The sequence below is a fragment of the Flavobacterium sp. ZT3R18 genome (assembly GCF_007097385.1).
Lineage (GTDB): Bacteria > Bacteroidota > Bacteroidia > Flavobacteriales > Flavobacteriaceae > Flavobacterium.
Genome location: NZ_VJZS01000004.1, coordinates 1 through 230,686, shown reverse-complemented (window position 1 = coordinate 230,686; position 230,686 = coordinate 1). Strand labels below are relative to the sequence as shown.

209 protein-coding genes, 4 tRNA genes, 2 rRNA genes and 1 CRISPR repeat array (1 of these 216 cut by a window edge) are annotated in these 230,686 nt (G+C 34.5%); of the genes, 112 read left to right on the top strand and 103 right to left on the bottom strand.

All coding sequences use genetic code 11. The features are described 5' to 3' along the window. The 3 genes in view from FNW52_RS06895 to FNW52_RS06885 are tightly spaced (at most 12 nt apart) and all read left to right on the top strand, a layout consistent with a single transcriptional unit that may run on beyond the window. On the top strand, positions 1-9 hold the 3' portion of the coding sequence (locus tag FNW52_RS06895; RefSeq protein ID WP_143376726.1) for a TolC family protein. 1,320 nt of this gene lie to the left of the window's left edge; 9 of the gene's 1,329 nt are visible here — the last part of the coding sequence; its start codon lies beyond the left edge, outside the window; the stop codon is at positions 7-9. Between the two features lie 12 nt (positions 10-21). Further along, positions 22-1,101, top strand: coding sequence for an HlyD family secretion protein (locus FNW52_RS06890; RefSeq protein WP_143376725.1), 1,080 nt, complete (start codon positions 22-24; stop codon positions 1,099-1,101). A 5-nt stretch (positions 1,102-1,106) separates the two neighbouring features. Beyond that, a complete protein-coding gene (locus FNW52_RS06885; RefSeq protein ID WP_143376724.1) occupies positions 1,107-2,690 on the top strand; it encodes a DHA2 family efflux MFS transporter permease subunit in 1,584 nt (527 codons plus the stop codon). 247 nt (positions 2,691-2,937) lie between these two features. Here the strand turns inward: FNW52_RS06885 and yaaA are convergent, their stop codons facing one another. Continuing rightward, the gene (gene yaaA, locus FNW52_RS06880) at positions 2,938-3,696 is read right to left on the bottom strand and encodes a peroxide stress protein YaaA (protein ID WP_143376723.1); all 759 of its coding nucleotides are present in this window, start codon (positions 3,694-3,696) and stop codon (positions 2,938-2,940) included. 167 nt (positions 3,697-3,863) lie between these two features. Here yaaA and FNW52_RS06875 point away from each other — a divergent pair, with 167 nt between their 5' ends. Continuing rightward, positions 3,864-4,385, top strand: coding sequence for a GNAT family N-acetyltransferase (locus FNW52_RS06875; protein WP_143376722.1), 522 nt, complete (start codon positions 3,864-3,866; stop codon positions 4,383-4,385). Positions 4,386-4,890: 505 nt separating this feature from the next. On the opposite strand, the gene nagB is transcribed toward FNW52_RS06875, so the two are convergent. Further along, positions 4,891-6,828: a glucosamine-6-phosphate deaminase gene (nagB, locus tag FNW52_RS06870; RefSeq protein WP_143376721.1), complete on the bottom strand. Its 1,938-nt coding sequence runs from the start codon at positions 6,826-6,828 to the stop codon at positions 4,891-4,893. Positions 6,829-7,724: 896 nt separating this feature from the next. On the opposite strand from nagB, the gene FNW52_RS06865 reads away from it, so the two are divergent. From FNW52_RS06865 to FNW52_RS06855, 3 genes are all read left to right on the top strand, one after another. Further along, complete coding sequence (locus FNW52_RS06865) at positions 7,725-9,002, top strand: MFS transporter (protein WP_143376720.1); 1,278 nt, start codon at positions 7,725-7,727, stop codon at positions 9,000-9,002. A gap of 46 nt (positions 9,003-9,048) precedes the next feature. After that, complete coding sequence (locus tag FNW52_RS06860; RefSeq protein ID WP_143376719.1) at positions 9,049-9,753, top strand: hypothetical protein; 705 nt, start codon at positions 9,049-9,051, stop codon at positions 9,751-9,753. Between the two features lie 228 nt (positions 9,754-9,981). Beyond that, positions 9,982-11,397 carry an adenosine deaminase gene (locus tag FNW52_RS06855; protein ID WP_143376718.1) on the top strand — a complete coding sequence of 472 codons (1,416 nt, stop codon included), beginning with the start codon at positions 9,982-9,984 and terminating at the stop codon, positions 11,395-11,397. Positions 11,398-11,573: 176 nt separating this feature from the next. On the opposite strand, the gene FNW52_RS06850 is transcribed toward FNW52_RS06855, so the two are convergent. From FNW52_RS06850 to FNW52_RS06840, 3 genes are all read right to left on the bottom strand, one after another. Beyond that, a complete protein-coding gene (locus FNW52_RS06850) occupies positions 11,574-11,864 on the bottom strand; it encodes a hypothetical protein (protein ID WP_143376717.1) in 291 nt (96 codons plus the stop codon). A 133-nt stretch (positions 11,865-11,997) separates the two neighbouring features. Continuing rightward, a complete protein-coding gene (locus FNW52_RS06845) occupies positions 11,998-13,041 on the bottom strand; it encodes an RluA family pseudouridine synthase (RefSeq protein ID WP_143376716.1) in 1,044 nt (347 codons plus the stop codon). Next, a complete protein-coding gene (locus tag FNW52_RS06840; RefSeq protein WP_143376715.1) occupies positions 13,031-13,651 on the bottom strand; it encodes a PASTA domain-containing protein in 621 nt (206 codons plus the stop codon). Before FNW52_RS06840 ends, FNW52_RS06845 begins: the two co-directional genes overlap by 11 nt. A gap of 117 nt (positions 13,652-13,768) precedes the next feature. On the opposite strand from FNW52_RS06840, the gene FNW52_RS06835 reads away from it, so the two are divergent. The 6 genes from FNW52_RS06835 to FNW52_RS06810 all read left to right on the top strand — a co-directional run bounded on the left by FNW52_RS06835 (position 13,769) and on the right by FNW52_RS06810 (position 17,160). Next, positions 13,769-14,767 carry a D-alanine--D-alanine ligase gene (locus FNW52_RS06835; RefSeq protein WP_143376714.1) on the top strand — a complete coding sequence of 333 codons (999 nt, stop codon included), beginning with the start codon at positions 13,769-13,771 and terminating at the stop codon, positions 14,765-14,767. A gap of 14 nt (positions 14,768-14,781) precedes the next feature. After that, a complete protein-coding gene (locus FNW52_RS06830; protein ID WP_143376713.1) occupies positions 14,782-15,006 on the top strand; it encodes a DUF433 domain-containing protein in 225 nt (74 codons plus the stop codon). After that, positions 15,003-15,344 carry a DUF5615 family PIN-like protein gene (locus tag FNW52_RS06825; protein ID WP_143376712.1) on the top strand — a complete coding sequence of 114 codons (342 nt, stop codon included), beginning with the start codon at positions 15,003-15,005 and terminating at the stop codon, positions 15,342-15,344. The genes FNW52_RS06830 and FNW52_RS06825 overlap by 4 nt, the downstream gene beginning before the upstream one ends. Before the next feature lie 49 nt (positions 15,345-15,393). After that, positions 15,394-15,972 carry a TMEM175 family protein gene (locus FNW52_RS06820; protein ID WP_143376711.1) on the top strand — a complete coding sequence of 193 codons (579 nt, stop codon included), beginning with the start codon at positions 15,394-15,396 and terminating at the stop codon, positions 15,970-15,972. Between the two features lies 1 nt (position 15,973). Next, positions 15,974-16,441, top strand: coding sequence for a pantetheine-phosphate adenylyltransferase (coaD, locus tag FNW52_RS06815; protein ID WP_143376710.1), 468 nt, complete (start codon positions 15,974-15,976; stop codon positions 16,439-16,441). A gap of 140 nt (positions 16,442-16,581) precedes the next feature. Continuing rightward, positions 16,582-17,160, top strand: coding sequence for an alkylphosphonate utilization protein (locus FNW52_RS06810; RefSeq protein ID WP_143376709.1), 579 nt, complete (start codon positions 16,582-16,584; stop codon positions 17,158-17,160). A gap of 67 nt (positions 17,161-17,227) precedes the next feature. Here FNW52_RS06810 and FNW52_RS21090 read toward each other — a convergent pair whose 3' ends face one another. From FNW52_RS21090 to FNW52_RS06785, 5 genes are all read right to left on the bottom strand, one after another. Then, entirely contained in the window at positions 17,228-17,353 is a 126-nt protein-coding gene (locus FNW52_RS21090) for a type II toxin-antitoxin system VapC family toxin (RefSeq protein WP_143376708.1), read from the bottom strand. 33 nt (positions 17,354-17,386) lie between these two features. Further along, positions 17,387-17,617, bottom strand: a complete 231-nt coding sequence (locus tag FNW52_RS06800) for a type II toxin-antitoxin system VapC family toxin (RefSeq protein WP_143376707.1) — start codon at positions 17,615-17,617, stop codon at positions 17,387-17,389. Next, positions 17,599-17,835: a hypothetical protein gene (locus tag FNW52_RS06795; protein ID WP_143376706.1), complete on the bottom strand. Its 237-nt coding sequence runs from the start codon at positions 17,833-17,835 to the stop codon at positions 17,599-17,601. Before FNW52_RS06795 ends, FNW52_RS06800 begins: the two co-directional genes overlap by 19 nt. Before the next feature lie 198 nt (positions 17,836-18,033). Then, positions 18,034-18,474, bottom strand: a complete 441-nt coding sequence (locus tag FNW52_RS06790; RefSeq protein ID WP_143376705.1) for a hypothetical protein — start codon at positions 18,472-18,474, stop codon at positions 18,034-18,036. A gap of 288 nt (positions 18,475-18,762) precedes the next feature. Continuing rightward, entirely contained in the window at positions 18,763-20,112 is a 1,350-nt protein-coding gene (locus FNW52_RS06785; RefSeq protein ID WP_143376704.1) for a DEAD/DEAH box helicase, read from the bottom strand. Positions 20,113-20,250: 138 nt separating this feature from the next. Between FNW52_RS06785 and FNW52_RS06780 the strand changes: the two genes are divergently transcribed. After that, on the top strand, positions 20,251-21,981 hold the full coding sequence (locus FNW52_RS06780; RefSeq protein WP_143376783.1) for a M14 family metallopeptidase: 1,731 nt from the start codon (positions 20,251-20,253) through the stop codon (positions 21,979-21,981). Positions 21,982-22,571: 590 nt separating this feature from the next. On the opposite strand, the gene FNW52_RS06775 is transcribed toward FNW52_RS06780, so the two are convergent. Then, complete coding sequence (locus FNW52_RS06775) at positions 22,572-23,183, bottom strand: NUDIX hydrolase (protein WP_143376703.1); 612 nt, start codon at positions 23,181-23,183, stop codon at positions 22,572-22,574. A 7-nt stretch (positions 23,184-23,190) separates the two neighbouring features. Here FNW52_RS06775 and pyrE point away from each other — a divergent pair, with 7 nt between their 5' ends. Beyond that, positions 23,191-23,832 (top strand): orotate phosphoribosyltransferase, encoded by a 642-nt coding sequence (gene pyrE, locus FNW52_RS06770; protein WP_143376702.1) that lies wholly within the window; start codon positions 23,191-23,193, stop codon positions 23,830-23,832. Positions 23,833-23,925: 93 nt separating this feature from the next. Continuing rightward, positions 23,926-24,318 (top strand): SRPBCC family protein, encoded by a 393-nt coding sequence (locus FNW52_RS06765; RefSeq protein ID WP_143376701.1) that lies wholly within the window; start codon positions 23,926-23,928, stop codon positions 24,316-24,318. Between the two features lie 151 nt (positions 24,319-24,469). Here the strand turns inward: FNW52_RS06765 and FNW52_RS06760 are convergent, their stop codons facing one another. Next, a complete protein-coding gene (locus tag FNW52_RS06760) occupies positions 24,470-25,198 on the bottom strand; it encodes a biotin--[acetyl-CoA-carboxylase] ligase (RefSeq protein WP_143376700.1) in 729 nt (242 codons plus the stop codon). Between the two features lie 95 nt (positions 25,199-25,293). Here FNW52_RS06760 and rsfS point away from each other — a divergent pair, with 95 nt between their 5' ends. The 7 genes from rsfS (at position 25,294) to FNW52_RS06725 (ending at position 30,958) form a co-directional block, all read left to right on the top strand. Next, the gene (rsfS, locus tag FNW52_RS06755; RefSeq protein WP_143376699.1) at positions 25,294-25,665 is read left to right on the top strand and encodes a ribosome silencing factor; all 372 of its coding nucleotides are present in this window, start codon (positions 25,294-25,296) and stop codon (positions 25,663-25,665) included. Between the two features lie 15 nt (positions 25,666-25,680). Further along, positions 25,681-27,603, top strand: a complete 1,923-nt coding sequence (gene ftsH / locus FNW52_RS06750; RefSeq protein ID WP_143376698.1) for an ATP-dependent zinc metalloprotease FtsH — start codon at positions 25,681-25,683, stop codon at positions 27,601-27,603. A 110-nt stretch (positions 27,604-27,713) separates the two neighbouring features. Further along, positions 27,714-28,316 (top strand): lactate utilization protein B/C, encoded by a 603-nt coding sequence (locus FNW52_RS06745; protein WP_143376697.1) that lies wholly within the window; start codon positions 27,714-27,716, stop codon positions 28,314-28,316. A gap of 1 nt (position 28,317) precedes the next feature. Further along, entirely contained in the window at positions 28,318-29,169 is an 852-nt protein-coding gene (locus FNW52_RS06740) for a phosphatidate cytidylyltransferase (RefSeq protein ID WP_143376696.1), read from the top strand. After that, the gene (locus FNW52_RS06735; RefSeq protein WP_143376695.1) at positions 29,159-29,815 is read left to right on the top strand and encodes a phosphatidylserine decarboxylase family protein; all 657 of its coding nucleotides are present in this window, start codon (positions 29,159-29,161) and stop codon (positions 29,813-29,815) included. The genes FNW52_RS06740 and FNW52_RS06735 overlap by 11 nt, the downstream gene beginning before the upstream one ends. Further along, the gene (locus FNW52_RS06730) at positions 29,815-30,081 is read left to right on the top strand and encodes an acyl-CoA-binding protein (protein WP_143376694.1); all 267 of its coding nucleotides are present in this window, start codon (positions 29,815-29,817) and stop codon (positions 30,079-30,081) included. Before FNW52_RS06735 ends, FNW52_RS06730 begins: the two co-directional genes overlap by 1 nt. 97 nt (positions 30,082-30,178) lie before the next feature. Then, positions 30,179-30,958: a superoxide dismutase gene (locus FNW52_RS06725; protein ID WP_143376693.1), complete on the top strand. Its 780-nt coding sequence runs from the start codon at positions 30,179-30,181 to the stop codon at positions 30,956-30,958. A 59-nt stretch (positions 30,959-31,017) separates the two neighbouring features. Here the strand turns inward: FNW52_RS06725 and FNW52_RS06720 are convergent, their stop codons facing one another. Next, positions 31,018-32,898, bottom strand: a complete 1,881-nt coding sequence (locus FNW52_RS06720) for an alpha-amylase family glycosyl hydrolase (RefSeq protein ID WP_143376692.1) — start codon at positions 32,896-32,898, stop codon at positions 31,018-31,020. A 506-nt stretch (positions 32,899-33,404) separates the two neighbouring features. Between FNW52_RS06720 and FNW52_RS06715 the strand changes: the two genes are divergently transcribed. The 4 genes from FNW52_RS06715 (at position 33,405) to FNW52_RS06700 (ending at position 38,894) form a co-directional block, all read left to right on the top strand. Beyond that, complete coding sequence (locus FNW52_RS06715; protein WP_143376691.1) at positions 33,405-35,036, top strand: OstA-like protein; 1,632 nt, start codon at positions 33,405-33,407, stop codon at positions 35,034-35,036. A 178-nt stretch (positions 35,037-35,214) separates the two neighbouring features. After that, complete coding sequence (locus FNW52_RS06710) at positions 35,215-36,396, top strand: aspartate aminotransferase family protein (RefSeq protein WP_143376690.1); 1,182 nt, start codon at positions 35,215-35,217, stop codon at positions 36,394-36,396. A gap of 248 nt (positions 36,397-36,644) precedes the next feature. Next, complete coding sequence (locus FNW52_RS06705) at positions 36,645-38,042, top strand: tetratricopeptide repeat protein (RefSeq protein ID WP_143376689.1); 1,398 nt, start codon at positions 36,645-36,647, stop codon at positions 38,040-38,042. A 111-nt stretch (positions 38,043-38,153) separates the two neighbouring features. After that, positions 38,154-38,894 carry a shikimate dehydrogenase gene (locus tag FNW52_RS06700; protein WP_143376688.1) on the top strand — a complete coding sequence of 247 codons (741 nt, stop codon included), beginning with the start codon at positions 38,154-38,156 and terminating at the stop codon, positions 38,892-38,894. Between the two features lie 56 nt (positions 38,895-38,950). Here the strand turns inward: FNW52_RS06700 and FNW52_RS06695 are convergent, their stop codons facing one another. Then, a complete protein-coding gene (locus FNW52_RS06695) occupies positions 38,951-39,226 on the bottom strand; it encodes a type II toxin-antitoxin system YafQ family toxin (RefSeq protein ID WP_143376687.1) in 276 nt (91 codons plus the stop codon). Between the two features lie 2 nt (positions 39,227-39,228). After that, on the bottom strand, positions 39,229-39,483 hold the full coding sequence (locus FNW52_RS06690; protein ID WP_143376686.1) for a hypothetical protein: 255 nt from the start codon (positions 39,481-39,483) through the stop codon (positions 39,229-39,231). A gap of 326 nt (positions 39,484-39,809) precedes the next feature. Here FNW52_RS06690 and cas9 point away from each other — a divergent pair, with 326 nt between their 5' ends. From cas9 to FNW52_RS06665, 5 genes are all read left to right on the top strand, one after another. Next, complete coding sequence (cas9, locus tag FNW52_RS06685; RefSeq protein ID WP_143376685.1) at positions 39,810-43,904, top strand: type II CRISPR RNA-guided endonuclease Cas9; 4,095 nt, start codon at positions 39,810-39,812, stop codon at positions 43,902-43,904. Between the two features lie 181 nt (positions 43,905-44,085). Continuing rightward, positions 44,086-44,517 (top strand): IS200/IS605 family transposase, encoded by a 432-nt coding sequence (tnpA, locus tag FNW52_RS06680; protein WP_143376684.1) that lies wholly within the window; start codon positions 44,086-44,088, stop codon positions 44,515-44,517. A 244-nt stretch (positions 44,518-44,761) separates the two neighbouring features. Continuing rightward, complete coding sequence (cas1, locus tag FNW52_RS06675) at positions 44,762-45,658, top strand: type II CRISPR-associated endonuclease Cas1 (RefSeq protein WP_143376683.1); 897 nt, start codon at positions 44,762-44,764, stop codon at positions 45,656-45,658. Then, positions 45,651-45,998: a CRISPR-associated endonuclease Cas2 gene (gene cas2 / locus FNW52_RS06670; protein ID WP_143376682.1), complete on the top strand. Its 348-nt coding sequence runs from the start codon at positions 45,651-45,653 to the stop codon at positions 45,996-45,998. The genes cas1 and cas2 overlap by 8 nt, the downstream gene beginning before the upstream one ends. Positions 45,999-46,114: 116 nt before the next feature. Continuing rightward, positions 46,115-47,906: direct repeats of the CRISPR family, unit length 46 nt; unit sequence GTTGGGAATTATAAGCTAAAATACAATTTTGAAAGCAATTCACAAC. A 58-nt stretch (positions 47,907-47,964) separates the two neighbouring features. Next, positions 47,965-48,312 carry a hypothetical protein gene (locus FNW52_RS06665; RefSeq protein ID WP_143376681.1) on the top strand — a complete coding sequence of 116 codons (348 nt, stop codon included), beginning with the start codon at positions 47,965-47,967 and terminating at the stop codon, positions 48,310-48,312. Positions 48,313-48,540: 228 nt separating this feature from the next. Here FNW52_RS06665 and FNW52_RS06660 read toward each other — a convergent pair whose 3' ends face one another. Both FNW52_RS06660 and FNW52_RS06655 read right to left on the bottom strand, forming a co-directional pair. Next, positions 48,541-48,816, bottom strand: a complete 276-nt coding sequence (locus FNW52_RS06660; RefSeq protein WP_143376680.1) for a type II toxin-antitoxin system RelE/ParE family toxin — start codon at positions 48,814-48,816, stop codon at positions 48,541-48,543. Further along, positions 48,809-49,054 carry a CopG family transcriptional regulator gene (locus FNW52_RS06655; protein WP_143376679.1) on the bottom strand — a complete coding sequence of 82 codons (246 nt, stop codon included), beginning with the start codon at positions 49,052-49,054 and terminating at the stop codon, positions 48,809-48,811. Before FNW52_RS06655 ends, FNW52_RS06660 begins: the two co-directional genes overlap by 8 nt. 391 nt (positions 49,055-49,445) lie before the next feature. On the opposite strand from FNW52_RS06655, the gene FNW52_RS06650 reads away from it, so the two are divergent. From FNW52_RS06650 to hemN, 3 genes are all read left to right on the top strand, one after another. Then, positions 49,446-50,210 (top strand): hypothetical protein, encoded by a 765-nt coding sequence (locus FNW52_RS06650; RefSeq protein WP_143376678.1) that lies wholly within the window; start codon positions 49,446-49,448, stop codon positions 50,208-50,210. Between the two features lie 214 nt (positions 50,211-50,424). Next, positions 50,425-52,437, top strand: coding sequence for a DUF349 domain-containing protein (locus FNW52_RS06645; RefSeq protein ID WP_143376677.1), 2,013 nt, complete (start codon positions 50,425-50,427; stop codon positions 52,435-52,437). 457 nt (positions 52,438-52,894) lie between these two features. Further along, a complete protein-coding gene (hemN, locus tag FNW52_RS06640; protein WP_143376676.1) occupies positions 52,895-54,259 on the top strand; it encodes an oxygen-independent coproporphyrinogen III oxidase in 1,365 nt (454 codons plus the stop codon). A 54-nt stretch (positions 54,260-54,313) separates the two neighbouring features. Here hemN and FNW52_RS06635 read toward each other — a convergent pair whose 3' ends face one another. The 8 genes from FNW52_RS06635 to FNW52_RS06600 form a co-directional block, all read right to left on the bottom strand. Next, positions 54,314-55,015, bottom strand: a complete 702-nt coding sequence (locus tag FNW52_RS06635; protein WP_143376675.1) for a sulfite exporter TauE/SafE family protein — start codon at positions 55,013-55,015, stop codon at positions 54,314-54,316. A gap of 117 nt (positions 55,016-55,132) precedes the next feature. After that, a complete protein-coding gene (locus FNW52_RS06630; protein WP_143376674.1) occupies positions 55,133-55,582 on the bottom strand; it encodes a FixH family protein in 450 nt (149 codons plus the stop codon). Positions 55,583-55,815: 233 nt separating this feature from the next. Then, positions 55,816-57,222: a cytochrome c oxidase accessory protein CcoG gene (gene ccoG / locus FNW52_RS06625; RefSeq protein ID WP_143376673.1), complete on the bottom strand. Its 1,407-nt coding sequence runs from the start codon at positions 57,220-57,222 to the stop codon at positions 55,816-55,818. Positions 57,223-57,368: 146 nt separating this feature from the next. Then, positions 57,369-58,250: a cbb3-type cytochrome c oxidase N-terminal domain-containing protein gene (locus FNW52_RS06620; protein WP_143376672.1), complete on the bottom strand. Its 882-nt coding sequence runs from the start codon at positions 58,248-58,250 to the stop codon at positions 57,369-57,371. A 27-nt stretch (positions 58,251-58,277) separates the two neighbouring features. Then, positions 58,278-58,445 (bottom strand): CcoQ/FixQ family Cbb3-type cytochrome c oxidase assembly chaperone, encoded by a 168-nt coding sequence (locus FNW52_RS06615; RefSeq protein WP_116760627.1) that lies wholly within the window; start codon positions 58,443-58,445, stop codon positions 58,278-58,280. A gap of 15 nt (positions 58,446-58,460) precedes the next feature. Further along, positions 58,461-60,638: a cytochrome-c oxidase, cbb3-type subunit I gene (ccoN, locus tag FNW52_RS06610; RefSeq protein WP_143376671.1), complete on the bottom strand. Its 2,178-nt coding sequence runs from the start codon at positions 60,636-60,638 to the stop codon at positions 58,461-58,463. A 72-nt stretch (positions 60,639-60,710) separates the two neighbouring features. Beyond that, entirely contained in the window at positions 60,711-60,902 is a 192-nt protein-coding gene (gene ccoS / locus FNW52_RS06605) for a cbb3-type cytochrome oxidase assembly protein CcoS (protein WP_143376670.1), read from the bottom strand. 116 nt (positions 60,903-61,018) lie between these two features. Continuing rightward, on the bottom strand, positions 61,019-63,442 hold the full coding sequence (locus tag FNW52_RS06600) for a heavy metal translocating P-type ATPase metal-binding domain-containing protein (RefSeq protein ID WP_143376669.1): 2,424 nt from the start codon (positions 63,440-63,442) through the stop codon (positions 61,019-61,021). 107 nt (positions 63,443-63,549) lie between these two features. On the opposite strand from FNW52_RS06600, the gene FNW52_RS06595 reads away from it, so the two are divergent. Continuing rightward, positions 63,550-64,230 (top strand): Crp/Fnr family transcriptional regulator, encoded by a 681-nt coding sequence (locus FNW52_RS06595; RefSeq protein WP_143376668.1) that lies wholly within the window; start codon positions 63,550-63,552, stop codon positions 64,228-64,230. A gap of 53 nt (positions 64,231-64,283) precedes the next feature. Here the strand turns inward: FNW52_RS06595 and mazG are convergent, their stop codons facing one another. From mazG to def, 3 genes are all read right to left on the bottom strand, one after another. Then, positions 64,284-65,057: a nucleoside triphosphate pyrophosphohydrolase gene (gene mazG / locus FNW52_RS06590; protein WP_143376667.1), complete on the bottom strand. Its 774-nt coding sequence runs from the start codon at positions 65,055-65,057 to the stop codon at positions 64,284-64,286. 275 nt (positions 65,058-65,332) lie between these two features. Further along, a complete protein-coding gene (locus tag FNW52_RS06585) occupies positions 65,333-65,818 on the bottom strand; it encodes a DUF5606 domain-containing protein (protein WP_143376666.1) in 486 nt (161 codons plus the stop codon). A gap of 98 nt (positions 65,819-65,916) precedes the next feature. Continuing rightward, positions 65,917-66,504, bottom strand: coding sequence for a peptide deformylase (gene def / locus FNW52_RS06580; RefSeq protein WP_143376665.1), 588 nt, complete (start codon positions 66,502-66,504; stop codon positions 65,917-65,919). 402 nt (positions 66,505-66,906) lie between these two features. On the opposite strand from def, the gene FNW52_RS06575 reads away from it, so the two are divergent. Beyond that, entirely contained in the window at positions 66,907-69,117 is a 2,211-nt protein-coding gene (locus tag FNW52_RS06575; RefSeq protein WP_143376664.1) for an FUSC family membrane protein, read from the top strand. 79 nt (positions 69,118-69,196) lie between these two features. Here the strand turns inward: FNW52_RS06575 and FNW52_RS06570 are convergent, their stop codons facing one another. The 4 genes from FNW52_RS06570 to FNW52_RS06555 form a co-directional block, all read right to left on the bottom strand. After that, positions 69,197-70,696, bottom strand: coding sequence for a malate:quinone oxidoreductase (locus tag FNW52_RS06570; RefSeq protein ID WP_143376663.1), 1,500 nt, complete (start codon positions 70,694-70,696; stop codon positions 69,197-69,199). A 278-nt stretch (positions 70,697-70,974) separates the two neighbouring features. Beyond that, the gene (gene ruvX / locus FNW52_RS06565; protein ID WP_116760607.1) at positions 70,975-71,385 is read right to left on the bottom strand and encodes a Holliday junction resolvase RuvX; all 411 of its coding nucleotides are present in this window, start codon (positions 71,383-71,385) and stop codon (positions 70,975-70,977) included. 12 nt (positions 71,386-71,397) lie between these two features. Beyond that, positions 71,398-71,679, bottom strand: coding sequence for a type II toxin-antitoxin system RelE/ParE family toxin (locus FNW52_RS06560; protein WP_143376662.1), 282 nt, complete (start codon positions 71,677-71,679; stop codon positions 71,398-71,400). Continuing rightward, positions 71,669-71,902, bottom strand: a complete 234-nt coding sequence (locus FNW52_RS06555; RefSeq protein ID WP_143376661.1) for a hypothetical protein — start codon at positions 71,900-71,902, stop codon at positions 71,669-71,671. The genes FNW52_RS06560 and FNW52_RS06555 overlap by 11 nt, the downstream gene beginning before the upstream one ends. Positions 71,903-72,057: 155 nt before the next feature. Here FNW52_RS06555 and FNW52_RS06550 point away from each other — a divergent pair, with 155 nt between their 5' ends. After that, entirely contained in the window at positions 72,058-72,873 is an 816-nt protein-coding gene (locus FNW52_RS06550) for a 2,3,4,5-tetrahydropyridine-2,6-dicarboxylate N-succinyltransferase (protein WP_143376660.1), read from the top strand. Positions 72,874-73,085: 212 nt separating this feature from the next. On the opposite strand, the gene FNW52_RS06545 is transcribed toward FNW52_RS06550, so the two are convergent. Continuing rightward, positions 73,086-73,844 (bottom strand): lipopolysaccharide kinase InaA family protein, encoded by a 759-nt coding sequence (locus FNW52_RS06545; protein ID WP_143376659.1) that lies wholly within the window; start codon positions 73,842-73,844, stop codon positions 73,086-73,088. A 156-nt stretch (positions 73,845-74,000) separates the two neighbouring features. On the opposite strand from FNW52_RS06545, the gene FNW52_RS06540 reads away from it, so the two are divergent. Beyond that, the gene (locus tag FNW52_RS06540; protein ID WP_143376658.1) at positions 74,001-75,059 is read left to right on the top strand and encodes a glycosyltransferase family 9 protein; all 1,059 of its coding nucleotides are present in this window, start codon (positions 74,001-74,003) and stop codon (positions 75,057-75,059) included. Positions 75,060-75,493: 434 nt separating this feature from the next. Here the strand turns inward: FNW52_RS06540 and FNW52_RS06530 are convergent, their stop codons facing one another. Next, positions 75,494-76,309, bottom strand: coding sequence for a glycosyltransferase family 2 protein (locus tag FNW52_RS06530; RefSeq protein WP_143376657.1), 816 nt, complete (start codon positions 76,307-76,309; stop codon positions 75,494-75,496). 54 nt (positions 76,310-76,363) lie between these two features. Here FNW52_RS06530 and FNW52_RS06525 point away from each other — a divergent pair, with 54 nt between their 5' ends. Beyond that, a complete protein-coding gene (locus tag FNW52_RS06525) occupies positions 76,364-77,101 on the top strand; it encodes a glycosyltransferase family 2 protein (protein WP_143376656.1) in 738 nt (245 codons plus the stop codon). Here the strand turns inward: FNW52_RS06525 and FNW52_RS06520 are convergent. After that, positions 77,093-77,803: a polysaccharide deacetylase family protein gene (locus FNW52_RS06520; RefSeq protein WP_143376655.1), complete on the bottom strand. Its 711-nt coding sequence runs from the start codon at positions 77,801-77,803 to the stop codon at positions 77,093-77,095. The two genes, FNW52_RS06525 and FNW52_RS06520, sit on opposite strands and share 9 nt — an antisense overlap. A gap of 81 nt (positions 77,804-77,884) precedes the next feature. On the opposite strand from FNW52_RS06520, the gene FNW52_RS06515 reads away from it, so the two are divergent. The 3 genes from FNW52_RS06515 (at position 77,885) to FNW52_RS06505 (ending at position 80,473) form a co-directional block, all read left to right on the top strand. Then, entirely contained in the window at positions 77,885-78,640 is a 756-nt protein-coding gene (locus tag FNW52_RS06515; RefSeq protein ID WP_143376654.1) for a glycosyltransferase family 2 protein, read from the top strand. A gap of 85 nt (positions 78,641-78,725) precedes the next feature. Beyond that, positions 78,726-79,703 carry a glycosyltransferase family 2 protein gene (locus FNW52_RS06510; protein WP_143376653.1) on the top strand — a complete coding sequence of 326 codons (978 nt, stop codon included), beginning with the start codon at positions 78,726-78,728 and terminating at the stop codon, positions 79,701-79,703. Next, positions 79,700-80,473, top strand: a complete 774-nt coding sequence (locus FNW52_RS06505; protein ID WP_143376652.1) for a glycosyltransferase family 2 protein — start codon at positions 79,700-79,702, stop codon at positions 80,471-80,473. Before FNW52_RS06510 ends, FNW52_RS06505 begins: the two co-directional genes overlap by 4 nt. Positions 80,474-80,665: 192 nt before the next feature. On the opposite strand, the gene FNW52_RS06500 is transcribed toward FNW52_RS06505, so the two are convergent. Then, entirely contained in the window at positions 80,666-81,448 is a 783-nt protein-coding gene (locus FNW52_RS06500) for a DUF5672 family protein (protein WP_143376651.1), read from the bottom strand. 263 nt (positions 81,449-81,711) lie between these two features. On the opposite strand from FNW52_RS06500, the gene FNW52_RS06495 reads away from it, so the two are divergent. From FNW52_RS06495 to FNW52_RS06460, 8 genes are all read left to right on the top strand, one after another. Then, a complete protein-coding gene (locus tag FNW52_RS06495) occupies positions 81,712-82,668 on the top strand; it encodes a glycosyltransferase (protein WP_143376650.1) in 957 nt (318 codons plus the stop codon). A gap of 211 nt (positions 82,669-82,879) precedes the next feature. Beyond that, on the top strand, positions 82,880-84,478 hold the full coding sequence (locus tag FNW52_RS06490; RefSeq protein WP_143376649.1) for a capsule assembly Wzi family protein: 1,599 nt from the start codon (positions 82,880-82,882) through the stop codon (positions 84,476-84,478). A gap of 336 nt (positions 84,479-84,814) precedes the next feature. Then, the gene (locus FNW52_RS06485; RefSeq protein WP_143376648.1) at positions 84,815-85,678 is read left to right on the top strand and encodes a glycosyltransferase; all 864 of its coding nucleotides are present in this window, start codon (positions 84,815-84,817) and stop codon (positions 85,676-85,678) included. Positions 85,679-85,738: 60 nt separating this feature from the next. Continuing rightward, positions 85,739-86,305, top strand: coding sequence for an L-threonylcarbamoyladenylate synthase (locus FNW52_RS06480; RefSeq protein ID WP_143376647.1), 567 nt, complete (start codon positions 85,739-85,741; stop codon positions 86,303-86,305). Between the two features lie 101 nt (positions 86,306-86,406). Then, positions 86,407-87,822 carry a CCA tRNA nucleotidyltransferase gene (locus FNW52_RS06475; RefSeq protein WP_143376646.1) on the top strand — a complete coding sequence of 472 codons (1,416 nt, stop codon included), beginning with the start codon at positions 86,407-86,409 and terminating at the stop codon, positions 87,820-87,822. Between the two features lie 55 nt (positions 87,823-87,877). Further along, positions 87,878-88,168 carry a hypothetical protein gene (locus FNW52_RS06470; RefSeq protein ID WP_143376645.1) on the top strand — a complete coding sequence of 97 codons (291 nt, stop codon included), beginning with the start codon at positions 87,878-87,880 and terminating at the stop codon, positions 88,166-88,168. 283 nt (positions 88,169-88,451) lie between these two features. After that, a complete protein-coding gene (locus FNW52_RS06465; protein WP_143376644.1) occupies positions 88,452-89,471 on the top strand; it encodes a COX15/CtaA family protein in 1,020 nt (339 codons plus the stop codon). Positions 89,472-90,092: 621 nt separating this feature from the next. After that, on the top strand, positions 90,093-90,866 hold the full coding sequence (locus FNW52_RS06460) for a CDP-alcohol phosphatidyltransferase family protein (RefSeq protein WP_143376643.1): 774 nt from the start codon (positions 90,093-90,095) through the stop codon (positions 90,864-90,866). Positions 90,867-90,958: 92 nt separating this feature from the next. Here the strand turns inward: FNW52_RS06460 and FNW52_RS06455 are convergent, their stop codons facing one another. The 8 genes from FNW52_RS06455 to FNW52_RS06420 all read right to left on the bottom strand — a co-directional run bounded on the left by FNW52_RS06455 (position 90,959) and on the right by FNW52_RS06420 (position 97,724). Then, positions 90,959-91,729, bottom strand: a complete 771-nt coding sequence (locus FNW52_RS06455; RefSeq protein WP_143376642.1) for a LytTR family DNA-binding domain-containing protein — start codon at positions 91,727-91,729, stop codon at positions 90,959-90,961. 159 nt (positions 91,730-91,888) lie between these two features. Continuing rightward, complete coding sequence (locus FNW52_RS06450) at positions 91,889-92,242, bottom strand: 2TM domain-containing protein (RefSeq protein ID WP_143376641.1); 354 nt, start codon at positions 92,240-92,242, stop codon at positions 91,889-91,891. Positions 92,243-92,257: 15 nt separating this feature from the next. After that, positions 92,258-92,563 (bottom strand): 2TM domain-containing protein, encoded by a 306-nt coding sequence (locus FNW52_RS06445; protein WP_143376640.1) that lies wholly within the window; start codon positions 92,561-92,563, stop codon positions 92,258-92,260. A 2-nt stretch (positions 92,564-92,565) separates the two neighbouring features. Next, positions 92,566-92,892, bottom strand: a complete 327-nt coding sequence (locus FNW52_RS06440) for a 2TM domain-containing protein (protein WP_143376639.1) — start codon at positions 92,890-92,892, stop codon at positions 92,566-92,568. A gap of 2 nt (positions 92,893-92,894) precedes the next feature. Then, positions 92,895-94,262 (bottom strand): histidine kinase, encoded by a 1,368-nt coding sequence (locus FNW52_RS06435; protein WP_370511567.1) that lies wholly within the window; start codon positions 94,260-94,262, stop codon positions 92,895-92,897. A gap of 5 nt (positions 94,263-94,267) precedes the next feature. Further along, positions 94,268-94,888, bottom strand: coding sequence for a hypothetical protein (locus tag FNW52_RS06430; protein ID WP_143376638.1), 621 nt, complete (start codon positions 94,886-94,888; stop codon positions 94,268-94,270). 31 nt (positions 94,889-94,919) lie between these two features. Continuing rightward, positions 94,920-95,327, bottom strand: coding sequence for a DUF2141 domain-containing protein (locus tag FNW52_RS06425; RefSeq protein WP_143376637.1), 408 nt, complete (start codon positions 95,325-95,327; stop codon positions 94,920-94,922). Between the two features lie 237 nt (positions 95,328-95,564). Beyond that, positions 95,565-97,724 (bottom strand): TonB-dependent receptor domain-containing protein, encoded by a 2,160-nt coding sequence (locus tag FNW52_RS06420; protein WP_143376636.1) that lies wholly within the window; start codon positions 97,722-97,724, stop codon positions 95,565-95,567. Positions 97,725-98,122: 398 nt separating this feature from the next. Here FNW52_RS06420 and FNW52_RS06415 point away from each other — a divergent pair, with 398 nt between their 5' ends. The 5 genes from FNW52_RS06415 (at position 98,123) to FNW52_RS06395 (ending at position 102,038) form a co-directional block, all read left to right on the top strand. Continuing rightward, positions 98,123-98,383, top strand: coding sequence for a hypothetical protein (locus FNW52_RS06415; RefSeq protein ID WP_143376635.1), 261 nt, complete (start codon positions 98,123-98,125; stop codon positions 98,381-98,383). Then, positions 98,380-99,414, top strand: a complete 1,035-nt coding sequence (locus tag FNW52_RS06410; protein WP_143376634.1) for a lipid A deacylase LpxR family protein — start codon at positions 98,380-98,382, stop codon at positions 99,412-99,414. The genes FNW52_RS06415 and FNW52_RS06410 overlap by 4 nt, the downstream gene beginning before the upstream one ends. Positions 99,415-99,611: 197 nt before the next feature. Continuing rightward, positions 99,612-100,151 (top strand): plasmid pRiA4b ORF-3 family protein, encoded by a 540-nt coding sequence (locus tag FNW52_RS06405; RefSeq protein WP_143376633.1) that lies wholly within the window; start codon positions 99,612-99,614, stop codon positions 100,149-100,151. A 157-nt stretch (positions 100,152-100,308) separates the two neighbouring features. Beyond that, positions 100,309-101,367, top strand: coding sequence for a nucleoid-associated protein (locus FNW52_RS06400; protein WP_143376632.1), 1,059 nt, complete (start codon positions 100,309-100,311; stop codon positions 101,365-101,367). A gap of 431 nt (positions 101,368-101,798) precedes the next feature. Further along, on the top strand, positions 101,799-102,038 hold the full coding sequence (locus FNW52_RS06395; RefSeq protein ID WP_143376631.1) for a hypothetical protein: 240 nt from the start codon (positions 101,799-101,801) through the stop codon (positions 102,036-102,038). Positions 102,039-102,113: 75 nt separating this feature from the next. Here the strand turns inward: FNW52_RS06395 and FNW52_RS06390 are convergent, their stop codons facing one another. Next, complete coding sequence (locus FNW52_RS06390) at positions 102,114-103,172, bottom strand: hypothetical protein (RefSeq protein WP_143376630.1); 1,059 nt, start codon at positions 103,170-103,172, stop codon at positions 102,114-102,116. Between the two features lie 179 nt (positions 103,173-103,351). On the opposite strand from FNW52_RS06390, the gene FNW52_RS06385 reads away from it, so the two are divergent. The 4 genes from FNW52_RS06385 (at position 103,352) to FNW52_RS06370 (ending at position 112,025) form a co-directional block, all read left to right on the top strand. Then, complete coding sequence (locus FNW52_RS06385) at positions 103,352-104,248, top strand: ABC transporter ATP-binding protein (RefSeq protein WP_143376629.1); 897 nt, start codon at positions 103,352-103,354, stop codon at positions 104,246-104,248. Between the two features lie 90 nt (positions 104,249-104,338). Next, entirely contained in the window at positions 104,339-105,175 is an 837-nt protein-coding gene (locus tag FNW52_RS06380; protein ID WP_143376628.1) for an ABC transporter permease, read from the top strand. Between the two features lie 14 nt (positions 105,176-105,189). Continuing rightward, complete coding sequence (locus FNW52_RS06375; RefSeq protein ID WP_143376627.1) at positions 105,190-107,517, top strand: T9SS type B sorting domain-containing protein; 2,328 nt, start codon at positions 105,190-105,192, stop codon at positions 107,515-107,517. 23 nt (positions 107,518-107,540) lie between these two features. Then, positions 107,541-112,025, top strand: coding sequence for a T9SS type B sorting domain-containing protein (locus FNW52_RS06370; protein WP_143376626.1), 4,485 nt, complete (start codon positions 107,541-107,543; stop codon positions 112,023-112,025). 245 nt (positions 112,026-112,270) lie between these two features. On the opposite strand, the gene typA is transcribed toward FNW52_RS06370, so the two are convergent. Further along, on the bottom strand, positions 112,271-114,067 hold the full coding sequence (typA, locus tag FNW52_RS06365) for a translational GTPase TypA (protein WP_143376625.1): 1,797 nt from the start codon (positions 114,065-114,067) through the stop codon (positions 112,271-112,273). A 174-nt stretch (positions 114,068-114,241) separates the two neighbouring features. Here typA and FNW52_RS06360 point away from each other — a divergent pair, with 174 nt between their 5' ends. Then, complete coding sequence (locus tag FNW52_RS06360) at positions 114,242-115,951, top strand: PAS domain-containing protein (RefSeq protein ID WP_143376624.1); 1,710 nt, start codon at positions 114,242-114,244, stop codon at positions 115,949-115,951. 5 nt (positions 115,952-115,956) lie between these two features. Further along, positions 115,957-116,364: a response regulator gene (locus FNW52_RS06355; RefSeq protein WP_143376623.1), complete on the top strand. Its 408-nt coding sequence runs from the start codon at positions 115,957-115,959 to the stop codon at positions 116,362-116,364. Between the two features lie 71 nt (positions 116,365-116,435). On the opposite strand, the gene rpsT is transcribed toward FNW52_RS06355, so the two are convergent. From rpsT to proS, 6 genes are all read right to left on the bottom strand, one after another. Further along, positions 116,436-116,687, bottom strand: coding sequence for a 30S ribosomal protein S20 (gene rpsT / locus FNW52_RS06350; RefSeq protein ID WP_073207384.1), 252 nt, complete (start codon positions 116,685-116,687; stop codon positions 116,436-116,438). Positions 116,688-116,721: 34 nt separating this feature from the next. Beyond that, positions 116,722-116,793, bottom strand: a tRNA-Glu gene (locus tag FNW52_RS06345). Positions 116,794-116,834: 41 nt separating this feature from the next. After that, positions 116,835-116,906, bottom strand: a tRNA-Glu gene (locus FNW52_RS06340). Between the two features lie 43 nt (positions 116,907-116,949). Next, positions 116,950-117,024: transfer RNA gene (locus FNW52_RS06335), tRNA-Glu, on the bottom strand. Between the two features lie 45 nt (positions 117,025-117,069). Next, positions 117,070-117,141, bottom strand: a tRNA-Glu gene (locus FNW52_RS06330). 77 nt (positions 117,142-117,218) lie between these two features. Next, complete coding sequence (gene proS, locus FNW52_RS06325; protein ID WP_143376622.1) at positions 117,219-118,697, bottom strand: proline--tRNA ligase; 1,479 nt, start codon at positions 118,695-118,697, stop codon at positions 117,219-117,221. A 102-nt stretch (positions 118,698-118,799) separates the two neighbouring features. On the opposite strand from proS, the gene FNW52_RS06320 reads away from it, so the two are divergent. The 6 genes from FNW52_RS06320 to FNW52_RS06295 all read left to right on the top strand — a co-directional run bounded on the left by FNW52_RS06320 (position 118,800) and on the right by FNW52_RS06295 (position 126,377). Then, positions 118,800-119,792 carry a hypothetical protein gene (locus FNW52_RS06320; RefSeq protein WP_143376621.1) on the top strand — a complete coding sequence of 331 codons (993 nt, stop codon included), beginning with the start codon at positions 118,800-118,802 and terminating at the stop codon, positions 119,790-119,792. 43 nt (positions 119,793-119,835) lie between these two features. Then, positions 119,836-121,341 carry an OmpP1/FadL family transporter gene (locus FNW52_RS06315; protein ID WP_143376620.1) on the top strand — a complete coding sequence of 502 codons (1,506 nt, stop codon included), beginning with the start codon at positions 119,836-119,838 and terminating at the stop codon, positions 121,339-121,341. Between the two features lie 1,091 nt (positions 121,342-122,432). Then, positions 122,433-123,746 carry a 30S ribosomal protein S12 methylthiotransferase RimO gene (rimO, locus tag FNW52_RS06310; RefSeq protein WP_143376619.1) on the top strand — a complete coding sequence of 438 codons (1,314 nt, stop codon included), beginning with the start codon at positions 122,433-122,435 and terminating at the stop codon, positions 123,744-123,746. Positions 123,747-123,772: 26 nt separating this feature from the next. Next, on the top strand, positions 123,773-124,261 hold the full coding sequence (locus FNW52_RS06305) for a hypothetical protein (RefSeq protein WP_143376618.1): 489 nt from the start codon (positions 123,773-123,775) through the stop codon (positions 124,259-124,261). 43 nt (positions 124,262-124,304) lie between these two features. Then, on the top strand, positions 124,305-125,207 hold the full coding sequence (locus FNW52_RS06300; RefSeq protein WP_143376617.1) for an N-acetylmuramoyl-L-alanine amidase: 903 nt from the start codon (positions 124,305-124,307) through the stop codon (positions 125,205-125,207). 27 nt (positions 125,208-125,234) lie between these two features. After that, complete coding sequence (locus FNW52_RS06295; protein WP_143376616.1) at positions 125,235-126,377, top strand: DegT/DnrJ/EryC1/StrS aminotransferase family protein; 1,143 nt, start codon at positions 125,235-125,237, stop codon at positions 126,375-126,377. 211 nt (positions 126,378-126,588) lie between these two features. Here FNW52_RS06295 and FNW52_RS06290 read toward each other — a convergent pair whose 3' ends face one another. Further along, positions 126,589-127,329, bottom strand: coding sequence for a tyrosine-protein phosphatase (locus tag FNW52_RS06290; protein WP_143376615.1), 741 nt, complete (start codon positions 127,327-127,329; stop codon positions 126,589-126,591). A gap of 170 nt (positions 127,330-127,499) precedes the next feature. Between FNW52_RS06290 and FNW52_RS06285 the strand changes: the two genes are divergently transcribed. After that, positions 127,500-128,546: a hypothetical protein gene (locus FNW52_RS06285; protein ID WP_143376614.1), complete on the top strand. Its 1,047-nt coding sequence runs from the start codon at positions 127,500-127,502 to the stop codon at positions 128,544-128,546. A gap of 772 nt (positions 128,547-129,318) precedes the next feature. Here FNW52_RS06285 and FNW52_RS06280 read toward each other — a convergent pair. Next, the gene (locus FNW52_RS06280) at positions 129,319-131,967 is read right to left on the bottom strand and encodes a TonB-dependent receptor (RefSeq protein WP_143376613.1); all 2,649 of its coding nucleotides are present in this window, start codon (positions 131,965-131,967) and stop codon (positions 129,319-129,321) included. A gap of 329 nt (positions 131,968-132,296) precedes the next feature. Between FNW52_RS06280 and FNW52_RS06275 the strand changes: the two genes are divergently transcribed. The 3 genes from FNW52_RS06275 (at position 132,297) to FNW52_RS06265 (ending at position 137,834) form a co-directional block, all read left to right on the top strand. Then, positions 132,297-134,447, top strand: a complete 2,151-nt coding sequence (locus tag FNW52_RS06275) for a CehA/McbA family metallohydrolase (protein WP_143376612.1) — start codon at positions 132,297-132,299, stop codon at positions 134,445-134,447. A gap of 41 nt (positions 134,448-134,488) precedes the next feature. Next, positions 134,489-135,364 carry a carbon-nitrogen hydrolase gene (locus tag FNW52_RS06270; protein WP_143376611.1) on the top strand — a complete coding sequence of 292 codons (876 nt, stop codon included), beginning with the start codon at positions 134,489-134,491 and terminating at the stop codon, positions 135,362-135,364. Between the two features lie 463 nt (positions 135,365-135,827). Further along, entirely contained in the window at positions 135,828-137,834 is a 2,007-nt protein-coding gene (locus tag FNW52_RS06265; RefSeq protein WP_143376610.1) for an amidohydrolase family protein, read from the top strand. A gap of 318 nt (positions 137,835-138,152) precedes the next feature. Here FNW52_RS06265 and FNW52_RS06260 read toward each other — a convergent pair whose 3' ends face one another. From FNW52_RS06260 to FNW52_RS06205, 12 genes are all read right to left on the bottom strand, one after another. Beyond that, positions 138,153-139,238: an outer membrane beta-barrel protein gene (locus FNW52_RS06260; RefSeq protein WP_143376609.1), complete on the bottom strand. Its 1,086-nt coding sequence runs from the start codon at positions 139,236-139,238 to the stop codon at positions 138,153-138,155. A gap of 594 nt (positions 139,239-139,832) precedes the next feature. After that, positions 139,833-140,669: a TorF family putative porin gene (locus tag FNW52_RS06255; RefSeq protein ID WP_143376608.1), complete on the bottom strand. Its 837-nt coding sequence runs from the start codon at positions 140,667-140,669 to the stop codon at positions 139,833-139,835. A 161-nt stretch (positions 140,670-140,830) separates the two neighbouring features. After that, a complete protein-coding gene (locus FNW52_RS06250) occupies positions 140,831-142,183 on the bottom strand; it encodes an NAD-dependent succinate-semialdehyde dehydrogenase (RefSeq protein WP_143376607.1) in 1,353 nt (450 codons plus the stop codon). Positions 142,184-142,250: 67 nt separating this feature from the next. Next, positions 142,251-142,901, bottom strand: a complete 651-nt coding sequence (locus FNW52_RS06245) for a GNAT family N-acetyltransferase (protein ID WP_143376606.1) — start codon at positions 142,899-142,901, stop codon at positions 142,251-142,253. Positions 142,902-142,981: 80 nt separating this feature from the next. Beyond that, a complete protein-coding gene (locus FNW52_RS06240) occupies positions 142,982-144,403 on the bottom strand; it encodes an NAD-dependent succinate-semialdehyde dehydrogenase (RefSeq protein WP_143376605.1) in 1,422 nt (473 codons plus the stop codon). Between the two features lie 232 nt (positions 144,404-144,635). Further along, positions 144,636-145,937, bottom strand: coding sequence for an aspartate aminotransferase family protein (locus FNW52_RS06235; RefSeq protein WP_143376604.1), 1,302 nt, complete (start codon positions 145,935-145,937; stop codon positions 144,636-144,638). Continuing rightward, positions 145,930-146,415 carry an Lrp/AsnC family transcriptional regulator gene (locus FNW52_RS06230; RefSeq protein ID WP_143376603.1) on the bottom strand — a complete coding sequence of 162 codons (486 nt, stop codon included), beginning with the start codon at positions 146,413-146,415 and terminating at the stop codon, positions 145,930-145,932. Before FNW52_RS06230 ends, FNW52_RS06235 begins: the two co-directional genes overlap by 8 nt. A 396-nt stretch (positions 146,416-146,811) precedes the next feature. Beyond that, a complete protein-coding gene (locus FNW52_RS06225; RefSeq protein WP_143376602.1) occupies positions 146,812-148,392 on the bottom strand; it encodes an amidohydrolase in 1,581 nt (526 codons plus the stop codon). Between the two features lie 83 nt (positions 148,393-148,475). Further along, positions 148,476-149,822 (bottom strand): aspartate aminotransferase family protein, encoded by a 1,347-nt coding sequence (locus tag FNW52_RS06220; RefSeq protein ID WP_143376601.1) that lies wholly within the window; start codon positions 149,820-149,822, stop codon positions 148,476-148,478. A gap of 119 nt (positions 149,823-149,941) precedes the next feature. Then, a complete protein-coding gene (locus FNW52_RS06215) occupies positions 149,942-150,613 on the bottom strand; it encodes a GNAT family N-acetyltransferase (protein WP_143376600.1) in 672 nt (223 codons plus the stop codon). A gap of 54 nt (positions 150,614-150,667) precedes the next feature. Further along, entirely contained in the window at positions 150,668-151,321 is a 654-nt protein-coding gene (locus FNW52_RS06210) for a GNAT family N-acetyltransferase (RefSeq protein ID WP_143376599.1), read from the bottom strand. Positions 151,322-151,332: 11 nt separating this feature from the next. Then, the gene (locus FNW52_RS06205) at positions 151,333-152,859 is read right to left on the bottom strand and encodes a Na+/H+ antiporter NhaC family protein (protein ID WP_143376598.1); all 1,527 of its coding nucleotides are present in this window, start codon (positions 152,857-152,859) and stop codon (positions 151,333-151,335) included. Between the two features lie 231 nt (positions 152,860-153,090). Between FNW52_RS06205 and FNW52_RS06200 the strand changes: the two genes are divergently transcribed. The 3 genes from FNW52_RS06200 to FNW52_RS06190 are packed head-to-tail and all read left to right on the top strand — an operon-like array spanning position 153,091 to position 156,420. Then, positions 153,091-154,548 carry a CoA-acylating methylmalonate-semialdehyde dehydrogenase gene (locus FNW52_RS06200; RefSeq protein WP_143376597.1) on the top strand — a complete coding sequence of 486 codons (1,458 nt, stop codon included), beginning with the start codon at positions 153,091-153,093 and terminating at the stop codon, positions 154,546-154,548. Between the two features lie 58 nt (positions 154,549-154,606). Beyond that, on the top strand, positions 154,607-155,056 hold the full coding sequence (locus tag FNW52_RS06195) for a GNAT family N-acetyltransferase (protein ID WP_143376596.1): 450 nt from the start codon (positions 154,607-154,609) through the stop codon (positions 155,054-155,056). 29 nt (positions 155,057-155,085) lie between these two features. Beyond that, a complete protein-coding gene (locus FNW52_RS06190) occupies positions 155,086-156,420 on the top strand; it encodes an aminotransferase class III-fold pyridoxal phosphate-dependent enzyme (protein WP_143376595.1) in 1,335 nt (444 codons plus the stop codon). 257 nt (positions 156,421-156,677) lie between these two features. On the opposite strand, the gene FNW52_RS06185 is transcribed toward FNW52_RS06190, so the two are convergent. Next, complete coding sequence (locus FNW52_RS06185) at positions 156,678-158,786, bottom strand: response regulator (RefSeq protein WP_143376594.1); 2,109 nt, start codon at positions 158,784-158,786, stop codon at positions 156,678-156,680. Positions 158,787-158,981: 195 nt separating this feature from the next. Next, a complete protein-coding gene (locus tag FNW52_RS06180) occupies positions 158,982-159,413 on the bottom strand; it encodes a DUF1573 domain-containing protein (RefSeq protein WP_143376593.1) in 432 nt (143 codons plus the stop codon). Positions 159,414-159,586: 173 nt separating this feature from the next. Here FNW52_RS06180 and FNW52_RS06175 point away from each other — a divergent pair, with 173 nt between their 5' ends. Together FNW52_RS06175 and FNW52_RS06170 are read left to right on the top strand one after the other, a co-directional pair. Next, positions 159,587-160,846 carry a sensor histidine kinase KdpD gene (locus tag FNW52_RS06175; RefSeq protein ID WP_143376592.1) on the top strand — a complete coding sequence of 420 codons (1,260 nt, stop codon included), beginning with the start codon at positions 159,587-159,589 and terminating at the stop codon, positions 160,844-160,846. Beyond that, a complete protein-coding gene (locus FNW52_RS06170) occupies positions 160,847-161,533 on the top strand; it encodes a response regulator transcription factor (RefSeq protein WP_143376591.1) in 687 nt (228 codons plus the stop codon). A gap of 39 nt (positions 161,534-161,572) precedes the next feature. Here FNW52_RS06170 and FNW52_RS06165 read toward each other — a convergent pair whose 3' ends face one another. From FNW52_RS06165 to FNW52_RS06150, 4 genes are all read right to left on the bottom strand, one after another. After that, a complete protein-coding gene (locus FNW52_RS06165) occupies positions 161,573-163,063 on the bottom strand; it encodes a Fic family protein (protein WP_143376590.1) in 1,491 nt (496 codons plus the stop codon). Between the two features lie 373 nt (positions 163,064-163,436). Continuing rightward, positions 163,437-164,978, bottom strand: a complete 1,542-nt coding sequence (locus FNW52_RS06160; RefSeq protein ID WP_143376589.1) for an acyl-CoA carboxylase subunit beta — start codon at positions 164,976-164,978, stop codon at positions 163,437-163,439. A 3-nt stretch (positions 164,979-164,981) separates the two neighbouring features. Continuing rightward, positions 164,982-166,424: an acetyl-CoA carboxylase biotin carboxylase subunit gene (gene accC / locus FNW52_RS06155; RefSeq protein WP_143376588.1), complete on the bottom strand. Its 1,443-nt coding sequence runs from the start codon at positions 166,422-166,424 to the stop codon at positions 164,982-164,984. A 4-nt stretch (positions 166,425-166,428) separates the two neighbouring features. Then, entirely contained in the window at positions 166,429-166,914 is a 486-nt protein-coding gene (locus FNW52_RS06150; protein WP_143376587.1) for an acetyl-CoA carboxylase biotin carboxyl carrier protein subunit, read from the bottom strand. Between the two features lie 289 nt (positions 166,915-167,203). Between FNW52_RS06150 and eat the strand changes: the two genes are divergently transcribed. From eat to FNW52_RS06125, 5 genes are all read left to right on the top strand, one after another. Further along, on the top strand, positions 167,204-168,499 hold the full coding sequence (gene eat, locus FNW52_RS06145) for an ethanolamine permease (protein ID WP_143376586.1): 1,296 nt from the start codon (positions 167,204-167,206) through the stop codon (positions 168,497-168,499). A 165-nt stretch (positions 168,500-168,664) separates the two neighbouring features. After that, complete coding sequence (locus FNW52_RS06140) at positions 168,665-170,023, top strand: glutamine synthetase family protein (protein WP_143376585.1); 1,359 nt, start codon at positions 168,665-168,667, stop codon at positions 170,021-170,023. A gap of 144 nt (positions 170,024-170,167) precedes the next feature. After that, positions 170,168-171,304, top strand: coding sequence for an iron-containing alcohol dehydrogenase (locus FNW52_RS06135; protein WP_143376584.1), 1,137 nt, complete (start codon positions 170,168-170,170; stop codon positions 171,302-171,304). 3 nt (positions 171,305-171,307) lie between these two features. After that, on the top strand, positions 171,308-171,976 hold the full coding sequence (locus FNW52_RS06130; protein WP_143376583.1) for a gamma-glutamyl-gamma-aminobutyrate hydrolase family protein: 669 nt from the start codon (positions 171,308-171,310) through the stop codon (positions 171,974-171,976). Continuing rightward, complete coding sequence (locus FNW52_RS06125; RefSeq protein WP_143376582.1) at positions 171,967-173,349, top strand: aldehyde dehydrogenase family protein; 1,383 nt, start codon at positions 171,967-171,969, stop codon at positions 173,347-173,349. The genes FNW52_RS06130 and FNW52_RS06125 overlap by 10 nt, the downstream gene beginning before the upstream one ends. 86 nt (positions 173,350-173,435) lie before the next feature. On the opposite strand, the gene FNW52_RS06120 is transcribed toward FNW52_RS06125, so the two are convergent. Further along, on the bottom strand, positions 173,436-175,628 hold the full coding sequence (locus tag FNW52_RS06120; protein WP_143376581.1) for a radical SAM protein: 2,193 nt from the start codon (positions 175,626-175,628) through the stop codon (positions 173,436-173,438). 160 nt (positions 175,629-175,788) lie between these two features. On the opposite strand from FNW52_RS06120, the gene FNW52_RS06115 reads away from it, so the two are divergent. After that, complete coding sequence (locus tag FNW52_RS06115; RefSeq protein WP_143376580.1) at positions 175,789-179,439, top strand: T9SS type B sorting domain-containing protein; 3,651 nt, start codon at positions 175,789-175,791, stop codon at positions 179,437-179,439. Between the two features lie 87 nt (positions 179,440-179,526). Here the strand turns inward: FNW52_RS06115 and FNW52_RS06110 are convergent, their stop codons facing one another. Together FNW52_RS06110 and FNW52_RS06105 are read right to left on the bottom strand one after the other, a co-directional pair. Further along, positions 179,527-180,180, bottom strand: coding sequence for an SdpI family protein (locus tag FNW52_RS06110; RefSeq protein ID WP_143376579.1), 654 nt, complete (start codon positions 180,178-180,180; stop codon positions 179,527-179,529). A 4-nt stretch (positions 180,181-180,184) separates the two neighbouring features. Next, complete coding sequence (locus tag FNW52_RS06105) at positions 180,185-180,439, bottom strand: autorepressor SdpR family transcription factor (RefSeq protein WP_143376578.1); 255 nt, start codon at positions 180,437-180,439, stop codon at positions 180,185-180,187. A gap of 108 nt (positions 180,440-180,547) precedes the next feature. Here FNW52_RS06105 and bshC point away from each other — a divergent pair, with 108 nt between their 5' ends. The 3 genes from bshC (at position 180,548) to FNW52_RS06090 (ending at position 184,088) form a co-directional block, all read left to right on the top strand. After that, positions 180,548-182,170 (top strand): bacillithiol biosynthesis cysteine-adding enzyme BshC, encoded by a 1,623-nt coding sequence (gene bshC, locus FNW52_RS06100; protein WP_143376577.1) that lies wholly within the window; start codon positions 180,548-180,550, stop codon positions 182,168-182,170. Positions 182,171-182,287: 117 nt separating this feature from the next. Next, complete coding sequence (locus FNW52_RS06095) at positions 182,288-183,559, top strand: acyltransferase family protein (protein ID WP_143376576.1); 1,272 nt, start codon at positions 182,288-182,290, stop codon at positions 183,557-183,559. A 109-nt stretch (positions 183,560-183,668) separates the two neighbouring features. After that, positions 183,669-184,088, top strand: a complete 420-nt coding sequence (locus tag FNW52_RS06090) for a nucleoside-diphosphate kinase (protein WP_143376575.1) — start codon at positions 183,669-183,671, stop codon at positions 184,086-184,088. Positions 184,089-184,231: 143 nt separating this feature from the next. On the opposite strand, the gene FNW52_RS06085 is transcribed toward FNW52_RS06090, so the two are convergent. Both FNW52_RS06085 and FNW52_RS06080 read right to left on the bottom strand, forming a co-directional pair. After that, the gene (locus FNW52_RS06085; RefSeq protein ID WP_116760437.1) at positions 184,232-184,528 is read right to left on the bottom strand and encodes a DUF721 domain-containing protein; all 297 of its coding nucleotides are present in this window, start codon (positions 184,526-184,528) and stop codon (positions 184,232-184,234) included. Beyond that, positions 184,509-184,952: a hypothetical protein gene (locus FNW52_RS06080; RefSeq protein ID WP_143376574.1), complete on the bottom strand. Its 444-nt coding sequence runs from the start codon at positions 184,950-184,952 to the stop codon at positions 184,509-184,511. Before FNW52_RS06080 ends, FNW52_RS06085 begins: the two co-directional genes overlap by 20 nt. Positions 184,953-185,632: 680 nt before the next feature. Here FNW52_RS06080 and FNW52_RS06075 point away from each other — a divergent pair. From FNW52_RS06075 to FNW52_RS06055, 5 genes are all read left to right on the top strand, one after another. After that, positions 185,633-186,097, top strand: a complete 465-nt coding sequence (locus FNW52_RS06075) for a mobile mystery protein A (protein ID WP_143376573.1) — start codon at positions 185,633-185,635, stop codon at positions 186,095-186,097. After that, positions 186,088-186,684 carry a mobile mystery protein B gene (locus FNW52_RS06070; protein ID WP_143376572.1) on the top strand — a complete coding sequence of 199 codons (597 nt, stop codon included), beginning with the start codon at positions 186,088-186,090 and terminating at the stop codon, positions 186,682-186,684. Before FNW52_RS06075 ends, FNW52_RS06070 begins: the two co-directional genes overlap by 10 nt. 67 nt (positions 186,685-186,751) lie before the next feature. After that, positions 186,752-187,819: a serine hydrolase gene (locus FNW52_RS06065; protein ID WP_143376571.1), complete on the top strand. Its 1,068-nt coding sequence runs from the start codon at positions 186,752-186,754 to the stop codon at positions 187,817-187,819. Between the two features lie 306 nt (positions 187,820-188,125). Beyond that, positions 188,126-188,374, top strand: coding sequence for a hypothetical protein (locus FNW52_RS06060; protein ID WP_143376570.1), 249 nt, complete (start codon positions 188,126-188,128; stop codon positions 188,372-188,374). Continuing rightward, positions 188,364-188,693: an addiction module toxin RelE gene (locus FNW52_RS06055; RefSeq protein ID WP_143376569.1), complete on the top strand. Its 330-nt coding sequence runs from the start codon at positions 188,364-188,366 to the stop codon at positions 188,691-188,693. Before FNW52_RS06060 ends, FNW52_RS06055 begins: the two co-directional genes overlap by 11 nt. A 367-nt stretch (positions 188,694-189,060) precedes the next feature. On the opposite strand, the gene ftsY is transcribed toward FNW52_RS06055, so the two are convergent. The 12 genes from ftsY to FNW52_RS05995 all read right to left on the bottom strand — a co-directional run bounded on the left by ftsY (position 189,061) and on the right by FNW52_RS05995 (position 197,523). Beyond that, positions 189,061-190,029 carry a signal recognition particle-docking protein FtsY gene (ftsY, locus tag FNW52_RS06050; RefSeq protein ID WP_143376568.1) on the bottom strand — a complete coding sequence of 323 codons (969 nt, stop codon included), beginning with the start codon at positions 190,027-190,029 and terminating at the stop codon, positions 189,061-189,063. 176 nt (positions 190,030-190,205) lie between these two features. Next, positions 190,206-190,358: a DUF4295 domain-containing protein gene (locus tag FNW52_RS06045; protein ID WP_116760430.1), complete on the bottom strand. Its 153-nt coding sequence runs from the start codon at positions 190,356-190,358 to the stop codon at positions 190,206-190,208. A 76-nt stretch (positions 190,359-190,434) separates the two neighbouring features. Beyond that, entirely contained in the window at positions 190,435-190,617 is a 183-nt protein-coding gene (gene rpmG, locus FNW52_RS06040; RefSeq protein ID WP_017495179.1) for a 50S ribosomal protein L33, read from the bottom strand. Between the two features lie 27 nt (positions 190,618-190,644). Continuing rightward, positions 190,645-190,881 carry a 50S ribosomal protein L28 gene (rpmB, locus tag FNW52_RS06035; RefSeq protein WP_024980263.1) on the bottom strand — a complete coding sequence of 79 codons (237 nt, stop codon included), beginning with the start codon at positions 190,879-190,881 and terminating at the stop codon, positions 190,645-190,647. 72 nt (positions 190,882-190,953) lie between these two features. Beyond that, on the bottom strand, positions 190,954-192,207 hold the full coding sequence (locus tag FNW52_RS06030; RefSeq protein WP_143376567.1) for a CinA family nicotinamide mononucleotide deamidase-related protein: 1,254 nt from the start codon (positions 192,205-192,207) through the stop codon (positions 190,954-190,956). A 122-nt stretch (positions 192,208-192,329) separates the two neighbouring features. Next, positions 192,330-192,674 carry an Hpt domain-containing protein gene (locus FNW52_RS06025; RefSeq protein WP_143376566.1) on the bottom strand — a complete coding sequence of 115 codons (345 nt, stop codon included), beginning with the start codon at positions 192,672-192,674 and terminating at the stop codon, positions 192,330-192,332. Then, complete coding sequence (locus FNW52_RS06020) at positions 192,674-193,285, bottom strand: fumarylacetoacetate hydrolase family protein (RefSeq protein ID WP_143376565.1); 612 nt, start codon at positions 193,283-193,285, stop codon at positions 192,674-192,676. The genes FNW52_RS06025 and FNW52_RS06020 overlap by 1 nt, the downstream gene beginning before the upstream one ends. A 158-nt stretch (positions 193,286-193,443) precedes the next feature. Beyond that, positions 193,444-194,214 carry a 3'-5' exonuclease gene (locus FNW52_RS06015; protein WP_143376564.1) on the bottom strand — a complete coding sequence of 257 codons (771 nt, stop codon included), beginning with the start codon at positions 194,212-194,214 and terminating at the stop codon, positions 193,444-193,446. A 123-nt stretch (positions 194,215-194,337) separates the two neighbouring features. Continuing rightward, positions 194,338-195,660, bottom strand: a complete 1,323-nt coding sequence (locus FNW52_RS06010; RefSeq protein ID WP_143376563.1) for a dihydrolipoamide acetyltransferase family protein — start codon at positions 195,658-195,660, stop codon at positions 194,338-194,340. Between the two features lie 83 nt (positions 195,661-195,743). After that, positions 195,744-196,919 (bottom strand): glycosyltransferase family 2 protein, encoded by a 1,176-nt coding sequence (locus FNW52_RS06005; RefSeq protein WP_143376562.1) that lies wholly within the window; start codon positions 196,917-196,919, stop codon positions 195,744-195,746. A gap of 44 nt (positions 196,920-196,963) precedes the next feature. Continuing rightward, on the bottom strand, positions 196,964-197,269 hold the full coding sequence (locus FNW52_RS06000; RefSeq protein ID WP_143376561.1) for a type II toxin-antitoxin system RelE/ParE family toxin: 306 nt from the start codon (positions 197,267-197,269) through the stop codon (positions 196,964-196,966). Next, positions 197,269-197,523, bottom strand: coding sequence for a hypothetical protein (locus FNW52_RS05995; protein WP_143376560.1), 255 nt, complete (start codon positions 197,521-197,523; stop codon positions 197,269-197,271). Before FNW52_RS05995 ends, FNW52_RS06000 begins: the two co-directional genes overlap by 1 nt. 335 nt (positions 197,524-197,858) lie before the next feature. Here FNW52_RS05995 and FNW52_RS05990 point away from each other — a divergent pair, with 335 nt between their 5' ends. The 5 genes from FNW52_RS05990 to FNW52_RS05970 all read left to right on the top strand — a co-directional run bounded on the left by FNW52_RS05990 (position 197,859) and on the right by FNW52_RS05970 (position 201,845). Then, complete coding sequence (locus FNW52_RS05990; protein WP_143376559.1) at positions 197,859-199,721, top strand: ABC-F family ATP-binding cassette domain-containing protein; 1,863 nt, start codon at positions 197,859-197,861, stop codon at positions 199,719-199,721. A gap of 220 nt (positions 199,722-199,941) precedes the next feature. Then, the gene (locus FNW52_RS05985; RefSeq protein WP_143376558.1) at positions 199,942-200,400 is read left to right on the top strand and encodes an FKBP-type peptidyl-prolyl cis-trans isomerase; all 459 of its coding nucleotides are present in this window, start codon (positions 199,942-199,944) and stop codon (positions 200,398-200,400) included. Positions 200,401-200,595: 195 nt separating this feature from the next. Beyond that, positions 200,596-200,901: a nucleotidyltransferase family protein gene (locus FNW52_RS05980; RefSeq protein ID WP_370511566.1), complete on the top strand. Its 306-nt coding sequence runs from the start codon at positions 200,596-200,598 to the stop codon at positions 200,899-200,901. After that, the gene (locus tag FNW52_RS05975) at positions 200,891-201,229 is read left to right on the top strand and encodes a DUF86 domain-containing protein (protein ID WP_143376557.1); all 339 of its coding nucleotides are present in this window, start codon (positions 200,891-200,893) and stop codon (positions 201,227-201,229) included. Before FNW52_RS05980 ends, FNW52_RS05975 begins: the two co-directional genes overlap by 11 nt. A gap of 106 nt (positions 201,230-201,335) precedes the next feature. Then, the gene (locus FNW52_RS05970) at positions 201,336-201,845 is read left to right on the top strand and encodes a GNAT family N-acetyltransferase (protein ID WP_143376556.1); all 510 of its coding nucleotides are present in this window, start codon (positions 201,336-201,338) and stop codon (positions 201,843-201,845) included. A 215-nt stretch (positions 201,846-202,060) separates the two neighbouring features. Here the strand turns inward: FNW52_RS05970 and FNW52_RS05965 are convergent, their stop codons facing one another. After that, entirely contained in the window at positions 202,061-203,611 is a 1,551-nt protein-coding gene (locus FNW52_RS05965) for an SDR family NAD(P)-dependent oxidoreductase (RefSeq protein WP_143376555.1), read from the bottom strand. A gap of 234 nt (positions 203,612-203,845) precedes the next feature. Here FNW52_RS05965 and FNW52_RS05960 point away from each other — a divergent pair, with 234 nt between their 5' ends. Next, positions 203,846-204,655, top strand: a complete 810-nt coding sequence (locus FNW52_RS05960; RefSeq protein ID WP_143376554.1) for an O-methyltransferase — start codon at positions 203,846-203,848, stop codon at positions 204,653-204,655. 408 nt (positions 204,656-205,063) lie between these two features. Here the strand turns inward: FNW52_RS05960 and FNW52_RS05955 are convergent, their stop codons facing one another. Further along, positions 205,064-205,732 carry a hypothetical protein gene (locus FNW52_RS05955; protein WP_143376553.1) on the bottom strand — a complete coding sequence of 223 codons (669 nt, stop codon included), beginning with the start codon at positions 205,730-205,732 and terminating at the stop codon, positions 205,064-205,066. A 457-nt stretch (positions 205,733-206,189) separates the two neighbouring features. Between FNW52_RS05955 and FNW52_RS05950 the strand changes: the two genes are divergently transcribed. From FNW52_RS05950 to secA, 4 genes are all read left to right on the top strand, one after another. Then, the gene (locus tag FNW52_RS05950) at positions 206,190-206,924 is read left to right on the top strand and encodes an ABC transporter ATP-binding protein (protein ID WP_143376552.1); all 735 of its coding nucleotides are present in this window, start codon (positions 206,190-206,192) and stop codon (positions 206,922-206,924) included. 176 nt (positions 206,925-207,100) lie between these two features. Beyond that, positions 207,101-207,670 (top strand): cob(I)yrinic acid a,c-diamide adenosyltransferase, encoded by a 570-nt coding sequence (locus tag FNW52_RS05945; RefSeq protein ID WP_143376551.1) that lies wholly within the window; start codon positions 207,101-207,103, stop codon positions 207,668-207,670. Between the two features lie 191 nt (positions 207,671-207,861). Next, positions 207,862-208,083: a DUF2795 domain-containing protein gene (locus tag FNW52_RS05940; RefSeq protein WP_007138072.1), complete on the top strand. Its 222-nt coding sequence runs from the start codon at positions 207,862-207,864 to the stop codon at positions 208,081-208,083. A gap of 84 nt (positions 208,084-208,167) precedes the next feature. Next, positions 208,168-211,518 (top strand): preprotein translocase subunit SecA, encoded by a 3,351-nt coding sequence (secA, locus tag FNW52_RS05935; protein ID WP_143376550.1) that lies wholly within the window; start codon positions 208,168-208,170, stop codon positions 211,516-211,518. Between the two features lie 529 nt (positions 211,519-212,047). Here the strand turns inward: secA and FNW52_RS05925 are convergent. Beyond that, the gene (locus FNW52_RS05925) at positions 212,048-212,278 is read right to left on the bottom strand and encodes an addiction module component CHP02574 family protein (protein ID WP_143376549.1); all 231 of its coding nucleotides are present in this window, start codon (positions 212,276-212,278) and stop codon (positions 212,048-212,050) included. Between the two features lie 808 nt (positions 212,279-213,086). Between FNW52_RS05925 and FNW52_RS05920 the strand changes: the two genes are divergently transcribed. The 5 genes from FNW52_RS05920 (at position 213,087) to FNW52_RS05900 (ending at position 218,646) form a co-directional block, all read left to right on the top strand. Next, the gene (locus FNW52_RS05920; RefSeq protein ID WP_143376548.1) at positions 213,087-213,329 is read left to right on the top strand and encodes a hypothetical protein; all 243 of its coding nucleotides are present in this window, start codon (positions 213,087-213,089) and stop codon (positions 213,327-213,329) included. A 107-nt stretch (positions 213,330-213,436) separates the two neighbouring features. Beyond that, positions 213,437-215,596, top strand: a complete 2,160-nt coding sequence (locus FNW52_RS05915) for a TonB-dependent receptor (protein WP_143376547.1) — start codon at positions 213,437-213,439, stop codon at positions 215,594-215,596. A gap of 4 nt (positions 215,597-215,600) precedes the next feature. After that, complete coding sequence (locus FNW52_RS05910; RefSeq protein ID WP_143376546.1) at positions 215,601-216,821, top strand: sialidase family protein; 1,221 nt, start codon at positions 215,601-215,603, stop codon at positions 216,819-216,821. Positions 216,822-216,998: 177 nt separating this feature from the next. Continuing rightward, on the top strand, positions 216,999-217,346 hold the full coding sequence (locus tag FNW52_RS05905) for a DHCW motif cupin fold protein (RefSeq protein ID WP_143376545.1): 348 nt from the start codon (positions 216,999-217,001) through the stop codon (positions 217,344-217,346). Positions 217,347-217,353: 7 nt separating this feature from the next. Next, positions 217,354-218,646, top strand: coding sequence for a DUF389 domain-containing protein (locus FNW52_RS05900; RefSeq protein ID WP_143376544.1), 1,293 nt, complete (start codon positions 217,354-217,356; stop codon positions 218,644-218,646). 274 nt (positions 218,647-218,920) lie between these two features. Here the strand turns inward: FNW52_RS05900 and FNW52_RS05890 are convergent, their stop codons facing one another. The 3 genes from FNW52_RS05890 to FNW52_RS05880 are packed head-to-tail and all read right to left on the bottom strand — an operon-like array spanning position 218,921 to position 220,993. Beyond that, positions 218,921-220,384 (bottom strand): aminoacyl-histidine dipeptidase, encoded by a 1,464-nt coding sequence (locus tag FNW52_RS05890; RefSeq protein WP_143376543.1) that lies wholly within the window; start codon positions 220,382-220,384, stop codon positions 218,921-218,923. A gap of 32 nt (positions 220,385-220,416) precedes the next feature. Then, a complete protein-coding gene (locus FNW52_RS05885; RefSeq protein ID WP_143376542.1) occupies positions 220,417-220,758 on the bottom strand; it encodes a DUF5615 family PIN-like protein in 342 nt (113 codons plus the stop codon). Position 220,759: 1 nt separating this feature from the next. Next, positions 220,760-220,993, bottom strand: coding sequence for a DUF433 domain-containing protein (locus tag FNW52_RS05880; protein ID WP_143376541.1), 234 nt, complete (start codon positions 220,991-220,993; stop codon positions 220,760-220,762). A gap of 202 nt (positions 220,994-221,195) precedes the next feature. Between FNW52_RS05880 and FNW52_RS05875 the strand changes: the two genes are divergently transcribed. The 3 genes from FNW52_RS05875 (at position 221,196) to FNW52_RS05865 (ending at position 223,752) form a co-directional block, all read left to right on the top strand. Then, positions 221,196-222,287, top strand: a complete 1,092-nt coding sequence (locus tag FNW52_RS05875) for a DUF3810 domain-containing protein (protein WP_143376540.1) — start codon at positions 221,196-221,198, stop codon at positions 222,285-222,287. A 311-nt stretch (positions 222,288-222,598) separates the two neighbouring features. Beyond that, entirely contained in the window at positions 222,599-223,102 is a 504-nt protein-coding gene (locus FNW52_RS05870) for an RNA polymerase sigma factor (RefSeq protein WP_116760377.1), read from the top strand. Continuing rightward, positions 223,099-223,752 (top strand): hypothetical protein, encoded by a 654-nt coding sequence (locus FNW52_RS05865; RefSeq protein WP_143376539.1) that lies wholly within the window; start codon positions 223,099-223,101, stop codon positions 223,750-223,752. Before FNW52_RS05870 ends, FNW52_RS05865 begins: the two co-directional genes overlap by 4 nt. Before the next feature lie 90 nt (positions 223,753-223,842). On the opposite strand, the gene FNW52_RS05860 is transcribed toward FNW52_RS05865, so the two are convergent. Together FNW52_RS05860 and FNW52_RS05855 are read right to left on the bottom strand one after the other, a co-directional pair. Continuing rightward, the gene (locus FNW52_RS05860) at positions 223,843-224,652 is read right to left on the bottom strand and encodes a 1-acyl-sn-glycerol-3-phosphate acyltransferase (RefSeq protein WP_143376538.1); all 810 of its coding nucleotides are present in this window, start codon (positions 224,650-224,652) and stop codon (positions 223,843-223,845) included. 128 nt (positions 224,653-224,780) lie between these two features. Then, the gene (locus tag FNW52_RS05855; protein ID WP_143376537.1) at positions 224,781-225,428 is read right to left on the bottom strand and encodes a CoA pyrophosphatase; all 648 of its coding nucleotides are present in this window, start codon (positions 225,426-225,428) and stop codon (positions 224,781-224,783) included. A 90-nt stretch (positions 225,429-225,518) separates the two neighbouring features. On the opposite strand from FNW52_RS05855, the gene FNW52_RS05850 reads away from it, so the two are divergent. Together FNW52_RS05850 and nth are read left to right on the top strand one after the other, a co-directional pair. Then, positions 225,519-225,956, top strand: coding sequence for a DUF4268 domain-containing protein (locus FNW52_RS05850; RefSeq protein WP_143376536.1), 438 nt, complete (start codon positions 225,519-225,521; stop codon positions 225,954-225,956). Between the two features lie 120 nt (positions 225,957-226,076). Beyond that, positions 226,077-226,718: an endonuclease III gene (gene nth / locus FNW52_RS05845; RefSeq protein ID WP_143376535.1), complete on the top strand. Its 642-nt coding sequence runs from the start codon at positions 226,077-226,079 to the stop codon at positions 226,716-226,718. Between the two features lie 303 nt (positions 226,719-227,021). Here nth and FNW52_RS05840 read toward each other — a convergent pair whose 3' ends face one another. The 3 genes from FNW52_RS05840 to rrf (FNW52_RS05830) form a co-directional block, all read right to left on the bottom strand. Further along, on the bottom strand, positions 227,022-227,558 hold the full coding sequence (locus tag FNW52_RS05840; protein WP_185965929.1) for an IS630 family transposase: 537 nt from the start codon (positions 227,556-227,558) through the stop codon (positions 227,022-227,024). A gap of 11 nt (positions 227,559-227,569) precedes the next feature. After that, positions 227,570-228,085 (bottom strand): helix-turn-helix domain-containing protein, encoded by a 516-nt coding sequence (locus FNW52_RS05835; protein ID WP_143376533.1) that lies wholly within the window; start codon positions 228,083-228,085, stop codon positions 227,570-227,572. Between the two features lie 148 nt (positions 228,086-228,233). After that, positions 228,234-228,343 (bottom strand): 5S ribosomal RNA (rrf, locus tag FNW52_RS05830). 304 nt (positions 228,344-228,647) lie between these two features. On the opposite strand from rrf (FNW52_RS05830), the gene FNW52_RS20690 reads away from it, so the two are divergent. Beyond that, a complete protein-coding gene (locus tag FNW52_RS20690) occupies positions 228,648-228,815 on the top strand; it encodes a hypothetical protein (RefSeq protein ID WP_185965928.1) in 168 nt (55 codons plus the stop codon). Positions 228,816-229,033: 218 nt separating this feature from the next. On the opposite strand, the gene FNW52_RS05820 is transcribed toward FNW52_RS20690, so the two are convergent. From FNW52_RS05820 to rrf (FNW52_RS05810), 3 genes are all read right to left on the bottom strand, one after another. Beyond that, on the bottom strand, positions 229,034-229,813 hold the full coding sequence (locus tag FNW52_RS05820) for a class I SAM-dependent methyltransferase (RefSeq protein WP_143376532.1): 780 nt from the start codon (positions 229,811-229,813) through the stop codon (positions 229,034-229,036). Positions 229,814-229,850: 37 nt separating this feature from the next. Next, a complete protein-coding gene (locus FNW52_RS05815; protein WP_143376531.1) occupies positions 229,851-230,030 on the bottom strand; it encodes a hypothetical protein in 180 nt (59 codons plus the stop codon). 375 nt (positions 230,031-230,405) lie between these two features. Continuing rightward, positions 230,406-230,515 (bottom strand): 5S ribosomal RNA (gene rrf / locus FNW52_RS05810). Between the last annotated feature and the right edge of the window lie 171 nt (positions 230,516-230,686).

Here is a 230,686-nt window from a genome sequence, read left to right as displayed (position 1 = left end):
AAAATATAACCACTACCAAACATGGAAAATAAAAAAACAAACGCAAAATTCATTATAATCCTATTGGTTTTAATCCTTGCAGGAGGAACTTACGGAATTTCAAAATACCTTCATTCTCAAGCCCACGAAGAAACGGATGATGCTCAAATAGAAAAAAACATGAACCCAATAATCCCAAGAGTTTCGGGATATATTAGTAAAGTGTATGTAAAGGATAATGACTTTGTAAAAAAAGGAGATACCTTATTTACTATTGACAAAAGAGATTATCAATTGAAAATAGAAGAAGCAAATGCTGCTTTTATAGGTGCCGAAAGTGGATATGATGTAGCCAAAGAAGATATAGGAAGTGCCCTTGCCAGCATTGCTGTTTCGGATGCCAACGTACAAACGGCAGGCGGAAATATTGAAACCGCAAAAATTAGATTAGGAAGAGCGAATAGTGATTATGTTCGTTACGAAAATTTATACAAAAATCATTCGATTACCAAACAACAATACGAACAAGCACTAGCTACCAAACAAGAAGCTGAAAATCAAGTGCGTATTTTGCAACAACAACAAAAAGCAAGTGCTTTTCAGAAATCAGTAATTGAAGCAAAATCAAGAGTTTCTAACAAACAAACAGAAGTAGCTGCTGCCAATATTAAAAAAGCAAAAGCATTACTTGAGGCCGCTCAATTAAATTTGACTTATACTGTTGTAACTGCTGCTATTGATGGTCAGGTTTCTAAAATAGACATTCAACCAGGGCAATTGGTTCAACAAGGACAATCTTTATTTTATATCATCAACAACAGTGAAGCTTGGGTGGTGGCTAATTTTAAAGAAACACAATTGAACAAAATGGTTATTGGACAAAAAGTAACGGTAAAAGTAGATGCTTATCCTGACTATGCTTTTGAAGGAGCCATTACTTCATTCTCTCCAGCAACTGGATCTCGTTTTTCATTACTTCCGCCAGACAATGCAACTGGAAATTTTGTAAAAACCATTCAGAGATTACCTGTAAAAATAAGTTTGAATGCCTCAAACGATCCTGAAAAAATAAAATTGCTTCGCCCAGGTATGAACGCTGATGTAGATGTTCATTTAAAATAAAAAAAATGGTACAAAACGAAGAAGACGATTTAATAGAATACGGCTTTAGAAGGGTCATTATCACAATAACGTGCGTGCTTTGTGCCATGCTCGAAATTGTAGATACTACCATTGTAAACGTAGCCTTAAATAATATGAGAGGTAGTCTTGGCGCTACCTTGACCGATGTGGCTTGGGTAATTACTGCCTATGCGATTGCAAACGTAATTGTAATCCCAATGACGAGTTGGTTGTCACAACAATTTGGTCGTCGTAATTACTTTGCAACATCCATTGTCATTTTTACGGTAGCTTCCTTTTTGTGCGGAAACGCCACAAATATCTGGGAACTGGTTGCCTTTAGATTCATTCAAGGTTTGGGCGGAGGGGCGCTACTAGTAACTGCGCAAACCATTATTACCGAGAGTTATCCTGTAGCCAAAAGAGGAATGGCACAAGCTATTTATGGAATGGGAGTCATTGTTGGTCCAACACTTGGTCCGCCATTGGGAGGTTATATTGTAGATCATTTTTCTTGGCCTTTTATTTTTTACATCAACATTCCATTAGGTATTATAGCCACTTTCCTAACCATCGGGTTTGTAAAAAGTCCTAAATACGGTGCCAAACTAAAAGCCAATCAAGTCGATTGGTGGGGAATTGTACTCTTGGCCTCTTTCATTGGGTCATTGCAATTTGTATTGGAACACGGTCAACAGGACGATTGGTTCAACGATGGATTAATTGTACTCTTAAGCATCGTTTCTGTTTTTGGATTGCTATTATTTATTTGGAGGGAACTCACTTATGAGCATCCAATTGTAAACCTCAAAGTTTTTAAAGACAACAATCTAAAAATTGGAACCATAATGTGTTTCATCCTCGGATTTGGATTGTATGGATCCACCTTTATTATTCCGATATACAGCCAATCCATTTTGGGATGGAGTGCTACTGATGCTGGTTTATTACTGATTCCAAGTTCGATAACAACGGGTATTATGATGCCATTTATTGGTAAAATGATTCAACGCGGAGTTCGACAATCATATATGGTTGCTGCAGGATTTTTTGTGTTTTTCCTTTTTACCTTTTTAATGCGTGGCGTACTAACACCAGACACTGGCGTTGAACACATGTTTTGGCCATTAATCCTTAGAGGTGTTGGTTTAGGATTATTATTTGTCCCTATTACCACTTTATCATTATCGACTCTTAAAGGAAAACATATTGGTGAAGGTGCTGCTTTTACCGGAATGATGAGACAATTGGGTGGTTCGTTTGGTATTGCCATTATCACCACTTACATCTCTAGATTCAATCAAGAACACCGTGTGAATTTGATTGCACATCTTGACCAAACGTCTTTTGAAGTACAACAAACCATACATAGATTGCAAATGGGTTTTATAGCTAAAGGATATAGCGCCAACGAAGCGCTGGCCAAAGCCTATAAAGTTATTGAATATAAAGTAATGACACAAAGTTCCGTATTATCATTTATGGATATCTTTATGTATCTCGGAATCTTGTTCTTGCTGTGTATTCCTTTTATTCTTTTGATAAAAAAAGGAAAAAACAAAGTAAATCCAGCTGATGCGATGCATTAAGATTTTTGATTTTTGATTAACGATTTTTGATTTCTGATGTAGTCATTCATTCAGAATTTAATTTATACGCACGAATAGTTTAATAAAAACGGCTCCGAATCTCACTAATTGATTAGTGAAATTCAAAGCTGTTTTTATTTATATAAAAGGAACTAACTCCTTTTAAAATTGCCATTTGTTATTAATTCCAATTCTAAAAATCTAAACTCGTTAATCAAAAATCAGAAATCTAAAATCAACTCTCTTCCTATCTAGTAAAAACCAAGTGATTTCCTTCGGATAAATTACCATCAAATTGATAACCTTCATAATTGAACCCTTTCAAATCGTCAATAGTTTGGGCATTGGAATCCAAAATATAACGCACCATCAATCCCCTAGCCTTCTTGGCAAAAAAGCTAATGATTTTCAGTTTTCCGTCTTTGTAATCTTTAAATTCTGGGGTAATCACTGGGACTTTCAAAGCTTTGACATCCACAGCCGAAAAATATTCATTGCTGGCTAAATTGATAAACAGCTCGTCTTTTTTGAGTTCTTTGTTTAATGAATTGGCAATGGTCTTTTTCCAAAACTCATATAAATTTTTGCTTTCGCCAATGGGTAATTTCGTCCCCATTTCGAGACGATACGGTTGCATCAAATCGAATGGTTTTAGATAACCGTACAAGCCCGATAAAATTCGCAAACTATCTTGAAGGGGATCTAATTTTTCTATCGGAATCGAATAAGCATCTAATCCCGTATAGACATCGCCATCAAAAGCGTAAATTGCTGGGCGCGCATTCTCGGGTGTGAAAGGTGTTTTCCAATCCTGATTGCGTTTCCAGTTCAAATCGGCCAATTTATCTGAAATAGACATCAATTCAGACAAGTTTTTGGGAGATTGCTGTTTTAAAACTTTATGAACTTGTCTGGATTCTTTTAGAAAAGAAGGTTCTGTATATAATGATGTTGGTAATTCTTTTTCGAAATTTAATGATTTGGCTGGCGATAGTACAATTTTCATAGTTTAACCCTAAAGGCTCTTTTTTTATTAATTTATTCAAAAGTACAAATTGAATTTCACAAATATGAAAGTAGGAATTGAATTGTGCAATACCGCAATAGAAATTTAAAATCAAGTGTGTTTATTTTACGTATTTTTGATTTTAGAAAGAAATACAACCAACCATAATTACCATGATTGAAATTAAAAAAGCAACGCTATCCGATCTTGTAACCATACAAAACATCAGTAAACAATCCTTTACCGAAACTTTTGCAGCGATAAATACTCCCGAAAATATGAAAAAATACTTGCAGGAAAGTTTCAATACGGCACAATTAACCGCCGAAATCAACAATCCAGATTCTCCCTTTTATATTGCCTTTTGGAATACAGAACCCGTTGGTTATCTAAAATTAAATTTAGGCGATGCACAAACTGAAATGGTTGAAGATACTACTCTAGAAATTCAACGTATTTATGTTTTACAAGCCTTCCATGGAAAAAAAATAGGGCAATTATTACTGGATGAAGCCATAAAAATAGCCCAACAAATACCAGTCAATTATATTTGGCTAGGCGTTTGGGAAGAAAACAACAGAGCCTTACAATTTTATACCAAAAATGGTTTTATCACATTCGATAAGCATTTGTTTCTTTTAGGCGATGACCAACAAACCGATTTATTGATGAAACTTAAAATCAGCTGAAAAATTAGTTCACGTTTCATTTACCCCATATTCCGCATTAGAAAACATTGACATTTTTGATTGTTACAGATCAAATACAATCTTTGATGCCTTCTGAAAACCCTGAAAGGGTGCAATGATTATAGAAATAAGTAATTTCATCATCCCAAAACCCCGAAGGGGTGGTATTTTCACATCTGAATATGTTGATTATTAAGATGTCTTTTTTTAAATAAAAAAGATTAAATAATTTCATCCCTTCGGGATTTGCTCTCCGATCTCATATATTTTCTATAATCATTGCACCCCTTTCGGGGTGTGGATGAGTTATACCAATTGTCTTCGCTAATCCAATAATCTCAAAAATTTCGGGACTGATAGGATGTCGATTGTAATTTGTCTTCGGCATGAAGTCTAATTCGGATTCTGTGTTTAATACAATTCAAAAAAAAAACCAATCGCATAGTATTACACGATTGGTTTTTATACTCAAGAAACATAAATTATATTCCTAATTTAATCTATTTTAATAATCAAAACGTTTAAATGCTTCGATAGCCTCATATTCTGCAAGACCTAAATCATCATATAATTTTGCGGTGTTTTTGTTACGATCTTCGGCACGTACCCAAAATTCTCTCGCATCATTTCCTTGGAACATTACTCTGTCTTTTTGGGATTGATGACATAAAATAGCTTGCCTTTTTATCATAACTTCATCTGGACTTAACGGAACAGCCATGTCTATATCATGAATATCCCATTCGTGCCAAGCTCCTCTGTACAACCACAACCAACAATCGTCCATGTTTGACTCCGCTTTTAATTCTCCCATTGCAGCAAAAATAGCATTCAGACACACTTCATGAGTTCCGTGCGGGTCAGCTAGATCTCCGGCAGCAAATACTTGATGTGGTTTTATTCTGTCAATAATATCCTTTACAATAGCAATATCCGCAGGTCCTAATGGATTTTTTTGAACCAATCCAGTTTCGTAAAACGGTAAATCTAAGAAATGTACATTTTCATCTTTCAATCCAATGTATCTAACTCCGGCAAAAGATTCTCTTCTTCGAATTAAACCTTTCAATTTACGTACTTCCAAAGAGTCCATTTGACCTTGAGTCTTTGCATTTATAGTGTCAATAACCGATTGAAAATTAATCCCCGATTGATTTTCGCCCACAAAATCATTACATACTTCGGCAAATTTTAAGGCTTCATCATCTGTAACGGCAATATTTCCCGAAGTTTGATACACCACATGCACATCATGACCTTGTTTGATTAATTTAGCAAAAGTTCCTCCCATAGAAATTACGTCATCATCTGGGTGTGGACTAAAAAGAATAACTCTTTTTTTAGCAGGGTTTGAACGTTCCGGTCTATTGGTATCGTCCGTGTTTGGTTTCCCTCCTGGCCATCCTGTGATGGTATGCTGCAAGACATTGAACATATTGATGTTCAAATCATACGAAGAACTTCCGGCAGCCAAAAGATCAGACATTCCGTTATTGTTATAATCTCTATCGGTTAATTTAAGAATCGATTTATTGGTATGTTGACATAACCAAACAATCGCTTTGTTTTTTAATTGTTCCGTCCAGATGCACTCTCCTACCAACCAAGGTGTTTCTAGTCTTGTTAATTCTGAGGCTGCACCTTCATCTAAAACAAAAGTGGTATTAGTATGATTTTGCAAAAAAGTCGCAGGAACCTCAGAGCTAATATCCCCTTGAATGGTTCTTTTTATGATAGAAGCTTTGTTTTGTCCCCAAGCCATCAATACAATTCTTTTTGATCTAAGGATTGTAGAAACTCCCATGGTAACCGCTCTTTTGGGAACGTTTGCAATACCGTTAAAATCACCGGAAGCATCTACTTTTGTAATATGGTCTAAAGTAATAATACGGGTTCCCGAGTTGATATGCGAACCTGGCTCATTAAATCCTACATGACCTGTACGTCCAATTCCTAACAATTGAAAATCAAGTCCACCTGCAGTTTTAATTTTCAATTCATAATCAACACAAAACTGGTTCAAATCTTCAATAGCAACTGTACCATCCGGAATATTGACATTTTCAGCATTAATATCCACATGATTAAAAAGGTGTTGGTGCATGAAGTAATGATAACTCTGGTTACTTTCCTTTGGCATAGGATAGTACTCATCTAAGTTGAAACTAACAACATTAGCAAAACTTAGTCCTTCTTCTTTGTGCATCCGAACCAATTCTTGGTACACCTTTATAGGAGAAGAACCTGTAGCCAATCCTAGTACACATGGTTTGTTTTTTTCTTGTTTAGAACGAATTAAATCTGCAATTTCCCGTGCCACAACTAGTGAGGCTTCTAATGAATTTTTAAAAATTTCGTTGTGAATTTTCTCAAAACGGGTTTCTTCAAATTGACCAGCTGTTTTATAGCTGATGTCCCTTTTTAATTCTAATGTACTTTCCATTATTTTACTATTTGCTTTATAAATTATACTATTATTTACCCGTTGGGTTTAATTTAATTCTTATGCTACTTTTCGACTGTTCGAATAATTGTCGATAAAAAAATACATCGAGAATTAGAACATTATTATTAAAAACCTTTTGCGTTCTATTTTCATTTCTTCCGAAAAAGCATTTAAAATTTGGTTGTCAGGTACTGCTTTTTATTTCTAAAGGAAGAAAATTCACTCATAGTAGTTTCATTTTACTAGAAAAAAAACACTCGAACTGAAGCTTCTAAAATCACACCTAAGTGTAATAATATCACGAAACTATGAATTAAATTATTACTAAACAAGAAAAAATAGTAAAAATGTGCTCGAACACACTTTAATATCTATAAACTGTTTTTTTAAACTAAATTTTAATAATATGATAATATGAAGTGTTTTAAAGAGTAACTAGTAGGTTGCAATTATCAAAATAATTCCTGACTTGTATCTAAAACTTTATTTTTATTTTAATACCAGACTCTCCCTCTTCCATTCAAAAAAAACCAAGCTACGAATTTACAAATTGTTTTTTTTATGAACTAAATATAATCCACATATAACAAAAGAAGATCCAAAAGTTACGATTTAAATCTAGCAACAAAAAAAAGGAGCATAACCTTAAATCCAAAATGTTGCGAAACTCCATTTTCTCCTTCTCCTTATAATTGATTTCCCATGAAATATCCTTTTTTGGCCTTTACAAATAATTTTACTTAACTAAAATAGCACTAAACCAAGACCTAAATTTGCACAACAAATCCCTGTCGATTATATTTGGCTTGCAATTGTAAATAAAACCATAGTCCCTTAAAACTTTACGATCAACTAACCGAATTAACCAAACCAAAAATAAAGACCAAATCCTAATGAATAGCATTCCTGACACAATAACAAAAAACTCGAAAAACATTCTTAATGCTGCCGTAATTGTAGCTGCCCTTGGCTATTTTGTAGACATTTATGATTTACTGCTTTTTGGGATTGTCCGTACCGATAGTCTCAAAGACCTAGGAATTACGGGTGATGCCATTCGGGATCAAGGAGAATATTTGATCAGCATGCAAATGTTTGGAATGCTTTTTGGCGGAATTCTTTGGGGTATTTTGGGAGATAAAAAAGGTAGAATATCCGTTTTATTTGGTTCTATAGTATTGTATTCTGTGGCCAATATTGCTAACGGAATGGTGACCACTGTTGATGGATATGCCTTTTGGCGATTGATTGCAGGAATAGGTCTTGCTGGAGAATTGGGCGCCGGAATCACTTTGGTAACCGAAAGTTTGCCCAAAGAAAAACGAGGCTACGGAACCATGATTGTAGCTTCGGTAGGGGTTTCTGGAGCGGTTGCTGCTTATTTGGTTTATCAAGCGTTTCAAGATTGGCGTTTGTGTTACTATGCTGGCGGAATTCTGGGCATCTTGTTGTTGTTTTTAAGGATCAGCATTACCGAATCGGGTATGTTCAAGCAAGTGCAACAAAGTGATGAAAAGAAAGGAGACTTCTTGTCTTTGTTTACCGATAAAAAAAGATTTTCAAAATACGTACAATGCATTCTTATTGGGATTCCACTTTGGTTTTTGGTGGGAGTACTGATTACTTTCGCTCCCGAATTTGCCAAAGCCCTTGGTGTGCAGCAAGTCGAAACCATAGCCGCAGGAAAAGCAATTGCCTTTTGCTACACTGGTTTGGTTTTTGGAGATATTGCCAGCGGATTATTCAGTCAATGGCTAAAAAGCCGAAAAAAAATCATGCGCTTGTTTTTGGTTTTTAACCTAATCATGGTTTTTGTCTATTTGAATGCGTTCGGGATTTCTGCTTCAACCTTCTATTTGCTTTGTTTTGCAATGGGGTTTTCGGTGGGGTATTGGGTTTTATTTGTAACCATAGCAGCCGAGCAATTTGGCACCAATATCAGAGCAACCGTAACTACTACTGTTCCCAATTTTGTTAGAGGTTCGCTTCCGCTAATTATTTTAATCTATAGTTTTTTTCGGGATCGCCTTTTTGAAGGGGATATTCTTAAATCGGGAATGATTGTTGGTGCAATATTGTCTGTAGTTTCATTAGTAGCACTTTGGAAATTGAAAGAAACTTTTCATGTTGACTTGGATTATACCGAAAAAAGCGATGAAACTTTAGTTTAAAAACAGTGCTTTTAATTGAGCTTTTATTATTTAAAATCCAAGTTGTATGAGAGCAATGACTTTGAAAAACAAACTATTTCCTTTAATTTTAATACTGACATTTTTAAACTCTTGCTCACAAAAAGAAGCCAAAAAGCCAGTACCTGTAGCTGTAAAAAAAACAACTAAAATAGTTCCTGTCTCTTTAAATTCTAAAAAAGAAGAGGCAATAAAACGCATTGCTTTCAATGACAATATAAATGACTTAGCAAAGGAATTGAATAAGTTTATCCACGAAGGTTTTACAGCAATATCTTCAACCTCTGGAGATCTAAATAAAGATCATTATCTAGACTATATTTTGGTTCTTAAAAAAAACGATGAAGCAACAGTAATTCATGATGATGACTCTCCGAGCAAACGCCCCTTATTGATTTTATTAGGACTGGCAGACAAAACTTTTACTTTAGCCGCCAAAAGCGAAAATGCGGTGTACTGTATCGATTGTGGTGGCATGATGGGAGATCCTTTCGTAGAAGTCGTCATTAAAAACGGTTATTTTACAATAGAACATTACGGAGGAAGTGCTTGGAGATGGACTAGAAACATTACTTTTAAATATGATGCCAAAGAAAACTATTGGTTTTTGCACAAAATTATAAGCGAGAGTTTTCACGCCCCCGACTCAGAAAACGTTGCGACAACTATGGAAACAAAAAAAGATTTCGGAAAAGTTCCTTTTGAAAAATTTGATATATACAAAGAAGATTAAGTAAAAAATAAAGAATCCACATTACCTAAATCATTAAAAATTAAAGAAAATCATCTATTAATCATTAAAATAATTTCTTTAAAAAAAAGACACAAGATATTTAAAGTATTGACAAACAAAACAATACACTTTCATTTCACTGTTAATTTTCAGAATTATTTGGTAAATTAAGAATATACGATTTCTTTTTAATTTATATTTGAATTATATTTGAATGAAATTTATACTATGAAGATATTTTTCACCTTCCTTTTTACTATCCTATTCCAAGTAGGCTTTTCCCAATCGGCCGATCAGTATTTTGAAAAAATTAGAAATAACGAAGCCGAGCTGACCGCTTTCTTTGCCCAAATGCCCAAAGGAGGCGATTTACACCACCACTATTCCGGTTCTATTTATGCCGAACCTCTATTAGCCCACGCCATTGCCGAAGATTTTTATCTGAATACACAAACCATGACCGTCTCTAAAGAAAAACAGACTGGTAGCGACTGGGTATTATTTTCGACTTTGCAAAAGAACGGCGAATTGGATGCCTACAAACAAAAAATAATGCAAAAATGGTCTGTCAAAGACTATAACAATGTCGATTATCCTTCGGATAAATTATTTTTTGAATCCTTTATGAAGTTTGAACCCGCCATAAAAGGCAATTTTGAAGCTGGTTTATTGGAATTAAAAAACAGAGCCATCAAAGAAAATGTAAGCTATATAGAAACCCAACTATCGACTATTCCCTGTGTGATAAAAACGGATGATTTAACCAAATACAACAACCAATTGAGAAAAATGGCGGCAAGCAAAAACGAAAAAGCTGTTATGCAGTCTTTGGATTCTTTGTATGCTATTTTCATTCAAAAAGAAGCCAAAAAATATGCCGCGGATTTTAATACCAACTTTGTCGCCAAAATGCACAAAGAGCTCAAAATGGATGACAACCAATTCACGATGCGCTACCAAAATTTTGTTTTGCGTTTTATGGAACCGGTAGATTTATTCAAAAACCTTGTGGTTGCTTTTATATCGGCTGATGGCAGTCCGCTTATGGCGGGAGTAAATATCGTTTCTCCCGAAGATGGCGAAACGTCTATGAAAGATTATTGGTTGCACATGGTTATGTTCAAGTATTGCCACAGCCGTTTCCCGAAGGTAAAATACACCATGCATGCCGGCGAGCTTACTCTAGGACTGGTTCGTCCCGAAGAATTGACTTGGCATATCAATGCCGCTGTTTATACCGCTGGTGCCAATAGAATCGGACATGGAGTAGACATGGCTTACGAAGAAAACAGTTATGAATTAATGCGCTACATGGCCAAGAATAACATTCCTATCGAAATCAATCTTGCCAGTAATGAGTTCATTTTAAAAGTAAAAGAAAACCGCCATCCTATTACATTGTACAAAGAATTTGGAGTTCCAATAGTCATTAGTACAGACGATGCCGGAATATTACGAACCAATATGACAGAGCAGTACGTACTATTAGCCAAAAGATACAAAACCGTTTCATATACCGATATCAAACAATTTGTTTACAACAGTATCAATTATAGTTTCATACAAGATCCTGCGATAAAAAAACAACTAATTCAAGATTTGGATAATCGATTTAAGACTTTTGAAACTGATTTTTCAAAGTAGTACAATTGAAATAAAGATTTAGAACAGATAATAAAACAATCCAAAAATCTGCGTAAATCCGTTTAATCCGTGTCATCTGTGTGCCATTTTCGGTTGCTAGTTAACTTTTCCTCAGAACAAAAAATGCCATAAAAAAAACACTCAATGAGTGTTTTTTTTATGTTTGTCAAATGCTTTTATTTCAATAAAATAGTGGCATACAATCCTAAAATCATTAAAACTAAAGTAATAAAAAAAGCAAAAAACCATTTTATCATATCGGTTTTAGAATCTTTTATCTCTCCTTTTAATTGCATTTCTAATTTTAGCAAGTCCTCTTTTATTTGACTTTTATAATCCGTACTTTGTAGCCTTACCTCGTTTTGTATGGTTTCTTGAACTACTTCAGCAAATATTCTAGCCCTGTCATCATCCAGTTTCAAATCTTTCCTGAAAATATCGTAAAGCTTTATTTCTGTAGTACTCATTTTTTTATTCTTTAAATCAAAGATAAAAAATTATTTACACTTTAAGTTTAAAATTCTCATAATTAGTCTACCATCTAGAAATCTCAAAATAAAATCCCAAATAAAAAGCCTCACAAATTGAGGCTTTACTATTTTACTTCTCCTCTTCTTCAGTAAGATGAGATTTCGAATATCCTCTCCATTTCTCGATACAATCCTGAAAATCCTGAGGCAATTCCGTATCAAAACGCATCATTTCTCCAGTAGTAGGATGCACAAAACCAAGAGTTTTAGCATGTAACGCTTGACGTGGCAAGGCTTTGAAACAATTTTCTATAAACTGTTTGTATTTGGTAAACGTAGTTCCTTTCAAAATCAAGTGACCACCATAACGCTCATCGTTAAAAAGCGGATGACCAATATGTTTCAAGTGCGCACGAATCTGGTGCGTTCTTCCCGTTTCCAATCGGCATGAAATCAAAGTCACATAACCAAAACGCTCCAAAACTTTATAATGCGTTATGGCAGGCTTTCCTATTTCGGGATCTGCAAAAACAGCCATTTGCATGCGGTCTTTCAAGTGTCTGGCTAAGTTTCCTTCTATTGTCCCTTCTTCTGCTGCAACATTCCCCCAAACTAGGGCAACATATTCTCTTTCGGATGTTTTGGCTTCAAATTGTTTCGCCAAATGCGTCATCGCAGCTTCGGTTTTGGCAATAACCAATAAACCCGAAGTATCTTTATCGATTCTGTGTACCAAGCCCGGACGCTCGCTACTGTTCATCGGCAAATTCTCAAAATGAAACGCCAGTGCATTGACCAAAGTTCCAGTGTAATTCCCATGCCCTGGATGAACTACCATTCCTGGTTCTTTGTTAATCAACAACAAAGTATCGTCTTCGTAGACAATATTCAGCGGAATATCCTCTGGATCTACCCTGTTTTCAAAAGGCGGATGCGACAACATCACCTGAACCACATCTAAAGCTTTTACTTTATAATTGGATTTTACAGGCAAATCATTCACAAAAATATTCCCTTCTGTAGCTGCGTTCTGAATTTTATTACGTGTGGCGTTTTGAATCAAACTCATTAAATATTTATCTATTCGCAAAGTCGCTTGTCCTTTGGGAACTTCAAATCTAAAATGTTCAAATAATTCTTCGTCTAATTCTAATATCACTTTATTACTGTTCATTTGTTGGGGTTTCTGGTGTTGGAACAGCTGTACTGTCCACTACTTCTTCTTCTTGATAACTCTCTTTTCCATCGCCTAAAACCAAATCAATTTTTGATGCTTTCAGGACTCTGTCTCCTACTTTTAAATTTCTACCTTTATAACGCATTTCCAAGACCATGTCTTTTCCTAAATTGGGAACATACGTAATCGTACCTTCCTCAAGTCCCAAAGCCTTAAGCGTTGGTACTGCCTCACGATAGGTTTTTTCGATTAAATCCGGAATTCTCACAGACGAAAATCCAGAAGAATTGATCTTAATATATACTTTTCTACCTACTTTCACTTTGGTACCCGGCATCGGATCTTGCTCTACCACACTGTATTTTGGATAATCCCCTCTAAAATCAACACTATCCAACAGCTCATAATCCAAATCCAAATCGTCCAGCTTATCTTCCACTTGCTCCTCTGTCATTTTACTCAAATCCGGAACCGCAATTTCATGCCCATGATCGGTCGTAAAAGTCAACCAATGCATGAATAAATAACCTAAAATTGCAATAATCGCAAGTGCAATCGCCACTTGTCCAAAAAATACACGACTCGTAAGATATTTTTTTAAGCTCATAAATATTTTTATTTCCCGCAAAGATAAAGCTATTTCGTTTCAAAAAAAATGATAATTTTGTTTAGAATACGTTTAATCGGCTAATCGGTTAAACGTTTAACCGATTAAACGTATAAAATGAAAAATATTGCCATCATCATGGGCGGCTATTCTAGCGAATACAAGATCTCGCTCATTAGCGGAAACGTAGTTTACCAATTTCTGGACAAAAAAAAATACAATGCCTTTCGCATCCATATTTTTAAAGAAAAATGGGTGTATGTAGATGCAAACGACGCTGAATTTCCAATCGACAAAAATGATTTTTCGGTACAGGTAGACGGAAAAAAAATCAGTTTCGATTGCGTTTTCAATGCCATTCACGGAACACCGGGCGAAGACGGACTCATGCAAGCCTATTTCGAATTGTTAAACATCCCGCAAACCGCCTGCGACTATTACCAAGCCGCATTAACGTTCAACAAACGTGATTTATTATCGGTATTAAAACCATACGGAATCAAAACCGCCACTTCTTATTACCTAAATAAAGGAGATGTAATCAACACCGACGAAATTGTGCATAAAGTAGGTTTGCCTTGTTTCGTAAAACCGAACAAAGCGGGTTCCAGTTTCGGAATTTCCAAAGTAAAAACCGCTGCGGAATTGCCAATCGCCATCGAAGTAGCTTACCAAGAAGACAACGAAATCATCATAGAAAGTTTCCTAGACGGTACCGAAGTTTCGGTTGGGGTCATCAACTACAAAGGAACCATTACCGTTTTACCCATAACCGAAATTATTTCCGAAAATGATTTCTTCGATTACGAAGCCAAATACCAAGGCAAGTCTCAAGAAATTACACCTGCAAGAATTTCGGATGAAATGACACAAAAAGTGGGAGAAATTGCCAAACGCGCCTACGAAGTACTCAAAATGAAAGGATTCTCCAGAAGCGAATTCATCATTGTAGACGGAGAACCGCACATGCTCGAAATGAACACCATTCCAGGTCTAACCACTGAAAGCTTGATTCCACAACAAGCCAAAGCAGCTGGAATTTCACTGGAAGATTTATTTACAAATGCTATTGAGTTGGCTATTCCTGAGAAACCAAATTATTCGTTAACTTTGTAAATCAACAAATTATTATGATTGATTATAAACAACATATCACCATAAATTCAGAAGTCCGTTTTGGGAAACCTACAATAATTGGAACCCGTATTACGGTATTTGATGTTTTAAATTGGTTAGCAAACGGAATGACGATAAATGACATCATTCGAGACTATCCTGAACTTGAAGAAGACCAAATAAAGGCCTGTCTTGCTTATGCCGCAGATAGAGAACATAAAATTCAAATTGCATCGTGAGTTTGTTGTTTGACCAAAATATTTCTTTTAGGATTATATCTAAAATAGCTTCTAATTTTCCAACCGCAAAACAAGTTAGACAACTAGGAATAGAAAATTTTTCAGATATTGAAATATGGCAATATGCAAAGCAAAATAAGTTTACAATCGTAACATTTGATGCCGATTTTTTTGATTTGTCCAATTTCAAAGGACATCCTCCAAAAATAGTTTGGTTGCGTTTTGGCAATACCAAAACTGATTTTCTAGCAGATATAATAAACTCGAAGAGCTCAATAATTAAAGCCTTCATCGATTCAGCTGCTTATTCTGAAATTTCTTGTTTAGAAATTAAATAATTATTAAAAAAATAGAAGCAATTCAAAAATAGAAAATTCAATAAAAACAATGAACAAAAGCAGAATCGAAGCCTTTAGCGATGGCGTCATGGCCATCATTATCACGATTATGATTCTTGAAATCAAAGCTCCTGAACATTCAACCATAGGGAGCTTAATTCCTTTAATCCCCGTTTTTTTAAGTTATGTAATGAGTTTTATCTACGTGGGGATTTATTGGAACAACCACCATCATATGTTTCAAGTCGTCAAAAAAATAGACGGTTCGGTGCTGTGGTTTAATATTATTTTACTTTTTTGGCTATCCTTAATTCCATTTGCAACAAATTGGATTGGGAGCCAGTCTTTTTCAACAGTTCCTATGGCATGTTATGGTTTTATTTTACTAATGTGTGCTATTTCATACTCATTTCTTCAAAACAAAATTATAAAGTTAGAAGGAAAAGAATCTGTATTATACAAAGCCGTTGAAAAAGACAAAAAAGGAAAAATATCATTAGTTTGCTACGCTTCAGCCATTCTACTTGCCTTTATTTCTCCTATTATTTCAGGAATTCTTTATATTTTCGTAGCCTTGATGTGGATAGTTCCAGACAAAAGAATTGAAAATCAAATCAATAAAATTTAAAATGAAAAAAGCCATATTCCCGGGATCATTCGATCCTATCACTTTAGGACACGAAGACATCATCAATAGAGGCATTTCTCTTTTTGATGAAATTGTGATTGCCATTGGTGTCAACGCCGAAAAAAAATACATGTTCACACTCGATGAAAGAAAAAAATTCATCGAGGAAACGTTCAAAGACGAACCCAAAGTTACCGTTATCACTTACGAAGGCTTAACCATCGACTTATGCCATAAAATCAAAGCCGATTTTATCCTTAGAGGTCTGCGCAACCCCGCCGATTTCGAATTCGAAAAAGCCATCGCACACACCAACAGACGCTTATCCAAAATAGAAACTGTCTTTTTATTGACAGCCGCAAAAACATCCTACATCAGTTCAAGTATCGTAAGAGACGTAATCCGAAATCATGGAGAATATCAGATGTTGGTTCCGGAGGCAGTTCAGGTTAAACTTCATAAAAAGTAGTCAGTGTTCAGTCGCGGTTTACAGTTTACAGCCTTAGAATGGGAACTGTAGCTGAAAACTGTGACTGAGACTGAAAACTTATATTTGCAATACGAAGGAATAAGCCGTAATTTCGCAACCTAAAAAATACACACCTTATAATGAGCTTAGATAGAGAATTAAATAAACGCAGCGGTTCCCAATGTGAGCTATGTGCTGCCACCGAAAACCTAAAAGAATACCAAGTACTACCTACCAAAAAAGGAGGATTAGACGAAAGCATTTTTGCTTGTGCTACTTGTATTGACCAAATAGAAAATGCAGGTCATGAAGATTTAAACCACTGGAGATGTTTGAACGACAGCATGTGGAGCGAACATACTCCTGTACAAGTTGTTTCTTGGAGAATGTTAAGCCGTTTGCGTAAAAATGGATGGCCACAAGAATTGCTGGAGCAAATGTATTTTGACGAAGACACTCTGGCATGGGCTCAAGCCACAGGAGAAGGAGAAGATGATGAAAACAAAATCATACACCGTGATGTCAATGGTGTAATTTTAGCACACGGGGACTCAGTTGTATTGATCAAAGATCTAAAAGTAAAAGGATCTAGTATGGTAGCCAAACAAGGAACTTCGGTACGTAACATCCGATTAGACCACGAAAATGCAGAATACATTGAAGGAAAAGTAGATGGACAACAAATTGTAATTATCACACAATACGTGAAGAAGATATAGTTTGCAGTCTCTATTTTCTATTTTCATAAAAAATCCCACTCGTAGCAGAATGGGATTTTTTTTACAGTTACAAATTATGAGGGTCAATCACTTTTAGATTCTTAATATTTACAAAATCTTTAGTATTATTAGTAATAAGCTTTAGATTACGCACTATTGCAGTAGCAGCAATAATAGCATCTCCAAGTTTCATCCTTCAATATTTTCTACGCAGTTCAATCGTTTTTTATGTTATCTCTGCATCAAGAGGTATTATCGAAGCAAGGGCAATAAATTCTTCAATCATAGGCATTTTATCTGGAAACTCATGATAAGTCAATACCTCAATCTCTACAACAACAGAAATAACAAAGTTCTTATTGATAACTATTGAAACAAATTCCTTCCCTTTTTCGGGAAGTCTATTCTCAAATAAATGAGAAATTACATTGGTATCAATTAAATAATCCTGCTCCATTCGTTGCGTATTTGTTGTGTATGCTTTTCAAATTCGTCTGCTTCTTCTTTATTGAAAATACCAAAAAAATCAGATGGTTTTTTTGGAGAAATAACAGCAGAAATATCGATTATCTCATCTTCAACATAGAAAATAGCGTGTATTTTTTTTCCAATATAATCCTCTGGCAAAGAAAAATGCACATCCTTTTTTTTAGGTATTATAGTTGCCTGTATCATAATTACTTATATTAAACCCTGAATTCTTTGAATAAATAAATATACGCACTTTATTGTTTATTTAATCGCAATACCAAACATTATATTAAACATGAAAACAGTTTGAAGTTTTATAAAAACAAAAACGTTAACAGTACACTATTTTACTGTTAACGTTTTATTGTACTTATCAATATTCTTTTACTGAATACTAATTTTCTAGCTTTTCTGAAATAATTTATCAACCTGCTCTTTTGATAATGACTCTGAAACAGATGTCGAATTCGCTGATTTGTTTGTAACCATGAATTGTACTGTCGTTTTATCTGAGCTTACAATATAATGCAACCAAACAAAATTATTAGGCAATTCTAATTTAATATCATTCAACGGACTAGCAGAAAATCCATTCGAAATAATACCATAAAGACTTTGATATGCATTATCAACGTTTTTGAATGTAAAATTCTTTAAAGCGACATCTTCATCTTCACTTTGAGTAGTTTTATAAAAAAAGGTGTACTCATCACCAATTTTTTGCACATAAAAATCATTACTTATTCTACCTAACCTTTCTACAGGTACAGTTTCAACAACTTTAATTTGGCTAAAGCCAATAGAACTCATAAACATAACAGCAATTGCAATAACTTTTTTCATAATTAATTTGGGGTTTAATAATATACTTTGTAGGTAAGTATTTGACGGCAAACATACTAATAATAAAAATCAACTTCTTTTTTACATCAATTATTTATCAACATTAAACCGTCAATTTTGTTTGTAAACTAAAACAATATCACATAATAAAAGGTAGTTTTCAGTTTTCAGTCTCAGTTTTCAGAATCTGAAGTTGAAAAAGCTACTTTACTGCTGATTAGAAAATAAAAAGCGTTAGCAGTAATGCACTGCTAACGCTTATTTTAAACTGAATACTGAGACTAAAAACTACTCCTCCTCCTTTTTAATCACTTTCCTCGCCACTTCAATTTTAAACTTCTTGCCTTTCATCTTTTCATCTTTTATGGCATGAAGCAAATCTTGGACTTTATTGAATTTTACGGCAGCAAAGGAGATGAAATCTTTTACTTCTATTAATCCCAAATCGCCTTTTTCCAGTTTCCCTTTTTGGGAAAAGAAACCAACAATATCTATTTTATTCAATTTATTTTTCTTTCCACCACTGATGTAAATGGTTTGAAACTCGGGTGGTTTTGGCAGTGAAGTTGTATTTTCAACATTCAACACTTCCATACCGTAATCCAGATAATCCATTTTTTTCTCACTTTCATGAGCAATGACATAAGCCGTTCCAGATGCTAGCATACGTGCTGTACGCCCATTTCTATGGGTGAATTCATCTGCTTTTAAAGGCAAATGATAATGAATTACGTGCTTCATTTCGGGAATATCAAGTCCACGTGCAGCAAGATCCGTAGTGATTAAATAACTCATACTTCCGTTACGGAACTGAATTAGTGAGCGTTCACGCTCGTCTTGATCCATACCACCGTGATAATAAGTAGCATAAATTCCTTTTTCGTTTAGAGTATCACTAATGCGTTCTGCAGCATCCCGATGATTACAAAAAACAATAGCCGATTGCGATTTCAAAGAACAAATCAGGTTAAATAAACTTCCTAATTTATCTTTATCTTTCGAAACTACCATTTTGGTAGCCAAGTTACTTTCTTGCTCCTCTTCGGTTGGAATAAAATCCAAAATCGTAGGGTTAACAACTCTAGTATATCTTGGAATCTCAATATCGGATGTAGCCGAAACCAAAACTCGTTTGTTAAGTTTGGTCAATTTACCAATGATAAAGGACATTTGCTCATGAAAACCAAGTTGCAAAGATTTATCAAACTCATCCAAAATTAAGGTTTGAATCTTGTCTACACGAAAAGTTCCTCTGTCAATATGATCGGCAATTCTACCCGGAGTTCCTATTAAAACGGCTGGAGGATTACTCAAATTCTTGATTTCGGTATCAATTGAATGTCCGCCGTAGCATACATTAACTTTATAATCGGTACCCATTTTTTTCCAAACCTGTTCAATTTGCAATCCAAGTTCACGAGATGGAACTAAAATTAAACATTGAACCGATAGAATTTCGGGCTGTAACATTTCTAAAACAGGCAACAAAAAAGCTAATGTTTTCCCAGAACCTGTTGGGGAAAGCAGTAAAATATTATTATCATTTAAAATAGCATCTTGAGCTACTTCTTGCATTTCGTTTAGGCTTTCGATACCTAAATTCAGTAATATATTGTTGGAATGGTGTTTCTTATTCATTTTGCAAAGGTAGTTTAAAAAAAGTGTTCAGTATTCAGTTTTTTAGTGGTCAGTACAAAGTAAAGCGCAAAAATTAAATTTAAAATAATTTAACCTAAAATTAATTACATTTGAAACCCATACTTTAAAATTAACATGATGAAATTAATGCATTTTTGTTTTCTATTGATTACTGTTTCTCTTTTTGCCCAAAACAACAATAAATACAACACTTTTTTTGAGAAAGGCAATGGAAACCAATCGGCTAACTACCAAGAAACTATAGCCTACTACACGCTTTTGGCACATGATTTTTCGACCATCAAAATGGAGAAAATGGGAGCTACAGATAGCGGCGAACCTTTATACATGATCACTTTTAACCCTGAAAAAAAGTTCAATTTCGATGCTATTCAGAAAAACAAAGCGGTATTGCTTATCAATAATGGAATTCACGCTGGAGAACCAGACGGTATAGATGCCACCATGCAATTGATTCGGGATTTAGCTTTAGGCAAAATCAAAACACCCAAAAACACCGTTATAGTAACTATCCCAATCTACAATATTGGAGGAGCACTGAATAGAAATTCAACCTCAAGAGCCAACCAAGAAGGCCCCGAAGAATATGGTTTTCGAGGGAATGCCCGGAACTATGATTTGAATCGGGATATGATCAAATCTGACACCAAAAACACCAAAAGTTTTGTTTCGATTTTTCATAAAATAAATCCCGATGTTTTTATCGATAATCATGTCAGTAATGGTTCCGATTATCAGTACAAACTCACCTATATTATGACACAACACAATAAATTAGGAACTATTTTAGGAGATTTTATGAATACCGAAATGATGCCATTTATTGTAAAAGATTTGGAGCAAAAAAACCTTCCAACAACACCTTATGTCAATGCATTCGAAGAAACACCAGATAATGGTTTCGTGCAATTTTCAGACACTCCAAGATACACAACCGGTTACACTTCCCTTTTCAATACTATTGGGTTTGTTGTCGAAACACACATGCTCAAAAAATATGCAGATCGTGTAAAAGCGACTTATGAGTACATGATAACTACAATCGATTTTACAGATTTGAATTACAAAAAAATAAAAGAATTAAGAGTTAAAAATGAAGAACAATACCAACCCAAAAAACAGTATCCAATTGAATGGAAGATAGACAGTTCTAAAACAACTCCCTTTTTGTTTTCAGGATTTGAAGCTTCTTATAAAAAAAGTGAGGTTACAACAGGTCAACGGTTGTTTTATGACCGAACAAAACCTTACCAAAAAAACGTACCGTATATTAAAGAATACAAATCTATTAAAGAAGTTACTATTCCCAAAGCCTATATTATTCCAAAAGGCTATTGGAATGTCATCGATTTATTAAAAAATAATAATTGCAAATACACTCAATTAAAAAACGACACCGTTATAGTCGTAGAAAGTTATAAAATTGCAGATTACAAAACTTCAAGTCAAGCTTATGAAGGACATTATCCACATAAAAACACATTGATAACTCCAAAAAAAGAAAATGTGGCTTTCGCCAAAGGAGATTATATATTTTCAACGGAACAAAAAGCGGTAAAATATCTACTGGAAACCTTAGAGCCCGAAGCCGTTGATTCGTTCTTCAATTGGAACTTTTTTGACACTATTTTACAACAAAAAGAAGGGTATTCTGAATATGTTTTTGAGGATTTAGCAGCTGAACTTTTAAAAGAAAACCCAAGCTTAAAAATAGAATTAGCAACCAAAGTCAATAACGATCCCGCATTTGCAAAAAATAGTGAAGCACAATTAGATTGGGTTTATAAACATTCCAAGTATTACGAAAAAGCCCATTTACAATATCCCGTTTATCGATTGGTTAACTAATACAGAATTAATAAAATTTGCCACAGATTAAAAAGATTCACACAGATTTCAAGAAAGTGGTTTGGGACTTTGACAAAGAGTTGCTAACATGAGTAAGCTATTATTTTAAAAGACTCGCATTTATTTTAGACACAAATTGCACGAATTATCACGAATTCCTTTGTCTTGAAAATTTTACGAATTCCGTCTAAAGTCGGCATAAATGTTAATAAAACCGGTTTTATTTCTTTTTTTGAAAACACTGATTTACACTAGTCAAAAAAGTTAGTTAGATTTTTGATGTATTATTATTTTGCAATTTTGTCAAGGGTAGAAAAAATTAGTGCAACTCGTGTTACCTTTTTTGGCTATATTCTAAAATAAACAACATTTAGATTACCGTAATTTTGTTTCATGGTAGTTGGTCTGCGTGAGGGATTGAAGTGGAGCTCTTTTTTTATTCGTTGCCTGAGACTTCGGCGTGAGCTCAGTCGAATGCTTGTCGAAGGCACCGAATAAAAAAAAGCGGGAACGGAAAGCCCGACCCGTAGTTTTTACGGAGGGTCACGCCCTAATTACAATGCTGTTATTTGTAGAATTAAGCGCCTTTTTTAATGCTTTTGCCCCACCCATTTTTCTTCTTCAAACAAAAGTTTAATATTTTCGTATGAATTTTGCAATGCAACTGGAATTTCGCTTGGTTTAAGCCAGGCTACTTTTTCTATGCCTTCTTCCAGTTGTCCTTGCGGAACCCCTTCAAAAGAAGATTGCATCTCAAACCAATGGGTAATTTTTAACTTATAATTTCCGTTGCGTTTAAAAACATGATACGTTTTTTGAAGCTTTTTACCAATGGTTAATCCACCAACACCTGTTTCTTCCTCCACTTCGCGCATTGCCGTAGCCTCAATTAATTCGCCTTTTTCGATACCACCTTTAGGCAAATCCCATTTTCCGTTTCTGAAAATAAATAAAACTTCTCCGTTTTTATTATAGACCAAACCGCCTCCTGCCTTATTAACAGGAATTTTCGCTTTCAAAGTTTTCATAATCACGCTTTCATCTGGATGATAGAGATATGCTTTTTGAATTTTATTTTGAAACATTTTTATTATAATTTGCTTAATATCAATACTTTCAAGCAAAAACAATTGAAAATCGGTCTCCTTAGAGATTTGATTTGTCAAAAAAAGTGGTTTGTCGTTAACAAAAACTTTATACATTTGTATTATGATTTTTAATAAAGATACTGCCGAAAAAACAGCCGAATTGCTTTTGCAAATAAATGCAATTAAATTGAATCCAGGAAATCCTTTTACATGGGCTTCCGGATGGAAATCGCCTATATATTGCGATAATCGTTTAATCCTCTCATTTCCAGCCATAAGAAATTATGTTCGAGATGAATTTTCTAAAAACATTGAGAAACAATTTGGTAAGCCAGATGTAATTGCTGGTGTAGCCACTGGAGCAATTGGAATTGGAATGCTAGTTGCCGAGAGTTTAGGATTACCTTTTGTTTATGTACGACCAGAACCCAAAAAACATGGTCGTCAAAATCAAGTAGAAGGTTTTTTACAGAAAGGACAAAACGTTGTAATTATAGAAGATTTAATCAGTACTGGAAACAGTAGTTTGCTAGCCGTAGAAGGCTTGAAAGCAGCTGGAGCAAACATAAAAGGGATGGCCGCCATATTTACTTATGGATTTGATGTTGCCGACCAAAATTTCAAAAAAGCGAATATAGATTTATATACATTAAGCAATTACCAAAACTTATTGAATCTAGCCGTTGCTAAAAAATACATTACCGAAGAAGAAGAACAAACTTTGAGAGAATGGAACGTGAGTCCATCTACTTGGGGAGTTTGATTTTAGAATTTAGAATTTTGCAATTGAAGTTGCCATTGACATTGCCATTGATATTAAATAAATAGCCACATTGAGGTTTAAATAAAACAAAACATGAACTTAGAAAGTACAAAAGTTACAGTTGAAAAATCAAGTCAAGAATTATTTGATTTATTAAGTGATGTAAAAAATTTCGAAAAATTAATGCCCGATAACATTGCAAAATTTGAAGTAATTGGCGACGATGCTTTTATATTTGGATTAAAAGGGATGCCCGAAATAAAATTAAAAATGAAAGAGAAAGTAGCACCAAACAAAATTGTTTTGGGAGCTGCAAGCGACAAGCTTCCTTTTACTTTAGTGGCCAATATTGATTCGGTTTCAGACAGTTCTAGTGCTGTAAAATTGGATTTCGAAGGCGAATTCAATGCCATGATGGCAATGATGATCAAAGGACCAATTAGCAAATTCATTGAAACTTTGGCTAACAATATGGCTAAACTATAAAATATAAGGTTTTACCATGCATTATGTGGGTAAAAGTTTTTCGCCACGAATTACACGAATTAGCAAGAATTTTTCTTTTTTTAATTTAAAGAAATTAGTGCTAATTCGTGTAATTCGTGGCTAACTTTTTCTAAACCTTTTGTAAAAAATATTAATACAACATTTGGACTTCCTTGAGATTATATTCGCAAGTACTGTCATCTTCCAATTGAATTTTCAGTTTTCCAATGGATGAAACCCCAGAAATAATCCCCATAAAATTTTGATTATTCTCATCCGAAAAAGCAGTTGGAACACCTATTTTGAATAACTTTTCAGAATAGTCCTCCCAAATAGAAACTGCTTTTTCATTATAAAGCGGAACCATTTCTTCCAATTTGGTTACAATTTTAAAAAGAATCTCTTCTTTATCAAAATTGGAGTTGCAAATAACCGCCAAAGAAGAAGCTCTAGGCAAATTTTCAAATTGAATTTGATTAATATTTAAACCTAAACCCACTACCGATGTAATTGTTCCGTCACCTTTTATGCTGTTTTCAATCAATATGCCACCTATTTTTTTATTAGCTGACATAATGTCGTTAGGCCATTTTATACTTAATTCAGGAATGTTATACGATTCTAAAACGTTAATTACCGCCAGTGAAACTACTACATTGAGATTAAAAACATCTTCAATTTCAAACAAAAAACTCGAAACCAAAACACTCATAATGAGATTTTTACCAGACTCAGAATCCCATTTCGCTCCCATTTGCCCCTTCCCTTTTAACTGAGTTTCTGCAGTAACTACAGTAAAATTCTGCACCTCTTGTTTGTTTGACAATCCTTTTAGGAACTCATTTGTTGAATCTATGGCATCGAGTTTGATTAGCTTCATGTATCTATTTTTTGTAAAACATAATTTAATATTATGTTAAGGTTCAAAAATAATCACAAAAAATGGTAACTTTACAAACTTATATAAAAAAATAAATGACGAAAAAGATTATAAACAATGATGCTTTATTAGCGAATATCATTAAAGGGATAGAAGAAGTAAAAGGAAGTGATATTGATATTCTAGATTTAAGGGAAATAGACACTGCTGTTTGTGACTATTTTATAGTATGCAATGGTAACTCAAATACTCAAGTAAATGCTATTGTTAACTCCATCCAAAAAACAGTTTCCAAAGATTTAAAAGACAAACCTTGGCACGTAGAAGGTTCTGATGTTGCAGAATGGGTTCTTATGGATTATGTTCATATTGTAGTTCATGTATTTCAAAAACACATTCGTGAATATTACAACATCGAAAGCCTTTGGGGAGATGCAAAAATCACTAAAATCGAAAACAAATACTAAAGAAACAACCTTCTAATGGCTAAAGATAATAATCCAAATTCGAATAAATTTAAAGTAAGTCCTTGGTTAATTTATACTGCAATTCTTTTAATATTCTTATTCATAAGCTTTGTTACTGGTGGGTCAAACTTTCAAGAACCTTCTCAGTTAACATCTTCTAAGTTTAATTCCTATTTAGAAAAAGGGCAGATCGAGAAAGTAATTGTATACAATAAAACAGAGGCCGAAGTATTCTTGAATGCAGAAGCTTTAAAAGACCCTGCACACAAAAAAGTAGCCAAAGACGTTTTGGACAGACCCAACAAAGGGCCTCATTATTCTTTTGACATTGGAAACGATCAAATATTCCAAACCAAATTAGAAAAAGCGGTAGCGGAAGGAAAATTAAAAGATTTTAATTTCTTACCTAAAAGCAATTGGACCGACATTTTTGTTAGCCTATTACCAATCATTATCATTATTGGGGTATGGATTTTTATTATGCGAAAAATGTCTGGTGGTGGAGCTGGTGGAGGTCAAATCTTCAATATTGGAAAATCCAAAGCTAAACTTTTTGACGAAAAAACAGATATCAAAACAACTTTTAAAGATGTTGCTGGTTTAGAAGGTGCAAAAGAAGAAATACAAGAAATTGTAGAATTCTTAAAAAACCCTGAAAAATACACCAATCTGGGAGGGAAAATTCCAAAAGGAGCGCTACTTGTAGGACCTCCAGGAACTGGAAAAACATTATTAGCCAAAGCTGTGGCTGGTGAAGCTCAAGTTCCTTTCTTCTCATTATCAGGTTCCGATTTTGTTGAAATGTTTGTGGGTGTGGGTGCCTCACGTGTACGTGATTTATTCAAACAAGCCAAAGAAAAATCTCCAGCCATTATCTTCATTGATGAAATTGATGCTGTAGGTAGAGCTAGAGGAAAAAGCAATATGTCTGGCGGAAACGACGAAAGAGAAAACACCTTGAACCAACTTCTTACTGAGATGGATGGTTTTGGCACTAACTCTAACGTAATTGTACTGGCTGCTACAAACAGAGCAGATGTATTGGATAAAGCATTAATGCGTGCGGGACGTTTTGACAGACAAATATTTGTTGACTTACCAGATATTCGCGAAAGAGCCGAAATTTTCCAAGTACACCTTGCACCTTTGAAAAAAGTAGAAGGACTGGATACCGACTTTTTAGCGAAACAAACTCCAGGTTTTTCTGGAGCAGACATTGCCAATGTTTGTAATGAAGCTGCATTAATTGCTGCTAGATATAACAAAGAAGCTGTTGACAAACAAGATTTCCTAGATGCTGTAGATAGAATTGTAGGTGGTCTTGAAAAGAAAAACAAAATCGTCACTCCCGAAGAAAAAAGAGCCATCGCTATTCACGAAGCTGGACACGCAACGGTAAGCTGGATGCTGGAACACGCTGCCCCATTGATCAAGGTAACCATAGTTCCTCGTGGTCAAAGTCTTGGTGCTGCTTGGTATTTGCCAGAAGAACGATTAATTGTTCGTACAGATCAGATGCTAGACGAAATGTGTGCTACAATGGGTGGTAGAGCTGCCGAAAAAGTAACATTTGACAGAATATCTACTGGAGCACTTAGTGATTTAGAAAAAGTAACCAAACAAGCTCGTGCTATGGTAACGGTCTATGGTTTGAATGAAAAAATAGGTAATGTCACCTATTATGATTCAACTGGACAAAGTGAATATAGCTTTGCAAAACCGTATTCCGAGGATACCGCCAAGATAATTGACAAAGAAATCTCTGATCTTATCGAAAGCCAATACCAAAGAGCGATTACCATATTAGAAGAAAACAAAGACAAGCTAGATCAACTTGCTTCTATCTTAATTGAGAAAGAAGTAATCTTTAAAGATGATTTAGAAGCCATTTTTGGAAAAAGAACATTTGACAAAAACCTTGGTGAAGTAGTCTCTTAATTCCTCCAATAATATAAAAATTCAAAATCTTAATTCAAAACCTCGTTTTGAATTAAGATTTTTTTATCTTTGAACGTTTTCAGCTAATACAAAACGTAGATTAACACTATATGAGTCTTTTTAGTAAATTTTTTGGCACTAATAATCCTGCCTCCAATGAGGGAAAAGGAGATAATAGTAACAAACCAACTCCAGATATTAATTCCCCTTTAGACGAACAGTTTATCTATAATTTTAAAAGAAATGGAGGTAAATTTCTATATTGTGAAAATTTAAATGAAGTAAATGAGCAATTTGAAAACATATTAGCAGAAAATGATTGGTTTGAAAGTGAAGTTTTATGCTACGAGCCTAAACTTTACTATTTGCTAGACGAAAACAAACTTACTTATGGTTCATCACAGAATCCACAATTTTTATTGTCAACTTGTGAGAATCTGGTAGCCGAAGAAGGGTCTATACTATTCTCTTCTAACCAAATCAAACAAAAAAAACCAAACGAATTGCCGTCTAATATTATAATTTTGGCAAAAACTAGCCAAATTATTGAAGGTAAAAGTGATGGCCTTAGTGCTATTCGAAGAAAATACTTAACCGAATACCCTACCAATATCACAACAATAAAATATTTCGAGAAGGCAAAAGAAGAAGATTTTACTCAATATGGAAGTTCTGCCAAAAATCTTTACTTATTGTTATTAGAAGATCTTTAAAATGAACGAAACACTAAAAAGGTCTATATCTGGAGCCATTTACATTATCCTTTTAATATCCTCCATAGAATACTCAATAGAAAGTTTTTTTATTCTATTTGGTGTTTTTCTACTTATTGCTGTTATTGAGTTTTGCAATTTATCGCGACTCAATAAAATTGCCCCCATTGTAATTGCCAACTTGGTCTATTTGTTTTTTTATAAAATAGCTATTGCCACAAAAACAGATGGTGTTTTTTATCTTTTACGTTATAACAATACGTTTGACTTAGTTGTACTTTTCTTGACACTCATTGTTTCATTGAAGTGTGTTGTTTTTTTATACGACGACAAAAACCTCAAAATAGATTCTTTTTCAAAGTTTGCCTATTTAATTGGGTATATTATTCTACCTTTTATTATAATCACGAAAATACCTTTTGGAATAAAAGGCTACAACCCAAACATTCTGATTAGTATCTTTATATTGATTTGGACAAACGATACTTTTGCGTATTTAGTAGGGAAATCGATAGGTAAGCATAAATTATTTGAAAGAATTTCTCCTAAAAAAACAATCGAAGGTTTCATTGGAGGAATCATTTTTTCCATAATTGCCAGTTATTTTATTTCAAAATATTTCCTTAAAATTCCAGAGAAAAACATATACATCTGGTTCATAATAGCCTTTATTGTTGGCGTTTTTGGCACAATTGGCGATTTAGTAGAATCAAAATTCAAAAGAATTGCAGGAAAAAAAGACAGCGGAAAGATAATGCCCGGTCATGGAGGTGTCCTAGATAGGCTAGATAGTGTTATCTTTGTAGCACCAATAATATTTTTATTTTATCAAATTTTAAATTATGTTTCATAAAGAAGGAACCCCAAGTATTTTATTAGCTATTGCTTTTACAGCAACGGCTTTGTTATTGTCAGACTATTTTATTATTGATAATTTCTGGCTAACAAAGTCAATTCAAGTTATTGCATTTTTGCTATTGATTACCGTTTTACAGTTTTTCAGAAATCCAAAACGTACCGTAGAAATAAATGAAAATCACATCATCGCTCCAGTCGATGGAAAAGTTGTTGTGATTGAAGAAGTTTACGAAAGCGAATATTTTAAAGACAAAAGAATTCAGGTATCTATTTTCATGTCGCCTATAAATGTTCATGTTACCCGCTATGGATTAAGTGGACTTGTAAAATTCAGCAAATACCATCCAGGTAAGTTTTTGGTAGCTTGGCATCCAAAAGCAAGCGAAGAAAATGAAAGAACAACCGTAGTAATCGAGAACAAAACTTTCGGTGCTATATTGTATCGTCAAATTGCTGGAGCATTGGCACGAAGAATTGTAAACTACGCCCAAGAAGGAATGCAAGTGGTACAAGGAACAGATGCCGGTTTCATTAAATTTGGTTCTAGAGTAGATGTATTTTTACCTTTAGGAACACCGATTAATGTTGTACTAAATCAAAAAGCAATAGGAGGAAAAACTATAATTGCAATAAAATCTTAATGATTGAAAAAGATTTAGATATACAATTTCAAGAAGCCGTTGAAACAGCTTCGCATATGACGCAAGCATCCTTACCCCAAGATGTACAACTACGTCTTTATGCCTATTACAAGCACGCTACATTTGACAAAACTATATTCAATATTTCAGAGAATGCCGATTTAAGAAATGCTTTTAAAACAAATGCTTGGATTCAAATTAGCCACCTTACTCAAGACGAAGCCAAAGAACAATATATTGAATTAATACATTCGCTATCAAAGTAACTGTAATACTCACATGAAATCGCCATGATTCAAAATCACAAATTAAAATGAAGAATGGCGATACCATGTTCCTATAAAGAACAAATGTAATCTACACATGAAAAAAAACACTTTTCTATTATCAGGCTTACTCTTCGTTTCTGTCTTAATTTCTTGCAATGAAAAAAAATTGACAGAAGTTGTTGAAGTGCCGCTACCATCGGTACAAGAAAAAGTAACATTAGGAAGTCCAAATGATGCAAAAGCCAGTGAGGGGTCTTTTCAACTAGAAAAACTGCCCTTTGCTTATGATGCTTTGGCTCCCGATTTTTCGGCAATTACATTAGAGTCTCATTACGGGAAACATTATTTAAATTACACCAATAATTTAAACAAAGCGGTTCTAGGCACCGAACTTGAAAATCTAACTATTGAGGAAGTTTTAAAAAAACTAGACATAAACGACCCTCTGATACGAAATAATGCGGGTGGTTATTATAATCATGGTTTATACTTTAAATGTATGACTGCAAAAAGCGATGCAGAACCAAAAGATACTTTAGCTGGAACAATAGCAAAAAATTTCGGTTCTTTTTCTAATTTTAAAACCACTTTTAAAGAAACAGCAACCAAACAATTTGGTTCAGGATGGCTTTGGTTAGTCGTTGATAAAACTGGTGTACTTCAATTGACTACAACCCAAAATCAAGACAATCCATTAATGCCAAATGTGCCTGTTGTTGGATTTCACGGAACGCCTATTTTAGGAATTGATCTTTGGGAGCATGCCTATTTTATAGATTTTCAATACAAAAAGAAAAATTATATTGATGCCTTTTTCAATCATATCAACTGGGAAGTCGTTAACGAAAATTACCAAGCCACTTTTAAGAAATAGATAATACTAAAAAAGCTGATACCGTTTAAGTATCAGCTTTTTTTGTAAATTGAATCCAATCAATCAAACCTACATTGATAAATAAAAGATTCTAAAGGAGCAATAGTAATTGATGCTTTACCTTCGCCATTAACAACTTGTAATTGGATTGTACTTTTTCCATATAATTGGTCTTTTACAGTGTAACTTCCGTCTTTTAACTTCCATTTACCAATAATATCGGCAGGGATTTTCAATTCAAAAGTATTTGTGGATTCTGATGAAAAATTAGTAAGCACAATTAATCTTTGAGTATCCGACCAGCGAACAAAAGAATACACATGGTTGGGATCATACCCAAGACCCGCTTGACGGTTTACTTCTTGAAGATCTTGAAATTGCCCCATTACTGCCGAACTTTTTGCAGCCAAATTCAATAATCTTTTATAAAAACCACGTAAATCTTTTTCGCTTTGCGATAATTTACCTCCATCAAACGCACCGTCGTTCATCCATCTTTGATGATTTGGCACACCAACGTAATCAAAAATAGATGTTCTGGAATGTGTCCCGAAACCTCCGTTTTCATTTCCTGCCTCCCCTACTTCTTGACCAAAATAAACCATAATTGGAGCCGAGCTTATCATAGTTGAAACTACCATCATAGGTTTGCCTTTTTCTGGCGATCCTGCAAATTCTGGACTTGCCAATCGTTGTTCGTCATGATTGTCTAAAAACTTCAACATGTGGACATCAATATCGGCTAATCCTTTTTGAATATAAGACAATCCATCGGGAGGTGTTTTCCCTTGAATAACATCTTTCAGTTTATCATAGGTTTCCACTTTATCATATAAATAATCCATTTTACCCAAATGAATGTAATTGCGGTATTCTTTCGGATTGTACACTTCGGCCATTAAGAAAGCATCGGGATTAGCATTTTTTATGGCTGAGTTCATATAACTCCAAAACTCGTAAGGAACCATTTCGGCCATATCATATCGAAAACCATCAACGCCTTTGGCTGTCCAATACAAGGCAATATCTCTGAATTTAATCCAAGAGCTAGGCACACTTTTGTCTTTCCAAAAGGCATAATGTTCTTTATTCGATAATTTATCATAGCCAGCCGGCAATTCTGGAAAGTCCTTTAAGCCATCAGGACGAATTCCGTAATTTACTTTGACCGTTTCATACCAATCGTTTTTATCTGGTTTTGCCAAACGCGAACCGTTACCCGTCCATTTTGCTGGGTTTTCGTCAAATTTACCATCAATAAGTGGATGAGCTTCCCCGTTTAAAGGTGAATCCCCACCTGGCAACTGAAAAGGTGTATTGGGTATGTAATAAAAATTATTATCTCTTTTGTATTCTACCGTAACATCATCATCGGCACCAAAATCTCTCACGCCTTTAGGATTGCTTTTCCCTTCGTATTTACGGGCAATATGATTGGGAACAATATCAATAATGACCTTCAAATTGGCTTCATGCGTTCTTTTTATAAGCGCTTCGAATTCTTCTAAACGTTTCTCTGGATGTACAGCCAAATCTGGATTTACATTATAATAATCTTTTACCGCATAAGGAGAACCCGCTCTTCCTTTGACCACTTCGGGATCATCATAAGAAACTCCTATGACTGTATAATCTCGTACCACTGCATGATGAGGAACACCTGTGTACCAAACGTAAGTAACTCCTAAATCTTTAATTTCATGCAATGCTTTTGCAGTAAAATCATTGAATTTCCCCACTCCATTTTCTTCAATGGTTCCCCAAGGTTTATTGGTGGTGTTTTTATTTCCAAACAATCGAGTAAAAACCTGATACACTACTTCCTTTTTTTCGGAAACGGTTACTTTCTTTTCTGAGTTCATTTTTACATCTTTAGTTTTACAGGCAATTGCCATAAGCAATATACTCATTCCTGCCACAAAGGTTGTTTTCTTTAGCATATTAATTTATTTTAAAAAATTGAAACCATTTTTAATATTTAATTTCAATTATCAGTTTATAAATTTAATCTTTTTTTGAAAAATAGTTTAGAAAAAACAATTCTTTCAAACCCTTTTTAGACCAAAAATGGCACTATAACGAGATAGTACGAGACAATGTTTATAACTTAAATTCTCAATCTTTCAAATTTTACACACCAACTCTAATTATGTGAATCCAGCGTTAAAAATCTCTTTCTTTGTGCCGTTAGGCACTAAATATTAGTAGTGAATTACATTTGCAATAAGCACAATGTCCCGTAGGTACTATACATTTTCACATAATTTAGATACGAAAAATGATTGTTTAGTCCCTAAGGGGACAAAAAAGCGGATGAAATTGTTTTTCTACCAATATTTAGTGCCTAACGGCACATTCGAACCCTTAATTCGCATTAATTATAAATAAATCCTAATATATATAAGGATTGACTCCTTTTTCATAAATTTACCAAAAATTAAATCCATTGAAGAAATCTTTAAATTTCATAACCTATACTTTAGTATTCTTTTGCGCCCATATTATTTTGGCACAAGCTCCTAAAAAAATAAATATTGAACATTCTGATTTTGCAGATGTCGATCAACTCAAAGTCCCAGATGCCCTTTTACTAACGGGAAATGTACGTGTAAGCCATGATGGTGTCGTTCTTACTTGTAATAGAGCGTATTTTTTTCAAAAGGAAAACTACCTAAAAGCTTTTGGAAATGTGCAATTGGTTCAAGGCGACACTTTATTCCTGAACAGTAAATACGCTGAATATAGCGGGCAATTAAAAAAAGCATTTGCTACTGGCGATGCCGTTATGAGCTCCCCAGATGCAACTTTGGCGACAGACACCATCAATTTTGACCGAAACACACAGGAAGTTTTTTATAATACTCAAGGAACTATTATCAACAAAGACAATACCTTAAAAAGCAAATCGGGTAGGTATTATGTAGCGCAAAAGAAATTCCAGTTCTTAACAGCGGTTACCCTTACCAATAAAACTTACGAAATCAAGTCCAATCATTTGGATTATTACAGTAATTCTGGGCATTCCTATCTTTTTGGGCCATCCACCATTACCAGTAAGGCCAATTATATCTATACCGAAAAAGGCTTTTATGACACTAAAAAAAATCTGGCGCATTTTCTTAACAAATCCTACATCAAATATGATGACCGGATTATAAAAGGAGATAGTTTGTATTATGATCGAAATAAGGAATTTGCGTCGGCTACGCGAAATGTAAAAATTACCGATTCTGTCAACCGTGGGGTTATACGAGGTCATTATGCCGAATTGTACAAAAAGAAAGATTCGATGTTTGTTACTAAAAGAGCCGTGGCGGTAAACTTTGTAGAGAATGACTCGGTATATATTCATGGTAAAAAACTTATGGTTACTGGTAAAGAAGGAGACCGCATCATTCGCGCTTATAATAACGTACGTTTTTTTAAAATTGACATGAGCGGAAAATGTGATTCGATACATTCTCGTTCTAAAACAGCATTGACAAAATTGATCGGAAATCCAATACTCTGGAATGGCGACAACCAAATTACCGGAGATGTGATGCATCTTATAGGAGATAATAACACTCAAAAATTGGATTCGCTCAAAGTGCTAAACAATACTTTTCTCGTCTCGAAAGACACTCTTGGAACCGGTTTTAATCAAGTCAAGGGGCAAAATCTATTTGGAAAATTTCAAGACGGAAAACTCCATGATGTTGACATCATAAAAAACACCGAAGTGATTTATTATATGCGAAATGACGCCAAAGAACTCATCGGGATCAATAAAAATGTCAGCAGCAAGATCAATATTATTTTTGACAAAAATGCGGTAGAAACCATCACTTTTTTCAAGCAAGTAGATGGAGACATCTATCCCGAAAAAGATTTACCCGAAAACGCAAGAACCCTTCGGGGACTCAATTGGCGTGGAGACGAAAGGATAAAATCTAAAGACGATATTTTTAGCGAAGAAGAAAATGCCGAAGAACTCAAAGTCGCTGCAGCAACCGTGAAAGACAAAGCAAAAAAAGAGACTCCAATGAAAATTCGAAAGGAAACATTGAATTATGACAAGAAGAGTCGGAAGAAGTGATCAGTTTTCAGATTGCAGTTTTCAGTCGCAGTTTTCAGTTTTCAGTCTCGAGACTTTGAAAGCAGTTTTCAGTTCTCACAACTAAACTTTTAAACTCCTAAACTTTAAACTCTTTTAAACTTTTAAACTTTTAAACTTCTAAACCCCTAAACTTTTAAACCTTTAAACTCTTAAAAAAGTGAATCCCGATTTCATAAAATACCAAGCACAAACCTCTCCTTATCCATTGGGTATGGAAGTTTCGCATGCAATAGGTTCCTATATTTTCGATACTAATAACAAAAAATATTTAGATTTTGTGGCTGGTGTTTCGGCTTGTACACTTGGGCATCAAAACAAAAGGGTCAATGATGCCATCAAGGATCAATTAGACAAGTATTCACACGTAATGGTTTATGGCGAATATTCCCAAAGTCCTGCCGTTGAGTATTGCAAACTTATGGCCTCGCTCCTGCCCGCTCCTTTAGACAAAACCTATTTGGTCAATTCGGGTACCGAAGCTATAGAAGGTGCTTTGAAACTAGCCAGAAGAACTACGGGAAGAAGCCAGTTAATTTCGTGTCACAATGCCTACCACGGCAACACTATGGGATCGATGAGCGTCATGGGATTTGAGGAACGCAAACAAGTCTTCCGTCCTTTAATTCCTGATGTCGATTTTATAACCTTCAACAACGAAGCCGATTTAGAGAAAATAACCACCAAAACTGCCGGAATCATTCTCGAAACCATTCAAGGTGGGGCTGGATTTATTGAACCCCATAATGATTTCCTCAAAAAAGTAAGAGCTCGTTGTACCGAAGTAGGAGCCATGATGATACTCGACGAAATCCAACCGGGTTTTGGAAGAACGGGTACTCTTTTTGGTTTTCAAAACTATGATGTTGTGCCAGATATAGTCGTAATGGGAAAAGGAATGGGTGGCGGAATGCCCGTGGGAGCCTTTACCGCTTCAGCTGCCATGATGGATTTATTGAGCGAAAACCCAAAGCTAGGACACATTACCACTTTTGGGGGACACCCTGTCATTGCGTCAGCTTGCTTGGCAACTTTGAAAGAATTAACTGAAACCAACTTAATGGCAGACGCTTTAGAGAAAGAAAAGCTCTTTAGATCGCTTTTGGTACATCCTTTGATACAAGAAATAAGAGGCAAAGGATTAATGCTTGCTGCAATGACAGCGAGTGCGGATATTACCAATGAAGTAATCCTAAAATGTCAAGACAGAGGTCTCATTTTATTTTGGTTACTCTTTGAGGGATGCGCTATCCGAATTACACCACCCCTTACCATTTCTGACGAAGAAATCAGAGAAGGGTGCACTATAATTCTCGAAGTAATGAATGAAGTTAAGATTTAAGATTTTTGATTGATGATTAACGATTTTAGATTTTTTAGAACATAGAATAAAGAATATAGAACATAGATTTTAGAATAAAGATTTTGTAAATTTGATATTGATATTGATATTGCTATTGCCATTGAGATCGCCATCGCCATTAATCTTGAAATCTTGTTAATTAAATTGTTCACAATAATTAAAATTCTTCCTCACAACAACAGTTCGATTTCCTATTTTTATTTTAGGATAATTTAAAAACAGACAGCATGCAATTAAGCGACGAAGAAGAAGAGTATAACTTATCCCTATCCAAATTTGAGTCTATGTTGAAAACCAACAAAGTCCTCTTTTTTGACTCCGAAGAATTTGAAGAAATCATTCTTCATTATCTCGACATGGGTAAGACAGCCTTGGCCAAAAAAGCCCTAAAACTAGCACTAGATCAACACCCTAAATCAACCGGACTAAAATTAGTTCAAGTGGAAATGTTGATCTATGATGACAAACTAGAAATAGCCGAAAAGCTATTGAATGAGCTTTATGCCATAGAACCCACCAACGAAGAGATCTATATTCAGAAGGCCAATATCTGTTCCAAAAGGGATCAACATGAAAAAGCGGTTGAAATGCTGAAAATAGCATTAGATTATACCGATGATTATGCTGATGTCTACAACTTAATTGGAATGGAATACCTTTTTATGGATAATCTTGAGTTAGCCAAAGAAAGCTTTATCAAATGTCTTGAAGAAGATTTCGAGGATCAGTCCGCATTATACAATGTGGTGTATTGTTTTGAATTTTTAGATCAAAATCAAGATGCCATTGTTTATCTCAATAAATACATTGACCAAAACCCGTATAGCGAAATCGCTTGGCATCAATTGGGACGTTTGTATTATGGCGTAAAAGAATACGAAAGTGCCATTCGTGCCTTTGATTATGCTACGCTAATCGATGATGAGTTTCTAGGTGCTTTTATGGAAAAAGCAAAAGCATTGGAACGCTTAAAAAAATATGAACTCGCCATCGAAAGTTACAACAGAACAATCGAATTGGATGATGCTACCTCTTATGCCTTACTCCGAATAGGAAAATGCTATGAGAGATTAGGCAATAAAGTTTTGGCTCTAAAATACTTTAACAAAACAGTTCATGAAGACCCGCTTTTAGACAAAGGCTGGATTGCCATAACCGATTTTTACGTACGCCAAAAAAACTTCCAAAAAGCATTGTTTTTTGTCAATAAAGCATTGGCAATAGACAATCAAAACCGTTTGTATTGGAAACGTTTTGCCTCTATAAACAAACAGATGAACTTCTTTGAAGAAGCTGAATTTGGGTATCGAAAAGCGGTTGAATTTGGAGATTACCAACTGGACACTTGGTTGTTTTGGGTTGATATTCTTCAGTTTTTGGGTGAGTTCGAAAGTGCCATACAAACCTTATTGCAAGCGTCAGAATATTTTCCGGAAGATCATGAAATCGAATACCGTTTGGCTGGATTGTATTATATGATTTCCGACAACGTAAAAGCAAAATTCCATTTAAGCAATGCCTTGCGTTTGAATTCTGAAAACATTCAAATATTCGAAGATTTATTTCCCGTAGTTTGGGCAAGAAAAGTAGTCCAAAATTACATTGCTAAACACAGAAAGCAATAGATAAGTGAGTTTCAAAAAAAAAAAAAAAACTGACACAAATTACACTGATTAGCACAAATTTCACAATTTAATCTGTGCTAATTTGTGTAATTTGTGTCAAAAAAAATAGCAATGTTGAAAAAGCGTTTTGGGTTACTGGGTCGTAACATCAGTTATTCCTTTTCAAAAGGATATTTTACAGAAAAGTTCAGCAATGAGCATTTTACGGATTGTTCCTACGAGAATTTTGATATTCCAGAAATAAACTTTTTTACGGAATTAACAAAAAACAATACGGATCTCAGCGGATTAAACGTTACTATTCCTTACAAAGAAACAGTAATTCCTTTTTTGGATAAATTGTCCAAAAACGCTTCTCAAATTGGAGCGGTTAATACTATAAAATTCACCAAAAAAGGAAAACTAAAAGGTTACAATACCGATTATTACGGTTTCAAAAAATCATTGAAACCTTTATTGCAACCGCATCATAAAAAAGCATTGATTTTAGGTACAGGTGGTGCTTCAAAAGGAGTTGCTTTTGCTCTAGATCAATTAAAAATCGCTTATACTTTTGTCTCTCGCGAGGCCAAAGACAACTGTATCGATTACAAGCGAATCAATACCACTACATTTGACAATTACCAAATCATTATCAACTGTACACCGGTAGGAACTAGCCCAAATACCGATTTATTCCCGCTTATTCCTTACGAATTCTTTACCGACAAACACATTGCTTACGACTTGATTTACAATCCAGCAGAAACCCAATTCCTTAAAAAAGCCAAAGCACAAGGCGCACAAATAAAAAATGGTTTGGATATGCTTATTTTTCAAGCAGAGAAAGCCTGGAAGATTTGGAATAAGTAGACTCGTTACACTTTAGATTTATAAAGCAGAAAAGCCCTCAATAATTGTGGGCTTTTCTATTTAAATAAATCGCTGTGGGTTCCAGTTCTTACCAGTTTAATTATTTTACTCTCATCATCCTGTAACCAAATTAGCAACCAGTCTGGTTTTATATGACATTCCCAATGTTCTTTATAATTGCCTTTTAATAAATGAGGATTGTAAATCTCAGGTAATTCTCCAAATGCTTCCAATAAATCATAAACTTTGTCAAAGAGATTAAAATCGTAATTTCTCTTTTCACAAAGCTTAAAATCTTTTTTAAATTTTGTGGTAGTTTTAAATTCATACATCCTTAAGCTCTCATTTTTTTATAAAAATCAGATTTGCTTTTTACGCTAATTAAATTTACATTTTCTTCTGCATCTTCCATCGCTTTTACAGTTTCAATATTTGGAATATTTTCACTCACTTTTGCAGTTGATTTTTTAAATTCTACATCATTTTCCACCATTTCAATAGCTTTTGAATCTTTAAAGAAATTAGCTATTTCCATAAAAGCCTTCCCTGCTTTAGAACGCTCATTCAATGTAATAGTTATAGTAGTCATAATCTTCGTTTTATAATTACAAATATACGAATAAATCCAATTCGTATTATTTATTGGAAAACAGCTTTTTTGATAGTAGTGTGTTTTTTCAAGAATAAACAAATAAAACTGAATTGCATAAAAAAAGCGACCCTTTTGAGGCCGCTTTGAATGTTTTCACAACGGAATAATCCTTATTGTGAATTGCTTCAAAATTGTAGTACAATGATACAACAAAAGTTTTATTATTTGTATGTGGTTTTCCGTAAACTAGTTAATTTTCTTTTCATTAAATTTAGGGATTAATTTACAACTAGGTAAAATTTATCAAAAATACTGCTATAAAAATGAAGAAAATATTAGGATTGGATTTGGGAACTACATCGATTGGTTGGTCTTTTATCAACGAAGCTGATAATGACAATGAAACCTCATCCATTATAAATACAGGTGTTCGGATTACTCAATTTGATAATTTTTCAAAAGTTGATAAAAATGGAAAAGTTACAGAATCTAAAAACCCCGTTGTTGATTTTAATTCTGGAAATGGACTATCACCAAACGCTGGGAGAACATTAAAACGTGGTGCAAGAAGAGGTTTACAACGTTTTAAACAAAGAAGAAACGCTTTGTTAGAAACATTCAACAGAATAAAATTCATTGCTCCCGATTTTGTTTATGCAGAAACTGGCACAGCAACAACTTTTTCATCTTATCAATTAAGAGCAAAAGCAGCCGTTGAAGCCGTTTCCAAAGAGGAATTGGTTCAAGTTTTATTAATGCTCAACAAAAAAAGAGGGTATAAAAGTAGTCGAAAAGCAAAAACTGCCGAAGAAGGCGATGCAATTGACGGAATGAAAATTGCTAAAGAAATTTTCGAAAATAACCTAACACCAGGACAATGGGTTTATAATTCTTTATCGAAAGGTGGCAAATTCATTCCCGATTTTTATCGTTCAGATTTGCAGAAGGAATTAGAGAAGATAGTTCGTTTTCAGAATCAATTTCATTCGGTACAAATAAATGATAAATTACTGGAAGACATTCAAGGAAAATCAAGAACGCAGACTTCTCAACATTTTTCAAAAACATTGAATATTCCACTTGCCGAAAATAAAGGAACTAGAGAAGAAACCAAATTACAACATTACAAATGGAGAAATGATGCTTTGGCAAATGAACTCGATTTGAAAGTTTTGGCATTTATTATTACTGAAATCAACAATCAAATTAACCAATCCAGCGGTTATCTTGGTGCTATTAGTGACCGAAGCAAGGAATTGTATTTCAATCAAGAAACCGTTGGTCAATTTCAGTACAAACAACTTCAGAAAAACACACATGCCAAACTAAAAAATCAGGTTTTTTATCGTCAGGATTATTTAGATGAGTTCGAAAAAATATGGGAAATACAAACTAGATTTCATCCCGAATTAAATGACAAACTCAAATCAGAAGTTCGTGACATTACAATTTTCTACCAAAGAAAATTAAAGTCTCAAAAACATTTAGTAAGTTTTTGCGAATTTGAAAAAGGACATAAAGCCATTCCAAAATCATCTCCTTTATTTCAGGAATTCAGGATTTGGCAGAACATCAATAATATTGAATTTAAAAAAGATAAAGAAGTTTATCCTATTGGAGAAGAATTAAAACAAATTATTAGTCAAGACCTTTTGTTCAAAGAAAGTATGACTGATGCCCAGTTTATCAAATTTATTGTCAATCAATGTAAATTAGAAAAAGGTAATTATTCCATTAATTTCAAAAAAATTGAAGGTAACAGAACTAACACTGAGATTTACAAAGCTTTTGAGAAAATTTTAGTTTTAGAGGGTTACGACGAATTAGACCTTTCGAAACTTGAGTCTTTAGACATAAAAAATATCATCAAATCGGCTTTTTCTGATTTAGAAATCAATACTGCTATTTTAGATTTCGATCCAACCATTCAAGGTAATGATTTTGACAAACAACCTTATTATCAATTGTGGCATTTATTATATTCGGCAGAAGATGATGATAAATTAAAAGAAACTTTAAAAAACAAATTTGGTTTCAAAGAAAACCACATTCCTTATCTTTTAAATATAAAACTGCAAGCCGATTATGGAAGTTTGAGTGCCAAAGCGATAAAAAAAATATTGCCTAATTTGATGGATGGACATATTTATGACAAAGCTTGTTTAATGGTAGGTTATAATCATTCATCATCATTAACTACAGAACAAAATAATGAGAGAGTTTTAAAAGACAATCTTGAATTACTCAAGAAAAATAGTTTACGAAATCCTGTGGTGGAGAAAATCCTCAATCAAATGATTAATGTGATTAATGCCATTATGAAAGATCCCGCAATGGGAAAACCAGATGAAATTCGAGTAGAATTAGCTCGTGAGTTGAAAGCAAATAATGAACAACGAAAAAAAGCTACTTCGGATATTAATACCACAACTACTGAACACGAAAGAATTAGAAAATTATTGCATTCCGAATTTAATATACCTAGAGTAACCAGAAATGATATTATTCGATACAAACTTTGGTTAGAAACTGGAGGGATTTCTTTATACACAGGAAATCCAATTAAAGGATCTGATTTATTTTCCAAAGATTATGACATCGAACATATTATCCCAAAATCACGCTTATTTGACGACAGTTTCTCAAATAAAACTCTATGCGAAAGACAGCTAAATATTGACAAAAGTAACAAAACAGCTTATTCCTTTTTGCAAGAAAAACTTTTAGAAAATGATTTTGCTGAATATGAAAATAGAGTAAAAGATTTATTTAAAACTGGAAAAATAAAAAGCTATACAAAGTACAAAAAACTCTTGATGGCAGATAACGAAATTCCAGAAGGATTTATTGACCGTCAATTGAGAGAAACACAATACATCGCCAAGAAAGCCAAAGAAATTTTATTGGAAATTTCCAGAAATGTAACAGCAACTATTGGTAGCGTTACCGATAAACTGCGTGAGGATTGGGAATTGGTCGATGTTATGAAAGAACTCAATTGGGAGAAATACGATAAATTAGGTTTGACCCATATTGAAGAAGGAAAACATGGAGAACGTTTGTACAAAATAAAAGATTGGACGAAACGAAACGACCATCGCCATCACGCTATGGATGCGATAACGGTTGCCTTTACCAAACCAGCATACATTCAATATTTGAATAGCCTAAATGCAAAAACACAAGGCGAGGAAAAAGCAGGAGCAATTTACGGAATAGAAACCAAATATTTAGAAAGGGATAAAAATAACAAACTACGTTTTAAAGCTCCAATGGAAAACTTTAGAGAGGAAGCTAAAAAGCAACTCGAAAGTATTTTGATTTCCTATAAAGCCAAAAATAAAGTGGTTACCAAAAATAAAAATATCACTAAAAAGAGCGGCGGAACCAATCAAAAAATTCAGCTTACACCAAGAGGACAATTGCATAAAGAAACTGTTTATGGAAAATTACAACAATATGCAACCAAAGAAGAGAAAGTAAATGCAAATTTTACTGAAGAATACATCCAAAAAGTGGCGAAAAAAGAATATCGTGAAGCCCTTTTGAAACGATTGCAAGAAAATGGCAACGACCCTAAAAAAGCATTTACAGGTAAAAATGCTTTAAACAAAACACCCGTTTATGTTAGTTTAAAAGACAATATTGTAGTTCCAGAAAAAGTAAAAATAGTCTGGTTAGAAGCTGATTATACCATTAGAAAAGACATTACACCCGATTTAAAAATTGATAAAGTAATAGACATTGGCTTAAAAACCATTCTTCAAAATCGTTTGAACGAATTTAATGGAGACCCTAAAAAAGCATTTGTTAATCTGGACGAGAATCCTATTTGGCAAAATAAAGAAAAAGGAATTGCAATAAAACGAGTAAGTATTAGCGGAGTGAGCAATGCACAAGCTTTGCATACCAAAAAAGACCATTTTGGCAATGAAATTTTAGACGAAAATAACAACCCTATTCCTGTTGACTTTGTTAGCACAGGGAACAATCATCATGTAGCTATTTACAAAGACGAAAAAGGCAATCTACAAGAAGAAGTTGTCTCGTTTTACGATGCTGTAGTTCGCAGGAATTTAGGCTTGTCAGTTATTAATAAAACCCATGAGAAAGGTTGGGAGTTCTTGTTTTCTATGAAACAAAATGAATTTTTTATATTTCCATCGGAGAGTTTTAATCCACACGAAATGGATTTATTGAATCCAAGTAACTATCATTTAATTAGTCCTAATATTTTCAGGGTGCAGAAATTTACGATAAAAGATTATTTTTTTAGACATCATTTAGAAACTACAGTTGAAGATAAAAAAGAGCTTAAAGATATTTCATTTAAACGGTTAGGAATAAATGGAATAAATAACATAACAAAAGTCCGCATCAATCATTTAGGTCAAATTGTTCAACTAGGAGAATATTAATTTCTAGATTCAAAAATCAATAGGATTGGGCTTTAGCCCATTCAACAAAAAACAGGAATAAACAAAATGGCTTTAGCCAAAATATTTCGGCTAAAGCCTTTCCTAAATCAATTATCATCCCCCTCCATTTAAAAATGGAGGCAATTGATGAAAAAATCATAAGCAATTTAAACAATAAATTATGCCTTATATCAAAACCTACATCCATTTTGTTTGGAGTACAAAAAACAGAATTCCTTTTTTGGACAACAAAGAATTAAGACAAAAAGTTTGGCATCACATTAAAGAAAATGCCAAAGAGAAAGGGATTTTTGTTGATTATGTTAATGGATATTCAGATCATTGTCATTGTTTGGTTTCTATAGGAGCTGATCAAACCATTCAAAAAATTATGCAACTCATAAAAGGGGAATCTTCGTTTTGGATTAACAAAAATAAATTGTGTTTAAATAAATTTGAATGGCAAGATGAATATTTTGCGGTTTCTGTTTCGGAATCTATGGTTGATAAAGTTCGAAATTATATTAAAAACCAAGAAGAACATCATAGCAAACAAACATTTGAGGAAGAATACAACGAATTTATCACTAAATATAAGTTTCAAAAAGAATAGAATTTGGCTAAAGCCATTTACATTATTATCATATCCTCCCTCCAGCTAAAGCTGGAGGCAATTCAAAAGCTGGTGGCAATTCATGGAGGCAATTCTGAAGACAATTCAAAAGTTATAGGGTTCAATAGGATTGGGCTTTAGCCCATTCAACAAAAAAATGAGATTAAAAGGCTTTAGCCTAATGTTTTAGCGAAGTGTTTTTATTTATAAACAGCTGATTATAAATTTGTAAATCCAAAAAAGAATGATAAAACGAACCCTTTTCTTCGGCAATCCCGCTTATTTGAGCACTAAAAATGAACAAATAGTAATCTCTTATCCCGACAAGGAACAAGAAACCAAAACCGTGGCTATTGAAGATATTGGTGTTATCGTTTTGGAGAACCAGCAAATCACGATTACCAATGGTTTACTCGAAAAACTGACCAATAATAATGTGGCATTAATCAATTGTGACCAGTATCATTTGCCTATTGGCTTGTTAATGCCACTCAACGGACATACCGAACAAACAGAGCGTTTTAAAAACCAAATTAATGCTTCTGCCCCACTCAAAAAGAATTTGTGGCAACAAACTATTAGTGCCAAAATTATGAACCAAGCGGGACTTCTCAAAGAAAAAGGAATACCGTGCCGAAAAATGGAGCTTTGGGCAAAAGAAGTTACATCGGGAGATGCACTCAATCACGAATCCAGAGCAGCTGTTTATTATTGGCAAAACCTCATCACCGTAGAAAATTTCACTAGAGGACAAAAAGGAATTCCGCCCAATAATTTATTGAATTATGGCTATGCCATTTTGAGAGCGATTACAGCAAGAGCAATTGTCAGTTCCGGAATGTTACCCACTTTAGGTATCTTTCATCGCAACAAATACAACGCCTATTGCCTAGCCGATGATATTATGGAGCCCTATCGGCCGTACGTGGACTTGATCGTGTGTCACATTATGGAAACCGAAGATTCATACGACGAATTGACAACAGATATAAAAAAACAATTGTTAAGTATTGCCAGTATAGATGTTTTTATTGACGGAAAGAATAGTCCGTTGATGGTCGCGATGAGTAGAACTACACATTCCTTACACGAATGTTTTGAGGGAACAGCAAGGAAAATTTTATATCCTCTTTATGTATGACGAACATTACACCCGTTTAAACCAATATAGAAGTTTGTGGATATTAGTCTTTTTTGATCTGCCCACCGAAACGCGCAAAGAGCGTAAAATTGCCAGTGGATTTCGCAAGAAATTACTGGACGATGGTTTTTCTATGTTCCAATTTTCTATCTATATGCGGTTTTGTGCCAGTAGAGAAAACTCCGAAGTACATACAAAACGAATTAGGAATAATTTACCTGAACATGGCAAAATTGGGGTAATGCAAATAACCGATAAACAATTTGGGATGATGGAACTTTTTTATGGAAAAAAACCTGTAGAAACGGATAAACCTTCACAACAATTAGAACTTTTCTAAAAAACAGGATTCTAAAAAGGTACAACTACCTGTACCTCAGTAAACAAACACAACTCTTTTTCGATTTCAAAATAAGCTCATAACTACCAACATATCAAACGATTAACTCGCGGTATGTTGGGAATTATAAGCTAAAATACAATTTTGAAAGCAATTCACAACACGAAGCAAAGACTCTTTTTGATAACCTTGGTTGGGAATTATAAGCTAAAATACAATTTTGAAAGCAATTCACAACAACAATAGAACTTTTAATCCCCATCATTGCGTTGGGAATTATAAGCTAAAATACAATTTTGAAAGCAATTCACAACGATTAGTGACAATTCGTGAAATTCGTGTTGTTGGGAATTATAAGCTAAAATACAATTTTGAAAGCAATTCACAACGTAAAGAGAGAACTACCTGCGGAATTAAACGTTGGGAATTATAAGCTAAAATACAATTTTGAAAGCAATTCACAACTGTGTTGGCAATTGACAATTGATACCCAAAGTTGGGAATTATAAGCTAAAATACAATTTTGAAAGCAATTCACAACTAGAAGATTTGGTGTAAGGAAATCCATTTGGTTGGGAATTATAAGCTAAAATACAATTTTGAAAGCAATTCACAACAATGATCTACAACCTCGAAAATCAACTTCAGTTGGGAATTATAAGCTAAAATACAATTTTGAAAGCAATTCACAACATCTTTGGAAGCAATACTTTCCATATTTCGGTTGGGAATTATAAGCTAAAATACAATTTTGAAAGCAATTCACAACTCTGGCGATGTTAATAGTCTTGTCTATTCGGTTGGGAATTATAAGCTAAAATACAATTTTGAAAGCAATTCACAACATTGTCAATAGTGCAATGACTTAAATCGATGTTGGGAATTATAAGCTAAAATACAATTTTGAAAGCAATTCACAACAAAGAATTTGAACCCATATTACGCCCACTTGTTGGGAATTATAAGCTAAAATACAATTTTGAAAGCAATTCACAACTAGCCTTATCGGTCAAAGATACACCTTCGTGTTGGGAATTATAAGCTAAAATACAATTTTGAAAGCAATTCACAACAGCTGTTGGGTAGTAATTTTAACGCTTGAAGTTGGGAATTATAAGCTAAAATACAATTTTGAAAGCAATTCACAACAAGTACATCTGCTTGTTGTTTGGCAATAGGTTGGGAATTATAAGCTAAAATACAATTTTGAAAGCAATTCACAACAGGACGTACTTACTAATAGGCTAACACTGTGTTGGGAATTATAAGCTAAAATACAATTTTGAAAGCAATTCACAACATTGAAATTGTGATTGTTTTTTGCATCTTTGTTGGGAATTATAAGCTAAAATACAATTTTGAAAGCAATTCACAACAAAATTTAATTTACTTTGTTTGGTTTCGTAGTTGGGAATTATAAGCTAAAATACAATTTTGAAAGCAATTCACAACAATAGACAATCCAGAAGCCCCAGCCAAAGTGTTGGGAATTATAAGCTAAAATACAATTTTGAAAGCAATTCACAACACGTGGTATGCCACTAACAACCGCTATATTGTTGGGAATTATAAGCTAAAATACAATTTTGAAAGCAATTCACAACATACGGCAACCGAATAGTTACATTGTTATTGTTGGGAATTATAAGCTAAAATACAATTTTGAAAGCAATTCACAACTAACGTATCTGCACGCACTACTCCATCCTTGTTGGGAATTATAAGCTAAAATACAATTTTGAAAGCAATTCACAACAGTACAAACAACTCTTTTTGCGCAAAGTAAGTTGGGAATTATAAGCTAAAATACAATTTTGAAAGCAATTCACAACTGGGGGAATGTTTATAATCAAATCGTAAGGGTTGGGAATTATAAGCTAAAATACAATTTTGAAAGCAATTCACAACAAAGTGGTATAAAACTACTCCGGACGCAATGTTGGGAATTATAAGCTAAAATACAATTTTGAAAGCAATTCACAACAGGTTTAACCGCCACGCCTTACCGATTATCGTTGGGAATTATAAGCTAAAATACAATTTTGAAAGCAATTCACAACATATAACACTCTTATCTACTGCCGTATTAGTTGGGAATTATAAGCTAAAATACAATTTTGAAAGCAATTCACAACTTTCTGAATCTTATTTAGATGCATTAATTGTTGGGAATTATAAGCTAAAATACAATTTTGAAAGCAATTCACAACAAAGCCCTTTAAAAATAACTCGCTTGGTAGTTGGGAATTATAAGCTAAAATACAATTTTGAAAGCAATTCACAACTTATCGCTCATCTTACATTATTGTTTTAAGGTTGGGAATTATAAGCTAAAATACAATTTTGAAAGCAATTCACAACGGGATTATTCTCATTGTTCTTGTTTTATAGGTTGGGAATTATAAGCTAAAATACAATTTTGAAAGCAATTCACAACTGAAAGTTACTGCATCCCTGCTGGGCGGATGCCATAACTTTCAGTTGTGAATTGGATGTTTAAGAGGTCGAAAAAACGTATACCAAAGAACTTACATTTTTATTATCAGAAATCTTGTCTTCCAATTATGGTGATAATTTCTACTTCTTCTTTATTGATATTATAATAAATGGTGTCAACTCCACAAACACAAAATCGTTCCGCATTTTTATAATTTGATGCAACTGGAAACATATATGGATTTGATGCAATTCTGTCAAAGCAATCATGAAACATCATCAGATATATGTCTGCTTGTGTTTCTCCGAATCTGTAAACTCCAAATTCATAAATCCTCCATAAATCTTCTTTGGCTTCACGAGTCAAAAAATAACTATACATTTTTTAATCGCTGTTTGAACTCAGCTAACATTTCTTCACGAGTTTGTTTTTTTGCAAAACCACTTTTAATCCCTCTATCAATTTTCATTTGAACGTAGTTGTGATATTCTTCACGCTCACGTGCTTGCTTGATTAAATAATTAACTGCTTCACTTTTACTAGTAAATTCTTCTTTACTAATTTGTTGTTTTAACCATTCATCATTTTGATTGGCTAAAGAGATACTTTGTCGTGTCATAACAATAATTTTGTCTGGTGTAAATTTACACCAAACTTTTGAAATTGAATGACATTTTTAAAATTTTTCCTGAAACTGAATTTTCTCTTTAATTGGACTAAAAGAATCCCAACCCGTTTTACCTGAACTAAATTCTTTTATTTGTTCATAAATTAGGTGAAATTTGTTTTGAGATTCAACATTAATAGACTGTCTAAACTCATATTATTGGTTCTACCCTTACCCGACACTTCAGGACTTAGTTGAACAAAAAAAATACAGAAACAAGGAATATGGTTTTATAAAATGATTTTTAAACCTTAAATTTGAGTTTTTACACCCAACTTAAAAGGAAAGCAAGTAATTTGAAATTCAAAAAAAACATAGTATTAAAATTTAGCAAACTAAAAAAATGGCAGAATTAAAATCGGAAGGACAGTGTGTATTTTGCAACGAAGTGTTTGATAGAGCAGTAATTTCAAGGCATTTGAAAACACATTTTACAAAAATGGAAAAAACAATTGACAACGAAAACTCCTATCACATAAAAGTGGAGAATGACCCAAGATACGGAAAATCGCCCTATTTCTTGAATTTATGGGTTTCACACAAAGCGAGATTTGAAGATATTGATGATTTCTTGAGAGGCATTTGGGTGGAATGTTGTGGCCACATGAGCTCTTTTACTGACATTGAAACCAGAAAAAAGAATAGAAAAGCCCCATATGTTTTCGATTTTAATTTTAATTTTGATTTTGACAAAAAAAATGAGGTAGAAATAGACATGTCCAAAAAAGTATCCAAACTGTTTTATGAAAAGCAAAAAATAGAATATCAATATGATTTTGGCACTACTACAACACTACTAATTACAGTTGTGGCAGTTTTGCCAATAAAAGCACCACAAATCATTACACTTTTGAGCAGAAATGAGCCCTTGGAGTTAGTATGTGAAACATGCAAAAAAGAACCTGCAACACAAATTTGTTCCGTACATGGCTATAATGGCGAAGACAATATTTTTTGCAAAAAATGCGCCAAAAAACATGCTAAAATTTGTGAGGATTTTGACGATTATGCCGCAATGCCAATAGTCAATAGCCCCAGAATGGGAGAATGTGGGTACGAGGGCGGTAGTATTGATAAAAAAAGAGATGGAGTTTTTGCGAAAAAATAAAACTATGTAAACATCTTACCCATTTCATTCAAACACATGCTTTACACTTTAAAAAAATTAAAATCCAAGCAAAAATCCCCAATGAATTCAAATCCCCACCCAAAAACAGGAATTTTCAAAACAAACTAGCTATAAATAAAGGTTTTATTTTGAATTTTGACGCACCTTTACTACCTTTCGCATTCAATAAATAAAAACCTTAAACATTTACAAAATGTTAGAAGAAAAGAACGATAACCTGTCTCTTCACGAAAATGAGACAGACGGAAAAACAGTCAATGAATTGCAAGAAACAATTCAATCAGAAACGCCTATAGTAGCCGAAACTGAAATCAGTGATGCTGCAGCAGAAGAAAACACAGTAAACCCTGTTTCTGAACCAATCCTTTCGAATGAAGTTGAGGCAAACGAAAATCAAAACGTTATTGATGCCATTGCAGATACGAATGCCGAAGAAAGTGAAGATGAAACGCTAAAAGAACGTCATGACATTCCGATGCTGGATTACGAAGCATTACCGATGGATACCCTTGTAGAAGAATTGAAAGATTTGGTTACAAACGAAAAAGTAATGTCTGTAAAGGAACATGTAGAAGAAATTCGAAAAGCATTTTTAGCCAAATACAACCACCTCATAGAAGAGAAAAAAGAAGAATTCAATCAGGAAAATCAAGATCCTAATGAAGAGTTTCAATACCATTCTCCTCTAAAAACGAAGTTTGATCAATATTACACCACATATAAGGATAATAAAAACACTCATTTTAAGAGTTTGCAAACCAATTTAAAATCAAACTTAGAAATTCGATTGGCAATTGTTGAAGAGTTAAAAGAGTTAATCAATCCGCAAGCAAACATAAAAGACACCTTAAAACATTTTAATGAATTAAGGGACCGTTGGAAAAATGCAGGTTCTATTCCAAAAGACAAATACAATCACGTTTGGAATAATTTCCATTTTCATGTTGAGAATTTTTATGATTATTTACATCTTGACAGAGAAGCCAGAGACATTGATTTCAAGCACAATTTAGAGCAAAAACAAAAAATTATTGCTCGTGTGGAAGAATTGGTCAACGAAGCCGATATCAACAAAGCTTTTAGAGAATTACAGGATTTACACCGAATCTGGAAAGAGGAAATTGGACCTGTTTCAAGAGAGCACCGTGATGCCATTTGGAACCAATTTAGCGAACTAACAAAAAAAATGCATGATAAGCGTGAAGTATTGTTTGAAAACCTAAGAGGAACTGAACTTGAAAATTTAAACAAGAAAAAAGAAATCATTGCTGCCATTGAAGTTTTGGCTACCGAAAAAGTAAATTCACATTCGCAATGGCTAGCCCAAATTGAAAAAGTAGAAGCATTACGTACCGCTTTTTTCTCTGCAGGAAAAGTTCCATCGGATGTAAATGAGGATACCTGGTTAGCTTTTAAAACAGCCGTTAGAAATTTTAATACTTTTAAAAATTCGTTTTATAAAGACATTAAAAAAGACCAAAACGAAAATCTAAATAAAAAAATAGCACTTGTAAATAAAGCGAAAGAACTACAAGAAAGCGTTGATTTTTCTGCGACTACTCCAATCATGAAGCAAATTCAAGAAGAGTGGAAACAGATTGGTCACGTGCCTAGAAAATATTCAGATAAAATCTGGAACGAATTTAGAGAAGCTTGCAATCATTATTTTGACAAACTAAAAGAGCAAAAAAACGAAGAGAATGTTGAAGAAGTAGAAGCTTTTGACAAAAAGAAAGCTTACTTAGAAACGTTAAGAGAGTTTCAGTTGACTGGAGACCACAAAACTGATTTGGATGCCATCAAATTGCATATCGAAACTTGGAAAAACCTTGGCAAAGTTCCTTTCCCAAGAAGACATATTGAAGGGAAATTCAATAAAATCCTGGATGCTTTGTTTGACAAATTGAGCTTGAGCAAAAAAGATACCGAAATGATGCGTTTCGCCAACAGAATGGATCATTTATCTGAAAGCAACGACACTAGAAAACTGGATAATGAGAAGATTTTCTTAATGCGCAAAATTGAAGAGGTACAGAATGAAATATTCCAACTAGAGAATAACATTCAATTTTTTACCAATACAAGAAATGCAAAAAAAGAAAATTCAATAGTTTTAGAAGTTCGAAAAAACATCGCTATCCACAAAGAAAGCCTTGATGTTTGGAAAGAAAAACTAAAACAATTGAGAAACATGAATCAAGAATAGAGTTCTACCACGAATTGTGTAGATAAAAATTTTTCGCCACGAATTACACGAATTATTCACAAATTTTTTCTTTTTTAATTTAAAGGAATTAGTGTAAATTCGTATAATTCGTGGCTTAATTTTTCTATCCGATTTGTAAAAACCTACTTAATTAGTGGTAGGAGCTAGAATAGAGTCAAAATAAATTGAACCCTCGAGTATTTAGATTCTCGAGGTTTTTTTTGTATAAAATGTCTAGTCCTGAAATAGCGATACACAAAATAATACATCATGGCAGATATGCATTAAATTGGCGGAAAAATGGGTTGGTTTAATCAATGATTGCCTAATCTAATAACACTTCAAAGAGGTTCCAACGAACCTCTTTGTTTGTATATAGCTATCATGTAACATGATAAATATCATTTTAAATACAAAAAAGTCTCATTAATTTTGGCTTACATATAAAATGTATAGTATGAAAACCTCACTGATTCAAAAATACAATGTTCCTGGACCAAGATACACAAGCTATCCCACAGTACCATATTGGGATGAAGATGATTTCACGAATCAAAATTGGATTGAAACCCTTAAAAAATCTTTTGTTGAGAGTAATACTCAAGAAGGAATAAGCCTTTACATACACCTTCCTTTTTGCGAAAGCTTATGTACTTTTTGTGGGTGCAATAAACGGATCACAAAGAATCATAAAGTAGAAAACCCTTACATTGAAGCCGTTTTAAAAGAATGGGCTCTATATTGCAACATTTTAGAAGAAAAACCGATCATTAAAGAAATTCATTTAGGAGGCGGAACTCCTACTTTTTTCTCCCCAGAGAACCTTGAAGATCTAATCAATGGGATTTTTTGCTATGCAGAAAAAGCCAAGCATCATGAGTTTAGTTTTGAAGGTCATCCAAACAATACAACACACACACATCTACAAAAATTATATGATTTAGGATTTAGAAGAGTAAGTTTTGGCGTTCAAGATTACTCAGCAAAAGTTCAAAAAGCAATTAATAGGGAGCAACCTTTTCATAATGTGGCAAAAGTGACCTTTTGGGCAAAAGAAATTGGGTATACTTCTGTTGGTCATGATATTATTTTCGGTTTGCCTTTTCAAGAAATTGAGGATGTAGTAGACACAATTGAAAAAACAAAATCACTGCAACCTGATCGATTAGCCTTTTATAGCTATGCTCATGTTCCGTGGATAAAAGGGAATGGGCAACGAGGATTTAAAGATGAAGACATCCCAAAAGATGAAAAGAAAAGAATACTATACGAAGTTGGGAAAACCTTATTGTATAAAAATGGATATTATGAAATAGGAATGGATCATTTTGCATTAAAAGAGGACAGTTTATACGAATCTTTTGAAAGCGGAAAACTACATAGAAATTTCATGGGTTATAGCTCAAGTAAAACCCAATTAATGATAGGCCTAGGTGTATCTTCCATAAGTGACAGTTGGTATAGTTTTGCACAAAATGCTAAGAGTCTGGAAGAATATTATCTATTACTTGAAATGGATAAACTACCCGTTTTTAGAGGGCATCTATTGACAGATGAAGATCTTATCATTAGAAAACACATCCTGAATTTAATGTGTAAATTTGAAACTTCTTGGGCAGATAACGCTAATTCCTTTAAGGAAATACCCGAAATTCTAATTCAACTTAAGGAGATGGAAAATGACGGTTTATTAATCATCACTGAAAATAAAATTAAAGTTACTGAAGAAGGAAAACCCTATGTTCGTAATATTTGTATGGCTTTCGATTTAAGATTAAAAAGAAAAGCACCGGAGACGGCTTTATTTTCAATGACAATTTAGAAGAAAAAGTGGCTAAGTCTCTAAGTAACTTAGATATTTAGCCGCTTTTTAAAATCAATGACAATTGGCTTTTTCTTGTATAAATAAACTCATATTAGATGGAGAAACATAGGGTATACCGAGACCTAAGCCTCTCAAAATAAACAATATTCCAATTATTACCCCAACATAAGGAATTACTTTTTGAATTTTATTTCGAATAGGAATTGTCAAAAAGGAATTGACATAAACCACTACACTCATCATTGGCACAGTTCCTAGCCCAAATAATAGCATATATAGAACTCCAAAGCCAGCACTTTGCATGGCAATAGCCCCAAATAAGGCAACATAAACCATTCCACATGGTAAAAAGCCATTCAGTAAGCCTATAATAAACAAAGATTTGTAACTTTTCTTTTTAAAATGACTGCCTAAAGTTTGCTTCATTTTTGAAATCCATCTAAAAACTGGTTTCGAAAAATTATATTGGGCAAAAACTTTTTCGGGTGTTACAATCACTACAATCATTGCTATGCCAATAATAACAGACATTTGCTGCTGAATACCCGCTAAGAAAAGACCTTTTCCCAATAAACCGAATAACAGTCCAATACTTCCGTAAGCCGTTAATCGTCCTAAATGGTAGGTACTAATTTGAGTTGCTTTTTTGGCTGGATTGTTTCTTTCTACAGGCAACATCATAGCAATGGGACCGCACATTCCTATGCAGTGAAAACTACTGATTAAACCGAATAAAAAGGCTGTATAAAGCATTATAATTTTAGATTGCAGAATTTAGATTTTAGAATGCAGATTTTAGAGCACAAATGATTTAAAACCAATTTTCATCTTTTTTTCTCTTTATTCTATTTTCTCTACTCTATTTTCTTTTTATTTTATATAAATCTCTTTTTTGGTCAAATAGGGCTTTCCATTATATTGCCACTCCATATTGATATCCCAAACCCCTCCGATAAGTTTTGATTTAGGAATAGACATACTGGAATTGGATAATGAAATAGGAACTTGAAAATCAAATTTCTTATTAGAAGGTCGATAAAGAGCAACAGTTCCTTTGATGTCTTTTGGCGCAAAATCAGCAGGAAAAACAATAGTAATTCCGTTGGCATCAATTGTGATTACTGGCTTTACTTTTAAATCATGCGCATTTTGAATACGTACCATTTCATCTTGAAAATGCACATCATGCTTGTAATATTCTTCAACTACTAATTCATTGTCATATTTACTATCCGATTGTACTTTTAAAACAAAATACAATATAAAGCTAATAAACAAAGCGAAAGCAATTACTATAGAAGTTCCCCAATTAATTTTCATTTTTTATTTTTTTACTGTATTTTCATTTAACTACTGAATGCTTCACTGAGTACGCAGACAATGTCATTAAGTTAAGGAAATCCAGCGGATTTCAGTTTATAGAAATAATTCAATTACCGACGTTCCTACGACCCCGCTGGGGTCGAACGCACACGCTACATTTTTTTCTATAAACATTTGACCTCTCTGAGGTCAATATAATCCTTAACTTAATGACATTGAGTACGCAGAGATTAATCGAAACTCCTTGGACTTAGAAAATTAGTATAAGTCGTTTCAATTTTTTTATTTCCTTCATAAACATCAATTTCTACCTTGGTTTTATCAGACTCCAATAAAAATTTATTAATTTCTATAAACATGGTACCACTAGACATTCCTTGTTTAGGCACTTTTAAATCCTGTACACCAACTACATTCAGAGTTCCTTTTATCCCAACCAATTCAAAATGAATATCTTTAATATCTCGATTGGTTTTGTTGATAATTTTGAAAGTGTAAATATTACTGATATTATCTCCTTTGTGTTGAAATAATTGTCCCGGTAATCTAAAAATAGTGGCTTCGACTTCCGTTCTTAAAAACAATAATCCAAAAAGTATTCCAATTAATATGGCCAATATTGCTGTATAGCCTTTCATCCTTGCGGTAAACTTAAACTTGGCTTTGGTTTCTATTTCATCTTCCGAAGCATAACGAATAAGACCTACAGGCAATCCTACACTCTTCATTATTATGTCGCATTCATCAATACAAGCCGTGCAATTTACACATTCGAGTTGAACTCCATTACGGATATCAATGCCTGTGGGGCAAACATGTACACATTGCTTGCAATCAATACAATCCCCTTTTCCTGAAGCTGCCCTGTCTTCTTGCTTATTGAATTTCGCCCTTCCTACTTCTTTTTCCCCTCGCACAAAATCATAGGCTACATTTATTGATTTTTTATCTAATAAAACGCCTTGTAATCTTCCGTAAGGACAAGCTATAATACAAACTTGTTCTCTAAACCAAGCAAACACAAAATAAAAAACACTAGTGAAAATCAATAAGGAAATAAAGGTACTGGTATTCGCAAAAGGCCCACCTTCTATCAATCTAAATAATTCATCGCTTCCTATAAGATAGGCTAAAAACACATTGGCAATCAGAAAAGAAATAACAAGGAAAACAAACCACTTTGTTGCCTTCTTGCGGATTTTATCTGCGTTCCATTCTTGTTTTTCCAAGCGAATTTGTGCCCCACGATCTCCTTCTATCCAATATTCTATTCGGCGAAAAACCATTTCTAAAAAAATAGTTTGCGGACAGATCCACCCACAAAATATACGTCCAAAAATTACAGTGAATAGAATGACAAATACAACTCCAATAATCATAAAGATTACAAAAAGATAAAAATCTTGTGGCCAAAATGGGAAGCTGAAAATATTAAAACGGCGTTCCAAAACATTAAACATCATGAATTGATTCCCATTTATCTTTATAAAAGGATTTGCAACCAGAATGATCAATAAAAAATAACTGACCCACTTTCTATAGTCATAAAACTTTCCGGAAGGTTTTTTGGGATAAATGTATTTTCTATTACCCTCTTCATCAATTGTTCCGATGGTATCTCTAAAAGCGTTATCCATTTTAAACACGAATTTCACGAATTGGCACGAATGCTTGACGTAGTTAATTTCACTAACAAATCTGAAACGCAGCTAACTTTGTCAAAATCAAGATAGCTATTGGGATTGACAAAGTAGCTCACACAACTGAACACTGCGACTGAATACTATTTCTCCTCAACCCAAATTTCGCCATCTGGTGCTTTTGGATCTTTTGGATTACTTCCTTTTAAAGAAATAATATAACTGGCAACCGTTTGAATTTCTTTTGGTTTCAAGGTTCCTTTCCATGCAATCATCCCTTTACCGTCACGACCTCCATTGGTAATAGTGTGGAACATATTTTTAATTCCACCACCCAAAATCCAATGATCATCTGTTAAGTTTGGTCCAATTTGCCCCCCTGCATCGGCACGGTGACAAGCAGCACAATTAGTTTCGAAAATCGCTTTTCCAGCGGTCAAATCAGTGGGATCTGCTAATAAAGTTACTGTTTTTTCGTCCATCAAATCGGGTGCGGTCTTCATATACTCGGCTACTTCAACTTTAGCTTGAGCCATTTCGCTTTTAAGTTCGGCCTCTTGATCAGGAGCCCCCATAATTTCATAACGAACCAAATAAACTACTGCAAAAACAATACAAGCATAGAATAAATACACCCACCATGGCGGTAAATTATTGTCTAACTCTTTGATACCATCATAATCATGATCCATCAAGAGTTGCTTTTCATCTTCAATAGGCACCGTTTTTGTCAAACTTTGCATTAAGTTCTTGTACCAACTTTTGTCTTTTAGACTCAATTCAGCTTCTTGAGCTAATCTTGCTTTTTCTTCTTCCGAAAGCAATTGATAGGTAACTGTATTTACGGCTTTAAGCGTAATTTCTATTGCAATTAAAAGAAAAAGCAATACAAATAAAAAGCCTAAAACCATTGGGAATTTAATAAACGCAGGACGATCTCCTGAATCTATAAAGTATTCCATCGCTCCAAAAACGGAGAAAAATATCAAAAGAACTCTTATATAAGGTGGAATTATTTTTTTCATTGTTTATCTATTTTGAAATTATACAATTTAATCTTCTAATGGAATTTGACTCATCTCATCAACCGTTTCTTTTTTGTATGAGTAAACCCAGATTCCTAAGCCTAGAAAAAAGAAAAAGAAAATTAACAACGATAGTATCGGGAAAATTGCAACTCCTGCAATGGTTTCCATATTGTGTTTTATCTGTTCGAACATAACGCTATTTTTTAGTTATTCTTTTACTTTAATATCTGTACCAAGTCTTTGAATATAAGCAATTAGCCCTACAATTTCTCTTTCATTCATCGGAACAAATTTTTCTCCTTTTGCTTCAGCTTTCTTCTTGCTATCTTCATAACTTTTTACAAAATCGGGGTCATTTTTAAGGCTCTCTTCAATCGCAATGGCTTGAGTTCGTAAATCTTTTAAACCATTTGCTATTTGAGTTGCCGTATAAGGAACCCCAAGAGTAACCATAGCTTGCATTTTCTTTTCGGTCAAAGAAATATCCATTGCTTTATTATCAAACAACCATTTGTAACCTGGCATAATAGATCCCGCAGAGGTACTTTGCGGATTCCACATGTGGTTAAAATGCCAATTATCATTGTATTTCCCACCAACTCTTAATAAATCAGGACCCGTACGTTTTGATCCCCAAAGAAATGGATGATCGTAAACAAACTCTCCCGCTTTGGATTGTGGGCCATAACGTTCTACTTCACTACGGAAAGGACGAACCGATTGAGAGTGACAACCCACACAACCTTCACGAATGTATAAATCACGACCTTGCAATTCTAACGGAGAATAGGGCTTAACACTCGCAATAGTTGGAATATTCGATTTTACCATAATCGTTGGCACAATTTGAATAATACCACCTATTAATATCGCAATAGTCGCAAAAACAGCCATTTTTATTGGTTTTCTTTCCAACCACGTATGGTATTTTTCCCCTTTAATTCTTCCTGAACTAATGGATTGTAATGCAGGAGCTTCTGCCAATTCATCTTCAATTTCATTACCTGCTTTTACCGTTTGGATGATGTTATACACCAAGGTTAACATTCCAATTAAATACATACATCCACCAATGGCTCGCATCCAATACATTGGCATGATTTGAGTAACGGTTTCTAGGAAATTACCATAGGTTAAAGTACCATCTGGATTAAATTGTTTCCACATAGAAGCTTGTAAGAAACCTGCCAAGTACATAGGTAATGTATAAAGTATAATTCCTAATGTTCCGATCCAGAAATGGAAATTGGCCAATTTAGTAGAGTACAAAGTACTTTTTGTCATTCTTGGGATCAACCAATAAATAATACCAAAAGCCATAAAACCATTCCAAGCCAATGCGCCAACGTGAACGTGAGCAATAATCCAATCCGTATAGTGGGCAATAGCATTGACATTTTTAAAAGAAAGCATTGGTCCTTCAAAAGTAGCCATACCATAACCGGTCATAGCAACAACAAAAAACTTCAAAACTGGTTCTTCACGTACTCTATCCCAAACGCCTCTTAGCGTTAAAAGTCCGTTAATCATACCACCCCAAGATGGAGCTATTAACATTACAGAGAATACTACCCCTAAGTTTTGAGCCCAATTTGGTAATGCTGAATATAATAAATGGTGAGGACCCGCCCAGATATAAAGAAAAATTAGAGACCAAAAGTGAATGATTGAAAGTCTGTAAGAATACACAGGACGATTGGCAACCTTGGGTACAAAATAATACATTAATCCTAAATATGGAGTCGTCAAGAAAAAGGCAACTGCATTGTGACCGTACCACCATTGCACTAATGCATCTTGAACCCCTGCATAAACAGAGTAACTTTTCATAGCAGAAACCGGCAACTCTAAACTATTAAAAATATGCAATACCGCAACGGTAATAAATGTGGCTAAATAAAACCAAATGGCAACATACAAATGGCGTTCTCTTCTTTTTAGCATGGTACCAATCATATTGATTCCAAAAGCCACCCAAATTAATGCAATCGCAATGTCTATTGGCCATTCTAACTCAGCATATTCCTTTGAAGTACTGTATCCCAAAGGCAATGAAATAGCAGCAGCGACAATGATTAATTGCCAACCCCAAAAATTAAGGTTGCTCAAGAAATCGCTATACATCCTGGCTTTTAATAATCGCTGTAGCGAATAATAAATCCCCGCAAACATAGCGTTCCCGACAAAGGCAAAAATAACCGCATTGGTATGTAAAGGTCTTAATCTACCAAAACTTAGCCATGAAATACCATCGGTCATGTTTGGGAAAAGGAACATAGTGGCCAAAATAAGCCCCACTAACATCCCAACTACTCCAAAAAGTATAGTGGCATAAATGAACTTCTTTACAATTTTGTTGTCGTAATAAAATTGTTGCATTTCCATATTTATAATTGTTTTTAATGTTGTTTAAAATTGGTATTTATTAACTATCAAAAGTTAAATTGAAGATTCAACTTAGCTTTTGGAGTTTACTATTTCCTTTTTTTTTGAGGAGGGAGATTTAATCAATTCATCGTCAAAAAGCATTCTGACCGAAGGGGTATAATCATCATCATATTGTCCTGATTTTACTGCAAAGACAAATGCAATAAAAAATCCAATTGCTACGAAAATACTAATGGAAATCAATAAATATATAACGCTCATATCTTAGTATTAAGTTAACAAAAGTATATGCACCACCTTTTATAAAAAATGATAATTATCATATTTATCCGAATATGCTAAAAATATGAAAAAAAACTAAATAATCCCCTATTAAACTATCCTAATTTACGGGAATAGTAATTACTCATAACGGTTACAAAGCTCACTATCGTTATAGTACTCAGCGGCATAACAATTGCAGCTACCAAAGGCAATAGGTTTCCAGTAATAGCAAAAGACAATCCTACTACATTGTATAAAAGTGATAAAGTAAAGCTCATTTTAATCGTTGTTATGGCTTTTTTGGATAGTTTTAAAAAGTAGTGCAGCTTTTTAAATTCTTTAGCATCTAGAATGGCATCACAAGCCGGCGAAAAAACATTCACATTTTCAGAAATAGAAATCCCAACATTACTTTGTGCCAAAGCACCAGCATCATTAAGGCCATCGCCTACCATCATCACATTTTTTCCTTGCTCTTGCAGTTTTTTGATGAACTCTAATTTTTGCTCTGGTTTTTGATTAAAAATCATTTCGATACCCTTTGGTAAAATCGATTCTAATAAACTGCGTTCTCCTTCATTATCTCCAGACAATACTTTTATCTGATATTGAGTACTTAGCTTTCCAAACAATTCAGATAATCCTTCTCTATATTCATTATTAAAAACATATTTCCCATAATAAACATCATCTATCTTTACATGAACCGAAGTTTGCAAAACCTCAACCGAACCTTCTGAAGGCGGTGAACAAAGAGCCGCTGAACCCATTTGAAGCTTGACTCCATTTATCGTAGCTTGAATTCCTTTCCCCGTTATCTCTTCGAATGAATCTAGTTTCAATCTTTTCCCTTCCGGTAAAAAATCATATAGCATTCTACTCAGAGGATGATTCGAGGCACGAAGCACATTTTTTATTAAAACTAAATTAGATTCAGTAAGAACTTCTCCTTCATAAGAAATATTAGATTTTGTATTGGTCGTTATTGTACCAGTCTTATCAAAAACAATGGTATCTACTTTGGCCAATTGCTCAATAACTAAAGCGTTTTTGAGGTAAAAATGTTTATTGCCTAAAATTCGCAGCATATTCCCCATGGTAAAAGGAGCTGTCAAAGCCAATGCACAAGGACAGGCCACAATAAGAACAGCCGTAAAAACATTGAAAGCAGTGTTGGCATCAAAAAATATCCAATAGCCAAATCCAGCAAATGCAATCAATAGCAAAATTGGAGTAAAATATCTACTAATACTATCTGTTATAGTTTTATGTTTTTGCTCCACATTTTTCTGAAAGACATCGTTACTCCACAATTGCGTTAGATAACTTTGTGAAACTGAATGTAGAACTTCCATTTCAATCACTTTCCCTATTTGTTTTCCTCCCGCAAATACTTTGTCTCCCGATTTTTTGGTGATTGGAATAGCTTCACCAGTCACAAAACTATAATCGATATCGGCTTTATCTGAAATTAAAATCCCATCAACTGGAATGAGTTCTTGATTTCTGATCAACAATCGATCTCCTTTTTGAACATCATAAATAGGAACACTTTCTTCTAAGGTATCACTTATAACTTTGGTAATCGCTATCGGGAAATACGATTTAAAATCCCTTTCGAAACTAAGGAAACTATAGGTTTTAATTTGAAACATTTTCCCCAATAACATGAAGAAAATCAAGCCCGTTAAACTATCGAAAAAACCGGGACCATAATCCATTACAATATCAAAAGTGCTACGGATAAACATCACAACTATCCCTAAAGCAATAGGAATATCAATGTTAAGCATTTTGGTTTTAATGCTTTTATAAGCCGAAACATAATAACCACTGGCCGAATACAAAAAAGAAGGCAAGGATAATGCAAAAATCAATCCTCTAAAGAAGGGTTTATAATTATCCAACCAATATTCTTTTACTTCAAAATATTCTGGAAATGAAAGCAACATAATATTTCCAAAACAAAAGAAAGCCACTCCTAATTTATAGGTCAAACTTCGATCGACATTGTTCTTACCAGTTTCGTAATTCTCTAGACTGATATAAGGCTCATACCCTATGGAACTCAATAAATAAATGATGTTTTTGAGCGAAACAATTTCAGGATTATAATTGATTCGGACTTTTTTCTCCGGAAAATTAACTTGAGAGGTGTTTATTCCTTTTTGAAGACGTTGTAAATTCTCCAAAATCCAAATACACGAGCTACAATGTATATGTGGAATGTTAAGTGAAATAATAGCCGCTGTGTCTTCTTGAAATTCCAACAATTTTATAACAATGCTTTCATTATCTAAAAAATCATATTTACCATCAATGTCCTGTGGAGTTGCACCTGGTGCATTTTCAAAATCATAATAACAGGTCAAATCATTCAGACTAAAAATTTCGTATACGGTTTTACAACCATTGCAACAAAATTCCTTTCCATCAAAAAGTATTTGCTTCGTCAGTTCGTATCGATAGCTATCGGTACTCGGATGCTCCTCTTTTACAATATCTAAACCACAATGAAAACAGTTATTTTTCGCCATAAATAAAGTCTAATTAAAAACTGTAAATTTTACAAATCGAATGTCTCGAAAACAATGACATTTATCATATAAAAGTATAACTTTGTAGAAGCAAATCCAATTTCATTATGAGCAAATGTGAACAATGTATCGTTAAAGAATTTAGTTCGTTAAAAGCACTAAATAAAGACGAGTTATTAAAACTTTCTGATTGCAAGACATCCATAACCATTAAAAAAGGGGAAAACATTTTTGAAGAAGGAGAAAATGTGAATGGTATATTTTGCGTTAAGGACGGAGTTTGCAAATTGACCAAATTGAGTCCAAATGGTAAAGATCATATCGTAAAATTGGTAGCAAAAGGAGAATTATTAGGTCAACGTTCTATGATTAGTGACGAACCAGCTAATTTAAGTGCCATCGCACTAGAAGACATGCACGTTTGTTTCATTCCAAAAAATGACATTATGGAATTTTTTGACAAAAACAATCAATTCTCTATGAATGTCATGAAAACGATATGCGGCGATTTAAAAAATGCCGATGAACATATGGTTAACATGGCTCAGAAGTCTGTAAAAGAAAGACTAGCCGAGACATTAATCTATTTACATGATACCTTTGGCACCAATACAGACAAAACGCTAAAAATACAACTTTCAAGAGATGAACTAGCCAGTATGATAGGAACAGCTACCGAAAGTTGCATTCGATTACTATCTGATTTTAATAAAATAGGATTGATTGAATTGATAGGTAAAAAAATTGTTTTGAAAGATTTTAATAAATTGAAAAAATTGGCGGAATAGACCCTGAACTGTTTTCTGAATACTGAATATTGAATACTGCTTTCTGAATAATACTAAAGCTTTTTCGCTTCATTCCAGAAAACATCCATCTCTGCAAGCGTCATATCCATCAGTGGTTTTCCTAACTCATCTGCTTTACTCTCTAAATACTGAAAGCGTTTAATGAATTTTTTATTGGTTCGTTCTAATGCATCTTCGGGATTTATGTTTAAAAAGCGGGCATAATTAATCATCGAGAATAAAACATCGCCAAACTCGGATTCCATTTTATCTTGATCTCCAGCTTCGATTTCAACTTGCAATTCTTGTAATTCTTCTTGAACCTTATCCCAAACTTGGTGCGATTCTTCCCAATCAAACCCTACTCCTTTTACTTTATCCTGAATTCGGCTCGCTTTTACCAAAGCGGGTAAGCTTTTTGGAACACCCTCCAAAACCGATTTCTTACCTTCTTTTAGTTTTAGTTTTTCCCAATTTTGCTTTACCTCTTCTTCATCTTTTACCACCACATCACTGTAAATATGGGGATGACGATGAATTAGTTTTTCACAAATATCATTACACACATCAGCCATATCAAAATCGTTGGTTTCACTTCCTATTTTGGCATAAAAAACAATATGCAATAGCAAGTCTCCCAATTCATTTTTTACTTCGTTTAAATCATTATCTAAAATGGCATCGCCCAATTCATAGGTTTCCTCAATGGTAAGATGACGTAGCGTTTGCATGGTTTGCTTTTTGTCCCAAGGGCATTTTTCACGCAAATCGTCCATTATATCTAATAATCTTTCGAAGGCTTGGAGTTGGTTTTGTTTGGAATTCATTAGAAAAATTTAGATGGGTTATTAGGTTTAAAAGTTTAGCTTTTTACAAAACAAAATTATTTCAAAAATAAGAAATCCTGTCCAGAAAAATCTAGACAGGATTAAATTATTTAGTGATTAGTTAATAGCCATTAGTAATTAGCTTCACTGGGTTTTCAATACTGAAAGTATATCTAAAAACAACAATCTGCACTTGCGTTTCATAGAATTCGTTTTTTGAAACGCCAAATGCTAATCACTATTCACTAAGAGCTAACAGCTACTAAAAACTTAAATTACTCTTTTTTAGCTTTTGCTTTTTTAGCTGGAGCTTTTACTTTTTCGGCAACAACTTCTTCTGCAACAGGAGCTACTTCTTCAGCAACAACAACTGGAGCTTCATCCACAATCATACCTCTTTCTTGAAGCATATTGTACCAATTTAATATTTTCTTGATATCAGATGGATATACTCTATCTTCATCATACTCTGGTAATATTTCTCTAAAATAAGCTGATAATTTTGCATTATCTTCTTTGTGAGAAAGAGCAGCACCTTTATTTTCTTTATTGGCAATGTTTTGAATTATTTCAGCCAATGGTTTTTCAGCTTCATAGGTGTAAATAGAAATTTCAGACAATAGACTTACATTGCTTTTCAAACTTACGGTTACTTTTTTTCCATCCAATAATGACTCAGCAACAAAACCAGTACGCGTTTGTACTTTTAAAACATATAAACCTGGCTTTCCTGAAATGGATAATATTTTCTCTAAATTCATTTTATATTTTTTTACTTATTCTTTATTAAAAATCTGAACACTAATCCCGATAGCTCCCAATAATTATCGGAACGGGACTGCAAACTGACCACTTACAACTATCTTCCTTTTTTGGCGAAAAATTTCATTCTATAATCTTGAAATGTTTTCCCTTCGGTGATGTTTTTTAATTTTTTTTGAATCAAACGTTTTTTCAATGATGATATTTTATCTGTAAACAAAATCCCTTCGATATGATCGTATTCGTGCTGAATAACTCTAGCTATTAAACCATCAAAAACTTCGGTTTTCATCACAAAATCTTCTTCACAATATTCAATAGTTATCGTAGGATTTCTATATACATCTTCACGGACATCTGGAATACTTAAGCATCCTTCGTTAAAAGCCCATTCTTCACCCTCTTCTTTGATCATTTTTGCATTGATAAACGTTCTTTTGAACCCTTTCAATTGATCTTGTTCTTTTTCTTCCAAATCCTCATCATCACTAAAAGGAGTAGTATCTACAATAAACAATCGCAATGATAAACCTACTTGTTCAGCTGCTAGACCAACACCACATGCATTGTACATGGTATCATACATATTGTCTATAATTTCTTTCAAATTTGGATATTCAGGAGTAAGCTCCTCTCCTATTTTTCTCAAAACAGGATCACCATATCCTATAATTGGTACTATCATTCGTGTTGTATTAATTAGTAACTAGTGTAAATTAAAGGATAATTCCATTTAATTCGGTTGGCAAAAATAGTAAAAAAATAAACAATGATTAATCCCATTTAAATAATTAGCGTTTTTTTGTAATTTAGACTTGATTTTGTGAATTATTCAGCCATTAGTCCCGATAGCTATCGGGAGTAAATAGTGATTAGCCCTGACTGCTAAAAAAATTGATAGTTTCTTGCAAAATAAGGGTTCTATGTCTTTTTTTGTAATTACTTTAATTATTGTTTTGGCGTTTAAAACACAACCGACACTAATCACTAACTGCTATTCACTAATCACTGTATTGCTCTACTTTAATCCTATAACAAATACCTATTAAATCCCTACAAATGGTATCTTTGCAATAAATCAATAATTATGATCGATAAAATTGAAAAATTCACTGATAGCACTTATTTTACTAATGCTTTAAAAGCAACACTATCTGCGGTTTTTCCTGTTTTATTATTCTCCTATCTAGGTTATTTTGAAATTGGTTTTAACATTGCTCTCGGTGCTTTCTTAACGTATCCAAGTGACATTCCGAGTAGTTTAAAACATAAAATTAAGGGAATACTATTTACGGCTTTTTTAGTCTCAAGTATTAATTTGCTCATTAATCTTTTCTATCCTTATCCTTGGCTTTTCTATCCTTTTTTTATTCTATTATTGTTTGTTTTATCAATGATATCCGTTTATGGACAAAGAGCCACGATCGTATCCTTTTCGGCATTACTAGCCGTGTCCTTATCTTTCTCCCATATGCATACGGGATTAGAAATGATTAAATATGCCACATTAATTTTATCTGGAGGATTGTTTTACTTAGTTATATCTCTTATTTTTCATTACACAAGACCTAATAGATATGCCGAATTACAAGTTGCAGAATGTATAAAATTGACTTCAAAATACCTTAAACTTAGAGGAGATTTATGGAAAATAGGTGCCGATAAAAAAGCAATAATCGAAAAACAGCTACACTTACAAGTAGAGCTTAACACCATACATCATAACATAAGAAGAGTTCTTATTGGAAAACAATTCAATTCTATCACTTCTAATCAAAACAGAAAAATGCTAATTGCCTTTATTTCCTTGGTTGAAATATTAGAATTAGCACTATCGACAGCATTTGACCATGATAAATTACATAAAAAATTTGACGACCATCCTAAAGTTTTATCTACTTATCAAAACTTAGCCTATAATTTGGCTTCTACATTAAAGCAGTTATCTAAAAATATAAATAACAGGACAAATTACGTTTCGAAACACAATTTATTCAAAGATCTTAATGCGCTTGAACTCGCTATTGCGGCATACGAAAATGACTTAGGAGCAACAGCTGCCTCCGAAGGTGTTTTTATGTTAACAACCATGTTAGAATATGCTGAAAAACAAATAGAAAAGATTAAAGTCATCGAGCGTACCTTTACAACAGCTACAAACACTTATGATTTTAAAGGCAAAGACAAAGATCTAGAAAAATTCTTAACACCTCAATATTATCCTTTAAGCACATTTGTTCAGAATTTAAGTTTCTCATCTACCATTTTCAGGCATTCCCTAAGACTAACAATTACCATTATAATTGGTGGTATCATCGGGAAACTACTCCCTTTTCAAAATATTTATTGGATTTTAATGACCATCATAATCATAATGCGCCCCGGTTATGGCTTAACAAAACAACGCTCTATTCAACGCGCATTGGGGACAATATTAGGAGGTGTAATTGCATTTTCTATTTTATCCTTAACTCAAAATCAAATCCTACTCAGTACACTGGCAATAACGTGCATGCTCTTAGGTTTATCCTTTACACAAACCAATTATACTGTTAGCGCCACATTTGTAACCATGTATATTGTGTTTCTATATGGCATATTGACACCAAATTTTGTTCATGTAATTCAATTTAGGATTATCGATACCTTAACTGGAGCTCTTTTGGCGTTCTTGGCCAACCATTTTTTGTGGCCTTCATGGGAATACATAAAAGCCCCCGAATATTTGGAGAAAGCTATTGCTGCCAATCGTGATTATCTCAATGAAATATTCGCTTTCTACAGAAATAAAGGAGAGGTAACTATATCGTATCGTTTAGCCAGAAAAAATGCCTTTATCGAAATTGGAAATCTTATGGCCTCGTTCCAAAGAATGTCGCAAGAACCTAAGTCCAAACAAATAAAAATGACTCAGGTTTATAAATTAACCGAACTCAATCACTCCTTACTTTCCTCGATTGCTTCGTTGGGTACTTACATACAATCCCATAAAACGACTCCCTTATCCGAAGCATTTACAATTGTGGCAAAAAAGAGTATTAAGAATTTAGAAGAAGCAATTGGATATTTAAAAAACGAAGTCTACGCTCAACAAAATCCTATTACAAACGAAGAATTAGCCAATCGATTTACGGAACTAAAAAATATAAGAGAAAGAGAACTAAAAGAAGGAAATCTTATCGATGAAGAGTCCTTTACCTTGAAAATGCAAGAAGCACAATTGGTAATTGAGCAATTAATTTGGCTTACCAATTTATCAGAGAGGATCTTGAAAAATACCAAATTATTAATGTTGTGAGAAAGTTTTCAGTCGCAGTTTTCAGTTTTCAGATAGAGACTGAAAACTGAGACTGCGACTGAAAACTGTGGCTAAAAAACTACTCCACAAGTTTTAAAACAGCTGAAGTGTTTTTTCTGATTTCTGCCAAAAGCTCCGGTTTATCATTTAAAGTTTGACCAAACGATGGGATCATAGCTTTGAATTTTTCCTGCCATACTACAGACTTACTTTCTTCCTTAAAACATTTGGCTACCAATTCTAGCATAATAGAAACAGCGGTCGAAGCTCCTGGCGATGCACCAAGTAAAACGGCCAATGAACCATCTGCAGTAGTGATCATTTCAGTACCAAATTCAAGTATCCCACCTTCTTTTTCATCTTTTTTTATCACTTGAACTCTTTGTCCAGCACGTTCCAAGACCCAATCCTTTGCAACTGCTTTGGGTACATATTCCTTAAGGGCATTCATCCTGTCTTTTGGAGATTGACGTACTTGCTCAATTAGATATTTAGTAAGAGGCAAGTTTTTATAACCCGCAATAAGCATCGGAATAACATTGTCTGTTTTTATTGAAAATGGCAAATCAGAATACGATCCATTCTTCAAAAAACGAGTAGAAAAACCAGCAAACGGACCAAAAAGCAATGCTTTTTCACCGTTTATCATTCTAGAATCAATATGAGGAACAGACATAGGTGGTGCCCCAACGCTTGCTTTACCATATACTTTGGCTTGGTGTTTTGCGATAACGGTTGGATTGGTACATTTTAACCATTGTCCGCTTACTGGGAAACCTCCATATCCTTTTCCTTCTGGAACATTTGCTTTTTCTAATAAAGGCAATGAGCCTCCACCAGCACCAATAAAAACAAATTTGGTGTATACTTTTCTTTTTTGGCCATTAGCCAAATCTTCTATTTTTATTCTCCAAGAACCATCCCTACGTTGTTTCAACTTATCTACCTCATGATTAAAGGACACTGTAACTCCATCCAATTGAGACAAATGCTTAAACATCCCTCTAGTCAATTCTCCAAAATTCACGTCTGTTCCAATAGCCATCGTTGTTCCTGCGTACTTTTCAGATTCTTTTCTGGATTCCATTACTAACGGCATCCATTCTTTTAATTTAGAAAAATCGGTACTGAATTGCATATCCTTAAACAGCGCATTGGGTTGTAAAGCGTCGTATCTTTTCTTAAGATAATCAACGTTTTTCTCTCCCCAAACAAAACTCATGTGCGGAATGCTTTTTATGAATTCCTCTGGTGAATCCATATATTTTTGGTTGACTAGATAAGCCCAAAACTGGCGTGATACCTCAAAAGATTCGGCAATACTGATTGCCTTTTTGGGATCAATGCTTCCGTCTTCTTTTTCAGGAGTGTAATTTAGCTCACAAAAAGCAGAATGTCCAGTTCCGGCATTATTCCATGCATCAGAACTTTCGGCAGCGGCAATGTCTAATCTTTCGAATATTTCTATTTTAATATCGGGTTGTAACTCTTTAAGAATCAAACCAAGAGTGGCACTCATTATTCCAGCACCAATAAGTACTACATCAGTAGTTTTTGAACGTATCGTTGTATCAGACATTTTTGTGAGATTTTAAAAATGCAAAAGTACCTCTTAAATTCACAAAAAAAAAGTTAAATTTAGTCGAAAAAGTTATGAAACAATAAAAAAACAAAGCCATTAGTCCCGATAGCTATCGGGAGTAAAAAGTGATTAGCCTTTGGCTAGCCGATAAAGAAAATCTAAAATTAAAGCTATTTGATTTTCCTCAACAATTTCGAATGCATTTACAGTAAAACCAGCGATTCCATGCTAATCACTAAAGGCTATTCACTAATTACCGAATGTTTATAGCTAATCTATTTCCGATTCAAATAATCCTGAAGCATAATAGTGGCCGAAATTTCATCAATTAACGCTTTATTTTGGCGTTGTTTTTTGTTGAGTCCGCTATCGATCATCGTTTGAAAAGCCATTTTAGATGTAAAACGTTCATCTACACGAATGACTTTCATGTCTGGGAAATGATTGGTAAAATGAGTTACAAATCCTTTTATAATAGAGGCACTTTCAGAAGGCTCTCCATTCATTTGTTTGGGTTCACCAATAAGAACGGCTTCTACTTTTTCTTTGGAAAAATAATCTTTTAAAAAAGCAATTGCAGTAGCGGAAGGAATCGTAGTCAATCCCGAAGCAATAATTTGCAATTCATCAGTAACAGCTATTCCGGTGCGTTTTTGTCCGTAATCTATAGAGAGTATTCTAGGCATTTATTTTTTAGATTATAATGATTTTCTATGTTTCAAAATTGCCACAACCAAAACTGTTTCGAGTGCAACATCAACTTTAAAAACAACTGTATAGCCTTTAAAAACATAATCCCTTATATACTCGTCCTTAAAATAAATTGATTTTTTGAAAAGAAAAGGTTGCTTCAAATCTTTTTTCACATTCTTTATTAATTCGGTTTTGAATTTCCTAGCTGCAACGGGTTTGTCTCTCGAAATAAAATCAACTATATCCTTCAAATCGTAATTAAATTCAACAGTTAATTTAACCCTCATATTTTGATATAGTTTCTTCCAGCAAAATATCCAACTCCTCAAAACTAGAATAGACAGCAGTGCCATTATTAATCTTATCCATTCTAGCCTGTAGCATTCTTTTTTCATCTTCAAAACTTGACCTTTCTTGAACAATCTTCAATTCATCCGAAGAAAATGAACTTAATAATTCCAAGAGCTTGGCTTTTATGTTGGGTTGAAATTCTAATCGTAACGTTTCCATGGCAATTTTATTTATTGTACAAATATACCACTTTTTAAACTAAAACTGATTTCACAAAATAAATGGCTATTAAGTTATACCCATAACATTTTCCATTCAATTTGTCTTTTTTGCTATTGCTTAAAAATGGTATCTTTGCCAAAAATCTAAGAAAAATGAATCCATTACAACCAATAATAGAACAAGCTTGGGAGAACCGTGCTTTATTACAAGAAACAACAACTACTGATGCCATCAGAGCAGTTATTGAATTATTAGACACCGGAAAATTACGTGTTGCTGAGCCTGTTGGCGAAGGATGGCAAGTAAACGAATGGATAAAGAAAGCCGTTGTGATGTACTTCCCTATTCAAAAAATGGAAACATTAGAATCTGGAATTTTTGAATACCACGACAAAATGCTACTAAAAAGAGGGTATGCCGAAAAAGGAATTCGTGTGGTTCCTAATGCTGTCGCTCGTTATGGTGCTTACATCTCAAGTGGTGTAATCCTGATGCCTAGTTATGTAAACATTGGTGCTTATGTAGATGAAGGAACGATGGTAGATACTTGGGCAACCGTAGGAAGTTGTGCTCAAATTGGTAAAAATGTACACTTAAGCGGTGGAGTTGGAATTGGCGGTGTTCTTGAACCATTGCAAGCTGCTCCGGTAATTATTGAAGACGGTGCCTTTATAGGTTCACGTTGTATTGTTGTTGAAGGAGTTCATGTGGGCAAAGAAGCCGTTCTTGGTGCCAATGTATGTTTGACTGCCTCGACAAAAATCATCGATGTAACTGGTGATGCCCCTGTAGAAATGAAAGGTTTTGTCCCTGCTCGTTCAGTAGTAATCCCAGGAAGTTATACTAAGAAATTTGCTGCTGGAGAATTCCAAGTGCCTTGCGCTTTGATTATTGGGACTCGTAAACCATCTACAGATTTAAAAACGTCATTGAATAACGCTTTACGCGAATATGATGTAGCGGTATAAATTTTAGATTGCAGATTTTAGATTGCAGATTGAATACTTTGCAATTAAAACACACAATTAGTTGATTATTGACCACATAAAACATCAATACAAAACCAAATATCAAAAATTCCAAATTTCAATTGATTATTCGATTGGAATTTGGAATTTTTTTGCCTTTTGCCCTTTGGTGTTTGCCTTTTGCCCTTTGACTATTGAAGTTTACTTTGTTTTTACTTCCTACCTATTTTCCTTTTTAAGTATTTTTTTTTTGTGATTTTTCTTTTGAATTGAGTTGTTTTATCCGAAAGAATAGCAAGTAATTTTTCTTCGGGTTGACTACTTAATTTAGCATAAGCCTCTGCCACGACTTTTACCATAGCTTTAGACAACCACATTTTTTTAAAATTATCCATTCGCTCCTCGATAGATAAGTTTTTAAAATTCATTCTATTCAAATCTATTAGATAAAACTCATATTTCCCCGTATCTTTTTTTATAACCAAAGTATTTCCCGGGGAATGATCCAAAAAATTAACATTTGCCTCATGCATACTAAATGTAAAAGCGGTGAATTGCTCTAAAATAACATTTCTCTCAGGAAACAATGGATCATGTATTAGTTCTCGAATGGTAAAATCATAATCAATTTGCTGGCAAATATAATAACTGTCCTGTAGCAGTCCAATACTGTTCCATTTTTCAATATAAGCAATAGGAAAGGGCGTCAGAATATTATGCGCTATTAAATAATTAGCATAATCAAAAGACCGTTTGGCTTTCGTACTTCTAAAAAAAGAGTAAATAATTGATTTAAATATTCCTGGCTTCTGAAAAAATTTAATATTTACCTTTTCATCCCCTAGAAAATTGGACTTGATCGTATTTCTAGCCCCCTTAACAATCATATCCCCTTCCTCAAAAAAATTAGCAACTAATTGAAAAATAGCCTCTTCTTTACTTTTATATTTCGAATGAACGATTATTGACACAGCTTACAATTTTAATTTGGTTTAAAAGTATAAAAAATAGAACTTTGTACCAAGGAATAGTGTCATAAAGAAATTTAGGAATCCTTTTTTTGGTCAATCCAAAAGACTCAATATTGAGAATTACATACCTCCAATCAATAAAAACAAACAACTAGGATGAAAGTTTTAATCATACAAAACAAGCGAATTGGAGATGTTCTAATCAGCTCTGTGATTGCCAATAATTTTAAAGCAAAGTATCCCAAGAGTGAAGTTCATTTTATGGCCTATGATTTCACACATGGCGTAATTAGCAACAACCCAAATATCGACAAAATCATATCTATAAATGACAAAGAACTAAAAAAACTTCCTGTTTTATTTCGCCTAATTCGACAGATTAAAAAAGAACAGTATGACATTATTTTTGATCCGTATTCAAAAACACAAAGTAAATTGATTTGCAAATTCTCCGGAGCCAAACAAACCATCGGACATAAAAGTCGAAAAAAACTAGGTAATTGGGGCTATTACACCCATCCTCTAACCATCTCTAAAGAAAAGACCAAGATTTGTGGTAAAGCAATAGAAGATAGAATACACCTACTAAGTCAGGCTGGCAATTTCGAGCCCATTGTCTACGAACCTAAAATATTTTTAACAGAAGAAGAAAAAAAAGAAGATTGGCTTCAAGACTATAAAAACAAGAAAGTAATTGTTTTGGGGATTTTAGGAAGCACACCCCAAAAATCGATGCCTTATGAATACGTAGCCCAAATAGTTGATTTTATTACATCAAACTATGATGTAAATATCCTATTCAACTATGCGCCACATCAAAAAGAGGAAGCACAAAAAATTCATGAAATGTGCCAAAACAAATCAAATATCATTTTAGACATTTATGCCAAGAGCATACGAGATTTCATTAAATTAATGTCACAATGCGATGTATTGGTTTCTAATGAAGGAGGAACAGTTCATATTGCAAAAGCCTTGAACAAACCTACTTTTACCATTTTTTCTCCTTATGTAAACAAAGACCATTGGGCAAGTTTTGAAGATGGAAAATTCCATCACTCGGTACATTTACTGGAAATGAAACCAAATCTATTTGACAGTTTTACTTTTGAAGAATGCAAAAGAATAGAAAAAAATCCAGATGAATTATACAAACAATTGACTCCAGAAATGATTATCCCCGAATTAGACACTTTCTTGAAAAATAATTTATAACAAAAAAGCATCCGTTAGTCGCGAGGGCACTGAAAAACTACCTATAAATAAAAGGGCTTAAACTTTAAATCAGTTTAAGCCCTTCTCTTTGCTATATTTTCAAACTTAAAAGTTTTTAAACTCAATTAAGCGATTCTCAGAGCGTTTATTTCGTTTTTCCATCAAGATTTTTTCTCAATTTTTTCTAGGGGGACTTTTTCAGTGCCCTCATAGTCGCGGATGCTTTTTTTTTACTAGTAGATTCCGTCGCAGCTTAACCCCGAGAATGATCTAAACGCATACAAAACTGTACTTCTTACTTATATTTCAAAAATAGGCTTTATGAATAGCGTTACTGGCTTGGCACTTGCAAGCATCAATGCTTATGGTGTTTTTTCTAGGTATGCCAAAATTATTTTGAACGAAAAAGGGTTAAAACAACACCTTTATTATATTTATTTTTGCAAACCAAATTCAGTTCTAATCCTGCCTAATGCTTTAGTTTCTTTACGAATTTGCTGGTTTCTAACAATCATTTCGGGTTTGACATATCCACGAGGATGATCCAAATGCAAACAAACAGCAGTATAACGAACTTGTTTGGGTTTGATGCCGTAATTAATCAATCGTTCGCCAAACTCCCGATCTTCACCTCCATATTGCATACGCTCATCAAAACCATTTACGGCTATAAAATCAGCTTTCCATCCGGATGCGTTATGACCATTCCAGCTTGGAGTTGTTGGTGTAACTGTGTTTAAAAACCAACTTTTAAATCCATACTCGCAGATTTTATTGTTTTTAAAAGAAAAAGGCATTCCATTTTTTTTCAACCATTTAAGGTCAAAGCAATTCCCAGAATAAATATCGTTTTCCGATATTTTTTTTGAAATAGAATCTGTTAATTTATAATAACCACCTGATAGAAAAAAACCCAATTCACGGTTTTTGATATGATGTTCTACAAAATCTGCACGAGGAATACAGTCGCCATCAGTCATCAAAATATAATCTGCCGATGCCTCTAAAACTGCTTTATTAAGAATAATTGTTTTTTGAAAACCATTATCTGGATGCCAAACATGGTGTATGTCATAAAAAACTTTTTGTTTCATTTCTGCAATCAAATCAAAAGTATCTTGCAAGGAACCATCGTCAGCAATAACAACCTCAAAGTTCCTGTAAGTTTGAGTGTTATAGCCCAGAAGAACTTTCTTCAATAATTCAGGCGAATTATAGGTACTGATAATAATTGAAATATTTTTTTGCATAATGCCGCAAAGGTAATCAAATTTGCTAATTTTGTCTTTTTTAAAACTAAAAAAATGACTAAACTTACCGCTATAATCCCTACATACAATGAAATTGATTATATTGAAGATGCCCTTAAATCGATTGCATTTGTTGATGAAATTATTGTAATCGATTCTTTTAGTACCGATGGCACTAAGGAAAAGGCGGTTGAATTAGGATGTAAAGTTTTGGATAGAAAATTTGATAACTTTTCCAATCAAAAAAATCACGCTATTAGTTTTGCTACAGGCGATTGGATTTTGTTTCTAGATGCAGACGAAAGAGTTTCTCAAAAACTACAAATCGAAATTCAAGAAGCTATTACAAGCTCTAAATACAATGCCTATAAGCTAAAATTCCCTCATTTTTATATGAATCGATTTTTATATCATTCGGAAAACAGAGTACTCCGATTGGTCAAAAATAATGGAGTTTATTTTGAAGGAGCAGTTCACGAAAAATTAAAAACTACTGGAAAAACAGGAGTTTTGAACAGTTTTGTAATTCACTATACCTACAAAGGTTTGCTTCATTATCTAAAAAAGAAAGATTCTTATGCTTGGTTTCAGGCCAAAATGGCATTAGAAAAAAACAAGAAAACGAACCTTTTTTTATTGATTTTCAAGCCATTTTATCGTTTTTTTCATTCCTATATTCTCAAAAGAGGTTTTCTTGATGGCATTCCTGGTCTTGCAGTAGCGACTATTGATGCTTATGGGGTTTTTTCTCGTTACACCAAAATGATTTTGATCAAAGAGGATTTAAAATAACTTCAACTTCCCAAAACGCAATTTCAATTTAAACTTCAGCAAACTGTCTTCGCCTTTGATGTCAATTCGCATAATTTCATACGGATTCTTAAAAGGAAATTTATTAATTCTATTCCCAATTCTTAACCCCGCTTTTATATTATTTTGTTCTAAAACAGTATTGAACATCAATTTATTAGGCTCTTTTTTTGGATAGTTCCCATAAGGATAAGCTAAAGCATTATAAACTTTCAGACCGTTTTTCTCAATAACTTCAAAACATTTAAAAAAATCTACATTGAGTTCAGATTCAGTTAAAGTGGCATATTTTCTATGCTCAAAAGAGTGTAAACCCAACTCTACCAAGCTATCCAATTCCTTCAATTGGTCTATAGACATAATTTTCTCTTTCCCATTATTCCATATATCTGCATCCCCAATATAACCAAAAGGAATAAAAAAAGTAGCTTTCAGATTGTATTTTTGGAGCAAGGGAACTGCATGAAGTAATTGATTCTCTGTAATGTCATCAAATGTAATAATAACACTTTTTGAATGAATTGAAGTTACATTTTCTAATTCAGAAAAATGATACGTACAAAACCCCATTTGATTTAAATAGCGGAACTGATTTTCTAAGGCATCACAAAAAATAGTAAGTCCTTTACTATCCTTATCGTCATTAGAAACATTATGGTACATCAATATAGGTAAACGTGTCATTTGGCTAATTTAAGATTAAAATTACGACTGTAAATTTATTACATTTGTCTCTAATTATCTAAAAATAGAAATCAAAATAGTTTGAAACCAAAAATAACTGCCTTAGCCATTACTTTAAACGAGGAAGAGAATGTAAAACGTTATGTTCAAAGCTTGTCTTTTGCCGATGAAATTATTTTTATTGATTCCAATAGTACCGATACCACGGTAGCCCTTGCAAAAGAACTGGGTGTTACTGTCCTACAAAGAAATTTTGATGATTTTTCGACACAACGAAACTTTGCCTTACAACAGGCCAAAAATGACTGGATTGTTTTTTTTGACTTAGACGAATATATTACCCCAGAACTCGAAAAGGAAATTATTGCCATTACCAAATCTCCTAATGATTTTGTTGCTTACACTGTTAATAGAAATTTCTTTTTTATGGGGAAACGAATTAAACATGGTGGCTGGAAAAACAATAAAACGATTCGGATTTTTAATAAAAACAACTGCAGTTATGATGGAAACCTAGTTAATGAAACCATTACAACAATTGGAAAAATTGGTGCTTTAAAAAATCGTGTAAATCATTACAGTTACAAAAATTTTGACGATTACAACAACAAACTCAACTTACATAGCCAACTACAAGCAAAAAGCCTTTTCATAAAAAACAAACGCCCCAATTTGTTTCATTTTTTCATTCGCCCCTATTGTAACTTTTGGTGGCAATATGCTTGTCGTTTGGGATTTTTAGACGGAAAAGAAGGGTTTATCTTGGCTTATTTGAATTCCTTTGCCGTATTCAAAAGATACTTGCAGCTTTGGTTGATGTATAGAAAGATTGACTAAGTAAATATTTCATAAAGCTTACTAAGACAACGTTTTCAAACAGCCTTTTCCCCTAAAATTTAACAAACATAATTTTATCTTTTTAATGGATGTTTCAATAATCATAGTTAATTACCGCAGTTGGAAATCATTGAGAGTTTGCTTAAATTCTATTGCTGAAATGGTTACTCAAAAACTGACATTTGAAGTTATAATAGTAGATAATTTTTCGGATGATGGAGAATTTGAAATTTTTAAAAATGAATACCAAAACTTTATTTTTATCAAAAATGAGACTAATACTGGCTTTTCAAATGGTTGCAACTTAGGCGCACAAAATGCCAAAGGGAATTATCTGCACTTTTTGAATGCTGATACAAACATTTCTCTTGAAGCACTAAACACTTTATACGAAACTTACAAAGCGCACTCAGAAATAGGCATTTTATCGTGTTTGCAAATCGATAAAAAAAATCGATTTTTCAATCAAAAAAAACTTTTCCCATCAGTTTTTCAGCTTTTTGGAATTGCTCGTTTTTTTTACAGAAAATTATTTTCGAAAAAATTAAATAAAAAATTCAACACTCAAGACGACTTATTTTACCCTGACTGGGTTACTGGCACTTCTATCTTTATAAGTAGAGATTGGTTTGAGAAAGTAAATGGCTGGAATGAAGACTATTGGCTGTACTTTGAAGATGTTGACATTTGCAAAAGAATATCACAAAAGAAAGGCAAAATTGCAGTAACCCGAAATGCAACAATTTTTCATGAACATGGAGGAGCATCCAGAATTAATTTCAAAACTGAATGTATTACCAAAACTGAAGTAATAATCTCTAATCACGCCTATATCAGTAATCATTTTAATGGTTTTAACAGAAACATTTCACATTGTTTTCTACTAATTGGTATCCTGACTGAAAAAATTATTTTGTCGTCTTTAAGCTTGTTTTTGTTTTCTAATTTAAAACTGAAAACAAATAGATACATCCTTAAAAATCTTTGTTTTTATTATTTTAGCGCCATAAAAAAACAAACCTGGTTAAGTCCAAGATCCATAAACTATCCAAAAGTAAAATGACAACAAACAGTCTCGTCAAAAAATTATCTGTATTAATCATTACTTTAAACGAGGAAGAGCATATTAATGCCCTTTTATCGGATCTTGATTTTGCTGATGAAATAATAATAGTCGATTCGTTTAGTACTGATAGAACGGAGGGTATTGCGAAATCATTTTCTAAAGTAAAGTTCCTCCAAAACAAATTTGAAAACTTCACGACTCAAAGAAATTTTGCTATTGAACAGGCAAAAAACGACTGGGTATTATTTCTTGATGCAGATGAACGATTGACTCCGGAATTAAAGCAAGAAATCATTGAAACATTACAAAACAATCCCTACTGTTCTGCTTATTTTTTTGAAAGGGTCTTTATGTTCGAAAATTCGATTTTAAAATATAGCGGCAATCAAACCGATAAAATATTTCGCCTTTTCGATAAAAATTTTGCTAAATATGACGAAAGAAGACTCGTTCATGAGAAATTAATAGTAAACGGTAAAATCGGGTTTTTAAAGAATAAGCTTATTCATTATTCTTTTTCTAGTTATATTGATTACAAAGAAAAAATTGTTTTTTACGCCAAATTTAAAGCCCACGAAAAGTTTATAAAAAATATAAAACCCACTTTCTTACATCAACTTTTTCATCCTGTCTATAACTTTTTTTACAATTACATCATCCGTTTAGGGTTTCTTGACGGCAAAAAAGGTATCATTATTTGCTATCTTAATGCCTATTGTATCACTGTGAGATACAGAGAATTAAAAAGACTTTGGAATCAAAAGTAAAATCTTACTTCTAAAACATAAGTTTCTTTTTCGATCTTTTCTTTCTCCACTATTTCTCTTAAAAATCTGAAGTGGGGTTTCTCTTCCCCACGGCAAAGAGTACGCCTAATAGAGACAAACTCTTGAATAAAAAAGAATGTCTTTTGGATTATTTATAGTCTTAGAAAAAGTGTATTTCTGAATCATTCAATCTTAAAAACCATCCAATATTGGCTTCCAAAAATCAATTACTTTTGGCTTGTTTATTCCATGGCAACCAAACGGAATTTCATTATTGACTAATTTGAAAGCAATTTTCGGTTTACGGTCTATGGCAAAATGCAAAGCTTCCATATACTCTGGTATTTTAAAATTCTTATAGAGCTCTGGAACTTTAATAGACCAAAAAACATCCTCAATTGCATATATCTCCTTCTTTTCGGCTCCCAAAAAACTAGAAATAAAAGCTTTTTGCTCTTTTGCTATTTTATAATGAATGCCCGTTTTACGCAACGAAAACCCTCCATTTCCAACTTTATAAAAAATTTGCTTTCGTTCATTTTTCTTTTTGGAATTAAAAACAGTTGCAATTTTATCAAAAATCTTCATTCCGATAGAATTATTTTGAGTTGCAATCCATGGAGCTCCAATATAATCATATCCTTTCTTACACCATCCTTTTAAAGTATCTTTAAAAACAAAGGCATCTAATTGATAAATCAAGATAAATTCTGAATCTAAAAAACGCTCATAAAAAGATTCTGACAAAAGCAGTTCGTTATACCCTGAAATATTTTCAAAATAATGTTTTGAAAAAGTTTCTACTATAACATTCGAAAACTTATTGGTAATATAGGTATTATCGAGACCCTCTGGCTGTACCAAAACAATTGGGTAGTTTTTTAGGACTTTAATGCACTGCAAAAAGGATTTCTCTTCAAGATCTCCAAAATAATTTTTATATATAGGTATTACAATTTTAACTAAATGTTCCATTTTGAATTTCAATTTTATTTTACCATATTATCAAGAACCTTGTCCTTAATTTGCAGTAATTTTGCAAATGATTTAATCGAAACGCAAAATTAATCTTATATATGATAAAAACCATAATTATTCAAAGTTAAATTCTATATTTTTATTCTAAAAAAGAGTTAGAATATTGCCCAATAGAATGAAAAATCAAAAAAAAATTAATTTATAATTTTATGGATTTTTTTCATAAATCATGAAAAATATTAAAGAACAAAATAAATAAAATGAAAATATCTGTAGCTTTATGTACTTATAATGGTGCATCCTATATCAAAAAACAATTAGATAGTATTTTATATCAAAAAGAATATACAATAAATGAAATTGTTATATGCGATGACAATTCTACGGATGACACTTTAGAAATATTGAATATTTATAAACAAATCTATCCCACTATTTTTTCTATTCACAGAAATGACATCAATATTGGAAGCACTCAGAATTTTGAAAAAGCCATAGCTCTTTGTTCTGGGGATTTTATTTTTTTGGCAGATCAGGATGATATTTGGAAAGAAGATAAAGTCCAAAAAACATTAGCTGTTTTTGATAAAAATCCAAATGCAGAAGGCGTATTCTCTAATGCAGATTTAATCGACCAAAATGACAAACTTATCCCCTTACTAACCATTTGGGATTCAGTGTTTTTTTTAGAAAAAGAACTCCCTAAACCTATTGATTTATTTGATGTCATTTCTAAAAACGGAAATATTGTAACTGGAGCCACGTTATGCATTCGAAATCACATTAAAGATTTCATCCGATCTTTTGATGAGGATGTTTTACATGATGAAAAGATAGCAACACTTTTAATCTTAAGAGAATCTCTTTATTATTCAACAGAAAATTTAATTTCCTACAGAATACATGACAAACAACAAGTAGGCATGAAAAACATGTACAAACTTATTACCAAAAACAGATTAAAAAGAATTGTACTTGATTTAGAAAAACCTTCTAGTTTCAAAGAATACAGACATTTATCCAAAAAAAAATATTTAAAATTTCATAAATCAAAAAAGTATCTAAATTGTAATTCAATAAAAATTGACATTCAAGATTTAATAACAAAAAGCCATAGTGAGTTTCTTGACTTGAATACCAAAATGAAATTAAAGTTCCCTATTCGATATCGATTTGTTTCGCTAAGTGATAAATTATTAAACAAACGTGAAAAATAGTTTCTTACAGCCTCATTAATATTGCTAATTCAGTCATCAAATACATTTAAAATAATGAGCTTAATATAAATAAATCTTACTCAAATTTATTACAAAAATATATTCTTTTTTTCTTTTCCTTAAGATATGAAATGCTGATTTAAAAATATAAGTCTAACTTTGGCTTTTTTTTAAAACGAGGTAAATTAAAACTTTGTAAATTAAACAACCTATGAATATAAAATTTCGAATTATCGTTTTCTTTCTAATTAGCAACACCCTATTAGCACAAAACATCCCAGTTGGATCTATCGATATGATAGAACAAAGGAGCAGAAATGAACAATTATTAAGCAACGGGAACCCGTTTATATCCTACACTTTAAGACCATTAGCTTTAAATCCAATTGATACTACTCAGACGAATGCCAATGAAATTCATTCTGGAAAAATAATCACAAAAGTACTTCCAATTACCTTAACTCAACAATACAATACTTTTGCTCCTTATGGTTGGAATGATGGTTCGATGATTCCTGCCAAAGGCTATCAAACATTACTCAGTGCTGGTTTATTTGCCCAATATGGAATTTTGAGTGTACAATTAAAGCCCGAATATGTGTATGCAGCCAATCCTGATTATGAAACTTTCCCTTTAACCGAATCAAGTTTGGCACGTCAGAACTATGTTAATTACCTAAACACTACTGACTTACCTTCCCCATACGGAGACCAATCTTACAGTAAATTAAACTGGGGACAAAGTAATATTAGCATAGCTATTAACAAGTTTTCTATAGGTTTATCTACCGAAAATTTGTGGTGGGGACCTGGAACCAGAAATTCACTGATAATAAGTAATACCGCAACTGGCTTTTTGCACTTTACCTTTAATACGAGACAACCCGTAGAAACTTTTATAGGAAGTTTTGAAGGGCAAATCATTTGTGGTAAACTGGAAGGTTCCAATATATCAAGCCCAAAATCAGAATTTATAATTGATGGCATAGATTACGAAATACCGAAAAGCAACGATTGGCGTTATATTAATGGGCTATCCATTAATTACCACCCCAAATGGGTTCCTGGTTTATTCGTGGGATTGAATCGTACTATACAAGTGTATCGTAATGATATGAGTAGTAGTTTTTCCGATTATATGCCAATATTTGCTCCTTTTCAGAAAAAAAACACAACCAACGAAGACGCAAAAAACAGAGATCAATTGGCTTCTCTTTTTTTTAGATGGGTTATGAAAGAATCTAAATTTGAATTTTATGGAGAAAGTGGTTGGAACGACCATTCTGCAACACTTTGGGATTTATTTGAATCTCCAGAACATTCAAGAGCTTACCTTTTTGGTTTCAACAAATTATTCATGCTCAATAAAACCAAAAATAAATATTTAAAAGTAAATTTTGAAACTACCCATTTAGAACAGAGTGCTGATCGTATAGTAAGACCTGCTGGTGCTTGGTATATGCACGGAATTATTTTACACGGATACACCAATAAAGGAGAAGTTCTTGGAGCAGGTATCGGACCAGGAAGTAATTTACAAACATTGGATTTTAGTGTTTGGGAAAAGGATAAAGTTTGGGGAGTTCAAGTGGAACGTTATGCTCACAATATGGATTTTTATTATGATGCCTATACGGATTACAATCACAAATGGGTTGATTTATCATTAAATACCTACGCCTATCGAAAATTTGGTGATTTAGGTGTTCAAGCAAAACTCAACCTTTCTGAAATGCGCAATTATCAGTGGCAGCTAGAAAATAACAAACTAAATGTTCAGTTTCAAATTTCGTTGCAATATCAGTTATAAAATATAGATTTATCAACTTATTTACTTAATAAACAACTAAAGCTTAAATGTTAGCAGATACGATTTTCCCCTCTTGACAGAGCCTGACCCGTTTTTAAGACGGGAGGTTAGGTGGTACTATTTGAAATATAAATATTCCGTTCTGGTTATTACTCTCAAATATTCACAGTCCTTAAAAACAACTGTAAAGTTTGAGTTTATTAGACCCAATATTCACATTTAAGTAACTCGATAAATTTATTCAAAAAAAAGCCATAAAACCCCTAATGATTATATGATGTAAATTCTTCTGCAAAATCATAAATACTGAATAATAAAATCACTAAATAAACACTAATGAAAATTGCAGCTTGTGTCATTTTATATCATCCCAAAGAAAAAGATTTGCAAAACATAGAAACATATTTGTCAAAAGTTGACAAACTATATGTCTATGATAATACCGAAAACGCATCGTCTTCTTCTTTTTTGGAAGAAAGTAGTACTAAAATTATTTACTTTTCAGATCATGAAAATAAAGGAATATCTGCTAGATTAAATCAAGCATGTACACGGGCAGTTTCAGATGGGTACGATTTATTATTAACTATGGATCAAGATTCATCATTTTTAGAAGAAAAATTAGAATCATACCTAAAATTAGTCTCAAATTATCCTAATATAGAAAACATAGCCCAATTTGGTCTTCAATATACCGATCAAGAAATAAAAACTGAGAATCAACAAATCCAAGATATTGAAGATTATGCATTAATTACCTCTGCCTCTATTATTGTTTTAAAAAATTTTAATAAAATTGGAGGATTTGATGAAAATCTGTTTATTGATGGAGTAGATTTTGACTATTGCTTAGCCGCCAAAGAAAAAGGTTTGAAATGTATCTTGTTTAAGAATTTATTTTTTGTTCACACTGTAGGTGCAAAAATTAAAAGAAGATCTCTGAAAACTTTTTATCTGTTAAAAAAAGAAAAGTATCTATGTTCCCCAATTAGAATCTACTATTTGGTTCGCAATATTTTATATCTGAAACAAAAATATGGAGCTATTTTTCCAGAATATATTGAGAAGCTGGTTAAGACAAATAATACTTCCATTGCCACTAATAGAAATTATTCGAAAAACATATTCGAATTTTATAAATACAAGAGAAAAGCCATTTCGGATTTCAAAAACAAAAAAATGGGAAAAATTGAGGCTTAATCTAATTTTTCAATCAAACTCATTTTTATTACTCTCTTTTAAATTTTACACTATAACAATATGAACCTCAACCAAGAAATACAAAACGCTTACGATGTTATAAAAGAGGGAGGAATCATCCTCTACCCTACTGATACCGTTTGGGGAATAGGTTGTGATGCGACCAATCCTGAAGCGGTGGCCAAAATATACAAACTCAAGCAAAGAGCCGAAACCCAAAGTATGATTTGCCTGATGAATGGCGAGAAAATGATCTACAATGTTTTCAAAGAAATTCCAGAAGTAGCTTGGCAAATCATGGATTTCTCCGAAAATCCAACAACTTTAATCCTAGACAAACCTCGAAATATAGCTCCCAATTTAATCGCAGCAGACAATACATTAGGGATTCGTATCGTAAAAGATCCTTTTTGTTTTAAATTGATGGAACGTATGAAAAGGCCGTTGGTCTCTACATCAGCCAATATCTCCGGACAACCTACTCCAAAAAGTTTCAAAGAAATTAGTCCCGAAATTATAAAAGGCGTGGACTATGTTGTAAATTTGCACCACGATAAAATTGGAGGAAAACCTTCTACAATAATCAAATTGACTAACGATTCACAGGTAAAGGTGATACGAAAATAAAATCATATTATTGTTTGTCATTTCGACGAAGGAGAAATCTCATAAAGCTATTCTGATTATGTGATTTCTCCTTCGTCGAAATGACAAAATACAGAAATTGAATGAACTACAAAGAAGCCTTAAACAATAAAATATTCGAAGTCATTTCGCAAGCATCCCAAGAACTTAACATCGAAAGTTATGTGATTGGCGGTTTTGTACGTGACTTACTTTTGAATAGAGATTTCAAAAAAGACATTGATGTTGTTGCTGTTGGTAGCGGAATCGAATTGGCTTTAAAAGTATCTGAACTACTTCCGAAAAAACCAAAAGTTCAAGTTTTTAAAACCTATGGAACCGCCATGTTGCGTTTTGAAGACACCGAAATTGAATTTGTAGGAGCCCGAAAAGAATCTTATAATCTTGACAGCCGGAACCCTGTTGTAGAAAACGGAACCCTAGAAGACGACCAAAACCGTAGAGATTTTACGATTAACGCATTGGCTCTGTCTTTGAACTCTACTACTTTTGGAGAACTTTCAGATCCTTTCAATGGTATTTCCGACTTAGCAAACAAAATTATAAAAACACCTCTTGATCCAGACATCACTTATTCTGATGATCCTTTGCGTATGCTTAGAGGGATTAGGTTTGCGACTCAATTGGGTTTTGAAATAGACCAAAACTCATTGGACTCTATTACCAAAAATGCCGAACGCATCAAAATCATATCTGGAGAACGAATTGTAGATGAACTGAATAAAATTCTTTCTACCGATAAACCTTCTATTGGATTTCTTTTATTGTTTAAAACTGGTCTTTTGGATATTATCCTTCCAGAGCTGACAGCTTTAAACCAAGTAGAGGAAATAGAAGGTCATACCCACAAAAACAACTTTTACCATACCCTCGAAGTGGTAGATAACATTTGTCCCAATACAGATGATGTTTGGCTACGTTGGTCGGCTTTACTACATGACATTGGGAAAGCACCAACCAAACGCTTCAATAAAAAACAAGGTTGGACGTTTCATGGTCATGAATTTCTTGGCGGAAAAATGGCCAAAAAAATATTCGAACGCCTACACATGCCATTAAACCACAAAATGAAGTTTGTGCAAAAAATGGTAATGATGAGTTCACGTCCCATTGTACTTTCACAAGATTTAGTTACTGATTCTGCTGTACGTCGTTTGGTTTTTGATGCTGGAGAAGATGTAGAGAATTTAATGACGCTTTGCGAAGCGGATATCACTACCAAAAACCCCAATAAATTCAAGAAATACCATAGCAATTTTGAAATTGTTCGCAAGAAAATTGTAGAAGTAGAAGAACGCGATCAGGTACGTAATTTTCAACCACCTATTTCTGGTGAAGAGATTATGGCAATTTTTAACTTGAAACCTTCCCGTGAAATCGGCCTGTTAAAAGAAGCGGTCAAAGAAGCTATTTTAGAAGGCGAAATCCTGAATGAATATCAAGCGGCTTATGACTTTGTATTAAAGCGTGGAGAGAAATTGGGATTGAAGAAAGTTTAAGTAATGTTTCCTCTTCGCAATTTAAAAAATTCTTAATTTTATAAAAATTTAGATTATGAATACAGCTGAATTAAAATCGGAATTGATTGCACAAATTATTGCAACTAATGATCGTATTCTTTTGGATAGAATTAAAGAAATCATAAACTCTTATGAATCCGATTTGTTAGTCAATGAACCAACTTCAACGTATGAAAAAATAGTTTCTGAAAAAATTTATGTTTTTAATGAATGGCAACAAAAGAGAATTGACATTGCTTTAAAACAAGTTGAAAATGGGGAATATATTTCTGATGAAGAAGCTCAAATTGAAATAGAAAAATGGTTCGAGGAACAAGAAAAATAGTTTGGACAAGCTTTGCAAGAGAATCAAGAACTTCCATTTTTCTGTATTGGAATAAAAGAAATAAATCCACCAATTACAGTAAAAAACTTAATATATTATTTCAAGAATCATTACAACAACTTGCAATTTTCCCTGAAAGCTCTATAAAATCTAACAATCAAAATATAAGACTCAAAATCGCAAGTCATTTCGAAATTATCTACTCTGTTTCAGATACTCAAATTTTCATTTTAGACATCTGGGACACCAGACAAAACCCCAAAAACTTCCCAATAAGATAAAAATGAAGAATAACAAATCCGTAATTATTTGGCTCCTATCAGGTTGCTTTTTAGTGTTTATAATGGTTGTAGTGGGTGGCATCACCCGATTGACGAATTCTGGCTTATCAATGACCGATTGGCATCTCGTTACCGACACTTTCCCTCCGCTAACCGAAGCCAAATGGCAAGAAACATTTGAAAAGTACAAACAATTCCCAGAATACCAAAAAATCAATATTCATAACGATTTCACTCTTTCGGATTATAAGTTTATTTATTTCTGGGAATGGTTTCACCGTTTTATCGGGAGAATAATTGGGTTGGTTTTTATCATTCCGTTCTTTTATTTTTTAATTAAGAAAAAAATTGACAAAGCCACTTTAAATAAATGTTTTGTATTGTTGGGAATGGGTGCGCTGCAAGGTTTTTTTGGTTGGTTTATGGTAAAAAGTGGTTTGATTGACAATCCAGATGTAAGCCATTTTCGTCTTTCATTGCATCTTACCTTTGCTTTTTTAACATTTGCCTACACCCTTTGGGTGGCGCTGGATCTGATCTATCCTGAAAAAGGAGAAGTAATTGTTCCGTTAAAAAAAATTGCACGAATCGCATTGGCATTTTTGTTGTTACAAATCATTTATGGAGGTTTCGTTGCGGGCTTAAATGCTGGTTTGATTCACAACCATTGGCCAATGATGAGCGACGGACAATTTATTCACGACAGTGTATTTATTGAGCAAAAGACACTACTATTGAATCTTACCGAAGGAAAAAGTGGTGTTCAATTGGTTCATCGAACATTGGCTTATGTTGTAGTGGGATTGATAGTACTCCTTTATTTTAAAAGCAAAAAATACAACCTTAACTCTCAGCAAAAAAATGGACTAAACGCATTGGTATTAATTGTTTTTCTTCAATTTACTCTAGGTGTTTTCACATTATTGTACAGCGTACCGCTTTGGCTTGGTTTAACCCATCAAATCGTGGCATTCTTTCTCTTAACGGCGATGACATACACTTTGCATCGATTGAGCAAATAGTCTTTTTTAAACAAACAGCAAAAACAATTTAACCATATAAGTGATATAAGTTCATTTAAGTCTAGCTTCATTTGACTCGTATTTATATGTTCTTATATCACTTATATGGTTTCTTTTTTTTGCCCAGATTCCACATTAGAAATCATTGTATTTTTTGATTGTTGCATGTCATACACAATCTTTTATGACTTCTGAAAACCCTGAAAGGGTAAAATGATTATAGAAATAAGAAATTCCATCGCGCAAAAACCCCGAAGAGGGTGGTGTTTTTACATCTGCATGTATGGATTATTCGGATGGAGGTTTTTAATAAAAAAAGGTGAATAATTTCATCCCTTCGGGATTTGCTCGTCGATGTCCTATATTTTCTATAATCTTTACACCCCTTTCGGGGTTTGGACGAGTCATACCAATTGTCTTCTCTAATCTAATAATCCCAAATTTTAGAGGCGGGTAGATTATCTATTGAATTGTGTCTTCGTCATGAAGTCTAATGCAGATTCTAGATTTAAGCCTATTACTCTCCCTTTTTTTAACTTGGGTTTATCTTCCAAATACTCAAAATAGCATTACTTTTGTAGACTGACTATATTGTCACATTTTGTTGTTTTACCTATTAAAATGTCTAAACTTGCTGCTCAGGATAAATTCATTGACTTATCCGATTACGGAAGACCGCTTGCCAAAATACTTGCCTCTAAATTAAAAAATACTCGATTTACTCCCATTCATATTACCTTCCTTTTTGGTATTTCTGGGGTAATTGGAATCTATTGTATTTTGCAAAACCATTACTTTTCAGCCGCTTTTTTCATCATTTTAAAATCGATAATTGATGCTGCCGATGGCGAATTGGCACGCATCAAAAACACGCCTTCTTATACCGGAAGATACCTCGATAGTGTATTTGATATTATTCTGAATTTTTTGATTTTTATGGCTATTTGTTATGTCTCTAAAACTACTTTTGGAATGACTATTTTGGCTTTTATCGGGATACAATTACAAGGCACTTTATACAATTACTACTATGTGATTTTGAGAAACAAATCGGTTGGCGGAGACAAAACCAGTCAGATTTTCGAGAACAAATCTCCTCGAGCTTTACCCGGAGAAAGTCAAAAATGGGTTGATATTTTGTTCCTGATTTACACTGTTGTCTATGGAGCATTTGATAAAATAATTCACACCTTAGACAAAGACGCCTACAAGGTAAAAACATTTCCAAATTGGTTTATGACCTTTCTTTCGGTTTACGGATTGGGTTTTCAATTATTGATTATTGCCGTAATGTTGCCATTACATTACATCGAATTCATCGTACCTTTTTTTATCGCTTACACCATATTTGTTTTTATCCTAATTGGCATTAGAAAAACGCTAATCAAGGCTTAAAACCGCTATAACAAAAATCTATACAAAATACTTAACTTTATACAATCCAGCGTTTTGAACGCAATTACCTAAACTTTATTTTCGATATAGTCTTAACCTATCCAATTTTTAAAATCAGACACTTTTTCTCTACTCACAACCACCTCATCTTCTTTGTAAGACGGCAAAATAATCTTCAGTCTTGAGTTGCTGTACATTACGATTTCCTTTATTGCCTTAAGCGGAATAATAAATTTTCTACTGATTCGATAAAAAGCGGCGGTGTCTAATTCTTGCTCCAAAAGCTCCAAAGTACTATCAATCAAATAATTTCTATTATCAAAAGTATGAATATAGGTTCCTTTATTTTCACTAAAAAAACACTCTATTTCATCAGTTGAAATCACTTTAAGGTGCTGCCCTATTTTGACGGTAAACCTTTTTTTGAATGTTTTTTCATAAGGGTTCGAAAGCATTTTTTTGATCTCTTCAAAATCAAACTGCATGGATTCTTTTCCTGCCGTTTTCGGAAACTGCAAACGGTCTTTAAATTTTAAAACTGCCACTTCCAAATCATCTTCATCAATGGGTTTTAGAAGGTAATCAACGCTGTTTAATTTGAATGCGCGCAACGCATATTCATCATAAGCGGTGGTAAAAATAACAGCACTTTTTATCTCTATTTTTTCGAAGATTTCAAAGGACAATCCATCTGATAATTGAATGTCTAAAAAAATTAAATCAGGGTGTTCATTTTTCGAAAACCAATCTATAGATTCTTCTACAGAATGAAGCATCACTCCTACTTGAATATTTATTTTTTCGAGTTTGCGTTGCAATAATCTTGCTGCTGGTTTTTCGTCTTCGATTATTATTGTGGTCATTTTTAAATTGTAGATTTTAGATTTTAGATTTTAGAAAATAGAGAATAGAGGTTGCAGAATTTAGATTCCAGTTTGCATATTACAGATTACTGCTTTCTGAATACTGCTTTCTGAATACTGCTTTCTGAATACTGCTTTCTGCTAACTGAATACTGCCTTTCACTCCCACTTTTGGCTTTTATCCTTATCCATAAATTCTTGGATTTTCCTTTCTTCCCAACGATGTCCAAAAAAGATATCTCTTCCAAAAACAGACATTCCATGAGCCAACAATCCTATTCCCCAAAAAAATGCAACTGAAAGATTCTCCCATTCAAAAAAAGCAGCATCGGCATGCGAGGTATGATTATAGCCAGAAATAATTGAATACCCATTTACAAGCACATAAACCAATGCATGTACATAAAACCCTTTGATTCTTTTTACCCGTTTATAAGCCAATTCATATCTTGCGTCCGGATTGAAATTTTCATCCTGAAAATTTTCAAATAATTGTTTTCTGTATCTTCCCATTTTGTTTCTATTTTATTATTTCCAAGATTTTTTTGTTTGCTCCTCTTTTTCCATAAATTCTTTGATTTTTTTCTCCTCCCAATCTTTACTAAAGAAAGGCATAAAATTAAATACTTTTAAACCATGGAAGAATACTCCCATTCCCCATCCCAATAACGGCCAAAAGAACCATAAATACTCTGGGGATGTAACTAAATTTAATACTATTAAAAAACAGTTTACCGAGATATACGAAATCAAGTTTCCATAAAAACCTTTTATTTCCTCGACTCTTTTTCTCGCTTTATAGTAGCGATCTTCTTCTGTATATTGATTTTCCATGATTATTTCCAAATTTGTTTTTTAGATTCCTTTTCCATTATGCTTTTTATTGTACGCTCTTCCCAATTTTCTCCAAAAAATTGATATGTAATCAATATGTCAATTGCTGATATAAAAAAAACGGTCGACCAAATTGCCAGTACAAAAAAGTTAATATGCTTTAGAGCAAAAAAATTAAATGGTACACCTAAATATTCTTTTAGAATAAAAACCATTACTCCTATTAAATAAATAAAAGCATGAATATAAAATCCTTTTAACTTCTTTACTTTCCTTCTCGCTATCTCAACAAGTTCGTTTTCTTGATATTCTTTTCTATGTATTTCCATGACTATTTCCAAGTTTGTTTGTCGTCTTCTTTATCCAATATTTCTTTTATTTTTCTCTCTTCCCAATCGGTTCCATAACCAAATACCTTAAAAGCATGCATCGTTAACCCGAATCCCCAACCTGCTGTTGAGAACCAAAACCAATGAAATTTTGGCATATAAGTGAGATTAACAAAAATTAAAATTGGTATCACACAACAATAGGAGATTAAGTTCCCATAAAATCCTTTGAGTTGCTCTACTCTCTTTTTTGCTCTGTAATAGGCATTATTTTCACTGTAATTTGAAGTTGTTTCCATAACACTAATTTGTTTGGTCAAAATAGGTATCTTAACAGTAAACGTTTGTTCATTTTGCTCTATCAATACCTTTCTGTTGGTAATAATGGAGTAGCGATCGACTATATTTTGCAACCCTACGCCTTGACGGCTTTGCAACACTTCTTTCTTTTGATAATCATTTTGAATGACCAAATAATCTCCTTCAATAAATATCCGAATGTGCAACGGTCTTTGTTCGCTAACCACATTGTGCTTTACTGTATTCTCTAATAACAGCTGCAACGAAAGCGGTACTACTTTGGCCTCTGGATTTATTGCTGTTTCCGGCAATTCGTAAAACAAACTATTTTCGAAACGCATTTTCAACAGATTCATATACGTTTTGGCAAAAGACAACTCTTCGGCAACCGAAACCAATTCTTTGTCTTTTTGTTCCAAAACATACCGATAAATTTTGGACAAAGAAGTGGTAAACCGTTGCGCATTTTCTGGATTTTCCTCTATCAATGAACTCAACACATTCAAACTATTGAAGAGAAAATGCGGATCAATTTGATTTTTTAAGGTTTCAAACTTTGCATTGGCAGTTCCCGCGATGATTCTTTGCTGGGTTACTTCGGTTTTTGAGGCTTGCTTCCAATTCAGCATAAAACTACGAGCATGCATAAAAACCGAAACTCCCAAAGTAAGAATAATATAAAACAAATGAGTCCACAACATACCTGCCCCAAAAAATTTCGAAGCGTCCATTTTCCCAAAAACCACAAAAATTAGATAATTAATCCCCAAAACAACTGGAACGGTATACAAAACTGTGGTAATTATTCCAAAATATACTCTCAAATTGGTTTGTTCCAGCCAATCCCATTTTTTATCTAAAACAGAATTGATAAAACTTATTCCAAAACCAATTCCAAAAGAATAAATCAGACTTGACACTAACGCCTTTAAGAAATTTTCTATCTCAAAACTCCCCTGAATAAAAGTAAAAACTAATGTAAAAATCAAAGCAATTTTAAAGTAACGCATCGCAGCTTTTCTCAATTCATTAAATGTATATATCCTTTGATTTTCCATTTGTTTTTTCATCTATTTTATTTACAATTTTTCTGAGTTTCCAGCGCTCTGTCCAATCCCCATTTTGGAGAGAAAGGCGTTTCGGGTTTAAAAGTAGCAAAAAGTCCAATAGATTTATCAACTTCTTGACATAAAGGTTTAGTATCAACTCCTGTCCATTTCGCACCCTGTATTTGAAAATCCGCTTTTCCGAAGACTGCTCTTGGATTTTCTGGCGATAATGCTTCGGCTTTGGCATACATTTCCATGGTTTTACCCGAATATTTCATGCTGTTCGTCATCGGATCTACAACAATCCAAGCGGTGTAAATCATGGCTTGCATTACATACAACTCGGCATTATTTTGATCTTTTATCATTTCTGCATCTAAGGCATTCTGGGCTTTGGTCAGCAAAGCATTTACTTGAGTTTTATCCTGAGTTCCAAAAGAAGTGGTGGTATTAACCAGTGCTACATAATAATTAGGCAACCAACTGGTTTTATCTGCCGACGCTATTCTTTCGAACATTGCCGATGCTTCTGTGCTTTTTCCTTCCTTCCAAAGTTTAAAGGCACTGCCCATTCCTTGTTCAAACTGTCCTTGAGCTGAACTTATTACAGCTACGAATAATGCGATACTGGTGATAATCTTTTTCATTTTAATTAAATTTAGATAGTTAATGTTATTTTTAGAACTTTATCTCTATTATTTGATTTTTTTCTATGTCGAATTTGGCATCTTTATATTTTGGAGGCCCCATAAATCCTTTGGCATTATTAGAACAAGCAACATCTTCGGAGGGAATTCCCATTACGTTTTTATCCAATTTCCCATTGTTGTTTTCATCCTGGTAGACTGAAATGGCATACTCTCCTTTTGGAATACCTTCAAAAGTAACCTTGGCTCCGTTCTCTTTAATTTCAGAACGAATACTTTTGTAAATTGATTTTAGAAACGTTCCTTCCGAGTTGTACAAACCTACTTTCAGAACTCCAGTGTTATTCTTTAAACCTGAAACAGAAACGGTAAGATTGACATTTTGAGCAGACATTAGACTACAAACAAAAAATGCAATTGTGGTAATAATTTTTAACATAGTGGTTGATTTTTAGTTGTTATTAATTTTAAAAATTGAAATTGCTATTGAAATTGTTATCGATTTATTTCTTGAACAAATTTATATTGATTGTAAGGCTTTTAAAATTTAATGATACCGAACTGTCAATTTTTATGGATGAATTGTTGTTGCAGGAAAGACGTTGCGTGTAGAGACGTTGCATCAAAGATGTTGCGGGAAAGACGTTGCAGTGCAACGTCTCTACGCACAATCGATTTACAAATTCTTTAATTGATTGTCATTTTTATTTTTGCTGATAGTCCAAAAGAAACCTACAAAGAAGAACCGATCCGCAGCTGGTTTGATGGCGCTTCGCCTGTATTCTCCATTGGTATCAGGTTTAACGGCATAGTTGTATCCATGAATATTATTGGCTCCTAAAACATTCGAAACTGAGAAGTACAAAATCTTTTGAGTAGTCAGTAAATACGCCCAGTTGAAGCTCAAATCGTTATATGATTTTGTTTTTCCGTTCATGAATTGAGTTTCATTTGGGTTGTTATAAGGTCTTCCTGTACTAAAGGAATTGGTAAAACCTATTTGAGATTTCCAGTCCATAATCCAATATTTAGTTACTATTGACAAACTATTGTTGGGAACAAAGTTGGGAGTTACCTGAGTTGGATAATTTTTATACAAGCGTTCTGTATCAATATAAGAATACGAAATCCAGTATTCTAAATTCTTAATGGTTTTTCCGTCTCTCCAAAACAAATCCAATCCTTTGGCGTATCCTTTTCCATCATTGGTAAAAACCGAATTATAGGCAATTGTAGGGCTATCAAATCGAACTAGATTGCTGTAATCTTTATAGTATGCTTCGGCTCTAAATGTTTGTCCTTCTCTGTGGTATTGATAATTCAAGATAAAGTGAGAAGCTTTTTCGCTTTCAAATTGATTGTTTTTAGAAAACTTGATATATTCTACGCTTGGTGTTTGGGAAAAGTCGCCATAAGCAAAGGACAATTGACTGGATTTTGCCATTTTGTAGGCAAATGAAATTCTTGGAGACACAAAATTATCATTTGTCAAACTATTGGTGGAGGCCCGCACTCCTACTTTGGCGGCAAGCTTTTTTGAGAAGAAAATATCGGCTTCTGTATATAATGCTCCAATGGTGTTATCATAGCCATAATCAAACGTATTTCCTGCATTTCGAGTAAAATTTTCATCATATTTAGTGATAAAATAATCGGTACCAAAGGACAATTTAAAACGATTGGAGACGTTTTTTGTCAATTTCAGCTTCATATTGGCAGCTTTTTCTGCATTCTCTAATTTATCCAAATCAATACCCGTTTTCCCTTGATTATAGCCATAACTCAAACCAGCAGTAATGTTCCAATTTTCTCCAAAACCACCCACATAAGAGGAATTAAAATAGAGATTATCATTTTTAGAATCAACCGTAATTTTATCAATCGAGTTGATGTTGTCCTGCTTAATCACAAATTGGGTAGCGTCAAAAGCAGCATAGATCTTAAAAATCCCTTTTTCAAAATTGTATCGATATACCATTTCGCCAGACAAAGACTGAGGCGCACTTTTCCATTCTACATCTTGCGGAACAAGGGCTTGATAGGGCGATAAATTGATATACGAAGTATTGATACTAAAAGAACTTTTGTTCCATTTTTGGGTATTCCCAAGGCCAACACCTACGGTCATCAACGAAATATCCGTTTTGCTCTGATCGGGTTCGTCTATCGTATTCAAAAGCAACACACTAGACAGCGCCTCTCCATATTCGGCAGAATACCCGCCTGTAGAAAAGGAAATTCCGCTAAAAAGAAAAGGAGAAAAACGGCTTCGTGTAGGCAAATTATTCGGCGATGCTCCGTAAGGTTGTGGTACTCGAATTCCGTCTACGTAGGTTTGGGTTTCATTGGCTTCGCCACCACGAACAAACAATCTCCCATCGTCGCCTACCTTTTGCGTGCCTGGTAGCGTTTGCAAGGCAGCCACAATATTTCCTGCTGAACCCGCTGTGGTTACAATATCCAAAGGCTTTAGTACCGATACTCGAGCTTTGCTACCAGAATCAAGAGAACCTGCAGTGATCACAACCGCATCTAGCGCATTGACATTATCTTTGAGTTTGATGGTTTGATTTTGAAAATGAGCCACATCGATCATCGTATTTGAAGTTTCGTAAATCAAGAAACTAACTACCAGATTTTGATTGCCAGTGGTAGTGGTGGTAAAAGAAAAAATTCCGTTTTCGGCGCTCGAAGCACCATCGTAGCTTCCTTCAATATAAACATTGGCGCCTACAACTGGAACTCCTTTTTGATTGATAATTCTACCCGAAATAGTAGCTTGCGAAAAAAGCGTTAAACTAAATAAAGAAACGAATGCTAAAATAATGGTTTTCATAAATATTGGTTTTGATGAGACAAATGTCATTCAGAAAAAAAAGGAATTGAAATTGTTCTGACTCAATTGCGGAAAATTAGGGATGAACCGTTTTTATGTTTTCATGAAGCATCAAATAAATCCCGTAGAATTCGTAATTTTGATGTATTGAAAACGCTTAATTCTATAATAAACATCATTTATAACTTATATTCCTTTAAACAGATAATAAAACACCGCTGTAAAAAGATTTACCATGTAAGAAATATAAAAACATATAAGTCAATGTTTTTTTTACATCCTAATTAAATGACCTTATATTTCTTATATTGTTAAAATTAAATACTGTTTATTTTAGAATATAACCCTCGAAAACAAAACACAATGAAATTTTAAACAAGAACCTTAAACTAAAAAAAATGCCACACATTTTAGCAACACTCAAAAATGTTCCTTTTGAAACCATCAAAGGAGTTTTAGAAAATGATAAGGCTTTTCATGCTTCAGAAGAAATGTATCTGGAGCACATTTGGCAAAATGTCGATGATGAAAATGAAGTACTGTTTCTTTTCAGAATAAATTCTATAGCGAATACAAAAAAACTAATTCAGAAGCTACATTCTAGCGCTTTATCACAAAATCCAAATGCTAATTTACCAACGATGATCTACTTACAATGATTTATCTAATTAATATCATTATTTTCAACTGGATAAAAAATTCGAAAAATGCTATAATTTTTTGGATACATGAATATAAGAAATATTACACAGTTAGCTTGCTCTTTTTATCATTACTATCATTTTCCCAAAGAATTGACAATACAGCATCTTTCAGGAAAATAAAAAGCGATCATTATTTTCGTTATCATTATGACAACGACTTTTTCGCTAATACCGATTATTACTATACCCAAGGCCACAATCTTGAATTAGTAAGTCCAAAACTGTTTAAAAACCCAATAAATAAATTATTTGTAAAATTAAAAAACAGCGAACAAAAATATGGGTTGTCAATTGAACAAATAGGCTTTACGCCAACAAGTCTCAAATTAGATGAAATTCTTTACGATGATAGACCTTTTGCAGCTGCCGCAATGCTAAAATCATTTTTAGTTTCGACTGATACCATTCATAAAACTACACTTTCTTCAATTCTAACTATTGGAATTATTGGTCCCTATGCTTTAGGTAAAGAAATACAAACTGAAATTCACGAATGGATTAACCGTGGAGTTCCTTATGGTTGGCAATACCAAATTAAAAATGATTTGATACTGAATTATGAAATTTCACACGAGAAACAATTGTATCGACTCAACAATTTATTTGCATTAAATTCTAACGCAAAACTTCGATTAGGAACAATGAACACAAATATCTCTGGAGGATTAACAACAACTTTTGGAAAAATCAACTCCCCTTTCATTTCTTTAAAAAATAATAATAATTTTCAAATCTATGGTTATTGGCAGGGCTTAGTTACCGCTGTTGGATATGATGCTAGTTTACAAGGTGGTCTTTTTAATCAAAAAAGTCCTTATGTTATTACTGATCAGAATATGGAAAGATTTACTTTTCAAAAAAATTTCGGGATAGTTTTACATCACAAAAAGCTTTACCTTGAATATTATCGATCCTGGCTTTCGAAAGAATTCGAAACAGGAGGAACACATAGTTGGGGCGGATTTAGAATTGGATTCACACTTTAATTATCAATACTTTTTCAAATACAAAAAGTACATTCTAAAACTAGATTCTGTTATCTTAACACTAAATCCAGATGCTTATTTACCCAATATGACCTACCTGCAATGAATGCGATAAAATCTTTTCAACAAATCCCAATTCCTAAATCTGAAATCTAAAATTAAACTTTACATTTGCTCTTTCAATAAAAACAAAGATTATGGTTTATAAATTCAGAGTTATTCTAGATGCCGAAGAAGACATTTTTAGAGACATAGCAATACTTGCTGAAGACACTTTAGAAGATTTACACAATGCTATTTTCAATTCATTTGGTTTTGACGGAATGGAAGTAGCTTCTTTCTACACCTGTGATGAAACCTGGAATCAAGAAGATGAGATTTCTATGTTTGACACAGGAGATATTCAAGGAGAACAAAAAATCATGAGTGATTATCAATTATCTGATATATTAGATGAGCAAAACACCAAGATCATTTATGTTTATGACTTCCTAAACATGTGGACTTTCCTTGTAGAATTGGCTGCTGTTGAAGAACGAGTTGCTGGTGAGATGTATCCTGCAACCCTATTTTCGCACGGAGAAATGCCAGACGAAGCGATGGAGAAAAACTTTGAAGCCGATATGCATGACGACATTTATGGCGAATTTGAAGACGATTTAGACGAAGACGACTTAGATATGTTTGAAGGAGACGACAGTTTTGAAGACTATGGACAAGAAGATAATTGGAACTAAAAACAAGAAAATAAAAAATAGAGAAGAGAGAATAGATAATAGAAAATAGACTGAAGATTATATGTAAAAGAAATAAGTTACAAAGACAGAGACTCTTTATTCTTTGCTCTTTATTCTTTGCTCTTTATTCTCTCTTCTTTATTCTAAAAAACAAAATATGATAAACCTTTATAATACTCACATCGAAACCCTATCCATCCACCGTGTGGGGAACATCAGTCGCAACGAACCGCTTTTTTTATCGGAAGAACCCTTTAAATTAAACGATGAGATTGTGCCTTTGATGAAAGAATTTTTCTTCAAGTCATTTAAAGAAAAAGAAGAAAACTACTTTCAGTTTGCACACGAAGTAGATCTAGACTACAATGACATGTTTAAATTTGCGACGGAAATTTTTGACAATCCAAATTGTTTGCATGATGCTTCCAAAAAGATTACCAAACACCTTTTTGAGCAATCCAATCATCCGCATATTAAGAACGGAGAGGTTTATGTAACCTATTTGACCAATGTAAGTATTGACAACAATGTAGTTGATGCCATTGGTATTTTCAAAAGTGAGATTCAATCCGATTTTTTACAATTTGAAGAAAAAGGGACCCAACTGGAAATGATCTTGCAACATGGAGTAAGTTTAAACAAACTAGACAAAGGTTGCTTGATTTTTAATTATAAAAAAGAAGAAGGATACAAAATTTTATCGGTAGACAGTAATCGTTATGATGCAAGATATTGGTTAGAGCATTTCCTATCGGTTGATGCTTTTGAGGATGAAAATTTCATTACCAAAAAGTACTTGAAATTCTGTCAAAACTTTGCCAAAGATGTTGTTTTCCCAGCCGAAGACAAAAAAGAAGAGGTAATGTTTATGAACCGTTCTGTAAATTATTTTGCAAAAAACGATCAATTTGAAGAAACCAATTTCTTGAATGAAGTACTGGACAATCCAGATTTGATTCCAGAATTTAAAAATTATAAAGTTGACAAAGGCGAGAAATACAGCATAGAAGATGTAACTTCATTCCCTATTGCCAATGCAGCAGTAAGCGATGCTCGAAAATCGATAAAAAACGTAATCAATCTAGACACACACATTCAAATCAAAATGGATTTCATCAATCCAGAAAGTGCTGAAAAATTTGTAGAAAAAGGTTGGGACGAAGAAAAACAAATGTATTATTATTTGGTTTACTTTAATAAAGAAGAGAAAAGTTAGTGTTTGGTTCCCGATAATTATCCTGTCGTTTGGACACAAGTACAAAAAATAAACACGAATTTCACGAATTCGCACGAATTTTGAAGGCTAACTTAGTTTGTGGAATTAATTTCACAAACTAATTCGTGACAATTCGTGAAATTCGTGTTTGAAATTAAAGTATAATAGATCTGTCCACACGATAAGATAATTATCGGGACAGTTTTGAATGTTTAGTTCAAATTGGATTACAACAAAAACAAACAATATTTCAATCCCCAATTGCTTAGGCAGTTGGGGATTTTTTTTGCAAAAAATTAAGAACTTAAATCAGAAGCAATATTTCAGTCAGATTTTATTTATTTTTAATTGCAAAAAGTGCATTTCATCGGATTTATTTGAATAACAAATCATTTTAGTATATGTTTGCCAAAACCTATAAATACCACACAATGAACTTTTTAGAAATCATATCGAAATTTGTCGGCAAAAAAGTAGTTTGCTCTGTTTTTGGCCATAAAATAGTGACCGTTAGAAATGTAACCAATCATTTTAAAGAATACGAATGTACCTGTTGTAAAATAGAATTAACAAATGATTTACAAGACAGAAAAACATTTCTTACTCCAGAACTGAAAGAAATAAACGAAACGTTATTAAAGCATTTTAACAGAAGAATGCTTTCGTTATAATTTCTCTATCAAAAAATATAGAATCACAACGCTGTTTAGTAATTTCCAGTACTAACAATGCCTAACTATGTGCAATTAAACGCCAAATAAGTTGGTGTTTTTGAAATTTCGGGTGATAAATTCAAAAGCGGCACTCATGATGTCTCCCATCGATTTAGCTTTTTTAAAATTCAAATCATGGGTATAATTATAAAGCTCTTTCTTTAATTGCGCCACGTGTGCCTCTGTCGAAATAGTATCACTACGCATAATTCTCATTAATCGCTTTATTCTATTTTCTGCCGAAATAATTCTTTTTGCCAATACCGCACGTTCTTCATGTTTGTATTGATCAATAGAACTGCTTTCTAATTTTTCTTTGACCAATTTTACCATTGGATAATTCTCTTTGAAAAACTGAGGACGATAGACTTTTAAATTCCCCTCATAACATTGTTGGTCAAAATCAATGGCACGAATCCTGAATACCACTTGGTCAAAATCATGAATCGGAATAATAACATAATTGTAAGCACGCATATCTCCTAATAACCGAATCATGCTTCGCTCATTAAACTTTACAAATTCTTTTGCAATTTGAGATTTTTCGGTTTCATTACACATTTGCAAATGACTTTTGATAAAAACGTCACCTGCAATCCCCATAATATGTTCTTCGATTAAAGTGTCTTGGTACACCAAAAAGTTGATCTTATCGGGCGATAAAATATGCTCCAATTCTAATCCGTAAACACGGGAAGCATCTGCTTTTTTTACATAAAAATGAGTGTAGTTATCATTGAGAATGTTTCTAACTTTTATTCGAAAAGGCTGAGAATTCCCAAAAGTACAAAAATCAATAGAGTCAATATTCAGGTACTTAATAATTCCAACATTACCATCAGAATGCAAAAGCGAATAGATTTTTTTCAGCGTTAAATCAATTTCGATTCTTTCATACTCATTAAAATACACCCGAATCCAGAGTGTGTCGTGATCATTTTTGTCAAATACACTTATAGATCCCGAAAAACGCAATAGATCATCATAAACAATAGGTACTCTAGATATACGATCATAACGTCCTAAATAATCCAATAGATCTGAATTTATGGGATAGGTAGGTTTTTTAAAAAGCATTAATGGCTCACTCATTGGGATTGCTGTGTATTTGACACAAATTTACACTAAAATATTTTTTTACAGTAACAAAACCATGTCTTGTTCGTCCTATAGAAACCGCCATGAAGAAATTTTCTTCCTATAAAATGAAAAGCGGTTCCTGACAACCATAATTTAAATACTTTTTCGGAAGAAAATTAAAACAATCTAATTTGGAAACAATACTTTCAATACATAACCTCAACAAACGTTATGGCAGCTTACAAGCCTTAAAAAATGTTTCACTAGAAATAAAAAAAGGAAATGTTTACGGAATACTAGGTCCCAATGGGAGCGGAAAATCTACTACTTTAGGTATTGTTCTTAATGTGGTCAACAAAACTTCTGGCGAATACAGTTGGTTTGGCGGTAAACTGCAAACACACGAAGCCTTAAAAAAAGTGGGAGCCATTATCGAAAGGCCCAACTTTTACCCGTATATGACGGCTGAGGAAAACCTGAAATTAGTTTGCAAAATAAAAAATATCGACTATTCTAAAATTACGGAGAAGTTAGAACTCGTTGGTTTGAATGATCGAAAAAACAGCAAATTCAGCACTTTTTCTTTAGGAATGAAACAACGTCTAGCTATTGCCTCTGCCCTATTGAATGATCCTGAGATTTTAATACTTGATGAACCCACCAATGGATTAGACCCACAGGGAATTCATCAAATACGGGATATCATAAAACAAATAGCCGCAAAAGGAACCACTATATTATTGGCGTCCCATTTACTGGACGAAGTAGAAAAAGTCTGTTCACACGTTTTGGTTTTAAGAAAAGGCCAAGTGCTATACTCTGGTTTGGTCGATGGTATTTCTGCCAATGAAGGATACTTTGAGTTAAAAGCTGACGATACCGAATCTTTAATCCATGTTTTGAATACACATCCCGCTATTGAAAAAACAAAAATCACAGACGGCAAAGTTTTGGTGTATTTAAAAACAAAATTAGAGTCAAAGGATTTGAATCAGTTCTTGTTTTCGAATAACGTTTGTCTAAGCCATTTGGTAAAACGTAAAAACAGCCTGGAAGAACAGTTTTTGGAATTAACCAGAAAGCAATAGCAATGGCAAAATTCAATGGCAATTTCAATGACAATGTTAAATCTAAAATCTGTCCCGATAGCTATCGGGACTAAAATCTAAAATTAAAACATGAAACGATTACTCTCTATAGAATTACAAAAAATATGGTTAAACAAAGCCAGTCGTGTACTGACATTGACCTACTTTATATTACTTTCTTTTATTGCTTTGATAGCCTCTATCAATTTTAACATTGGTGCTATTAAATTTCAAGTTGCCGAAATGGGAATTTTTAATTTCCCTTATATCTGGCACTTCAACACCTATATTGCTGCCATATTAAAACTATTTTTAGCCATCGTTATCGTCTCTATGATGGCAAATGAATATAGTTATGGGACTTTAAAACAAAACCTAATCGACGGATTGAGCAAGAAAGAATTCATTCTCTCAAAATTTGTAACTATAGTGTTGTTTTCAGTATGCTCCACCGTTTTTGTCTTTATAATGACTTTAATTTTGGGTTATAGCTTTTCATCTTATACTGAACTGAGTATTGTTTTTACTGATCTGGAATATCTTTTGGCCTTTTTTGTAAAATTGGTTGGATTTTTCTCTTTCTGTTTGTTCTTGGGAATATTGGTAAAACGTTCTGCTTTTGCATTGGGTTTTTTACTAGTTTGGAACATAATTGAAGGCATTGCAAAAGGAATTTTGAACTTTAGTGTTTTTCCCGAAGGTAAAACTGCAAGTTACATCACACAGCTTTTCCCCTTAGAAGCGATGTCTAACTTAATCGCCGAGCCATTAACAAGGACCTCTATTGTTAAATCAATTGGCACCCAAATGGGCGTAGAAAATTTAAAAGATTACAGCGTCCCTTTTTCGGCTGTAGTAATTGTTTTATGTTGGACTGTTATCTTTCTATTCCTATCGTATAGAATATTAAAAAATAGAGATTTGTAGTATCTTTGTACGCTATGAATGGTTTGAAAAATATTTTAATTCTATTACTCTACTGCTATTCTACTGTTGCAACGGCTCAGTATATTACAGTAGATGACACCAGAACAGCTCAACAACTGATCCAGAATGTTTTGGTAAACAGTAGTTGTGCCAATGTGTCCAGTTTTAATGCCCGTGGGAATAACGCTATTCCTGTAGAAAATAGTTATGCGTATTTTAATTCTGGCGGTAGTAATTTTCCTTTTTCAGAAGGAGTACTTTTAAGCACATCGCCTAGTAAAAATGCCATAGGTCCTTATGTAAGTAATCGCGGAGGTGGAGGTAGCGCTTGGCTTGGAGATGCTGATCTTGATCAGACCTTAGGCATTAATAGTGTAAATGCAACTGTATTAGAGTTTGATTTTGTACCGCTGACCAATTACATCAGTTTCAATTATGTTTTTGCATCGAATGAATATCAATCTTATTTTCCTTGTGCCTTCTCGGATGGTTTTGCTTTTTTGATTAAAGAAAAAGGAAGTGTCAGCAATTATAAGAACATTGCCGTTCTTCCCGGAACCACCACTCCAGTTTCTTCTGAAAATGTTCACTCAATTACAAATACCGTTGTAGATGCTAATGGAATAAGTCATCCCGGTTGCCCTGCCATAAACGAATCTTATTTTAATGGGTTCAACACCGCGGCTAGCCCCATTAATTATAGTGGACAAACGATTAAACTGAATGCTCAAACGGATGTAATAGCCGGAAAGACCTACCATATAAAGCTAGTAATTGCCGATGATAAAGAAGAATATTATGACTCAGCCGTTTTTCTCGAAGCAGGAAGTTTTGCTGCTAAAATAGATTTAGGTCCAGATCGTTCATCCACCACCAGCAATCCTTTATGTTTTGGCCAAAGCTTTACTATTGATACCAAACTTCTGGCAAGTTATAAATACGAATGGTACAAAAATGGCATATTAATTTCATCAGCCACAAATCCATCTTATACCGTTACCGAAGCTGGAACCTATAAAGTAAAAGTCACTTTATCTCCATCGACCTGTAGTGCCGAAGATGAGATAAAAATAGAATACACCCCTCAAATTATTTTAAGCAACACTGTTCTTGCCCAATGTGATGATGATGGAGACGGAATTTCAATATTTGATTTAACAAAAGCAGATCCTATTATAAGAAACAACGACCCAAAGCTAGTCAAGGTCGTTTATTTTAATTCTTTAGCGGAAGCTCAAGCCGAAATGAATCCCATTTCAAACCCTAGCACCTACCGTAATACAGCACCCAATCAGGTTTTGTACGCCAGAGTAGCTAATGCTTTTGGCTGCGTTGATTATGCTACGTTAAAATTAATTATTTCAAACAATTCCATCGCAACCCAAACGCCAATTGAGAGTTGTGATCTTGATGCACTACAAGATGGTTTGACACAATTTAATTTGAATGCCAAAATAACACCTCAAGTAATCAACGGATTGACTACCGGATTGACCGTTGAGTATTATCTCAATCAAACCGATGCCATCGCTCAAAAAAACCAATTACCCAATCTCTTTACCAATACGATCCCAAATCAACAAATAATTTATGCCCGAATTGTTAATGGTGCTGATTGTTTTAGAATAACGCCAGAAACGCTTGTGATACATACCTTTGATCCTTCTAATTTTCAAGACGAAACCTTTATTTTATGCAATGGATCTAATACAAACTTAACAGTTGCTTCTGGTTTTTCGAGTTATTTATGGAGTAATGGATCTACAGCAAATACAACAAACATTAGTACTCCAGGAGAATATACGGTAACAGTAAGTAATACAAATGGCTGTAAAAAAACAAAAAAATTCATTATCAAAGCTTCAGGAATCGGATTAATTACAAACGCAACGGTTACTGATTTTTCCGGCACAGAAAACTCCGTTTTAATTTCTTATTCTGGTGATGGTGATTATGAATTTTCATTAGACGACAATTTTTACCAAGACAATCCTTTGTTTACTGGTGTAAATGCTGGAATTTACAGCGCAACCGTTCGAGACAAAAATGGCTGTGGTATTTCAATACCTTACAAAGTCTATGTACTTGATTACCCTCGTTTTTTCACTCCAAACAATGATGGCTATAATGACACTTGGAAAATAAAAAATCTAGATCTTTTACCAAAATCTACAATCGCCATACTGGATCGTTATGGGAAATTATTACAACAATTTAGCTCTAACAGCATAGGGTGGAGTGGTACTTATAACGGAAAAGAATTACCCGCAGATGATTATTGGTTTATCATCACATTTGAAGACGAAAAAATCATTAAAGGCCATTTTTCGTTAAAAAGGTAGCTTTATTTTGCTATTTTTATCAAATGAAAAAAGCTTTACTCTATATTTTTACTTTTTTATCGATTAGTTGTTTTGCCCAATTTAGTAAAACCCATTATATACCACCACTAATTTCAGCAAATGGATTAGTCGAAGACCAATATTTATACATCTCGACACCAAGCACAAAAAATGTAAATTTTAAAATCATAACTATTGGCGGAGCTGTAATCAATGCAACTGTTAATAGCACAAGTCCTTATAGATATGACATTGGCTCTGGAGATAACACCCAATTATTCACTCCAAATACAAACATCGGCATTGTAAAAAACAAAGGATACATCATAGAGGCAGAAGATTTAATTTATGTAAGCGCCAGAGTCAATGCGGGAATAAATAATAATGGAGGGTATAATCACGCCGGAGGATTAGTTTCTAAAGGAAATAGTGCATTAGGTACTGTATTTAGACTAGGTGCCATGTTGAATCCGCTTTTTGACCCTACTTTATTAAACTTCGCATCGATATTATCTACCGAGAACGGAACAAAAATAACCATTTCTAATATTCCAAACGGGACAATACTCACAAACGGAACCGTTATAACTGGACCAATAACCATTACTTTAAACAAAAATGAAAGCTATGTTTTGGCATTAGAGAACTACAACAACATACAAACAAGCTCTAATAGTTCAAAAATAATTGGGGCATTAGTCGCATCCGATAAACCTGTAGTTGTAAATTCAGGTTCTTTTGGAGGAAGCAACAGTACAGTCATGGAGCCAAATCAAAATGGTGTCATGACACCTCCTGGGAGAGATGTAGGTTTTGACCAAATTGTTTCCTTAGAAAAGACAGGAAAAGAGTATATTTTTGTAAAAGGAATTGGAACAGATGAATTAGAGCGTGTACTATTAGTTGCCCATTCAAACCAAACCCAAGTTTTTCTTAATGGAAATTCTATTCCCGTTACAACACTTAATAAAGGAGAATACATTGCCTTGGATGGAGCTCACTTCATAGATGGAAATTTATATGTAACGACAAGCCAAAATGTATTTGCCTATCAAAGTATTGCAGGATCTGCTACGCCTGCCAATCAAAACTTATTTTTTGTCCCACCCATAAATTGTTCTACCCCCAACACAGTAGATAATATTCCTATGATCCAATCCATTGGAAACACAGAATTCAATGGTGTTTTAAATATTGTAACCGAAAATGGAGCAACTGTAATGCTAAATAGTGTACCTATTACAACTCCCCCCATTCCTATTGTAGGGAATTTAACTTTTGTACGATACACCATATACAATTTATCCGGAAATATAGCCGTAAAATCAAGTAAACAAGTGTATGTATCTTATTTTGGAACTAATGGTTTTGCAACCTATGGCGGTTATTATTCTGGTTTTGATCTAAAACCTGAAATTGTATCCGATAAAATCGCTATTGCTAATTCCGCTTGTATTCCGAATGTTGTTTTAAAAATCAATACATTATCCTCCTATGATATTTTTCAATGGTACAAAGATAATATCGCAATTCCATTGGCTACAAATAATAGCTATACACCTACTCAACCTGGTTTTTATCAGGTAAAAGGTAGTATTTCGAACTGTTTAAGCAATATTTTTTCGGATAAAATTCCGGTGAGTGAATGTCCAACCAACTATGATAATGATTTAGTCGATGACAATATTGATATTGATTATGACAACGACGGAATAGTAAACTGCTCAGAATCCTATGGTAATCTGGACATCAACAGTTCCAATCCTAATTCAGGAATAGTTGCTATAGGTTCTTCCTATTCCAATACTTTTTCCGGTGCAGTAACAAATTCTACTCCTGCTGCTCCAATTCCCTTTGTTGGAAAAACTGATGGTAGTTTTGTCACAGAAGTGCTGGCAGGAAAAGGTTTTTATACTGCTTATACTTTGAATTTTACCACCCCCATCAATATAAGTTTAGAATATCCAACTACTGCGATTGCAACCGATTTAATCAACAGTAATACTGAATATATTATAAATTCAGATATAGACAAAACCATTACCGTTTTAAACCCAACCGATCAACTATTAATCGACACTAATTATGACGGAATATACGAAAGTGGTGTTACTCAATTTTCATCTTTCGAAATTCGATTTAGGCTCAACGGAAGCGTTCCTCTCCCAGCAGGAACTGGTACCTTCAAATTTCAGTCGTATCAAACAAAATCTTTCAAAATTACCCATAAAAATCTCTCGGACAGCGACGGAAACAAATCTACTTTTAAACTCATAGCTACTTGTGTTCGAAAAGATACTGATGGAGATGGAACACCCGATCAATTGGATCTAGACAGTGACAATGATGGAATTCCAGACGCCGTTGAAAGCCAAAAAGTACCCAAAGCATTATCGAATACCGATACCAATTTAAATGGATTGGATGAAATTTTCGAACCCCTAACAAACCCAATCGATTCTGATAGTGACACCGTTCCCGACTATCTTGATTTAGACAGTGACAATGACGGAATTTACGATTTGGTCGAGTCTGGTAGCCCAGCTTTAGACAATAATAAAAACGGAATAATTGATGGAACTGCCTTTGGTTCAAACGGACTAGCCGATGCATTAGAAACAACCGCTGACAACGGAACTTTAAACTACAGCGTTTCAGACACCGATGCCGATGGAATAAAAAACCACACTGAACTGGATAGTGATAATGATTTGTGCAATGATGTTATTGAAGCCGGATTTACTGACCCTAACTTTGACGGTCAACTAGGAAACAGTCCCGTTGCAGTAAACTCTAATGGAATAGTAACGAGCACTAACGGTTACACTACTCCAAACAACAACTATATCATTTCCAACCCAATACTTATAACCAAACAACCCAAAAATCAATCCATTTGCGAATTGCAAAATGCCATTTTTAGTATTGATTCAAATGCTGATAGTTTTCAATGGCAACTGTCTACCGATAGTGGTAATACTTGGAATGCAGTAGCAAACAACGCTATTTACACCGGAACCAAAACGACTTCATTATTGATTACAAAAATCAGTACAACCATGAATGCGTATCAATACCGTGTCGTTTTAAACAAAATTAATAACAGCTGCGGATTAACCTCTTCGGCTGCAACGTTGACAATTCTTGCTTTGCCCGCTCTAAGCACTCCAATTACCATCGTGCAATGTGATAATGATACCGATGGGATTTCCAACTTTAATATAACCGAGAAAAACAGTTTTATCTCTACCAATTACACCAACGAAACTTTTACGTATTACACCTCTTCGGCAGGAGCGAACACAAAAGATACTGCCGTACTTATTTCAAACCCTATTGCTTTTGCAAGCGCCAACAAGAATATTTGGACAAGAGTCGAAAATGCAAATGGCTGTTTTAGTGTGGCACAATTGGATCTCATCATTTCGAATACCCAAATCAATCCTACTTTCAAAAGAAATTTTGAAAGTTGTGATGATTATATAGATGCTGTAAATGACGATAAAGATGGTATTACCGCTTTCAATTTTGCTAGCGTCATTACTGATATTCAAGCATTACTTCCCACCCCAAACTCTATCTATTCCATAAAATTCTACCCCACCGAAGCCGATGCTTTAGCCGAAACCAATGCTATTCTTAATCCTTCCAGCTATAGAAACACAACTCCCAATCAACAACAAATTTGGGTTAGAATAGAAAATAATCTCGACAATTCTTGCTTTGGTCTGGGAGCTTTCGTCTCGCTTCAAGTAAATCCCACTCCAAATATAGACACCAACAACAGTCATGCCAGCGATCAAATGGTCTGCTTAAATTTGCCTAGTGTTTTTGTAAAACTAGATGCTGGACTTATTGGCAACACACCCATTAGTGATTATACTTATCTTTGGACAAAAGACAATATTGCAATTCCAGGCGAAACAAACGCCACTTTAAAGGTCAATAAAGCGGCAGTTTATACCCTAACAGCAGCAACACAAAAAAAATGCTATCGCTCCAGAAACATTACAGTTACCGCATCCGATATTGCGCATCTGGACTCCATTACCATCGAAGATTTATCAGAATCCAACACCGTTACAGTAAATAGTTCGGGGCAAGGAAATTACGAATACAGTATCGATTTGCCCAATGGTCCCTTTCAAGAATCCAATTACTTTAGTAATGTATCCTCAGGAATTCATGACGTTTACATCAACGATAGAAAAGGCTGCGGAACGTTAAAGAAAACTATTTCGGTACTCGGTATCCCTCTCTTTTTCTCACCAAACAATGACGGTTACAATGATTACTGGAACATTAAAGGAGTAAATGAAACATTCAATACAGCCGCTCAGATCTTCATTTACGACCGATACGGAAAAGTAATCAAACAAGTACTTCCCTCTAGCAATGGCTGGGATGGCACCTATACAGGAAACCCAATGCCTGCCGACGATTATTGGTACACTATAAAACTAGAAGACGGCCGAGAAGCCAAAGGACATTTTTCGTTAAAAAGGTAAAATAATAATTAGGGCGTGACCCCATAAATAGAAAGGGCCGACTCATCGTACTGGTGAGTCGGCCCTTTCTATTTATGAGGTCGTGCTATCCGCGCTACTTCGGTAGCTAGCTACTATCACTCACGCTCACGTAGACCAAGAAATTTTTCTATTCCCACACAATTAGTTTTCAAATCACACACAAAAAAATCCCAAATTCCAGTACTTAGGAATTTGGGATTTTTAATTATTAAAATTTAAATCTTTTAGAATTTAAATCTTTTTCTATCAGTTTCTGTCAAATAGATTTTTCTCAAACGGATGTTTTTTGGAGTTACCTCAACATACTCATCTTTTTGAATGTACTCTAAAGCTTCTTCAAGAGAGAAAATAACTGGAGGAATAATTCTAGCTTTATCATCATTTCCAGAAGAACGAACGTTAGATTGTTTTTTCTCTTTAGTCACGTTCACACACATATCATCGCTACGAGAGTTTTCTCCAATTACTTGACCTTCGTAAATTTCATCATTAGGATTAACGAAGAATCTACCACGATCTTGCAATTTATCGATAGAATAAGGAATAGCTTTTCCTTTTTCCATAGAAATCAATGAACCTTTGTTACGTCCAGAAATTTCACCTTTGTAAGGCTCATATCCAATAAAACGATGTGCCATAATAGCCTCACCAGCAGTAGCAGTAAGCAATTGGTTACGCAATCCAATAATTCCACGTGATGGAATATTAAATTTTATAATCATACGTTCCCCTTTAGTTTCCATACTCAACATTTCTCCTTTACGGAAAGAAACAAACTCTACCGCTCTTCCCGAAAGAGTTTCTGGTAAGTCGATTGTCAATTCCTCAATAGGCTCACATTTTTTACCATCAATTTCTTTGATAATAACCTGTGGTTGACCGATTTGTAACTCATACCCTTCTCTTCTCATCGTTTCGATAAGAACAGACAAGTGAAGTACACCACGACCAAAAACCATAAACTTATCAGCAGAATCAGTTTCACCCAATTTCATTGCTAAGTTTTTTTCTAATTCTTTTGTCAAACGTTCTCTAATATGACGAGAAGTTACAAATTTACCATCTTTTCCGAAGAAAGGAGAATCATTAATTGTAAACAACATACTCATAGTAGGCTCGTCAATATCAATTGTTTTCAACGCCTCCGGATTATCAATATCACAGATAGTATCTCCAATTTCAAATCCTTCAATACCAATAACAGCACAGATATCTCCAGCAATTACTTCTTGTACTTTTTTACGCCCAAGACCTTCAAAAGTATGAAGTTCTTTGATACGTGATTTCAAAACAGTACCGTCTCTTTTTGCAAGAGAGATTGCCATACCTTCTTTCAAAACACCTCTTTCAAGACGACCGATAGCGATACGACCTGTAAAAGCTGAGAAATCTAAAGATGTAATCAACATTTGAGGAGTTCCTTCCGAAACTTTAGGAGCTGGTACATGAGTAAGAACCATATCCAATAATGCTTCTACATTATCAGTTACGTTTTCCCAATGGTCAGACATCCAGTTATTTTTAGCTGAACCGTAAACAGCTGGAAAATCCAATTGCTCTTCAGTAGCACCTAATTCAAACATTAAGTCAAAAACTTTTTCATGAACTTCTTCAGGAGTACAGTTTTCTTTATCTACTTTATTGATTACAACGCATGGTTTTAATCCTAAGTCAATAGCTTTTTGTAATACAAAACGCGTTTGTGGCATTGGCCCTTCAAAAGCATCTACCAAAAGACAAACTCCATCAGCCATATTCAATACACGCTCTACCTCACCACCAAAATCGGCGTGACCAGGAGTATCGATAATATTGATTTTTGTACCTTTATACTGAACCGAAACATTCTTTGAAGTAATAGTAATACCTCTTTCACGCTCTAAGTCGTTGTTATCAAGAATTAAATCACCTGTATTTTCGTTGTCACGAAATAATTGACAGTGATACATAATTTTATCAACCAAAGTTGTTTTACCGTGATCGACGTGGGCAATAATTGCAATGTTTCTAATAGCTTCCATCTGTGATTTTTAATGGGTGCAAAGGTACACTTTATTTTGATATAAAAAACCTTTATGCAATAGTTTGCTATTTTGTTAACACATAAACAGTTAAAGTGCCCTATTAAATCAATCTTTTAATTATATTATTATCGAAATTTTAATCTTTGACAATATTTTTTTTACATTTGAGTAATGAAAAACAAAACCGATCAAATAGCCGCTTTCTACATTCTTTTTTCATTATTTACAGCTATAATTAGCTTTAAATTATTAAAAATGTATAGCTCGCATTCTGATTGCTACCTATACAGCTTCATCAAAGACATTATCATCATTACCATCACTGGTTTATTCTTTAGATACATCCTACACAAGAACGACATGAGAAATGTCGAATTCTATAAAAATCTAAAACAAACCAACAACAAAATAAAAGAATCTAACGAAAAATACGACATCGTTGCGAAAGCCACCAGCGATACAATCTGGGACTGGAAAATCCCCGAAGACAACCTAACTTGGAATAAGGGAATAAAAGGCATCTTTGGATACAAACAAAATCAAGTCGAAAACAATTCTAAATGGTGGTTCAACAACATCCACCCCGAAGATAGTATCAAAATGTCTGTCAAACTCTATTCTTTTTTAGAACAAAAGACCGAAAAGTGGCAAGACCAATACCGTTTTAAATGCGCCGACAACACTTACAAATACGTACTTGACAGAGGTTTTATTCTAAAAGACGAAAACGGAAAAGCCGTTCGGATGATTGGAGCCATCCAAGACATAACTAAACAAAAAGAAGAAGAAAACCGACTGAAATTACTAGAGACCGTTTTTACCCAAGCCAAAGACTCCATCATTATCACAGAGCCCAAATCTAATGAAGGTCAGATTCCGAGAATAGTTTTTGCAAACCCAGCCTACATCAATATGTCTGGCTACGAAGTACTCGAAATAATAGGCGAATCCCCAAATCTATTCATAGGGAAAAACTCCGATATTCAGGAGCTAAAAAAACTAATCAACGCCATAACCCGCAAAGAAGAATGCCTTCTAGAAATCATTTGCTACAGAAAAGACCAATCAGAATACTGGGTTAGACTCTCTTTTATCCCCGTCTATAACTCTGAACACGAACTTTCGCACTGGATCTCTATTCAAAGAGACATTACAGAGGAAAAGAAAGCCGAAAGAGAAAAAGAACACTTCATTCGAGAACTAACACAAAACAACAAAGACCTAAAACAATTCTCCTACATAACCTCACACAACCTAAGATCTCCACTATCTAACTTAATCGGATTATTAAATCTAATAGAAGACATTCCTATTGAAGACGAAGAATTAAAAGAAATCCTAACAGGCTTTCATAAATCTACTCATTTACTAAACGAAACCATAAACGATCTAGCAAAGGTAATTAGCATAAGAGACAATTCTTCTTTACAAAACGAAGCGATTTCAATCAAAGATGTTTTTCAAAACGTTTTCAATCAGCTGCATTTTCAAATAGAATTATACAAACCTGACTTGAAGATCAACTTCGGAGACATCACTACATTACACACAAACAAAGTTTTTTTTGAAAGCATTATTTTAAACCTACTAACCAACGCCATCAAATACAGATCTGAAGATCGAAAACTAACTATAGAAATCACCAGTACCAAAATCAACAATGCCATTATCATCGTATTTAAAGACAACGGAATCGGAATAGATTTAAAACGAAATAAAGACAAGATATTTGGATTGTACCAACGATTCCACAATTACCCTGACAGCAAAGGACTAGGGTTGTATTTGGTAAAATCTCAAATAGAATCCATGGGAGGTACAATTGACATCGAAAGCGAAGTAAACAAAGGAACCACTTTTACATTAACACTTAAAGCCTAAAAAAAATGCTAGACCTAATCATGTGTATTGACGACGACCCCATAGCCTTAATGCTTTTAAAAAAAGTCATTAGCAAAGCCATCTTTTCAAAAGAAATAATAACCGCTCAAAACGGAGAAGAGGCTTTAGATTTTTTTAAATCATTAAAAAACACACCCAACCAAAACAACATCACAAACCAACCTCAATTAATATTCCTTGACCTAAACATGCCTGTAATGGGCGGCTGGGAGTTTTTAGACCTCTTTAATACAGCTGAATATCTTAATTTCAACAACATCAAGGTTATTATTTTATCTTCAACCATAGACCCCGAAGATATCAACAAATCTAAAACCTACCCTATAGTTATAGATTTCTTACCCAAACCCATTACGTCATTAATGCTTGATGATTTAAGAAACAAAATATAAAAGATCTCAAAAGAAGTCACAAAAAAAGCCCCTATAAAGGAGCTTTTTGTTTTATATAGAAATTGTATTACTTACAATTTCGCAACATGCTTAGTTAATTTAGACTTCAAGTTTGAAGCTTTATTATCATGTATAATATTTTTCTTAGCTAATTTATCAATCATAGAGATTACATTTGATAATTTAGAAGTAGCATCCACTTTATCAGTAGCAATTCTTAATGCTTTGATTGCATTACGAGTAGTTTTGTGTTGGTATCTGTTTAATACTCTTCTCTTTTCGTTGCTTCTAATTCTTTTTAGAGCTGATTTATGATTTGCCATTTTATTGCTTTTTTATCTTTTACTATTTTTTTTGTAGTCCGTAAGGGAATCGAACCCCTGTTACCAAGACGAAATCTTGGCGTCCTAACCCCTAGACGAACGGACCTTATCCTCCTAAGTTATTTTCAATCTACTACAACTGAATTGTAGCCCGTAGCGGAATCGAACCGCTCTTACATGGATGAAAACCATGCGTCCTAACCGATAGACGAACGGGCCATTATCCTTCTTAAGTTCAGGATGACTTTAATCTTCAAAAAACTGGTAGCCCGTAGCGGAATCGAACCGCTCTTACATGGATGAAAACCATGCGTCCTAACCGATAGACGAACGGGCCATTTTCCCTCTTAGTTCAGGATAACTTTAATCTGCAAAAAATTAGTAGCCCGTAGCGGAATCGAACCGCTCTTACATGGATGAAAACCATGCGTCCTAACCGATAGACGAACGGGCCTGCTTCTCTAATGCGGATGCAAAAATACAACTATTTTCGAGAAGCGCAATAGTAGAGGCGAAAAAAATATTTTTTTTTTAATACGCCTTCGCAAAAAACACCCTTCCTACAGAAGGATTCCCAGTAAACACACAGCTTCCCGCTTGTTCTACCCTGTCCAAAGGAATACATCTTATTGTCGCTTTGGTCAATTCCTTAATCTTCTCTTCCGTCTCCGCAGTACCATCCCAATGTGCTGAAACAAAGCCTCCTTCGTTATCCAAAACCGCTTTAAACTCCTCAAAATTATTCACCTCGGTAATGTGCGTATTTCTATAATTTAATGCTTTTTCGAACAAATCTTTTTGAATTTGCTCTAATAAATCGCCGATATAAGTTGTGATTCCATCTTTCGAAACCACCTCTTTGGTCAAAGTATCTCTTCTGGCAACTTCAAAAGTTCCGTTTTCTAAATCTTTTGGTCCCACTGCAATTCGAACCGGCACTCCTTTCAATTCCCATTCAGCAAATTTGAATCCTGGTTTCTGAGTCGTTCTATTGTCGAATTTTACCGATATGTTTAATTTCTTAAAAGCTTTAACCAAAACATCCACTTCGGCAGAAATCGCCTCTAATTGCTCGTCTGTTTTATAAATAGGAACGATCACAACTTGTATTGGTGCCAAATTAGGCGGCAACACCAATCCTTGATCATCAGAATGCGTCATCACTAACGCCCCCATCAATCGTGTCGAAACTCCCCAAGAGGTCCCCCAAACATACTCTTGCTTCCCTTCGGCATTGGCAAACTTAACATCAAAAGCTTTGGCAAAGTTTTGCCCCAAAAAGTGTGAAGTTCCCGCTTGCAATGCTTTCCCATCTTGCATTAAGGCCTCGATACAATAGGTTTCTTCGGCTCCTGCAAAACGCTCGGTTTCAGTTTTCAATCCTTTTATAACTGGAATAGCCATAAAATTCTCAGCAAAATCGGCATATACATGCATCATTTTCTCTGACTCTTCTACTGCCTCCACTCTAGTTGCATGCGCAGTATGCCCTTCTTGCCATAAAAACTCTGCAGTTCTCAAAAACAATCGGGTTCTCATCTCCCAGCGCACCACATTGGCCCACTGATTAATCAATAAAGGCAAATCTCTGTACGATTGTACCCATCCTTTATAAGTAGACCAAATAATCGCTTCACTGGTAGGACGAACAATAAGTTCTTCCTCTAACTTAGCATTTGGGTCAACCATTAGCTTCCCTGGTTTATCGGGATCGTTTTTTAATCTATAATGAGTAACAATGGCACATTCTTTTGCAAATCCTTCTGCATTTTTTTCCTCTGCTTCAAACATACTTTTAGGAACGAATAAAGGGAAATAGGCGTTTTGATGCCCTGTTTCTTTAAACATTCTATCGAGTTCTGCTTGCATTTTCTCCCATATAGCATACCCATAAGGTTTTATTACCATACAGCCTCTAACCCCTGAATTCTCGGCTAAATCGGCTTTAACAACCAACTCATTGTACCATTTTGAATAATCTTCTGCTCTTGTTGTAAGGTTCTTGCTCATATTGAATCGTTTGGCATAATATTTGTTTATATATAATTTAACTAAATAATTACGCAAAACTAACTAAATTTGTATTGTCCAACAATAAAATAATCTACCGATATGAAAACAAATGCATTAATTACCCAGAAAGCACCGCTTTATTTCTTAATCGGATTTTTGAGTATACTGGTAACCTCTTGTGGCTCTTACCAAAACAGTTCCTACTATGAGAACGATGGCATTTATGGCACAAATGGAGAAAAAATTGTTACAAAAGAAACCCAAAACAATCCAGCAGCTATTCAGTACAAAGAATATTTTAGTTCTTTGCAAAATACAGGAAATACCAATGAGATCTTTACTGACGTAAACAGCTACAGCAATAACTACAATTCCGAAAACGATTCTATACAAGCACCATCAACAAGCTATGCTTCATGGGGTAGCTCGCCTCAAGAAACAACTATAAATGTTTACCCAAACAACTATTGGTCTATTGGTTTTGGTTTTGGCTATCCTTATTATGGATACGGTTACGGCTACGGCTACCCTTATTATGGTTATGGCTGGAACTACCCTTATTACGGCTGGGGCTATCCTAGTTATGGCTGGGGATACCCTGGTTGCGTTATAGCTAGTCCGTACTCTTACAATTACAGTTACAGCCGCAGAGGATCTTCTTACGCAGGCACTTACAACAATTCTAGCTATAACAGAAATTACAATACCAGAAACAGCAACACCTACAGTAGAGACAACACTTATAGTAGAGATAATAACTACAGTAGAAACAGTAGTACCTACACCCGAAACAGCAATAGTAACTTAAACAGAACCTCTCCTACTTTTACAAACAGAAATAGTAGCACAGGAACAAGAAACTACACACAAGATCAATACAGAAGTAATTACAACCAAAATAGAACTAGTAATTCAAATCAAAATTATAGAACAAACACTTCAAGCCAAAATTATCAACGTTCATCAAACAATTACGCTCCGAGCAACAACTCCTACAGAAGCAGTGGTAGCAGTATGTCTGGTGGTGGATCAAGAACGTCTAGCGGTGGTGGTGGTGGATCAAGAACATCTGGCGGCGGCGGCAGAAGATAACGAACAGCCAAACTAGAAATTTTCTAACCCAAAGCGCAACCAAATGAAGAAAAACTTATTATTATTACTCGCAGTCGGATTATCATTTAGCACGGCTCAGTCCCAAGAAATTTCGGACGCCATTCGTTACGGTCAAACCGAATTACACGGAACCGCTCGCTTTACCGCCATGAGTGGCGCTTTTGGAGCCCTTGGCGGAGACTTATCGGCTACGAACGTAAATCCTGCAGGTTCAGCAGTATTTATAAACAATCAATTTGCCTTTACCATGGGTAATTATGCCACTAAAAATAATTCTAGTTATTTTGGCACAACCACCTCGGCAAGCAACAATTCTTTCGACCTCAATCAAGCTGGAGGTGTTTTTGTATTTAAAAATGATAACCCAAATAGCGATTGTAGAACATTTACCTTAGCCATCAATTACGAAAATACCAATAATTATGACAACGCATTATTTTCGGCTGGAACGAGCCCTATTAATTCGGCTGCCAATTACTTTTTAAGTTATGCCAATGGAGTTCCACTAAGCGTATTACAAGATTCTAAATATGCCAATTTAAACCACGGAGCACAACAAGCTTTCCTTGGCTATCAAGGCTATATCCTAAACCCTGTAACAGAAACCCCTAACAACTCATCGTACACTTCAAATGTTCGCTCTGGCGGAAATTACCAGCAAGAAAACAGCGTTTACTCTAATGGCTACAACGGAAAACTAATTTTTAACACTGCCTTGCAATACAAGGACAAAATCTATTTTGGAATTAACCTAAACTCTCATTTTACAGATTACACACAAAACTCCAACTTCTACGAATCCAACAACAACCCTTTGGATATCAATTATGAAGTTAAGAATTTGAATTTCTCCAATAATTTACACACGTATGGTTCTGGTTTCTCTTTTCAAGTGGGAGCAATTGCAAAAGTAACCAACGAAATACGTTTAGGTCTTACCTATGAATCGCCAACATGGTACAGTTTACAAGATGAATTATCTCAAAGACTAACTTCTGTAAGCAGCAACACCGTAGAGGTGCTCCCTCAAGATGTAGTAGATCCTAATGTAATTAATTATTATTCTCCCTATGATTTACGCACTCCAGGAAGTTTTACAGCAAGTGCCGCCTACGTTTTTGGAAAATCCGGACTAATAAGTCTTGATTACAAATACAAAGATTACAGCTCCTCACAATTTAGCCCAGTAAACGATCCATACTACAGAGGACTAAACAGTGCTATGTACAACTCCCTTGGCGCATCAAACGAAATAAGAATAGGTACCGAATACAAAATTAAAAATTTCAGACTAAGAGGTGGATATCGTTTTGAAGGAAGTCCATATAATAACGCCACAACCGTAGGCGACCTAAACAGTTTCTCGGGTGGTTTAGGATACAATTTTGGATTCATAAAACTGGATCTCGCTTATGTACACACGCAAAACAGCTCTCAACAACAATTCTTCTCACAAGGATTTACAGAAAGTGCCAAGCTCAACACATACAAAAACAATGTCACTATGACTTTTATATTCGAAATGTAAAACACATAATCCTACACAACCAAAACCACTTTTGAAGCCTATCAAAAGTGGTTTTGTTTTTTAATCTAGAAAAATTTGGGCAAGACCCCATTTGCAAAAGAGGCTAATATTCATACCGCTTAGCCGCCCCTTTCACAAATGCGGTCGGGCTTCCCGATAATTATCGGGACACGTTACTTCGGTAACTAGCTCCCATCCCTCTTGCGCTACACAAGAACTTTAATGCAAAATGAGAGCCTTATTTTTTATTAAAAAAATGAAAACCATCTATATAAAAACCTGTTAAACACAAGATAATCAGCTCATATTAAGACTTTTTTCGGAATCAATTTATATTTGCAAATGATGTGATTATCTTAAGAAAGTTCAATTTGTTGTTTTCTTCGTAAATCTGCGAAATCTGTATGCCTATTTTTCACGCAGATTTCGCATTAGACTTCATGCATAAAACAAATTATAATCTGTATCCTAACAATCCCGAAACTTTTGCGATTATTAGATTAGCAAATACAATTTGGAATAACTCATCCAAACCCTGAAAGGGGTGTAATGATTATAGAAAATTTGTACCGTATCGACGAGCAAACCCCGAAGGGGTGAAATTATTTAACTTTTTTTATTAAAAAACCTCCATCTTAATAATCAATACCTTCAGATGTAAAAATACCACCCCCTCGGGGTTTTGGAACGATGGAATTACTTATTTCTATAATCATTTCACCCTTTCAGGGTTTTCAGAAGAATTTAGCCAGCAACAATCAATAAGGCAAATGATTTTTAATGCAGAATCTGGGTTAAACCTCGTTATTTAAATTTAGGACAAACGCATGAATCACGTTTTCAAATTCTCTTTCTCGTTATGAAAAACTAAATTGCTTGCCTAGCCCCGATGGTCGCGGCATCCTTTTCTTTTTTCCTTTAAAAAAGAAAAGATACAGCAGACAGCGGGACAAATGGTCTTGAATAATCCAAATGCTGTGCTCCAAATTCATTTTATGCAAACAAAGCCGCATTTTGAAACAGAAACAAGCAAGGTTTGCGCAAAAAATTGTAATTTTGCAAAATTCCTAAATTATCGGGAATGTAATACTATGAGAACGAAGTCTTTAAAAAAGAATAAAATAAATGTGATCACTCTAGGGTGCTCAAAAAATGTGTATGACAGTGAAGTGCTAATGGGGCAACTCCGTGCAAGCGGAAAAGAGGTTACCCATGAAGCCAAAGCCGAGGATGAAGGGAATATTATCGTGATTAATACCTGCGGATTTATTGATAATGCCAAGGCAGAATCGGTAAATATGATTTTAGAATATGCTGACAAAAAAGAGAAAGGGCTTGTAGATAAAGTTTTTGTTACGGGTTGTTTGTCTGAAAGATACCGACCTGATTTAGAAAAAGAGATTCCAAACGTGGATCAATATTTTGGAACTACCGAATTGCCTGCTTTATTAAAGGCTTTGGGTGCCGATTATAAACATGAATTACTGGGAGAACGTTTGACAACGACCCCAAAAAATTATGCGTACTTAAAAATTTCAGAAGGTTGTGATAGACCGTGTAGTTTTTGTGCGATTCCGTTAATGAGAGGAAAAAACGTTTCGCAAACCATAGAAAAACTGGTAAAAGAATCCGAAGGATTAGCTAGAGATGGTGTGAAAGAATTGATTTTGATTGCACAAGATTTGACTTACTACGGTCTTGATTTATACAAAAAACGCGCTTTAGGCGAATTGCTAGAAGCTTTGGTGAAAATAGAAGGTATTGAGTGGATTCGTTTGCACTACGCCTTCCCTACTGGTTTCCCAATGGATGTGCTTGAAATCATGAAACGCGAACCTAAGATTTGTAATTATATCGATATTCCGTTGCAACACATATCGGATTCTGTATTAAAATCGATGCGCCGTGGGACTACTCAAGAAAAAACAACGCAATTATTAAAAGACTTTAGAGCGGCAGTTCCTGGAATGGCTATTCGTACCACTTTGATTGTGGGATATCCTGGAGAAACACAAGAAGATTTCAATATCTTGAAAGATTTTGTTCAAGAAATGAAATTTGACAGAATGGGATGTTTTGCGTATTCGCATGAAGAAAACACCCATGCTTATTTACTAGAAGATGATGTTCCAGACGATGTAAAACAAGCTCGTGCCAATGAAATCATGGAATTGCAATCTCAAATTTCTTGGGATTTGAACCAAGAGAAAGTAGGACAAACTTTTAGATGTATCATTGACAGAAAAGAAGGTGGTCATTTTGTGGGTAGAACCGAATTTGACAGCCCAGATGTGGATAACGAAGTATTGATCGACGCTACAAAACACTATGTAAAAACAGGAGAGTTTGTAATGATCAAAATTACTGAAGCAACAGAATTTGATTTATACGGAGAACCAGCTTAGATTTTTGAATTTAATTTTCAAGATATATGATTACAAAAACATTTAAAACAGTACTTTTTGTGGCCTTTTTATTTTTGTCAGCAAACACTATTACCGCTCAATATGGCAATGGTTATGGTGGAAACGGTTATGGTGGAGGAAACAATGGCTATGGTGGTAGATCTAGTCAAATGGGGCAAATGAGCCAAATGAATCAAGGCAGTCAAAACCCTGCTCCAAAAGCTATTCCTGCTGAAGTAACTGCAGCCAAGATTGTAGAGTTTTATAAAAAAGAGCTTACTCTTGATGCGCTTCAAGAAGTGGTACTCAATAATATCTACACCAAATCGCTAAAAAAACAAGATGTTTTATTACAGAAAAAAGAAATGAGTGACGATGATAAAACAAAGGAATTTAAAGTACTGAGCGAAATAACCGATTTAGAAGTAATGGAGATCTTGAATAAAGATCAAAAAGCGAAATATAAAATTTTGAGTGAAGATCGAAAAAACAAAATCGAATCTCAAAGACACTGATAAACAAACCTTTGGATTGTAAAAAAAAAATCCAATTCTCTATATGAAAAAACACTTTTACTATCTTATTTTAGTCGCTATAGCCACATCGTGCTCCACCAATCCGTATAAGAAAAGTGAGAAAGTCTATGACGTCCAAATGAATTCTTTAAAAGAAACCCTTTCTCAAAAAGAAGCTACACCCTTAACAAATGAGTCCGCGATAATCATTGACAGTATTGCCTATCGCTATAAAAATCAATTGCTGAATTATAAAGATACTCTTTCTAAAACCGACACTAGTATTTTACCAAACGGCATTGTATCGGAATGGGTTGGTACTGTGAATTTCAATTTAAGAAAACCCAATTTTATCATTATTCATCATACCGCCCAGGATTCGCTTCAAAAAACGTTACGAACTTTTACCTCACAAAAAACTAAAGTAAGTGCTCATTATGTAATTTCGAGAGATGGCAAAGTGGTTCATATGCTAAATGATTACTTAAGAGCTTGGCATGCAGGCAATAGCTCGTGGGGCAAAGACACTGACATTAACTCTGTTTCTCTAGGAATTGAATTGGACAATAATGGCTCAGAACCCTTTTCTGATATACAAATTAATAGTTTATTGGCTCTTTTGACCAAATTAAAAAAAGATTACAGCATTCCTGCCCAAAATATTATTGGTCATTCAGACATTGCTCCAACTAGAAAAGTGGATCCAAGTGTGTTTTTTCCATGGAAACTCCTATCTCTAAATGGTTTTGGTCTTTGGCCAGATGAAGTACTACCCTGTGCACCCAGTGATTTTAATGTAGAACAAGGACTACAGATCATTGGTTATAATACCAAAAACTATTCGGCTGCTATTTCGGCATTCAAGCTTCATTTTATTCAGACGGAAGTTAATGATCTTTTAGATGAAAAAACTATAAATACCATCTACTCTATTTATAAGAAGTAATATTTTTCTTTATACAAGAAACGCTTTATGAGAGATTCAAAAATATGGCTATCCTCTCCACACATGGGCGGCACCGAACTCAATTACATTCAAGAAGCCTTTGACACAAATTGGATTGCTCCATTAGGGACAAATATTACCGAATTTGAATATGATTTAGAGAAGTATTTATCTCAAAGTGTCTTTGTAGCAGCATTAAACTCAGCAACGGCGGCCATTCATTTGGGTTTAATTCTCTTGGATGTAAAAGCGGGCGATGTTGTTATTTGCCAATCTATGACATTTGCGGCATCGGCAAATCCCATCTTGTACCAAGGAGCTACTCCAATTTTTATAGATAGTGAACTCGAAACCTGGAATATTTGTCCCATTGCTCTAGAAGCTGCCATTGTGGACTGCATTTACAAAGGGCAAATTCCAAAAGCGATTATCACAGTTCATTTGTATGGAGTACCGTACCAAATAGATGCAATAAGAGCCATTGCCAACAAATATAACATTCCAATTCTGGAAGACAGCGCTGAGGCTTTGGGAAGCAGTTATAAAGGGCAAAAATGCGGCACTTTTGGAGATATCAGTGTTTTTTCATTTAATGGAAATAAAATCATAACCACCTCTGGAGGCGGGGCAATTGTAAGCTCAAACCATCAATTAAAGAAAAAAGCACAATTTTTAGCCTCACAATCTAAGGACGAGGCACCTCATTATCAACACAGCGAAGTCGGGTACAATTACCAAATGAGTAATATTTGTGCTGGGATAGGTCGTGGTCAGATGAAAGTGCTAGAAGAGCATATTGCTTTAAGAAGAGCCATGCATGATTTTTATGTATCCCTTTTTGAAAATATCCCTGGAATTACTGTTTTTTCTACAGCTAACCCCGATTATTTTGCCAATTATTGGCTGACTTCTATACTGGTAAATTCATCTGAAACTAAAAACGGAATTACACGAGAAACCATCCGATTGACATTATTGGATTCTAATATAGAATGCAGACCCTTATGGAAACCCATGCACCTGCAACCTTTATATGAAAACTACCCTTTTTATGGAAATAAAATTGCCGAAACGCTTTTTGAAAACGGACTGAGTTTGCCCTCAGGGTCTAACATAACCGATTCCGACAGAGATCGCATCCGTACTGTTTTATTAAAATTGTTGCGTTAATTGGAATAGAAAATTCGTAACTATTCAGTCTAACAAAAATTTTACACGAATTTCACGAATTAACACGAATTCAGAATTAAAATTGAATCTAATTTCACAAAAAAAACAATTTCACAATGCAATTTGTGCAAATTTGTGTAATTCGTGTCTATTTTTCTTTAAATCCTACGTTAATTTGGTGTAGGCTGAATAGTAACGAAAATTCTAATCTCTACTCTATTCTAAAAAACTGATTATTGGTTATCACTTCTTTGAGAGCCGTTATCTCTTTCAATTTTACTTTTTCCTCAAAAAAAGCAATGTGCTTGCTATGATGCACATCCGATCCTACAAAATCATACATTCCTTTTTGCAGTAATTGTTCTGAAACCTTAGCTACAGCCTCCCCATAATAGCCCACAACTGCCAACAAATTCAGCTGAAAAAGACAGCCAACCCGTTTTAATTTTGCATATTCCTCAAAATTATTGTGGTAAAATAGATACCGCTCCGGATGTGCTAAAACAGGAATATAACCTGCAATTTGCAAATCAAAAAGTATGGTGTACAATTGCATGGGCGCATTGAGATAAGACATTTCGACCAATACATAATTATCTTTCAAAGTCAACAACTCGCCCGCTTGAAAAAGTTTCACAAACTGATCGTCCATCATATATTCTGAAGCCGCACGAAAAGGTATCCTTATGTCATTTTTACCCAGCGAAAGTATCGTTTGATCTTTAAGCAAAAGTATCCCTTCTTTTGTATTGTCCCAAATAGAATGCATGGTATGTGGAGTAGTAATAAACTGTGAAACTCCAAAACCTTGTAGCGCTTGAACCAAACCAAGAGTGTCCTCAAAAGTTCGCGCTCCATCATCAATACCCGGCAATAAATGCGAATGGATATCGACATAATTCGTTGGAATCAAATCCTTTAATACTGGTCTATTTTTTGAAAAGAAAAACAATTGCTTTTATTTAAAATGAATAACAAAGTAAGTGAAATTTAAGTAAATCGTATTAAGAACTTTAAAAAAACAGTAGTGTGTTTTTTTACACGTTTGCATTTGTCTTAAATTTGACTTAATATTGTTTTCCAATTTCAATTCCATAAAAATTCAAAAAAACTTTCCATTCTATGATAACCAAAAGAGTACTTGATGCATTAGAGATACATGAAGGAATTGCTTCTATTTTGAAACAACGCACCGCAAAATCAGATTGGAAAACATTTACACGAACCGTTTTCAATTTAATTGCCAAATATATCAATCAAAATGTTACTAGAACTGTTGTAGAGAATCCCTATTTATTACAAGAGCATCTTTTGTTTGGCGAGCAAAAATTCGAAATGCTCTTAAGCGAATTAAAATTGGATAATTCGGACGATTTGGTAGAATATCTCAAAGCCTTAGAACCAAACAAGCCTTTTAATTGGGTCAGCGGAAAAACGCTGCAAAGTTATTGGTCTGGCGGGAGTCCAAAAGAATTAAAATTGAATGTATTACTTACTTTTTTAGCTGTTCCTATTCAAGAATGGGATGAATGGAAGTATGGAGCAGCCACAATCATCCCTAATGAAAACAGCTCAAAACCAAATGATTTAACAGAGGGCTATTTTAATTTCAGCAAGACAAAAACTGTCAAAGACCATTTTTTAAAATGCATTAGCAAGTATTACCTGGGGAGCTATTTTCTTTATTATTTAAAAAGTGATAAACATGGCAAAGTAGTAAAAGCTCCTTTTATAATCTATGAAGATGAAGAAGGGGAAATCCTTTTTAGAACCATCAATGAAGGCCAGCGATACATCAGTTATCCCGCTCAAAAAATGGCAAATGCCCTTTGTTTTATGGGCAAAAATCTAGATTGGGAAGAAATCAACGAGATGCATCTTATTAACATTGGTATGGAAACCAATCCCGAAGTACTATTTGGGGTTTCTATAACAATGTCTAAATACGGAGGATTTCCTATGGCGCTAAAGAACATCTTGATCCGACAAAGTCATGACATTCATTTTTTGGATGAGGTAAAAGAAAAAGAATTTTACATAGACCATACCGCAGAGAATGAACAAGATGCTTTGGTACTGAACTATTTTAAAAAGCAGGAATCCCAAATTATGTTTGCCGAATTTGGCTGTAGTTTAGCCGATTTTAAGGAAACTTTGAATAATTTGTAATTTAGGTTTAATTGGAAATATTTTAAACATTCAATTTTTTTTGAACCATTAAGAGATTAAGAAAGTTAAGATTTACAGTCTTTCTTAATCTCTTAATGGTTTAAAATATTTGGAAATTAGATTTTAACCCAAATTCCTCATTAGAAATCATTACCATTCTTGATTATTACGGGACAAATGCAATCTTAGATGTCCTCTGGAAACCCTGAAAGGGTAAAATGATTATAGGAATAAGCAATTTCATCGTCCAAAAACCCCGAAGGGGTGGCAATTCCACATCTTAAAAGATTTATAATCAATGTTTTATTTTTAACACAATAAGGATTAAAAACAATTTCACCCCTTCAGGGTTTTCTCAGCGACGTTATATATTTTTCTATAATCATTACACCCCTGTCGGGGTTTTGATGGGTGATACCAATTGTATTTGTTAATCTAATAATCCCAAAAGTTTAATAATTTACAGGATATTAATCAATGCAATTTCCTTAAGAATTTAATCGTCTCCTGTTTGTCAAAACAAACCTTGAGAAAACGACATTGGGATACTAATTATAATTTTTATTCATCATGAAGTCTAATGCGGAATTTAGTTATTCTATTTTAGTCCAAAAGTTTTGGTATAATGCCGTGGTATTACCCCAAAAAAAATAACCTCGAAAGCAAAAACTTCCGAGGTTAACCAAAAATACCAAAATATCAACTTTTACAAAAGACAATAAGCCTTTTTGAGTATTGATAAACTCTGACTAATAAAAAAAAACAAATTGTATTAAAATGAATATCTTCCTTCAAATCCAAAAGTAATCGGTCTGTTTACAGTGTAACGGGGTCTGCTCGTTAAATCACCACTAAAAGCATTTGGAGATCCTAAATTAGCAAAAGTATTGGTTAGATTATTTCCGTAAATGGAGAGATCGTATTTTTTGATTTGCAATCCAACCCTTGCATTTACTACGCTAAATGAACCATATACTTTATTCACATCAATTTCTGGGGCAAAAGAACCGTATCTTTTATCCATGTATTGGTAACTTGCAGTAGCATACAATTGCTTGTTATTAGACAATTCTTTATTAAAATCTAAAGAAACATTTGCTGAATTTGGGGCTGTATTCAAAATTTCATCCCCTTTTTGAGCTCCCAATGTTGGTACATCCTCACTTAATTCGGCATTAAGATATCCGTACCCTCCAGAAATGTCTAATTCTTTTATGATTTTTGCTCTAAGTTCTATTTCGTACCCGTACGATCTTGCGTTACCAACATTACTGATAAAAGAATAGCCAGAATTAAGTGCTTTTGATTGTTGTAAATTTTGCCAATCATTGTAGAAAACCGCAACATTGGTAATCAATTTACCATTTGCCCAAGCCCCTTTAAATCCAGTTTCATAACTCCATAAATAATCCGATTCATAATTAGCAGGTTGTTTCCCATCAGCAAATCCCAATTCTATTAATTGACCACTACTTAAATAGTTATTTACAATGTCGTTTACACCTCCAAGACGAAAACCTTTGGCAGCATTAGCATACACTAATTTATTATTAGAAATTTCGTAGGTTAAGTTAAACTTAGGAATGACATTTTTCTCTTTGCTTGTCCCTTGCACCACCGTTTTGCTAGATTGATAATCGGGAGTTCCATCAGGATTTACAGTAACACCGTCATAAACGGTATATCCCCAGTCATAAACATCTTTCGTAGTTTTTGCATCAAAATAACGAAGACCTACTGTGGCTTTCAATTTTGGAGTGAATTTATAGTACAGTTCACAAAAAACAGCAACTTCCGAATTAATGTCTGTCCCAAAATAGTTGTAAATAGGCACGGTTTGTTTTATATTTTGTCTATTGGCTTCATCATAATTTCCCCATTGCGCGGCACTAATGTAACTTATATAGCCTTTCCCATTTTCTTGAGCAAGCCAATCTGCAGTATTATCCTCCTTAGAATAGTAGGCTCCTGCTGTAAATTCGAATTTATTCTTGAAATTAGATTGAAATCTAACTTCCTGATTAAATTGTTTATTTTGAACTTCTCTAGACATATAATACGCCCACATATTGTATTTACCCGCCGAAGGATTCCATATTTGATCCCAGAAACTAAATAATCGCAAAGTGATTTCGCCTGAATCTTCTTTTTCTAAAATATTTCTATTCATATAAGAAGTACTAGAAATAAATGAACCATAATCGGTTTCAACTTTTGCAGTCAAACTATAAAACTGCCATTTATCTGTAAATGACTCTGGAATCCCAGAAGCTCTTATTTGATTCCAATTTCCTTGAGACTGAAAAGAACCCGTTTCACTTTCGGCAAAATCATACCCTCCCCCTTTTATGTTTTGAGTAATCACTTTTGGAATAATACTAATTTTATCCGTTGGGAAATAACCCAAACTGGCCGTAAAACCATACTGATTTACATTACCAACATTTTGCTTGTCCTTTGTTAAACAAATATCACAACCATCTGTATTAATATCGATACTGTTGGTTCCGTCTGTAACTGTTACAATAGGGTTTTTATTTTGAACAACGGCTAATGGGTTCAGTTTCGTTTCAAAAATACCGGATTGGTAATCATAAAAACCTCCTACTCTTAAAGCTAATTTTGAACTTAATGGAACATTTGCAATTCCTTGAAAACTATAATCCTGTCCCCCTTCTTTTACCGTTGAAACATTTGCAATTAATGATCCACTCGTTTTTTTTACAGAAGGCTGATTGGTTATTGTCTTTATAGCTCCACCCATATTACGGGCACCATACAGTGTTCCTTGAGGGCCGCGCAAAACTTCTACACGAGCAACATCCATTAGTCTAATATTAATATTGGTGGGTAACGGAGTGTCGTCAAGATACATCGCTGTTGTATTAGCGCCTGATATTCCACGAATGGCTACATTCGAACTCGCTCTACCAGAGTTCCCGTCACCCGATGGATTGAACTGTATGTTTGGTATTCCAATAGCATAGTCTTTAAACTCTTCGGCTCCAGAACGAGCTAATTTAGTAGGCGAAAGTGTCGTTATTGACATCGCTACTTTTTGAGAAGATTGAGCTCTTTTGTTGGCCGTAACTACCACATCTTTTAAGACACTATTATCAATTTCCAAATCAACAAAAAGTGAACTGGTATTTTCGTTTACAACCACAGTTTTCGTTTTTGAACCCATATAACTAAATACAAGCGTCCAAGGAAAAGCTTTAGCATTAGAGATTGTAAATTCACCTGAGAAACCAGAAATAGTTCCGGCTTTATCACCTTGAATTAAAATAGTAACACCAGATAAAGGGATATTATTATTTTTATCAATCACTTTCCCCTTTACCGTATTTTGTGCAAAAGCGCCGAATCCTATTAATGTACATAACACAAATAAAATTCTTTTTAGATATTCTTTTTTCATTTTAATTAAGTGGTTTGGTTAGTTAATTTAAATAATTATAAATCAAATGTATTTGAGTCAAATGAATATTAAAATGAGTCAATTTTAATTATCCAACAATATTTTTAAACCGCTGATTTACAGCATTTAAAAATCAATAAAAAATCATAAAAATCCAGTTAAGTCAAACGTGGTCAAACAGGTCAAAACTTAGTCTAAATATCTAAAAATTAGTTAGTTACAAAACAAAAATACACTTGTTTTTTGTAAAATAAAATATATCTTTGAAAAAATAAATCCTAAAAAAGAATCCTTTTTCGGGACAAATTACACTCCAATAAAGATATAATATGTGTACCAATTCAATTTCTAAATTAAGAGTTATAGTGCTAATAATGGGGTTTATAATACCTATTTCTTTGCAGGCACAACACAGCCACTTTACACCTGCTGATCATACCCATAGCGATGATCCCAGAGGGACTCTTGAGATGGATTGGAAATTGCCAAACATTACCAAAGTAGTCACGGCGACTTGGGGATTTTCGTTTGGAATAGAATCGTATCCCCGAAAAGGAATGCCCATTCAAACCCTAGTAGATGGCAAAATTTGCCAAACAGGAAGTTACTTTTCTTTTGATGTAGATGATGCCTTTATATATGATGTAGATGAAGATATTACGCTTACCCTATTAATGAGAGACAAAGGATGCGAAAATTTTACCATTGCGTACGATAAAAATGTACAATCTATGGCTCAAGTTTTTGCTACTTCAACACTTATCGGAAATGGTTGGTATGAAGCCAAAGTAGTTCTAGAAAGAGCTCGTTTTGTCAATAGTGGCCATGCCGGAACCGATTTTACAATTACTGCAATTGGTGCTGATGCTTTCAATTTAAAAATGGACGATACCCATACGCTTACTATTAGCAATATTATCATTACAAGAGATAAGAAAGTGGCAACTGCTAAACCCAAAGGAAAATTAAAAGTAACCACGGCTGACGAAAACGGAAAAATAGTACCCGCAAGAATCGGAATATATGCCTTAGAAAATAACTGGATGCCTTTACCCTCAAATAAAGCCATTGGATTCGATTATTTTTCAGATAAAAAAAATGAATTATTCTTACGATCACAGGGATGGAGACCTGATTATTGGCCTTCGGAAAACAGGCATTTTTTCTATACTGATGGAAATTATACTGCCAATTTACCCATCGGAAAATATAAAATGATTATTAGTAAAGGCCCTGAATATCTAATATCCGAAACCGAGTTTGAGATAACGCAAAAAGAGAACACCGATTTGAAAATTCCTTTAAAGCGATGGATTAACATGCCCGAAAACAACTGGTATTCTGGAGATGCACACATTCATTTTCAACGTACAAAAAAAATCAACCAATCACTTAACCAAATCATGCAAGCCGAAGATGTTCATGTTTCTAATATTTTAGAAATGGGAAATCCTGGAGGAACACACTTTCATCAATATGCGTATGGAAAAGAAGGACAATATATTAATGGAGACCACGCTTTGGTTTCTGGAGTAGAAGATCCAAGAACCGTACATCATGGTCATACTATCGCTTTGAATATTACCAAAAATCTACACAATAGAGACGACTATTTTTTATATCACAAAGTATTGGCGGCCTACAAAAAGCAAGGGGGTACAACGGGTTATGCACACGTGGATAGAGATTGGTTTAACGATGAAGGCGGTTTGGCTTTGGATGTGCCTTTGGGAGTCATAGACTTTTTAGAAATCATGCAATATGGCGAAATGCAAACGCATCTTTGGTATCATTTTTTAAGTTTAGGTTATAAATTATTACCTATTGCAGGTTCTGATTTTCCGTATTTAGACCATCCGGGTTCGGTAAGAAGCTATGTCAAAATTGATGGCGCATTTACTCCTGAGAACTGGTTTAAAGGATTTAAAGCGGGAAACACTTTTGTAACCAATGGGCCGATGCTATCGTTCTCGGTCAATGATATGCCGATGGGCGCTACCCTAGAACTCAAAAAAGGGGACGTTATTCATGTAAAAGCAGAAGTCAAAAATGACATACAAATTGATACGCTAGACTGTTTAGAATTAGTAATCAATGGCGAAGTGGTCAAAAAAGTAAAAGCCACAAATGGAGCAAACACAATTACTTTAGAATACAAACAAACCATAGAAAAAGGATCGTGGATGGCTGTTCGAGCTTCCGGAAAAGACCGAGCATTGGCGCACTCAGCTGCTACGTATGTACATATAGACGCGTCTGGACATCTTCAAAAAAACATACTGAAAGAAACCGTACAAGAGCAAATCGGATACCTAGAAACCTTACGCGATAATAATCTAAAGGAAGTATTGGAAATTGAATACCACGAAGCCGCTCCCGGAATAAATGAATTGTGGCTCAAACATAAAGACGAAATGAACGACCGAATCAATGAAGCCATTAAAATATACAAAGATTTATTAGAAAATAATCAACCTTAAAACCAACCACTTAACAAATAAAAACCTTTAAATTATAAACCATGTCAAAAGTAAACATCGGGATTGCACAAATATCCTGTTCAAAAGTAGTAGAAGAAAACATAAAAAAAATAGATGCTAAAATCTATGAATTGGCCAAAAATGGTGCGCAAATTATTTGTTTGCAAGAATTATACAAATCCTTATATTTTTGCGACGTTGAAGATTATGCCAATTTTGATTATGCCGAAACTATTCCGGGAGAAACCACTGAAAAATACTCCGTAATCGCCAAAGAATTAAATGTAGTTTTGGTATTGTCTTTGTTTGAGAAAGCCGCACCAGGCCTTTATTACAATACAACCGTTGTGATCGATGCAGATGGAAGCTACTTAGGAAAATACAGAAAAAACCATATTCCTGATGACCCAGGATATTATGAAAAATTTTATTTTGCTCCCGGAGATACCGGATATAAAGTATTTAAAACTAAATTCGCCACCATTGGAGTTCTTATCTGCTGGGATCAATGGTATCCGGAAGCGGCGAGAATTACAGCCATGATGGGGGCCGAAATTTTATTTTACCCAACCGCTATTGGATGGCATCATGAATTAGACGAGGAAACAAACAAAGAGCAATTTAATGCTTGGCAAACCATTCAAAAATCGCATTCGGTGGCTAATGGTGTAAATGTTGTGAGTATTAACCGTATAGGAATCGAAGGAAACACGAAATTCTGGGGAGGTTCATTTATAACCAACCAATATGGATCGGTTTTGTACCAAGCACCTCATGAAGGCGAAGTTTCACATGTTCAAGAACTAGATTTAGCAAAATCCGAGTTTTACCGTCAAAGATGGCCGTTTTTCCGTGACCGAAGAATTGATACTTATGAGCCCATTAAGAGACGATTTATTGGCAATAATCAAGAGTAAATTCAACTTTTTAAGGCTAAAATAAACAGCATTAATTTTTAACCATATAAGAAATATAAGGTCATTTAAGCTAGGATAAAGAAAGCAATACTTATATGCCCTTATCTTTCTTATATGGTAAATCTTTTTACAACGGTAGTTTTATTTATTAGCTATTTAAAAGGAATGTAAATTAAAAATGCTTTTATTATAGAATTAAGTACTTTATACGAATCAAGGGTTCAAAATGTGCCGTTAGGCACTAAATATTGGTAGAAAAATAATTCCATCAGCATTTTTGTTCCGTTAGGGACTAAACAATCCCTTTTCATGTCTAATACTGTAAAAATGTATAGTCCCTACGGGACATTGAGCACATTGAGAATTTAATTCTCTACCAATATTTAGTGCCTAACGGCACAAAAAATAGATTTTCAACTCTTGATTCGCATACTTTTTAACAAAATAAATTAAACCAAATATCATGAAATTAAAAAATGTGATTTACTTCATTTTACTTTTAACTGTAATTTTCATTGTCTTTTCTTGCAGTGCAGAAAAAGAAATAGCTGATACCGTTTTTGTAAATGCAAAAGTATATACCAAAGACGGGCATTTTGATCAAGCCATCGCGATCAAAGAAGACAAAATCATTTTTACTGGAACTGATGCTGCTGCCAAAGAGTATATCGGAAAAGAAACGAAAGTTAAAGATTTAAGCGGAAGACTGGTATTACCCGGTTTTCACGATGTACACATGCACCCATTGGAAGCTTTTACTGATGCAATTGGCAATTTTTTCTTTACCGAAGGAATTACCAATCCAGATCAATATCTAACAGAATTAAAAGCAAATGTGCCTCCTGTAAATTCAAATGGATGGAGAATGGCTTTTGGTCATAGTGTTGAAATTTTAATGAAATCAAAAGTAGAACCTCGATTGATTTTAGATCAAATTTCTCCCGTAGAGCCTATGTTTTGTTGGGAATATACCTCTCATTCGTGTTGGGTAAATTCGGCTGGCCTAAAATTATTGGGCTTTACAGCACAATCAACAGATCCTGTAGGTGGCTATATCATGAAAAATGCCAAAGGAGAACCTAACGGAATTTTATTGGATAATGCTGGGGATATTGCTCTTCAAACAGCGATTGCAATCAATCCCACTATCGAAAAAATGAACTATGATGGTTTAGTAAACATTGGACTTCCGCTAATTGCAAAAAACGGAATAACTTCTTTTTGTGAAGCGAGGACGTATTGGAAACAAAACTTTATTGAAACTTGGGCAGCCATCAAGAAAAACAATCTCTTGACAGCAAGAGTAATGCTTACGCCATGGATATATCCTGGCGATACTGACCAAAGCACTATAGAAAACATGAAAAAAATGTATGACAAAGGAGATGATTTAATGCGTATTAATGAAATCAAATTGTACAGTGATGGACTTACTTTTAATACTACCGCAGCACTGAAAGAGCCATATACAAAAGACTTAGGTTTCACTTTTGGTCACAAAGGTTTGAATTATATTGATGAGAAAAGAATGACTCATTTTATAACCGAATTAGAAAAAGTAGGCTACGATTTTCATGTTCATGCCATAGGAGACAGAGCGATCAGTGAAACTTTAAATGCCATTGAAGGCGCTCGAAAAACAAACGGAGATCTTGGTGCAAGACATCGAATTACACATCTTGAAATAGTGGATCCTAAAGACATTCCCCGCTTCAAAAAATTGAATACCATTGCAGATATGCAAGTGGTAGGAGAATTTGCTCAGCCGAATCATTGGCATGAAAATGACGAATTTATTGGAAAAGAAAGATCAAATGTGCAAATTCCGCTTCGATCGATTTGGGATACTGGAGCTAAAGTAACCTTAAGTAGTGATTATGATGTGAGCTCCTTAAATCCGCTGGACGGGATTCAAAATGCAGTAACGAGAAAACCACAAGCATTGCCAAATGTAGAAGAAGCTGTAAAATGCTATACGATCAATGCTGCTTATGTAATGCGACAAGAAGACAAAACGGGTTCATTAGAGGTTGGAAAATATGCTGATCTTATCATTTTGGACAGGGATATTTTTACCATTCCAGTAAATACCATTAGCAAAGCAAAAGTAGAATTGACCTTGCTTGGCGGAAAAGAAGTCTATGTTTCTCTAACATTTAATTCCGCAATTGATACGAAAATCAATCCAACAGCTTCTAGTATTGTTTATCCTACTGAAGATATTGACGATGAATTTCATATTAAATTCAACAACAAAAATCCAGATACCGTTACAGTTACAATCAAAGATGCAAATGAAAAATTGGTAAGTTCAATACAATTTAAGCATTCTGGAAAAATAATGAACAAAAACATTGACGTTTCAAAATTGAAAGAAGGAAAGTATAAAGTAACAATTGCAGCTACTAATAACTATTCAAAAACGGAATCCATAACGATCAAAAGAGTCACGGGTTTACATGAGTTTTAAAGATTTTAAAAAGCCCAAAAATTCAAAGCTATGAAAAGCATAATGATTTTTGGGCTTAATCTTTTCAAATAAAAAAGCTGCCAAAACCCCATAATAGGATCCTGACAGCAAAAAAAAAAATATTAAACTTAAGTATCTATTCAGGTTATAGTTTTCAGTCGCAGTCGCAGTTTTCAGAATTGACCGTAAACAATATAATTCACTTTCTTAACAATATTTTTAAAAATGGGAGTTTGTTTTAGAACTATTTTAAAACCCAAACCCTTTTTGGGCTGAAAACTGAAAACTGAGACTGAAAACTAGCAGAATAGTTACAACTTAAAATGTATAAGTGGCGGCAACTAGAGCGTATGAATTTACCCCTTTGAATGCTCCATCCTTATCTTCAAAAATGTCATTTGAAGCAGAGTCAATTCTAAATTCTGGTATAATCGTTAAGTTTCCGACTTTATAATTTAAAGATAATGTATTCCCAATTATAGAAGATCCAGCTATGGCTCCTACTGAAGCGGCAGCCTCCTTTGTATCCATGTATTCTAATCTATACGCTAACAAAAGAGAAGGACTGAATGTATAAGTCGGATACAACACTAATGAAAACCATTCCCCATCTAAGTCTCCATCTATATTATTGTTGGTCACAGCATACGTTCCGTTGAATCCAATTGCGAATTTATCTCCCAGCTTTTTTGTTCCCACAAAATCAAACTGTGTTTTATCCTCATCCGAAGGTGCAATAACATCACCATTGCCATCTCTTATCGGACTTCCATTAGAAGCACCTGTTGACACATTAAAATAAGCACTTCCTGTTTCTCCCACATAAGCAACTTGTCCTATAAAAGTTTTTGCATCAGTACTAGTTTCCATAGCCGATTTAAAATCAGTAGGATTCGTAACCCCAGCCATAAAACTGAATTTACCCGAAGTATACTGTGCTTTTACCCCAGTATTAAAGAATGGTCCGTAAGTAAAAGCATAAGACATACTGTAGTTTTTGTTATCTACCGCATCTAGCAACTCATACCCAATGTGGGTTCCAAATGTACCGGCAGTAACTTTAAAGCTATCTGAGATGTCGTAGGTAAATGTCAATTGTTTAATCATAAATGAATATTGATTATCATTATAAGTAAACTCTTTGGCTCTAGCTCCAAACCCTAAATCCACAAAAACGGAAGCTTTTTTCCATTTATGAGAGGCTTCAAGGGAAACCATTCCTAATTCAAATGAGTTATCCGTATTGGTGAAACTGGTATAGCCATTTGGAACGCCCGAAAAATCATATTTATAATACGCATCTGCCGATCCTGCAAATATGGTTGCTGGAGACCCTGCTGATTCTTGCGCAAATGTCATACTTGTCGTTAGTATCAATACTATAATCGCTATTCCTTTCTTCATGTTATATTGTTTTTGGTTAGTAGTTTAATTGCTTAAAAAAAAATGGTTTTGGTTATTTATTGGCGTGAAATTATTAACTTTTGATTACCAAAAAGACTTTTTTTAAAATTTATGAGAAGAATTATCAATATCCAAAAATCATCGGGAAATAATATGTATTTCCCGTTTTTCTACAACTATTTTACAAATTCAATAATCAACATTTTACTAAACAACCCCAATAATTTTAATAGCACAATTGAATCTAAACTAAAAATAAGCAACAATACCCCCTAATAATTTTACTTTAAAAAATCATACCTGTTTAAAAATAGGGGTATTTAAATTTATTACTATTTTTAAAAACAAATAAATTCGAAAAATAAATTCTTTGACTTACACCTCAGAAATAAAGCATCCTTCACCAAAATCCGAAAAACACATTACACTTACTTTTCATTGGAACAAAAAAAATCCCTAAACTCATCATTGAAATGAATTTAAGGATTCTAAAAAAAAAATACAACTATTTAGTAAAGACTACTCCACTAAGTTTTATCACAGATACAATTTCAAATTGATTGTTTGAAATTAAATAAAAGCTTTGGATTCGAACTATTTGATAGTAAAAGTAACACCACCAGAAATAAAATTATGGATTAATTCATCATCTTTATTTACATACCCTAATTCATTATAAGTATATCTAACGAAAACAGGAATACTGAATTTTTCCGAGAATTTGATATCTTTGGATACATTCAAACCAACGTTTGTAAATGCAAAACCTGCATTACCGTCGGCATCTGTACCGTAATACCCTCCATTGATAACCACAGCACCAACAAATGGTCTAAAATCAACACCAATTTTTTCTATTGAATGTGTATATCCAACTTCCGCATAAGAAGAAAAAGCTCTATTTCCATCAGCATCGTAATCATTCCCTCCCACAATGGTATTCCACTGAAAATCTAAAGGCACTCCTTTGTCTGAAAAATCAAACAACAATGACAAATCCAAAGTTTGAGCCGATCCTTCTGAATAGTTGAAATAAGAATCTCTGGATTTAGCACTATCCTCCTCATGAGCTTTTTTAGTTGCAGGCCAATAATAATCACTCAACATAACTTTCATAATTGGCATAACTTGATAGGATACATACCAATCAAATTCATTATAGGCATCTGCTGCATTAGAAAAATTGGTTGTTCCCCAAACTCCTACTGTCAATTTTTCCGTAAAAGCATAGGAAGCATAGGGCTGAAATGCTACTTTATTACTAGTGTATTTTATTCCTCTCCATAAATAAGGAGCTACAACATCAACTCCAGCAGCAAACTTGCTTTCTTTTTCCGTTGATTCTTGAGCTTTCGCATCTGTTGGGGTATCTTGTGAAAATGTTAAACTACTCGTTAACATTAAAGCTAAAACTACTACTGCTTTCTTCATCTTAATTTGGTTTTTGGTTTTGGTTTTTTGGTTTTTGGTTAAATTTAGCACTGAATTTAAGATACATAAGCCCAGTAAAGACAACTAGACTTAAATGAACTCATACTCCTTTTTATATGTCTTGAATTTTATTCTTAGCTATTACAATTAAGCCGAAATAACTACTCAATAATCACTGATTTCATATTCATAAATTCTTTGATTCCTATCTCGGATAATTCTCTTCCATAGCCCGATTTTTTGGTTCCCCCAAAAGGAATTCTAGAATCTGATCGCACCAAGGAATTGACAAAAACATTCCCTGCTTCGATTCTTCTGGCCAATGCGTAAGCGCGTTCTCTGTCTTCTGTCCAAATAGCAGAAGCCAAACCATATCGATGATTGTTGGCAATCGCAATGGCCTCATTCTCGTCTTTGGCTCTTATAATAGTCGCCAATGGCCCGAAGGTTTCTTCCTGAAATGCGATATTATTGGTATCTACAAAATCAATTAATGTGGGTTGAAAATTACAATGATCGCGCTCTCCTCCTACTACCATTTTGGCCCCTTGTTTTAAGGAATGTTCCAATTGATAGCTTAATTTTTCGGCCAAATCGATTCTCGCCAAAGGCCCCATGTGAATTCCGTTTTGCAATGGATTCCCCTGTTGCAACGCTCCTACTTTATTGGCAAAAAGAGCAGCAAACTCATCAGCCACTTTTTCGGTAACGATAAAACGTTTGGCACAAATACAGGCCTGACCTGCATTGAGCATTCTGGATTGTGTTGCTACCGTTGCGGCTTTTTCTAGATCGGCATCATTCAAAACGATAAAAGCATCTGATCCGCCCAACTCCATTACCGATTTTTTGATGTGCTTTCCAGCCAATGCTGCAACCGAAGATCCTGCCATTTCACTACCCGTCAAGGTAATTCCATGTACAATATCAGCCGCTATTACACTTTCTACTTGTGGAATATCAATGTTGATTTGCTGAAAAACACCTTCTGGAAAACCAGCTTCTAAAAATGCATTTTCGATGGCTTTGGCACAACCAATTACATTTGGAGCGTGTTTTAAAAGCGTCACATTTCCCGCCATAATTGCCGGTGCCGCATAACGTAAGACTTGCCAAAAAGGATAGTTCCAAGGCATAATTGCGAAAACAGCACCTGATGGATCGTAAACCGACATGCTTTTGAAAGGCGTATCATAATACTCATCTTTCAGCATTTTCTCCGCATTTTCCGCATAGAAATCACAGTTTCCTGCCGATTTTTCGACTTCGGCAATTCCTTCGGAAAGAATTTTACCCATTTCATTGCTAATAAGCAATCCCAGTTCCTCTTTGTTGGCTCTTAGGATGTCTGCCAACTTTTTCATTTTATCGGCTCTTTCCTGAAAAGTCGTCGTACGCCAGTTCTTGAAAGCCGATTCCGATAATTGCAGTTTTTGAGTCAATTGAGCATTGGTTAATACTTCATGCTCTGCCAGTACTGCTTGTGTAAACGGATTTATAGATTTGAATATCATTTTTTATAGATTTTATTTAACCCTGTCAGGGTTTTGAACCCTGACAGGGTTAACCAAGGAATTTAGATTAATGATGCTCGCTTAATTTTGTATTTGGATCTAAAGGCCAATACATTAAAACCGAACAATTTCCGCTTCGTGGATCGTCTAAATAATCGAATAAAGGCTCGACTAGAATAAATCCGCATTTGGTTTGAGCCGTAACCGTTGGGTCAACGATTTCGCCTTTTATTAATTTATCACAATACTCTGCAATGGTCATTTGGTCTTTTACTTTGTCATAACCAATTGGCATTCCTGCGGTCATCTGTCCCAAACATCCTAATTGCCTGGCTACTTCGTGACGTGCATTATAAATTTCTCTACCAATTCCTTTTCCTTGATAATCGGGATGAACAGAAACATCCAGTCCATAAATCCAATCCGCTTTCGGATCGTGAGTCCCCAACCATAAATCATCTGAAATCTCCAAAAAAGTATGATGTCCTTTATGATAATTTTGACGCAAAGTCGTGCAAGAAGCAATTACATTATCTCCATCCAACACTATAAATTGCCCTTCAGGAAAAATCTCCAAGTGTCTTTTGTATTTTTCTTCCGTAATTAATTCCTCCGCAGACAAGGTTGGAAATACAATTTCCTGTAATTCGGCTTGTCGTTTTGCATGTTCTGGTAAAGGTGTTTGTAAAATGTATTTACCTAAAATTTCTTTTTCCATGTTTCTTAATTTTATTGAATGCTGATGAAATAGGGTTTCAATCTTAAAATCTTAAATCGTTAATCTTCAATCAAAAATCATTAGCACATATTCCCGTAACTGATTAATTTCATTTCTAAATATTCTTTCAATCCTTCAGACCCTGATTCGTGTCCGATACCACTGCTTTTTATTCCAACGAAAGGTAATTCTGTTCCATGCGCTGCCCATTCGTTGATTCCAACCATTCCGAATTCTAGGTTTTCGGCATAAACATTCGCGTTTTTAATGTGATTGGTAAAAACGTAAGAAGCCAACCCATATTCGGTATCGTTTGCCCATTCTATAACCTCCTCTTGGGTATCAAAAGGAATAACAATCATCAATGGACCAAATACTTCCGTTTTGATAAATGCTTGGTTTTGTCTAGCCTCAATCAACGCAGGATGCACAAAAAATCCTTTATCCGATTTTTCTCCACCAATATGAACGATTGCTCCCTCACTTTTGGCTTTTTCGAGCATAGTCAAAGAATGGTTTTGCTGGGTTTTATTGATCAGTGGTCCAACAAAATCGATGTTACCACCATTTATGCCTGTTTTTAGTTTAGCAATATCCTCTTTTACAATGGCAACAAATTGATTGAAAATACTGGAATGGACATAAAAACGCTGTGGCGCAACACAAACCTGTCCACAATTTCTTAATTTGGCAACCAAAGCCTGATGAGCAATAGCCTCTACATCAACATCTTTATCAATAATCACAGGTGCATTTCCTCCTAATTCCAATGATAATTTGGTCGAAGTTTTAGAAGCACCATCCATCAATATTTTTCCAACTCGAGTACTTCCCGTAAAACTTATTTTTTTCAGTAAAGGATTTTCAATCATTTCAGTCCCTGTAGAAACGGGTTCAGTATTAATTAAATTGAAAACTCCTTTTGGGATTCCAGCTTCATGAAAGGCTTTCGCCAAATTAAAACTGGTCAAAGGGGTAAATTCAGACCCTCTTAAAACTACACTACAACCGGCTGCCAATGCTGCTCCTACTGCTCTTGCTGGATTATACGCTGGGAAATTCCAAGCTGTAATAATTCCAATAACACCCAAAGGTTGATAAATAACCATCGAACGTTTGTCAATTCTACTAGAAGGAATTACTCTTCCGTAACTGCGTTTACCTTCTTCGGCATACCATTCGAAAAGATTGGCAGAAACTTGCCATTCCCCTCTCGCTTCTAGCATGGGTTTTCCGGTTTCTAAAGCTGTTTCTTTGGCAAAAGCTTCCGCATTTTCTCTAATGTATGTAGCTGCTTTTTTTAGAAACTCCGCTCTAAAATAAGGAGTTGTATTTTTCCAACCCTTGAAAGCCGCATCTGCTGCATCAATAGCCAACTTGCAATCGGACGCATTTCCGAAAGGAACTTTATCCAAAATCTCTTCCGTTGATGGACTTTGTAAATCCCAAGTCGCTCCGTCTATTGCATCACACCAAACTCCATTTATATATTGCTTTCTCATAATCTGTAACCTTTTAAAGAGAACATTTATTTAATAATTTATCGAGGTTTATTCACTCTTTTATAATTTCTAGAATTATCTGGCCACAACTCTAAATTGCCTCCAGCTTTAAGTCAATGTCATTAAAAAAAATGAAAGTTTATACCTAACAGGTTAAAAGAAACCTGTTAGGAAACGACCATCCTAACAGGTTTCTTTTAACCTGTTAGATATTATGCCATTAAAAATCAACTTAAGACAAAACCTCTTTTATAGTTTCTTCCAAAATCATCAATCCTTTGTGCAAAACTTCGTCTTCAATAAACAACGGACTTAGAATTCTAATGCAATTCCCGTATGTTCCAGAAGTGATAACAATTAAACCTTTAGCCAAACATTTGTCGACAATCGCTTTTGTGGCAACACCGTCTGGAATACCAGTTTCAGGATTTGTGAATTCGATCGCCAACATCGCTCCTAATCCACGTACATCTGTAATGGTTTTAGGATACAAGGATTGCCAGTGTTTGAATTTATCATGAACAATTTTGCCGACTTTTTGACCCGCAGCATTAATGTCATTTTTTTGCATATAATTGATACTCGCCAACGAAGCCACACAACTCAATGGCCCGCCCAAATAGGTTCCTCCAATAAGTCCTGGTTTTATGGCATCCATGATTTCCTGCTTACCAATTACGGCACCAATCGGCATTCCGCCACCCATTGATTTTGCCCAAGTAGACAAATCTGGTGTGACATCATAATGCTCATAGGCTGCCCATTTTCCGGTACGACCAAAACCCGATTGTACCTCATCAAAAATCAGACAGATATTATTTTCAGTACAAAACTTGCGTAAATATTGAACGTATTTTTTGGAAGCAACCGTAAAACCACCTTCTCCCTGAACCAATTCTAAAATAATGGCAGCCGTTTGATTGACTGAAACTGTTGAAGAAAAAGTTTTATGTAACTTCATAATCATCAAATCATCAAACTCATCCGAAGTCATTCTAGAGCTCATACTAGGTTTGTAGTACGGATATTCCAATCGATACACCTCGGGTGCGTAAGGCCCTGCTCCTTCTTTGTATTTTACGTTTGAAGTTAATGTCATTGCCATCATAGTACGACCATGAAAAGAACCATCATAACAAATAATACCCGCTTTTCCCGTTACGGCACGAGCAATTTTGATGGCATTCTCCACAGATTCAGCACCCGAAAGTGTCAGCATAGCTTTGGTACCTTCGCCATGTGGCAACAACTCACATAATTTTTCTGTAAGATCTAAATATTGATCATAAACCGAAACATTAAAGGATGCATGAATAAATTTTTCGGCTTGTTTTTGAATCGCTTCAATAATTTCAGGTACACCATGGCCTACATTATTTACTCCAATTCCACCCGCAAAATCAATCAACTCTCTACCATCGGCATCAGTGATTATGGCACCTTTGGCTGATTGAATACTAGAGGGATTAAAAATTCCTAAAGCGTTTGGAACACTTTTCTTTCTTCTTTCGTATAATTTGTCTGTACTATTCATTTTGCTTACTTGATAATTTTGCCAACTCTAAATCGGGTTGAGCGAATTTGTAAATTTTCATATACATATTTGTTTTGGTATCAAAAACACCTTCCAAAACATGGATTTTATCTCCTATTAATTCATTCAGATGTTCCATATCACGACACATAACATTGGCTTCTATATCAAAATCTCCTGAAACCGATGCCAAGAAACTGATTTCTGGCAAACTCGCCAGTTGTTCGAATATGGTGTTCATAAATGTTTTTGGCTTGACCGAAATCAAAATACTGGCATAGGCATTAAACCCAATTTTATTTGGATCAATTCTTCCTATTATTTTTAAAGTTCCATCTTCAACCAAGTTGATGTAACGGTGCCTGATGGTACTAACAGCAACATTAATCTCTTTCGAAATTTCAGTAAATGACATTCTACCGTCTTTTTGCAATAATGTCAAAATTTGGAAATCTAATTCATCGTCTAATACACTCATCTCTAGCTTGTTTTTTATAAAATTTTATAACAAGTCAAATGTAATTAATTTATTTACAATAAAAAACGATTATTTTGTTTTATTTTCAAAAAACAAAGTTATTTTTTGTATTTTAATTTCCCTTATACTCTTTTATAAAAACCTCACCCCAGCTCTTCTCAATCAATGTCCTCAAATTAAATAAAAATCGAAATAAACTAATACCTAACAGGTTAAAAAAAACCTGTTAGGATAAGCGTTTCCTAACAGGTTTTTTTTAACCTGTTAGGTATATAACTCTTAACTTAATGACATTGACCTCGGCATAGGAAAGTGGAGATCAAAACGGAATAAAAATACTCTTTTTCAAAAAAAATCTATTTTATTCATTTAAAATTGAAATCTAAAATTTCGTGACTAGTCTTTTTTAAATATCAATTTTCCAGCACACCACGTTTCCATAGTTTGCACTTTAGAAACATCATTTAATTCAAAAGGATTTTCATTTAAAACAATAAAATCAGCATATTTCCCAACGGCTAAACTTCCTTTTACGTTTTCTAGATTATCAGCGACAGCACTTCCTACGGTATACCCATACAATGCTTGTTGCAAAGTAATTTTTTGGCTTTCGCCAATGACAGAACCATCAGCGGCTTTTCGAGTAATTGCCGTTTCGATATTGATCCACGGATTAATCTCTTTTACCACCGGTCCATCGGTTGATAAAGCCAAATTGATTCCGTTGTCTAAAACTGTTTTGCACGGATAAACCACATCCAATAATTCATCGGGTAACGTACTCTTGAAATTATTGGCCAGTTCATAAATAAATATAGGTTGCATGGCAGCAGTCATATTCATTCGCTTGAAATCATTTATATTTTCTTGGGATAAAAACCCAACATGCTCAATTCTGTGTCTTAATGTAGGACCGATTTTGAACAAATCACTATAGACTTTCAAAGTCAAATCGACTGCCTGATGACCAATGGCATGCGTCGCCACCGAAAAACCTTTAGCCACCGCTTCTTTGGCAGTTTCATAAAACTTATCGTAATCCAATCGCAAAACTCCTTTGTATCCATCGGTATTTTTATAGGGAACATTCAAAGCCGCTGTAGCCGAACTCAATCCGCCATCCGAGAAGAACTTTACCGTTTTTATTTGTAAAAACTCCGATTCGTATTGTTCCGGCAAAACCTGAATTTCGTCACTACCGTCTGGAATTCGAAGCGGGAAAACATTCATTCTCACTTTTAGCAAACCTGCTGCATCCAATTGAATATAGGCTGCCAGCAGTTCTTCATTGGCTGCAGGATCGGTAGCACTTGTAATTCCGAGGCTTAACAAATAGGAATGCGCTTCCAGAATCATGTTTTTATATTCCTCAAAAGTAAAAGGCGGGATGTTATTCATGATTAAACCCAAAGCTCTTTCGGTAAAAATACCCTGCAAACTGCCATCTTGATTTTTGCGAATTTCTCCTCCAAAAGGTACTTCCGTTACTTCACTCACTCCCGAAATGGCCATCGCTTTAGAATTGGCAATACCAATATGGGCACAGGTTCTAATTACAAAAACGGGTCTGTCTGAAATGATTTCATCCAAATCTTCTTTGGTGGGTAAACGCTTTTCTTCAAGCACCATTTCATTGATACCACGAGCCATAATCCATTCCGAATTTGGATTTTTGGCAGCAAAATCTTTTAGCTTTTGTTTGAATTCCACTATCGATTTTATGCCTCGAACATCTAGCATATACGTGCGAAGATGTCCTATTTTCCAAACGTGAATATGGGCATCATTGAGTCCCGGAATAATTGTCTTTCCTTGAAAATCTATTGTTTCCTGAAAAGGACCAAATTGATTTCGAAGCTCGATTGCTGACCCAATCGCTTCAATTTTTCCTGAATCATTAATCACCATGGAATCCGCTTTTGCAAAAGCATTATCCATAGTAAGGATGTTGGCGTTATGTATTAAAATTAGCGACACTCTTTTCTTTTTAATATTAATTAAAGCTTTTCAAATTCCTAACAGGTTTTAAAAACCTGTTAGGAAATACATTCTAAAATATTTTATCCTCTCTCGTTCAATACATCTTGAATTGCAGTTTCAATTACATCCAATCCTTCGTGTAATTGTTCATCAGTGATTACAATTGGAGGCAAGAAACGAATACAGTTGGTGTACAATCCGGCACGAATTAGAATCACACCATTGGCCACTGATTTTTTGATTACTGCCATGGCAAAATCCATATCTGGTTCTTTGGTAATTCTGTCTTTAACGAATTCAACCACAAGCATCGCTCCAATTCCACGAACTTCCGCTATTACTTCGAATTTTTCTTTCATCGCATTAATCCTGTCGGTAATAATTTTACCTACATGCGTGGCACGATCTAGAAATTCTGGTTTAATCAATTCTTTAACTGTTGCCAAAGCTCCCGCTACTGCAATAGGGCTTCCGCTATACGTTCCTCCAATTCCGCCTAAATGCGGAGCATCCATAATTTCGGCTTTTCCTGTAATGGCAGATATTGGCAAACCTGAACCTATAGATTTTGCCATAGTAACGATATCCGGAACCACTCCAGAGTGCTCGATAGAAAGGAATTTCCCTGTTCTTCCTGCACCTGCTTGAACCTCATCGGCAATGAAAACAATACCGTGTTCATCACACACTTTTCTGATTTTTTCCAAGAAACGTTTCGGCACTGGAATAAATCCACCTTCTCCTTGAACTGGCTCAATGATAATAGCCGCAACAGCTGAAGGATCTACATGTGAAATTAAATTTTGATCAAAACGTTCGATACAAAAATCAATATACTCATCCTCAGTCATAGAATTTGGTCTTCTATACACGTTTGGAGAATGAAAACGGTAAATGTCTTGAGCATAACTACCAAAACCTTTTTTGAACAAACCATATTTACTGGTTAAACTCAACGTAAGCATGGTACGCCCGTGATACGCTCCTTCAAAACAAATTACTGCTGGTCTTTTGGTATAATAACGAGCAATCGCTACTGCATTCTCTACCGCTTCTGAACCCGAATTGGCCAATAATGTTTTCTTAGGATAGTCTCCCGGAGTAATTTTATTCAACAACTCAGCAAATTCTAGATACAATTCAAATGTAGTTACCAAAGCTCCTGGATGAATGTGCTTGTCCAATTGTGCTTTTACGGCATCAACCACCACTTGAGGTCTGTGTCCTAAATTGACCATTCCGATTCCACCTGCAAAATCAATCAATTGATTTCCATCTACATCCCATACCAATGCTCCTTCGGCTTTTTCAACCACCACTTCGGTAGATTTTCCAAGGCCTGCAGGTAAAGCCGCTGCTCTTCTTGCTAACATTTCTTTGCTTATTGGACCTGGAATTTCTGATACTTTTTTAATTTGAGTTCCCATTTTTTATTTTAGATTTATGATTTTAGATTTTAGATTCAATGTGTCCATTAACAACATCAACTCTTTTTAAATTTTAGATTTATTTTGATTCTTTCGCTCTTTTAGATTCTTTAGATTCTTTAACTTTTTTCGCTTTTTTCATTTTCTAAATAATAATTCTCATCGACAGGCCTATACATTAATATACTCCCAAATCCAGATTCCGGATCATTGATATAATTGTATAAAGGTCGAATCCATCGAAAACCAGCATTTCGCTGCGGCGTAATCGTTGGGTCTGTCAATTCATTATTTATTAACGCCTTACAGTATGCTTCAATAGTCATTTGGTCTTTTACTTTCCCATAACCAATGGTCATTCCTGCGATAATTTGTCCTTTCAAACCCAATTCCTTACACACCTCATTTCGTGCTTTGTACATCTCTCTAGAAAGTCCTAACCCTCTATATTCTGGCAAAACACCCATATCTATTCCGTACATCCAATCACCATTTGGTATTTGCACTTTGGTAATCCATAAATTATCTGTTTCTTCCAGGAAAGTACTGTCGTGTTCTGGAAATTTACATCTAAAAGTACTGGCCGAGGCAACAATAACACCTCCCTTTTCTACAACCATTTGCCCTTCTGGAAAAACGGTAATATGATTGGCAAAATGATCTCTATTCAAGATTTCAGACTCATGCAAAGTGGGATAACATCTTGATTGCACATATTCCATCTGAATGGCATCCTCAACTTTTGCATTACGTATTAAAAATGTATCATTCAAAATCTTTTTGTCAATCATACTTTTAGATTTTCAGATTATTAATTTTCTATACTTTTTTAATTTTTTAGATTTTTAACATTTCAGTTTGTAATCTTCATCTACAGGATAATACATAAATATACAAGCAAAACCGGCTTCGGGATCATTAATATGATTGTACAATGGTTTTATCCATCTAAATCCCGCTTTTTTTTGAGGTGTCACCGTAGGATCTGTAAACTTCTTAATTTCTAATGCGTAACAGTATTCCTCAATGGTCATTTTATCTTTTACTTTACCGTAACCAATGGTCATTCCTGCTATAAGCTGGCCTTTTAACCTTAGTTTTTTACAAATTTCTTGTCTTACTGTGTACATTTCTTTAGAAAGCCCTAATCCTCGATATTCTGGCAAAATCCCCATGTCTATTCCGTACATCCATTCTCCGTCTGCGACATGTGCATTGGTAATCCACAAATTATCCGAAGACTCCAAAAAAGTAGCTTCCTGTGTTGGAAAATTACATCGAAACGTACTTGCAGAACCCACAATTACCCCGTCCCTTTCTAACACAATCTGCCCTTCTGGAAATACTTTGATATGATTTATAAAATGATTCCTGTTTAACAACTCTGTTGGATCCAAAGTAGGATAACATTGTTGCTGAACATATTCCATCTGAACTGCATCTTCCGGAGTTGCATTTCGGATTATAAACTCATTAAACAAGACTTCTTTATAAATCATAACTCATTTATTTATAACACAAAACCTGCCATTAAATACAACAAAGAGGAAGCTACAAATATTACCAATTGGTATGGAAATTGAGAAATCCCATGTTGCATCATATCGACTTTACAAGATTGTGCCGTTAATACTCGATTGTCTGAGAAAAAACAAGCTGCCGCTCCCCAAACTGTTCCAGAGGCCAATGCTCCTTGGGTTAACCAAAAATTGGCTCCTAATGTATGCGAAAGTAATGCTGCGGTAGGAACTAGAATAGCGTAGATTCCCCAGTTTGAACCCGTTGCCCAACAAATCCAAGATACCAAACCAAAAACAATAAAAGGCAAAGTGGCATTATTCAACCAACTGATTCCTTGCAATTTTGCGGCAACAAATTCATTAAATCCTAATGCATTTTGAACATCTTTTAGTAAATAAGTAAACCCCAAAACGGTTAATACGAATGTTATGGTTTCTAATCCTAAAACAAAATGTTTCGATATTTTAGCAAATTTAATTACTTTGAAAAGGAAAAAATACAGATACGTAAATACTACTGCTGTAACAATACCACGTAGAGCATCGATACTACCAAAGATATATTCTGTCGAAAAAGTGAAGCTTCCCCAATAGTCCATATCAAATGGGTAAGGAAAAACAGTACACCATATTAAAACAAGTATTGGCAGTATAAAATAAATTAGTTTACCTTGTTTCGCATTGGGCTTTGGTGCTTTAATCATCGATTGATCAATTGGTTTCACGTTGGCTTCAGCTTCTTTAATTGCTTTAGAATCTGGAATTATTTGAAAAACAATTAAGCCTCCCATGATTAATGAAATCCAAGCCGAAAAATTATAAGGTATAGTCCCCAAAAAAGCCTGAATTGGATTGGTTATTGCCACACCCGCACCATCTAAAACACCACCGTCTATAGCTACAATCTGTGTTCCATAAAATATAGTCCAAGTCGAAATAGGAAAAAGAATAGTGATAGGCACACAAACTGTTGTCAATACCAGCGCCAGTTTTTCTCTAGAAACCCCAAACTTATCCGTTATAGGTCTCATGGTGTTTCCCACAGATAAAGCACTCAAATAATCATCCAAGAAAAAGAAAAAACTCAAAAAGTAAGTCATTATCAAGGATTGTTTCTTGTTTTTTACATGGTTCTCAGAATATCTACCAACGGCTTTAATCCCCCCAGATGCATTTAACAACTGAACAAACGCTCCATATAATATACAAACCAAAATAACCCATATTAATCCTTGATCGTGTGCATCTCTGGAAATCGAAGTAAACATCCCGTCAAACATATTCAAAGGAAAAATCATTCCTTTCCCGTCTGGAAAATATTCTTCGGAACCGCCGTGCTGTGCCAATAAAACAAACCCAATAGAACAACCAATAATTAAAGGCTCTAAAGCTTTTCGAGTAATCATGGCAATTCCCAATACCGTAAATGCAGGAACTAAGGCATGCCAATGGACAAAATAACAAAGTGTAGCCAAGAATAATAAGGCAACTCCAATAATAGTAGATACTGATTTCATAAATTTAATAGATTAGTTTTTTTTGGTTATAGTTAATAACAATAATTTAAACTGGTCAGGATTTAAATTAACAACCTATATAGAATGACTTATTTCAACTTTTGTTATTGTAAATAAATTAACATCTATGTGATTATTTTGTAAATCTAACAATATTTTCAATACATGCAAAAAAATTTATTGATTTTTTATTAATTTTTGTATATTTGAAAAAACCAAAAAACAATCATTATGTCATTTAACGAAGTAAAAAACTTTATAAATGGGGAGTTTAAGGCTGGAAGTTCTACAAAAACCCACTCGATTATCTCTCCTTTAGACGGTAAGGAATTATCTACTTTCCACGAATCTACTATGGAAGATTTGAATGAAATTATAGTCGCAGCACAAAAAGCGCAAAAGGCTTGGCAAAAAGTCACCTTGAAAGAAAGAGTGCAAGTATTTTATAAATACAAGCAATTATTAGAGAAAAACAGTGACGAACTAACCGAAATCATTCACAGAGAAAACGGAAAGATTCATAGCGAAGCCAAAGCCGAAATTGACAAAGCCATTGAGCTGACCGAATTTGCCTGTTCTTTACCTCAATTTATGAATGGCGAAAACATGGAAGTGAGTAAAGGCGTTTTTTGTTCTTCCACAAAAGTCCCTTTAGGAATCGTAGCTTCCATTGTACCCTTTAATTTTCCGACAATGGTACCGCATTGGACTATTGTAAACGCAATAGCTCTTGGAAATGCTTTCATTCTAAAACCTTCGGAAGCAGTGCCCATAAGCAGTCAATATACCGCCAAACTCTTAAAAGAAGCTGGACTTCCTGATGGATTGTTCAATATTATCAATGGAACACAAACTACCGTAGAAAACATTTGTGACCATCCCGGAATTCAGGCGATCACTTTTGTGGGGTCTACCAAAGTCGCCAAAATTGTGTACCAAAGAGCGAGCAACAACCTAAAACAAGTACTGGCGCTTGGAGGTGCAAAAAATCATATCCTATTATTACCCGATGCTCACCCAGAAATGGCTTCCTCTAATATTGTTGCTTCCATGAGCGGCTGTGCAGGACAAAGATGCATGGCGGCAGCAACCTTGATTGCCGTAGGAAATTGTGATGCAATACTGGATCGACTAATTACAGATGCCCAAAAAATTCAATGTGGAACTACTCTAGGTTCTGTTATTTCTAAAGCCGCCAAAGACAGAATTGAAGCCTATATTACCGAGGCAGAACAACAAGGGGCCAAAATTATTTTAGACGGACGCAACACTACTGTTCCTGGAAAAGAAAATGGCTTTTATGTAGGCACAACCCTAATTGACAACGCTACAGCCGATATGAAAATTGCCCGAGAAGAAGTTTTTGGTCCTGTCCTAGCTATCGTTCGTGTGAATACCATTGATGAAGCATTGGCAATAGAAAACGCCAATCCGTATGGAAATGCTTGTTCTGTTTTTACTCAAAATGGCGGCTTGGCCAATTATGTTACCGAGCATGCTTCGGCTGGAATGTGTGGTGTAAATATTGGCGTTCCAGTTCCTAGAGAGCCTTTTGGTTTTGGAGGATGGAATCAATCCCGTTTTGGTTCTGGCGATATTACCGGAAAAAGTGCTATTGGTTTTTTTACCAAAGAAAAGAAAACCACCACCAAATGGAATCCCGAAGCAGGAACCAATTGGATGAGCTAGGGTTTTTAACTTTTTTTTTTGTAATTTTAGTTTTCTAACCACAAATAACCAAATAGTAATGATACGAAAAGCTACACTACAAGACTTAGATCAATTGACTAATCTATTTGATCAATATGTTGTTTTTTATAAGAAACCGTCCGATTATGAAAAGCACAAAGAGTACCTAAAGGAACGAATAGAAAATAATGAAGCCACGATTTTCATCGCCAGCGACGATACTAATCCTGACAAAATCATTGGTTTTGCTCTTATTTACGTTACTTTTTCTTCATTGGCACTCAATAAAATTTTGATTCTAAATGATCTTTTTGTTGACGCTTCTATCCGAAAAAACGGAATTGGCGAAAAACTAATTCTAAAAACAGTTGAATTCGCAAAAGAATTAGGTTCTAATTTAGTTCGATTAAGAACTGCAAAAAACAACATCATTGCCCAAGGTTTATACAACAAAATGGGCTTTGTAAGAGAAGACTACCTTTATAGTTACGACCTTACTGTCAACTAATTAAAAACTTAAAAAAAACCAAACAACGAATGTTAAGCAAAGAACAAATCATAAGTGACAGCAAAGAATTTAGTTTATTTTCATGGTCGGCACAAGCCAGTGTAAACCCAATCGCAATAGAAAGAGCCGAAGGTGTTTATTTATACGACTACGATGGCAACAAAATAATCGACTTTTCGTCTGGATTAATGTCTGTAAATATAGGCCATGGTGATCAAAGAGTTACGGCAGCAGTGGTAGAGCAAATGCAAAAAGTAAGTTTTGTAACACCAACCTGCACCACCGAAATAAGAGCTAAACTGGCTAGAAAATTATCCGAAATATGTCCTGGGGATTTGAACAAAGCCTTCTTTACATTATGCGGGACTTCCTCTGTAGATAATGCCATAAAACTGGCACGATTATATACCGGAAGACATAAAATCATTGGGCGATACCGAGCTTTTCATGGCGGTTCAATTGGTGGAATGTCAGTTGGTGGCGATCCCCGAAAACTGGCCAATGACGCCCAACAAATGCCCAATGCAGTACTACTAGACGATCCTTACTATTTCTTTGGTATGAAAGATCTGGATGAGGCTACAAAATTGAGTTTAAGCCTGGAATATGTAGAAAGAATAATCCATTTTGAAGGAAAAACGAATATTGCTGCCTTTATTTTTGAAGGCGAAAGCGGCTCTTCGGGCTGTTTGCATTATCCAAAAGGGTACATAAAAGGAGTTAAATCCCTTTGCGAAAAATACGACATCCTTTTTATTGCCGATGAAGTAATGAGTGGATTTGGAAGAACCGGAAAATGGTTTGGATTTGAAAACCATGACATTATTCCTGATATGGTGTGTATGGCCAAAGGATTAACCTCCTCTTATCTTCCGTTAGGCTGTTTAATGGTTTCAGATAAAATAGCGGAGAAATTCGATAATACGCCAATGATGATTGGTCTTACTTACAATGCCCATCCTGTTGCTTTGGCAGCTGCATTGGCGGTAATAAACATTTACGAAAGTGACCATTTAATAGCCAACACTAAAAAAATGGGGGCTTATCTGGAATCAAAAATAGAGGCAATGCGAGCGAAACATCCAAGTATGGGCGCTTTTAGAAACACAGGTTTACTAGGATGTTTGGATGTTCTAAAAAACAAAACCACAGGAGAATTAATCGCTCCCTACAATGCCAGTGGAGACGAACTAAAAGTAACCAATCTTATTGCGGCCAAACTAAGAGTTCTGGGATTATACACTTTTGTGCGTTGGGGCTATATTTTTATAGCGCCGCCGTTATGCATCACAGAATCTGAAATAGACGAAGGCTTAGCTATTATTTCGCAAGCCTTATCCATTTCTGATGAACATTTGGTTTAGACAAGATCAGTCTCAGTTTTCAGTTTTCAGTTTTCAATCAAAAAGGGGGTTGATTTTAGAAGAATTTCTAAAATCAACCCCCTTTTTTCAACTAATGTTATGGCTATATTCTAAAACAAACAGCATTTAATTTTAACCATATAAGGAATATAAGTACAGATAAGTTATTGCTTTTTGAACCCTGCTTATATGACCTTATATTTCTTATATGGTAAACCTTTTTATCCTGATCCAGACTGAAAACTAAAAAAAAACCTTTAACAAATACTATCGTTTTGAAAAACCTGATTTATCAATTCGTAGATTTTCTCTTTATCTAATGGTTTAGTAATATAGCCAGAAAATCCAGCCTTGAGAATCCTCTCTTTATCTTCGGTTGAAGAATGAGCTGTTTGAGCAACAATAGGAAGTTCTGGTTTAAACTGTTTGATTTTTTTGAAGGCTTCGTAACCATCTAAAATAGGCATTTTTATATCCATAAAAATCAGGTCAATAGTATCATTTTCGGCACTTATATTGACTACTTCTAAACCATTTCGAGCTCTCAAAACGGTATGGCTTTTTAATTCTAATATCCTTTTTAATAACAAATAATTAATATTATCATCTTCGGCGATTAATATGGTTTTCAAACCAAAATCAAGAGGTAGAATTCCATCCATTTTTAAATCTTTCCCAATATTGTTAGTATCATAAACCAATGGAATGCTAAATTTAAAAACAGAACCTTCTCCATAAAAAGATTCTACTGTAATTTTACCTCCCAACATTTCTACATAAGCTTTAGAAATAGACAAGCCCAATCCCAAACCACTAAGTGATATAGAATAATCATCTTCTACTCTTCTAAAGCGGTCAAAAATAACTTTCAAATCTTTTTTACTAATTCCTAAACCCGTATCTTCAACTCTAAACTCTATGGCCTTTGTTTCATGATTTAGAGTATAGCCAAAAGAAACATGCCCTCTATCTGTAAACTTTATGGAATTTGTCAGTAAATTAACCATGACTTGCCTCAATTTAACCTCATCTGTTAAAATATCATTTGGCAACTTTTCATCACTTTTCATCAAATAAAAATCAACTTTTTTATCTTCTGGAACAATTACTTTTAGAGTACTATACAACTCATTTACAAAATTCTCTATATTCAACCCTTTGTAATTGGGTGTGATTTGCTTGGCGTCAATCTTAGACATTTCTATAAGATCTTCAATAATTGAAACTAGATTTTTGCCACTACTCTTAATAATTTTCAGGTATTTTTTTCTAAATTCTACACTTAGATTATCATCCAAAAGCAAATCAGAAAAACCAACTATAGCATTCATTGGTGTTCTAATTTCATGAGACAAATTAGCTAAAAAAGTAGATTTAAGCTTATCACTTTCTTCCGCCTTTACTTTGGATTTTTCTAACTGAAATCGGTTCTTTCTATGATCATCAAATAAATTTCCGATGTAGCCAAACTCTCCAGGCTCTTTTTTCAAGAGACTGATTGAAATTTCACGATCCGATTCTAAAATATTGGTTACCAATCGCAACGGTTTGTACACCCATTTTCTAGAATAATGAATGGCGGCGATCAAACTAAATAAGGTAACGATTACTATAATCAACAGCAGTTCTCTGGTTTTTTCAAAATTGAGATACGAAGACCTCTGAAACAATAATCTGCCTACAGCAAGATTATCAGTGTCTCTAAGTCTTATTATTGAGGTTACTTTTTTATTGCCAATAGTATTCGCATCGAAATTGCTTAAAAGCTTAATTTTGGAGCTACAGATATCTTCTAAATTCTTTAAATATTTTGGATCCAATACACGAGCCATAAACAGATAACCTGAAGGTCTTGTTTTGTTCTTTTTGGGGTCATTTGAAGGATGAATAGTACCCCCAAACACTTCGACTATCCCTTCTGGAACACGCATATAAAACCTAGAAAACTTGGTTTTATTCAAATGCATCATGGCTTGTACTGGGATAAAATCTTTGAATTTAAAATTAGGAGTGGCTGTGTTTACGATAAATTTTTTCTTTAAATCATAAACCCCAATATAATCCACTTCGTAGGTAGGGAATTCGTTTACAATGTGGTTATTAAACCAAATGGTATCTCTTGACTTTGTAAAACTGACTAATGCATCCCAATAACTAAGATCGTTTATGGTAACAATTTGTGTTTTCGAATTAAAATCAAATAATCTATTTATTTCAGTTTGATATTGATCTGTATTTGACTTAAAAACCTGATCTTCTTGCTTTATCGTATAAAGGTAAAGCGATAGAAATAGGAATATAAAAAGTGAGCAAATCCCAATGATTAACAATACCAATTTAGAGTAAGTCGTTAATTTTAATCTCATTTAGTTAAAAGAATTACAGCAAAAATAGTAACGCAATATACTGTTTTTTTACAATACAAAAAAAACACAACACACTGAATATTTGGATTTACAGTTTACTAACTAATTCATACTATAGTGTGTGTTTTTTTAATCCATTTACAAACAAAAAAACCACCTCAGCGGGTGGTTTCAGATACTTTATTGATTGTAAAATTAACTTTTCACCCCTGTTGATGCCGCAACAACAGTTCCTTTTATAGTCAAAACTTTAACAGTCGTTTCAGCATTAGTAGTTACTGATACCGTTTTAGTAAATCCACCCGCATTAGCTGCATTATAAGTCGCTGTAACTGTACCTGATTTTCCTGGAGCAATTGGAGTTTTGGTGTAATTTGTTGCTGTACAACCACAAGAACCTTGTACATTGGTAACTACAACTGCTGTTTTTCCTGTATTTTTGAATTCAAAAACAATAGGTTTTGGAGTGTTTTGAGGAATATTCCCCACATCTATGGTCTCACTTTTCCACACGATCGAAGAAGTATCAATACTCACTTTTGAAACTACCATTTTTACAGGAGCGATGGCCGAAAATGACATTAAACCTAGAGTTAATGCCAACATTGAAATTTTAATCATTTTCATAATTTGATTTTTTTTTAAATCTGATATAGTTCAGATTTTGGTTAATAATTTGTTTTATTTGATCCATCCAAAAGTAGATTAGAAAAACAGACACCCTTGTTAAGCGCTATCTAATCTTTGTTAACGACTTGTTAATGCAAAAAAGGCATCCAAATTTTGATTAATATTACATAATGAAACTAACCAAACTCAATAGCAGCATCCTAATTGGATTAATCGCAATTATAGGAATCCTAGTAGCACAATTGCTTTGGACGAAAGAAGCCTTTACTATTGAAGAAAAAAAGTTCAGCCAAAAAGCACACGTTGCCTTACTAGAAGTTGCCAAAAAACTATATCAAGGAACCAATCAAGAACTTCCTGGTAAAAATCCAGTACGAAAAATCTCCAATGATTATTATATTGTCAATATTGATAATGATTTTGAACCCGAAATTTTAGAGTTTTATCTCATCTCCGAATTCAAAAAAATGAATATCACTACGGATTTTGAATACGCCATGTACAATTGTCAAAGCGACGAAATGGTCTATGGCAACTACATCTCGCTATCCGAAAAAAAACAAACCAAACATTCCGTACATTTTCCCAAACATAAAAATTTAGTCTATTATTTTGCCATTCGATTTCCTAACGAAACTAATTATCTGTTCAGTTCATTAAAATTTTGGTTTGTACTTTCGATTGCGTTAATTGTTATTTTACTGGTTTATGTATATTCTATTTTTACGCTTTTACAGCAAAAGAAATACTCCGATTTACAACGCGATTTCATTAATAATATGACGCACGAATTCAAAACGCCTTTGTCCTCCATACTAATTGCTTCCAATTACCTCATCAAGCAAAATCCAATTCTGCAAGACGAAAAACTGGAAAAGTACACCCATATTATCATTGACCAAAGCAATAAATTAAACCAACATATAGAGAAAATTTTGACCGTTGCAAAGTCTGATAATGCTCCTTTAGTGTTGAACAAAAACCAGCTGAATGTTCTACCTATACTAGAATCTGTAATTGAAAACATTAAGCTAAAACATCCCGAAACCAATATAGAAATCAAAACCAATTTGGCCGCAATTACCATTGAAGCTGATGAATTTCACTTCTCCAATTTGGTTTACAACCTACTGGATAATGCGATAAAATACTGCGAAAACAAACCCGAAATTAATATCGCTATTGCAAAAGTTGGAAAGCATTTACAATTAAGTTTTACCGACAACGGCATTGGAATTTCCTCTAAAAACATTCCCTTTATATTTGATAAATTTTACAGGATTCCGAGTCAAAAAAGCAATGAAGTCACTGGTTTTGGATTGGGTTTGTACTATGCGAAAAAAGTGTGTGACCTGCACCACTGGAAAATAACTGTAAAATGCAATCTAGAAAAAGGTTGTACCTTTTCACTACTAATTCCACAAAACTAAATGAGTACTGTTCGAATACTATATACCGAAGACGATGCAACACTAGCATTCTTAACCAAAGACAACTTAGAGCAAAACCACTATGAAGTGACCCATTGTGAAGATGGGGCTGCAGGTTTCGAAGCTTTCAAAAAAGGCGTTTTCGATATTTGTATTTTGGATATAATGATGCCAAAAATGGACGGCTTTGAATTGGCTGCCGAAATCAGGAAACTCGATACCGACGTTCCAATTATTTTTCTATCGGCCAAAACTCTGAAAGAAGACCGCATCAAAGGCCTGCGGTTAGGAGCTGATGATTATCTTGTAAAGCCTTTTAGCATTGAAGAATTACTCCTTAAAATTGAAATATTTTTGAGACGTTCCCGCAAAAAAAATGCGATTGAAAAATCAATTTATCAAATTGGAAAATACCAATTCGACACCAAAAATTTCATTCTATTCAATGAAACAGAAAAGATACCCCTCACCCAACGCGAAGCGGATCTTTTGAAATTATTTCTCGACAATAAAAATGTAGTTTTAAAACGAGAGCAAATCCTAACTTCTCTTTGGGGCGATGACGATTATTTTATGGGGCGTAGTCTCGATGTTTTTATTTCCCGCCTGCGCAAAATTTTGGTAAATGAGAAAGGGATTGCGATTGAGAATTTACATGGGATTGGGTTTAGGTTTTTTGTGGAGTAACAGATAAGAACCCATTAATAGACTCAAAAAGCGGGGTAATTACATTTCGAAAATAGTCAAATATTCTTTCTCCATCAATTCAATTTCTGAATCGATTAATTTAGCGAAATCTTTTCTTCTCCTTTTTGGGAATATGCCTTTATTTTGATGAAGAAAAAGTATCATTCTGCTAATTTCAGCATCAGGCATATCAACAATTTCTTGAATAGACAACCTCAATTCATCATATCTCATAATAAATTCAAGCTCATTCGGAATGTCTGTCATCACGGTTTCTTGAATCGTTTTTCCTAAGAAAGAAGTTTGTACCGTCAAATCAGGAAAGCGGTAATAACTTTCTATTTCCTCCAAATTTAAAACACGAACGTTCCCTTTATCATCTTTTTCATAATCAATTATTTGCATTAATACTTTAGAAAAATCTTCTAATACCCCATCATATTCTTTGAGATTATTCAATATATGCGCTGAAACTGGGATAATTAAACCATCTTGAACCACTTTATCCCGAACCAAAGTGTCATGAATCAAAAATCGATGCAAACGTCCATTTCCGTCTTCAAATGGATGAATGAAAACAAACCCAAATGACAAAGTGCTGGCTCGAACTAATGCTGATGCAGTTCCCGTTTTTAGAGCAACTTCTTTTAAACCATGCATCAACGAGTGTACAAGTTCTGGCGGTGGGCATATATAATGCAGCATTTCCGAATAATTGGGAAGTGACTGCCCCACATAATTCTGAAAATCGCGATACCGTTTTACGGCAAATCTTGGGTCAACAATTTCATTTTGCAAAAGAGTCAAATACCCCTCATCAAACATATTATCTTCAGCTACTGTCCCCGCTTTCATCAGCAAGGAGACAAAGCGTTCTATCCGTTTTGGCGAAGGTTTTTCATGCTCAATTTCATACGATGATTTTGTTTCTTTTCCGTATAAATAATTAGTCGCTCTAGTAAAGATATCCAACGGATACTCTTTTCGTAGCTGCATTATTTGAGCTGAAATATCAATACTTTGAAAAATTTCTATTTCGGCTGTTTTTCTAACTATTGGACAAAAATCTGGAGTTCCCAGCAAGTTATCGTTGATTTTCCATTTAGAATTCTTAACCGTTTTCCCAACGATATATTTTTTCTCGTCTAATAAATCAACATAATTCCCGGGAATAACAAAGTCTATATCCAACGATTTATCCATAAGAAATTCAAATAGGAAACCAATTTTTTTAGAATATATTCCTGACGGAGAATTACCTATAAAAGCAATAATTTCTTTCTCAGGAATTTTTTTAAAAACTGATTTTAATAAATGAAAATCAAGATAGTCGTATTTCAGCCCAAAAACAAGGTGTTCCAGCGGATTGTTTTCAACGGCAAACTTACTAGATCTAAAGACCTGAAGAACGATGCCTTTTGAAGTTATTTCTATTCCATCCTTTTTTCCAATAAAGGATTGATGCTTCAAAGAACATTTATTCAATTTATAAAATTCTTTCAGCCAAGAAAACCCTATTTTTTGTTCCATACTACTCTCTTTTTTGGAAAAACAATTATTGATCTGGAAAAACAATTAAAATTGAATACAAATATGGAAAAACAATTATTTAATTGCAATCAATTTTTAATAAATTTCATGGAAAAACAATTATTTCATTGGAAAAATAATTATTTTGAATGCTTTTTACGGAAAAACAAATAATCGCTACGGTAAAATTGACAAATCGGAAGGTTTTTATGACAAAACCTATATCTGCTTCGGTAAAATTAATAAAACAAGATACTTTTACTGTAAAACGGATAGACAAATAATTGAAACAGCAACTTTGGCAAAACATGTCCAACAAAAAACCACCTAAAATAATCAGGTGGTTTTTCAATTTCAATTTCTTATTGAAAGATTACAAAGGAATATTCCCGTGTTTTCTATCTGGAGTAACACTTACTTTATTCTCCAGCATGCTAAACGCTTTTATCAATTTGCGTCTCGTGTCTTGCGGAAGGATCACCTCATCTACAAAACCACGTTGTGCTGCTGTGTACGGATTGGCAAACAAATCAGCGTATTCGGCTTCTTTTTCCAAGAGTTTAGCCTCATGGTCTTCGGCGTCGTAGATTTCTTTTTTGAAGATAATTTCCGAGGCACCTTTAGCTCCCATTACGGCAATCTCGGCAGTAGGCCAGGCAAAATTCATGTCGGCACCAATGTGTTTGGAATTCATTACATCATAAGCTCCACCATAGGCTTTACGGGTAATCACGGTAATTCTTGGCACGGTTGCTTCACTTAAGGCATAAAGCAATTTCGCTCCGTGAACAATGATACCGTTCCACTCTTGGTCGGTTCCCGGCAAAAAGCCCGGTACATCTACCAATACCAATAACGGAATATTAAACGCATCACAAAAACGGGTAAATCGCGCCGCTTTTTTCGAACTGTTGACATCCAGACAACCCGCCAAAAACATCGGTTGGTTGGCTACAATTCCGATGCTTCGGCCTCCCAATCGGGCAAAACCCACAAGGATGTTTTCGGCATAATTTTTATGAATCTCAAAAAACGAATCTTCGTCAATAATCCCAGCTATCACAGCGTGCATGTCATAAGGCTTATTCGGATTATCCGGAATAATACCGGCTAATTGCTCGCGTACCTCATCTTGGAGTTCGTACGGCAAATTGCGTGCAGTTTCTTTATTATTTTGAGGTAAATAACTCAACAATCGCTTGAGGTCTTCCAAACAAACCACATCATTTGTCGAGGTGCAATGTGCCACACCCGACTTGGTAGAATGCGTACTTGCCCCTCCCAATTCCTCTGAAGTTACCGATTCATTCGTCACTGTTTTTACCACATTTGGCCCCGTTACAAACATATAACTGGTGTCTTCAACCATCATCGTAAAATCAGTCATGGCAGGAGAATACACCGCTCCACCGGCGCAAGGTCCCATAATCGCGGAGATTTGCGGAATCACGCCACTGGCTTGTACGTTTCTAAAGAAAATATCGGCATAACCGCCCAAAGAACGAACGCCTTCCTGAATACGTGCCCCACCAGAATCGTTCAGTCCAATCATAGGCGCACCCATTTTGACTGCCATATCCATTATTTTACAAATTTTCTCGGCATGTGTTTCGGATAACGAACCACCAAAAACCGTAAAATCTTGTGCAAAAATATAAACCAATCTACCGTTGATGGTTCCGTATCCTGTAATGACTCCATCGCCATAATACATTTCTTTTTCCATTCCAAAATCAGTAGTTCGGTGGGTCACCAACATCCCGATTTCTTCAAAAGAACCTTCATCCATCAAATAATCGATGCGTTCCCTTGCCGTTAGTTTTTTATTCGAATGCTGTTTCGCAATACGTTTTATTCCTCCACCCAAATGGGCTTCGGCAATTTTATCGTTTAGTGTTTTTATTTTGTCTTGCATAATTTACTGAATTGGTAAGCGTACGATTTTTTGGTCCTCAAAATACTGTTTCAATGCCACCAAAGCAGCAATTTCGGCTTCTTGCGCCATTTGGTTTTTCAATACATCGGCATTGTAATATTGCTTCACAAAATGCGTATCAAATTTTCCGGAACGAAACGCCTCATGTTCAAAAACAAACTTACCGAAAGGCAAAGTCGTCTGCACTCCTTCTACCTGATAGTCTTCAATCGCTTTAATCATCAACTGAATCGCTTCTTCACGGGTTTGTCCGTAAGTGATCAATTTAGCCAACATCGGGTCATAATAAATCGGAATATCCATACCTTGTTCAAAACCATTATCCACACGAATTCCTTCGCCAACAGGCAATTGATACACATCCAAATGACCCACACTCGGCAAGAAATCATTCAGCGGATCTTCGGCATACACACGCAATTCCAATGCATGTCCTTTTATTTTCAAGTCTTCTTGTTTGATAGTCAATGCTTCTCCCCTTGCCACTCTAATTTGCAGTTCAACCAAGTCGGTACCGGTAATCAGTTCCGTAACGGGGTGCTCCACCTGCAAACGGGTATTCATTTCCAGGAAGTAGAAATTATTGTTTTCGTCTAATAAAAATTCAACAGTTCCTGCTCCTAAGTAATCACAAGATTTAGCCACTAAGACCGCCGCTTCACCCATTTTTTTACGCAATTCTGGCGTTAAAACTGCCGAAGGTGCTTCTTCAACCACCTTTTGATGACGACGTTGAATGCTGCATTCTCTTTCAAACAAATATAAAATGTTGCCATGACTGTCTGCCATCACCTGAATTTCGATATGTCGTGGAGAAGCCACATATTTCTCGATAAAAACCGAACCATCGCCAAAAGCCGAAATCGCTTCGCTTATCGCACGATTCATTTGGGACTCAAAATCAGCTTCACTTTCTACCACACGCATTCCTTTTCCTCCACCACCAGCCGAAGCTTTAATCAAGATAGGAAAACCAATTGATGTTGCGGCTTGCTTCGCTTTTTCAATATCCGTAATCGCCTCGTCAATACCGGGAACCATCGGAATATTATAGGCTTTCACGGCATCTTTCGCCGCCAGTTTACTTCCCATGATTTTAATGGCTTTCGACTTGGGACCAATAAAAATGATATTGTTTTTCTCGGCTTCTTCGGCAAAATCGGCGTTTTCACTCAAGAAACCATATCCTGGATGAATCGCATCTACATTCAAAGATTTGGCGACTTCAATAATTTTGCTTCCTAATAAATACGATTGGTTTGATGGAGATTCCCCAATCCAAACCGCTTCATCGGCAAATTTTACGTGCGGTGCATTTCTATCGGCAGTAGAATATACTGCCACGGTTTTAATGCCCATTTTCTGTGCGGTTTTCATCACCCTAATGGCAATTTCCCCTCTATTGGCAACTAATATTTTTTGCATAATTTTACTCGAATTCAATTAATAACTGCCCTTTGTCTACCGCGTCTCCCGTACTCACCGAAATGGATTTAATCACCCCATCTCTTGGCGAAAGAAAACTATTCTCCATTTTCATCGCACCCAAAATGATCAAATTATCATTCTCTTTTACGGTTTGTCCGACAACGACACTAATTTCCAAAATTAATCCCGGCATAGGTGCTTTGATCGCGTTAACCTGTTTGGTCAACCCTACCTCAAACCCCATTTCTTTGATAAGGACGTCCAAAGGATTTGAAATCGCTACCGTATAATTGGTATTGTTTACCTTAACCGTATAGCTTTTGTGATTGAAATCCGAAGTGATGATTTCCGCTTTATAAGGTGTGTTTTGATGCAGTACATGAAATTCATTTACTCCCGTAGGTACGGCATCCAGTTGAGAAATACTTTCCTTTTCAAAATCAAATTGAAAAGTGTCATTTACTTTTACTTTAAAGGTTGGACTCATTATATATGTATTTTGTAGCGGTAAAAATAGTCAAAGAAAATGGTAGTGAATAAAAAAATAAATTTATATCGCATTTTTATAATTGAAAAACGCCTATTTAATGTGTTTTCACGAACAAAAACTGAGATTAAAATAAAAATAAGTAAAATTTTACCATTGTATTGATTTTAAATATAAATTTAATAATTCGTAAAAAACAGAATTTTCTTAAAACAGTAAACACCTATATAACTAACAAGTATCAGTTTCGATTTTAAAAATATCATTTATTAATCAAAAACAAAATTTTATGAGCACACATTTAAAAAAAACGTTGTCCCCTCTATTGCTTTGGGGTTTGGGAGTAGGTTATGTGATTTCTGGAATGTATTTTGGATGGAATTTAGGTCTGGAAAAAGCGGGGACTTATGGAATGGGAATTGCCACAATAATAATTGCAATTATGTATGCCTGTTTTAGTTTTTCGTATTCTGAATTAGCCTGTGCCATACCCAAAGCTGGAGGTGGTTTTGATTATGCCAATAGAGCCTTTGGAAAAGATCTTGGTTTCGTTACTGGTTTGGCGCAAATTGTTGAATTTGTATTTGCTCCGCCAGCCATTGCATTTGCCATTGGCGCCTATTTAAATCTAAACTTCCCTCAGATAAATATTGTTTGTTTTGCAATTATTGCTTACTTCATATTTACAATTCTTAATATAATTGGTGTTAAACTTGCTGCAACATTCGAATTATTGATAACAATTCTAGCCGTTGGCGAATTAATTTTATTTTTTGGTGTTACAATTCCACATTTTACTGTCGAAAATTTTACTCATAATCCAAGTATAAATGGTTTGGGTGGCATATTTGCAGCAATCCCATTTGCAATCTGGTTTTTTCTTGGAATAGAAGGAATTGCTAATGTAGCAGAAGAATCTAAAAATCCGCAAAGAGATATTACAAAAGGATTTGGAAGTGCGCTTTTTACATTATTACTATTATGTGTACTGGTTTATGTTGCCGCTATTGGTGTTGGTGGTTGGGAAAAAGTAGTTTATAAAGCAGACGGCAGTCTATCCGATTCTCCCTTGCCAATGGCTATGAGTATGGTAGTTTCTTCAAATAGTATCATGTATCAATTGCTTATTGGCGTTGGTCTTTTTGGGCTAATTGCTTCTTTTCACGGACTTATACTTGCAGGCGGTAGAGCAACAATGGAGTTTGGAAAAGTAAGTTACGCACCAAAATTTCTTGGAAAAGTAAATGAAAAATTTAAAACCCCTTCAAATGCACTGATAATAAATATGCTTTTGGGAATTATAGCTTTATTCACAAACAAAACTGGCGACATTATTACAATAGCCGTTTTTGGAGCACTTACTTTATATGTACTTTCTATGATGTCTTTATTAAAATTACGTCAAACGGAGCCAGAATTGGAACGCCCTTTTGTTGTACCAATGTATCCAATTCTACCTATTGTGGCTTTAGTTATCGGATTGATATCGCTTGTTGCAATGAGTTATTATAACCAGACTTTAGCTTTGTATTATTTTGGATTTATCATTATCAGTTATATATTGTTCAAAATTTTTCATAAATAACACATTGAATGCTATTAAATTGCATAGTTTCATAATGATTGTAAACTGAATTCACAAATCAAGTCTCTGTTGTAACTATCTATGAATTTGATTAACACAAAAAAACAAACTCTAAAAACACATCATTTTTTAAACCCTTTTATAAATTCAAAAAAAACATTAAAAATGAACAAGGCTGAAATTATAGATTACATAAAACATCATCCTTCTGGCAAAGTAAAGCTAGCTATTTGTGACATTGATGGCGTTTTGAGAGGTAAATATATCTCTAAGGAAAAGTTTCTATCCATTTATGAAAGTGATTTTGGATATTGTGATGTAGTTTTTGGTTGGGATATGGCCGATGTGTCTTATGACAATAGCACTTATACTGGATGGCACACTGGATATCCAGATGCCAAAGTAAAACTGGATTTCAACACATTTCGAAAAATTCCTTGGGAAAACAACATACCCTTTTTTCTTGGCGAATTTATAAAAGTTGATGGAAATCCACTTGAAATTTGCCCAAGACAATTATTAAAAAAAATAGAAAATCAAGCCAATATAGCTGGATTTACACCTTTGGTTTCTCAAGAGTTTGAATGGTTTAATTTTGCCGAAACTCCAGAATCGGCTGCAGCCAAAAATTTTCAAAACCTCAATCCTCTTACCCCAGGAATGTTTGGATATTCTATTTTGAGAACCTCGTTAAAGAATGATTATTTTACAGATTTATTCGACCTATTAACTCAATTTGATATTCCTGTAGAAGGATTGCATACCGAAACAGGCCCTGGTACTTATGAAGTTGCCATACAATACGGCACTTCCATTTTGTCTGGAGACAGAGCAACACTTTTTAAAACTTCGGTAAAAGAAATTGCATACAAACATGGCATTATGGCTACTTTTATGGCCAAAATTTCTGAAAACCTACCCGGTTGTGGCGGTCACATACATCAAAGTATTTGGAATGCTGACGCAACCAAAAATTTATTTTTTGACGAAAACGATCCCAACAAAATGGGTGATATGATGCGTAGTTACATTGCGGGTCAATTGCTTTGCTTACCCCAAATTTTACCCATGATTGCGCCAACAGTAAACTCATACAAACGTTTGGTTGAAGGAGCTTGGGCACCAACAACTCTTACTTGGGGGATTGACAATCGCACTGTGGCGTTGCGATCTTTGCCGTTGGGTTCTAAATCCTGCCGACTGGAAACTAGAATTATTGGGGCAGACACCAACCCCTATTTAGCCCTATCGGCTTGTTTGGCCGCTGGATTGTATGGAATAAAAAACAATTTAGAACTCAAACAAGCCCGAACAATTGGAAATGGTTATACCGATGAAAGCAATGGTCGCCTTTCTAAAAATTTAATAGACAGTACCCTACTAATGAAGAATTCAAAAATTGCAAACGAACTTTTTGGCGAAACATTTGTTCAACATTTTGCACAATCCAGAGAATGGGAGTGGAGACAATTTAGCAAAGTAGTAACCGATTGGGAAATGAAACGCTATTTTGAAATAATTTAATTTATTCTCAATAGAACCAAAGATTCTAAGACACTAAGTTGCTAAGATTAAAGCTGACAATTAAAACACAAAAGCCACGATTCTTAGAAACTTAGCAACTAAAAAAAAACGAATAGTTAAAAAACAAAACACACAACAAAAAATATGATATCACAATTTAATTTCCCGACAATAATTCGTTTTGGAGCAGGTGTTATAAAAGAATTGCCTGCCTATTTATTAAAAAACGGATTCAAAAAGCCTTTAATCGCAACGGATCCAAATGTCTTTGCATTACCTTTTTTTAAAACAATAATTACCGATTTGAAAGAGGCTGGTTTTGAACCAGAAATATTTTACGATATTCACAAAAACCCAGTAAAATCTGATGTTTATAAAGGTGGAGACGCCTATGACACTGCTAAATGCGATTGTATAATTGGTATAGGTGGTGGAGCTGGATTAGATGTAGCAAGAGCCATCGCCTTACGAATCAATCATCGAGAAGACCTTTTTAAATATGACGATTTAATAGGCGGTGATGTGTATATTACAAATGATGTTCCAGTGCTCATTACTATTCCAACTACTGCTGGTACTGGTAGTGAAGTAGGTAGAAGCTCCATTATATCTGATGATGAAACCCATCAAAAAAAGATTTTGTTTTCGCCAAAACTTTTGGCTGCGATTGTGTTTGCCGATCCTATGCTAACTATGGAGCTGCCTGCATTTATCACAGCAGCCACTGGCATGGATGCATTAACACACAATATGGAAGCCTTTTTGGCAAAGAACTACCACCCTATTTGCGATGGAATTGCATTGGAAGGAATAAAACTAATAAGTGAATCTCTAGAAAAAGCGACCAACAATCCAGATATAGAATCACGAAGTAAGATGTTACTGGGTTCCATGATGGGAGCCATTGCATTCCAGAAGGGGCTTGGAGTGGTACACTCTTTGGCTCACCCTCTTTCTTCTTTATTAGACATCCATCATGGCTTGGCAAATGCCATAAATATTCCATACGGTCTGCGTTTCAATATTGAAGGAAACGAAGACAAATTCAAACGAATTGCACAAACTCTAGAATTGAAAGAACATACTGGAGAAGCCGTAGTGCAATACCTTTTTGATTTGAATACCAAAATAAATATTCCCCATAAATTAAGCGAAATAGGGGTCAAATTAGAACATATTGAAACCCTAGCAGATTTGGCATTGGCAGATTTTGCCCATCCAAACAATCCCAAACCAGTGAGTAGAGAAGATTTTAAAAAATTGTATTTAGAAGCGCTTTAAAAAATGAAAATAGGTGTTACATTTTCCGAAACTAATTTTCATAATTATCCAAAATGGATAAAAGAAAATGATAAAAACATAGAAATCATAGTGCTTTCCTACGAAGAAAATAATTTGGAAGCCGTAACAAATTGTGATGCGGTAGTGCTTACAGGTGGCATTGATATGAAACCAACCGAAGAGGTAACCTATGAAAATGCACCATCAGAATTTAATGTCTCCCGTGATCTATTTGAAACCGAAGTTTTAAAATTGTGCCTTGAACAAAAAAAACCCATTCTTGGTATTTGCAGAGGGTTACAATTAATTAATGTATATAAAGGTGGAACTTTGCATTTAGACAATGGCAAAACTCAAAATGAGATTCATAAAAAAGAGGAATTAGATAAAATGCACCCCATTCGAGTAGAAGAAGATTCTCTTTTTTATAAAATTGTAAATCAAAAAAAAGGGGAAGTCAATAGTGCACACCATCAATCCATTGACAAATTGGGAATGGATTTGAAAGCCACAGCCTTTTCTGAAGATGGAGTTATTGAAGTAATAGAATCTAGTAATCCTGAGAAACAGTTTATATTGGGCGTGCAATGGCATCCCGAAAGAATGAATGATTTCGAAAATCCTTTTAGTAAAAACATAAGAACAGCTTTAATCAACACTATATGCAACTAGAAATAAAAAATCCAGCTACAGGAGAAACAATTACAAAAATAAATCAAGACAACGAAGCAAGCTTAGCGCTAAAATTTGACAACTTACAGAAAGGTCAATTGGATTGGAAAGAAAAACATTTGGATCAAAGGATCGCTATACTATTTAATTTCAAAGATTTATTAGAAATCAACATTGAAAATCTTGCTCAAATACTAACTTCGGAAGTTGGTAAACCTATACAACAATCCAAGAACGAAATCAATGGAGGAATAGCCCGAATTACTTGGCTTTGCACTAATGCTAAAAAATATTTGGCTGACGAATACATGAGTGAGCAAGACGGTATGGGAGAGAAAATCGTATATGAGCCAATAGGTGTTGTTTGCAATATTTCGGCCTGGAATTATCCTTATTTGGTAGGCATTAACGTAATTGTCCCTGCATTATTAGCTGGAAATTCCGTGCTTTATAAACCTTCGGAGTATGCTAGTTTAACAGGATTAGAAATTCAGAAATTGATTTTAGAAGCGGGTGTACCTTCCAATGTTTTTGAAATTGCTATAGGAAAAGGCGACATAGGAGCTGCATTATTAGAAATGAATTTTGACGGTTATTTTTTTACAGGTTCTTATAAAACGGGGCAATTTATATACCAAAAAGTAGCCTCTAAAATGGTGCCTTGCCAAATTGAATTGGGTGGAAAAGACCCATTATATGTCGCTGATGATGTAGAAGATATTAAAAACATTGCCATTGGAACTGCCGATGGCGTTTTTTACAATAATGGTCAAAGTTGTTGCTCTGTAGAACGAATTTACGTTCAAGAAAAAAACTATGATGATTATGTTCGATACTTTGTTGAAGAAGTAAAATCATGGAAATCTGGCTTACCTACAGCTGATGGCGTTTATCTAGGGGCACTTACTCGATCTGCACAAATAGAAATTCTTGAAAATCAAATAAAAGATGCTTTGGCAAAAGGGGCTAAAATTAACTGTGGCGGAAAACGTATCGACAAACCTGGTAACTATTTTGAAGCAACTGTATTAACAAACGTAACAAACGATATGCTAGTAATGCAGGAAGAATCTTTTGGACCAATTATCGGAATTATGAAGGTTGCAAATGATGAAGAGGCAATCCAACTTATGAATGACACCACCTATGGACTGACCGCCGCCGTATATTCAAAATCACAAAAAAGAGGAGAAAATATTTTAACAAAAATAAACTCTGGCACCAGTTATTGGAACTGCTGCGACCGTGTTTCTCCCGCTTTACCTTGGTCTGGGCGAAAAAATTCTGGTTTTGGTTCGACACTTTCTCATGTTGGGATTCGCGCTTTTACAAAACCTAAAGCCTATCATTTACGAGGGGATTGGAAAAAATAGACTGCTAATATTCAGAAAAAAAATAAAAGTTAACACGAATTTCACGAATTAGCACTAATTCTTTAACACTTCATTTTTACAAAAATCTAAAGCACCAACAACCCGAATTCCCTCAAAGTATTCACAGGTTTGGAATACCAGAACAATTCGAAATCCTCCAAATGAGTTTCAAAATCGGCTTTTACTTCCTGAAAAGAATAGGTTTTAGCATTCGAAACCGAGATTTTATGAAGCATTTCAACCAACCATTCTCCTTCCGTTTTATTGGTCTGAACGGTAAAACTTTCTTTTTTATCGTGAAAAGTCAGCGACATCATTTCCCAAGAATTCCCTTTTTTGGTTTTAGTGAATGTTTCAATTGATGGTTTTCCGCCTAGCCAAACCATTTTGGCTGTAGGTTTGGTATTAAAATTGGATTCCTCTTGAAGGGCATCAAAAATAAAATCAGCTCCTATTTTCGTCTTCGGAATTTTAAAATCGAACCAATCCTGCAATTCGTAGTCAAAACAAATCCCGTGCATAAAATTGAACAGCGATTTCTTGAGTCCAAAACTAAATTTATCGTGATCGATTCCCGTAGAATCGGTATAATTAATATCGTTATTGGCAAAAGTGCCTATAGCTTCATTTTCTTTCAGAACCCCAAATTGCTCCGGAAACATACCCACCGGACTATGCGCCGTCATCGCAAATTGATGCCAAAAACCAGATTGCAAAACCCCAGCCTCAAACAATTGACGCACCATTTCGAGGCTATCAACCGTTTCCTGAACGGTTTGCGTTGGATAACCATACATCAAATAGGCGTGTACCATTACGCCTGCTTCGGTAAAATTCCGAGTGACTTTCGCCACTTGCTCTACAGTTACACCTTTGTCAATTAGTTTCAGTAATCTGTCCGAAGCCACTTCTAGCCCTCCCGAAACAGCAATACAGCCTGAGGCTTTGAGTAACAGACACAAATCTTGGGTGAAACTTTTTTCGAAACGAATGTTTGTCCACCAAGTTACTGCCAGTTTTCGGCTTAGGATTTCGAGTGCCAATGCTCGCATCAAAGCGGGTGGTGCAGCTTCATCGACATAATGAAAACCGGTTTCTCCCGTTTGGGCAATCATTTCTTCCATTCGGTCGCACAACAAACTTGCGGCTACAGGCTCGTACACCTTGATATAATCCAAAGAAATATCGCAAAATGTGCATTTCCCCCAATAGCAACCGTGCGCCATCGTGAGTTTATTCCAGCGTCCGTCGCTCCACAAACGGTGCATCGGATTCACAATTTCGATAACCGAAATGTATTTATCCAAAAGCAAATCCGAATAATCGGGCGTTCCCACTTGGGATTGTTTGTAATCTGGTTTAGTGGAATTATTTTTATAAACTACTAAACCGTCTTCTAATAAAAAGGTTCTTTTATACGAATTATGTTTTGGATTTTCAATATTGAAAATTAATTCTTCTATCGGCGTTTCACCATCATCCAAAGTGATATAATCAAAAAACTCAAAAACCCGAGCATCAGATAGCGAACGCAATTCTGTATTAGGGAAACCACCACCCATAGAAATCTTGATATTCGGATAATGCTTTTTCACCCATTGCGCCGAGCGAAAAGCCGAATATAAATTCCCCGGAAATGGAACCGAAATCAAGAATAAAGTGGGTTGAATGGTTTCGATTCTGTCCTTTAAAATAGAAAGCAAAATATTATCAATATAAGTGGGTTCTTGTTGCAAGGCTTCGTACAATTCATCAAAAGAATTGGCAGAACGCCCCAGTCTTTCCGCATACCGACTGAAACCAAAATTTTCATCGACACATTCCACAATAAAATCGGAGATATCCTCAAGATACAAAGTCGCCAAATGTTTGGCTTTGTCCTGTGTTCCCATCGTTCCAAAAGCCCAGTCCAATTCTTCCAATTGTGCAAAACGGGATGCTTCCGGCAAGAAATCTTCCTGGCAAATTTGAAGCGCCAAGGTTGGATTTTTTCCCTGCAAAAAAGCAATAACCGAATCGATGGTTTTAACGTATTCGTCCTGTAAAGCGAAAATTCTCTTGGAATTATCAGACAGTCCTTCAAACTTTAAACTTTGAACTTTAAACAAATCTTTTAACCCTTCTTTCGAAAACAATTTCAAAATCACTTCAATCCCCAAATCCGCCTGAACCGATTCAATATTTTTGGTATTTAGAAACCCTTTGATATAAGCCGTTGCTGGATAAGGCGTATTCAGTTGGGTAAACGGGGGCGTGATGAGGAAAAGTTTGGTTTTCAAGGGATATTATTTTGTGCAAAAATAAGGGATATTTATTGTTTTTTGGATAAAAGTTTTTTTGCTTACATTTATATTCGTACGACTAAAATTATAAATAACAACTTCCTAGTACTAACTTATCTATATTTAGCTACATTTGCGTCCTTAAAAAATATTGATTGTGAGAAACATATTAGCCTTTTTACTCTATTTAACTTCAATTTCACTTTTTGCTCAAAATACTTTGCAAAATACAGCCGATAAAAAAATTTCGAAATTTTCTTTTAGCAAAGAGATATTGATAGAAGATCAAAATGGCCATCTGATAACTGATCCTAGCGAACGCGAGGCTTATTTTGTAAAAAAGCAACAGAGCATAGATCACCAAAACAAACAGAGTAGCCGTTCTGCATTGTCACAAGCCGCTGTTCAGATGTGTGCTAATGGAGGCCTTGAGGAATTTGAAACAATTTCTGGCATTAATATTTTAAAGAATTTTCAATATACAACAGCAGAACCTATAAACCCAACTCAATGTAAGGCAGAAACAATTACTGCAAATCGAGACATTAAACAATACGACCCAAGCGATTCGGGTTTGATGGCATCGACTGTTCCTGCTAACTTTTTGGATGAATATATTGGAAATATCAATGCTTTTGACCAATATTCCTTACAAGTTAATTACAAGCATACCTACCTATCGGCACTCGGCTTAGTGCAGGCAAAGCGTTTTAAAACGAATAATGAAACAAGCGTAAAATTTAATTATAAAACAGTATTACAAAGTATTACAGATAGTGGCCATAACAATGAGCAACCCTATTTCAAAGCTAGAATTCTGAATAAAAATGGTGTAGTTATTAGTGAATTTTGTACAATTGGTGATCCCACAAATTGTATTTTCTCACAAGCACCTAATCTAGAAGGGGGAAGTATCGTATTGTATACCAAAAATTGGCAATCAGGTATTTTAGATATTTCTGGTATCCCCAATAATGAAGAATTTACAATAGAGTTTATGGCATCGAGATGTGGTTTGGGAGGCCATTTTGGTTATGCCTATGTAGATGATATTTGTCTGTTGCATTCTGATGAAAATTTACAAGGAAGCATTGAACTGGATCCTTTATACAAAATTTGTCCAACCATGCCTATTTCTGTTTGTGGAAATTATACTTTGCCTAATTCCGGTGGTATTTCTGCAACAGTTTCATCGATTACAATGAAAGTTTATGACTCCTCAAATACTGTAGTTTACACCTCTCAAACTCCATTATCATTAGACTTAATTACCCATCGTTTTTGTTTTGATCTTTTAGCAACAAACTTGCCAAATGTTACGACAGGTAATTATAATGTTGGAGTAACTATCAATTACGGAATTACACAAACCAATTGTAATGGAACAAGTTTTGCTTCTGCAAGTGATACCGATGCTAATCCAGGTTGGGATATTTCATTTATGAATTGTACTAGCACTTGCAATTTCACACTTCAAACGGGAAGTTTAGAACTTTGCGACACCAATCATAATGGAAAAGAATTTTTCGACTTGACCAATGTCGATACGCTTATTGCAGGTAACCAGACCGGATTGACTTTTAGTTATTTTACCACTCTTACTGATGCTACCAATGACACAAACGCGATTGTAGATTTTAAAAATTACGAAAGTCTTAGTACAACTATTTTTGTGAGAGTTTCTAAAGATGCGACTTGTTTTAAAATAATAGCCATCCAATTGGTTGTTAAAAATCCTTCGGCTACCATATCAGGTATTTTGAATATTTGTAGCGGAAGCACTACACTTACCACCTCTCCGGGATCCAGTTATTTGTGGTCGAATGGAGCAACAACCCAAAGCGCTGTGGTAAATGCTATAGGAACTTATAATGTCACCGTTACAGATGCGATTGGTTGTGTTGCGAATGCTTCAGTTACAATTATAGCCAATCAAATTGCTGTACAGCCAACAATTCAGGTTACACAACCTACTTGTTTTGTGAGTACCGGAACAATAGCAATTACATCTCCAGCATCTCAATATAGTTATGATGGTGGTATCACTTGGACAACAAATGCTACAATGAGCAATTTGGCTTTTGGTAATTATATTGTGAAAATAAAAACAGCATCAGGCTGTATTTCTTACAATACAAATATCAAGATAGTCCCTTATTTGTCCTCATTCCCAAATATAACTTCCATTAACCCAACCAGCTGTGGCGGTTTTGGAAGTATTACAATAACTACTTCTGCCGCAGCCTACAGTTTTGATGATGGTGTTACCTGGACATCAAGCAATACAGCGACCAACCTGCCATTGGGAACCTATCTGATTCGTACAAAAGATCAATTTGGCTGTATCTCAAATTTCAATAGTGTGACTTTCTATAATGAGTTTTTGACAGCACCTTTATACATTGCCAATCAACCTTATTGTTCTAATTTAGGAAGCATTACCATTTCCAGCCCTGCCGCTCAATACAGTTTCGACGGAGGTACCACTTGGCAAACATCCAACACTTTAAGTAATCTAGCTGCTGGAAGTTATATTATAAAAATAAAAAACGCGCAAGGCTGCACGTCGCCAAATGTATATGTCTATTTGAATAAATTAGAAACGAGCTATCCACTATACATCATAACACCTGCAGGTTGCGGCACTTATGCCAACATTTCCATCACAACACTTGGTGATTTTTATAGTTTTGATGGTGGAATCACTTGGACTACTAATCCTGTTATTACTAATTTAACGAGCAACACCTCTTACTCCCTAGTTGTAAAAAAAGGTACAACTTGCAAGTCTCTAACAAATACCGCTTATGTTTATAGTGCGTATTTAACCATTCCTCCTGCAAATGATTATCAGACAACGGAGTGCGATAAGTTGAATGATGGCTCGGAAAATGTTGATTTAACAATTTACAATGCTAATCTTATTACTAATTCTACAAATTATCGTTTTACTTATTACAATAGCCTTTCGAGCGCAGAAAACAATAACAACACAGGTCAAATTACCAATATTTCCTCTTGTAATTTAAGCAATAGCAACAACACGGTTTATGTTAGAGTTACCAACCCTGCCACTTCTTGCTACAAAGTAGCGGAATTGAAATTCACCTTTATTGCCTCTCCGGTAATAAATATGCTGGACGCTTATCCCCTTTGCGTAAGTAAAAACGTTATTATTGATGCAGGTACTGGATTTCAAACTTATTCATGGTCAACAGGGGCAACATCCCAAACAATTGTAATCAACCAGCCAGGGAATTATTGGGTTGAGGTTACAGAAAATAATAATCCATTAATTTGTACATCAAGAAAAAATTTCAATGTCTTTTTATCAAACCCAGCCACCATTACCAATATAGAAATACAAGACTGGACCAATGACGAAAACATAATCACAGTTTATGCCACTGGGTTGGGTAATTATGAATATTCTATAGATGGAATTCACTACCAGGATAGCAATGTTTTTAATGGCTTAAATAATGGAAGTTATACCGTATATGTTAACGATAAAAATCAATGCGGAACTGTAAATGACGAGGTGTATTTATTAATGCATCCAAAATTTTTTACGCCAAACGGGGATGGATTCAACGATACTTGGAATATTAAACTTTCCTATTTTGAACCTGGTCTGAAAATTCAAATCATTGATCGCTATGAAAAATTTATCAAAGAGTTAAAATATAATGATTCGGGTTGGGACGGAACATTCAATGGCCAGGAACTTCCTGCTACCGATTATTGGTTTATAGTGACCAGAGCCAATGGAAAAAAACACAAAGGTCATTTTAGTTTAAAAAGGTAGAAATCAATTTTAAGAAAACTAAAAATAATTATCCCAGTTTTATGGTCTTATAAAACTGGAATAATTATTTTTATTAGCATAACCCAATCACCCCCTTTTCTCTATTTCCTTAAACTTAATATAGGAATACACCATTGGGACGATTGCCAAAACAATAACAAGGGGAACAATAGCAATAGAGAAAGAATGATTTTCAAAAATCAATCCTCCCAATACGATTAGCAACCCTCCGATAACCCAAAGTTTACCTGCAAAAATATGGGTAACTTTCCAAACTTCATTATTCTCTAATGTCCAGGGGGTTCGTATTCCTATAAAATAATTAGGCTGAATTACTTTAAAATAATTACCTAGGACTAAAAATAAAATTCCGACAATGATATAGATTAAATTAGGGCTGGAAAAAGACTGATTCTTGGTAATAAAAATGATAAACAAAGCCAACAAAGACATACATAAAACAAGAAAAAACTTCAATTGATAAAACTTCCCTCCCATTAAAGCAATTCTTTTTTTGGGATCAATTTTTGGAGCAACAAGCATGATTATATAAACTAAAACAGGCAGCATAAACAGTAGCCCAACCAAAGAAAACTTATCTCCCCAATGATCAACCTCGCCTTTGTAATTCCAATGTGTTGGAACTTTATTGGGTAAAGTTTTCCAAATAAAAGCCAAATAAACGAAGGGCATTAACACAATTCCAATAATAGGAAGTTCTTTTTTTAAAGTTGAATTCATAGTTTTATTTTTTAAAAGTTAACATCCATTGCAACACATCTTCCATGATGGTCGTGTTAATGGAATAGAAAATAAATTGCCCCGATTTTTCGGCAGTAATCAAATCGGCACGTTTCAAAATATCCAAATGATGGGAAATACTCGGCTTCGACATATTAAACTGATCGGCTATTTCTCCAGCAGACATATCCTTTGTTTTCAAAAGCTCCAATATTTCCCTTCGTGTGGCATCATTCAATGCTTTAAATATGTCGTTCATAATTTAAAGTATTTATATATTTAGACAAATGTCTAAATACTTTTTTAATCTACCAAATAGTTTTTAAATTATTATTATTTGGTATTTTAGCATCAAATAAAAAACAATATGCCAACCGACTGTATCAGCTATCAAAATTCTGGATATTTTTCTCCATTGATGAATGATTATTTAAATCAAAAAACCGAATTACAATCTTTATACCATCGCTTTCCCACTCTCGAAAACTTTGAAGAACAAATCGAGGAGAAAAAAAGCAATTTCAATGACAATGGCAATAGCAATAGCAATGACAATTTAAAAAGACAAACATTAGTTTCAGTTTTAAAAAAACAATATGCTGAATTGACCGTTTCTGCTGAAACTTCAAACCATATTGAACTTTTAAACCAACCCAACACCTTTACCATTACCACGGGACATCAGCTCAATTTATTCAGCGGTCCTTTGTATTTTTTATACAAAATCATTTCGACCATTAATTTGACAACCGAATTAAAAGCGAAATATCCAGACTATAATTTCATTCCCGTATACTGGATGGCGACTGAAGACCATGATTTTGAAGAAATAAATTATTTTAGTTTTAAAGGAAAGAAATTCCACTGGAATAGAGATAGTAAAGGCCCTGTCGGGAGATTGTCTACTGAAGGATTAGCCGATTTCCTAGAAATATATGCTTTGGAAATTGGTTCAAGTACCAATGCCAACACCCTCAAAAAACTATTTGAAGATTCCTATCTCAACCATAACAACCTTGCCGACGCCACAAGATATTTGGCTAACGCCCTTTTTGGCGCACATGGTTTAGTCATTCTAGATGCCGATCATCAAGATTTGAAACGCAGTTTCATTCCATATATAAAAGACGAATTGCTTCACCAAACTTCCTTCAAGGCAGTAACCGAAACTATCGAAAAGATAAAAGATTATTCGATTCAGGTCAATCCGCGTGAGATTAATTTATTCTACATTGAGGACGATTTACGTGAACGAATTATTTTTGAGAATAACATATACAAAGTCAATCACACCAAAATCGAATTCACCGAAACCGAAATTCTGGCATTATTAGAAAGCAATCCTGAAAAATTCAGTCCCAATGTAATCATGCGTCCTCTATACCAAGAGGTCATTTTACCCAACTTATGCTACATCGGCGGAGGCGGAGAAATTGCCTATTGGTTCGAATTAAAATCTTTTTTCGCTGCCGCAAAAGTAACCTTTCCAACATTATTATTGAGGAACTCAGTACTTTTGGCAACCGAAAAACAAAACAAAAAAGCCGATAAATTAAACCTGACATGGTCTGATTTATTTTCGAAACAAGCCGCTTTAGTCAATCGCATAACCCAAAAATTATCAGAGTTCCCAATTGATTTCAGCGAACAAAAAGAAGCCTTAAAAAAACAATTTGAGGCACTTCTAGAACTGGCTAATCATACGGACAAATCCTTCTTAGGCGCCGTAAAAGCACAAGAAGTCAAGCAAACCAAAGGATTAGAAACTCTAGAAAAAAGATTGCTTATTGCTCAAAAAAGAAAATTTCACGATGAACTCCAACGAATTATTGACTTGCAAAACGAATTGTTCCCTAACCAAAGTTTACAGGAGCGTCAAGCCAATTTTTCGGAATTTTATCTGGAAAACGGAGAGCACTTGATTTCGCAATTGATGAATCAGCTAAAACCATTAGAGCAAAATTTCAACATAATTACTTTAGGAATTTAGCAGATTCTAAGTTGCTAAGTTTCTGAGTCACTAAGATTCTTAGCAATTTAGATTTAAGTAACAATTTAAAAAAACTCAGAGACTCAGAATCTCAGTAACTTAGTAACTTTAAAAAAAATGACCAAAGACCGCCTTATTTCGCTAGATGTATTCAGAGGATTAACCATTTTATTAATGACCATTGTCAACAACCCCGGAAGTTGGGCAACGGTTTACCCTCCTCTTTTACACTCTGAATGGCATGGTTGTACTCCTACCGACTTGGTTTTTCCTTTTTTTATATTCATCATGGGTGTAGCGATTTCTTTCGCCATGCCAACCAAAAGCTATGACAGTGCAACTTTTACCAAAATACTAACGCGTTCGTTGCGCATGTTTTGCTTAGGCGTATTTTTTAATTTTTTCGGTAATATTCAACTCTTCGGATTAGAAGGCATTCCATTAGTCATCGGGCGTTTACTCATAACCGCAGCAGTAGGCTATACACTTATGGGGAATTTCAATTCGAAACTAAAAACATATTTGGCGGTTTCTATTTTTGCTATTTATTTAATCTTAGCCTATAGCGGTATCGAAGCCTATCAAAATGTAAGACTTCCAGGTGTATTGCAACGTATTGGGATTATCTATTTCATAGCCTCACTTTTGTATCTAAAAACTACTCAAAAAACGCAATTATTAGTCGCTATCGGAATATTGCTCGGTTATTGGGCAGTCATGACGCTCGTTCCAGCACCAGGATTTGAAATTACGAACCTTGAAAAAGGAACCAACCTAGCCGCATGGGTAGATAGTGTTGTATTAAAAGGACATATGTGGGCCGTAACCAACACTTGGGATCCCGAAGGAATCCTAAGCACAATCCCATCAGTTGCTACCGGAATCATAGGACTTCTTATCGGACAATTACTAAACAGCCCATTATTAAAAATGGAAAAAGCAAAAAAAATGGCAATTATTGGAGTAACACTTATCTGTTTAGGATTACTTTGGAATATCATTTTTCCCATCAACAAAGCACTCTGGACCAGTTCGTACGTTGTGTATACAGCCGGATTAGGCACACTAACCTTGGCTATTTTATATTACTGCATTGATATTGCCAACTATAAAAAAGGAACTAAATTATTCTTGGTTTGGGGAGTGAATCCAATGATAGTATTCTTCCTTTCCGAAATTATTCCGCAAGCTTTTGTGATGATTTCTTTCCCAAATCCAAAAATCCCAACCGAGCAAATCAATCTTCTCGACTATTTGTATTCCTTTGGAGTTCAGCCTTTCTTTAACAATCCTATGACAGCATCATTAGTATTTGCACTTCTTTATGTAAGTTTATGGACCATTCTTTTGGGCTATTTCTACAAAAACAAAATGTATTTTAAAGTTTAAAAGCAAAACAACCGAGATAAAGTCAAATTTTCATCATTAAATTGACAATTTGGTAAAATCATTCGATAAAAAAAGTATATTTTTGCACAAAATTTTAAAACACATAAAAATGGCTACTAATAGAACTTTTACAATGATTAAGCCTGATGCAGTTCAAAACGGACACATCGGAAACATATTGGCAATGATTACAAACGCTGGTTTCAAAATCGTTTCTTTGAAATTAACGCAATTAACAGTTGCAGATGCTCAAGCATTTTACGCAGTACACGCTGCAAGACCTTTCTACGGAGAATTAGTAGAATTCATGTCTCGTGGTCCTATTGTTGCTGCTATTTTAGAAAAAGACAACGCTGTTGAAGATTTCAGAACTTTAATCGGTGCTACAAACCCAGCTGAAGCTGCTGAAGGAACTATCCGTAAAGCATACGCAACTTCTATCGGAGAAAATGCAGTTCACGGTTCAGATAGCGACGAAAATGCAGCTATCGAAGGTGCGTTTCATTTCGCAGGAAGAGAGCAGTTCTAGAATTTTAGATTTAAGAGTTTAGATTTTAGATTAACGATTTAAAAATCTATATCAATAAAAATCCCGTTTCAATTGAAACGGGATTTTTTTATGTCAAATCTAAAATCTAAAATCTAAAATCGTTAATCAGCAATCTAAAATCCCTACCTCAACACAACATCCCTCACCACATCCCGCCGCAATTCCTCATTGATCATCGTCACGATTTTGGATTTACCATGGCTTAATTCCTCACGCAACACCGCCGAAGTCAACTCAACATACAGCGTAGATCCTTTCAAAACCACATTATTGGTATAACTATTCACGCCATTTCCCATCAAATTGCGCCAAGCTTCCTTCACGTCAATCTGATCCATTCCGGGCTGTAATTTATTGACTTGGATAATTTGTTTCAAAACATCCCCCACCGTACTTTGATTATTTAGTCTTTTTGCCATAGTCGTCAAGGTTTATAGGCCCTGTTTTTTTATAATGATATTCTTTTTTCTCTGCATTCAAAACCACCAATTCGGTATCGCTCAAAGCCAGTATTTCCTCACTCCATTTCATATACGGCGTGCTATAATCCAAAAAGGTCTGATCGTCAGCAAATCGAATTTTTACATTTTCAAAAGTATCATTCACCAAAAAAGTCCCATCCAATTGCGGCATTACTTTTTTGCGAATCCCCGAATTATTTACATCAATCTTAAAATAATCAAACGATTCATTCATACCGTACTGCTTCTCTTCTCCATCCTCAAAAATCACTTTTTCAATTTCCCAATAGCCGTTGATTTTCTCAACATCAGCCGGATTTATTTTTTGCTTACACCCAACAAATAAGAGGGCTACCAGTAAAACACCAAATACTTTTTTCATAGAATAATTACTTTGTCATTACGAAGAATGAAGTCGTTACCTGAGCGAAGTCGAAGGGAGGAGCTGTTTCCTGCTATTCGTTTCAATCTTATGAGTCTCGTTAGAAAAAAACGAGACTCATAAGGATTTCCACTGCTATCAGGGCTAGGGCATCCCGTTCCTCAACATCTTTAGTTAATACGACAAAGTTAAACTTTATAAAACCAAAGGAAATAAAAAAACGCATTCTCATTAAACTATTTTCAATATTTTTGATCCTATACAAAACCAATCTTCGCAATTATTTCAAAATCAATACTATCACTATTCATTGCACTTTTTTTGATATGACAGTCCGCAAAGTGTACCATGTATATTTTTTTCGCCACTGATTTCACAGATTCGCACAGATTTTATGCACATTATTAGAGAAATCTGTGTGAATCTTTTTAATCTGTGGCCAATTTTATCGGTTTGGCATTAGTCACAGATACTCATGTTTTTTGATTAATTGATCCTCAGACACCACAGAGAGTGCAAGATGTCATTGCACAAGCTAGGATAAATTTACCGTATCTATTTTACTTTAAGGCTATAACCTTAAAGTATTATTTTTACTTTAAGGCTACAACCTTAAAATAAATTTGTTTTTTTAATGCTATAGCCTTAAATTTGTATTTAAACTTTAAGGCTATACCCTTATGAAAAATCAGAAACAACAATTACTAATCGACCAAACAGAACGAAAACTAACTGTTTTTCGTCCATTAAAAACAGTTATAATTCCACCTAAAGGTTGGATTCATACACTTCGTTCTGCACTTAAAATGTCAATGCGACAATTAGGAAATAGGTTGTCTATATCAGCGCAAAGCATCAAGGAAATGGAAGAAAGAGAAGTAAATGGAACGATTTCTCTTAAATCATTGAATGAGGCGGCTCGTGCTCTGGATATGAAATTAGTGTATGGTTTTGTTTCGCAACACGAGAGTTTGGAAGAGATGATTGAGCAAAGAGCTCAGGAAATTGCAAGAGAAATTGTCTTGCGAACCAGTAATTCTATGAAATTGGAAGAGCAGCAAAACTCGGAACAACGGATTAAAAAAGCAATCGAACTAAAAACAACCGAGATTAAAAATGAAATGCCGAAATATTTATGGGATTAAATATCAACTACATTCAAGGACAAACAGAACTCGACGAGGAGGAAAAAGAAGGTCTTTTAATTAAGTCCATTACCACAAGGGAAGAGTTGGATGAATTTGAGCAACAGAATATTGAAAAAGCCATTCAATGGACTTTTGCCCGAAAGTTCAAAAAAGAGCAATTACTGACGGAAAAGTTCATTAAAGACCTTCATAAAAAAATGTATGCGGATGTTTGGAAATGGGCGGGACAATTTAGAAGCTCCGAAAAAAATATAGGGGTAAAAAGTTATTTAATCCCAATTGAACTAAGGAATCTATTGGATGATTGCCTATTTTGGATTGACAACAACACCTATTCCCACGAGGAAATTGCAATTCGATTCAAGCACCGATTAGTTAGTATTCATTGTTTTCCCAACGGTAACGGAAGACATTCTCGACTAATAGCCGACCTAATCATGGAAAAGATTTTTAGAGATCCTTTTTTTACTTGGGGAAGGAATGATTTGGTTCGGCAAACCGACGCAAGAGCAACCTATATAAAAGCAGTGAAATTGGCAGATAAAAATGAAATACAATCTTTAATAGCTTTTGCAAAATCGTAAAAATTTCACCTTCGCATTAAACTATTTTCAATATTTTTGATCCTATCCAAAACTAATCTTTGCAACCATGCCAAAATCAATACTATTACTATTCATTGTGCTTTTTTGCATTAATTGTTCCTCTGACACTACAGAGCCAGACCCTTCAACACCTACAGAAACACTATATTTTCCACCGATTTCGGGTTCAACATGGGAAACCAAATCAATAGAAAGCCTCGGTTGGAAATCTTCCGCTGTACAACCCCTTTTGGATTATTTAGCACTCAAACATTCCAAAGGTTTTATCATCATTGTCAACGGGCGCATCGTAATGGAAAATTATTTTAACGGTCATGATACCAACACCAATTGGTATTGGGCAAGTGCAGGGAAAACATTAACATCAACCATGACGGGAATTGCCCAACAAGAAAATCTCATCAACATCAACAACAAAGTGTCTCAATATATAGGAACGGGTTGGACGAGTGCGCCAATTGCCAAAGAAAATCTCATTACCTGCAAAAATTTATTGACCATGACTTCCGGTCTAGACGACACCACCGATAATGTTTCACCTTCGGCCCTAACCTACACCTCCGATGCAGGGACCCGTTGGGCGTATCACAATGTATATGTAAAATTGCAAGATGTCATTGCACAAGCCAGTGGTCAAACTTGGAATTCCTATTTCAACGCCAAATTAAGAGACAAAATAGGAATGAATGGGACTTGGCTTACCTCTGGCAACAATATTGTGTATAGCAGTACCACCAGAAGCATGGCCCGTTTTGGATTACTGATGTACAATAAAGGAAAATGGGAGAATGATGTAATCTTAAACGAAAGTTATTTCAATGAAGCTACAAACGCTTCTCAAAACATCAACTTAGGATACGGCTATTTATGGTGGTTGAATGGTAAAGCCAATTACCATTTACCACAATCACAAGCTACTTTTCAAGGAAGTATCATCCCAACAGCACCAAACGATATGTTTATGGCATTGGGCAAAAACGACCAAAAAATCTATGTGGTTCCCAGCAAAAAAATGGTCGTTATCCGAATGGGGGATGCCGCAGATAATGCAAACCTAGCCCTATCCGATTTCGACGAAACGCTTTGGACAAAAATTAGTGCTTTGTATCAGTAGGGTTAAAAATTATTTATTACAAAAAAATCCTTTAAATAATTAGCAGTGTTTCGTAATTATGTTAAAAATCACAAAACACCGCTAAACTTTTCATAGACTATAACCCGCTGCATAATCCCGAAAGATTTCGGGACTGACTTTACCTTTTTTTCAAAAGCTCTTTAAAGCTGTAAATCCATAAAAATTGCCTAACTTCTCCTTGAATATCTTAGAAATTCAACAATGGAGGGTTACAGCAATAGTTTGAAAAGCATGTTACTTGAGTAGCACGATTTTTGTATATTTGTATTTCTAAAATTAGTAATTATGACAACGCTAAATATAAACGAAAGAACCAAAGCAGGGAAAGTTGTCCTTGAATTGGTAAAAATACTCACTGATGCGGGAAGTAAAGGAATAACAATTGATGCAGGACTTGGAAAACCCGTTACAAAAGAATTAAGTTTGAAAGAAAAAAAATATCTAAATAACTTAAAAAAAGTAGCTGAAGATATTAGAGAGAATATCGGTAAAAAACAATACCAATCGGCACAATCTTTTTTAGATGAATTATAAAGTAACTGTTCACGAAAACTTTAAAAAAGAATTAAAGCCGTTAGCAAAAAAATTCCCTTCCTTAAAATCAGATATTCAATATTTATTAGATAATATTGAAAAAGAATTAGCATTATCTACCGATTTAGGAGACGGTTTTAGAAAAATCAATCTAAAAATAAAATCCAAAGGCAAAGGTTCTAGCGGTGGCGGTAGAATTATAACTTACGAAACTATAATTGAAGTCAACCAAAAAGAAATACTTTTGAGTTCTATTTATAATAAAACTGATTTTGATGCTATTGATTTATCTATTCTAAAGAAAAATCTAAGACTTTAATTTTATAAAAGACCCCTCGCTGAAAGCTTTACATAATCCTATTAGGATAGCGAAAAATCCTTTTACTTGCAATAAGTCATTAGAAAAGGTCCTTAAATAATTAGTGGTGTTTCATAATTAAGTTAAAAATTACGAAACACCGCTAAACTTTTCATTCCTAATAATTATCGAGGCAATTATCTAAATACATCGACCTATTTCCTCATTCTCCTCATCAATCCTAAAAAGAAAAAGACCAAACCAACAATCAATAAAGCATAATAAAAACCAACACTGGTTGTTCTAATAATGTTTGCCAACACAAAAGCCGCGATACTTACAAAATAAAAGTAAATAGGATTATAATTTTTCATAAAGCACAGATCAATTATTTAAAAAAACTATCTACAAACTCGTGTTTATTAAAAACCTGCAAATCTTCAATTCCTTCTCCAACACCAATGTATTTAACCGGAATTTGAAACTGATCTGAAATACCGATAACAACACCACCTTTAGCAGTACCGTCTAATTTGGTAACCGCTAAGCAAGTAACCTCCGTAGCTGCAGTAAATTGTTTGGCTTGTTCAAACGCATTTTGACCCGTAGAACCATCCAAAACCAGCATTACATCGTGAGGGGCATCGCCAACCACTTTTTGCATCACTCGTTTTACTTTTGAAAGTTCATTCATCAGGTTAATTTTATTGTGCAAACGACCCGCTGTATCAATAATGACAATATCCGCATTTTGCGCCACAGCCGATTGCAAGGTATCAAAAGCTACCGAAGCAGGATCACTCCCCATTTCTTGTCTAACAATAGACACACCTACTCTATCAGCCCAAATTTGCAATTGATCAATAGCGGCCGCACGAAAAGTATCTGCTGCTCCAAGAACCACATTAAAACCAGCTTTCTTAAATTGATAAGCCAATTTTCCTATTGTAGTTGTTTTACCCACTCCATTTACTCCAACTACCATCAAAACGTAAGGTTTTGTGTTCACAGTCCCGATAGACATCGGGATAACAAACTCTGTCGCTTCTCCCGCATTGGTCTCAGATAATAAAGCGGCTATTTCTTCTCTTAGAATCTGGTTCAGCTCATCAATACCTAAGTACTTATCAGCTTCCACTCTTTTTTCTATTCGGGTAATTATTTTTAGTGTTGTATTGACTCCCACATCCGAAGAAACGAGAATTTCTTCTAAATTATCTAAAACATCATCATCCACTTTTGACTTTCCAGCCACTGCTTTGGATAACTTGGAAAAAAAAGTAGTTTTAGTTTTTTCTAGACCTTTGTCTAACGATTCTTTTTTCTCTGAGGAGAATATTTTTTTAAAAAAGCTCATTTAAAATGAAGATTTACGATTTGGAATTCACATTTTTCGAAAGATTCAGAAAACAAACCTTAGAAAAACTTAAAATTAATCTCTAAAACCATGTTTTCTATTTCGAGTTGTAAATATAGAAAATAAAAAAGCTACTTCCGAATGAAAGTAGCTTTTCTATATAATAGGTAAGTTGATTATTTCTTTTTCAAGAATTCATCAACTGCTTCAGGAGCCATAATAGATTCAACGAATGTATATGCTCCGGTTACTGGAGATTTCACCATTTTGATGGCTTTTGATAATCTCTTAGAAGATGTTTGTAACGATGCTACGGTTTTCTTTGCCATGATTCAAATGTTATTTGAAATTTTCATAAAAACTCTAATGGCAAAACCATTTGAGATTTTATAAAATCTCTAATTATTACTTAATTTCTTTATGAACAGTTACTCTTTTCAAGATTGGATTAAATTTCTTAATCTCTAATCTGTCTGGAGTGTTTTTTTTGTTCTTTGTTGTTATGTATCTTGAAGTTCCTGCTACACCTGAAGTTTTGTGTTCAGTACATTCTAAAATTACCTGGATTCTATTTCCTTTCTTTGCCATCTTGCTATTTGTTTATTTTGGAAAAGATTATTTAATAAATCCTTCTGACTGCGCTTTTTTCAAAACTGCAGCGATTCCATTTTTATTAATTGTTTTTATCGTAGATGCTGCTACTCTAAGAGTAATCCATCTATCTTCTTCTGGAAGATAAAAACGCTTTTTAACTAAGTTCACAGAAAATTTTCTCTTAGTTTTGTTCATAGCGTGAGAAACGTTATTTCCTACCATCGCTCTTTTACCTGTAAGGTCACAAACTCTTGACATTATACTTATCTTTTATCGTTATCTAAAATCAGGGTGCAAAGAAAAGAAAAATAAACCTATAAACCAAAATATTTAAAGCTCTTTTTTCAAAATTTCTTTCTGCAATATTTCAAGACTCTTAACCACAGCTCTATCTATCACTTTCTCACGGGGTTGGCCAAAATTAAATTCTTCAACAATTACTCCGTTCGGTGTAGCCAATGCTATAAATACAGTCCCGACTTCCGCTTTTCCCTCCTCTTTGGTAGGTCCGGCATTCCCCGTGGTAGCAATTGCATAATCGGTTTTCATTATCCTTTTCACGCTCAAAGCCATAGCCGATGCAACCGCAGCACTCACCACAGTATGCTCTTCTATCAAACTTTCAGAAAGCCCTAAAACATCAATTTTAACTGCCGTATCATACGAAACAACACTCCCTTTAAAATATTTTGAAGCCCCAGGAACCGCCGTCAACGTTTGTGCGATTTTACCACCTGTGCAACTCTCTGCCGTAGAAAGGGTTTTATTTTGCTTTGTAAGCAACTTCCCTAAAACAACTTCTATCGTCTCATCTTCCTCAAAACCTACAATGATATCATGAATAATAGCATCTAAAGAAAATACATACTCTTCAATTGCCTTTTCCAATTTCTCTTTATCCGCCCCTCTTGCCGAAAGACGCAAACGCAATTTTCCTGGACTAGGCAAGTACGCCAATTTCAAAAACTCAGGCAAACCATCTTCCCACTGCTCGATACGCTCCGCTACCAAACTTTCCCCTTGACCGTAAGTTAGTATTGTTTTATGAATAATATAAGGTCTTTTATATTCCTTAATCACTTTTGGAACAACTTCATTTTGCACCAAATATTCCATCTCATAAGGCACGCCAGGAAGCGACACAAAAACCGTATTTTCTTTCTTTATCCACATTCCAGGAGCTGTTCCCATCTTATTATGGAGTACTGTACATTTAGAAGGAACGAGTGCTTGATCTTTATTGATCTGAGTGATTTTCCTCTTAAAATAGTCTTCAATCAATTGGGTAACATGAGCCAAAACCGCTTCATCCACAACCAATTGATCTTCAAAATAATCACAAAAAGTCTTCTTCGTAACATCATCCTTTGTAGGTCCTAATCCACCTGTAACAATAACTAAATCCACGGTATTTTGAAGTTTAGAAAATGTTGCTAAAATATGCTCTTTAGAATCACTAATCGAAATAATCTCACTAATTTCGACACCTATTCTATCTAATGATTTTGCAATAAAAGCAGAATTAGTATCTACTATTTGACCAATTAAAATCTCATCCCCAATGGTAACTATAGTTGCCTTCATGTATTGATATTTTTTTTATTAGATATAAAAAAAATCCAACAGTTGTATTTACAAATACAGCTGTGGATTTTAATTATATACACTCATTATGATTGTACAGAAAATTAAATTGAAACCAAGATTTAAAGATCGAAATCTTTTCTTATCTCTTTAATAGCATCTTTAACCTGAGTTTTAACACTCTTATAAGTTTCAATTATTTCTTTCTTTTTACCTTCTGCTTTAGTCCAAGCTTCAATTTGAAGAATTTCTTCGAATGCCACATTCAAACCAAGCAAATCTAATGTTGGTTTTAATTTATGAGCAAAGGCATACGTGTGTTTATGATCTTTTTTTTTAATCCCCTCTCCTATTTCCATTAAATCACTTGGAACTTCGGTAACGAATAAATTTAAAATTTCATTCACAAACTCCGGATCATTATCTGAAAGTGCGTACACTTTTGCTAGGTTGTATTTTAAAGCCATTATTTTACTTGTATTCTAAATAGTTTTTGTCCTTCTAAAAATCCTTCTAAAACATCATCTGGTTTCACTGCCGCGACTCCTTCTGGTGTTCCTGTAAAAATAATATCGCCAATTTTTAAAGTAAAATATTGAGATACATAAGATACCAACTCATCAATATTCCACAGCATAAGATTAGAATTACCTTTTTGCACAGTACTATTATTGTTGGTTAATTCAAATGTAATATTTTCTAATGAAACAAACTGACTTTTATGCAAAAATTCTCCTATGACAGCCGAACCATCAAATGCCTTGGCTTTTTCCCACGGAAGTCCTTTTTCCTTTAACTTCGCTTGCAAATCCCTAGCCGTAAAATCAATCCCTACGCTAATTTCGTCATAATATTTGTGTGCAAACTTGGGTTCAATATATTTCCCCACTTTATTTATTTTGACAATCAATTCAATTTCATGATGAATATCCTCCGAAAATTCAGGAATCACAAAAGGATGTTGTTTCAACAAAACCGCCGAATCGGGCTTCATAAAAATAACCGGCTCCGAAGGGCGTTCGTTTTTTAATTCTTCAATATGATTGGCATAGTTCCTGCCGATGCAAATTATTTTCATTTTCTAAAAGTATTCAGTTTACAGTCGCAGTTTACAGTCGCAGTTCGCAGTCGCAGTTTACAGTCGCAGTTTACAGTCCAGCACTACCGAGTAGTAACTGAATACTGAGACTGAATACCAGATACCGAGACTGAACACTGAGACTGAATACTGAAAACTTATTTCGTATTTAATTTTCTTAATTTAATAGCCGTCAATACTTTCTTGGTATACAGCGGAAAATCTGCATTTTGAATCCAACTAAAATACCCAGGTTCCGATTCTAAAATTTTATCCACTTTGACTCCTTTGTGCTTTCCGAAGGTGAAAATCTCTTCATCGTCTTTATCAAAAGCGATCATTCCTGCAAAATCGGCAATCTTTTTTCTGGTGGTAAACTCAGACAATGATTTCATATCGTTTTCTAAATCCGGATAACGATCCAATTGTGCTTTCAGAATTTCATAAGTAGCCATGGTATCCGCTTCCGCAGAATGGGCATTTTCGAGTCCTTTATCACAATAAAATTTCAAGGCAGCACTCAAGGTACGCTCTTCCATTTTATGAAAAACGGTTTGCACATCTACAGAAACCCTTCCTTTCATGTCAAAGTCAACCCCGGCACGCAATAATTCTTCGGCAAGCAACGGAATATCGAAACGATCCGAATTAAATCCTGCCAAATCACTGTCCTTGATCATATTGTAAACCTGAGAAGCCAATTCATTAAATGTAGGCTCATTGGCTACTTTTTCATCGCTAATTCCATGAATAGCCGTTGATTGTGGAGGAATCGGAATCGTTGGATTCACCAACCATGTTTTACTTTCTTTATTTCCGTTGGGAAAAACTTTTAATACTGATATTTCAACAATTCTATCTTTTCCGATGTCAATTCCTGTAGTTTCAAGATCGAAAAAGCAAATCGGTTTATTGAGTTTAAGTTCCATTTTTTGTTTTTGAATTAATACAAATATAAAAGATTTGGGTTTGATTTCTTTTAAAGTTTCATAAAAAAACAAAACCCGACAAATTTCTATAATTTGTCGGGTCTGTTTTTTATTTATATAGAATTAATAATCTCTATTTACATCAAAAGCTTCTAGATATTCAGCTACACGTTTTACAAAGTTTCCACCGAGCGCACCATTAACAACACGGTGATCGTAACTATGCGACAAGAACATTTTTTGACGAATACCTATAAAATCCCCATCTGGAGTTTCGATAACTGCTGGCATTTTACGTATCGCGCCGAGAGCCAAAATCCCTACTTGAGGTTGGTTCAAAATTGGCGTTCCAAAAATACTTCCAAAAGTACCTACATTGGTAACTGTATAAGTTCCTCCTTGTGTATCATCTGGTTTTAGCTTTCCTGCTTTGGCACGACCTCCTAAGTCATTCACGGCTTTTGCCATTCCAACCAAATTCAACTGGTCAGCATTTTTTATAACAGGAACAATTAAATTCCCATTTGGCAATGAAGCCGCCATTCCAAGGTTTATATTTTTCTTTTTTATAATAAAATCACCATCCACAGAGACATTCATTTCCGGAAAATCCTTCAATGCTTTAGCAACTGCCTCCATAAAAATTGGCGTGTAAGTCAATTTCTCACCCTCACGTTTCTCAAAAGCATTTTTATTTTTCTCTCTCCATTTTACTATGTTTGTCACATCCACTTCAACAAACGACTGCACGTGAGCTGACGTTTGTACAGAAGCCACCATATAACCCGCAATCAACTTGGTCATTCTATCCATTTCTACAATCTCATCTCCTCCATTTACAGAAACAGGCGAAACCTTTTGTGATGGAACACTTACCGAAACTTTTGGAGCTTCAACAGTTTTAACTGGTGCCGCAACGGCAACGGCAGATTGACTTCCTCTATTTTTTACGTAACTTAATATATCTTCTTTAGTAACGCGACCTTCTTTTCCAGAACCGCTGATACTTTCTAGTTCCGCTAAAGAAACGCCTTCTTCTTTGGCTATATTTTTTACTAATGGCGAAAAGAATTTATCGCTTTCAGAAAAATTAACCGGAGCTGAAACTGATTCTTTTACTGATTCTATTGTTTTCTGAATTTCAGCAATCCCGATAGCTATCGGGACTGGAGTTGCTTCTGCACTTGGTGCTTCAATATTTCCGCCTTCGGTTTCAATAATAGCAATGGTTTGTCCTACTTGAACCAAATCATCTTTACCAAATAACTTTTCGATAAGCACACCTGAAACCTCCGATGGGACTTCAGAATCTACTTTATCAGTAGCAATTTCCAAAACCGCTTCGTCCGCTTCAATTTTGTCGCCAACTTCTTTTAACCAATTTGTGATAGTTGCTTCTGCAACGCTTTCTCCCATTTTAGGAAGCTTTAATTCAAATCTTGCCATATTGTTAATCTAAAAGGTGATTTTGATTTTCAGTTTGCGAAATTACTAAATATTATCAATATAAATTACACTAAATGTAATTTTTACTTGATTTTTACAACTTCTCCTCTATCGTTAGAAGAATCACTTCCAATGATAAAATTTGCGTTTTTTGGCATTATTTTAAAGGTAATTCCTTTGTTTCTATGCCTTTCATGAATATTAATGCATTCTTTGAACGAAACAAACTCATTATCCAAAATAATCTGTGCCCCATTTCTTATTGAAATTGAAGACAAATTTACCTTTTTTTCTGTTTTCCAATCCAGAAAATCAACCTTTTTTTGTACCCCAACGGCTATTATTTTTGCTAATGTTACTGATGAAGAGAGTAATAAATAATTTTTAGGGATGCTTTTTATTTTGGTTCTCCCTTGAATTCTCTTTGTTAAAGAAAAAAACACAATTCCAATTTTCACCCCGATAGCCATCGGGACCGAAAAAAGAAAGGATGCTTTAAAATGTTTTCTATAAAAAAATTCCATTGCTTCTTGAAATCGCTTCATATAAGTACCGTCTTTAATCGTACTTTCTCCTTTATAATGTATCACGGTTGTTTCGTGAAAATAATAATTGGTTTTTCCTTTTTGCAACACCATATAAGACAAATCAATATCGTCTGAATACATAAAACAATCTTCATCAAAACCTCCTACTTTATTATACAGTTCTCTCTTCAAGAACATAAAAGCACCAACCAAAATGGCTACTTTGCCCGTTTGATTTTCATCTAAATGTTGGGCATAGTATTTATTACAACGATTTGATTTTGGGAATAGCTTGTACAAGCTGGTAATCTTAGTAAAGGCAACCCAAGGCGTTGGGATTCCTCTTTTACTTTCGGGCAGGAAATTACCAGTTCCGTCAATGAGTTTTACCCCTACAATTCCTAAGTCGATTTGTTTTTTGGCGAAAGCCAATACTTTTTCAAAGGTATCTTCTGCCACGACGGTATCGGGGTTAAGAATACAAATATATTCGCCGCTTGCATGCTCTACTCCTATATTATTTCCTTTTGGAAAACCTACATTTTGATCGTTTTGAATGAGCTTGACATTTGGGAAACGGGTTTTCATCATTTCGCAACTATCATCAGAAGAGTTATTGTCTATGACAATGATTTCGGAATCTATGTTTTCTAAAGCGCTTTCGACACTTAGTACACAGAGTTCTAAAAAATAGCGAACGTTATAATTGAGGATAATGACGGATAGTTGCATTAGGCAAATATAAACATTAGGAATTTCAAAATGCAACTACACAATTACAATAGTTTTAGAAGTTCTTTTGGGTTTCTCTTGTTGTTCCAAAACAAAACTAATTCGACTTGATTTTGAGATTGATTAATTCTATAAAATAACGTAGTTTGTTTTGAAATCACTAATGAATAGATTTTCTTTTCCTTTCTATATATTCCAATTTCAGGCTGCACAGCTAATCTTTCAGCAGCAACTGCAACTAGGGCTATGAATTTTGAGACTTCTTCAAAATTCCATTTAAGAAAAATAAAATCCACCTCATCATTAAATGATTCTTTCGATAAAACCGACCAATAAACGAAATATGCCATCAAGAAATATTGAATCTTTTCTTAATATCACTCATAACTTTTTCGTGAGGGATTAACTTTCCCTCTTCGCACTGTTTTAAACCTTTTTCAAGTAATTGGTTTAGTGTTTCTGGCAGATCATCCCAATCGGTATCTGAATTTTCTTTTTCCAAATTTTCTTTTTCCAAATCGGTTTTAGATTGGTACAAAGTAGCACTTTCTTCGACTTTTGGAAGATTTTCGTTGGGTTTATCTTTTTTGGAATTTGAATTCATTACCTATTTTTTTGACTATCAAATATACGAAATAAAACAATATAAAAATTGCGCGCCAACTTAAGTCAGGGCATTCGTTTTAAAAAAAAGCCCCTTCAATTATTTTGATTTTATAAAATCTGAGTAAAAATATTGGTAAGCAGATTTGTCAGATTTACGCAGATTCTAAACTTTAAAAAAATAATCAAAACTAGATCCTAGGTTTTATCCAATCACTTCCATTTGGGATTTTCTTTAAATAAGAAAGACTACTTTAAAAGCATTTACTTTGGTTTAAAAATAAACAATTCGCAAATAGCCATTTAATAGCTTACTTTTGCAAAAAAATTAGCCTTGTGAATTATTTATCAGTAGAAAATATATCAAAATCTTTTGGAGAGCGCACGCTTTTCAAAGACATTTCGTTTGGGATCAACAAAGATCAAAAAATTGCCTTTATCGCCAAAAACGGTTCGGGTAAAACCACTATAATGAACATTATCAACGGTTTTGACGAACCAGACACAGGACAGGTGGTGCTTAGAAAAAGTATTCGAATGGCTTTTTTGTCACAAGACAACAAACTGCAGGATGAATTGACGATTGAGGAAAGCATTTTCGCCTCGGACAATGAGAGTCTAAAAGTGATTGAAGCCTACGAAAAAGCATTAGAAAATCCTGAAGATGAGGAAGCCTACCAAAAGGCTTTTGACGGAATGGATCAGCATAATGCTTGGGATTTTGAAACGCAATACAAGCAAATCTTGTTTAAATTGAAGTTGGAAGACTTTAAACTGAAAGTAAAAAACCTTTCGGGTGGACAAAAAAAACGTTTGTCTCTTGCCATCATTTTGATTAACCGCCCTGATTTATTAATTCTGGATGAGCCAACGAATCACTTAGACTTAGAAATGATTGAATGGTTGGAGAGTTATTTTGCCAAAGAAAACATTACGTTGTTTATGGTAACGCACGACCGTTTCTTCTTGGAGCGTGTTTGTAACGAAATCATTGAATTGGACAACGGAAAAATATACCAATACAAAGGAAACTATTCTTATTATTTAGAGAAAAAAGAAGAGCGTATTGCCTCCGAAAATTCTAGTGTTGACAAAGCGCAAAACTTGTTCGTAAAAGAATTGGAATGGATGCGTCGCCAACCTAAAGCGCGTACTTGTAAAAGTAAATCACGTCAGGACGATTTTTACGATATTAAGGAAAAAGCCCAAAGTCGCAGAAAAGAAAATGTAGTGGAACTGGAAATTAATATGGAACGAATGGGAAGCAAAATTATTGAGCTTCACAAGATTTCCAAGAAATTTAAGGATCATGTGATTTTGGATAATTTTAGTTTTGATTTTCAACGTGGAGAACGCATTGGAATCATTGGTAAAAACGGAACTGGAAAATCTACTTTCTTGAATCTTTTGACAGGAACCTTGCCTTTAGATTCTGGAAAAGTGGTTGTGGGAGAGACAATCAAAATTGGCTACTACACCCAAAGCGGGATTAACCCAAAACCAGGTCAACGTGTGATTGATGTCATCAAGGAATATGGTGAGTACATTCCGCTTACGAAAGGAAAAATCATTTCGGCTTCGCAATTGTTGGAGCGTTTTCTTTTTGATGCCAAAAAACAATATGATTATGTAGAGAAATTGAGTGGTGGTGAGTTGAAACGGTTGTATTTATGTACGGTTTTGATTCAGAATCCAAACTTTTTGATTCTCGATGAGCCTACGAACGATTTAGATATCGTAACCTTAAACGTGTTGGAAAGTTTCTTAATGGATTATCCTGGTTGTTTGGTGGTGGTTTCTCACGACCGTTATTTTATGGATAAAATCGTGGATCAGTTATTCGTTTTTAGAGGTCAAGGCGAGATTGAAAACTTCCCAGGGAATTACTCTGATTTTAGAGCCTACGAAGACAGTGCCGATGTAGCCCAGAAAGAAGACAATAAAACCGAGAAAAAAGAATGGAAGCAAAACAATCCGACCGGAAATTTGACTTTCAACGAGCAAAAAGAATTTCAGAAAATTGAGAGAGAAATCAAGGATTTGGAAATCGATAAAACCAAAATTGAGCAGTTGTTTTCGGATGGAAAAGTCGCTGATGCCGATATTGAGAAGAAAGCAAAAGAACTCGAAAACATCATCAAGAAAATGGAAGATAAGGAAGAAAGATGGTTTGAGTTGAGTGCGAAGATGGAGGGATAAATTTTTAGTATTCAGTCGCAGTTTGCAGTAGACACTTATTTTAAAATAGTTTTCAAAAACCACAACGGGATTTAATTTTGTTGTGGCTTTTTATTTTTTAGCAAATAACTTTTCAATCAAAACTATTGGCTTGGCAAACTAAAAACTAAGACTTATGCTTTTAACAAAAACCCTATCCAATTTTACTATATTTGCCTTTCTAAAAAACAACCCATTATCTATGAAACACCTATTATCTACACTACTAGCCTTCACTCTTTTTATTTCTTGTTCTAAAAACAAAGAAACAACAGTGGATTACGTTGCCAAAAACGACAAAGAAATTACCGATTACATAGCTAAAAACAAATTAACTGCACAAAAAAGTGATACTGGTCTGTATTATGTGATTACCGAAGCTGGAACTGGAGCGCAACCTACAGCAGCATCTAATGTAACCGTTGCCTATAAAGGTTATTTTTCAAATGGAACTGCATTCGATCAAAGTACTTCCGCAGGAATTTCTTTTGGTTTGAATCAAGTCATAAAAGGCTGGACAGAAGGTATCCCCCATTTCAAAACTGGTGGTAGCGGTATTCTTTTGGTACCGGCCCATTTAGGATATGGAAATAACGCTGTGGGTCCTATTCCTGGAGGTTCAGTACTTATTTTTGATGTTAAATTGATTAAAGTAAATTAAACCGCAACACCGCTTTACTGCCAATACAAGAAACCCCAATCTGAGGGATTCCTAATTAAAGTAAACATAAAAAAACCCACAACCGAATCTAATTCTGTTGTGGGTTTTATTTACAACTCATTTAGAGGTTGGGATTTGCTTGGTCAAAAATATCGTAAATGAATTATTATACGTATTTTTGAATTATAAATTTAAATGATGAATGCAATAGAAAGCCATACAGCAGATATAACAAAATTATGCAAAACGCATAATGTTAAGTCATTGTATGCATTTGGCTCCGTTTTAACTGAAAAATTCAATAATGAAAGCGACATTGACTTAATCGTTGAATTTCAACCGTTAGATGTTTTAGATTATGTCGATAATTATTATGCTTTAAAGTTTTCATTAGAAACTATATTAAAAAGAGAAATTGATTTGCTTGAAGAAAAAGCAATTAAAAATCCATATTTTAGAAAAACTATAAATCAAAGTAAACAACTGATTTATGGACAATAATATCAAAACTTGGCTTTATGATATTCTAAGTTCAATTAATGAAATCGAAAGTTATTTTGTTGATCGTCCAAAAGAATTTAAAGTTTATGAAAATGATTTAAGAACTAAAAGAGCTGTAGAAAGGAATATTGAAATCATCGGTGAAGCAATGAACCGAATTTTAAAAGAAGATAGTCAAATCATTATTTCGAACTCCCGAAAAATAGTGGATGTTAGAAATAGAATAATTCACGGCTATGATTCTGTTTCAGACGATGTGATTTGGGGAATTGTAATACGGCATTTACCCATTCTACAAAAAGAGGTCGAAAAAATGTTAGGAGAATAATAAATACTTCCGCCTATACATCCACAATAAAAAAACCACAACATAATTTGATTTCGTTGTGGTTTTTTTTTCAACAATCCTAAATACTTTAGAAAAATATAATATCATGAATCTAAAAAATATAATTACAGATAGACTTTTGCTAATCCCTTTTACAAAAGAAATTGCTAATATCATTTTAAGCGATGATTTTACCAAACTTATTGAAATGGGGTTCCATTTAGGAAAAGGATATCCAGATGAAGAAACTTTAGATACAATTCCAAAAATACTGAATAATCTGAATTTAGTTCAAGAACCTACAGGTTTTGAATCTTGGATGATCGTTTTGAAAGAGGAGATGACAATTATTGGCGATATCGGATTTAAAGGGAAACCAAATCATTTAGGAGCAGTAGATATTGGTTATGGCATAATTGATAGTGAAAGAAAAAAAGGGTATGCAAGCGAAGCTTCTCGTGGTCTAATCAAATGGGCTTTTTCGAACTCCGAGGTTACGTTAATAACCGCTAAATGTCTTTTAGAAAACATCTATTCTTCAAAGATATTAACTAAATTAAATTTTAATGAAGTAGGAAGGGATAATGAAATGATTCACTGGGAGCTGCTCAATTAAAATTTAAAATTTCACAAAACGCTTCAATTGCTTAGGTATATAGACGTTTTATAGCAATGTTTTTTTTATCTACAATGTAAAAGACACCAATCTAGAAAATACAAAAACCACAACGGAATCTAATTCTGTTGTGGTTTTATTTTTCATCTAATTAAAGAATTTTCAAATTAAAATCTTCGACTGTTCAACTGAAAACTGCGACTGAAAACTAAAAACTACCAAGCAATAGGATTATAATCTTTCAAAAACTTTCCGCACCAGTGTTTTCCTGTATTAATACCGTCAAACAAAGGATCCATAACTCGTGCCGCACCATCCACAATATCCAGTGGTGGTTGAAAATCTTGTTCTTCTTGTTTTCGTTTGGCTAGTTCTGCTGGATCTTCGTCGGTTACCCAACCTGTGTCTACGGCATTCATAAAAATCCCGTCTTTTGCCAAAGTTCCTGCGGCAGTGTGCGTGAGCATGTTCAAGGCTGCTTTGGCCATATTGGTATGCGGGTGACGGTCTTCTTTGAAATCGCGGTAAAACTTCCCTTCCATAGCCGAAACATTTATGATGTGTTTTTTGCCCGTGTTGTCTTTCTTCATCACTTCCGAAAGGCGGTTACACAATACAAAAGGCGCCACCGAATTCACGAGTTGCACTTCGATCATTTCGGTGGTTTCGATTTGTCCCAACTTCAATCTCCAGCTGTTTACTTTTCGCAAATCTACTTGCTGCAAGTCGGCATCGAGTTCTCCTTCCGGAAAAACTTCTTGTGCAACCAACGTATTATCGAAAGAATACGGAATTTGGGATAATTTGGCGGAAGCCCTTAAACCAATTCCAGGTTCGGGTCCGTGCCAAGTTACCGGCATATTTTGATTGGAAGAAGCTCCCGAGGTCAATACTTTTAGTTCACCCAAACAATTGGTATGATCCAATAATAATTCCTGTGCCGGTTTTGGCAAAGTCGCTATTGCTCGCTCTTCATTTTCCATCAAGTGGGTATAGAATCCCGCTGGACGTCTCACGGTTTGCGCCGCATTATTGATCAGGATATCCAATCGACCGTATTTTTGTTCAATGAAATTGCAAAAAATCTCCACACTCGGAATATGTCTCAAATCCAATCCGTGAATTTTTAGGCGATGTCCCCACTCCATAAAATCGTCTTCCTTAGAAAAACGCAAAGCCGAATCCACCGGAAAACGAGTCGTTGCTACAACAGTTGCTCCACCACGCAACAGCATCAAAGTAATGTGATAGCCTATTTTTAATCGTGATCCCGTAATCACTGCGATTTGTCCTTTTACATCTGCCGTTTGAAAACGTTTGGCGTAATTAAAATCGCCACAATCCGGACACATCGAATCATAAAAATGGTGCATTTTGGTAAACTCCGTTTTGCACACATAACACTTTCTAGGTGTCTCGAGTTCTAATTGTTCTTTGCTAGCAAGGTCGTTCATCGCTAAAAGCTTTGGAGCCACAAAAACACTTGCTTCACGGGCAGAACGAATTCCGGTTTCCTTACGAGCCGTTCTGTCTTTCTTCTCCTGTTTGCGTTTGGCCAATGCTTTTCCGTCCTTTTTTCTTCGCGCAAACTCATCACGATCTGGACGCGAAAATTGTCCAGCCGCTATGATTAAGGCTGTTCTTTGCTCTTTTGGTATTTCAAAAATCTGGTCTGTATCTACATTCAATTGTGTCAAAATAGTGATACATTGGTTTATTTGTTCCAATGTTATCGCGCTTTTACTCTCTATTGCTTCCTTCATCATTATAAAAATTCATTGCTGTTCTTGGCGTAAATTCCAAGGGCGCAAATATAGTGTTTAAATTGAATAGCAACTCGTGAGGAGTGAATAGTTTAGTTCCTGAATTTTCAGTAATTATCAAGGCATTCGCTTCTAGAACTAATAGTGTTTAATACAGCTGAAAACCCAACTATTAAATATGTTTTTATTTTATCTTTGTATCTTCGTGCCCTCTTTCTAAAAGCCCAAATCGTCTTTATGCTATTTCAAATAAAATCCTATTTACAATTCCTTTGGCACTCCAAAAACGAACATGCTGTACATTCTCCATTTGTGTTTAATTTATTGACCAAATGCTTTTATGCCAAAAAATTCAAATCGGAATATGTTGTTTTAGAAAATTACCGAAACGAACTTTTACAAAATAAAAACACTATTGAAGTAACTGATTTTGGAGCGGGTTCTCGTGTTTTTAAATCCAATACCAGATCAATTGCTCAAATTGCCAAAACAGCAGGAATTTCGGCCAAACGAGCTCAATTATTGTATAGAATTGCCAATTATTTTCAACCTGATACGATATTGGAAATTGGCACTTCACTTGGATTAGCGACTTCCGCCCTTTCATTAGGGAATCCGAAGGCGTCCATTATAACTCTGGAAGGTTGTCCCAATACAATGGCAATGGCAAAAAATCAATTGCAAAAATTTAGCTGCAACAATGTAGAATGTATTGTAACTGAGTTTAATAGCTACTTAGAAATCTGCTCCCGAAAGCTTTCGGGACTAAAATCTAATCCCGATAGCTATCGGGACTGCAATCTGATTTTCTTCGACGGCAACCACTCTAAAAAAGCTACTCTAGAGTATTTCGAATTGCTATTGCCTACGATTACTAACGAAACGGTATGGATATTTGATGACATTCACTGGTCTGAGGAAATGGAAGAAGCTTGGGAGATCATAAAAAAACACCCAAAAGTAACTGTTAGTATTGACACTTTTCAATGGGGATTGGTTTTCTTTAGATACGAACAACCCAAACAGCATTTTATTATTCGGGCATAAAAAAAGACAGTCACCCCCATGACTGTCTTTTTCATTTTGAATTAGTAAATCTGTACTATTACTAATTCAGTTTTTAATTCACTCCAATCACTAAAATTGATAAACCATAAACCATTAAAATAAAAAGTTACATGCCCAATAGCCTACATTTGATACATAACCTCTTTTGTCTTACAAACATACTATTAAAAATCCAGATTAAACAAATAAAAATCGTTAAAATTCACATTTAATCGACAAAATGCACTGTATTGATATTTTAAATAAGTTTTTACTTATGTAAACATGTTTTGAACTTTAAACTTTTCGATTAAACAACTTCCAACTCTTAAAAAAGCTCTTATAATTTTAAACAAAAAAAATGACAGCCGTTTCTGACTGTCATTCTTTAGTTGAATTAACAATTACTTATTCTTTTGCTTTTTCCATTTCTCTAGATTTCGCACCTATTCTGTTCACTTTAAACATTGGTGCAAACTTAAATTTAATTTCGGCTATTTCGCCATTATCCGATGAAGACAAACCTTCTTTCTCAACAGTGTTTTTTCTGCTATCTAATGCTTCATACATCAATTTCACTTCATCATAGTCTTCTCTTGAAAAATTAGATTTGTTATCTTTGTAAGATTGAAAAAAAGTTTCATACACTTTTAAAATATTGTCTTTGTTGACCCATGAAAAATTCATATCATCACCAACTTTTCCTTCTCCAAACAAATTATTTCGCAACTTCTGCTTAGGATTTGCGGCGTCTGTAGCTTGTTTTTCAGCTTCCATATCCGCTTCCACTTTAGCTTTTAAATCATCAAACTTGGCTTTACTCGCATCTACTTTTTCCTGCGCTTTTTCTTTATTCTTCAAATTTGCCAAAGCAGCTTCCGCTTCGCTGGTTTTCATTTGATATCCGGCATCAATTGCCTGCCAATTAGTTTTAGCGTCTGCAACCTTCCCTAAAGAATCTACATAAACAACATACATGTCAACTGTTTTCTCTGCTTGTGTTTCTTTTTCATCCTTACAAGATGTGAATCCTAAAGCGATTAACGCTACTCCTAATAACATTTTTTTACTTTTCATAATTACTGGGTTTGATTAAACATTCGTAAGGTAAATATAGTCATATTTACAATATACTAATATTTTAACTTAAAAAATAATTATAACTATGTTTTTTAAGTTAAAATATTAATATAAATAAAACAACAACATAAAGTTATACACCCCTTCCGATAGAATACTTATTTATAAAACAGCAACACCTTTCATTTAAAAGACTCACTCACTTCCCCATCATTCATTGGTTGTCCGAAATAGAAAAACTTAGAAAGAGATAAAAATCAAAAGTTATCGCAACGATTGGAGATTGGTTAATAAAAGTTGCTTTCTATAAGGCGTGACCACGAAGAAGGACCATTTTTCAATTTGGATTCAATGAGCTTAAAAAATTTCGAACAATAAAATAATCTCGGAAATTGTAACATTTCATTTACTGAGACACTAATAGGAATTACCAATTACTCAAACAATTTCAAAAATGAAAAACCCATTAATAAAAATCACCAATATCAAACGAGATTTTGCACTTGGAAACGAAATAGTCTATGTACTAAAAGGCATTGATTTAGAAATTAACAAAGGGGAATATGTAGCACTGATGGGACCTTCTGGTTCCGGAAAATCTACCTTAATGAATTTATTGGGTTGTTTAGACACCCCAACATCTGGTACTTATATTTTGAACAGTAAAGATGTGAGTCACATGAAAGACGATGAACTGGCCGAAATTAGGAACAAAGAAATTGGTTTTGTTTTCCAGACATTCAATCTACTACCCAGAACAACAGCCTTAGACAATGTAGCCTTACCAATGATCTATGCAGGTAGCTCAAAAGCCGAAAGAACTATTCGCGCTACCGAAGTGCTTAATCAAGTAAATCTTGGTGACAGAATGGATCATCAACCCAACCAACTTTCTGGAGGACAACGCCAGCGTGTGGCTATCGCTAGAGCATTGGTCAATAAACCTTCTATCATTCTTGCAGATGAACCCACCGGGAATCTTGACAGTAAAACATCATTAGAGATCATGAAACTTTTTGGCGACATACACGCCAATGGAAACACGGTGATTTTGGTAACTCACGAAGAAGAAATTGCTGCTTATGCACATCGCGTTATTCGATTGAGAGACGGGCTTATAGAGAGCGATACTCCAAACAGACTGCCTACTGATAGCCTTGCCGAGATGGCAGCCGACAGTATTCACTGAATTGCATTTAATGGAAATAGAATGCATCGAACCCGATTTGTATTTTGACATTAGCGAAGGCGCACTGGAACGGTTTGTTGCTTCAATAGTCGAATTAATACAGTAATTTTGTTTTTAAATCTAACTTGGACTTCTGACCTAAATCTAAAATCAGAACTCTAAAATCTAAAATTAGAATGAAAGTATATACTAAAACAGGGGATAAAGGTACAACGGCACTTTTTGGTGGAACGCGTGTCCCAAAAGACCATATTCGGATAGAAAGTTACGGAACTGTTGACGAATTAAATTCCTATATTGGTCTTATTCGGGATCAAGAAATGGATTCCCATTACAAAGAAATCCTGATTGAAATTCAAGATCGTCTGTTTACCGTTGGGGCCATTCTCGCCACTCCACCGGAGAAAGAAGTCATGAAAAACGGGGAACTTCGTTTGAAAAAACTTGGAATTACAGAAGAAGACATCGAATTATTAGAAAATGAAATAGACACTATGGAAGAAGCGCTTCCGCCAATGACCCATTTTGTTTTACCGGGCGGACATCAAACGGTGTCATATTGTCATATTGCTCGTTGCGTTTGCCGCCGTGCAGAGCGTTTGGCAGTGCATTTAAGTCATAATGAACCTGTCGCTGAAATAGCAATCAAATACTTAAACCGACTTTCTGACTATCTTTTTGTCTTGGCACGAAAATTGTCTCATGATTTAAACGCTGAGGAAGTGAAATGGATACCGAGGAAATAAGATTTAAGATTGAGGATTAACGATATTAGATTTAAGATTTAAAAATCAATATTAAGCAATCAAAAATCGTTAATCAAAATTCAGAAATCAGCAATAATTAGAACGTTCTTAACTTTTTTAAAAAATAAATGGTTTTTTACTTGTCTTTTTCAGTAAAAAATTTATTTTTGCACAAAACTAAATCGACAGATATGTATTGGACATTAGAATTAGCATCATATTTAAGCGATGCGCCATGGCCTGCTAACAAAGACGAACTTATTGACTACGCTATTAGAGCAGGAGCTCCATTAGAAGTAGTAGAAAACCTTCAATCTATAGAGGACGAAGGCGAGATATATGAATCAATGGAAGAAATTTGGCCAGATTATCCTACCGACGAAGATTATCTTTGGAACGAGGATGAATATTAAAAAGTAAACCTAGAAAAAGTCTCAAAAGAGGCTTTTTTTTTGTTTAAATTTACAGAGTTATAAAAATAGAAATAAAAATAGATCATGAGTTTCATAAACAGTATTATTAAAATCTTTGTTGGAGACAAATCTGAGAAAGATGTCAAAGCATTACAACCGTATTTAAATAAAATAAAAACTTTTGAAAGCGCTTTGCAAGCCTTGTCTCATGATGAATTGAGAGCTCGAACCGCTTTTTTTAAAGAAACAATAAAACAAGCTCGTGCCGAAAAAGATGCTAAAATTGCAACACTTCAACTTGAGGTAGATAGCATTGAAGACATTGACAAGCGCGAAGATATCTATAACGCTATTGATGCTTTAGAAAAAGAAGCTTACGATATCTCTGAAAAAACATTATTGGAAATTCTTCCCGAAGCTTTTTCGGTTGTTAAGGAAACTGCAAGACGTTTTAAAGACAACACACAAATTACAGTTACTGCTTCCGCAAAAGACAGAGAACTTTCGGCTACAAAAAGCTACATTACCCTTGATGGCGACAACGCTATTTGGGCAAACACTTGGAATGCAGCCGGAAAACAAATCACTTGGGACATGATTCACTATGATGTTCAGTTGATTGGTGGAATGGTTTTGCATGAAGGTAAAGTTGCCGAAATGCAAACAGGTGAAGGTAAAACATTGGTGGCTACTTTGCCATTATACTTGAATGCCTTGACCGGGAACGGTGTGCATCTAGTAACAGTGAATGATTACTTGGCCAAACGTGATAGTACTTGGAAAGCACCTTTATTCGAATTTCACGGAATGACGGTAGATTGTATTGACAATCACCAACCTAATTCTGAAGGAAGAAAAAAAGCTTATGATTCTGATATCACTTACGGTACTAATAACGAATTTGGTTTTGATTACCTGAGAGACAACATGGCACATTCGCCAGAAGATTTGGTTCAAAGAAAACACAATTACGCTATTGTCGATGAGGTCGATTCAGTTTTAATTGATGATGCCCGTACCCCTCTTATCATTTCAGGACCGGTTCCTCAAGGAGACCGTCATGAATTTAATGAGTTGAAACCAAAAATTGAAAATTTGGTGGCACTACAACGTCAATTGGCAAATGGTTTTCTTGCCGAAGCAAAAAAATTAATCAAAGAAGGAAACACTAAAGAAGGTGGTTTTTTATTGTTAAGAGCCTACAGAAGTTTACCTAAAAACAAAGCGTTGATTAAGTTTTTGAGTGAAGAAGGAATCAAACAATTGCTTCAAAAAACCGAAAACTCATACATGCAAGACAACAATCGCGAAATGCCAAAAGTGGATGAAGCGTTGTATTTTGTAATTGAAGAAAAAAACAACCAAGTTGGTCTAACGGATAATGGTATCAAATTCCTTTCTGGAGATACTGATGCTGACTTTTTTGTCCTTCCAGACATTGGAACAGAAATCGCAGCTATCGAAAAGAAAAAATTAGATAAAGATGCTGAAGCCGAAGAAAGAGAAAAACTTTTCCAAGACTTTGGTATAAAAAGTGAACGTATCCATACTTTAACGCAACTTTTAAAAGCGTATAGCCTTTTTGAAAAAGATGTAGAATACGTTATCATGGACAACAAAATCATGATTGTCGATGAGCAAACGGGTCGTATCATGGATGGTCGTCGTTATTCTGATGGTTTGCACCAAGCTATTGAAGCCAAAGAGAACGTAAAAATCGAAGCTGCTACACAAACATTTGCAACCGTTACTTTGCAAAACTACTTCAGAATGTACAACAAATTGGGTGGTATGACTGGAACAGCTGTAACAGAAGCTGGTGAATTATGGCAAATCTACAAACTGGATGTGGTAGAGATTCCTACAAACAGACCAATGTCTCGTATAGACAAAGAAGATTTTATATACAAAACAACTCGTGAAAAGTTTAATGCTGTAATCGAGGATGTAACCGAATTGTCTAAAGCTGGAAGACCAGTGCTTATTGGTACAACTTCGGTTGAGATTTCAGAATTATTGAGTAGAATGTTGAAAATGCGTGGTGTTGCACACAATGTATTGAATGCAAAAATGCACAAACAAGAAGCTCAAATTGTTGAAGAAGCAGGAAAAGCCGGTGTGGTAACTATTGCTACCAACATGGCGGGTCGTGGTACCGATATTAAATTGTCTCCTGAAGTGAAAGCCGCTGGAGGTTTGGCAATTGTAGGTACAGAACGTCATGACTCTCGTCGTGTAGACCGTCAGTTACGTGGTCGTGCAGGACGTCAGGGAGATCCGGGAAGTTCTCAGTTTTATGTTTCTCTTGAAGATAACTTAATGCGTTTGTTTGGTTCTGAAAGAGTAGCCAAAGTGATGGACAGAATGGGATTGCAAGAAGGTGAAGTGATTCAGCATTCGATGATGACCAAATCTATCGAACGTGCTCAGAAAAAAGTAGAAGAAAACAATTTTGGTGTTCGTAAACGTCTATTGGAATATGATGACGTAATGAATGCACAACGTGAAGTGGTTTACAAACGTCGTCGTCATGCCTTGTTTGGTGAGCGTCTGAAATTGGATATTGCGAATATGCTTTATGATACCTGCGAACTAATTGTAGATGAGAATAAAGCTAGAAATAACTTCAAAGATTTTGAATTTGATATTATTCGTTATTTCTCTTTTACATCTCCAGTATCACAAGAGGATTTCTCTAAATTGACTGAAATTGAAATTACAGGTAAACTTTATAAAGCGACCCTTGAATTTTATACTGAAAAAACAGAAAGAAGCGCTAGAGAAGCATTCCCTATCATCAAGAATGTTTATGAAGACAGAAACAATCAATTTGAACGTATTGTAGTTCCGTTTACCGATGGAATAAAATCGTTTAATGTAGTAACGGATCTAAAGAAAGCATACGAAACAGAAGGTGCTCAATTGGTAGCCGATTTCGAAAAGAATATCACTTTATCTATCGTTGACGAAGCTTGGAAAAAACATTTACGCAAAATGGACGAATTGAAACAATCAGTTCAATTAGCCGTTCACGAACAAAAAGATCCATTGCTTATTTACAAATTAGAAGCATTCAACTTGTTCAGTTCTATGCTTGACAATGTGAACAAAGAAGTAATTTCGTTTTTATTTAAAGGTGATTTACCAGCTCAAAATGCTCCTGTTATTGAAGAAGCAAGAATCGAACGTCAGAAAGACGATTATAAATTGAGTAAAGACGAAATTTTAAATTCTGATGAATTAGCCGAACGAAATCATGAAGCTGGACAAACCCAACAACGACAAGTTACTGAAACTATCGTTCGTGATATGCCAAAAATCAATCGTAATGACAATGTAACGATTCAAAATGTAGCCAACGGGCAAACACAAGAAATGAAGTTCAAGAAAGCCGAAAGTTTAATAGCTAACGGAGCTTGGGTTTTGGTTTCTTAATAGAAAATAGATTTGATTTGAATCCCCAATTACGAAAGTAGTTGGGGATTTTTTGTTAAATGATAATTATCATAATTAGTTTTTAAAACTTGGTGTATATTTGTTGTATAATAAATAACAAGCCCCCAGCTGGAGCAAGCGTCTCGCTTGTGCGCACAAACAAAATAAATAAAGGTTATAAAAAAAACAGGCGTAATTGCCTGTTTTTTTTATACTTTATTCTGAAACTAAACAATTCTACTTATTGCTAATTTAGGGTTTCTTTTATTGTGAATAATGGCAGTAAAGACAACTGTCTTAGTAGTTTCATCAATATAAAAATGAATATTGTATGGGAATATTTTTGGATGGGCAATTCTAACATTTTTATAACGTGTCGAGTAAGCAGAAGGCATTTTTAAAATCTGCTCAATTGCTTTTTCTATAGTAAAAGCAAATTCAACTTCCAGCCCCTATTTTTGCTCTTTATACCAAATTTTTGTTTCTTGAATATCAGTAAAAACTTCGTCAAAATATTGAGAATTGTACATTAAATTTTGCGCTTTAGTTCTTCCAAAAGGCCTTCTATTGGCTTTAATCGTTCCGGATTTATGGCAATAGCTTCTAATCGACTGTCAATCAGATCCTTTTCCCATTGCAGTAAGTCTTGTTCAAGATTCTCAATATCGGGATAATTGTTTTTTATCAAAGTCCAATCTTCCATTGGCACATAAACCCCAGTTTGGTTGCCAAAATTATCTTGTAATACCTGTAATTTCATCGTGTTGATTATTTAGCGGTTTGTAAATTCTTTTCAGAGAAGTTTTGAATTTTTTGTTTGGTTAGTCTAGTATCAATAATATTCATTACTGTTCCTTTGTCTTTCTCATTAAGCTGGAAAATTAATCTAACTTGTTCGATGGCAGTTTTATCTCAGCTACACTCTTTAAAAATATTAAATTAAGACTGCAAAAGTATCTAAAAAAGACAAAATAAGCAATAATTATCCCCCAGCCGTGGGTTTTCTAAAAGTTCTTTTAATTCTTCCTCCAAAGTGGGAAACTTCTTTTTGAAACGCTTGTACCTACTCTCAAACAAGGCGAATGGATAAATTTTATTTTTCATCCAATAATTGGGCTAATGTTTTTCTTTTGACATTGTTATCTTTAGCAAACTTAACTTGTTGCAAGCCCGTTTCTATCTGACTTAACAGACTATCGTTTTCAAACTCAACAAAATCAAGACTTTTTATATACTCTAAAAGTAATTTTGCTTGCTTGGCTTGCTTGCGTGCTTGCTCGTTTCTTTAATTCGTACTGTCACCATGACATTTACTGATTTGATTTCTACAAATGTACAAAAAAAACAGACTTCTTAAATCGACTTTATCTAAATGACAATTATCATAATTAGTTTTTAAAACTTGGTGTATATTTGCACTAATAATAAATAACAAGCTCCTGAAAGTCTTATATTACATAACAATTTCAATTCTTTTGCTACTCCCTTCATTTAGCAACGTTATCATTTATCTGAACTTTAAAGCCAATCAGGATAAAATTGCAAAGACGTTGTGCATTCAAAAAGAAATGAAAAACAACAAATGTAACGGTAACTGTTATTTGTCCAAACAACTAAAAAAAGAAGCCGAAAAAGAAAAGCAAGAATCTTCTAATTTAAAAGAGAAACAAGAATTGGTATATACGCAAACTCTTTTAACGTATAACTTACCTTCTAATACTATCATTAAAAAAACAAGAATTATGGTTTCAACGTATTGTGAGAAACCCAAATCGATTGCTTTTTCTATTTTTCATCCCCCACTCGTATAATTACTATTTTTAGTTCATATCCGTTTCAACTCAATTGAAACACTTTTTTTCGTGGCTTAAAGCCAATGAAAAAAAATGACTATTCATTATAATTTATACAAACAAAAATGAAAAAGATATTCCTTGCCCTTTTGGTCATTGGACAAATTGCCTGTGCGCAAGATCAAAAGACAAAAGACAGCACAAAAACAGAAGAACTTGAAACTGTTTTTATAACCGCCAATCGTACTGCAACATTCAGGAAAGCAACTCCAGTAGCTATCAGTAAAATAACTGCAAAAACCATTAATGAGACTAAAGCCACTAGTGCTTATGAAATCATCAACAAAACACCAGGAGTATTGATGGTAAATCTAGGTAACGAACAGCACTCAATGTCCATTCGCCAACCCATGACCACCAATGCTTATTATTTGTATCTGGAAGACGGTTTACCCATTCGACCAATGGGAATTTTCAATCACAATGCCTTACTGGAAATCAATCAATTCAACCTTCAAAACATAGAAGTCGTAAAAGGCCCTGTATCATCTCTATATGGTCCTGAGGCTGTTGGTGGAACGATCAATTTAATTTCCATTCATCCGCCTGTTAATCCTGAATTCAAATTTGGAATCCAAGCAGACCAATGGGGATATAAACGAATTCAAGCAGCTGGTGGAGCGACTGTAGGCAAAATAGGTTTTCATATCGCAGGAATTTCCAGTTTGCAAGAAAACGGCTGGATGACCTATTCTGATTATAAAAAAGATAATCTTAACATCAGGATTGACTATAACATAAACGATAAAACCCGATTAATCAGCAATACGATGTGGGGTAAGTACTATTCTGACATGAGCGGTAGTGTGAATGAGGCTGCTTTTTACAATAGAACCTACAAAAGTGCAACCGATTTTACCTATCGAAAATCGGATGCATTAAGAACACGATTGACTTTAGAACACGACTGGAATGATAATGCCAGCAGTTATATTACCGTTTATCATCGAGACAACAAAATGGGGCAAAATCCATCTTACGGAATCAGATGGAGTCCTACTGTTAAACCTACAACTGCAACAGGAGAAGTCAACTCTAATAATTTTAAAAGCTATGGTGCCATCGGACAACACTCTCAAAAGTTTGATTTTTTAAATACTAAAATTGTTGGTGGCGCACTCTATGATTATTCTCCCGTTACTTATTGGTCCTATTTATTGGATTTAAAAGCCAATTTAAATCCTGGAACTCCTGGAAAACAGACGGTAGATTATTATGAAATCCTTGCCGAGCGACCTGATATAAAATTGGCAAATTATACAGCCGACATTTACAATACCGCTGGTTATGCTCAATTGAGTTTCAATCCTATTGAAAAATTGGTAATAACCGCAGGAGCACGTTATGATAATTTGAAAGTAGCTTATAACAATGCATTAGACAATTCTACAGGAACAAAAATTTATGACAAGCCCACTTTTAAAGCGGGTGCCAACTACAACCCTATACAATATACTGGAGTTTACGGGAATTATTCTCAAGGATTTGCTCCTCCCGGAATCACATCCATTTTTAGAGCCAAACCGGGAACTGGAGGAACAACAGGAAAACCAGCAGAGTTTTATTATAATCTAGAACCGGCAACATTCGACAATTATGAAATTGGAGGTTGGTTATCCCTATTGGCAGGTAAATTAAACTTTGATTATGCCGTTTATTATATGGAAGGCAAAAACGAATTATTAAGCGTTCGCTTGCCAGACAACACAACCGACTATCGTTCTGTTGGAGAAACCAGACATAAAGGAGTTGAATTTGGAGGGAATTACAAAATCTCCAACCAATTGAACATTCGATTTGGGGGGACTGTTGCTGAACATACTTTCATCAATTTTAAAGTTTCGGATAATCCAGCGGATGCTTTGCAAAATCTGGACGGAAAAGAAATGCCCGCAGCTCCAAGATGGTCCGGAAATTCTGAAATCAGTTATTATCCTAATTGGTTACCAAAGTTCAGAACTTCACTAGAATGGCAGTCTGTTGGAAACTATTACCAAGACCAGATCAACACGGTAAAATATGCTGGGTATGATATTTTTAATTTCAGAGTTGGCTACCAATGGAAAAGCCTTGAAATTTACGGAAACGTGATCAATCTTACTGACAAATTATATGCCTATAATGTGTCGAGAGGAAACACAACAACCTCTCAACCTAGTTATACTGCTTCAGCTCCAAGAACATTTATGATTGGACTGCAATATAACCTATCCCTAAAAAAATAACAAAATGAAAAACAATCATCTCTACTTGTTGATTTTACTACTCTTCACAGTAACAAATGGATTTGCACAAAACATAAATGCAGCACCGCAACCAATCGTAAATGAAAGTAACATCAAAACCAGTTGCCCTTTTTTTACAAAAAATTCAAAAGGAGTTCCTGTGATTAGCTTTGCCAAAGAAACCAAAGAAAACGAAACCGTTCTTTGTTATGCTGTATTTGATTACAATAAAAATGAATTTCAAAACCCGATCATAATTGAATCCAGTAAAGGTGTTGAATTGCATGGTGAAAATGCCCCGAAAATAATTTTCAAACCCAACAACGAGATCATTGCCGTTTGGGGGATTGATAATGCAACCGAAAAGAAAAAATACGGGGGTCTTGTAAAATATTCCCAATCCTTTGATAATGGAGAAACCTGGACAAAAGCAAAATCATTGGTAGAAAGCCCTGCAAGTATTGACCAACGTTATTTTGATATCGATTTGCTTCCAAATGGTGAGGTTACGATAATCTGGTTAGACAGCAGAACGAACACCGAAAAAGAAGGCTCTACACTCTATTATGCAGCAACAGTGGGAACTTCGGGATTTAAAAACGAAAAACCAATTGCGGAAACCACCTGTCAATGTTGTCGTACGGATTTATTTATCAGCAAAAATGGGGTAATTAATGCCGCCTTTAGAGATATTATCAATGAAGAAATTCGCGATATGGTATTAACCTATTCTACAGATAATGGGAAAACATTTTCTGAGCCTAAACGAATAAGTCCAGACAATTGGAAAATAAACGGATGTCCGCACACGGGGCCAACAATGACCGAAAATGAAAATGGATTGCATTTTGCCTGGTACACTTCTGGTGGAGGATCTGGAGTTTTTTACTGTAATTCTAATGATTCTGGCAAAAGTTTTTCTAACCGAAATGTTGTCAGTGACAAACCTTCGGCAAAGCACCCACAAATCACATCATTAGACAATAAAGACGTACTTATCGTTTGGGATGAAACAGTCACTAAAAATGATACTATGTCCGTAAAAATTGGTTTGCAGCACAGGGATAAAAGCGGAAAAATTATTGCTACAAAATACATTTCCTCAAAAAACACAACGGCTACTTTCCCAATCATAGAAGCTATTAATAAAAATCAATTACTGGTAGCTTGGAGCCAAGAATCTACTGATGAAAATGTGTATTACAAAATAGTGACTATAAATTAATTTCCATCATTAGAATAACTTTTAGAAAGTAAATTTAGATTATAAAAAAATGTTCCAATTCAATCCCCAATTCACTCTTGCAGTTGGGGATTTTTTTATATAAAAAAAGTAAAAAACATGAGAAAAAATATGTTGATTTAATTCCTTAAATTTACTTTCAATAGAAAAACAAAACAGATGTACACCATACCTTTTCAAACGATAGATTGGAACAATATACCCACCACCGAACACAAAGGCACTACTGGTGTAGCCTATTGGCAAACGATTCTCTTTGATGGCCTTCGAATTCGAAAAGTCATTTATTCCGACAATTACAAGGCCGATCATTGGTGCCAAAAAGGTCACATTGTTCATTGTTTGGAAGGCGAATTCAGCAGCGAACTTGAAAATGGCGAAATCTTCAAACTTACCCAAGGAATGACTTACGTTGTTTCAGATGATTTGAGTTCACATCGTTCCATAGCCGCAAATCAAGTTACTTTATTAATTATTGATGGTGGTTTTTTGAAACCAAGCAAATAAAAACAGTATGAACAACTTAATAAATAAGCTCATTAATTTCATTGATCTTCAAAAAGGAGAGGAAGACAAGAAAAAGGTGCTAGAAAACATACTGAGTAACATTTCTTTTCGAGGTTCTAATTTATGGATTTTGGCATGTGCCATTGTAATTGCTTCTGTGGGACTCAATGTCAATTCAACTGCTGTAATTATTGGAGCCATGCTTATTTCTCCTCTAATGGGGCCTATCGTTGGAGCTGGTTTTGGGTTAGGAATGTATGATTTTGAATTGGTCAAAAAATCAATCAAAAACCTTGCGATAGCCACCGTTGTAAGCTTAATCGTTTCGACACTTTACTTTTATATTAGTCCATTCAAAGAAGTTCAATCAGAACTTTTGGCACGAACCTCTCCCAATATTTATGATATTTTGATTGCTTTTTTTGGAGGATTGGTAGGTGTCATTGCAGTTACTAGAGTCGAAAAGGGAAATCCTATTCCAGGCGTTGCTATTGCCACGGCTTTGATGCCTCCTTTGTGCACTGCCGGTTATGGATTGGCGACTGGAAATTATTTATTTTTTGGAGGTGCGCTGTATTTGTACACCATCAATTGCGTTTTTATATGTATCGCTACATTTATTATTGTAAAATATTTAAAATACCCCATTGCCAAACAAATCGATGTAAAACATCAAAAGCGTGTAAAACAAGGAATCACAGCACTTCTTTTAATTATGATTATCCCCAGTATTTATTTTGCCTATCGATTATTTGATGAAAAGAAATACAAACAACGCACCGAAGAATTTATTGAACACGAATTCCCTCAAAAAGATTTTACCCTTATTTACAAAAGAACCGATTACAATAGCAATCCAAAGATTCTAGAATTGGCATTTTTGGCTAAAAAATTCAACGCTGCAGAAATCAAAACCTACAATCAGAAATTAAAAGAATATGATTTATTGAATACACAACTGCTCATCAAACAAGATACATTTGATTTAAAAAATGACATCCTAAATACTATTAACAATCATAAAAAATCGGGAGATGATAAAGATGTTTTAATTCTTAATTTACAGAAAAAAATCTCCAATTATCAATCCAACAATACTAACGTAAGCAAAGAAGCCATAATTCTTTTTCCTGAAATTAATACCGTTTCCATTACCCAATACACCAGCAAAGACAAAACCATTCCAATCCTGTTATACAAAAGCAGGACAGAATTAAAATTGGATTCAAAAAGAAAGTTAACTATTTGGCTAGAGCAAAGACTGGAAAAAGATACTGTGGAAGTGTATAGACAGCCGTAATTGTAAGTCAACAAATTTGAAAAACCAAAAAAAAACTTTACATTTACTTGAACAATAAAACAAACAACTAAAAAACATACTATCATGGCAAAAAGTCAAGACGCTAAGAAAACGGCCAAAAAAGAGCCTCTTAAAACCGCAAAAGAAAAGAAGGAAGAAAAGAGAGAAAAGAAAAATAGTCCGAAAAGGGATTAAAGTTTTCAGTCGCAGTCGCAGTTTTCAGTCATACTTACTAACTAGTTGGGACTGAAAACTGAGACTGAAAACTGAAAACTTATTTAGCTGGTATGTTTTCTAAAATTTCCAATACAAATTTCCAGTATTTTTGAGCCGAAGAAATACTCGCTCTTTCATCTGGAGAATGCGCTCCGTGAATAGTTGGTCCAAAAGAAATCATATCCATATCCGGGTAATTTGTCCCTAGAATTCCGCATTCTAATCCAGCGTGACAAGCAGCTACATTTGGTTTGGCTCCATTTTGTTTTTCGTAAATAGAAACTAAAACATCTAATATTTCAGACTTAGGATTTGGTGACCAACCTGGATAAGAACCTGAGAACTCTACTTCACATCCCATTAATTCAAAGGCAGAACGCAAAGCATTAGCCAGATCAAATTTGGACGATTCTACTGAAGAACGTGTCAAACATTGTACAGAAAGTTTCCCCTCTCCTACCACAACTTTGGCAATATTATTGGAAGTTTCAACCAAATTATCAAAATCGGCACTCATTCTGTAAACACCATTGTGCGCAGTGTACATCGAACGAACAAAATAAAATTGCGCTATCGATGGCATCACGGTTGCCGGAACAGTATCTAATTTTTCGAAAACTACTTCAAGATTAGGTTCGGTAGTTTGAAATTCAGCCTTGATTTCATTTACAATTTGTTGCATGTCAAACACAAAAGCTTCATCATAAACAGCGGCAATTATTACTTTCGCCATACTTTCGCGCGGAATTGCATTGCGAAGACTTCCACCGTTGATTTCAGAAATTTGCAATCCAAAATTATCAAAACCATCAAATAACAAACGGTTCATAATTTTGTTGGCATTCCCCAAACCTTTGTGAATATCCATTCCTGAATGCCCACCTTTTAATCCTTTTACCGTTATGGCATAAGCAACAGAACCTTCTGGAGTTTCCTCTTCATCATACTCGGCAGTGGCCGTAACATCGATTCCACCGGCACATCCAATACCAATCTCATCATCTTCTTCGGTATCCAAATTCAATAAAATATCTCCTCGAAGAATTCCACCTTGTAAATTCAAAGCTCCAGTCATTCCAGTTTCTTCGTCTATGGTAAACAAAGCTTCAATAGCCGGGTGTGGAATATCGTTGCTTTCTAAAATCGCCATAATAGTCGCTACACCAAGACCGTTATCAGCACCAAGAGTAGTTCCTCTGGCACGAACCCAATCCCCATCAACATACATCTCGATTCCTTGAGTATCGAAATCAAATACAGTATCCGAATTTTTTTGGTGTACCATATCCAAATGTCCTTGCAAAACAAGTGCTTTTCTGTTTTCCATGCCTGGAGTAGCTGGCTTACGAATAATTACGTTGCGGATCTCATCTTCAAAAGTTTCTAGTCCTAAATTATTACCGAAGTTTTTCATAAACTCGATTACACGTTCTTCTTTTTTAGAAGGACGAGGGACTGCATTTAAATCTGCAAATTTGTTCCAAAGTGCTTTTGGTTCTAGATTTCTTATTTCTTGGCTCATTTATTTTTATTTTTTATTTTTTATTTTTTATTTTATTCAATTCCTTCTATTCTGTCTATAAAAACGTTTACCAATTTATGGTCTTTGTTTATCTCAACAATATCATCCCAAAGTTTTGTGATGGTTTCAAAAAAAGGCTTCATCTTCATATTCCCAAATCGAAGATGAATCACTCGAGGTGGAGGATTATTGAACATTATTTTATTTGAAAAATCACAATCTTTAGTAATGATAGTTAGATTATTTGTTTTGGCATAAGTCCAAATTTGCTCATCTGTCCATTCATCGTTAATATCTTTAACATGAATAAATTCAGGAGTATTCCAAAGCGAAAAGTAGTATGGTAAATTGGCATCGATAATAAAAACAGCCATATTATGCTACTGTTTTTATAGTGAAATTTCTATTCATCAATTCGGAGGCAAATTTCAAACAGGCATCAATATCCTCTGATTCCAAGGAAGGATATTGTCTTAAAATTTCTTCTTTTTCCTCTCCTGCACTTAAAAACTCAAGAATAGTTTGCACAGAGATTCTCTTGCCGCGGATTGTGGGTTTTCCGTTGCAAATTTTATCATCAATAGTAATCCTGTTTGCAATAAATTCCATATTTAGTCAGATTTATTTTTTACAAATTTACAAAAAGAAATAACATTCAATTTCAATTGCATTCAAAATATTAACTCAATGCACCTCATTAAAAATATTATATTCGCACTAAAAACATTAAATTTCTAAATGCATCACAAAATTACAAAAAAGAAATAGCACTTCTTTATTTATAATTAAATTTATACCCAAAATCTATCTCGTGAAAAGACGTTACATTCTTCCAATATTCTTGTTAATCCAAATCGTAATCCTAAAAATCATTCGGTTTTTTCCGGAATGTGTAGAACGTTTTTACAGCAACGGATTGTATATATTATTATCAAAAACTTTGAGAATCGTTTTGGGAAAAATTCCTTTTTCTATAGGTGATTGCTTGTATTTTATATTAATTGTATTGCTTATAAAATGGTTGTGGATGAAAAGGCAATCCTGGACTCGAGGCAGAGCCGAACAAAGCGGAGCTAAACAGGAATGGAAAAACAACCTCTTAACTATTTTGAGTTTTTTATCGGTGCTTTATTTCTTCTTTCACATCCTCTGGGCATTGAACTATTACCGTGAACCACTGTTTGAAAAAATGGCTATTGAAAGAGATTATACAGATGCCGATTTATTGGCTTTTACCAAAAAAATAATTGCCAAAACGAATGCAATTCAAAGTCAGATTACAAAAAATGACAGTTTGAAAGTGGTTTTCCCTTACTCACAAAACCAAGTTTTTGAAATGAATCAAAATGGATATAAAAACTTATCCCGCGAATATGTTTTTTTTACCTACTCGCATTTGAGTGTTAAGAAATCCTTATTTAGTTTGCCGTTGACCTATATGGGTTTTGGCGGTTATTTGAATCCGTTTACCAATGAATCACAGGTAAATTATTTAGGTCCGATGTACAGTTTTCCGATGACCACGAATCATGAAATGGCACATCAGATGGGATATGCCAGCGAAAGTGAATGCAATTTCATTGGTTTTTTATCTTCTATCAAAAATGACAATTTGTATTTTCAGTATTCGGGTTATAGTATGGCTTTGCGCTATTGCCTAGGTAATTGGCGAGTACGAAACGAAAAAATACTCGAGCAATTACTCAAAACCGTTCATCCTGGGATTTTGAAAAACTATAAAGAGAGCGAAGATTTTTGGGAACAATACCAAACTCCAATTGAAACGGGATTTCATGCTTTTTATGACAATTTTCTAAAAATGAATCAACAAAAAGACGGTATGGATAGTTATAGTAAGTTCGTGAATTTAATGGTAAATTATTATAAAGTGAGGCCGTTTTGAGTTATCTGTTTTCAGTTTTGGGTTACACGATGTTTAGGGTGTGTTTTTACTTTTTTTTTTTTTGATTCTTTAGCTTCTTTTAATTTTTTAGATTTTTTCCTTTGAAAAGGTCTTATGAAAAACTAAATTTCTCGATTAGCCCCGATAGAAGGGAAAATCCTTTTTATCCCGATTTTTCATCGGGATAAAAAGATTGGAATGATAGCGGGACAAATGTTGTTGTGAATGATAGATTTGTGCTCCTAATTATTGTTTAAAATAAAAAAGTGTCGTTTTGTAACAAAATTGACTAGTGTCGTACTAATTGAAATATGAGCGAGAATTTAGAACCTTCTTTTGTCAAGCAACTGCAAGAAAACCAGAATATAATCCACAAGATTTGTCGATTGTATACTGCTGGCGAGGATGCGCACAAGGATTTGTTTCAGGAAATCACGATTCAGTTGTGGAAGGCTTTTCCGAAATTTAGGGGAGACAGTAAATTTTCGACTTGGGCTTATCGGGTGGCTTTGAATACGGCAATTACTTTGTACAGGAAAAATAAGCGAAGCATTGCGACTGTTGAATATGAAGGCAGACAGCATTTTACGCATGATATTGAGTATAATTACGAAGAAGAGGAGCAGTTGAAATTAATGTATGAAGCGGTTTATCAGCTGAATGATATTGAAAAAGCGTTGGTATTTATGTATCTGGAAGACAAGGATTATACCGAAATATCGGAAACTTTAGGAATAAGTGAAGTGAATGCAAGGGTAAAAATGAACAGAATAAAAGGGAAATTAAAAAAAATATTAAATCCATTGGGCGTATGAAAGAGTTGGATTTATTAAAAAAAGACTGGAATAAGACTTCAGCTTCTTTTGAGCAGGTTTCGGAAAAGGAAATATACAAAATGATTCATAAAAAATCATCTTCGGTAGTGAAATGGATTTTTATGATAAGTGTGATTGAACTTGGTTTGGGATTGGTATTGGGATTGGTTTTATCTTTTACCAAGTATGACGAGAAAAATGTAGAATTAATTAAGCATTTAGGGATTTACGAGTATTATATAGCCACTACTGTGTTACTATATGCGGTTATCCTTTTCTTCATCTATAAATTTTATACGATGTATCGTAAAATTGCTGTCGATGATAATACCAAAAAACTAATCTCTACGATACTAAAAACGAGAAAAGTGGTTAAACAATATATTGCGTTTAACTTGTCCTTTTTTGCTTTATTTTTTATCGCTTTCGGAGGGTATATGTTTTATGAAAGCTACTTGGAAGGTGCTTCCAAAAACGGCACACTACATCCTGAAATGCCATTGAATATCGCTTTAATATCCTTGCTGGTGTTGATTGTAGCTACGGCTTTATTAACCTTTTCTTTTTGGTTAGTCTATAAGCTTATCTATGGTATTTTACTAAAACGCTTGCAGAAAAACTTTGAGGAATTGAAGAAAATAGATTTATAAAATTAGTAAGTGATTAGTGAATAGCCCCTAGTAATTAGCTAAAATGCTTTTGGGCTATTCACTAATCACTAAGGGCTATTCACTTTTTATTCAATATTCCCACTGTCTTTTCTTGTTCAATTCTTCTTGCTCTTTTAATTCCTCAGCTGGAATTACTTTAAGGAAAGAAGCATGTTGCTCGATGGCATATTCTACTTTTTCAACAATTTCTTCAATAGTATCATTATCATAATCAATATCCAAAGGCTCTTTGATGATAAATGATTGAAGGATTCCTTTCTTTTTCATACGCAACCCTTTCTTGCAAAACGAGCGTCGAAAACCGTCAATTACTATAGGGACAACTATAGGTCGGTGTTGCTTTATAATGTGTGCCGTTCCTTTCCGAACGGGTTTAAACGATTTGGTTGTTCCTTGCGGAAAAGTAATTACCCAACCATCGGCCAACGCTATTTTAATATTCTCTGTATCATTTGGGTTTACATCCTTTTTCTCTTTTACATCTTCCCCTTTGGCTCGCCAAGTTCTCTCTACTGTAATAGCTCCCGCATAGGCCATGATTTTAGGCAATAAACCTGCATTCATAGTTTCTTTGGCAGCGACATAATACATACTCAATTTGGGATTCCACATATACCAAACGTTTTTTATGGAATCTTCTCGCCCGCTTAAACTGGCATTGAATACATGAAACATCGCTGTCACGTCGGCAAAATACGTTTGATGGTTGGAGATAAAAAGGACGTTTGTGTCAGGCAGATTTTTAATGATTTCAGACCCTTCTATTTGCAGTTCATTAAAACCACGGTAACGTCTATGACTAATAAATCCGAAGATTCTAATCAACCATTTTTTTATAAATAGTATATGACCGAAAGGATTTCGCTTAAATAATCCCATAAGATTGTTTATTTGTTTTTGAATTTGGGACTACAAAATTACGATTTTTTTTCGTGGTTTTTGGATTCAAACACTACAATGCTTCAATTAGAACCTAAAAAACAGGGCGCTTTCTTGGGTAATAAACATTATTTCAAAGACAGTAAATCTTTCAAAACTACCTTTAATTCACTCAACATCATAGCGGTTGCCCCCCAAACAATGTGCTCTTCTATTTTGAAAGCGGGCACTTCAATAGCATTGCCATAAGAAGTATTTATTTTTGAATTAACAGTAATAGTATCACTTAAAAAAGTACACAAAGGCAATTCTATTATACCTGACACTTCTGTAGGATCCGGATAAAAAATAATTTCTTCTTTACAAATTCCCAAGAAAGGGTAAACCATAAAATTACTTGGTGGAATGTATAATTTTGTAAATGCTTTTACTATTTCAACTTTTTCAGGATGAATTCCAATTTCTTCATAGGTTTCCCTTAAAGCTGTTTCTTCAAAATTGGCATCTTCATTTTCATATTTTCCTCCTGGAAATGCAATTTGGGATGAATGTACTCCTTCATAAGAATTCCGAACTATTAAAACCAAATGCGTAATGCCATCTTTAGGATAAAGCAACATCATTACTGCGGCAATCTTAGGTTTTATCTGCTCAAAATTTAAATTTTTTATAATTTCAAGACGTTCTTTGGGTACCATAATGTTATGAGCATCCTCTCCGGGAAGATTAACAGCACTAAAATGAGGAACTAATTGTAAAAAATCTTGAAAATCCATAATCAAAGGTTATTTTTGCAAATAAAATAATTATAAATATAGTTTAGAAAATAGTGTCAAACAAATTTTCTCTTACCTAAACCAAAAGATATGTACAGCAAAGAAGAAAATCAAAAACTAAAACACGAATTCTGGGTTGATTTTGCACAAAAATACCCTAGAAAATGGGTATTATATGATACCAAAATAAAAGATTTCTCCTTTAAATTTTATGTCGAAAATACCAAAGCCCGAGTGCATATCGATATAGAAATGAGGAATGCAGCATTGCGTATACGGTATTTTGATAAACTCGAAGCACTAAAAAATATACTTGAGGAAGAATTTGTCAAGGATCTAGTTTTTGAAAGAAATCACACCCTCGAAAACGGGAAAACCATCAGCCGCATTTGGGTCGAAAAAAGCAATGTAAGTGTAAGCAATCGCAAGTATTGGGATGAAATTTTTGATTTTTTCTATGAGAAAATGAATGCACTGGAACTGTTTTATTTAGAATATGACGGTTTTATAAAAGATATTGAGATTTAAGATTTTAGAATAACGAGTGCTGATTTGTGATTTGACGCAGCAAACCGAAATCTACAATCTAAAATCGTTACCCGAGCCTGAAAGGCGAACAGGCGAAGCAATCCTAAATCAAAAATCAACATGGATTTATTCGGAGAAACAAATGATTGGGCAACCAAATTAGCCCCAATCCTTGAGAAATATAACGGTCGAAAACATCCGTTAGACTACCAGAATTTGTATCAATTGGTCATCATGGTGGTGCTTTCGGCACAAGATTCTGATGCCAATATCAACTCCATATCTCCTGCCCTTTTTAAAAAGTTCCCCAATATGGAACGACTAGCTGCATCAAATGTCGAGACCTTAATTCCATACATCTCTAAAGTTAGAAATTTTGGAACCAAGGCTAACTGGATCCTAGAAATCGCACAAACAATCCAAAAAGACGAAAACATACCGCTTACCATGGAGGGCTTAACGTCGCTAAAAGGTATTGGACGAAAATCAGCCAATGTCATTATGCGTGAAGCCAAAGTTACTGCAGAAGGAATAATTGCCGATTTACACGTGATTCGTGTCTCCCCAAGAATTGGATTAATCCCTGAAACACAGGACGGCAATAAAGTCGAAAAACAACTCATGCAAATAGTGCCAAAAATAATTTGGGCTGAGATTGGCATGGCCATTTCTTTTCTGGGAAGGGAAATTTGTAGACCAAAACCGAAATGTGAGGAGTGTCCAATTAATGCGGTTTGTGGGTATTATAGGGTTAATCAATAGTATTTAATCTCAATTAAAGGAATAATCTATAAAATTAACCTTCCTTTATCAACATTTGTACATGCCCCAAGGGTCGGGCTGTCCATTGTATCTTTTCATTTCCTAAAGGAGCAAAAGAAAAGGATGCCATTCCCATCCCTCATGCAATCACATTTTCAAAACAGCCTTTAAGTAAATCAAAATAATCATATACTAAAGAATCGCTCCCTTTTTACGACAAAACACAGGGTTCTAAAGACGGATCACCCACTCTTTTAGCTTAATCCATCCGTTTTGCTCTTGATTTAATACCAAACACATGTATTATATAGTCCAAATTTTATCTAAAAACACATAACTATATCCACAGATACTCATTACCTCTTTTTTGCTTGTAGCTTTTACGATATTAGTAATGAAATCTTCTACATCTTCCAATGAATTATAAAATTTATTAGAAAACTCTCGTTTGTATTTTGCCCACATTTTTTCAGCGGGATTAAGTTCCGGAGAATATGGTGGTAGAAAAACCAAAACAATATTTTCAGGAATGATTAATTTTTTAGCCTTATGAAACCTTCCATTATCCAGCACCATTATTTTGAGTTCTTTTGGATTTTCTTTAGAGAAATCATTTAGAAAAACTTGAAAATTATCGGCGTTGCAATGCGGGAGTATTAATTGAAAATGGTCTCCAGTTATGGGCGAAAAAGCTCCGGAAAGCCAAGTTGATTTAAAAACTTGTTGAAAAGTACAAATCAGTTTAACACTAATAGCAGTAACTGATTTTCCATTTCGAGTGAACAAACCAAAACGCGATTCATCTTGAAAATATAAGTTTACAGAGTCAAAATCACCCACTGTATTTAGTGCTATTTCTTGACAGATTCGTCCGAAGTCTTTTTAAAAGAGATTCCCTGATCTTCGTCTTTTTTGACATGACTTTTGCGGGCTACTTTTACACTTGATTTAAAATTCCTGATGCAGTAATAAAGCAATGTGTTGTAATTAAAAGTCTTCCCTGATTCTTTTTCAATCCAATCTTTAAGCTCAACATAGCCTTGAAGTCCATTTTGAGGGTTGTTGAGTTTTGTTTCCAACATATTGTGTTCAATAGCATTAAAAGCCGACGGCTTAAAACCTGTTTTTTGATGCTTCATCAAACCCTCAATTCCAGCATTAAGGTATAAAGTTCTCCAATTCTGAACGCTATTGGGGTCAACCCCCGCTAATTTAGCAACCTCACGTTTAGAAATCCCTACTTTTTCGTTTTGCTTCAAAATCAGCAGAACTCTCAAACGTTGACCAATAAATGGAATAGATTGTTTGAGCAGATTTTTTATTTCTTTTTCGGTTTCCTTAATTACCAAAATTTTTGCATGTGCCATAATTACTGTTATAATATAGTCCAAATTTAACAATAAAAAACCAATTATCAAAATTGGTCTATATTATATTTTCGTTTGGTATAACTATAAAACTGGTACCTCTGTAAAACAAAAAACCCCGTTTTGTAAGAAACGGGGTTTTCAAAAAGAAAGGCGACGACATACTCTCCCACATAACTGCAGTACCATCTGCGCAGGCGTGCTTAACTACTCTGTTCGGGATGGGAAGAGGTGAGCCCCGCCGCAATAACCACCTTAAGGTCGTTTTGCAATGGGTATTCCGACTTATTCGGAACAACATTACACAATATCTTAACATACTGAGATAAAGAACATAAAAAGTATTTTAGAAAGTTCTAAAACTCAAAAAAACCACAACCTTTTAGGGTTGCAGCTTACTTTTTCAGCGCAATGCAAGCTTATCGCTTATTGCCTAATGCTTTATTTACTAAATTTGTTGATATTTTAGTATCAAACTAATACATATATCTATTATGAAATCAGTATCTATCGATTTACTAACGAAAAACCTCAAAACGCTCCTCAAAGTGTTTTAGAACGCGTGATTGGTTATGTTGATGCTCTTGCAGAGCCTGCAACAAACACAAATCCATATGGCTTGTCTAAAGACCAACAACAAATTTTAGACAGCCAAATTAATTCTGACAAAGCTACTTATACTGATACCGAAAAAATTTATACCGACTTAAAAAGCAAGTATGAATTATAAAATCATTGTTTCACCTATCGCTTTTTTTATTGTTGATGAACCTAGTAAAACTGTTTTCTTAAACGCAGTATTTCATACTTCGCAAAATCCTGATAAATATCCTGATAACAAGTAGTCCCACTCTTTGTGATTACACAAACAAACAGCCCCTGCTTGCAATTGCAATCGGGGGCTGTTTGTTATAGAAAAGTGACTCTTTTTATGCCTTGCTCGAAGAGTTATATTGTTCTAAAGCTAAGTTGGTACATTTTTCCTTTGTCGAGTAGTTTTACCTCGATGTCTTTCATGGTTTTCGGAACCAAATCTACAGGAGCCACCGTTCGGGCTTGGTCGATATCCGAAGTAGAAAAGTAGCGCTTCACTAAAGGTGTCTTACGGTATTGTTGCTGAATTTTTTCTTCGGTTTCGTCTATAATCACAATCTTGGTATTGGGCTTGGCAACCCGAATCATTTCCAGAATGGCTCTTTCTCGGTTGTTGAAGAAGTTGATTCCTCCTACGTGAAACACACTGTCAAAAGAGTTGTTAGCAAACGGAAGGTATTCAGCATTGCCCTGAAAAAGTTCCATAGGGATGCCCCATTTTTTCTGGTTCCTTTGAGCTTGTTTGAGCATTCCTGCCGATATATCGATACCAAAATAATTGGCATTCTTAGGCAATACCTTAAAATTCCAACCCGTGCCTACCGATGTTTCGAGCACATTCCAGTTTTCTTGCACTTCTACATCTTTCATCCAGTCGCTGCGCAATTTTTTTAAATCATAAAAAAGCGAATACACCACTTCGGCAATATCATTGAGTCGGCTAATCTTGTCGTAAAATTTTTGATATTTTAAGTTGAGGTCTTTGGTTTCTTCGAGTGCCAAAAAATTTGGAATTCCGTTTACAATCGGTACAATATTTCCCAAATGATCGGTTAAGAAATCGTTTCCGTTTTTCAATACTAAGGGCTCGTTGTTGTATGGGTTAATAAGTATGCTTACTGAGGTGTTTTTCATTTGTTTTCGATTTATATTAATATAGTAAGATTAGAAACTATTCAGGCCGTAGAATTACAATAGTTTTAAAAGCAGCCAAAAGGTTTTGACCATTTTTAATACAGGTTGCCGAAGGTCGGATTTGCAATCCGTGGCCACAAAGTAAAGTCATACTATACTCAAAAACTAATCTCAAAACAGAAAAACTACCAGCTTTTACCGCTGATAGCTTTTCCATTTTTGTAATTTCTTTGCCGATGTGCTGTGCGCTAACGGATTACAAATTCACTCGATCGGGTTTATTCTCGCATATCTTGAAGGTCGGGCTGTCCGCTATATCTTTTTTATGGCAGAAAAAGTCATAAAAAAGGATACCACTCCCATCCCTCACGCAAACACACTCAAAATAACTTTCTCCTATCCTCAATTAGCTTTCTCCTCCCCCAAAACAACTTTCTCAAGCAGGGAAATCACTTTCTTGAGCAGGCAATTATCATAATACTATTTCCAACGTACAACCCACCCAACCCCACACCTAGAATCTTTAAATTTTTCAATCATTAAATCTTTAAAGCAAAAAACCCCGTTTCGTAAGAAACGGGGTTTTTCAAAAGAAAGGCGACGACATACTCTCCCACATAACTGCAGTACCATCTGCGCAGGCGGGCTTAACTACTCTGTTCGGGATGGGAAGAGGTGAGCCCCGCCGCAATAACCACCTTAAGGTCGTTACAATTGCTTTGGGCAATCATTTGCAATAAATATCATTTTTACAATGATAAATAAGACAATAATATCTTAACATACTGAGATAAAGAACATAAAAAGTATTTTGACGGCCCTTGAGCCTGTCGAAAGGAGAAAGTTTCTCCCCCACCTCCCTTCGACAAGCTC

Excerpts from the sequence above, each read along its gene's own strand:
- FNW52_RS06890 (WP_143376725.1), top strand. The coding sequence starts at position 22 with ATGGAAAATAAAAAAACAAACGCAAAATTCATTATAATCCTATTGGTT.
- FNW52_RS06885 (WP_143376724.1), top strand. The coding sequence starts at position 1,107 with ATGGTACAAAACGAAGAAGACGATTTAATAGAATACGGCTTTAGAAGG.
- yaaA (WP_143376723.1), bottom strand. The coding sequence starts at position 3,696 with ATGAAAATTGTACTATCGCCAGCCAAATCATTAAATTTCGAAAAAGAA.
- nagB (WP_143376721.1), bottom strand. The coding sequence starts at position 6,828 with ATGGAAAGTACATTAGAATTAAAAAGGGACATCAGCTATAAAACAGCT.
- FNW52_RS06865 (WP_143376720.1), top strand. The coding sequence starts at position 7,725 with ATGAATAGCATTCCTGACACAATAACAAAAAACTCGAAAAACATTCTT.
- FNW52_RS06860 (WP_143376719.1), top strand. The coding sequence starts at position 9,049 with ATGAGAGCAATGACTTTGAAAAACAAACTATTTCCTTTAATTTTAATA.
- FNW52_RS06855 (WP_143376718.1), top strand. The coding sequence starts at position 9,982 with ATGAAGATATTTTTCACCTTCCTTTTTACTATCCTATTCCAAGTAGGC.
- FNW52_RS06850 (WP_143376717.1), bottom strand. The coding sequence starts at position 11,864 with ATGAGTACTACAGAAATAAAGCTTTACGATATTTTCAGGAAAGATTTG.
- FNW52_RS06845 (WP_143376716.1), bottom strand. The coding sequence starts at position 13,041 with ATGAACAGTAATAAAGTGATATTAGAATTAGACGAAGAATTATTTGAA.
- FNW52_RS06840 (WP_143376715.1), bottom strand. The coding sequence starts at position 13,651 with ATGAGCTTAAAAAAATATCTTACGAGTCGTGTATTTTTTGGACAAGTG.
- FNW52_RS06835 (WP_143376714.1), top strand. The coding sequence starts at position 13,769 with ATGAAAAATATTGCCATCATCATGGGCGGCTATTCTAGCGAATACAAG.
- FNW52_RS06830 (WP_143376713.1), top strand. The coding sequence starts at position 14,782 with ATGATTGATTATAAACAACATATCACCATAAATTCAGAAGTCCGTTTT.
- FNW52_RS06820 (WP_143376711.1), top strand. The coding sequence starts at position 15,394 with ATGAACAAAAGCAGAATCGAAGCCTTTAGCGATGGCGTCATGGCCATC.
- coaD (WP_143376710.1), top strand. The coding sequence starts at position 15,974 with ATGAAAAAAGCCATATTCCCGGGATCATTCGATCCTATCACTTTAGGA.
- FNW52_RS06810 (WP_143376709.1), top strand. The coding sequence starts at position 16,582 with ATGAGCTTAGATAGAGAATTAAATAAACGCAGCGGTTCCCAATGTGAG.
- FNW52_RS21090 (WP_143376708.1), bottom strand. The coding sequence starts at position 17,353 with ATGAAACTTGGAGATGCTATTATTGCTGCTACTGCAATAGTGCGTAAT.
- FNW52_RS06800 (WP_143376707.1), bottom strand. The coding sequence starts at position 17,617 with ATGGAGCAGGATTATTTAATTGATACCAATGTAATTTCTCATTTATTT.
- FNW52_RS06795 (WP_143376706.1), bottom strand. The coding sequence starts at position 17,835 with ATGATACAGGCAACTATAATACCTAAAAAAAAGGATGTGCATTTTTCT.
- FNW52_RS06790 (WP_143376705.1), bottom strand. The coding sequence starts at position 18,474 with ATGAAAAAAGTTATTGCAATTGCTGTTATGTTTATGAGTTCTATTGGC.
- FNW52_RS06785 (WP_143376704.1), bottom strand. The coding sequence starts at position 20,112 with ATGAATAAGAAACACCATTCCAACAATATATTACTGAATTTAGGTATC.
- FNW52_RS06780 (WP_143376783.1), top strand. The coding sequence starts at position 20,251 with ATGAAATTAATGCATTTTTGTTTTCTATTGATTACTGTTTCTCTTTTT.
- FNW52_RS06775 (WP_143376703.1), bottom strand. The coding sequence starts at position 23,183 with ATGTATAAAGTTTTTGTTAACGACAAACCACTTTTTTTGACAAATCAA.
- pyrE (WP_143376702.1), top strand. The coding sequence starts at position 23,191 with ATGATTTTTAATAAAGATACTGCCGAAAAAACAGCCGAATTGCTTTTG.
- FNW52_RS06765 (WP_143376701.1), top strand. The coding sequence starts at position 23,926 with ATGAACTTAGAAAGTACAAAAGTTACAGTTGAAAAATCAAGTCAAGAA.
- FNW52_RS06760 (WP_143376700.1), bottom strand. The coding sequence starts at position 25,198 with ATGAAGCTAATCAAACTCGATGCCATAGATTCAACAAATGAGTTCCTA.
- rsfS (WP_143376699.1), top strand. The coding sequence starts at position 25,294 with ATGACGAAAAAGATTATAAACAATGATGCTTTATTAGCGAATATCATT.
- ftsH (WP_143376698.1), top strand. The coding sequence starts at position 25,681 with ATGGCTAAAGATAATAATCCAAATTCGAATAAATTTAAAGTAAGTCCT.
- FNW52_RS06745 (WP_143376697.1), top strand. The coding sequence starts at position 27,714 with ATGAGTCTTTTTAGTAAATTTTTTGGCACTAATAATCCTGCCTCCAAT.
- FNW52_RS06740 (WP_143376696.1), top strand. The coding sequence starts at position 28,318 with ATGAACGAAACACTAAAAAGGTCTATATCTGGAGCCATTTACATTATC.
- FNW52_RS06735 (WP_143376695.1), top strand. The coding sequence starts at position 29,159 with ATGTTTCATAAAGAAGGAACCCCAAGTATTTTATTAGCTATTGCTTTT.
- FNW52_RS06730 (WP_143376694.1), top strand. The coding sequence starts at position 29,815 with ATGATTGAAAAAGATTTAGATATACAATTTCAAGAAGCCGTTGAAACA.
- FNW52_RS06725 (WP_143376693.1), top strand. The coding sequence starts at position 30,179 with ATGAAAAAAAACACTTTTCTATTATCAGGCTTACTCTTCGTTTCTGTC.
- FNW52_RS06720 (WP_143376692.1), bottom strand. The coding sequence starts at position 32,898 with ATGCTAAAGAAAACAACCTTTGTGGCAGGAATGAGTATATTGCTTATG.
- FNW52_RS06705 (WP_143376689.1), top strand. The coding sequence starts at position 36,645 with ATGCAATTAAGCGACGAAGAAGAAGAGTATAACTTATCCCTATCCAAA.
- FNW52_RS06700 (WP_143376688.1), top strand. The coding sequence starts at position 38,154 with ATGTTGAAAAAGCGTTTTGGGTTACTGGGTCGTAACATCAGTTATTCC.
- FNW52_RS06695 (WP_143376687.1), bottom strand. The coding sequence starts at position 39,226 with ATGTATGAATTTAAAACTACCACAAAATTTAAAAAAGATTTTAAGCTT.
- FNW52_RS06690 (WP_143376686.1), bottom strand. The coding sequence starts at position 39,483 with ATGACTACTATAACTATTACATTGAATGAGCGTTCTAAAGCAGGGAAG.
- cas9 (WP_143376685.1), top strand. The coding sequence starts at position 39,810 with ATGAAGAAAATATTAGGATTGGATTTGGGAACTACATCGATTGGTTGG.
- tnpA (WP_143376684.1), top strand. The coding sequence starts at position 44,086 with ATGCCTTATATCAAAACCTACATCCATTTTGTTTGGAGTACAAAAAAC.
- cas1 (WP_143376683.1), top strand. The coding sequence starts at position 44,762 with ATGATAAAACGAACCCTTTTCTTCGGCAATCCCGCTTATTTGAGCACT.
- cas2 (WP_143376682.1), top strand. The coding sequence starts at position 45,651 with ATGTATGACGAACATTACACCCGTTTAAACCAATATAGAAGTTTGTGG.
- FNW52_RS06660 (WP_143376680.1), bottom strand. The coding sequence starts at position 48,816 with ATGTATAGTTATTTTTTGACTCGTGAAGCCAAAGAAGATTTATGGAGG.
- FNW52_RS06655 (WP_143376679.1), bottom strand. The coding sequence starts at position 49,054 with ATGACACGACAAAGTATCTCTTTAGCCAATCAAAATGATGAATGGTTA.
- FNW52_RS06650 (WP_143376678.1), top strand. The coding sequence starts at position 49,446 with ATGGCAGAATTAAAATCGGAAGGACAGTGTGTATTTTGCAACGAAGTG.
- FNW52_RS06645 (WP_143376677.1), top strand. The coding sequence starts at position 50,425 with ATGTTAGAAGAAAAGAACGATAACCTGTCTCTTCACGAAAATGAGACA.
- hemN (WP_143376676.1), top strand. The coding sequence starts at position 52,895 with ATGAAAACCTCACTGATTCAAAAATACAATGTTCCTGGACCAAGATAC.
- FNW52_RS06635 (WP_143376675.1), bottom strand. The coding sequence starts at position 55,015 with ATGCTTTATACAGCCTTTTTATTCGGTTTAATCAGTAGTTTTCACTGC.
- FNW52_RS06630 (WP_143376674.1), bottom strand. The coding sequence starts at position 55,582 with ATGAAAATTAATTGGGGAACTTCTATAGTAATTGCTTTCGCTTTGTTT.
- ccoG (WP_143376673.1), bottom strand. The coding sequence starts at position 57,222 with ATGGATAACGCTTTTAGAGATACCATCGGAACAATTGATGAAGAGGGT.
- FNW52_RS06620 (WP_143376672.1), bottom strand. The coding sequence starts at position 58,250 with ATGAAAAAAATAATTCCACCTTATATAAGAGTTCTTTTGATATTTTTC.
- FNW52_RS06615 (WP_116760627.1), bottom strand. The coding sequence starts at position 58,445 with ATGTTCGAACAGATAAAACACAATATGGAAACCATTGCAGGAGTTGCA.
- ccoN (WP_143376671.1), bottom strand. The coding sequence starts at position 60,638 with ATGGAAATGCAACAATTTTATTACGACAACAAAATTGTAAAGAAGTTC.
- ccoS (WP_143376670.1), bottom strand. The coding sequence starts at position 60,902 with ATGAGCGTTATATATTTATTGATTTCCATTAGTATTTTCGTAGCAATT.
- FNW52_RS06600 (WP_143376669.1), bottom strand. The coding sequence starts at position 63,442 with ATGGCGAAAAATAACTGTTTTCATTGTGGTTTAGATATTGTAAAAGAG.
- FNW52_RS06595 (WP_143376668.1), top strand. The coding sequence starts at position 63,550 with ATGAGCAAATGTGAACAATGTATCGTTAAAGAATTTAGTTCGTTAAAA.
- mazG (WP_143376667.1), bottom strand. The coding sequence starts at position 65,057 with ATGAATTCCAAACAAAACCAACTCCAAGCCTTCGAAAGATTATTAGAT.
- FNW52_RS06585 (WP_143376666.1), bottom strand. The coding sequence starts at position 65,818 with ATGAATTTAGAGAAAATATTATCCATTTCAGGAAAGCCAGGTTTATAT.
- def (WP_143376665.1), bottom strand. The coding sequence starts at position 66,504 with ATGATAGTACCAATTATAGGATATGGTGATCCTGTTTTGAGAAAAATA.
- FNW52_RS06575 (WP_143376664.1), top strand. The coding sequence starts at position 66,907 with ATGATCGATAAAATTGAAAAATTCACTGATAGCACTTATTTTACTAAT.
- FNW52_RS06570 (WP_143376663.1), bottom strand. The coding sequence starts at position 70,696 with ATGTCTGATACAACGATACGTTCAAAAACTACTGATGTAGTACTTATT.
- ruvX (WP_116760607.1), bottom strand. The coding sequence starts at position 71,385 with ATGCCTAGAATACTCTCTATAGATTACGGACAAAAACGCACCGGAATA.
- FNW52_RS06560 (WP_143376662.1), bottom strand. The coding sequence starts at position 71,679 with ATGAGGGTTAAATTAACTGTTGAATTTAATTACGATTTGAAGGATATA.
- FNW52_RS06555 (WP_143376661.1), bottom strand. The coding sequence starts at position 71,902 with ATGGAAACGTTACGATTAGAATTTCAACCCAACATAAAAGCCAAGCTC.
- FNW52_RS06550 (WP_143376660.1), top strand. The coding sequence starts at position 72,058 with ATGAATCCATTACAACCAATAATAGAACAAGCTTGGGAGAACCGTGCT.
- FNW52_RS06540 (WP_143376658.1), top strand. The coding sequence starts at position 74,001 with ATGAAAGTTTTAATCATACAAAACAAGCGAATTGGAGATGTTCTAATC.
- FNW52_RS06530 (WP_143376657.1), bottom strand. The coding sequence starts at position 76,309 with ATGCAAAAAAATATTTCAATTATTATCAGTACCTATAATTCGCCTGAA.
- FNW52_RS06525 (WP_143376656.1), top strand. The coding sequence starts at position 76,364 with ATGACTAAACTTACCGCTATAATCCCTACATACAATGAAATTGATTAT.
- FNW52_RS06520 (WP_143376655.1), bottom strand. The coding sequence starts at position 77,803 with ATGACACGTTTACCTATATTGATGTACCATAATGTTTCTAATGACGAT.
- FNW52_RS06510 (WP_143376653.1), top strand. The coding sequence starts at position 78,726 with ATGGATGTTTCAATAATCATAGTTAATTACCGCAGTTGGAAATCATTG.
- FNW52_RS06505 (WP_143376652.1), top strand. The coding sequence starts at position 79,700 with ATGACAACAAACAGTCTCGTCAAAAAATTATCTGTATTAATCATTACT.
- FNW52_RS06500 (WP_143376651.1), bottom strand. The coding sequence starts at position 81,448 with ATGGAACATTTAGTTAAAATTGTAATACCTATATATAAAAATTATTTT.
- FNW52_RS06495 (WP_143376650.1), top strand. The coding sequence starts at position 81,712 with ATGAAAATATCTGTAGCTTTATGTACTTATAATGGTGCATCCTATATC.
- FNW52_RS06490 (WP_143376649.1), top strand. The coding sequence starts at position 82,880 with ATGAATATAAAATTTCGAATTATCGTTTTCTTTCTAATTAGCAACACC.
- FNW52_RS06485 (WP_143376648.1), top strand. The coding sequence starts at position 84,815 with ATGAAAATTGCAGCTTGTGTCATTTTATATCATCCCAAAGAAAAAGAT.
- FNW52_RS06480 (WP_143376647.1), top strand. The coding sequence starts at position 85,739 with ATGAACCTCAACCAAGAAATACAAAACGCTTACGATGTTATAAAAGAG.
- FNW52_RS06475 (WP_143376646.1), top strand. The coding sequence starts at position 86,407 with ATGAACTACAAAGAAGCCTTAAACAATAAAATATTCGAAGTCATTTCG.
- FNW52_RS06470 (WP_143376645.1), top strand. The coding sequence starts at position 87,878 with ATGAATACAGCTGAATTAAAATCGGAATTGATTGCACAAATTATTGCA.
- FNW52_RS06465 (WP_143376644.1), top strand. The coding sequence starts at position 88,452 with ATGAAGAATAACAAATCCGTAATTATTTGGCTCCTATCAGGTTGCTTT.
- FNW52_RS06460 (WP_143376643.1), top strand. The coding sequence starts at position 90,093 with ATGTCTAAACTTGCTGCTCAGGATAAATTCATTGACTTATCCGATTAC.
- FNW52_RS06455 (WP_143376642.1), bottom strand. The coding sequence starts at position 91,729 with ATGACCACAATAATAATCGAAGACGAAAAACCAGCAGCAAGATTATTG.
- FNW52_RS06450 (WP_143376641.1), bottom strand. The coding sequence starts at position 92,242 with ATGGGAAGATACAGAAAACAATTATTTGAAAATTTTCAGGATGAAAAT.
- FNW52_RS06445 (WP_143376640.1), bottom strand. The coding sequence starts at position 92,563 with ATGGAAAATCAATATACAGAAGAAGATCGCTACTATAAAGCGAGAAAA.
- FNW52_RS06440 (WP_143376639.1), bottom strand. The coding sequence starts at position 92,892 with ATGGAAATACATAGAAAAGAATATCAAGAAAACGAACTTGTTGAGATA.
- FNW52_RS06435 (WP_370511567.1), bottom strand. The coding sequence starts at position 94,262 with ATGAAAAAACAAATGGAAAATCAAAGGATATATACATTTAATGAATTG.
- FNW52_RS06430 (WP_143376638.1), bottom strand. The coding sequence starts at position 94,888 with ATGAAAAAGATTATCACCAGTATCGCATTATTCGTAGCTGTAATAAGT.
- FNW52_RS06425 (WP_143376637.1), bottom strand. The coding sequence starts at position 95,327 with ATGTTAAAAATTATTACCACAATTGCATTTTTTGTTTGTAGTCTAATG.
- FNW52_RS06420 (WP_143376636.1), bottom strand. The coding sequence starts at position 97,724 with ATGAAAACCATTATTTTAGCATTCGTTTCTTTATTTAGTTTAACGCTT.
- FNW52_RS06415 (WP_143376635.1), top strand. The coding sequence starts at position 98,123 with ATGCCACACATTTTAGCAACACTCAAAAATGTTCCTTTTGAAACCATC.
- FNW52_RS06410 (WP_143376634.1), top strand. The coding sequence starts at position 98,380 with ATGATTTATCTAATTAATATCATTATTTTCAACTGGATAAAAAATTCG.
- FNW52_RS06405 (WP_143376633.1), top strand. The coding sequence starts at position 99,612 with ATGGTTTATAAATTCAGAGTTATTCTAGATGCCGAAGAAGACATTTTT.
- FNW52_RS06400 (WP_143376632.1), top strand. The coding sequence starts at position 100,309 with ATGATAAACCTTTATAATACTCACATCGAAACCCTATCCATCCACCGT.
- FNW52_RS06395 (WP_143376631.1), top strand. The coding sequence starts at position 101,799 with ATGAACTTTTTAGAAATCATATCGAAATTTGTCGGCAAAAAAGTAGTT.
- FNW52_RS06390 (WP_143376630.1), bottom strand. The coding sequence starts at position 103,172 with ATGAGTGAGCCATTAATGCTTTTTAAAAAACCTACCTATCCCATAAAT.
- FNW52_RS06380 (WP_143376628.1), top strand. The coding sequence starts at position 104,339 with ATGAAACGATTACTCTCTATAGAATTACAAAAAATATGGTTAAACAAA.
- FNW52_RS06375 (WP_143376627.1), top strand. The coding sequence starts at position 105,190 with ATGAATGGTTTGAAAAATATTTTAATTCTATTACTCTACTGCTATTCT.
- FNW52_RS06370 (WP_143376626.1), top strand. The coding sequence starts at position 107,541 with ATGAAAAAAGCTTTACTCTATATTTTTACTTTTTTATCGATTAGTTGT.
- typA (WP_143376625.1), bottom strand. The coding sequence starts at position 114,067 with ATGGAAGCTATTAGAAACATTGCAATTATTGCCCACGTCGATCACGGT.
- FNW52_RS06360 (WP_143376624.1), top strand. The coding sequence starts at position 114,242 with ATGAAAAACAAAACCGATCAAATAGCCGCTTTCTACATTCTTTTTTCA.
- FNW52_RS06355 (WP_143376623.1), top strand. The coding sequence starts at position 115,957 with ATGCTAGACCTAATCATGTGTATTGACGACGACCCCATAGCCTTAATG.
- rpsT (WP_073207384.1), bottom strand. The coding sequence starts at position 116,687 with ATGGCAAATCATAAATCAGCTCTAAAAAGAATTAGAAGCAACGAAAAG.
- proS (WP_143376622.1), bottom strand. The coding sequence starts at position 118,697 with ATGAGCAAGAACCTTACAACAAGAGCAGAAGATTATTCAAAATGGTAC.
- FNW52_RS06320 (WP_143376621.1), top strand. The coding sequence starts at position 118,800 with ATGAAAACAAATGCATTAATTACCCAGAAAGCACCGCTTTATTTCTTA.
- FNW52_RS06315 (WP_143376620.1), top strand. The coding sequence starts at position 119,836 with ATGAAGAAAAACTTATTATTATTACTCGCAGTCGGATTATCATTTAGC.
- rimO (WP_143376619.1), top strand. The coding sequence starts at position 122,433 with ATGAGAACGAAGTCTTTAAAAAAGAATAAAATAAATGTGATCACTCTA.
- FNW52_RS06305 (WP_143376618.1), top strand. The coding sequence starts at position 123,773 with ATGATTACAAAAACATTTAAAACAGTACTTTTTGTGGCCTTTTTATTT.
- FNW52_RS06300 (WP_143376617.1), top strand. The coding sequence starts at position 124,305 with ATGAAAAAACACTTTTACTATCTTATTTTAGTCGCTATAGCCACATCG.
- FNW52_RS06295 (WP_143376616.1), top strand. The coding sequence starts at position 125,235 with ATGAGAGATTCAAAAATATGGCTATCCTCTCCACACATGGGCGGCACC.
- FNW52_RS06285 (WP_143376614.1), top strand. The coding sequence starts at position 127,500 with ATGATAACCAAAAGAGTACTTGATGCATTAGAGATACATGAAGGAATT.
- FNW52_RS06280 (WP_143376613.1), bottom strand. The coding sequence starts at position 131,967 with ATGAAAAAAGAATATCTAAAAAGAATTTTATTTGTGTTATGTACATTA.
- FNW52_RS06275 (WP_143376612.1), top strand. The coding sequence starts at position 132,297 with ATGTGTACCAATTCAATTTCTAAATTAAGAGTTATAGTGCTAATAATG.
- FNW52_RS06270 (WP_143376611.1), top strand. The coding sequence starts at position 134,489 with ATGTCAAAAGTAAACATCGGGATTGCACAAATATCCTGTTCAAAAGTA.
- FNW52_RS06265 (WP_143376610.1), top strand. The coding sequence starts at position 135,828 with ATGAAATTAAAAAATGTGATTTACTTCATTTTACTTTTAACTGTAATT.
- FNW52_RS06260 (WP_143376609.1), bottom strand. The coding sequence starts at position 139,238 with ATGAAGAAAGGAATAGCGATTATAGTATTGATACTAACGACAAGTATG.
- FNW52_RS06255 (WP_143376608.1), bottom strand. The coding sequence starts at position 140,669 with ATGAAGAAAGCAGTAGTAGTTTTAGCTTTAATGTTAACGAGTAGTTTA.
- FNW52_RS06250 (WP_143376607.1), bottom strand. The coding sequence starts at position 142,183 with ATGATATTCAAATCTATAAATCCGTTTACACAAGCAGTACTGGCAGAG.
- FNW52_RS06245 (WP_143376606.1), bottom strand. The coding sequence starts at position 142,901 with ATGGAAAAAGAAATTTTAGGTAAATACATTTTACAAACACCTTTACCA.
- FNW52_RS06240 (WP_143376605.1), bottom strand. The coding sequence starts at position 144,403 with ATGAGAAAGCAATATATAAATGGAGTTTGGTGTGATGCAATAGACGGA.
- FNW52_RS06235 (WP_143376604.1), bottom strand. The coding sequence starts at position 145,937 with ATGAATAGTACAGACAAATTATACGAAAGAAGAAAGAAAAGTGTTCCA.
- FNW52_RS06230 (WP_143376603.1), bottom strand. The coding sequence starts at position 146,415 with ATGAGTGTATTAGACGATGAATTAGATTTCCAAATTTTGACATTATTG.
- FNW52_RS06220 (WP_143376601.1), bottom strand. The coding sequence starts at position 149,822 with ATGGGAACTCAAATTAAAAAAGTATCAGAAATTCCAGGTCCAATAAGC.
- FNW52_RS06215 (WP_143376600.1), bottom strand. The coding sequence starts at position 150,613 with ATGATTGACAAAAAGATTTTGAATGATACATTTTTAATACGTAATGCA.
- FNW52_RS06210 (WP_143376599.1), bottom strand. The coding sequence starts at position 151,321 with ATGATTTATAAAGAAGTCTTGTTTAATGAGTTTATAATCCGAAATGCA.
- FNW52_RS06205 (WP_143376598.1), bottom strand. The coding sequence starts at position 152,859 with ATGAAATCAGTATCTACTATTATTGGAGTTGCCTTATTATTCTTGGCT.
- FNW52_RS06200 (WP_143376597.1), top strand. The coding sequence starts at position 153,091 with ATGTCATTTAACGAAGTAAAAAACTTTATAAATGGGGAGTTTAAGGCT.
- FNW52_RS06195 (WP_143376596.1), top strand. The coding sequence starts at position 154,607 with ATGATACGAAAAGCTACACTACAAGACTTAGATCAATTGACTAATCTA.
- FNW52_RS06190 (WP_143376595.1), top strand. The coding sequence starts at position 155,086 with ATGTTAAGCAAAGAACAAATCATAAGTGACAGCAAAGAATTTAGTTTA.
- FNW52_RS06185 (WP_143376594.1), bottom strand. The coding sequence starts at position 158,786 with ATGAGATTAAAATTAACGACTTACTCTAAATTGGTATTGTTAATCATT.
- FNW52_RS06180 (WP_143376593.1), bottom strand. The coding sequence starts at position 159,413 with ATGAAAATGATTAAAATTTCAATGTTGGCATTAACTCTAGGTTTAATG.
- FNW52_RS06175 (WP_143376592.1), top strand. The coding sequence starts at position 159,587 with ATGAAACTAACCAAACTCAATAGCAGCATCCTAATTGGATTAATCGCA.
- FNW52_RS06170 (WP_143376591.1), top strand. The coding sequence starts at position 160,847 with ATGAGTACTGTTCGAATACTATATACCGAAGACGATGCAACACTAGCA.
- FNW52_RS06165 (WP_143376590.1), bottom strand. The coding sequence starts at position 163,063 with ATGGAACAAAAAATAGGGTTTTCTTGGCTGAAAGAATTTTATAAATTG.
- FNW52_RS06160 (WP_143376589.1), bottom strand. The coding sequence starts at position 164,978 with ATGCAAGACAAAATAAAAACACTAAACGATAAAATTGCCGAAGCCCAT.
- accC (WP_143376588.1), bottom strand. The coding sequence starts at position 166,424 with ATGCAAAAAATATTAGTTGCCAATAGAGGGGAAATTGCCATTAGGGTG.
- FNW52_RS06150 (WP_143376587.1), bottom strand. The coding sequence starts at position 166,914 with ATGAGTCCAACCTTTAAAGTAAAAGTAAATGACACTTTTCAATTTGAT.
- eat (WP_143376586.1), top strand. The coding sequence starts at position 167,204 with ATGAGCACACATTTAAAAAAAACGTTGTCCCCTCTATTGCTTTGGGGT.
- FNW52_RS06140 (WP_143376585.1), top strand. The coding sequence starts at position 168,665 with ATGAACAAGGCTGAAATTATAGATTACATAAAACATCATCCTTCTGGC.
- FNW52_RS06135 (WP_143376584.1), top strand. The coding sequence starts at position 170,168 with ATGATATCACAATTTAATTTCCCGACAATAATTCGTTTTGGAGCAGGT.
- FNW52_RS06130 (WP_143376583.1), top strand. The coding sequence starts at position 171,308 with ATGAAAATAGGTGTTACATTTTCCGAAACTAATTTTCATAATTATCCA.
- FNW52_RS06125 (WP_143376582.1), top strand. The coding sequence starts at position 171,967 with ATGCAACTAGAAATAAAAAATCCAGCTACAGGAGAAACAATTACAAAA.
- FNW52_RS06110 (WP_143376579.1), bottom strand. The coding sequence starts at position 180,180 with ATGAATTCAACTTTAAAAAAAGAACTTCCTATTATTGGAATTGTGTTA.
- FNW52_RS06105 (WP_143376578.1), bottom strand. The coding sequence starts at position 180,439 with ATGAACGACATATTTAAAGCATTGAATGATGCCACACGAAGGGAAATA.
- bshC (WP_143376577.1), top strand. The coding sequence starts at position 180,548 with ATGCCAACCGACTGTATCAGCTATCAAAATTCTGGATATTTTTCTCCA.
- FNW52_RS06095 (WP_143376576.1), top strand. The coding sequence starts at position 182,288 with ATGACCAAAGACCGCCTTATTTCGCTAGATGTATTCAGAGGATTAACC.
- FNW52_RS06090 (WP_143376575.1), top strand. The coding sequence starts at position 183,669 with ATGGCTACTAATAGAACTTTTACAATGATTAAGCCTGATGCAGTTCAA.
- FNW52_RS06085 (WP_116760437.1), bottom strand. The coding sequence starts at position 184,528 with ATGGCAAAAAGACTAAATAATCAAAGTACGGTGGGGGATGTTTTGAAA.
- FNW52_RS06080 (WP_143376574.1), bottom strand. The coding sequence starts at position 184,952 with ATGAAAAAAGTATTTGGTGTTTTACTGGTAGCCCTCTTATTTGTTGGG.
- FNW52_RS06075 (WP_143376573.1), top strand. The coding sequence starts at position 185,633 with ATGAAAAATCAGAAACAACAATTACTAATCGACCAAACAGAACGAAAA.
- FNW52_RS06070 (WP_143376572.1), top strand. The coding sequence starts at position 186,088 with ATGGGATTAAATATCAACTACATTCAAGGACAAACAGAACTCGACGAG.
- FNW52_RS06065 (WP_143376571.1), top strand. The coding sequence starts at position 186,752 with ATGCCAAAATCAATACTATTACTATTCATTGTGCTTTTTTGCATTAAT.
- FNW52_RS06060 (WP_143376570.1), top strand. The coding sequence starts at position 188,126 with ATGACAACGCTAAATATAAACGAAAGAACCAAAGCAGGGAAAGTTGTC.
- FNW52_RS06055 (WP_143376569.1), top strand. The coding sequence starts at position 188,364 with ATGAATTATAAAGTAACTGTTCACGAAAACTTTAAAAAAGAATTAAAG.
- ftsY (WP_143376568.1), bottom strand. The coding sequence starts at position 190,029 with ATGAGCTTTTTTAAAAAAATATTCTCCTCAGAGAAAAAAGAATCGTTA.
- FNW52_RS06045 (WP_116760430.1), bottom strand. The coding sequence starts at position 190,358 with ATGGCAAAGAAAACCGTAGCATCGTTACAAACATCTTCTAAGAGATTA.
- rpmG (WP_017495179.1), bottom strand. The coding sequence starts at position 190,617 with ATGGCAAAGAAAGGAAATAGAATCCAGGTAATTTTAGAATGTACTGAA.
- rpmB (WP_024980263.1), bottom strand. The coding sequence starts at position 190,881 with ATGTCAAGAGTTTGTGACCTTACAGGTAAAAGAGCGATGGTAGGAAAT.
- FNW52_RS06030 (WP_143376567.1), bottom strand. The coding sequence starts at position 192,207 with ATGAAGGCAACTATAGTTACCATTGGGGATGAGATTTTAATTGGTCAA.
- FNW52_RS06025 (WP_143376566.1), bottom strand. The coding sequence starts at position 192,674 with ATGGCTTTAAAATACAACCTAGCAAAAGTGTACGCACTTTCAGATAAT.
- FNW52_RS06020 (WP_143376565.1), bottom strand. The coding sequence starts at position 193,285 with ATGAAAATAATTTGCATCGGCAGGAACTATGCCAATCATATTGAAGAA.
- FNW52_RS06015 (WP_143376564.1), bottom strand. The coding sequence starts at position 194,214 with ATGGAACTTAAACTCAATAAACCGATTTGCTTTTTCGATCTTGAAACT.
- FNW52_RS06010 (WP_143376563.1), bottom strand. The coding sequence starts at position 195,660 with ATGGCAAGATTTGAATTAAAGCTTCCTAAAATGGGAGAAAGCGTTGCA.
- FNW52_RS06005 (WP_143376562.1), bottom strand. The coding sequence starts at position 196,919 with ATGCAACTATCCGTCATTATCCTCAATTATAACGTTCGCTATTTTTTA.
- FNW52_RS06000 (WP_143376561.1), bottom strand. The coding sequence starts at position 197,269 with ATGGCATATTTCGTTTATTGGTCGGTTTTATCGAAAGAATCATTTAAT.
- FNW52_RS05995 (WP_143376560.1), bottom strand. The coding sequence starts at position 197,523 with ATGAATTCAAATTCCAAAAAAGATAAACCCAACGAAAATCTTCCAAAA.
- FNW52_RS05985 (WP_143376558.1), top strand. The coding sequence starts at position 199,942 with ATGAAACACCTATTATCTACACTACTAGCCTTCACTCTTTTTATTTCT.
- FNW52_RS05980 (WP_370511566.1), top strand. The coding sequence starts at position 200,596 with ATGATGAATGCAATAGAAAGCCATACAGCAGATATAACAAAATTATGC.
- FNW52_RS05975 (WP_143376557.1), top strand. The coding sequence starts at position 200,891 with ATGGACAATAATATCAAAACTTGGCTTTATGATATTCTAAGTTCAATT.
- FNW52_RS05970 (WP_143376556.1), top strand. The coding sequence starts at position 201,336 with ATGAATCTAAAAAATATAATTACAGATAGACTTTTGCTAATCCCTTTT.
- FNW52_RS05965 (WP_143376555.1), bottom strand. The coding sequence starts at position 203,611 with ATGATGAAGGAAGCAATAGAGAGTAAAAGCGCGATAACATTGGAACAA.
- FNW52_RS05960 (WP_143376554.1), top strand. The coding sequence starts at position 203,846 with ATGCTATTTCAAATAAAATCCTATTTACAATTCCTTTGGCACTCCAAA.
- FNW52_RS05955 (WP_143376553.1), bottom strand. The coding sequence starts at position 205,732 with ATGAAAAGTAAAAAAATGTTATTAGGAGTAGCGTTAATCGCTTTAGGA.
- FNW52_RS05950 (WP_143376552.1), top strand. The coding sequence starts at position 206,190 with ATGAAAAACCCATTAATAAAAATCACCAATATCAAACGAGATTTTGCA.
- FNW52_RS05945 (WP_143376551.1), top strand. The coding sequence starts at position 207,101 with ATGAAAGTATATACTAAAACAGGGGATAAAGGTACAACGGCACTTTTT.
- FNW52_RS05940 (WP_007138072.1), top strand. The coding sequence starts at position 207,862 with ATGTATTGGACATTAGAATTAGCATCATATTTAAGCGATGCGCCATGG.
- secA (WP_143376550.1), top strand. The coding sequence starts at position 208,168 with ATGAGTTTCATAAACAGTATTATTAAAATCTTTGTTGGAGACAAATCT.
- FNW52_RS05925 (WP_143376549.1), bottom strand. The coding sequence starts at position 212,278 with ATGAAATTACAGGTATTACAAGATAATTTTGGCAACCAAACTGGGGTT.
- FNW52_RS05920 (WP_143376548.1), top strand. The coding sequence starts at position 213,087 with ATGAAAAACAACAAATGTAACGGTAACTGTTATTTGTCCAAACAACTA.
- FNW52_RS05915 (WP_143376547.1), top strand. The coding sequence starts at position 213,437 with ATGAAAAAGATATTCCTTGCCCTTTTGGTCATTGGACAAATTGCCTGT.
- FNW52_RS05910 (WP_143376546.1), top strand. The coding sequence starts at position 215,601 with ATGAAAAACAATCATCTCTACTTGTTGATTTTACTACTCTTCACAGTA.
- FNW52_RS05905 (WP_143376545.1), top strand. The coding sequence starts at position 216,999 with ATGTACACCATACCTTTTCAAACGATAGATTGGAACAATATACCCACC.
- FNW52_RS05900 (WP_143376544.1), top strand. The coding sequence starts at position 217,354 with ATGAACAACTTAATAAATAAGCTCATTAATTTCATTGATCTTCAAAAA.
- FNW52_RS05890 (WP_143376543.1), bottom strand. The coding sequence starts at position 220,384 with ATGAGCCAAGAAATAAGAAATCTAGAACCAAAAGCACTTTGGAACAAA.
- FNW52_RS05885 (WP_143376542.1), bottom strand. The coding sequence starts at position 220,758 with ATGGCTGTTTTTATTATCGATGCCAATTTACCATACTACTTTTCGCTT.
- FNW52_RS05880 (WP_143376541.1), bottom strand. The coding sequence starts at position 220,993 with ATGGAATTTATTGCAAACAGGATTACTATTGATGATAAAATTTGCAAC.
- FNW52_RS05870 (WP_116760377.1), top strand. The coding sequence starts at position 222,599 with ATGAGCGAGAATTTAGAACCTTCTTTTGTCAAGCAACTGCAAGAAAAC.
- FNW52_RS05865 (WP_143376539.1), top strand. The coding sequence starts at position 223,099 with ATGAAAGAGTTGGATTTATTAAAAAAAGACTGGAATAAGACTTCAGCT.
- FNW52_RS05860 (WP_143376538.1), bottom strand. The coding sequence starts at position 224,652 with ATGGGATTATTTAAGCGAAATCCTTTCGGTCATATACTATTTATAAAA.
- FNW52_RS05855 (WP_143376537.1), bottom strand. The coding sequence starts at position 225,428 with ATGGATTTTCAAGATTTTTTACAATTAGTTCCTCATTTTAGTGCTGTT.
- FNW52_RS05850 (WP_143376536.1), top strand. The coding sequence starts at position 225,519 with ATGTACAGCAAAGAAGAAAATCAAAAACTAAAACACGAATTCTGGGTT.
- nth (WP_143376535.1), top strand. The coding sequence starts at position 226,077 with ATGGATTTATTCGGAGAAACAAATGATTGGGCAACCAAATTAGCCCCA.
- FNW52_RS05835 (WP_143376533.1), bottom strand. The coding sequence starts at position 228,085 with ATGGCACATGCAAAAATTTTGGTAATTAAGGAAACCGAAAAAGAAATA.
- FNW52_RS05820 (WP_143376532.1), bottom strand. The coding sequence starts at position 229,813 with ATGAAAAACACCTCAGTAAGCATACTTATTAACCCATACAACAACGAG.
- FNW52_RS05815 (WP_143376531.1), bottom strand. The coding sequence starts at position 230,030 with ATGGAAAAGCTATCAGCGGTAAAAGCTGGTAGTTTTTCTGTTTTGAGA.